At 49.7% G+C, this 230686-nt stretch carries 201 protein-coding genes and 2 pseudogenes (2 of these 203 only partly in view); 103 read left to right on the forward strand and 100 right to left on the reverse strand.

Translation table 11 applies throughout. From position 1 onward, the window contains the following. Both FHP88_RS02405 and FHP88_RS02410 read right to left on the reverse strand, forming a co-directional pair. Positions 1 to 283, reverse strand: partial view of an LL-diaminopimelate aminotransferase gene (locus FHP88_RS02405; protein WP_144357398.1) — the 5' portion only. 944 nt of this gene lie to the left of the window's left edge; 283 of the gene's 1227 nt are visible here — the first part of the coding sequence; its start codon is at positions 281 to 283; the stop codon falls past the left edge of the window. A 303-nt stretch (positions 284 to 586) separates the two neighbouring features. After that, positions 587 to 1384 (reverse strand): DUF2189 domain-containing protein, encoded by a 798-nt coding sequence (locus FHP88_RS02410; RefSeq protein WP_144357399.1) that lies wholly within the window; start codon positions 1382 to 1384, stop codon positions 587 to 589. A gap of 579 nt (positions 1385 to 1963) precedes the next feature. Here FHP88_RS02410 and coxB point away from each other — a divergent pair. From coxB to FHP88_RS02430, 5 genes are read left to right on the forward strand one after another with little or no spacing between them, the layout of a single operon-like run. Continuing rightward, positions 1964 to 3088 (forward strand): cytochrome c oxidase subunit II, encoded by a 1125-nt coding sequence (gene coxB, locus FHP88_RS02415; RefSeq protein ID WP_144357400.1) that lies wholly within the window; start codon positions 1964 to 1966, stop codon positions 3086 to 3088. A 13-nt stretch (positions 3089 to 3101) separates the two neighbouring features. Further along, positions 3102 to 4709 carry a cytochrome c oxidase subunit I gene (gene ctaD, locus FHP88_RS02420; RefSeq protein ID WP_144357401.1) on the forward strand — a complete coding sequence of 536 codons (1608 nt, stop codon included), beginning with the start codon at positions 3102 to 3104 and terminating at the stop codon, positions 4707 to 4709. After that, positions 4706 to 4846 (forward strand): hypothetical protein, encoded by a 141-nt coding sequence (locus FHP88_RS19065; RefSeq protein ID WP_186297568.1) that lies wholly within the window; start codon positions 4706 to 4708, stop codon positions 4844 to 4846. Before ctaD ends, FHP88_RS19065 begins: the two co-directional genes overlap by 4 nt. Next, on the forward strand, positions 4843 to 5424 hold the full coding sequence (locus tag FHP88_RS02425) for a cytochrome c oxidase assembly protein (protein WP_144357402.1): 582 nt from the start codon (positions 4843 to 4845) through the stop codon (positions 5422 to 5424). The genes FHP88_RS19065 and FHP88_RS02425 overlap by 4 nt, the downstream gene beginning before the upstream one ends. A 28-nt stretch (positions 5425 to 5452) precedes the next feature. Next, positions 5453 to 6325: a cytochrome c oxidase subunit 3 gene (locus tag FHP88_RS02430; RefSeq protein ID WP_144357403.1), complete on the forward strand. Its 873-nt coding sequence runs from the start codon at positions 5453 to 5455 to the stop codon at positions 6323 to 6325. Between the two features lie 10 nt (positions 6326 to 6335). Here the strand turns inward: FHP88_RS02430 and FHP88_RS02435 are convergent, their stop codons facing one another. After that, a complete protein-coding gene (locus FHP88_RS02435; protein ID WP_260843137.1) occupies positions 6336 to 6551 on the reverse strand; it encodes a twin transmembrane helix small protein in 216 nt (71 codons plus the stop codon). A gap of 79 nt (positions 6552 to 6630) precedes the next feature. Between FHP88_RS02435 and FHP88_RS02440 the strand changes: the two genes are divergently transcribed. The 3 genes from FHP88_RS02440 to cyoE are packed head-to-tail and all read left to right on the forward strand — an operon-like array spanning position 6631 to position 8898. After that, positions 6631 to 7362 carry an SURF1 family protein gene (locus tag FHP88_RS02440; protein ID WP_144357404.1) on the forward strand — a complete coding sequence of 244 codons (732 nt, stop codon included), beginning with the start codon at positions 6631 to 6633 and terminating at the stop codon, positions 7360 to 7362. After that, the gene (locus FHP88_RS02445) at positions 7359 to 7991 is read left to right on the forward strand and encodes an SCO family protein (protein ID WP_144357405.1); all 633 of its coding nucleotides are present in this window, start codon (positions 7359 to 7361) and stop codon (positions 7989 to 7991) included. The genes FHP88_RS02440 and FHP88_RS02445 overlap by 4 nt, the downstream gene beginning before the upstream one ends. After that, positions 7978 to 8898, forward strand: coding sequence for a heme o synthase (gene cyoE / locus FHP88_RS02450; protein ID WP_144357406.1), 921 nt, complete (start codon positions 7978 to 7980; stop codon positions 8896 to 8898). Before FHP88_RS02445 ends, cyoE begins: the two co-directional genes overlap by 14 nt. Here the strand turns inward: cyoE and FHP88_RS02455 are convergent. Continuing rightward, positions 8893 to 10260, reverse strand: a complete 1368-nt coding sequence (locus tag FHP88_RS02455; RefSeq protein ID WP_260843138.1) for a cbb3-type cytochrome c oxidase subunit I — start codon at positions 10258 to 10260, stop codon at positions 8893 to 8895. The two genes, cyoE and FHP88_RS02455, sit on opposite strands and share 6 nt — an antisense overlap. Before the next feature lie 74 nt (positions 10261 to 10334). On the opposite strand from FHP88_RS02455, the gene FHP88_RS02460 reads away from it, so the two are divergent. Genes FHP88_RS02460 through FHP88_RS02470 form a run of 3 tightly spaced genes read left to right on the forward strand, consistent with a single transcriptional unit; the run spans position 10335 to position 12740 of the window. After that, entirely contained in the window at positions 10335 to 11357 is a 1023-nt protein-coding gene (locus FHP88_RS02460; protein ID WP_144357407.1) for a COX15/CtaA family protein, read from the forward strand. Positions 11358 to 11362: 5 nt separating this feature from the next. Continuing rightward, positions 11363 to 12037: an SCO family protein gene (locus FHP88_RS02465; protein ID WP_186297569.1), complete on the forward strand. Its 675-nt coding sequence runs from the start codon at positions 11363 to 11365 to the stop codon at positions 12035 to 12037. Positions 12038 to 12059: 22 nt separating this feature from the next. Then, positions 12060 to 12740 carry a sulfite exporter TauE/SafE family protein gene (locus FHP88_RS02470; RefSeq protein WP_144357409.1) on the forward strand — a complete coding sequence of 227 codons (681 nt, stop codon included), beginning with the start codon at positions 12060 to 12062 and terminating at the stop codon, positions 12738 to 12740. A gap of 4 nt (positions 12741 to 12744) precedes the next feature. On the opposite strand, the gene FHP88_RS02475 is transcribed toward FHP88_RS02470, so the two are convergent. Both FHP88_RS02475 and FHP88_RS19070 read right to left on the reverse strand, forming a co-directional pair. After that, positions 12745 to 13275, reverse strand: coding sequence for a hypothetical protein (locus FHP88_RS02475; protein WP_144357410.1), 531 nt, complete (start codon positions 13273 to 13275; stop codon positions 12745 to 12747). A 54-nt stretch (positions 13276 to 13329) separates the two neighbouring features. Then, complete coding sequence (locus FHP88_RS19070; protein WP_186297570.1) at positions 13330 to 13491, reverse strand: hypothetical protein; 162 nt, start codon at positions 13489 to 13491, stop codon at positions 13330 to 13332. Between the two features lie 132 nt (positions 13492 to 13623). Between FHP88_RS19070 and FHP88_RS02480 the strand changes: the two genes are divergently transcribed. Continuing rightward, positions 13624 to 14289, forward strand: a complete 666-nt coding sequence (locus FHP88_RS02480; protein ID WP_144357411.1) for a hypothetical protein — start codon at positions 13624 to 13626, stop codon at positions 14287 to 14289. Here FHP88_RS02480 and FHP88_RS02485 read toward each other — a convergent pair whose 3' ends face one another. From FHP88_RS02485 to FHP88_RS02540, 13 genes are all read right to left on the reverse strand, one after another. Next, positions 14290 to 14604 (reverse strand): hypothetical protein, encoded by a 315-nt coding sequence (locus tag FHP88_RS02485; RefSeq protein WP_144357412.1) that lies wholly within the window; start codon positions 14602 to 14604, stop codon positions 14290 to 14292. Continuing rightward, positions 14601 to 14825 carry a cbb3-type cytochrome oxidase assembly protein CcoS gene (ccoS, locus tag FHP88_RS02490; protein WP_144357413.1) on the reverse strand — a complete coding sequence of 75 codons (225 nt, stop codon included), beginning with the start codon at positions 14823 to 14825 and terminating at the stop codon, positions 14601 to 14603. The genes FHP88_RS02485 and ccoS overlap by 4 nt, the downstream gene beginning before the upstream one ends. A 31-nt stretch (positions 14826 to 14856) precedes the next feature. After that, positions 14857 to 17340 (reverse strand): heavy metal translocating P-type ATPase, encoded by a 2484-nt coding sequence (locus FHP88_RS02495; RefSeq protein ID WP_260843139.1) that lies wholly within the window; start codon positions 17338 to 17340, stop codon positions 14857 to 14859. Positions 17341 to 17491: 151 nt separating this feature from the next. Beyond that, a complete protein-coding gene (locus tag FHP88_RS02500) occupies positions 17492 to 17986 on the reverse strand; it encodes a FixH family protein (protein WP_144357415.1) in 495 nt (164 codons plus the stop codon). 61 nt (positions 17987 to 18047) lie between these two features. Further along, positions 18048 to 19478 carry a cytochrome c oxidase accessory protein CcoG gene (gene ccoG, locus FHP88_RS02505; RefSeq protein ID WP_144357416.1) on the reverse strand — a complete coding sequence of 477 codons (1431 nt, stop codon included), beginning with the start codon at positions 19476 to 19478 and terminating at the stop codon, positions 18048 to 18050. 200 nt (positions 19479 to 19678) lie between these two features. Beyond that, entirely contained in the window at positions 19679 to 19804 is a 126-nt protein-coding gene (locus FHP88_RS19310; RefSeq protein ID WP_260843140.1) for a hypothetical protein, read from the reverse strand. A gap of 82 nt (positions 19805 to 19886) precedes the next feature. Further along, a complete protein-coding gene (gene ccoP / locus FHP88_RS02510; RefSeq protein WP_144357417.1) occupies positions 19887 to 20729 on the reverse strand; it encodes a cytochrome-c oxidase, cbb3-type subunit III in 843 nt (280 codons plus the stop codon). Continuing rightward, positions 20719 to 20934 carry a cbb3-type cytochrome c oxidase subunit 3 gene (locus tag FHP88_RS02515; RefSeq protein ID WP_144357418.1) on the reverse strand — a complete coding sequence of 72 codons (216 nt, stop codon included), beginning with the start codon at positions 20932 to 20934 and terminating at the stop codon, positions 20719 to 20721. The genes ccoP and FHP88_RS02515 overlap by 11 nt, the downstream gene beginning before the upstream one ends. Continuing rightward, positions 20927 to 21619, reverse strand: coding sequence for a cytochrome-c oxidase, cbb3-type subunit II (gene ccoO, locus FHP88_RS02520; protein WP_144357419.1), 693 nt, complete (start codon positions 21617 to 21619; stop codon positions 20927 to 20929). The genes FHP88_RS02515 and ccoO overlap by 8 nt, the downstream gene beginning before the upstream one ends. 13 nt (positions 21620 to 21632) lie before the next feature. Then, positions 21633 to 23072: a cytochrome-c oxidase, cbb3-type subunit I gene (ccoN, locus tag FHP88_RS02525; RefSeq protein ID WP_144357420.1), complete on the reverse strand. Its 1440-nt coding sequence runs from the start codon at positions 23070 to 23072 to the stop codon at positions 21633 to 21635. 253 nt (positions 23073 to 23325) lie between these two features. Further along, positions 23326 to 24051, reverse strand: coding sequence for a DNA/RNA nuclease SfsA (gene sfsA, locus FHP88_RS02530; RefSeq protein WP_144357421.1), 726 nt, complete (start codon positions 24049 to 24051; stop codon positions 23326 to 23328). A 197-nt stretch (positions 24052 to 24248) separates the two neighbouring features. Then, complete coding sequence (locus tag FHP88_RS02535) at positions 24249 to 24845, reverse strand: peroxiredoxin (protein WP_144357422.1); 597 nt, start codon at positions 24843 to 24845, stop codon at positions 24249 to 24251. Between the two features lie 92 nt (positions 24846 to 24937). Next, positions 24938 to 25327, reverse strand: coding sequence for a class II SORL domain-containing protein (locus FHP88_RS02540; RefSeq protein ID WP_144357423.1), 390 nt, complete (start codon positions 25325 to 25327; stop codon positions 24938 to 24940). A gap of 177 nt (positions 25328 to 25504) precedes the next feature. Between FHP88_RS02540 and FHP88_RS02545 the strand changes: the two genes are divergently transcribed. Continuing rightward, entirely contained in the window at positions 25505 to 26059 is a 555-nt protein-coding gene (locus tag FHP88_RS02545; RefSeq protein WP_186297571.1) for an XRE family transcriptional regulator, read from the forward strand. A 94-nt stretch (positions 26060 to 26153) separates the two neighbouring features. On the opposite strand, the gene FHP88_RS02550 is transcribed toward FHP88_RS02545, so the two are convergent. Beyond that, entirely contained in the window at positions 26154 to 26735 is a 582-nt protein-coding gene (locus FHP88_RS02550) for a TMEM165/GDT1 family protein (protein WP_144357425.1), read from the reverse strand. A 250-nt stretch (positions 26736 to 26985) separates the two neighbouring features. On the opposite strand from FHP88_RS02550, the gene pdhA reads away from it, so the two are divergent. Genes pdhA through FHP88_RS02565 form a run of 3 tightly spaced genes read left to right on the forward strand, consistent with a single transcriptional unit; the run spans position 26986 to position 30168 of the window. Next, the gene (pdhA, locus tag FHP88_RS02555; protein WP_144357426.1) at positions 26986 to 28050 is read left to right on the forward strand and encodes a pyruvate dehydrogenase (acetyl-transferring) E1 component subunit alpha; all 1065 of its coding nucleotides are present in this window, start codon (positions 26986 to 26988) and stop codon (positions 28048 to 28050) included. A 4-nt stretch (positions 28051 to 28054) separates the two neighbouring features. Then, complete coding sequence (locus FHP88_RS02560; RefSeq protein ID WP_144357427.1) at positions 28055 to 29035, forward strand: alpha-ketoacid dehydrogenase subunit beta; 981 nt, start codon at positions 28055 to 28057, stop codon at positions 29033 to 29035. Then, positions 29032 to 30168 (forward strand): dihydrolipoamide acetyltransferase family protein, encoded by a 1137-nt coding sequence (locus FHP88_RS02565; protein WP_144357428.1) that lies wholly within the window; start codon positions 29032 to 29034, stop codon positions 30166 to 30168. Before FHP88_RS02560 ends, FHP88_RS02565 begins: the two co-directional genes overlap by 4 nt. Positions 30169 to 30253: 85 nt before the next feature. Here the strand turns inward: FHP88_RS02565 and FHP88_RS02570 are convergent, their stop codons facing one another. Next, complete coding sequence (locus FHP88_RS02570) at positions 30254 to 30865, reverse strand: DNA-3-methyladenine glycosylase I (RefSeq protein WP_144357429.1); 612 nt, start codon at positions 30863 to 30865, stop codon at positions 30254 to 30256. Between the two features lie 632 nt (positions 30866 to 31497). Beyond that, complete coding sequence (locus FHP88_RS02575) at positions 31498 to 33774, reverse strand: putative bifunctional diguanylate cyclase/phosphodiesterase (RefSeq protein ID WP_144357430.1); 2277 nt, start codon at positions 33772 to 33774, stop codon at positions 31498 to 31500. A 346-nt stretch (positions 33775 to 34120) separates the two neighbouring features. On the opposite strand from FHP88_RS02575, the gene FHP88_RS02580 reads away from it, so the two are divergent. Then, positions 34121 to 34984 (forward strand): sterol desaturase family protein, encoded by an 864-nt coding sequence (locus FHP88_RS02580; RefSeq protein WP_144357431.1) that lies wholly within the window; start codon positions 34121 to 34123, stop codon positions 34982 to 34984. Here FHP88_RS02580 and FHP88_RS02585 read toward each other — a convergent pair whose 3' ends face one another. The 3 genes from FHP88_RS02585 to alaC all read right to left on the reverse strand — a co-directional run bounded on the left by FHP88_RS02585 (position 34985) and on the right by alaC (position 38695). After that, positions 34985 to 36049 carry a hypothetical protein gene (locus FHP88_RS02585; RefSeq protein WP_144357432.1) on the reverse strand — a complete coding sequence of 355 codons (1065 nt, stop codon included), beginning with the start codon at positions 36047 to 36049 and terminating at the stop codon, positions 34985 to 34987. Between the two features lie 82 nt (positions 36050 to 36131). After that, the gene (locus FHP88_RS02590) at positions 36132 to 37445 is read right to left on the reverse strand and encodes a homoserine dehydrogenase (protein ID WP_144357433.1); all 1314 of its coding nucleotides are present in this window, start codon (positions 37443 to 37445) and stop codon (positions 36132 to 36134) included. Positions 37446 to 37501: 56 nt separating this feature from the next. Continuing rightward, entirely contained in the window at positions 37502 to 38695 is a 1194-nt protein-coding gene (gene alaC, locus FHP88_RS02595) for an alanine transaminase (protein WP_144357653.1), read from the reverse strand. Between the two features lie 175 nt (positions 38696 to 38870). On the opposite strand from alaC, the gene FHP88_RS02600 reads away from it, so the two are divergent. The 4 genes from FHP88_RS02600 to FHP88_RS02615 are packed head-to-tail and all read left to right on the forward strand — an operon-like array spanning position 38871 to position 40788. Further along, positions 38871 to 39230 carry an Mth938-like domain-containing protein gene (locus tag FHP88_RS02600; RefSeq protein WP_260843141.1) on the forward strand — a complete coding sequence of 120 codons (360 nt, stop codon included), beginning with the start codon at positions 38871 to 38873 and terminating at the stop codon, positions 39228 to 39230. Positions 39231 to 39269: 39 nt separating this feature from the next. Next, a complete protein-coding gene (locus tag FHP88_RS02605; RefSeq protein ID WP_144357435.1) occupies positions 39270 to 39887 on the forward strand; it encodes a fumarylacetoacetate hydrolase family protein in 618 nt (205 codons plus the stop codon). Between the two features lie 3 nt (positions 39888 to 39890). Continuing rightward, positions 39891 to 40352 carry a PaaI family thioesterase gene (locus tag FHP88_RS02610; RefSeq protein WP_144357436.1) on the forward strand — a complete coding sequence of 154 codons (462 nt, stop codon included), beginning with the start codon at positions 39891 to 39893 and terminating at the stop codon, positions 40350 to 40352. Next, complete coding sequence (locus FHP88_RS02615; protein ID WP_144357437.1) at positions 40339 to 40788, forward strand: PaaI family thioesterase; 450 nt, start codon at positions 40339 to 40341, stop codon at positions 40786 to 40788. Before FHP88_RS02610 ends, FHP88_RS02615 begins: the two co-directional genes overlap by 14 nt. 14 nt (positions 40789 to 40802) lie before the next feature. Here FHP88_RS02615 and purF read toward each other — a convergent pair whose 3' ends face one another. The 15 genes from purF to leuC form a co-directional block, all read right to left on the reverse strand. After that, on the reverse strand, positions 40803 to 42317 hold the full coding sequence (gene purF / locus FHP88_RS02620) for an amidophosphoribosyltransferase (protein WP_144357438.1): 1515 nt from the start codon (positions 42315 to 42317) through the stop codon (positions 40803 to 40805). A 43-nt stretch (positions 42318 to 42360) separates the two neighbouring features. Then, the gene (locus tag FHP88_RS02625; protein ID WP_144357439.1) at positions 42361 to 42849 is read right to left on the reverse strand and encodes a CvpA family protein; all 489 of its coding nucleotides are present in this window, start codon (positions 42847 to 42849) and stop codon (positions 42361 to 42363) included. A gap of 139 nt (positions 42850 to 42988) precedes the next feature. Beyond that, positions 42989 to 43585: an SPOR domain-containing protein gene (locus tag FHP88_RS02630; protein ID WP_144357440.1), complete on the reverse strand. Its 597-nt coding sequence runs from the start codon at positions 43583 to 43585 to the stop codon at positions 42989 to 42991. Positions 43586 to 43696: 111 nt separating this feature from the next. Continuing rightward, a complete protein-coding gene (gene folC, locus FHP88_RS02635) occupies positions 43697 to 44959 on the reverse strand; it encodes a bifunctional tetrahydrofolate synthase/dihydrofolate synthase (protein WP_144357441.1) in 1263 nt (420 codons plus the stop codon). A gap of 97 nt (positions 44960 to 45056) precedes the next feature. After that, entirely contained in the window at positions 45057 to 45962 is a 906-nt protein-coding gene (gene accD / locus FHP88_RS02640) for an acetyl-CoA carboxylase, carboxyltransferase subunit beta (protein WP_144357442.1), read from the reverse strand. A gap of 79 nt (positions 45963 to 46041) precedes the next feature. Then, a complete protein-coding gene (gene trpA, locus FHP88_RS02645; protein WP_144357443.1) occupies positions 46042 to 46848 on the reverse strand; it encodes a tryptophan synthase subunit alpha in 807 nt (268 codons plus the stop codon). Further along, positions 46845 to 48029 (reverse strand): tryptophan synthase subunit beta, encoded by a 1185-nt coding sequence (trpB, locus tag FHP88_RS02650; protein ID WP_144357654.1) that lies wholly within the window; start codon positions 48027 to 48029, stop codon positions 46845 to 46847. The genes trpA and trpB overlap by 4 nt, the downstream gene beginning before the upstream one ends. 10 nt (positions 48030 to 48039) lie before the next feature. After that, the gene (locus FHP88_RS02655) at positions 48040 to 48672 is read right to left on the reverse strand and encodes a phosphoribosylanthranilate isomerase (RefSeq protein WP_144357444.1); all 633 of its coding nucleotides are present in this window, start codon (positions 48670 to 48672) and stop codon (positions 48040 to 48042) included. A gap of 140 nt (positions 48673 to 48812) precedes the next feature. Beyond that, the gene (gene truA, locus FHP88_RS02660; RefSeq protein WP_260843142.1) at positions 48813 to 49598 is read right to left on the reverse strand and encodes a tRNA pseudouridine(38-40) synthase TruA; all 786 of its coding nucleotides are present in this window, start codon (positions 49596 to 49598) and stop codon (positions 48813 to 48815) included. 121 nt (positions 49599 to 49719) lie between these two features. Continuing rightward, positions 49720 to 52569: a FimV/HubP family polar landmark protein gene (locus tag FHP88_RS02665; protein WP_186297572.1), complete on the reverse strand. Its 2850-nt coding sequence runs from the start codon at positions 52567 to 52569 to the stop codon at positions 49720 to 49722. 102 nt (positions 52570 to 52671) lie between these two features. After that, positions 52672 to 53697, reverse strand: coding sequence for an aspartate-semialdehyde dehydrogenase (locus FHP88_RS02670; protein ID WP_144357446.1), 1026 nt, complete (start codon positions 53695 to 53697; stop codon positions 52672 to 52674). An 89-nt stretch (positions 53698 to 53786) separates the two neighbouring features. Then, positions 53787 to 54902, reverse strand: a complete 1116-nt coding sequence (gene asd / locus FHP88_RS02675) for an aspartate-semialdehyde dehydrogenase (RefSeq protein ID WP_144357447.1) — start codon at positions 54900 to 54902, stop codon at positions 53787 to 53789. A gap of 54 nt (positions 54903 to 54956) precedes the next feature. Continuing rightward, positions 54957 to 56039: a 3-isopropylmalate dehydrogenase gene (gene leuB, locus FHP88_RS02680; RefSeq protein ID WP_144357448.1), complete on the reverse strand. Its 1083-nt coding sequence runs from the start codon at positions 56037 to 56039 to the stop codon at positions 54957 to 54959. A gap of 95 nt (positions 56040 to 56134) precedes the next feature. Next, entirely contained in the window at positions 56135 to 56779 is a 645-nt protein-coding gene (gene leuD, locus FHP88_RS02685; protein WP_144357449.1) for a 3-isopropylmalate dehydratase small subunit, read from the reverse strand. Next, positions 56779 to 58182, reverse strand: a complete 1404-nt coding sequence (gene leuC / locus FHP88_RS02690; protein WP_144357450.1) for a 3-isopropylmalate dehydratase large subunit — start codon at positions 58180 to 58182, stop codon at positions 56779 to 56781. Before leuC ends, leuD begins: the two co-directional genes overlap by 1 nt. Before the next feature lie 123 nt (positions 58183 to 58305). Here leuC and FHP88_RS02695 point away from each other — a divergent pair, with 123 nt between their 5' ends. Beyond that, positions 58306 to 59178 (forward strand): LysR family transcriptional regulator, encoded by an 873-nt coding sequence (locus FHP88_RS02695; protein ID WP_144357451.1) that lies wholly within the window; start codon positions 58306 to 58308, stop codon positions 59176 to 59178. Positions 59179 to 59250: 72 nt separating this feature from the next. On the opposite strand, the gene narL is transcribed toward FHP88_RS02695, so the two are convergent. Next, positions 59251 to 59904, reverse strand: coding sequence for a two-component system response regulator NarL (gene narL / locus FHP88_RS02700; RefSeq protein WP_144357452.1), 654 nt, complete (start codon positions 59902 to 59904; stop codon positions 59251 to 59253). Continuing rightward, positions 59901 to 61859, reverse strand: a complete 1959-nt coding sequence (locus FHP88_RS02705; protein WP_144357453.1) for a histidine kinase — start codon at positions 61857 to 61859, stop codon at positions 59901 to 59903. The genes narL and FHP88_RS02705 overlap by 4 nt, the downstream gene beginning before the upstream one ends. Before the next feature lie 290 nt (positions 61860 to 62149). On the opposite strand from FHP88_RS02705, the gene FHP88_RS02710 reads away from it, so the two are divergent. The 14 genes from FHP88_RS02710 to FHP88_RS02775 all read left to right on the forward strand — a co-directional run bounded on the left by FHP88_RS02710 (position 62150) and on the right by FHP88_RS02775 (position 82097). After that, positions 62150 to 63589, forward strand: coding sequence for an MFS transporter (locus FHP88_RS02710; protein WP_144357454.1), 1440 nt, complete (start codon positions 62150 to 62152; stop codon positions 63587 to 63589). 54 nt (positions 63590 to 63643) lie between these two features. Next, positions 63644 to 65248 (forward strand): antiporter, encoded by a 1605-nt coding sequence (locus FHP88_RS02715; RefSeq protein ID WP_144357455.1) that lies wholly within the window; start codon positions 63644 to 63646, stop codon positions 65246 to 65248. Between the two features lie 147 nt (positions 65249 to 65395). Continuing rightward, the gene (locus tag FHP88_RS02720) at positions 65396 to 69157 is read left to right on the forward strand and encodes a nitrate reductase subunit alpha (RefSeq protein ID WP_144357456.1); all 3762 of its coding nucleotides are present in this window, start codon (positions 65396 to 65398) and stop codon (positions 69155 to 69157) included. A gap of 76 nt (positions 69158 to 69233) precedes the next feature. Further along, a complete protein-coding gene (gene narH / locus FHP88_RS02725; protein WP_144357457.1) occupies positions 69234 to 70796 on the forward strand; it encodes a nitrate reductase subunit beta in 1563 nt (520 codons plus the stop codon). Positions 70797 to 70811: 15 nt separating this feature from the next. Further along, positions 70812 to 71327: a nitrate reductase molybdenum cofactor assembly chaperone gene (narJ, locus tag FHP88_RS02730; RefSeq protein ID WP_144357458.1), complete on the forward strand. Its 516-nt coding sequence runs from the start codon at positions 70812 to 70814 to the stop codon at positions 71325 to 71327. Positions 71328 to 71339: 12 nt separating this feature from the next. Then, positions 71340 to 72035, forward strand: coding sequence for a respiratory nitrate reductase subunit gamma (narI, locus tag FHP88_RS02735; RefSeq protein ID WP_144357459.1), 696 nt, complete (start codon positions 71340 to 71342; stop codon positions 72033 to 72035). Between the two features lie 162 nt (positions 72036 to 72197). Next, positions 72198 to 72563 carry a TusE/DsrC/DsvC family sulfur relay protein gene (locus FHP88_RS02740; protein WP_144357460.1) on the forward strand — a complete coding sequence of 122 codons (366 nt, stop codon included), beginning with the start codon at positions 72198 to 72200 and terminating at the stop codon, positions 72561 to 72563. A gap of 94 nt (positions 72564 to 72657) precedes the next feature. Next, complete coding sequence (locus FHP88_RS02745; protein ID WP_144357461.1) at positions 72658 to 73374, forward strand: epoxyqueuosine reductase; 717 nt, start codon at positions 72658 to 72660, stop codon at positions 73372 to 73374. A 150-nt stretch (positions 73375 to 73524) separates the two neighbouring features. Continuing rightward, positions 73525 to 74694, forward strand: a complete 1170-nt coding sequence (locus tag FHP88_RS02750) for an MFS transporter (RefSeq protein WP_144357462.1) — start codon at positions 73525 to 73527, stop codon at positions 74692 to 74694. Positions 74695 to 74787: 93 nt separating this feature from the next. Next, positions 74788 to 75702, forward strand: a complete 915-nt coding sequence (locus FHP88_RS02755; RefSeq protein ID WP_144357463.1) for a phosphoribulokinase — start codon at positions 74788 to 74790, stop codon at positions 75700 to 75702. 21 nt (positions 75703 to 75723) lie between these two features. Beyond that, on the forward strand, positions 75724 to 76134 hold the full coding sequence (locus FHP88_RS02760) for a gamma-glutamylcyclotransferase family protein (RefSeq protein WP_144357464.1): 411 nt from the start codon (positions 75724 to 75726) through the stop codon (positions 76132 to 76134). A 99-nt stretch (positions 76135 to 76233) separates the two neighbouring features. Next, positions 76234 to 77031 (forward strand): hypothetical protein, encoded by a 798-nt coding sequence (locus FHP88_RS02765; RefSeq protein WP_144357465.1) that lies wholly within the window; start codon positions 76234 to 76236, stop codon positions 77029 to 77031. A 270-nt stretch (positions 77032 to 77301) separates the two neighbouring features. Next, positions 77302 to 81309, forward strand: a complete 4008-nt coding sequence (locus tag FHP88_RS02770; protein ID WP_144357466.1) for a hypothetical protein — start codon at positions 77302 to 77304, stop codon at positions 81307 to 81309. Positions 81310 to 81317: 8 nt separating this feature from the next. After that, entirely contained in the window at positions 81318 to 82097 is a 780-nt protein-coding gene (locus tag FHP88_RS02775) for a zinc ribbon domain-containing protein (RefSeq protein ID WP_144357467.1), read from the forward strand. A gap of 9 nt (positions 82098 to 82106) precedes the next feature. Here FHP88_RS02775 and FHP88_RS02780 read toward each other — a convergent pair whose 3' ends face one another. The 5 genes from FHP88_RS02780 to FHP88_RS02800 form a co-directional block, all read right to left on the reverse strand. Continuing rightward, positions 82107 to 82628, reverse strand: coding sequence for a zinc ribbon domain-containing protein (locus FHP88_RS02780; RefSeq protein WP_144357468.1), 522 nt, complete (start codon positions 82626 to 82628; stop codon positions 82107 to 82109). A 151-nt stretch (positions 82629 to 82779) separates the two neighbouring features. Next, positions 82780 to 83139: a hypothetical protein gene (locus FHP88_RS02785; RefSeq protein WP_144357469.1), complete on the reverse strand. Its 360-nt coding sequence runs from the start codon at positions 83137 to 83139 to the stop codon at positions 82780 to 82782. Between the two features lie 572 nt (positions 83140 to 83711). After that, complete coding sequence (locus FHP88_RS02790) at positions 83712 to 84185, reverse strand: DUF1499 domain-containing protein (RefSeq protein ID WP_260843143.1); 474 nt, start codon at positions 84183 to 84185, stop codon at positions 83712 to 83714. A gap of 50 nt (positions 84186 to 84235) precedes the next feature. Then, complete coding sequence (locus FHP88_RS02795; protein ID WP_144357470.1) at positions 84236 to 85525, reverse strand: TlpA family protein disulfide reductase; 1290 nt, start codon at positions 85523 to 85525, stop codon at positions 84236 to 84238. Positions 85526 to 85774: 249 nt separating this feature from the next. Next, positions 85775 to 86323, reverse strand: a complete 549-nt coding sequence (locus tag FHP88_RS02800; protein ID WP_144357471.1) for a VF530 family DNA-binding protein — start codon at positions 86321 to 86323, stop codon at positions 85775 to 85777. 301 nt (positions 86324 to 86624) lie between these two features. Between FHP88_RS02800 and FHP88_RS02805 the strand changes: the two genes are divergently transcribed. Both FHP88_RS02805 and FHP88_RS02810 read left to right on the forward strand, forming a co-directional pair. After that, positions 86625 to 87350: a c-type cytochrome gene (locus FHP88_RS02805; RefSeq protein WP_144357472.1), complete on the forward strand. Its 726-nt coding sequence runs from the start codon at positions 86625 to 86627 to the stop codon at positions 87348 to 87350. Positions 87351 to 87410: 60 nt separating this feature from the next. Further along, entirely contained in the window at positions 87411 to 87938 is a 528-nt protein-coding gene (locus FHP88_RS02810; RefSeq protein ID WP_144357473.1) for a NapC/NirT family cytochrome c, read from the forward strand. A 225-nt stretch (positions 87939 to 88163) separates the two neighbouring features. On the opposite strand, the gene FHP88_RS02815 is transcribed toward FHP88_RS02810, so the two are convergent. From FHP88_RS02815 to FHP88_RS02825, 3 genes are all read right to left on the reverse strand, one after another. Further along, positions 88164 to 88958: an alpha/beta hydrolase gene (locus FHP88_RS02815; protein ID WP_144357474.1), complete on the reverse strand. Its 795-nt coding sequence runs from the start codon at positions 88956 to 88958 to the stop codon at positions 88164 to 88166. A 195-nt stretch (positions 88959 to 89153) separates the two neighbouring features. Next, the gene (locus FHP88_RS02820; protein ID WP_144357475.1) at positions 89154 to 89924 is read right to left on the reverse strand and encodes an amidohydrolase; all 771 of its coding nucleotides are present in this window, start codon (positions 89922 to 89924) and stop codon (positions 89154 to 89156) included. Further along, positions 89912 to 91063 carry a pyridoxal phosphate-dependent aminotransferase gene (locus FHP88_RS02825; protein ID WP_144357476.1) on the reverse strand — a complete coding sequence of 384 codons (1152 nt, stop codon included), beginning with the start codon at positions 91061 to 91063 and terminating at the stop codon, positions 89912 to 89914. Before FHP88_RS02825 ends, FHP88_RS02820 begins: the two co-directional genes overlap by 13 nt. Before the next feature lie 113 nt (positions 91064 to 91176). On the opposite strand from FHP88_RS02825, the gene FHP88_RS02830 reads away from it, so the two are divergent. The 4 genes from FHP88_RS02830 (at position 91177) to FHP88_RS02845 (ending at position 96187) form a co-directional block, all read left to right on the forward strand. Continuing rightward, complete coding sequence (locus FHP88_RS02830; RefSeq protein WP_144357657.1) at positions 91177 to 91875, forward strand: ABC transporter ATP-binding protein; 699 nt, start codon at positions 91177 to 91179, stop codon at positions 91873 to 91875. Continuing rightward, on the forward strand, positions 91869 to 94388 hold the full coding sequence (locus FHP88_RS02835) for an FtsX-like permease family protein (protein WP_144357477.1): 2520 nt from the start codon (positions 91869 to 91871) through the stop codon (positions 94386 to 94388). The genes FHP88_RS02830 and FHP88_RS02835 overlap by 7 nt, the downstream gene beginning before the upstream one ends. 1 nt (position 94389) lies before the next feature. Further along, positions 94390 to 95499, forward strand: a complete 1110-nt coding sequence (locus FHP88_RS02840; protein WP_144357478.1) for a lipocalin-like domain-containing protein — start codon at positions 94390 to 94392, stop codon at positions 95497 to 95499. 229 nt (positions 95500 to 95728) lie between these two features. Next, positions 95729 to 96187: an Hsp20 family protein gene (locus FHP88_RS02845; protein ID WP_144357479.1), complete on the forward strand. Its 459-nt coding sequence runs from the start codon at positions 95729 to 95731 to the stop codon at positions 96185 to 96187. Positions 96188 to 96395: 208 nt separating this feature from the next. Here the strand turns inward: FHP88_RS02845 and FHP88_RS19505 are convergent. From FHP88_RS19505 to FHP88_RS02865, 5 genes and pseudogenes are all read right to left on the reverse strand, one after another. Next, positions 96396 to 96461, reverse strand: a pseudogene (locus FHP88_RS19505) (hypothetical protein); the annotation flags it as partial. Positions 96462 to 96464: 3 nt separating this feature from the next. Next, positions 96465 to 97259, reverse strand: a complete 795-nt coding sequence (locus FHP88_RS02850) for an alpha/beta fold hydrolase (RefSeq protein ID WP_260843144.1) — start codon at positions 97257 to 97259, stop codon at positions 96465 to 96467. 33 nt (positions 97260 to 97292) lie between these two features. Then, positions 97293 to 97568 carry a hypothetical protein gene (locus FHP88_RS02855; protein WP_144357480.1) on the reverse strand — a complete coding sequence of 92 codons (276 nt, stop codon included), beginning with the start codon at positions 97566 to 97568 and terminating at the stop codon, positions 97293 to 97295. A gap of 10 nt (positions 97569 to 97578) precedes the next feature. Then, complete coding sequence (gene dmeF / locus FHP88_RS02860; RefSeq protein WP_144357481.1) at positions 97579 to 98532, reverse strand: CDF family Co(II)/Ni(II) efflux transporter DmeF; 954 nt, start codon at positions 98530 to 98532, stop codon at positions 97579 to 97581. A 151-nt stretch (positions 98533 to 98683) separates the two neighbouring features. After that, positions 98684 to 99163: a hypothetical protein gene (locus FHP88_RS02865; RefSeq protein ID WP_144357482.1), complete on the reverse strand. Its 480-nt coding sequence runs from the start codon at positions 99161 to 99163 to the stop codon at positions 98684 to 98686. 191 nt (positions 99164 to 99354) lie between these two features. Here FHP88_RS02865 and FHP88_RS02870 point away from each other — a divergent pair, with 191 nt between their 5' ends. Both FHP88_RS02870 and FHP88_RS02875 read left to right on the forward strand, forming a co-directional pair. Further along, a complete protein-coding gene (locus tag FHP88_RS02870; protein WP_144357483.1) occupies positions 99355 to 99564 on the forward strand; it encodes an SHOCT domain-containing protein in 210 nt (69 codons plus the stop codon). Between the two features lie 95 nt (positions 99565 to 99659). Next, positions 99660 to 100829, forward strand: coding sequence for a cation:proton antiporter (locus FHP88_RS02875; RefSeq protein WP_144357484.1), 1170 nt, complete (start codon positions 99660 to 99662; stop codon positions 100827 to 100829). 69 nt (positions 100830 to 100898) lie between these two features. Here the strand turns inward: FHP88_RS02875 and FHP88_RS02880 are convergent, their stop codons facing one another. Further along, positions 100899 to 102524, reverse strand: a complete 1626-nt coding sequence (locus FHP88_RS02880) for a formate--tetrahydrofolate ligase (RefSeq protein ID WP_144357485.1) — start codon at positions 102522 to 102524, stop codon at positions 100899 to 100901. A gap of 210 nt (positions 102525 to 102734) precedes the next feature. On the opposite strand from FHP88_RS02880, the gene pta reads away from it, so the two are divergent. The 3 genes from pta to FHP88_RS02895 all read left to right on the forward strand — a co-directional run bounded on the left by pta (position 102735) and on the right by FHP88_RS02895 (position 107131). Then, on the forward strand, positions 102735 to 104843 hold the full coding sequence (gene pta / locus FHP88_RS02885; RefSeq protein WP_144357486.1) for a phosphate acetyltransferase: 2109 nt from the start codon (positions 102735 to 102737) through the stop codon (positions 104841 to 104843). Beyond that, complete coding sequence (locus FHP88_RS02890; RefSeq protein WP_144357487.1) at positions 104840 to 106048, forward strand: acetate/propionate family kinase; 1209 nt, start codon at positions 104840 to 104842, stop codon at positions 106046 to 106048. The genes pta and FHP88_RS02890 overlap by 4 nt, the downstream gene beginning before the upstream one ends. A gap of 459 nt (positions 106049 to 106507) precedes the next feature. Next, the gene (locus FHP88_RS02895; RefSeq protein WP_144357488.1) at positions 106508 to 107131 is read left to right on the forward strand and encodes a PEP-CTERM sorting domain-containing protein; all 624 of its coding nucleotides are present in this window, start codon (positions 106508 to 106510) and stop codon (positions 107129 to 107131) included. 182 nt (positions 107132 to 107313) lie between these two features. On the opposite strand, the gene FHP88_RS02900 is transcribed toward FHP88_RS02895, so the two are convergent. Next, positions 107314 to 107874: a hypothetical protein gene (locus FHP88_RS02900; RefSeq protein ID WP_144357489.1), complete on the reverse strand. Its 561-nt coding sequence runs from the start codon at positions 107872 to 107874 to the stop codon at positions 107314 to 107316. Positions 107875 to 108012: 138 nt separating this feature from the next. Here FHP88_RS02900 and FHP88_RS02905 point away from each other — a divergent pair, with 138 nt between their 5' ends. The 4 genes from FHP88_RS02905 to FHP88_RS19440 all read left to right on the forward strand — a co-directional run bounded on the left by FHP88_RS02905 (position 108013) and on the right by FHP88_RS19440 (position 111997). Next, complete coding sequence (locus FHP88_RS02905) at positions 108013 to 108195, forward strand: hypothetical protein (protein ID WP_144357490.1); 183 nt, start codon at positions 108013 to 108015, stop codon at positions 108193 to 108195. 332 nt (positions 108196 to 108527) lie between these two features. Then, a complete protein-coding gene (locus FHP88_RS02910) occupies positions 108528 to 110315 on the forward strand; it encodes a SulP family inorganic anion transporter (RefSeq protein WP_144357491.1) in 1788 nt (595 codons plus the stop codon). 117 nt (positions 110316 to 110432) lie between these two features. Further along, positions 110433 to 111869: a DNA-3-methyladenine glycosylase 2 family protein gene (locus FHP88_RS02915; RefSeq protein ID WP_144357492.1), complete on the forward strand. Its 1437-nt coding sequence runs from the start codon at positions 110433 to 110435 to the stop codon at positions 111867 to 111869. After that, positions 111869 to 111997 carry a hypothetical protein gene (locus FHP88_RS19440; protein WP_303776756.1) on the forward strand — a complete coding sequence of 43 codons (129 nt, stop codon included), beginning with the start codon at positions 111869 to 111871 and terminating at the stop codon, positions 111995 to 111997. Before FHP88_RS02915 ends, FHP88_RS19440 begins: the two co-directional genes overlap by 1 nt. Here the strand turns inward: FHP88_RS19440 and FHP88_RS19315 are convergent. Beyond that, positions 111971 to 112163, reverse strand: a pseudogene (locus FHP88_RS19315) (S-(hydroxymethyl)glutathione dehydrogenase); the annotation flags it as partial. The gene FHP88_RS19440 and the pseudogene FHP88_RS19315 overlap by 27 nt on opposite strands. 483 nt (positions 112164 to 112646) lie before the next feature. Next, positions 112647 to 114194, reverse strand: a complete 1548-nt coding sequence (locus FHP88_RS02925; protein ID WP_144357493.1) for a bifunctional GNAT family N-acetyltransferase/carbon-nitrogen hydrolase family protein — start codon at positions 114192 to 114194, stop codon at positions 112647 to 112649. A 527-nt stretch (positions 114195 to 114721) separates the two neighbouring features. Here FHP88_RS02925 and FHP88_RS02930 point away from each other — a divergent pair. After that, positions 114722 to 116707 carry an SLC13 family permease gene (locus FHP88_RS02930; protein WP_144357494.1) on the forward strand — a complete coding sequence of 662 codons (1986 nt, stop codon included), beginning with the start codon at positions 114722 to 114724 and terminating at the stop codon, positions 116705 to 116707. Positions 116708 to 116751: 44 nt separating this feature from the next. On the opposite strand, the gene FHP88_RS02935 is transcribed toward FHP88_RS02930, so the two are convergent. After that, on the reverse strand, positions 116752 to 117903 hold the full coding sequence (locus FHP88_RS02935; RefSeq protein WP_144357495.1) for a GGDEF domain-containing protein: 1152 nt from the start codon (positions 117901 to 117903) through the stop codon (positions 116752 to 116754). 328 nt (positions 117904 to 118231) lie between these two features. Here FHP88_RS02935 and FHP88_RS02940 point away from each other — a divergent pair, with 328 nt between their 5' ends. Continuing rightward, on the forward strand, positions 118232 to 119953 hold the full coding sequence (locus FHP88_RS02940) for a cation:proton antiporter (protein WP_144357496.1): 1722 nt from the start codon (positions 118232 to 118234) through the stop codon (positions 119951 to 119953). Positions 119954 to 120009: 56 nt separating this feature from the next. Here FHP88_RS02940 and FHP88_RS02945 read toward each other — a convergent pair whose 3' ends face one another. Together FHP88_RS02945 and FHP88_RS02950 are read right to left on the reverse strand one after the other, a co-directional pair. Next, positions 120010 to 120276 (reverse strand): RNA recognition motif domain-containing protein, encoded by a 267-nt coding sequence (locus FHP88_RS02945; RefSeq protein WP_144357497.1) that lies wholly within the window; start codon positions 120274 to 120276, stop codon positions 120010 to 120012. Between the two features lie 300 nt (positions 120277 to 120576). Continuing rightward, a complete protein-coding gene (locus FHP88_RS02950) occupies positions 120577 to 121152 on the reverse strand; it encodes a fasciclin domain-containing protein (protein WP_335341548.1) in 576 nt (191 codons plus the stop codon). Positions 121153 to 121286: 134 nt separating this feature from the next. Here FHP88_RS02950 and FHP88_RS02955 point away from each other — a divergent pair, with 134 nt between their 5' ends. Beyond that, positions 121287 to 122249, forward strand: a complete 963-nt coding sequence (locus tag FHP88_RS02955; RefSeq protein ID WP_144357498.1) for a MerR family transcriptional regulator — start codon at positions 121287 to 121289, stop codon at positions 122247 to 122249. Positions 122250 to 122375: 126 nt separating this feature from the next. On the opposite strand, the gene FHP88_RS02960 is transcribed toward FHP88_RS02955, so the two are convergent. Continuing rightward, on the reverse strand, positions 122376 to 122948 hold the full coding sequence (locus FHP88_RS02960) for a hypothetical protein (protein ID WP_144357499.1): 573 nt from the start codon (positions 122946 to 122948) through the stop codon (positions 122376 to 122378). A gap of 245 nt (positions 122949 to 123193) precedes the next feature. Between FHP88_RS02960 and FHP88_RS02965 the strand changes: the two genes are divergently transcribed. Beyond that, positions 123194 to 123592, forward strand: a complete 399-nt coding sequence (locus tag FHP88_RS02965) for a phasin family protein (RefSeq protein WP_186297573.1) — start codon at positions 123194 to 123196, stop codon at positions 123590 to 123592. 85 nt (positions 123593 to 123677) lie between these two features. Here FHP88_RS02965 and FHP88_RS02970 read toward each other — a convergent pair whose 3' ends face one another. From FHP88_RS02970 to FHP88_RS02985, 4 genes are all read right to left on the reverse strand, one after another. Continuing rightward, the gene (locus FHP88_RS02970) at positions 123678 to 124277 is read right to left on the reverse strand and encodes a DUF3501 family protein (RefSeq protein WP_144357501.1); all 600 of its coding nucleotides are present in this window, start codon (positions 124275 to 124277) and stop codon (positions 123678 to 123680) included. Positions 124278 to 124282: 5 nt separating this feature from the next. Next, positions 124283 to 124570 (reverse strand): encapsulin-associated ferritin-like protein, encoded by a 288-nt coding sequence (locus FHP88_RS02975; RefSeq protein ID WP_144357502.1) that lies wholly within the window; start codon positions 124568 to 124570, stop codon positions 124283 to 124285. Between the two features lie 15 nt (positions 124571 to 124585). Further along, positions 124586 to 125917 (reverse strand): heterodisulfide reductase-related iron-sulfur binding cluster, encoded by a 1332-nt coding sequence (locus FHP88_RS02980; RefSeq protein WP_144357503.1) that lies wholly within the window; start codon positions 125915 to 125917, stop codon positions 124586 to 124588. 73 nt (positions 125918 to 125990) lie between these two features. Further along, the gene (locus tag FHP88_RS02985; protein ID WP_144357504.1) at positions 125991 to 126407 is read right to left on the reverse strand and encodes a rubrerythrin family protein; all 417 of its coding nucleotides are present in this window, start codon (positions 126405 to 126407) and stop codon (positions 125991 to 125993) included. 353 nt (positions 126408 to 126760) lie between these two features. Between FHP88_RS02985 and FHP88_RS02990 the strand changes: the two genes are divergently transcribed. Next, positions 126761 to 127396 (forward strand): PEP-CTERM sorting domain-containing protein, encoded by a 636-nt coding sequence (locus FHP88_RS02990; RefSeq protein WP_144357505.1) that lies wholly within the window; start codon positions 126761 to 126763, stop codon positions 127394 to 127396. 377 nt (positions 127397 to 127773) lie between these two features. On the opposite strand, the gene FHP88_RS02995 is transcribed toward FHP88_RS02990, so the two are convergent. After that, positions 127774 to 128313: a DUF3750 domain-containing protein gene (locus FHP88_RS02995; RefSeq protein WP_144357506.1), complete on the reverse strand. Its 540-nt coding sequence runs from the start codon at positions 128311 to 128313 to the stop codon at positions 127774 to 127776. Between the two features lie 168 nt (positions 128314 to 128481). Then, positions 128482 to 131022, reverse strand: coding sequence for an acyl-CoA dehydrogenase (locus tag FHP88_RS03000; RefSeq protein WP_260843145.1), 2541 nt, complete (start codon positions 131020 to 131022; stop codon positions 128482 to 128484). 230 nt (positions 131023 to 131252) lie between these two features. Between FHP88_RS03000 and FHP88_RS03005 the strand changes: the two genes are divergently transcribed. Both FHP88_RS03005 and FHP88_RS03010 read left to right on the forward strand, forming a co-directional pair. After that, positions 131253 to 132239 carry an ABC transporter substrate-binding protein gene (locus tag FHP88_RS03005; protein ID WP_144357507.1) on the forward strand — a complete coding sequence of 329 codons (987 nt, stop codon included), beginning with the start codon at positions 131253 to 131255 and terminating at the stop codon, positions 132237 to 132239. Further along, on the forward strand, positions 132236 to 134977 hold the full coding sequence (locus FHP88_RS03010; RefSeq protein ID WP_144357508.1) for an EAL domain-containing protein: 2742 nt from the start codon (positions 132236 to 132238) through the stop codon (positions 134975 to 134977). The genes FHP88_RS03005 and FHP88_RS03010 overlap by 4 nt, the downstream gene beginning before the upstream one ends. A gap of 6 nt (positions 134978 to 134983) precedes the next feature. Here FHP88_RS03010 and FHP88_RS03015 read toward each other — a convergent pair whose 3' ends face one another. Next, positions 134984 to 135655: a cysteine hydrolase family protein gene (locus FHP88_RS03015; protein WP_144357509.1), complete on the reverse strand. Its 672-nt coding sequence runs from the start codon at positions 135653 to 135655 to the stop codon at positions 134984 to 134986. A gap of 415 nt (positions 135656 to 136070) precedes the next feature. On the opposite strand from FHP88_RS03015, the gene gcvA reads away from it, so the two are divergent. Then, positions 136071 to 136991 carry a transcriptional regulator GcvA gene (gene gcvA / locus FHP88_RS03020; RefSeq protein WP_144357510.1) on the forward strand — a complete coding sequence of 307 codons (921 nt, stop codon included), beginning with the start codon at positions 136071 to 136073 and terminating at the stop codon, positions 136989 to 136991. Between the two features lie 63 nt (positions 136992 to 137054). On the opposite strand, the gene FHP88_RS03025 is transcribed toward gcvA, so the two are convergent. Then, positions 137055 to 137561, reverse strand: coding sequence for a hypothetical protein (locus FHP88_RS03025; RefSeq protein WP_144357511.1), 507 nt, complete (start codon positions 137559 to 137561; stop codon positions 137055 to 137057). A 199-nt stretch (positions 137562 to 137760) separates the two neighbouring features. Between FHP88_RS03025 and FHP88_RS03030 the strand changes: the two genes are divergently transcribed. After that, a complete protein-coding gene (locus tag FHP88_RS03030; RefSeq protein WP_144357512.1) occupies positions 137761 to 138228 on the forward strand; it encodes a DUF1456 family protein in 468 nt (155 codons plus the stop codon). A 17-nt stretch (positions 138229 to 138245) separates the two neighbouring features. On the opposite strand, the gene FHP88_RS03035 is transcribed toward FHP88_RS03030, so the two are convergent. The 7 genes from FHP88_RS03035 to FHP88_RS03065 form a co-directional block, all read right to left on the reverse strand. Next, on the reverse strand, positions 138246 to 138533 hold the full coding sequence (locus FHP88_RS03035) for a DUF1330 domain-containing protein (RefSeq protein ID WP_144357513.1): 288 nt from the start codon (positions 138531 to 138533) through the stop codon (positions 138246 to 138248). 68 nt (positions 138534 to 138601) lie between these two features. After that, on the reverse strand, positions 138602 to 138931 hold the full coding sequence (locus FHP88_RS03040; protein WP_144357514.1) for a glucosamine--fructose-6-phosphate aminotransferase: 330 nt from the start codon (positions 138929 to 138931) through the stop codon (positions 138602 to 138604). Between the two features lie 66 nt (positions 138932 to 138997). After that, positions 138998 to 139339, reverse strand: coding sequence for a hypothetical protein (locus FHP88_RS03045; protein WP_144357515.1), 342 nt, complete (start codon positions 139337 to 139339; stop codon positions 138998 to 139000). Positions 139340 to 139417: 78 nt separating this feature from the next. Next, complete coding sequence (locus FHP88_RS03050; RefSeq protein WP_144357516.1) at positions 139418 to 142474, reverse strand: AAA family ATPase; 3057 nt, start codon at positions 142472 to 142474, stop codon at positions 139418 to 139420. Position 142475: 1 nt separating this feature from the next. After that, complete coding sequence (locus tag FHP88_RS03055) at positions 142476 to 143618, reverse strand: exonuclease SbcCD subunit D (RefSeq protein ID WP_144357517.1); 1143 nt, start codon at positions 143616 to 143618, stop codon at positions 142476 to 142478. Next, positions 143615 to 146716, reverse strand: coding sequence for an efflux RND transporter permease subunit (locus tag FHP88_RS03060; protein WP_144357518.1), 3102 nt, complete (start codon positions 146714 to 146716; stop codon positions 143615 to 143617). Before FHP88_RS03060 ends, FHP88_RS03055 begins: the two co-directional genes overlap by 4 nt. Positions 146717 to 146725: 9 nt before the next feature. Continuing rightward, the gene (locus FHP88_RS03065; RefSeq protein WP_144357519.1) at positions 146726 to 147958 is read right to left on the reverse strand and encodes an efflux RND transporter periplasmic adaptor subunit; all 1233 of its coding nucleotides are present in this window, start codon (positions 147956 to 147958) and stop codon (positions 146726 to 146728) included. Positions 147959 to 148330: 372 nt separating this feature from the next. Between FHP88_RS03065 and FHP88_RS03070 the strand changes: the two genes are divergently transcribed. The 3 genes from FHP88_RS03070 to FHP88_RS03080 are packed head-to-tail and all read left to right on the forward strand — an operon-like array spanning position 148331 to position 154156. Beyond that, positions 148331 to 149293 carry a diguanylate cyclase domain-containing protein gene (locus tag FHP88_RS03070; protein ID WP_144357520.1) on the forward strand — a complete coding sequence of 321 codons (963 nt, stop codon included), beginning with the start codon at positions 148331 to 148333 and terminating at the stop codon, positions 149291 to 149293. Position 149294: 1 nt separating this feature from the next. Then, on the forward strand, positions 149295 to 151151 hold the full coding sequence (locus FHP88_RS03075; RefSeq protein ID WP_144357521.1) for an ABC transporter substrate-binding protein: 1857 nt from the start codon (positions 149295 to 149297) through the stop codon (positions 151149 to 151151). After that, positions 151148 to 154156 carry an ATP-binding protein gene (locus FHP88_RS03080; RefSeq protein WP_144357522.1) on the forward strand — a complete coding sequence of 1003 codons (3009 nt, stop codon included), beginning with the start codon at positions 151148 to 151150 and terminating at the stop codon, positions 154154 to 154156. Before FHP88_RS03075 ends, FHP88_RS03080 begins: the two co-directional genes overlap by 4 nt. Here FHP88_RS03080 and FHP88_RS03085 read toward each other — a convergent pair. Next, the gene (locus FHP88_RS03085; protein ID WP_186297574.1) at positions 154153 to 154863 is read right to left on the reverse strand and encodes a GntR family transcriptional regulator; all 711 of its coding nucleotides are present in this window, start codon (positions 154861 to 154863) and stop codon (positions 154153 to 154155) included. The genes FHP88_RS03080 and FHP88_RS03085 overlap by 4 nt on opposite strands. Positions 154864 to 155154: 291 nt before the next feature. Here FHP88_RS03085 and aceE point away from each other — a divergent pair, with 291 nt between their 5' ends. From aceE to lipA, 4 genes are all read left to right on the forward strand, one after another. Then, positions 155155 to 157842 (forward strand): pyruvate dehydrogenase (acetyl-transferring), homodimeric type, encoded by a 2688-nt coding sequence (gene aceE / locus FHP88_RS03090; RefSeq protein ID WP_144357524.1) that lies wholly within the window; start codon positions 155155 to 155157, stop codon positions 157840 to 157842. 27 nt (positions 157843 to 157869) lie between these two features. After that, a complete protein-coding gene (aceF, locus tag FHP88_RS03095; protein WP_144357525.1) occupies positions 157870 to 159186 on the forward strand; it encodes a dihydrolipoyllysine-residue acetyltransferase in 1317 nt (438 codons plus the stop codon). A 35-nt stretch (positions 159187 to 159221) separates the two neighbouring features. After that, positions 159222 to 161303, forward strand: a complete 2082-nt coding sequence (gene lpdA, locus FHP88_RS03100) for a dihydrolipoyl dehydrogenase (protein WP_144357526.1) — start codon at positions 159222 to 159224, stop codon at positions 161301 to 161303. Between the two features lie 81 nt (positions 161304 to 161384). After that, positions 161385 to 162356, forward strand: coding sequence for a lipoyl synthase (gene lipA, locus FHP88_RS03105; RefSeq protein WP_186297575.1), 972 nt, complete (start codon positions 161385 to 161387; stop codon positions 162354 to 162356). Here the strand turns inward: lipA and FHP88_RS03110 are convergent. After that, complete coding sequence (locus FHP88_RS03110) at positions 162347 to 166381, reverse strand: EAL domain-containing protein (RefSeq protein WP_144357528.1); 4035 nt, start codon at positions 166379 to 166381, stop codon at positions 162347 to 162349. The genes lipA and FHP88_RS03110 overlap by 10 nt on opposite strands. Positions 166382 to 166563: 182 nt before the next feature. Between FHP88_RS03110 and FHP88_RS03115 the strand changes: the two genes are divergently transcribed. The 4 genes from FHP88_RS03115 to FHP88_RS03125 all read left to right on the forward strand — a co-directional run bounded on the left by FHP88_RS03115 (position 166564) and on the right by FHP88_RS03125 (position 171230). Further along, positions 166564 to 167073 (forward strand): c-type cytochrome, encoded by a 510-nt coding sequence (locus tag FHP88_RS03115; protein ID WP_144357529.1) that lies wholly within the window; start codon positions 166564 to 166566, stop codon positions 167071 to 167073. Between the two features lie 140 nt (positions 167074 to 167213). Continuing rightward, entirely contained in the window at positions 167214 to 167354 is a 141-nt protein-coding gene (locus FHP88_RS19075) for a hypothetical protein (protein ID WP_186297576.1), read from the forward strand. Between the two features lie 82 nt (positions 167355 to 167436). Then, entirely contained in the window at positions 167437 to 170481 is a 3045-nt protein-coding gene (locus tag FHP88_RS03120) for an EAL domain-containing protein (protein ID WP_260843146.1), read from the forward strand. 14 nt (positions 170482 to 170495) lie between these two features. Continuing rightward, entirely contained in the window at positions 170496 to 171230 is a 735-nt protein-coding gene (locus FHP88_RS03125; protein WP_144357530.1) for a TSUP family transporter, read from the forward strand. A gap of 98 nt (positions 171231 to 171328) precedes the next feature. Here FHP88_RS03125 and FHP88_RS03130 read toward each other — a convergent pair whose 3' ends face one another. Further along, positions 171329 to 172258 (reverse strand): DMT family transporter, encoded by a 930-nt coding sequence (locus tag FHP88_RS03130; RefSeq protein WP_144357531.1) that lies wholly within the window; start codon positions 172256 to 172258, stop codon positions 171329 to 171331. A 112-nt stretch (positions 172259 to 172370) separates the two neighbouring features. On the opposite strand from FHP88_RS03130, the gene FHP88_RS03135 reads away from it, so the two are divergent. Genes FHP88_RS03135 through FHP88_RS03145 form a run of 3 tightly spaced genes read left to right on the forward strand, consistent with a single transcriptional unit; the run spans position 172371 to position 175129 of the window. Further along, positions 172371 to 173240 carry a LysR family transcriptional regulator gene (locus FHP88_RS03135; protein ID WP_144357532.1) on the forward strand — a complete coding sequence of 290 codons (870 nt, stop codon included), beginning with the start codon at positions 172371 to 172373 and terminating at the stop codon, positions 173238 to 173240. Between the two features lie 60 nt (positions 173241 to 173300). Continuing rightward, positions 173301 to 174170, forward strand: a complete 870-nt coding sequence (locus FHP88_RS03140) for a TIGR01777 family oxidoreductase (protein WP_144357533.1) — start codon at positions 173301 to 173303, stop codon at positions 174168 to 174170. Beyond that, positions 174167 to 175129: a YbgA family protein gene (locus tag FHP88_RS03145; protein ID WP_144357534.1), complete on the forward strand. Its 963-nt coding sequence runs from the start codon at positions 174167 to 174169 to the stop codon at positions 175127 to 175129. Before FHP88_RS03140 ends, FHP88_RS03145 begins: the two co-directional genes overlap by 4 nt. A gap of 71 nt (positions 175130 to 175200) precedes the next feature. Here the strand turns inward: FHP88_RS03145 and FHP88_RS03150 are convergent, their stop codons facing one another. Both FHP88_RS03150 and FHP88_RS03155 read right to left on the reverse strand, forming a co-directional pair. After that, the gene (locus tag FHP88_RS03150) at positions 175201 to 176088 is read right to left on the reverse strand and encodes a DMT family transporter (RefSeq protein WP_144357535.1); all 888 of its coding nucleotides are present in this window, start codon (positions 176086 to 176088) and stop codon (positions 175201 to 175203) included. A gap of 45 nt (positions 176089 to 176133) precedes the next feature. Next, positions 176134 to 176751 (reverse strand): LysE family translocator, encoded by a 618-nt coding sequence (locus FHP88_RS03155; RefSeq protein WP_144357536.1) that lies wholly within the window; start codon positions 176749 to 176751, stop codon positions 176134 to 176136. Between the two features lie 207 nt (positions 176752 to 176958). On the opposite strand from FHP88_RS03155, the gene FHP88_RS03160 reads away from it, so the two are divergent. Both FHP88_RS03160 and FHP88_RS03165 read left to right on the forward strand, forming a co-directional pair. Further along, positions 176959 to 178191 (forward strand): MFS transporter, encoded by a 1233-nt coding sequence (locus tag FHP88_RS03160; RefSeq protein WP_186297577.1) that lies wholly within the window; start codon positions 176959 to 176961, stop codon positions 178189 to 178191. A gap of 176 nt (positions 178192 to 178367) precedes the next feature. Continuing rightward, positions 178368 to 180542 carry a malate synthase G gene (locus FHP88_RS03165; RefSeq protein WP_144357537.1) on the forward strand — a complete coding sequence of 725 codons (2175 nt, stop codon included), beginning with the start codon at positions 178368 to 178370 and terminating at the stop codon, positions 180540 to 180542. A 105-nt stretch (positions 180543 to 180647) separates the two neighbouring features. Here FHP88_RS03165 and pckA read toward each other — a convergent pair whose 3' ends face one another. Continuing rightward, positions 180648 to 182267: a phosphoenolpyruvate carboxykinase (ATP) gene (pckA, locus tag FHP88_RS03170; protein ID WP_144357538.1), complete on the reverse strand. Its 1620-nt coding sequence runs from the start codon at positions 182265 to 182267 to the stop codon at positions 180648 to 180650. A gap of 515 nt (positions 182268 to 182782) precedes the next feature. On the opposite strand from pckA, the gene FHP88_RS03175 reads away from it, so the two are divergent. The 4 genes from FHP88_RS03175 (at position 182783) to FHP88_RS03190 (ending at position 186936) form a co-directional block, all read left to right on the forward strand. Beyond that, complete coding sequence (locus tag FHP88_RS03175) at positions 182783 to 183370, forward strand: RBBP9/YdeN family alpha/beta hydrolase (RefSeq protein WP_186297578.1); 588 nt, start codon at positions 182783 to 182785, stop codon at positions 183368 to 183370. Between the two features lie 274 nt (positions 183371 to 183644). Then, positions 183645 to 184655 (forward strand): peptidoglycan DD-metalloendopeptidase family protein, encoded by a 1011-nt coding sequence (locus FHP88_RS03180; RefSeq protein WP_144357540.1) that lies wholly within the window; start codon positions 183645 to 183647, stop codon positions 184653 to 184655. A 39-nt stretch (positions 184656 to 184694) separates the two neighbouring features. Further along, the gene (locus tag FHP88_RS03185; RefSeq protein ID WP_144357541.1) at positions 184695 to 185999 is read left to right on the forward strand and encodes an NTP/NDP exchange transporter; all 1305 of its coding nucleotides are present in this window, start codon (positions 184695 to 184697) and stop codon (positions 185997 to 185999) included. A gap of 10 nt (positions 186000 to 186009) precedes the next feature. After that, positions 186010 to 186936, forward strand: coding sequence for an aldo/keto reductase (locus FHP88_RS03190; protein WP_144357542.1), 927 nt, complete (start codon positions 186010 to 186012; stop codon positions 186934 to 186936). 81 nt (positions 186937 to 187017) lie between these two features. Here FHP88_RS03190 and FHP88_RS03195 read toward each other — a convergent pair whose 3' ends face one another. The 4 genes from FHP88_RS03195 to FHP88_RS03210 all read right to left on the reverse strand — a co-directional run bounded on the left by FHP88_RS03195 (position 187018) and on the right by FHP88_RS03210 (position 190717). Beyond that, positions 187018 to 187812, reverse strand: a complete 795-nt coding sequence (locus tag FHP88_RS03195) for a cytochrome c3 family protein (protein ID WP_186297579.1) — start codon at positions 187810 to 187812, stop codon at positions 187018 to 187020. Further along, the gene (locus FHP88_RS03200) at positions 187809 to 188387 is read right to left on the reverse strand and encodes a hypothetical protein (protein ID WP_144357544.1); all 579 of its coding nucleotides are present in this window, start codon (positions 188385 to 188387) and stop codon (positions 187809 to 187811) included. Before FHP88_RS03200 ends, FHP88_RS03195 begins: the two co-directional genes overlap by 4 nt. A gap of 9 nt (positions 188388 to 188396) precedes the next feature. Beyond that, the gene (locus tag FHP88_RS03205; protein ID WP_144357545.1) at positions 188397 to 189665 is read right to left on the reverse strand and encodes a 2Fe-2S iron-sulfur cluster-binding protein; all 1269 of its coding nucleotides are present in this window, start codon (positions 189663 to 189665) and stop codon (positions 188397 to 188399) included. Positions 189666 to 190045: 380 nt separating this feature from the next. After that, a complete protein-coding gene (locus tag FHP88_RS03210; protein ID WP_144357546.1) occupies positions 190046 to 190717 on the reverse strand; it encodes an OmpA family protein in 672 nt (223 codons plus the stop codon). A 334-nt stretch (positions 190718 to 191051) separates the two neighbouring features. Between FHP88_RS03210 and FHP88_RS03215 the strand changes: the two genes are divergently transcribed. The 7 genes from FHP88_RS03215 (at position 191052) to FHP88_RS03245 (ending at position 196299) form a co-directional block, all read left to right on the forward strand. Continuing rightward, on the forward strand, positions 191052 to 191597 hold the full coding sequence (locus FHP88_RS03215; RefSeq protein WP_144357547.1) for a hypothetical protein: 546 nt from the start codon (positions 191052 to 191054) through the stop codon (positions 191595 to 191597). A 27-nt stretch (positions 191598 to 191624) separates the two neighbouring features. Further along, positions 191625 to 192041 carry a VOC family protein gene (locus FHP88_RS03220; RefSeq protein WP_144357548.1) on the forward strand — a complete coding sequence of 139 codons (417 nt, stop codon included), beginning with the start codon at positions 191625 to 191627 and terminating at the stop codon, positions 192039 to 192041. 79 nt (positions 192042 to 192120) lie between these two features. After that, on the forward strand, positions 192121 to 192741 hold the full coding sequence (locus FHP88_RS03225) for a DUF1294 domain-containing protein (RefSeq protein ID WP_313957277.1): 621 nt from the start codon (positions 192121 to 192123) through the stop codon (positions 192739 to 192741). A 10-nt stretch (positions 192742 to 192751) separates the two neighbouring features. After that, positions 192752 to 193246 (forward strand): pyridoxamine 5'-phosphate oxidase family protein, encoded by a 495-nt coding sequence (locus FHP88_RS03230; RefSeq protein ID WP_144357549.1) that lies wholly within the window; start codon positions 192752 to 192754, stop codon positions 193244 to 193246. Between the two features lie 51 nt (positions 193247 to 193297). After that, on the forward strand, positions 193298 to 193669 hold the full coding sequence (locus FHP88_RS03235) for an MmcQ/YjbR family DNA-binding protein (RefSeq protein WP_144357550.1): 372 nt from the start codon (positions 193298 to 193300) through the stop codon (positions 193667 to 193669). A 283-nt stretch (positions 193670 to 193952) separates the two neighbouring features. Then, entirely contained in the window at positions 193953 to 195611 is a 1659-nt protein-coding gene (gene panP / locus FHP88_RS03240; RefSeq protein ID WP_260843147.1) for a pyridoxal-dependent aspartate 1-decarboxylase PanP, read from the forward strand. 94 nt (positions 195612 to 195705) lie between these two features. Continuing rightward, on the forward strand, positions 195706 to 196299 hold the full coding sequence (locus FHP88_RS03245) for a c-type cytochrome (protein ID WP_144357551.1): 594 nt from the start codon (positions 195706 to 195708) through the stop codon (positions 196297 to 196299). Here FHP88_RS03245 and FHP88_RS03250 read toward each other — a convergent pair. From FHP88_RS03250 to FHP88_RS03265, 4 genes are all read right to left on the reverse strand, one after another. Further along, complete coding sequence (locus FHP88_RS03250; RefSeq protein ID WP_144357552.1) at positions 196296 to 197417, reverse strand: alkene reductase; 1122 nt, start codon at positions 197415 to 197417, stop codon at positions 196296 to 196298. The genes FHP88_RS03245 and FHP88_RS03250 overlap by 4 nt on opposite strands. Before the next feature lie 146 nt (positions 197418 to 197563). After that, entirely contained in the window at positions 197564 to 198028 is a 465-nt protein-coding gene (locus tag FHP88_RS03255; RefSeq protein WP_144357553.1) for a c-type cytochrome, read from the reverse strand. Between the two features lie 195 nt (positions 198029 to 198223). Then, on the reverse strand, positions 198224 to 198682 hold the full coding sequence (locus tag FHP88_RS03260) for a TerB family tellurite resistance protein (protein ID WP_144357554.1): 459 nt from the start codon (positions 198680 to 198682) through the stop codon (positions 198224 to 198226). 28 nt (positions 198683 to 198710) lie between these two features. Then, positions 198711 to 201374, reverse strand: coding sequence for a CHASE2 domain-containing protein (locus tag FHP88_RS03265; RefSeq protein ID WP_144357555.1), 2664 nt, complete (start codon positions 201372 to 201374; stop codon positions 198711 to 198713). Positions 201375 to 201552: 178 nt separating this feature from the next. On the opposite strand from FHP88_RS03265, the gene pyk reads away from it, so the two are divergent. Beyond that, positions 201553 to 203010 (forward strand): pyruvate kinase, encoded by a 1458-nt coding sequence (gene pyk, locus FHP88_RS03270; protein ID WP_144357556.1) that lies wholly within the window; start codon positions 201553 to 201555, stop codon positions 203008 to 203010. Between the two features lie 49 nt (positions 203011 to 203059). Here pyk and FHP88_RS03275 read toward each other — a convergent pair whose 3' ends face one another. Continuing rightward, complete coding sequence (locus tag FHP88_RS03275) at positions 203060 to 203335, reverse strand: HlyU family transcriptional regulator (RefSeq protein WP_144357557.1); 276 nt, start codon at positions 203333 to 203335, stop codon at positions 203060 to 203062. Positions 203336 to 203371: 36 nt separating this feature from the next. Continuing rightward, positions 203372 to 204268 carry a LysR family transcriptional regulator gene (locus FHP88_RS03280; RefSeq protein ID WP_144357558.1) on the reverse strand — a complete coding sequence of 299 codons (897 nt, stop codon included), beginning with the start codon at positions 204266 to 204268 and terminating at the stop codon, positions 203372 to 203374. A gap of 85 nt (positions 204269 to 204353) precedes the next feature. On the opposite strand from FHP88_RS03280, the gene FHP88_RS03285 reads away from it, so the two are divergent. Together FHP88_RS03285 and FHP88_RS03290 are read left to right on the forward strand one after the other, a co-directional pair. Continuing rightward, positions 204354 to 205055 carry a pirin family protein gene (locus tag FHP88_RS03285; RefSeq protein WP_144357559.1) on the forward strand — a complete coding sequence of 234 codons (702 nt, stop codon included), beginning with the start codon at positions 204354 to 204356 and terminating at the stop codon, positions 205053 to 205055. Positions 205056 to 205069: 14 nt separating this feature from the next. Further along, positions 205070 to 206008, forward strand: coding sequence for a glutathione S-transferase family protein (locus FHP88_RS03290; RefSeq protein ID WP_144357560.1), 939 nt, complete (start codon positions 205070 to 205072; stop codon positions 206006 to 206008). Between the two features lie 121 nt (positions 206009 to 206129). Here the strand turns inward: FHP88_RS03290 and FHP88_RS03295 are convergent, their stop codons facing one another. From FHP88_RS03295 to FHP88_RS03305, 3 genes are all read right to left on the reverse strand, one after another. Then, on the reverse strand, positions 206130 to 207281 hold the full coding sequence (locus FHP88_RS03295; protein WP_144357561.1) for a methyl-accepting chemotaxis protein: 1152 nt from the start codon (positions 207279 to 207281) through the stop codon (positions 206130 to 206132). 259 nt (positions 207282 to 207540) lie between these two features. Further along, positions 207541 to 210588 carry an efflux RND transporter permease subunit gene (locus tag FHP88_RS03300; protein ID WP_144357562.1) on the reverse strand — a complete coding sequence of 1016 codons (3048 nt, stop codon included), beginning with the start codon at positions 210586 to 210588 and terminating at the stop codon, positions 207541 to 207543. A 6-nt stretch (positions 210589 to 210594) separates the two neighbouring features. After that, positions 210595 to 211698, reverse strand: coding sequence for an efflux RND transporter periplasmic adaptor subunit (locus tag FHP88_RS03305; RefSeq protein WP_144357563.1), 1104 nt, complete (start codon positions 211696 to 211698; stop codon positions 210595 to 210597). Positions 211699 to 211893: 195 nt separating this feature from the next. Between FHP88_RS03305 and FHP88_RS03310 the strand changes: the two genes are divergently transcribed. The 4 genes from FHP88_RS03310 to FHP88_RS03325 all read left to right on the forward strand — a co-directional run bounded on the left by FHP88_RS03310 (position 211894) and on the right by FHP88_RS03325 (position 216862). Then, complete coding sequence (locus FHP88_RS03310; protein WP_186297580.1) at positions 211894 to 212523, forward strand: TetR family transcriptional regulator; 630 nt, start codon at positions 211894 to 211896, stop codon at positions 212521 to 212523. Positions 212524 to 212531: 8 nt separating this feature from the next. After that, complete coding sequence (locus tag FHP88_RS03315) at positions 212532 to 213314, forward strand: TSUP family transporter (RefSeq protein ID WP_144357565.1); 783 nt, start codon at positions 212532 to 212534, stop codon at positions 213312 to 213314. A 215-nt stretch (positions 213315 to 213529) separates the two neighbouring features. After that, a complete protein-coding gene (locus FHP88_RS03320) occupies positions 213530 to 214189 on the forward strand; it encodes a hypothetical protein (protein ID WP_144357566.1) in 660 nt (219 codons plus the stop codon). A gap of 6 nt (positions 214190 to 214195) precedes the next feature. Then, on the forward strand, positions 214196 to 216862 hold the full coding sequence (locus tag FHP88_RS03325) for a hypothetical protein (RefSeq protein WP_144357567.1): 2667 nt from the start codon (positions 214196 to 214198) through the stop codon (positions 216860 to 216862). A gap of 164 nt (positions 216863 to 217026) precedes the next feature. On the opposite strand, the gene FHP88_RS03330 is transcribed toward FHP88_RS03325, so the two are convergent. Next, the gene (locus tag FHP88_RS03330) at positions 217027 to 217581 is read right to left on the reverse strand and encodes a pyridoxamine 5'-phosphate oxidase family protein (protein ID WP_144357568.1); all 555 of its coding nucleotides are present in this window, start codon (positions 217579 to 217581) and stop codon (positions 217027 to 217029) included. A gap of 122 nt (positions 217582 to 217703) precedes the next feature. Between FHP88_RS03330 and nikR the strand changes: the two genes are divergently transcribed. From nikR to FHP88_RS03365, 7 genes are all read left to right on the forward strand, one after another. Further along, positions 217704 to 218171, forward strand: coding sequence for a nickel-responsive transcriptional regulator NikR (nikR, locus tag FHP88_RS03335; RefSeq protein ID WP_144357569.1), 468 nt, complete (start codon positions 217704 to 217706; stop codon positions 218169 to 218171). Positions 218172 to 218291: 120 nt separating this feature from the next. Next, positions 218292 to 219074: a DUF4198 domain-containing protein gene (locus FHP88_RS03340; protein WP_144357570.1), complete on the forward strand. Its 783-nt coding sequence runs from the start codon at positions 218292 to 218294 to the stop codon at positions 219072 to 219074. 13 nt (positions 219075 to 219087) lie between these two features. Then, positions 219088 to 219687 carry a cobalt transporter CbiM gene (gene cbiM / locus FHP88_RS03345; protein WP_335341550.1) on the forward strand — a complete coding sequence of 200 codons (600 nt, stop codon included), beginning with the start codon at positions 219088 to 219090 and terminating at the stop codon, positions 219685 to 219687. A 6-nt stretch (positions 219688 to 219693) separates the two neighbouring features. After that, positions 219694 to 220257, forward strand: coding sequence for a carboxypeptidase-like regulatory domain-containing protein (locus tag FHP88_RS03350; protein WP_144357572.1), 564 nt, complete (start codon positions 219694 to 219696; stop codon positions 220255 to 220257). After that, entirely contained in the window at positions 220257 to 221015 is a 759-nt protein-coding gene (cbiQ, locus tag FHP88_RS03355; protein ID WP_144357573.1) for a cobalt ECF transporter T component CbiQ, read from the forward strand. Before FHP88_RS03350 ends, cbiQ begins: the two co-directional genes overlap by 1 nt. Beyond that, positions 221012 to 221800, forward strand: coding sequence for an energy-coupling factor ABC transporter ATP-binding protein (locus FHP88_RS03360; protein WP_144357574.1), 789 nt, complete (start codon positions 221012 to 221014; stop codon positions 221798 to 221800). The genes cbiQ and FHP88_RS03360 overlap by 4 nt, the downstream gene beginning before the upstream one ends. A gap of 385 nt (positions 221801 to 222185) precedes the next feature. After that, positions 222186 to 223040: a hypothetical protein gene (locus tag FHP88_RS03365; RefSeq protein ID WP_144357575.1), complete on the forward strand. Its 855-nt coding sequence runs from the start codon at positions 222186 to 222188 to the stop codon at positions 223038 to 223040. A gap of 72 nt (positions 223041 to 223112) precedes the next feature. On the opposite strand, the gene FHP88_RS03370 is transcribed toward FHP88_RS03365, so the two are convergent. After that, positions 223113 to 224006 (reverse strand): DMT family transporter, encoded by an 894-nt coding sequence (locus FHP88_RS03370; RefSeq protein WP_144357576.1) that lies wholly within the window; start codon positions 224004 to 224006, stop codon positions 223113 to 223115. A 105-nt stretch (positions 224007 to 224111) separates the two neighbouring features. Continuing rightward, complete coding sequence (locus tag FHP88_RS03375; protein WP_144357577.1) at positions 224112 to 225137, reverse strand: IS630 family transposase; 1026 nt, start codon at positions 225135 to 225137, stop codon at positions 224112 to 224114. A gap of 255 nt (positions 225138 to 225392) precedes the next feature. Here FHP88_RS03375 and FHP88_RS03380 point away from each other — a divergent pair, with 255 nt between their 5' ends. Continuing rightward, on the forward strand, positions 225393 to 228779 hold the full coding sequence (locus FHP88_RS03380) for a mechanosensitive ion channel domain-containing protein (protein ID WP_144357578.1): 3387 nt from the start codon (positions 225393 to 225395) through the stop codon (positions 228777 to 228779). Positions 228780 to 229313: 534 nt separating this feature from the next. Beyond that, positions 229314 to 230686: the 5' portion of a DNA helicase RecQ gene (gene recQ, locus FHP88_RS03385; RefSeq protein WP_144357579.1), read on the forward strand. The gene runs 466 nt beyond the window's last position; the window shows 1373 of its 1839 coding nt (coding positions 1-1373); the start codon lies at positions 229314 to 229316; its stop codon lies off the right edge, out of view.

Below are 230686 nucleotides of genomic sequence, written 5' to 3' on the forward strand. Positions count from 1 at the left end.
CGCCTCTGGCTTGAAAATCATGCTTGGCAATCGCCTCACGCAAGAAATCATAACCTTGCTCAGGACCATATCCCCGGAAGGTACTGTCACTGGCCATTTCATCGACCGCAGCATGGAAAGCCTTAACACAGGCCTCTGGCAGCGCACGGGTAACATCGCCAATGCCCAGTTTGATCAGCTTTTTATCTGTATTAGATTGCTGAAAGGCATTCACGCGCTTGGCAATGTTCGAGAAGAGGTATGAAGCCTGTAGCTTCTGGTAGTTTTCATTAATCTTGATCATTCTTGACACCTCAGAGTGCTGCGCATAACGCTTTAGGAATTCATTTCGTAATCAGAGGGTAAAACCTCAACGTCAGGAGAGCACTATTCATCCCTCACAAACCGAGTAGCCCAATTACAGAGATAGAAAGCCGCGTAGTATAGGATATACCGGGCTGCCAGACCATATTCAGGTGTACTAAGACTTGCACATATCGATGCGCAGAAGGCTGAGAGTCCGTGCAAACAATCTCAGAAAATTAACAATGCAGATAAATCCTGAAGTACATAAAATCAGAGAATCGCAGATTAGGTACCCCAAACATTATAGCGACTCAGTTTTCACCAAATCTTTGTAGGCATGCCAACTGGCATGCCCCACCAAGGGCATGAAAATGATCAACCCTAAAAAGAAGGTGAACATTCCAATCCCAACGAACATCACGATAAGTGCAGCCCACAACAAAAGAGGTTTCGGATTATTCAAGACACAGCGTGTACTAATGGCTATTGCACTCATCGTATCGAGGTTACGATCGATGATCATGGGCACAGATACCACGCTGATGCTAAAAACAGCCAGCGCAACAACACTGCCCACCAATATTCCAGCCCCCATGAATGCGGGGCTATCACCTGAGAAAAAAAGGACATTCAGTGCATTCTCAAAATCAGGCGTGATGCCAAAAAAGAAGAGGGCAAAAACCACATTGGAAAGTAGCATCCAGATAAGAAAGCCCATCATTAAAACCAAACCCATCACCAACAAATTGAAGGGTGTGCGTCGCCAAACAAAAAAGGTTTGCAGAAATTGAGGCGTTTCTCGATTACCCAGTAAGCGACTGGTTTCATAGAGCCCCATAGCTAACAAAGGTGATATAAGAAAAAAACCGGCCATCAGAGCGGGAATAAAAAAGAACATGCCCATTGCAAGCAATAACCCCGACAAAAGAAAGCTGCTGATTACAAATAACAGACCATACGTGAGACTGATCGTGGATGCCTTCTTGATATCTTGCCAACCCGCAGCAATCCATCGCCAAGGGTGATCCAGCGTAATCTGGTTAATTAATGGACTTGAGTCGGGCAATCCCTCTACTGTGCCTATACTGTTATTCATCATGATATCTACATCCTGCTGAGAAACCTGTTGTTAGGCTATGTGACTCGACACTTTATATAAGCAGCTTCAAAGTAATGTTCAAGCCCAAGAAATTCATGGTAATAGCCCTAAGCGGTCTTGAAGTTTTACGCTAACACATGGACATCTGTATGCGCTGCTCTGATATTGCCTTTTACAGATATTGGTCCATACTGACTTTAAATACTGACTCTCGGAGATAAGGCTACCCAACAGACACAGGCAGTCTGTGCAAGCCATTAGGTAGTGATGGTCTGGCGATCTTTCCCTGAAACTTGTGGGGTTGCTAATAAACTGTCCAGACAGGATACTTGATACAGTTAATTAAAATAATATCAGGCAGTCGTTATGACCTGATAGATTGGTTTATAGAAACCATCCTTAACGTTAATAATGTATTTAATCTCAAGATATTTTTTACATACTCAAAACGTTGAGGCATTTCTCTTATCCAAAAAACACAGGTTTAACAATTTAATACATGTAAATCGATAATCAGGATATGCAGTTCAATATCTGACCCAGAATCATTCATGAAGTGGCAACAGGGGAAGAGAACGTATGTGCAGGAGATTGACCACTATTAGCAGACGCTTTCTGCTAGTCGCAGCAATAGTAAGCTTCCAAACCGCACATGCGGAGTATGGCATAAACTTTCCACCCCCGGCTGCGGATGTCGCACAAGAGATCTATGACATCCATATGCTGACTATGCAGATAGCCACATTTCTTCTCCTGATTGTCTTCTCGTTTGTAATATATTCGCTCTACTTCCACCGCAAAAGCCGTGGTTATCCAGCAGATCAAAACTTCCACAACACATGGTTTGGCAACTGGTCCTGGGTGATGGTACCTGCCCTGGTTTTGGGTATTGATCTAACCATCGCCAGTAACGCAGACACCGTGCTCAAGAAAGTATGGGAAGTCCCTAAAGGCGAAAAGTTGATGGATGTAAAAGTCACCGGACATCAGTGGTGGTGGGAATTTGACTATCTGGATTACGGCATAAAAGTTGAAAGCCGTTATATTCCAGAGGAAAAATCCGGCGATCTTTATCTCCGTGAGGTTGATAATCGATTGGTGTTGCCTACCGGTACAAAAATTCGTTTTCTGCATACTTCTGCTGATGTATTACACGCCTTCTGGGTACCAGAGCTGGCCTTTAAGAAAGACGCCATACCCGGCTACGTCACTGAAACCTGGTCGGAGCTTAATCGCGAAGGCGTATTCCGCGGCCAATGTGCAGAATTGTGTGGCACCTGGCATTCCCGAATGCCGCTAGTGGTTGAGTCAGTACCTCCTGAAAAATTTGACGCCTGGGTGAAGCAACAACAAGCCATCAAAGTCGCTGCCGCCGAAGAAGCAAGCTCATCAAAAGCATGGAGCAAGAATGAGTTGATAACCAAAGGCAAAGAACTCTACGAAACCAAATGTGGTGCTTGCCATCAGGCTTCAGGCATGGGACTGCCACCTGCCTTCCCGGCCTTGAACGGCTCTGCCATTGTCAACGGTCCTGTCGCAGATCACCTGAAGATTGTCATCAATGGCAAATCAGGCACAGCAATGCAGGCCTGGGGCAGTTTGAATGACCTGGAAATAGCGGCCATTGTGACCTATGAGCGTAATGCCTGGGATAACAAGAGCGGCGATGTCGTACAACCCACAGACGTCAAGCAGGCACGCTAAGGAGCATCAGAATATGAGCTACACAACCGCAATCAATGATGACGCTCACCACCATCACAATCCAACGGGTTGGCGCCGTTGGCTATTCAGCACCAACCACAAAGACATCGGCACACTCTATCTTCTGTTCGCCCTGAGTATGCTGTTTATGGGTGGAGCCAGCGCCATGCTGATCCGCGCTGAGTTGTTCCAGCCGGGCATTCAATTACTGGACCCCGATTTATACAACAATCTCGTGACGAATCACGCCCTGCTGATGATCTTTGGGGCGGTAATGCCTGCCGCGGCAGGACTCGCCAACTGGATGATTCCCTTAATGATCGGTGCGCCAGATATGGCCCTTCCGCGCATGAATAATCTCAGCTTCTGGATTCTACCTGCTGCCGGGACCATGCTGATCCTCTCTTTTGTGGTGCCCTTTTTCCCAGGTGGTGGCAGCCAGATTAATACCGGATGGACGCTGTATCCGCCACTATCTGTCCAGGTTGGCATGTCAATGGACTTCCTCATTTTCGCCATCCATCTGCTGGGTATCTCCTCCGTACTGGCATCAATCAATATCATCGTTACCCTGCTGAATATGCGCGCGCCCGGCATGACCCTGATGAAAATGCCCATGTTCTGCTGGACATGGCTCGTCACCGCATTCTTGCTGATTCTTGTGGTACCCGTACTGGCAGGTGGTGTCACCATGCTACTCTTTGATCGCCATTTTGGAACCAGCTTCTTTGATGCAGCAGGTGGTGGCGATCCCGTGCTGTTTCAGCACCTGTTCTGGTTTTTTGGACATCCAGAAGTGTATGTCCTGCTGCTACCATCCATTGGCGTGCTCTCCCATGTTATCCCAACCTTCTCACGGAAACCGCTGTTTGGTTATAAATCGATGGTTGGCGCTATGATTGCTGTCGCAACGATTGGCATGGTGGTTTGGGCTCACCATCAATACACCATTGGTATGTCGCTTGGCGCTGTCAGTTATTTCATGATTGGCACGATTATCATCTCGATTCCTGTCGGCCTGATGATCTTTAACTTTATCGCCACCATGTGGCGTGGTGCCATGACATTTGAGACACCCATGTTATTCGCTGTAGCCATCATCATGATGTTCACCTTCGGCGGACTCAGTGGTGTCATGCTGGCGGTGGTTCCTGCTGACATGCAGTATCACGACAGTATGTTCGTTGTTGCCCACTTCCACTATGTCCTTATGCCAGGCGCAGTATTTGGATTGTTTGCCGGTGTTTTTTACTGGTTACCCAAATGGACCGGGCATATGTATGACGAAAAACTCGCCAAGATTTTTTTCTGGGTTAACGTAATAGGTTTCAACCTGACATTCTTCCCGCAACACTTCCTAGGCCTGGCGGGCATGCCACGGCGAATCATTGATTACAATGTAATGTTCACTGAGTTCAATGTAGTCTCAAGTATTGGCGCTATGATATTCGGATTCAGCCATCTATTACTGCTCTACATTGTCATTAAGACCATTCGCGGAGGAGAGAAGGCAACCGCACAAGTTTGGGAAGGCGCAAAAGGACTGGAGTGGGAAGTACCCTCACCACCCCCCTTCCACACCTGGGAGACACCCCCTTCTATCAAACAGGAGCAACAGTGAATTCACCACAGGACGATCTCAGACGAAAGAATGTTCGATTAGCCCTGATATTGGCTGGCTTTGCGCTGATCGTGCTGATCACTGCATTCCCCTTTTGGCAAAACATTTTTAAAGTTTTGGGAAGTGCGGTTAAGTGAGCGATGCTGATCTGACACAAAAAAAACGGCGCACAGTCTGGTGGCTGTCGTTTTTAGTGTTAGGCATGTTTGGCTTTGGGTTTGCCCTTGTACCGCTCTACGATTTGCTCTGCCAAGTAACCGGTATTCAATCCGTCAATATTCGCAGTACAGGGAGTGCAAATGCGCCTTATGCTGCTAACTTAAAAGGCGTCAATGAATCACGTTTTATCACTATTAAGTTTGATGCTTCTGTCCATCCCAATCTACCCTGGGAGTTTGCACCTGTGGTGAGAAACTTAAGAGTCAACCCCGGCAAACAGTATCAAGTCAACTTCTCGGCCCATAATAGAAGCAGCAGTGAAGTCACGGGGCAGGCCATACCCAGCGTTGCACCCTGGCAGGCTACCGGGCATCTGAATAAATTAGAGTGCTTCTGTTTTAATCAACAGACTTTGGCAGGCGGAGAATCGGTAGAGATGCCATTGCGATTCATGATCTCCCCAGATCTTCCCAAGGAGATTAGCTCGTTAACCCTCTCATACAGTCTTATGAAAATGGAAAAGCCCGTAGTAGTGCAGGATAAAGCAAAAGGTTAACTGTATTTAACTAACAGGACAGCGACTTATGTCATCCACAGATCAACACACTACTTACTTTATACCAGACCCTAGCCCTTGGCCGATTATTGGGATGGTATCGCTGTTAGTCACCTTATTTGGTGCCGTATTGGCAATGAATGGTGTCGTCGTCGGAAAGTTCATCGTCTTTGGTGGACTGCTGCTCTTTGCCTATCTGTTATTCGGTTGGTTTCGAGATGTCATTTCCGAAAATCTATCCGACAAATACAACGCACAGGTCGATCGTTCGTTCCGAATGGGCATGTTCTGGTTTATCGCCTCTGAAGTGTTTTTCTTTCTGGCCTTCTTCGGCGCACTCTTTTACATACGCAATATCGCACTCCCCTGGTTAGGCGGTGAAGGCTATCTTGGCGCAACAAAAGAGATTCTCTACAACCAGTTTGAATCAGCATGGCCAAGCCATGGGCCAGGGCAGCTCGGCGGAGAATTTATCCCGATGGGCGCATGGGGAATCCCCGCCATCAATACCTTTTTATTGCTCTCAAGTGGCGCCACAATAACCTGGGCTCACTGGGGACTCAAACAGGACAACCAAAAAACATTGGTACGCGGTCTAATGGCCACCATTGCACTGGGGCTACTCTTTGTTGCATTTCAGGCGTATGAGTACATTCACGCCTATGAGGCACTCAACCTTACACTGCAATCGGGTGTCTACGGCTCAACCTTTTATATGCTGACAGGATTCCACGGCTTTCATGTGACAATGGGAGCCATCATGCTCATGGCCATTCTGGGCAGAAGCATGAAAGGTCATTTCAGCGCCCATAACCATTTTGCCTTTGAGGCTGTTGCCTGGTATTGGCATTTTGTGGATGTTGTCTGGTTAGGCCTGTTTATCTTTGTCTACTGGTTCTAATTTCAGAGAATCAAAGGCCGTGTGGCTGAAGTATGCCCGCGAGGTAACCCAGAATCAGTAAGAAAAAGAGTACGAAAGAGAGCACTATGCGAATGGTAAGCGCCCTGACCACGCGGGTTCTGTCACTCTTTCCATCATCTTTTGACAGGTAATACATACCTTGAAAAAGCGAGAATACAATAAAGATGAGCACCAGTATTACCGGCAGTTTGATAAATATATCCATAGCGTTTTGTATCCTCCGTGTGAATTTAAGTGGAGGCGCGAAACAGCAGTGCGTGCCCATGTACCTACTATAGACCGCTATGGCAATCCCGGCATTCAATTTTCAACCACGGCTTATTCCGTCTCTGCTCATTTTAGGTGTGATGCTGCCCCTCTTTTTGAGTCTGGGGATTTGGCAAATCGATCGCGCCCAGCAAAAACGCACACTGGCCAATACCATGGAGACTCGGCGTAAACTGCCGCCAGAGATGTTACAGCAAAAGAAAATTAGTGCAGACGAACTTGAGTTTCGCACCCTCACTGTCACTGGCCACTTTGTACCGGAAAAACAGATCATAATCAGCAATCGAAAATATCTTGGGAAGCCCGGATTTCACATCATTACACCCTTACAGATTGAAGGAAGTACTCGTCATATCCTGATTAATCGTGGGTGGGTAGCGGGAACAGGATCAAGTTTACCTGCCATTGAAACACCAACACATATCATCACATTGACGGGTGAAATCAACATTCCCTCTGCCCCAGCGATTGAACTGGAATTTGATAAGCACGCCTCGAGCCTGTGGCCATTTCTAACGCTGAATAATTTTGCAAGCTGGTCTAACCTTGAGATCACTCCGTTTATTATGCTGCTCTCAGCAAACTCACCACATGGTTTCGTCCGAAGCTGGGAGAGCGCTCGTCCCGGAGAGGGTATGCACCTTGGCTATGCAACACAGTGGTTTGCTTTTGCACTCCTTGCCTTTCTGCTCTGGTTGAAGCTCTCATTAACACGAACCAACTCCATTGCGTCCGGGGTATCCAGATGACAGAAACCCTGCGTAGAACACCAGCCCCTGTGTCACTCATTCTGCTGATATTAGTATTTGGTCTGCCACCCGCTGCGGGCTGGCTCTTTATCAGCAATCCGCAGTGGTTGCCAGATCGACATAAAAATCGCGGTACATTAATTTCACCCCCCAGACCATTGAATGAGCTGATCTTAAAAGACACCAAGAACAGAAACTTTGACTGGGCGAACCTGAGTGGACACTGGACGCTGGCATCCTACAACAAAGGGGGGTGTGAGTCGGCCTGCCAACAGCAGCTCCATGAAATTCAACAAATCAGGCGTGCTGTAGGCGGCGAGCGCGTTCGAATAGAGCGGATGCTGATACAGAATGCACCCTCCGATCCACAGATCCTTGCACAATTGGCCGACCAAACAAAAGGCATGCACCTGTTGTTTCTGGAATCGGATAACCAGCACACATTCAATAAGCTGTTTTCCGTTGCCGGGGTTCACTCCGACGGCGCTATCTTCTTGATTGACCCCAATGGCATGCTAATGATGGGGTATGGTGCGAAAAACAGTTCAAAAGATATTTTGAAAGATCTCGAAATACTGCTTAAAGCATCCAGTAACTGGACAAAAGGAGTCAATAATGGCCACGGGTGAAATCTCCCTGCAAGACGATAGAACGATTACCTGGCGACGTTATTATGAGATGACCAAACCCAAGGTGGTGTTATTGATTGCCTTTACTGCGTTGGTTGGCATGCTCCTATCCACACCTGGAGCCGTTCCGCTCCAACCGCTTATATTTGGCCTTGTGGGTATATCCCTTGCGGCGGCTAGTGGTGCAGTTATTAACCACATTCTGGACCAACGCATAGATGCCCTGATGGAACGCACACACCGCAGACCTCTGCCCAGTGGACATATGGATAATCCACACGCCGTCAGTTTTGCGTTACTGCTGGCCGTCGCCGCCATGCTCATGTTGGGAACCCAAGTCAACTTGCTAACAGCCGGACTGACGTTTCTGGCACTGATCGGCTACGCATTCATCTATACCCTCTATCTCAAACGAAATACCCCGCAAAACATTGTGTGGGGGGGGCTCGCCGGAGCCGCACCGCCTCTACTCGGATGGTGCGCAATCACCAACAATGTTCCGCTGGAAGCCTTTCTGCTGTTGATGATTATCTTTATCTGGACCCCGCCCCACTTCTGGCCACTCGCCATCCACCGCCAGAAAGAGTATGCCCGCGCCAATATCCCGATGCTGCCTATTACCCATGGCGTGGCCTTTACCAAGCAACAGATCCTACTCTATAGCCTGATGCTGTTAGCGGTATCCTTGATGCCATTCATGATCCACATGAGCGGCTATATCTATCTACTGGGTGCCGTAATCCTTGGCGTAATGTTTATTGGACATGCCTTCAAACTCTGGCGCAGCAGCGACAACAAGCATGCAATGAAGACCTTTGGTTTCTCCATTGTCTATCTGAGCCTGCTATTTACACTGCTATTGGTCGATCACTACCTGGTGATCTATTTCCCTGGGTTGGGATCATGAGGCCTCTGTAGCGGAGTTCTCAGGGCCTTTCATAAACGCCCTGAGCATAATCCAGACAAAGAGTATTCCGCCTATTACTGCCAACAGGCCGCCAATACCCATCACACCCATGGCCAGTTTAGCGCTGAGACTCTCTAGTCCTTGCGCTGCTCCGGCGGTCTTACGCTGAATACCCATAAATCCGGAAACGGCTAAACCACCGACATGCAGGATCTGTCCAACACCATAGATAATCGGTTGTGCCGCAGCTAATCGTCCCGTAACAGCCGCATATCCCAGCTTTGGTAACAGCATATAGGCAAACCCCATAAGCGCCAGTGTTACACCGACTATGGAACCATGATAATGCGCGGGGATGACGGTATTGATGCCAGTGATCATCATGGCAATCAAACCACCCAAACCAAACAACAATAACGACATCCACAGCGCCATGCGCAAAGGTCGGGCCTCTTCCATGAGATCGTGACGATTTTGAAACAGGCTATAGATCACCAGTAATCCAACAGGAATAGCGGGGAAACCACCCCCATATTGCATCAACTGGGTAAAAGCAATGCGCATCTCAGCAGAGACAGGATCATAACGCGCATAGATAACCACAACCCAGAGCAGAGGCAGCAGTCCCAGCAACACCAATCCATTAATAATGATCGGCCTAACAGGAAGTCGAGCTCCACTGGCTGCCAACAGCAGTAACCAGGCCAGCAACAGCAATTGGGTATAGGCGAACTGCAATACGTGCCCGGCACCCCAGAAAAGATATTCGTAGTAGGCTGCCCCATCCAACTCTGTGGGCATACTGATCCAGGTGTAGATCAGGACAATTATGGCTGTGGCGCAGGCAACCGCTACGGTAAAAGCAGCAATTCTGACCAAACCATTAGGCTCGTTAAATAGTTTTCGTTGCCGAACCTGACTCAGCAACAGTACAAGCCGAAGTGCAACACCTATACCCACCAGCCCCAACGCGCCAAAGAAAAGCGGACGCTGCAATACCGGCACATAGTTATTCATCAGTGGAGCACCGCTCCCATAGAATGCCGCCAGTGCAATACCTACCGTTCCAGCCAGCATCAACAGATAAGCGGCAAACGCAAGACCCGTTCGTTGTCCCCCATCATAGGCCAGCGACCAGACCACTCCCGCCATAGCCAAAAACCAGATCAAAACAGATTGATCCACATGAACAACCAATGCAGTGCGGAAAAAATCGATCCAGGGAAAAAACTGCTCCATACCGGGCGAACGGGAGAGTACCAACAAGATCGCAAACAGACCGGCAATAGCTAAGGCAAGCACGCCAAGTTGCAGCCAGCGCCTTGTCTCGCGCTGCTGAGTAACACTCAATGGTCCAAGCACTTGTATCCCATCCCTTTCACCTATATAAACATATAACCTATCACAACATTAGGCCCTTCACCGCACCCTTTGGTATGCAGATTAATTCACTGATACAAGCTCGGTTTGCTCTTTGGGTAACGCTACTGGCCCTGGTGGTTATTCTGTTAGGGGCCTATGTTCGTTTGTCTGATGCAGGACTTGGCTGCCCAGACTGGCCCGGTTGCTACGGAAAGCTGATTGTACCTTCATCAGAAGCCGAGATCGCTTCCGCCAATACCATCTATCCGCACAGGCCACTGGAAACCGACAAGGCTTGGAAAGAGATGGTACACCGCTATCTAGCGAGCACACTGGGCCTCTGTATTCTTGCTTTGGCTGTTATTGCACTGCGGCGACGGGATCAGGCTGGGCAGCCTCTACTAGTCCCATGGACATTGGCGTTGCTTGTTGCCCTCCAAGGTGCCCTCGGCATGTGGACGGTAACCCTACAGGTCAAACCCATCATTGTAACGGCTCACCTGTTAGGTGGGCTGGCGACAATAGCCCTGCTCTGGATACTGACACTAAAGCTGTACAGTCCATCCATTAATCCTTATGTCATCTACCACAACCGCCGACTGCTTTGGCTAAGTCGGTTTGGCGTAGTTATTCTCTTGATGCAAATTCTTTTAGGCGGCTGGACAAGCACTAACTACGCTGCCATCGGATGCACGGACTTCCCCACCTGCCATAGCGGGCAATGGTGGCCCACACTCGCAATGAAAGAAGCCTTTACCCTGTGGCATGGTACAGACATAAACTTTGAGTATGGCATTCTGAGTGCTGAAGCGAGGACTACCATTCATATGATGCATCGGCTTGGGGCCTTGGCTACAGCACTCTATCTATCAATCCTGTGCATCACGCTCTATCGAATCGGCAGGGCAACTATCACACATAAGATGGCGTGGGTAATTGGTCTATTACTATCATTGCAAGTAGGGTTGGGGATCACCAATGTCCTTGGTCATTTACCCTTACCTATTGCAGTCGCACACAACGGTGTCGCGGCACTTTTACTGCTAACCTTACTTACACTTAATTGGCAGCTAAAGCGCGCGTACACGATGGGATGAAGTCAATGCGATCAATAAACAAAGCACAGGGTCACTCATCCAACAAAGCCTTTATTCTTGTTGCTGTGATTGCTGTCGCCCTGGGCATTACGGCCAACCTATTTCTGAAATCGCCGAAAGAAGACGCCCGTAATACCGCACCCCTTCAGATCAGCAGTGGCACGCTGATTCCCAATCCGCGCCCTCTATTGCCCTTTTCACTCACGGATCATAGTGGCAAAAATTTTTCCCATGAAACGATCAAGGGACACTGGCAATTGCTCTCTTTTGGCTACACTCACTGTCCAGATATCTGCCCAACCACACTGGCGATGCTTGCCCGAGTCGATGATCAAATAAACAAGCATACGCCAAACCCCAACATTCAGACCGCCTTTATCTCTATTGATCCTCAGAGAGATACGGTTGAGAAGCTGGCAAACTATATGCCGTATTTTAACCCCCGTTTTCTGGGCGTTACCGGAACCACCCCCGAACTGGAAAATCTGACCAGGCAATTGGGCGTGCTCTACGCGCGTGTCGAAACCGACGGAAGCGTTTTGGACTACTTGATGGATCACTCGAGCACCATCATACTGCTCAACCCCAAGGGGGAATATCAGGCCGTTTTCAGCGCCCCCCACGCTGCAAACCAAATAGCAGAAGACCTGATCAGGATTACATCCTCCTGGTCTGAGTGAGTTGCGGTATAGTAGCGAGATCATGGAACAGCTCCTCCCTTACTTCAGTGCCTTTATCGTCGGACTGCTTGGCGGTGTTCACTGCATTGGCATGTGTGGTGGAATCGTCGGAGCCCTCACTTTTGGCCTTCCGGAAAAAAAACGCCAATCGTTCGCCTCATTACTCCCCTTTCAGCTCGCCTACAATTTTGGCCGTCTACTCAGCTATGTGATAGCCGGTGCCATTATGGGTGGACTTGGCATGCTGTTGGCTGAGCTGATACCCATACAGATCGCTCAACGTACGCTGCTATTCATAGCCGGTATCTTCATGGTGTTGTTAGGGCTCTATCTTTCCGGTTGGTGGATGATTCTGAATCGGGTAGAACGTATCGGGGGCATACTCTGGAAAAAAATCGAACCCTACGGACGCAAACTGATGCCGGTTCAGACACCTATGCAGGCACTCGGTATTGGCATGATTTGGGGCTGGGTGCCCTGTGGACTGGTCTACACCATGCTGATAAACGCGGTCTCGTCAGGAGGAGCAGCCGAGGGCGCTGCGCTGATGTTCGCCTTTGCTTTAGGGACACTCCCCAACCTACTCGCGATAGGGCTGTTAGCCGGTGCGGCAGCGCGGCTTGCGCGTTCAGAAATTGCCCGCAAGTTCGCCGGTGTAACCGTTATTCTGTTTGGAATTTATACGCTTTGGAACGCACTCTGATCGGTTAAGAGTCAATCAGCGTCTTCTCTTCAATAATCTTAATATCGGGATTTGGGTACAGCTTGATCATTCGATCTGGCAGTTTATATTGTGCCGCCTGATGCAGGGCGTCAGACTCCATTAGAATCAGCACCAACACGGTCACCATCACAGGTAGCACACCCAGCCCACCAATCAAGGCAATGACCGCCACCTCTTTCATACCGAAATAGGTAAAGCCAACCCACCCCAGTAAAGCAATGATACCTAACAGCAACAGCATCAGGATAAAAACCCGGCTGCGGCCTGCGCAGAGTTGCCAATGACACATCACATACCAGGGATCACTCTTTTTTGATTTATTGGCACGCCAGAGGGTGTAACACAGCAACAGAAGAGAAACTACGGGAACCATAGCCAGTGGTTGCCAGTATGATCGCACCAAACCCAGTGAGGCGATAAACCAGAGAATATGGTTACCCACAAGATTGGTCAGAAAAATCTCATGGGGTATCTTGGATTGTTTGCTCTCTTGTTCACTGATCTCAAACTTCATGCCGCCACTCCTCGTCAAGCGCTTTAAAATATCACTTGCTGGAGTAAAAATATATCAGGGCTGATCTTGATTTTTCTTTTTCTCCCTTGATCGAGAATAAAAATAGATCACCAGGTTCTTGGAACCGAACATCACCGCAACAAAGGCCAGTCCGATTAAAAAGCCGAACCAGGGCTGATCTTTAAGTATATTGATAAACCAGAGTGTATTACCCATAAGTAGCGCGCCATATTCACGTGAATCATTGTCACGTAGAATAGCAACCCTACAAACCCGAGTGACATGACAATTCACAACGCAACAGGATAGTTATCTCCTCTACATAGAGACTATCAGATAGGTAATAAAGTGGACCGAAAGATTCTTCTCAGCATATTGGCCATCAGCTTAATTGCACTGGCTGCCGCGATCCTGTTACCCGGGGGCCGCACGGTCAATGAAAATCCCAAACTTCCCTGGATCGTACAGATAGATAGCCAGGGCAAACTGTCGGTGTTTGGAATAACCTTGGGCGAGAGCACTCTCGAACAAGCACGTGAAAGCTTCCAGGATCAAGGGAAAGCCAACCTTTTTTTAACCCCTGAGAATCGGTATGTTGTGGAGGTCTATTTTCAACGTCTCTATCTCAGTGGCATACGGGCCGATATCGTGTTGAATATGGAATTGCCAGAGATGCTGGCAAAGCAGATGTTTGAACGGGGTGAACGAATCAGCAAAATGGGAAATGGCACCCGTAAGGTCGAACTCTCTAATGAGGATATGGCAACACTGGCAAATGAGCGGATTCGTTATATTACCTATTTACCCGCGGTTGATCTTGAAGAGTTGTTGATTGCAAAACGATTCGGTGAGCCGGAGAGCAAAGCATCAGAGCCCGAGTCAACGATTACTCACTGGCTCTATCCCTCCAAAGGCATGGATATTGCCGTCAATCCAGAGGGGAAAGAGGTGATTCAGTATGTCAATCCAAGTGACTATTCTAAAGTGCTAAAACCACTGCAACTCAGTAACTGATTACTCTGACAGCTCGTCTTTCACATAGCGCTTCACGAAATTAAAACCATTCAGCGTAGTGACTAACAGCCAAAAGAGGATAATAACAGCTAGCACTATGACCAACGCACTGATTGAAGGAAAGAAGAACACGGCGACAATCGTTATAAAGCCTACTAACAACAAAATAACGATGGCGCGTTTTCGCATCCCCTGCATGACCCCTTCGGCCTGGGCACGGGTAGTTACTCCAGCCTCAATCAATGATCGGCGTAGGGAATCGTAACTACCCTGCTTTTTCTGTTCAACACGCCCGAATGGATCATTCAGATTCATGATCGCTTTTCCTCTTCAGGTGGCTGATCGGATTCAGTCAATTTTTCCTCATCTACTGAGGCATTCTGATGATGCTCCGTTAAATCATCATCCATCAGAATACGATTCGCCTCCCCTTCCAGGTCTTCAAACTGTCCGCTTCGGGCAGCCCAGAAAAAAACCGCCACACCGACCAGGCCCAGAATTAACATGCCTGGGATCAAACCATAGATCACATCCATACTGCGGCTCCTGCGCATTCATTCACCAGCATTAGCGTATACCTCTGAATAGGGTGCGTATCCGCGCCGCATTGCCAATCACCAGCAGAGAGCTGATCGGCATTGATATCGCCGCCACCAATGGGGTGACCAAGGCAGACATCGCCAAGGGAATCATAATAATATTATACGCGATAGAGAGCCCAATATTCTGCCGGATTGTGCGCAGGGTTCTACGGGATAGTGCCGAAGCCAGGCGTACCTTATCCAGTTCATTACTCATTAGCACAATATCGGCACTGGCAATCGAGACATCCGTACCCGAGCCCAAGGCGATGCCGACATCAGCACGCACCAGTGCAGGGGCATCATTGACACCGTCCCCTACCATGGCCACGCGTTGACCATGTTGTTGTAGTTGATCAATCACCTGATCTTTCTGCTCCGGTAGCACTTCCGCAATGACAGGCATGCCGCCTAGCCGTTGCGCTATCGCCTCAGCTGTTGCTTGCCTGTCACCACTGAGCATCGAAAGCTTCATACCTGAAGCCTTTAGATCCGACACCAATCCTGCAGCGTCCTGCCTGATCGGATCTTCAACACCGATCAACGCAACCTCTTTATCATTGATCGCACAACGTATTGAACCCACCCCAAGCTTATCCAGCTCACTGGCCGCCTGCTCAAGATCAGATTGCATCTCCACACCGTTCTGCACTAACCAGGTGTGGTTACCTATCAACACCGTCTCACCCTCTACTTGAGCAGAGACGCCATAGCCGGGACGATTTACAAACTCACTCACCTGAAACTGATTCCGCTTTACACCGATCAACTCGGCACAATTAACCAAGGCTTCAGCAATAGAGTGTTCTGAAAATTGCTCCACCGCCAGCAACTGCCCAAGCAGTTTGCGTGCTGTCTCAGGTGGAGTTTCACCCGGCATCCAAACCTGTCTCCCCATCTGTAGAGAAGTCACTTGCATCTGCCCTTTTGTTAACGTCCCGGTTTTATCAAATACAAAGTGATCAATGGATGAAAAACGCTCTAGCACATCGCCATTTCTGATCAAGATGCCATAGCGCGCGCCGAGCCCGGTAGCCACTGCAATTGACATGGGTGTTGCCAAACCAAACGCGCAGGGACAGGTGATGATCAAAACGGCTGTTGCCGCCATCAGCGCGAGTTCAAAATCAGTATCCCACCACCAGAAGAATGTTGCACAGGCCAACCCAATGGTAATAGCGACAAACCAGGGGACAATGCGATCAGCCACACACTGTATTGGCGCCTTACTCGCCTGGGCCTCTTCCACCAGTCGAATGATGCGACCTAAGGCACTGTCCTTGAGTAACCCAGTCACACTCACTTGCAGTGCACCATGTCCATTGATGGTTCCCGCCGATACAGACATATCTGGCCCCTTCTGGACCGACACCGACTCCCCCGTCAGCATGGACTCATCAACAGCGCTATGACCCTCAACGATCAAGCCATCGACAGGAACACGCTCACCCGGCCTCACCAATACCCGATCGCCCTGTTTAACAGATCGGATCGGAACGACTTTCTCGCCCTCCGGGATTAACAGGGTCGCTACCCGGGGTTGCAGATCAAGTAAGCGTTGAGTTGATGCCACAGCTTGTCGTTTCGATATCGCCTCTAAATAACGCCCGACCAAAATGACGAAAATGAAATTGACCACCGTGTCGTAATAGACTTCCGCCGTACCAGACCCACTCAGCATGACATAGATAGAGTAGAGATAAGTGATACTGGCCCCGATCGCTATTGGCACATCCATACCGAGATGAAGATGCCGCAAACCAGACCAGGCCCCTTTAAAAAAGGGGTAACCTGAATAGATCAACGTCGGTGTCGCAAGAGCAAATCCGACCCACTGAAACAGGGTGCGAAACTCGCCTTTATCGGCACCACTGTAGAGAGCAATGGAGATCCACAGCAAGTTCATCATGGTGAACCCGGCAAATCCCATACGATAAAGCAAATGTCTATTTTCCAGCCTGAGGCGATCCTCTGCCGCTTCAGGATCATAGGGCACGGCCGCATAGCCGATCTGCCCCAACCTGCGAATAATCGCTGAGAGCTTCAATCGGCTGTTGTCCCAGGTGACATGGAGACGCCGGCCGGTAAGATTAACCCGTGCGGCTTTTACACCGGCAAGATTAAGCAATGAGTGTTCAATCAACCAGACACAAGCGGCACAATGAATCCCATCAACCAACAAGTGGATATCACGTATCTGCCCCAGATCATCAACAAATTCCTCCTGAACCTCATCCATATCGTACAGGGCAAGTTCTTTGGGGAGATCAGGCGGTGGGGCGAGCTGGGTACCGTCATACATCCGTTGATAGAAACCTTCAAGCCCGGATGCATAAATGGCCTCACAGACAGACTTGCACCCATTACAGCAGAAGCTCTGCTGCTTCCCTTTAATTTCAGCCGTCACCTCTTCGCTTGCCTCTATAGGCAAGGTACAGTGAAAACAGGCCTTGGGGGATTCAGCGCTCAACAGGTATCACTCCCTTAAGCCGCAGATTCCCTATGCCACTCACTAGCAAAAGGGGAATCTAAGACAAAAGATTTCAATTAGTAATTGGCATGATACCAGCCAGATGGTGTAACGAGAAAAAAACAGCCCGGCGAAGATGACTTAACCAAGATCACTTGACCCCGGCACTGATTCGATGCGACTGGTTATATTCATCATCGCCCTGTTTTGCACTGACGAGAATATCCCACACACCAAGGTTAGGAAAGCTGATTTCGGCCTCATAAACCCCCGAATCAATCACCTGCATTGGAACAGAAAAATCCAGGTCTACATTCGCAGGACGATAGGCATAAAAGGTGACTGAATCAGGAGATACGGGGTAACCCTGCTTATCGACTATTTTGATACTAAAACGCGCCGGGACAGCCACATCAACAAACTCTGGAGCCTTTATCTTCATCTTCCAACCCGGATTACGGGCCTGACGCTTCAGCATGTTTTTTTCATAATCCTGGCCACGCTCATAATAATCATCCACAACCAAGCCAGGATTTCGATCAATGGCAAGATAGATCATGACAAAGTTTGCCATAACAAAAACCACCAATAAACCAATCCACCCCAGTACCCAGGGATTACGCCAAGGCGATTGCTTCTCTGTCATCTCAATCACTTTCTCATCTCTACTCAATTCCTCACTCGCAAACAGGCGGGTGAAGTGACTATTATTTCGGACCAATGAACACGCTGATGCGTTCACTTTTTAATTTAGTACCACTGCTATCCGTAGCCTCTGCATAAAAGGTCAACGGCTGTGATTCTGTTTTAATATTCTCTCGGGGTATTCTCACGAAAACCGTTCGAGGTGTTACCATGCCTTTCCGGGCACTCACCGGCTCATCCGTACCCACAACCACAATACCGTCAATACCTGAAGCGGTAATGGTGACATCCAGCTTCTCCGTCATCTTGTTTAGCACCTTGATGACATATTTATTCTGCACCGATCCATCACTCTGCAATACATAAAGCGGCTGCCTGGAGTGGATGACCTTAATTTCGATGGCATCCAGAGAAGCCATGCCATAACCGATACCGGCAAGCGAGAATAGTAGAACTAAACTGTAAATCCAGACACGCGGACGCTTTAGCAGAGGGCGCTCCTCCTTGCCGTTCAACACATCCAGGGATTCATAACGTATCAACCCTTTAGGACGATCGAGCTTTTCCATTACCGCATCACAGGCATCGATGCAGAGTGCACATGTTATGCACCCTTCCTGCTGTCCATGGCGAATATCAACGCCCGTCGGACAGACAGCGACACACTGATTGCAATCGACACAATCGCCCGTGGTGCGCTCCGCGTCCTTCACCCCTTTCTTGACGCGTCCACGCGGTTCACCACGATGAAAATCATAAGTTGGAACCGCCGTTGTATTGTCAACCATAACACCCTGGATACGGGCATAGGGACATAACCAGAAACAGGTCTGCTCTCTGAGGTAGCCGGCAAGACCATAGGTACCACCAATAAAAAGCAGAATTGTCACACCCGCCGTAATACCCAGGTTAAAACTGAATATATCTGCCCATAATTGATAGACATCAATAAACCAGGCAACAAAGGAAATACCGGTTAATGCAGAGACCACCAACCAGATCGCGTGTTTGGTGACCTTGATACGTAGCTTGGTAAAATTGAGTGCACCCTGGTCGAGCTTTATGCGCTTTTGCGGTGGACCTTCAAGCTTCTCCTCAACCCAGGTAAAAACATCGGTCCAAACCGTTTGAAAACAGAAGAACCCACACCATACACGCCCTGCAAGGGCGGTTATAACAGCCAGCAGTATGGCAAAGAACAGTAACAACAGTGAGAGCATCCAGAAATCTTGCGGCAGGATAGTCACACCGAGCAGATGAAACTGACGATGCGGGATATCGAAAAGAATGGCCTGACGATCATCCCAACGAAGATAAGGCACCAGAAAGAACGGAACCCATACCAGACTGGCGATCCACTTCAACGCGCGCCAGGTACCCGGTATACGCTTCGCATGAATCTTCTCTTCACCCGTGTTGATCTTCCAGTGGATCGCCTCCGCATACAATTCATCGACTACAGCATCATGCTTTGATTGTGGACTGTTGCTCAACGAGATTACTCCTCTGCTACACACAGCGATTGCTTCATATATCCTTCCAATATGGAACAAACAGCTTCAAGATTTCGTGTAACAGTCTACTGAAAGGAAGGGTATTAAAAAATGCGATTTATCAATATTCAAACTGAATTATATCACCAATAAAAAAGGGGGTTCACCCCCCTCTTTATGCGTCTTTAATAATCCAGACGCTACTCTTTGTGGGACTGAGCATCCTTATCGATCTGCTGTTTTATCTTCACGCCGATATAACCTACGATCACCAAACAAAGTACCACTGCGACAATCGCCGCTACCGCTACTGCATCCACATTCATCGTATACCTCCCCAGATACTGATTACTTGAATGTTGCTACTGCATGGGGCACAGACCCCATGCAGCATGGCTCGGCTATCGCTTATTGGCCACCACCGAGTTTGTATACATAAACCGCCAACTTCTTGATCTCATCTTTCGACAGACGATCGCCAAACTTAGGCATAACAGCATTACGAGACATCGGATCAGACGTATCATTCACACCGTGCTTGATGGTCAACTTGACACTGGCCAATTGATCCTCTTCCGCAAAGCGCCACACAGAGTCTGTGAGATTAGCTGAACCCAGCGCCTGCATACCCTTACCATCCGGACCATGACAGGCGAAACAGGCCTTACTCATGAACAGGGGCTCAGCAGTAGGATTGCCGGACATAATCGCAGTCGCCAACTTGTCAACTTCCTCATCAGAGAGCAACTTGGCATGAGAAGGCATGACACCCATACGGCCATTGGCGATGGTCTGCTCCAGGACCTCAACAGAACCACCATACAGCCAGTCATCATCCGCAATAACCGGATAACCAGGACCACCCTGTCCACCTGCACCATGACAGGCCGCGCAGTTATCACCAAACAGTACCTTGGCAGAAGCGACCGTGTAGCTGGAAAGACCCTCATCAGCAAGAATCTCTTTTGCAGTCATGCCTTTCAGCTTGGCTTCAAATTCGCCACGAACCATCTCGACTTCATCAAGACCCTCTTTGTACTCACCTATCTGGGTCCAGCCCATAACACCCTTGGTAAAACCCGAAAGTCCAGGAATCATCGGGTAGAGAATCGCATAACCAATCACCCAAAGGATGGATGCCCAGAAGGCGATCATCCACCAGCGAGGTGCTGGGTTGTCGAGTTCTCGCAGATTATCGTCCCAGATATGTCCGGTGTTATTTTCACCGGGAAAAGGATTGTTATCCGCCATTTTTATCTCCGCTATTTATCTGTTCGTCGTCATCCAGAGGGATATGCTTCTGTTTTTCGAAGTGCTCCCGCTTGTTTGGACGCAATACATAAACATATAGACCAAGCATTAACAGGAAGATGACCACGGTTAGGATGGTGCCCACCCAGTCGTTGGTGGTCATCGCCTGTAAGTCAGTAGAAAAATAGTCCATAAGACTATTCACGATAGACCTTGCTTTCGTCCAGCTTGACCATCGTTCCAAGCACCTGGAGGAATGCGACTACAGCATCCTCTTCGGTCTTGCCCTTGAGAAGTGCAGGCGCAGCTTCAATATCAGCGTCAGTGTATGGAACACCGATGCGCTGCATACCGAGCATGTGCGATTGCATCGTCTCACCATCTAACTCTGCATGTTGTAGCCAAGGATAGTTAGGCATGACCGACTCAGGCACAACAGAGCGGGGCGCACGCAGATGCTTGCGATGCCAGTCATCGGAGTATTTTCCACCCAGTCGAGCAACGTCAGGTCCAGTACGTTTGGAACCCCATTGGAATGGGTGATCGTACATAGACTCAGAAGCCAGCGAGTAGTGACCATAGCGTTCCTTTTCATCACGGAAGGGACGAATCATCTGTGAGTGACAGAGATAGCAACCCTCACGTACATAGATGTCACGTCCAGCCAATTCCAAAGCGGAATAGGGACGCATACCATCGCCAGGTTTATGATCGCTCAACGCCTGTTCGGTTTTACGCTGCCACAAAATTTCCGGATGCTGGTTGTACTCCATGGTGCTCTTCAGATAGAACAGCGGCACAATTTCAACGAGACCACCCACACTGAGCACCAATGCTGTAACAATCAGCATGGCCCAGATGTTTCTTTCCATTTTTTCTTGCATAGCCATTTTTATACTCCCCTTATGCAGTAGCCGCAGCGGTTGCGGTGCGTGCCTGCTGCACGCTACCCTGAGCATTAGCTTGAATCACTGTCATGATGACATTGATCAGCATCAGTGCTACGCCCGACAGGAAGACCATGCCGCCAATGGCGCGCATAGCATAGTAGGGATGCATCGATTCAACAGACTCAGCAAAGGTATAGGCCAAGGTGCCATACTCATCATAAGCACGCCACATCAGACCTTGCATAATTCCAGATACCCACATGGCAACGATGTATATCACGGTACCGATGGTTGCAGTCCAGAAATGAGCATTGATCAGACTGGTAGACCACATCTGCACATGGAAAACTTTGGTCATCAGGTGATAGATCGCGCCAATACCTACCATGGCAACCCAACCCAATGCGCCAGAGTGAACGTGACCAACCGTCCAGTCGGTGTAATGAGAGAGCGCATTCACGGTCTTGATTGACATGACCGGACCTTCGAAGGTGGACATGGCATAGAAGGCCAGTGACATGATCAGGAAGCGCAGGACATAGTCAGTACGCAGTTTGTCCCAGGCACCGGAGAGCGTCATCATACCGTTAACCGCACCACCCCAGGACGGGATGATCATGGCCAAGGAGATAGCCGCACCCAATGACCCCGTCCAGTCAGGTAGCGCCGTATACTGCAGATGATGCGCACCCAGCCAGACATAACCGAACATCAACGCCCAGAAGTGAATTACTGAAAGACGATAAGAGTAGACAGGGCGACCTGCCTGCTTCGGTACGAAGTAATACATGATACCGAGGAAGCCCGCTGTCAGATAGAAACCAACCGCGTTATGGCCCCACCACCACTGAATCATCGCATCCTGCACACCCGAGAAAATGGAGTAGGATTTAAACATGCCGACCGGTATTGCCAGGCTGTTCACAACGTGCAGATAGGTAATCATGATCATCATGCCGAGGAAGAACCAGTTCGACACATAGATGTGCGAGCTCTTGCGGTTTGCAATCGTCATAATGAAGTTGATGGTGTAAGAGAGCCATACCACCGCAATGGCAATATCGATCGGCCACTCCAGTTCAGCGTACTCTTTACCACTGGTAAGACCCAATGGCAGGGTGATAACCGCAGAAACGATAATCAGATTCCAACCAATGAAAGTAAACCAGGCCAGCTTATTACTCCAAAGACGGACACCGCAGGTACGTTGTACCGAGTAGAAAGCGGTCGCCATCAAAACGCAGCCGCCAAAGGCAAAGATCACTGCATTAGTATGGAGTGGACGCAGGCGCCCGAACGTGATGTACGGTAAATCAAAATTGAGCACCGGCCAGGCCAACTCCGAGGCGATATACACCCCGACGGTAGCGCCTACCAACAGGTAGACTGTAGCCATGACGGTGAACCAGCGTACAACTCCCAGGTCGTACTTCTGTTCAGCTACGGCGTCCATGAACCCCCCTTACGTAACAAAGTTAAAAAAAATTACCAGACTCTGATATTCAAACCTGACTCTTTATCAGGTTATTCCCCAAAATTGGGCTTATAAGACACTGATAAGTGATATTTGTCAAGTCAAAATATGCGCTTTATCAGTCAAAAATAATATATAACTCGTTGTTTAACAAGGATTTTATACTACACTACAAGGAAATGATCTATATCAATGAAAAAGCAGATTAGTTAATTCTTATCTTTCCTGCAGATCACTCAGCCAATTCATCTGCAGTCAGACTAAAGGGAATTGGTTGGCCTACACTCATCGCTTTTGTCGAAATATCAACACCATAAGCCATCACCTCCAAACCGTAATGCACGGCTTCTTCCAGAATATCCGCATAAACAGGGTCAATCGCCCTAGCGGGTGAAAGCTGATTGATTCCAGTGTGCGCTACATTATAGTAGAGAATTGCGCGGCCACCTGCCTTGATCACGGACATTAATTCCCGTAAATGTTTACTACCACGTGCCGTAACCGCATCCGGAAAATACCCCTGCCCTCCCTCACCCATCAAGGTCACGTTTTTGACCTCAACATAGCAATCGGGTCGATCTTGCCCAGTCAGCAGCAAATCAATGCGGCTCTTTTCCTCACCGTAGGGACGCTCCGTCTGAATACCACTATAACCGCTAAGCGCAGGGATTTGATCTGACTGTATCGCTTCTTTAACCAGATGATTCGCCAGACCTGTATCAATGCAGGCGAGAAACCGACCTTCAACCTCAACCAATTCCCATCGATATCTAAGCTTACGGCTGGGTGAAGTAACATCGCTGACCCAAACTCTGCTGCCAGGTTCGGCGCAATTTCTCATGGAACCAGTATTAGGACAATGGGCAATGACTTCTGACCCGTCTACGAGTCGTATGTCGGCAAGAAAACGCTTGTAGCGTCGGATCAGCCGCCCTTCCAGTAGATCCGGGAGTATCATGACGCCTGTCCTCCGGCAAATTGGATGCAGGCTCAATGTCCTTCAAGCCCTTGTAGATCTCGACCACTCAGCACAGTGAGCAGGTCATTTTAGATAACGCACAACCCAAACGGATTGGTAGATAACGCTAGAGGAGTAGCGCATCAAGGGCCGCATTGTTATGCGGCCCTCAACACAAAACGACAAGAACCCAAAAACTAGAGGGTCTCTGCATGCTCTGCCAGATACTCAGCCACACCTTCAGTGGAACCCTTCATACCCGCTTCACCCTGCTTCCAACCCGCCGGACAAACCTCACCATGCTCTTCGGTGAACTGCAGCGCATCAACCATACGCAGCATCTCATCGATGTCACGACCCAGAGGCAGGTTATTAACCACCTGATGCTGAACCACACCCTCTTTATCAATCAGGAAAGAGCCGCGCAGGGCAATACCTGGACCGGTAGTCATATCATAAGCAGCCGTCACCTCTTTAGAGATATCTGCGACCAACGGGTATTGAACATTACCAATACCGCCATTATTGATTGCGGTATTCTTCCAGGCCAGATGGGAGAAGTGTGAGTCAATAGAGACACCAATCACCTCAACATTGCGCTTTTTAAACTCTTCCAGGCGATGGTTAAAGGCGATCAGCTCCGATGGACAGACAAAGGTGAAGTCCAGTGGATAGAAAAACATCACCACATACTTTCCTTTGTAGTTGGAGAGTGTCAGCTCTTCAAAAGAGTTATCAGGCATAACAGCCATGGCGGTGAAATCAGGTGCTTGTTTCGCTACGAGTACACTCATTCTATGTCTCCAATTTTGTCTATGTTTATTGTCTTAAAAAGGTAATCTTCTCTGCTTGAATACAGAAAATTGTATATCTGTTTACCCGGCAATCAGGCAACCGCGACCTCTACCGGATCACTCTCCCACAGGCCATGCTTTGTGCAGTAAGCCATAGCACTCAATTTCAACTTGCTCGAGGTTGGAACAACACTGAAGGTTACCTCTGCATTACCCTTAGCGCCATTTCCACCCAGCGAACCCGGGGGGAAACTGGCTTCAGCTAACAGCGTCTGCCCATTATAGAGCTGAACGGAACGAATATAATGATCATGGTCATCAGGATGGGCATATTCATTACCCATGCGAACAGTTACTTTAAATACTTCCCCTTGATTGGCCTGTTCAGCACAATGAATAAAGGGCGAATGACGATCGATATAGTCCTTTTTAGCCTCTTTTTCGACCTGGTCAATATCAATATAGCGGTTTATTACAGGCATCTATTCTTACCTCTCAATAGATTTTTTTATTTTCCATAAGAACCAGATGGATTATCTCGTTCATCAACATTTATGTTGTCATTTTGTCTTTGCCCTTGCTATTTGTCAACAAAAAAAACAAAATAGCAACAATCTTGTTCTTATATCATCATGCTTGTAACGCGAGGAATCGTCTGGATGATCAGTAACCTTGTCGGAAACCGGATCAGAGAGTTGCGCGCCCGACGCAATATCACCCAACAGCAATTGGCGGATACTGCCAACATCCCCCGTGCCACGCTGGCAACCATAGAAAAGGATGAGTCCAATCCCAGCTTGGCAGCGGTCTACAAGATTGCGGTGGCGCTAAACTGCACCATTGATGATCTGCTAGAAAAACAACATGACCGGGTGGAAATGATTAGAGATGCCGATATGGGCCGAGTGGAATCAGGCGATGGAAACTATCGGGCCACTACAGTCTCACCCATGACTAACCCCGCCTACAGTCAGCAGATATTTACCCTAAAAGCTAAATCAACCTATGTAGGTAAACCACACCCACCCGGAAGTGAGGAGTATCTGCATATTCTGAACGGATCGCTCACGCTTGAGGTAGCAGGACAGCATATTCCCCTAAGCAAAGGAGACAGCGCACATTTCAAGGGAAATATCGGCCACAGTTATCACAACACTGGAAAAAACACTGTGCAAGGCATCGTTACCATCATTGCATTTTCAGAGTCTGGTTGATCAATACGTTTGCTAACCGTCCCATGGCTGTCCGGCGCATAAACCGAATCAATTGACACAAATACCCCAGAAATAAAACCGCTGCTAATGCCATTCAAACAAACGAATGCCAAGCCGCAAACAATCCAAATCCTATAAACATCACTCCACTGATCCTATGCAACCAGTGTATTGGTAAACGTTGCAACAGCGTTCGACCGGCCCAGACGCCCAACGCCGACGTGAACGCCAATGCTACCGTGGCGCCGGCCCAGACGGGAAGAGGCGCCAAACTACCCGCCAGCGCAGCCACTGCAATCTGGGTCTTATCCCCAAACTCGGCTACAAAAATCAATAGAAAAGTCGTAAAAAATATGCCACGACTCGCTTTCTCCTTTACATCCGTTGCTTCTTCAGCATTTGCGCTATACAACGCGTGAACACCAAAACCACAAAAAAGAACGGCAACGACACCGGCCATGACCCTTTCAGGAACCCAAGCCGCCACGCTAGCACCAAACAGAACCGCTAGAATATTGAGTAGGGTAAATGCTGTTACAGCACCTAATAATACTGGCCAGTGTCGATGTCGAGCCGCCAGGGTCATACAGACTAATTGGCTCTTATCACCAAGCTCTGCCAATGAAATCAGTGCTGAGGTTGACAGAAAAGCGGAGAGTGTCTCGAAGGTAATCATCTGCCGATTATACCCTGTAGTAATACTTCAGTTCGTAAAATGTGCCTGTTAAACCACCCCTACCAATCCTGTTCTTTTCCACCCATATGGAATGGATGTACTAGACTAGTGATAAGGATTTATTGGCCACATCAACTTAAAAACCATGTCACGGGGGAATCAGTCAAGATCTGAAAAACTATCAACAATAGGATACGCACAGATCTTCATTTAGGCACGGCTTGGGTGCTTATAGCAAAGGAGGTCAGTTTTGAATAAGACGGCATCATTCAAAGTGGACTACTACCAGTATCTTCAACCCAATGGAGAACCGGAGGGTGAACTGCCACCACTGGCAGATGATACGAAAACCATACATGCACTTTACCGAAACATGCTGTTCACCCGTCTCTACGATGAACGGGCGGTCAACTTACAGCGTACTGGGCAGATAGGCACATTCGCCTCATCACTGGGTCAAGAGGCAATCGGTGCAGGCGTGGGGCATGCCATGCAGCCCAACGACATTATCACACCCAGTTTTCGTGAGAGCGGTGCCCTCTTCTTTCGAGGATTCCGAGTGTATGACCTGCTGCTCTACTGGGGTGGAGACGAACGGGGCATGAGCAATCCTGAAGTAGGGGATGACTTCCCTATCTGTGTGCCCATCTCAACCCATGCCACCCATGCTGCCGGCGCCGCCTTTGCTGTTAAATATCGTAAAGAGCCTCGAGTGGTGGTCTGTATCCTGGGTGATGGCGGTACATCAAAGGGCGACTTCTATGAAGCGATCAACCTGGCTGGTGTCTGGAACCTTCCCCTGGTATTTGTCATCAACAATAACCAGTGGGCCATCTCCGTTCCCCGAGCCATGCAATCAAAAACCGAAACCCTGGCACAGAAGGCGATTGCAGCGGGTATTCCAGGCATTCAGATTGATGGTAATGATCCGATCGCGGTACGTCACCATGTTGCCGAAGCCATCGAAAACGCGCGTAGCGGTGGCGGGCCTACGCTGATTGAGGCCATTAGTTACCGACTCTGTCATCACACCACAGCGGATGATGCCACCCGGTATCGCAGTGATGAAGAGTTAGAGGCCCAGCGCAAGTTTGATCCGATACCACGGCTAAAGGTGTTCATGAACCAACGCGGCATCTGGTCTGATGATCAGGAAAAACAACTGCTGGCACAATGCAAAGACGACATTGAGAAAGAGGTAAGGCTATATCTTGATAGCGAACCCCAGGCACCTTCAAGCATGTTTGATTCACTCTATGCTGAACTGCCCGATGAACTGACCAACCAACGTCAGTCTCTACTGGGCAAGGAGTGACATCATGTCAGACATCACAATGATCGATGCCGTGAATCTGGCGATGCATTATGAGATGAACCAGGACCCCGCAATGGTGGTCCTCGGCGAAGACATCGGTATTAATGGCGGCGTGTTTCGCGCTACGGTTGGATTACTGGATAAATTCGGCCAAGAGCGCGTGCTGGATACCCCCTTGGCAGAAAATATGATCGCCGGTATCGCGGTGGGTATGGCAGCGCAGGGGCTTCATCCTGTGGCAGAGATTCAGTTCATGGGCTTCATCTATCCCGCCATAGACCAGATGATCAGCCATGCCGGACGCCTGCGTAATCGTACCCGCGGTCGTCTCAGTTGTCCGATGGTGTTAAGGGCGCCCTATGGCGGCGGCATACACGCCCCAGAGCATCACTCTGAAAGCACCGAGGCGATGTTTGCCCATATCCCTGGCTTGCGCGTCGTGATCCCCTCCTCTCCAGCCAGGGCGTATGGACTGCTACTGGCGGCTATTCGAGATCCGGACCCGGTGGTATTTTTGGAACCCAAGCGGGTCTATCGCCTGATGAAACAATCGGTAAAAGACAACGGCGAAGCACTGCCGCTAGATACCTGTTTCGTGCTACGTCCCGGTAATGACATCACGTTGGTCAGTTGGGGGGCCATGTTGCATGAAACACAGCTCGCCGCCGAACAACTGGCAACAGAAGGGGTTGAGGCCGAGGTGATCGACCTGGCAACCATCAAGCCTATCGACATGGAAACCATTCTGGAATCGGTTGGCCGCACCGGGCGCTGCGTCATCGTGCAAGAGGCCGCCCGCACCTGCAGTGTCGGCTCGGAAATTTCCGCCCGTCTGGCAGAAGAGGGTCTGATGTCGCTATTCGCACCCATACGCCGGGTATCCGGCTACGATACCGTCATGCCGATGTTCCGGCTGGAAAAATACTACATGCCCAGCACCGAACGCATCATTCAAGCGGTCAGAGAGACCTTGGAGTATGCATGAAACTATTCAATTTACCCGATCTTGGCGAAGGACTTCAGGAAGCGGAGATCGTCTCCTGGCAGGTTAAACCGGGTGATGAGGTGACACAGGGACAACTGCTGCTCTCTGTAGAGACCGCCAAGGCCATCGTGGAGATACCCTCTCCGGAGGCCGGTATCATCACTAAAACATTTGGTGATGATGGGGACATTATTCAAGTCGGTGATCCACTGGTTGAATTCAAGGTGGAAGGTGCGACCGAATCCCCTACTTCACCTATAAAACCAGTCAAGCAGGACAGTGGCACGGTGGTCGGAGAGGTCAAGAGTGGCTCACAGGTCATCGAAGAAAAAGCGGCCCGCCTGGGTGTAAATCAGAGCAGTGGCGCCAAAGCCACACCGGCTGTCAGGGCACTGGCCAAACAACTCGATGTGGATCTCTCCATTGTGACCCCCACTGGCCCCAAAGACACCATCACCGCCGGGGATGTGCAGCGGGTTGCCAAGATCCTGGCAGAGGTTGGCCCCATGGAGTTGCTACGGGGTGTGCGTCGCGCCATGGCTCGCAGCATGGCACAAGCCCATGCCGAAGTTGTACCGGTGACACTCTGCGATGTGGTCGATATACAGCACTGGAAGACAGACGAAGATTTTACCGTTCGACTGATCCAGGCGATCCTCGCCGCCTGTGAAGCGGAACCTTCCCTTAACGCCTGGTACGACGCCCACGCCGTAGGCCGGCGACTGCTCAAGAAGGTCCACCTGGGTATTGCCGTCGATACAACTGATGGGCTCTTCGTCCCAGTTATCTCAGACGTTGGGCAATACTCAACCGCACAACTGCGTATACGTTTGAATGATCTGAAAAAATCCGTTTCAGATCGATCCATACCGGCAGATCAACTTCGGGGAAACACCTTTACCCTATCCAACTTCGGCACCATTGCCGGACGCCATGCCAATCCCATTGTCATACCGCCCACCGTGGCTATATTGGGTGCAGGTCTCTGTTATGACGCTGTCGTACCGGTTGACGGAAAACCCGCCGTGCATCGACTGTTACCACTGTCACTCACCTTTGATCATAGAGCAGTCACAGGCGGTGAGGCAGGACGCTTCTTGGCTGCTTTGATAAAGGAGCTTGGCGACAAATAAGGCAAGAAGAGAGCAAACAACAATGGATTAAACAGATTATTTGATTAATCCATTACACCACTTGCGTCAATGATCAAGCGATCAATCAGCTACCCGGTCGTTTGAAGCGCTTGCGTGCGCGCCCAACCTTATCCCTGATCACACAACCCTCGACATGATCATTGATCAAACCCATGGCTTGCATGAAAGCATAGACTGTAGTGGGTCCAACAAATTTCCAACCCCGTTTCTTCAGATCCTTAGACAACGCGATTGATTCCACTGATGTAGAAGCCGACTGCGGTTCCGCAAGCTGTTTTGCATCAGGTTCAAAACGCCAGATATAAGCCGACAGTGAGCCTTCCTGTTTAACCAACTCCTTTGCTCGCTGGGCATTATTAATTACTGCTTCGATCTTTCCGCGATGCCGGACGATCCCTTCGTCTTTAAGCAAGCGCTCAACGTCTTTCTGGGTATAACGAGCAACCTTGTTAAAATCAAAATGCTGAAATGCCTTACGAAAGTTTTCACGCTTGGCCAGGATGGTGCGCCAACTCAGACCCGACTGAAAACTTTCGAGACACAACTTCTCAAACAGCCGCTGGTCATCACTTACCGGATATCCCCATTCAGTATCGTGATAATCAAAAAACTCCGGAGCGGCACCACACCAAAGACAGCGGAGCCTTCCATCTGGACCTTCTATCATTGAACTCATAGCGTTATTCCCTGAATTACAAATTAGACGTTAACGACCAGTTTAGAAGCTAATACACCTTTCTTCCATAAATAGACACTTACAGGTGGCTATAAAAGATGCAGACGCCCAATATAACCATCCCCCCCTCGGAGGCAGGAGATACTGCAGCCATATCGATTGAGAAGTTGGGATCATCACTTAGCAAACTGCGATCAACCTATGTAATGCTGGACATATATTGAAATCAATGCGAGTTAGTGGGCATCCATGTTTATTTACTGGCAGTCACAAATCAAATCAGGAAGGTATTGACTCTGACCCAAAAAAATATGATGCCCCAGTTTGAATTGCCAACAAAGTATATAACCAGATCTACGTTACTGCCTTCCCAGCGATTAAGGACGACATGATCATTACCAGATGCGTCGACAGTTTTTACTTGTAGTCGAAAGACAAGTTGGGTGGGCACAAAGACGTGCCCACGCGAGTAGGCTATTAACCGCCTTGATTAGACCAACACGGCAATATGTAGGTATGGGGAAGGTGTTCAGCATCCTGCCAGAGAGGATAATCCCTAATTTTTCGATAGGCTATCAAAGAACCGGGCTTGGGGGAATCAGTTCCATGCATAGACTGATCGTTCGCTCACCTCAATCATCAGTGGCGCATGCTTCAGAAACAGACTCCATTGATAGCTGTAGAATCTTGGTGAATTCATCTGCCGGTACGGGACGACTGTAATAGAAACCCTGCACTTCATCACAGGCTTCTGATTTCAGAAAGGCTTCCTGTGCATCTGTCTCGACACCTTCGGCGATGACTTCCAGTTGCAGGCTTTTTCCAAGCACGATTACGGCTCGAACAATGGCTTCGCTGTTCTTGTCATTGGGGATGTCTTTTACAAATGAGCGATCTACTTTCAGTTTATTGATGGGTAGGATTTTCAAATAACTGAGTGAGGAATAACCGGTACCGAAATCATCGATTGCCAGTGTAACGCCCAGCTCTTTGAGTGCACGCAGCGTGGAGATCGCCTCCTCTGCCTGCCGCATGATAAAGCTCTCTGTTATCTCCAACTCAAGGTACATTGGATCTAGACTGGTTGCTTCCAGAACGCGCTTTACCGTATGCACAATATCGCCGTGTTGCACTTGCTGGCCGGCCACATTGACGCCCATTCTGGGCAAGTCTAACCCGTCATCATGCCAAGTTTTGATCTGCCTGCACGCCTCATAAAGTACCCACTCCCCAATAGGAAGAATCAGTCCTGTGCTTTCAGCCAATGGTATAAACCTGTCCGGCGAGACCAAACCCAACTCTTTGTTTTGCCAACGTATCAATGCCTCCGCACCAATCAGTTTACCTGTATTGAGTGCATATTGTGGCTGATAGAAGAGTTGGAATTCATCCTGCCCCAGCGCCTTCCGTAACTGATTTTCCAGATACAACCGTTCAAGTGCGGCGCTGGTCAGGGCTTGCGTGTAAAAACAGTAGCACCCCTTCCCTTTATCTTTTGCCTGATGCATTGCGGCATCTGCGTTCTTGACCAGACTGGTAACATCATCACCATCATCGGGATAGAGGCTAATACCTATACTGGCACTGACATGAAGCTCATGATGGTCAATATTGAACGGTGATGCATAGGCCGCTAAAATATTACTGGCGAGTATTGCCACGCTTTCTGTATCGACAATATCTTCCAGAATAATAGAAAATTCATCGCCGGCAATACGTGCAACGGTATCCTCATCCCGCACCACCTGGTCCAGACGATCAGCCGCCACCTTCAAAACCTTGTCGCCAACTGGATGGCCTAATCCTTCGTTGATGGATTTAAAATTATCCAAATCCAAAAACATGACCGCGACCTGCGTCTTGTTACGATGTGCCCTCTGTATCGCGTGTTCTAATCGATCATTCAGCAGATGACGATTGGGCAGGCCTGTCAACACATCATGATGGGCAAGATACTCAATACGTTCCTGGGACTGTTTAATATTGCTGATGTCGGAGACAATGGATACATAATTGGTAATGCGACCACGCTCATCGCTCACAGCACTGATAGTAAGCCAAGCGGGATAGAGATCGCCATTTTTACGGCGGTTTATAATTTCACCACGCCACTGTTTTTTGGAATTGATTGAATTCCACATCGCTTGGTAAAACGCGTCATCCTGCTGCTGCGATCGCCAGGTCCGAGGTGTATTACCCAGCAGTTCATCTTCTGCATATCCACTGATATCACAAAAAGCCTGATTTACCGCCACAACCTTTATCGCTGCATCCGTGATTACCACACCCTCAGTCACATGCATAAAGATGCTAGATGCCTGTCGTAACTTATCTTCACCCTCTTTACGTGCAGTGATATCCAGATTGGTTGAACGCACGCCTGTCTGTTTTCCCTGTTCATCATAGATAGGCATACAGATATGATTGATCCATTTGATACGACCGTCTACCGTTCTCAGCCGGATATCAAAACTGTCGTTAGCGCCCCCTTCGTTGACGCTATGTACATGGTTTTGCCACAGGGGAAGATCTTCCGGGTAAATCAGTTGATCCATCAGACTCGGACGACGGTAGAAGTCATCGACAGAGTATCCCGTTATCTCAGCACACGACGGTGAGACATAGTCATAAACGCCATCCACTCTACGCAGATAGACAAACTCCTGTGCTTGATCGGCAATGGCACGAAACTGCTCACTGGTTACCTGAAGCGCTTTACGTAGGGTAAAGAGATAACCGACTAAAGTGCCGACTGCCAGTGCTACGAGTGTGGGAACGACATAGGTAGAAGGTTTCACCAGACCATACGCGACGAAACCATGAAGTGTGGAAACCGTCCAGAAACAGAAAAGGGCCACCGGAATAGTGATGTGATAATACCGGTGTGTTTTTTGCGCTCTCGTTAGCATAGGGAATACTTCGGGGAGAACTTACTTAGGAAGCTGGTGTGACGCAATGAACTAAAACTCCCCTTATGAGCCTATTTAAGTGACATGTATCATCCCTAACTATTAATTCCTATCAGGATAATCCCTTATTCATTGCAAGGCAATTTACACATTAAATTGCTCGGATATCGATCGTACTCTTGTAATCGGAAATATACAGTTAAAACATCTTATTGTTTTATCTATATTTTTTATGCGTATTGCAGCGCATGATGTTAATTCAAGTCCGCGCATAATTTTTCACCTAGGTATACCATTAAGCAAACGAAGGATTTTACCATGGCAACCTGGAGTAATTACTAAGATCATGAACTGGAACAGTTTCATCCTCGGCAATGAGATACCAATCAGACTGATTTTTTTCTTTGGCATGTTACTGGCCGTTGCCCTGTGGGAGATCAAATCACCTCGAAGAAAATTGACCCAACCCAAGACAATGCGCTGGCTAAATAATCTCGGCCTGACCTTTCTCAACTCATTGGTCTTGCGGCTGCTCTTTCCCGCGGCTGCTGTGGGTGTCGCCCTCTTTGCGCAGCAACAAGGGTGGGGATTGTTCAATTATTACCAGATACCACTGGTTCTTTCTGCGGTAATCACCGTCATCCTGATGGACGGGGTTATCTATCTGCAACATGTCATGGTGCATGCGGTGCCGCTGTTATGGCGACTGCATCGTGTGCATCACGCGGACATGGATTACGACGTGACAACGGGTGCCCGCTTTCATCCCATCGAGATTGTGCTTTCGATGCTGATCAAGTTTGCCACTATTTTGCTATTGGGGCCGCCTGTGGTTGGCGTGATAATTTTTGAGATACTGCTCAATGCAACGGCCATGTTTAATCATGGCAATCTGAAACTTCCAGTTGCTGTCGATAAGGTATTACGACTGTTTGTTGTGACACCGGACATGCATCGTGTACATCACTCTGTAGAGGATGATGAAACCAACAGCAACTTCGGTTTTAACCTTCCCTGGTGGGACAGGCTGTTTGGCACTTACAAGGCACAACCCCGTGCTGGCCATGAAGGGATGACTATCGGTATTGACCACTTTCGTGATCCCAGCAAGGTTGAACGGATTGGGGGCATGCTCATGCTGCCCTTTAGCGGAGACAGCGCCAGTTATACGATCAATAGACGCAGCTGGAGAAAGCCGACAGATGAGTAGCTATAAGCGTTGCCCATGCTGTCTCACGCTACTGTTGTCATCCAATCGCGCCATGATCGACCGGCTACGCTTCCAGAAACGACGCAGTGCTGATCGGTCTATTTGGTACTGCCGACCATTACAGGTATAGAGGAGAATACGATCAACCTTTCCATTTTTTATCCCGTCAATCAGAGGAGCCAGCCAATCATCAAGTGCAACCATCTCATTTCGCCAACGGTCTGGATCTGCACAGAGAACGGAGCGTTGCAAGCGATCGACATGTACCAGCACCTCTCCCTCTAAGTCATAGAGTGTGGCGGCCTCTTCAGGACTATCACTGATGGAGAGATTTGTTGCGCGGGCTAATCCCAGTAACAAGGGGTCCCGCCCATACAAGGCAGTGATTGAGGTTGCACAACGTGCGGCAAGTTGGCCACCCCCAGAAATCCACAGCCCACTGATAGCCCCTTTCCCTTCAGACTCTCGGCGGTCATTAATTTCCGCTGTGTAGAAGAGCATCTGAATCTCATTCAGCACGCCATGCCATTTGATGCCCTCTTCACCCTCTGGTAAAAACAGATCCATGTTGCGACCAAAGACATCCGTCAATTCATAGGTCTTCAGATCCGGTTTTGATTCCAGCGGCAGATACCAACGGTGGAGGTGCAATGGATCGATACACCACCCCTCTTCAGTAAAATGTGCATTGAACAGTTCAGCCAGCGCGCTTGCTTCTGCCTCAGTGAAGCCCAAGTCTTCAACATCAAATACCAACAGTCTGTCTTGATCAGGTCTAAGATAGACTGGACTTAGCTGAAGCCAGTAGCGTTCATCGACACTGCCGCCATCACCTATCCGTCGATAGGCCGCCGTAGGCAGATTAGATTTCTCATCTGCACTGATTCCAAAAAGATTGAACAGCGTAGACTCAAGATCTTTACCAGGATGTTTTACCTGATGGCCTTTTGCAAACAACCGTTCCAGATGGGGCAAACGAAGCTCGCCTCCCAACTGGTCTAGAGCAGGCATAGGTCCAAGTAAACCGGGGACAATCAAATGAATGTTCAGTGCCGCTTTTTTCATGGCTATCCAGTAAAAATAAAAAGGCCGTGGATCAACGTCTTTTTAACGTTATATCCACGGCCTCACGATCATACAACAGGGATCAGCCTTCAAGCTGCTCCATTCGAATACGCATGACATTTCCGGTGACTGAGGGAAGGGCTTCGATCTTGCTGATCGCCTCATTCATCTGTCGCTCCAGTACTTCATGGGTCAGCATAATCAGCGAAACCTGGGTATCACCCTCGGCAGGCTCTTTCTGTTGGATCGCCTCAATGCTGATCGCTGAATCGGCCAGAATACGGGTAATCTCCGCCATCACGCCCAACTCATCCGCCACCTGCATGCGCAGATAGTAGGCCGTCTCCACATCATCCATGCCGAGTATCTGCAGATCAGACAACTCATTGGGCTGGAACGCCAGATGCGGGACACGATTCTCTGGGTCCGTGGTCAGGGCACGCACGACATCGACTACATCAGCCACCACCGCAGAGGCCGTCGGCTCAGCCCCCGCACCCGCACCGTAGTAAAGCGTGGGACCGACAGCATCACCCTTCACCAACACGGCATTCATCACACCATCAACATTGGCGATCAGACGACGCTCAGGAATCAACGTGGGATGTACCCGCATCTCGATGCCTTTGGCGGTCTTATGGGCTATACCCAGATGCTTAATGCGATAACCCAACTCTTCAGCAAACACCACATCTTGACGTTCGATGCGGGTGATGCCTTCCGTGTAGGTCTTGTCAAACTGCAACGGAATGCCAAAGGCAATGGAGCTGAGAATGGTCAGCTTGTGAGCGGCGTCGATACCTTCGACATCGAAGGTAGGATCGGCTTCTGCGTAGCCCAAGGCCTGCGCCTCGGCTAGGACATCATCGAAATCCCGGCCCTTGTCACGCATTTCGCTGAGAATAAAGTTACCGGTGCCATTGATAATACCGGCAACCCACTCGATCTGGTTGGCTGCCAAGCCTTCACGAATCGCCTTGATAATGGGTATACCACCTGCCACACCCGCCTCAAAGGCAACCGTCACCCCATTCGCCTGAGCCGCTGCAAAAATCTCGTTGCCGTGCATGGCGATCAATGCCTTATTGGCGGTGACGACATGTTTGCCGTTCTCAATTGCCTTGAGCACCAACTCCAATGCAGGCGAGTAACCCCCAATCAGTTCGATGACAATCTCAATCTCAGGATTGTTGACTACTTGAAAGGCATCATCGGTGATCTCTATCTGGTCGAGACCATTGATAGATTCCGCATTGAATTCGCGCGCTGCCGCATGGGTGATTCGAATACCACGACCTGCCCGACGGGCAATCTCAGCCGCATTGCGGGTCAACACATTGACCGTACCGCCACCTACCGTACCTAAACCCAATAAACCTACTTTGACCGGTTCCAAAACACTTTCTCCCAAAACTTTTCACTTCAGAGCACTGCTGCTCTATGAAGACATTTTCACGCTTCCGCCAGTTTGGCGTCTTTACGAATCATCTCACGAATGCCGCGTACGGCCTGTCTAGTTCGATGTTCGTTCTCAATCAGACCAAAGCGCACATAATCATCACCGTGCTGGCCAAAGCCAATACCGGGCGCAACAGCCACTTTTGCTTCCAGCAACACTTTCTTGGAAAACTCCAAAGAACCCATTGCCAGGTACTGCTCAGGAATTTTTGCCCAGACAAACATGGTAGCCTTAGGTTTTTCTACCTGCCATCCCGCGGCGTTCAAACCGTCACAAAGAACATCACGACGACGTTGATACATGTCGCGTATCTCCTTTACGCAATCCTGCGGCCCTTCCAGCGCATGAATAGCGGCTACTTGTATCGGTGTAAACATGCCGTAATCCAGATAGGATTTCATTCTGGCCAATGCCGCCACCAAGGCCTTGTTTCCACACATGAAGCCAACACGCCAACCCGGCATGTTGTAACTCTTCGAGAGTGAGAAAAACTCTACAGCGATATCTTCTGCACCTTTTACTTGCAGGATTGATGGCGCCACATAACCATCGAAGGCGATGTCCGCATAGGCCAGGTCATGCACCACCCATATATTGTTCTGGCGGGCGATATCAATCACTTTCTCAAAGAACTCCAGATCCACACACTGCCCGGTAGGGTTGCCCGGAAAGTTAAGCACCAACATTTTTGGCTTGGGCCATGAATCGATAATTGCCTCTTCCAGTTTATCAAAGAAGTCAACATCGGGTACCAGGGGGACATGGCGAATATCAGCACCGGCGATGACAAACCCATAGGGATGTATCGGGTAGGCAGGGTTTGGCACCAACACAGAATCACCTGGCCCCAAGCAGGCCAACGACAAGTGGGCCAGCCCCTCTTTGGAGCCGATGGTGACTATCGCCTGAGACTCAGGATCGAGCGTCACATCAAAGCGTTTTTTGTACCAGCTACAGATCGCCTTGCGTAGACGAGGTATACCACGGGACATGGAATAGCGGTGTGTATCCTTGCGCTGGGCCGCCTCAACCAATTTATCCACGATATGCTGTGGGGTCGGTTGATCGGGATTTCCCATGCCGAAATCGATAATATCTTCGCCCCTCGCTCGCGCCGCCGCCTTCAAATCATTTACGATATTGAAAACATAGGGCGGTAAGCGTTTGATTCTGCTGAAATCTTCCATCTCGGGCGTTGACACTGGGACCTCGTTTACTTCATTGATTCAATGGGTGGAAAAAAGGGTTTAACGTAACCGAGCGACGACAGCCATGTCAATGTAATAAACTGTCAACTAAGGGGAATTTATTCTTTTTGCAGGGATTGCCGCAGCCTGCTATCTTGCCCCCATGAAATTTTCAGTGGCCGATCAATCTATAGGAAACATCATTCAAGCCTACACCGATGAGAGTGTGATGGTGAATGGTGTAAAGTTCACCCGCAGCCTGGTCATCATGGCTGAGCAAATCATCCCCGATTGGAAACCGGAATCCTTTGAGGGACTGACAGAAGCCGACTTCGTCTCCATTCTCGAAATGCGACCTGACCTGGTGGTACTTGGCACAGGCCCAAAGCAGCAATTCCCCATGCCGGCCCTTTATCAATCACTCACAAATGCCGGTATTGGTGTTGAGGTAATGAACACCCCTGCCGCCTGCCGGACCTACAATATCCTGACATCCGAGGGACGTAAGGTCATTGCTGCCCTGCTGTTTGGCTAGAGTCATCGTCCCACTTATCATTATCACCCAGGCAATCAGATGAACACCATACTCATTGACCAACGGTCAATCACCCCATCTAAAGTGGTCTGCATTGGTCGAAATTATGTCGATCATGCGAAAGAATTGGATAATGAGGTGCCGACCTCTCCGGTCATCTTTCTAAAACCCAACTCCGCCATCTGCGACGAATTGTATGCAGGTGATGTCCAGCCGTTACATTATGAAGGCGAGATCGCCTTGCTTATCATGGCTGGAATAATAGCGGGTGTGGGATTCGGTCTTGACCTGACCAACCGTGAAGTTCAGAACGAACTGAAGAGCAAGGGCCTTCCCTGGGAACGCGCCAAGGCATTCAATCGTGCTGCCGTTTTCAGTCAGTTTGTTTCACTGAATGACCCCGTGGAGACATTGAGACTTGAGCTAACCATCAATGGCGCACTTACCCAGCAAGGTGGATATGATCTGATGATCTTCAAGCCCGGTTATCTCGTTGAAGAGATCTCTCGCTCATTCACGCTTGAGGATGGCGACATCATCATGACCGGCACACCCAAAGGTGTAGGTGCATTCAAGCAGGGCGACCATTTTGTCGGCAGCATCTATTCAGGGGATAAACTGCTGATTTCCCAGGAATGGATAGCCCGCCAGGAGTAGGCCATGACAGCGGATGCGAAAGCCCTCTATCCACTCGACGGAATCCAATCGATCCTTGAAAAACTTCCTCATGTTGAGGCACTTGGCCTGACAGCCATTGAACTCAATCGAGGCTCCTGCCTGTTTAAAGTAGACTATGCACCACATCTGGTAGGCAATATTGAGTCAGGCGTTATTCACGGCGGGGTCATCACCACTCTACTTGACAGCGCAGGGGGAGCAGCCGCATTCACCGTGGTCCCTGCGGGCGCTTCAGTTGCCACGCTGGATTTGCGTATTGATTATCTAACACAGGCGGACAGGGAACGCTCAATCCTTGGCTTTGCTGAGTGCTATCGGCAAACCCAGCACATCGTATTTGTAAAGGGGCATGCCTATCACGAGTCACGCGATGACCCAATTGCCCATTTTGTTGCCAGCTTCATGGTCGGCTCTGTAGGATTCTCCCCTAATGCAAAACAGTAATACTTCTCTTTTTGATCAAGTGATGCAGCTGAAGGCAGACCAGGAGTTTGCCGCTATCAGCGCCCTGATTCCTTACAGTGCTTTTGTCGGTTTTGAGTTGCAGGTTGATGCGCAGGGATTACTGACCATCTTGCGTGGTAAGCGCAGTAACATCGGTAATACAACGATTCCGGCAGTACATGGTGGCGTGGTGGGCGCTTTGCTGGAACACGCGGGCGTGATGCACATCATACATGCCTGCGACATCAGCCGCTTTCCCAAGATCATCAATATCTCAGTAGACTATCTTCGTCCGTGCATTGGAAACCAGGACACTTTTGCCCGAGGCTATCTGATCAAGCAAGGGAGAAGCGTATCAAATGTACGGATTGAGGCGTGGCAATCTGATCAGCAGCGGCCCGTGGCTGCTGCCCATGCGCACTTTCTGATGGGTTAATCCCTGCCCGTTTGTTATTGGTTGTTGTGTAACCCAATCACCACATCACTGGAAGAACTCTTATCCTGCTTGGCTGAATCATTGCGAATCAGTTCAAGCTGTTCAAGATATTGTGGACTAACGTCTCCGGTCACATACTGACCGTCAAAAACAGCCGTATCAAATCGCTTAACGACAGACTTATCCTCTTTCTTAACGGCTGAGATCAAATCCTCAAGATCCTGGAAGATAAGACGGTCTGCGCCGATGATCTCCTGCACCTCTTCCACCGTACGGTTGTATGCCACCAACTCATGGGCAGAGGGCATATCAATGCCATACACATTGGGGTGCTTCACTGGCGGTGAAGCAGATGCGAAGTAGACTTTTTCAGCACCGGCCTCTCGGGCCATCTGAACGATCTGCTGCGAAGTGGTACCCCGCACGATAGAGTCATCCACCAACATGACCCGCTTACCTTTAAACTCAGAATCGATTGCATTCAGTTTTTGTCTGACCGATTTCTTTCTTACTTGCTGTCCAGGCATGATGAAGGTACGGCCAATATAACGGTTCTTAATGAAGCCCTCGGCATACTCCACCCCGAGCGCCGTAGCCAAAGCCAAAGCCGCGGTACGACTGGTATCGGGGATTGGAATCACAACATCAATATCATGATCAGGCCAGATACGCTTGATCTTTCCTGCCAGTTTGCTGCCCATTCTGGAGCGGGCTTTGTGGACAAAGATATTATCAATGATTGAATCAGGACGAGCGAAATAAACAAATTCAAAAATGCAGGGGGTATGCTCGGTATTAGCGGCACAGACACAGCTATGCAACTTGCCATTCATGTCAATAAAGATCGCCTCACCCGGAGCGAGATCCCGTACCCGCTCGAAGTCCTGAGAATCCAGCGCCACACTCTCAGAGGCGACCATGTATTCCGTACCAAGGTCAGTTTCACGCTTGCCAAAGACGATCGGACGGATACCATGAGGATCGCGGAACGCCACCATGCCATAGCCAATGATCATCGCTACAGCCGCATAACCACCACGGGAGCGTCTGTGCACAGCAGCAACGGCCTTAAACACATCATTCGCATCAATTCTTAACTTGCCCAGACTATGCAACTCATGGGCAAATACATTCAACAATACTTCTGAATCAGAAGAGGTGTTGATATGACGCAGATCTTCGCGATAGAGATCACCCTGCAACTCATCCGCATTGGTTAGATTGCCGTTATGGGCCAGCGTAATGCCATAAGGTGAATTGACGTAGAAAGGTTGCGCTTCTGCCGAGGATGAACTGCCCGCTGTAGGATAGCGAACATGTGCGATGCCCATGTTGCCTTTCAGATTTATCATGTGCTCTGTACGGAACACATCACGGGCCAAACCATTGTCCTTACGCAAATACAGCTTTCTGCCATCCATTGTGACAATGCCAGCGGCATCCTGACCGCGATGCTGCAACACAAGTAACGCTTCATAGAGCGCCTGGTTGACTGGACTACGCCCAAAAACTCCGACAATACCGCACATGATCTATCTACCCTTGAGAGTCGTCTCAATCGCTGATTAAGAGTTAAATGAACTTAAACTTCTCACCAATATCCGCAGGTAGCAGCTGCTTTAACCAGACTGCCAACTCTTGGAAATATCCGATCAGTTGTGACTCCTTCCACCAAGGATCGTTTGGAAAGGGGGTTAACCCTGCCAGTAATACCAGTATTGCTACTAGTATAGCTCCCCTCGCTGCTCCAAAGAGAATACCAATCATTCTGTCGGTGCCGCTTAGACCTGTTTTATCGACCAGCTGACCAACTAAAAAATTGACTAATGCGCCCAGCATGAGCGTCGCAATAAACAGGATGAGGAACGCGGCACCAAGACGTACCGATGGCACTGTAAACCAATCCAATTGCAGTGCTAACTCACGGAAAAAGGTCCAGGCAACCCAAAAGGCAAGTACCCAAACAGCTAATGACAGGGCCTCTCTGACAAATCCGCGGACCAGACTGATGACCGCAGATAAACCGATAATGCCTAGAATGACGTAATCAATCCAGATCATTCAATACATTCTCATCTGTACTAGAAAGCGCCAACTATTCATTTGGGAATTTTTATCATGATTGAACGGTTAATTTTATCAGAGGCTTAGCTACAGCAGAAGCACTTAATCCTGCTGAAACATTTGAAACACTCCTGCCTCAGGGATAGGACTTAATAGAACCCTTCAAATCTAATGACTTAAGATCTTTATTTAGACTAGCAAGCATCTTCTCCGCGAGCTTGCGATCAATCTCAGGCCCGACCTTCACTCTGAAGAGCGTCTTCCCATCCACATCCGCCTGTTCCATGAAAGCGGCATATTTCATCTCTCTGATCTGGGTGACCAGTTTTTCAGCATTTTCTCTGCTTGAGAAGCTACCCACCTGGACAACCCAGGCGGTCAAGCCCACTCGTGGCTCCACAGCGGGGGAATCCGTTTCCGGCTTCTCAACGACTGTATCTTGTGACACATCGGGTACGGGTGTAGTGACTGGCTTTTCACTGACTGTGGATTGAGCAGGCCTTTTTAGTGGGACGATTTCAGGACGGCGCTCTACCGGAGGTGTTGCCAAATTTTCATCCGCGGAAGGTATGACGCGCGATGAATACTCACGTTCTGGCTTGGGCGGGATATTGGTCTTATAGATACCCGTCTCAATGACCGGGTCATCATCCAGCAACATAGGAACAAATATCACTACCAGCGATACCAGGACGGTCGCGCCAACCAATCGTCTCTTTAATCCTTCATCCACGTTGAATGCCCTTTGCTGATATCCAGAGGAACCTCATTATAGGGATGGATGCACTTGGCATTCCAGGCCTAAACAGAATATTTGGTATTGTACCCGGTTACCCTGCAAATTTCAGAGCAAGGGCATCACATCGCCAACACTGTAGAAAGAACCAAAAACCACAATTCGATCGCCTTCCCCAGCTGCCGTTTTTGCGGAACTGAAGGCCTCCGTCACATGCTCAAAGCTGTGTCGTTGTGCAGATTCAATCCCTTGCGACTGCAGGATATCCTCCAGTTGTTCAAGAGTTGCAGCTCTTGCTGTGTTGATGGGATACAGATACCACTGATCAATACGTGGCGACATGATTTTCACCACTTCAGCAATCTGTTTATCCGCCAGCATAGAGAATACTGCAATAGTCTTCCCATGACAGAACATATCCCCCAGATTCTCAGCCAACGCGGTGGCCGCCTGGGCATTATGCGCAACATCAAGAATCACTACTGGATCCCGGCCGGTCACTTGATACCGACCTGGAAGCTTCGCCTCCTGCAAACCATACCGGACAGCACGCTGATCCAGTGGTAACTCCAGGCGCAGGCACTCCAACGCCATCAACGCGGCAGAAGCGTTCTGCAGTTGAAACCGCCCACGCATATTGGGAAGCGGCAGTGAATGCCGAGGATGCTCATGATGTAACCAGTCCCAGCCCTGATCCTGTGTGCGCCAACGGTAATCAATCCCGGCCATTAGCAACACCGCACCGGCCTCTTCTGCCGTTTTCTGTATCGTAGAGGGCATATCCAGATCAGCAAAAATAACCGGCTTATCTCTGCGCATAATACCGGCCTTTTCGACAGCAATGGCTTCACGAGTCGAACCCAGCCAAGAGGTGTGATCAATATCCACAGTTGTAATCACCGCAACATCCGGATCAATGATATTGACCGCATCCAGACGCCCGCCAAGCCCAACCTCCAAAACCGCCACGTCCAGTCCAGCTGCAGCAAAGAGCCGCAAAGCAGCCAAGGTGCCAAATTCAAAATAGGTGAGTGAGATATCACCGCGGGCCTGATCGACATCGGCAAAGGCTTGGCAGATTTGCTCATCGCTAGCCGGTTCGCCATCGATCATGATGCGTTCGTTATAACGCATTAAATGCGGTGAGGTATAGCATCCAACACGATAACTGGCAGATCTCAGGATCGTATCAAGGAACGCGACACAGGAGCCTTTTCCGTTGGTCCCTGCGACAGTAATGATCTTGCAATTCAATGACTTGGTTGCAAGCTTTTCCCAGACTGCCCGAACCCTTTCAAGGCCCAACTCAATCTCTTCTGGATGCAGCGTGGACTGCCATTCAAGCCAGTCCTGAAGATTAGAAAATCGCATCTGTTTTTTATCGATGAAATAGTATGTACCCCCCGCAATATTCGGGGGGAGAAGCTAGTCAAGAATAGACAGGCCGACCAGACTCAAACCGCTTGAATCACTCTTCAACTGGTGGCGCTATTAGTATCTCTGACTGTTCAGACACCGGCTTTGGCTGATGAGTCAGGATACTGAGGAGATCAGCCAGCTTATCGCGCATTTCGCGCCGATCCATAATCATGTCCAGCGTACCATGATCAAGCAAGAACTCACTGCGCTGGAACCCTTCTGGCAACGTTTCTCTAACTGTTTGCTCAATCACGCGAGGCCCGGCAAAACCAATCAACGCATTGGGTTCAGCAATATTCAGGTCACCCAGCATCGCAAAGCTGGCCGATACACCACCTGTTGTTGGATCTGTAAGCACAGAGATATAGGGGATTCCTTGTTGGCGCATCTTATTGAGTGCTGCACTGGTTTTCGCCATCTGCATCAGTGAGAAGAGCGACTCTTGCATACGTGCGCCGCCACTGGCGGAAAAACAGATAAACGGAATGCGCTGTTCAAGCGAGATATTCACCCCTTGGACAAACTTCTCCCCTACCACTGACCCCATTGATCCGCCCATAAAGCTGAACTCAAAGGCCGCAGAGACCACCTTTAATCCCTTCAAGGTGCCCTGCATCACGATCAAAGCATCTTTTTCACCCGTGCTTTTTTGTGCCTGGATGAGTCGGTCTCGGTATTTCTTGCTGTCTTTGAACTTCAGGGGATCTGCAGGTGCAAGATCAGCAGCCACTTCATGAAGCGACTCCGGATCAAGAAAGGCCGCAAGACGCTTGCGGGCGCCAATACGATTATGATGCGTGCACTTGGGGCAAACGTCCAGATTGCGTTCCATTTCTGCACGATAGAGCACGGCCCCGCAACCGGGACACTTTGTCCAGAGTCCCTCTGGGACACCGCGTTTGCTCCCGCCTTCCGTACGAATACGGCTTGGCATCAACTTTTCAAACCAACTCATGGTAACAATCCCGTTTGTACTATTTTTTGATTCTCAGAGGGGCCATATTCCGTCCGGACAGCACACCCCTTAATATACCCTAAACCAGGTCGATAGCCTGACGCATGGCGGTAAGGATCTGTGCGATAGCCGGGGCAATTTCATCCGGACGGTCACTCAACTCTTCCATCCTTTTCACCAGCACACTCCCGACGATCACGGCATCCCCAACCTGGGCCACTGCCTGGGCTTTTTCGGCGCTGTTAATGCCAAATCCGACACCCACTGGCAAGGCTGTGTGTTTGCGAATCTGTGCCGTCTTGGCGGCCACCTCGCCAATGGCCATGTGACTCGAGCCTGTTATGCCTTTTACCGAGACATAATAGACAAAACCACTGGCTGCATCACAGATGCGCTGCATACGCTCATCACTGCTGGTCGGTGCCAACAGAAAAATGGGATCGATATCCTTGGGTTTAATAGCCGCCAACAGATCGTCCGCCTCTTCCGGCGGTAAATCAACTGTTAACAGGCCATCGACACCCGCGTTTTGTGCCGCCAAGGCAAAGGTCTCATACCCCATTACTTCAACGGGATTCAGATACCCCATTAACACGACCGGCGTGTCTGCATCGCTCTCTCGAAACTGACTCACCATTGCCAACACATCGTGCAAGCTAACGCCATGTTCCAGCGCCCGCTCACTGGCACGCTGAATAACCGGGCCATCGGCCATGGGATCAGAGAATGGCACACCCAACTCAATAATATCAGCACCGGCTTCTACCATGGCATGCATCAAAGGCACGGTTACTTCAGGCCCAGGATCACCTGCCGTCACAAAAGGGATCAAAGCAACCCGGCTTTTCTCTTCCAACTGCTTGAAACGCTGACTGATCCTGCTCATATCTTCAATCCATCCAGTGCGGCTACAGTATGCATATCTTTATCACCTCGACCAGAGAGATTCACCAGGATTGTTTGGCCCTGATCCATCTCGCGTGCCAATTTCAAGGCATAGGCAATGGCATGACTCGATTCCAATGCTGGAATAATGCCTTCCACCCGGGTCAGGGTATGGAAGGCCGCTAAGGCTTCATCATCCGTCGCTGCAACATAGTTGGCACGACCAATATCTTTCAGCCAGGCGTGTTCGGGGCCAACACCCGGATAATCGAGTCCTGCGGAGATAGAATGCGTCTCAATGATCTGGCCATTGGCATCCTCCATCAGGTAAGTACGATTTCCGTGCAATACACCTGGCGTTCCCGCACACAGTGGCGCGGCATGTCGTCCCGTATCGAGCCCATCACCCGCTGCCTCGACTCCGTATATTTTCACGGTCTCATCATTCAGGAAGGGGTAAAAGAGACCGATCGCATTCGAGCCTCCACCGACACAAGCCACCAGGGCATCAGGCAAGGCTCCTGTCTGGCGTTGCATCTGCTCGCGAGCCTCACGTCCAATAATCGCTTGGAAATCTCGCACCATGGCGGGGTAAGGGTGAGGGCCAGCAACCGTTCCAATAATGTAAAAAGTATTGTCTACATTGGTGACCCAATCCCGCATGGCCTCGTTCAAGGCATCTTTTAGGGTTTTCGATCCTGACGATACCGATTCAACCTTGGCACCCAGGAGCTTCATGCGGTAGACATTGGCTTCTTGGCGGGCAATATCGACCTCACCCATGTAAACGACACACTCCAGCCCCAATCTAGCCGCAACAGTCGCCGTAGCCACGCCATGCTGTCCGGCGCCTGTTTCAGCAATAATGCGCTGCTTACCCATACGCTTCGCCAGCAACGCCTGACCAATCGTGTTATTTACCTTGTGCGCACCTGTGTGGTTGAGATCTTCCCGCTTGAGGTAGATTTGTGCCCCGCCATTCTCGCGACTCAATCTTTCAGCATGATAAACCGGTGAAGGTCTTCCAACGTAGTTGGCCAGATCGGCATCCAGCTCGGCCAGAAAAGTCTCATCTTGCATATACTTTTCGTAAGCCACACGAAGCTCATCCAGCGGCTCCATGAGGGTTTCAGACACAAACAGTCCACCATAGGGGCCAAAATGGCCTCGTGAATCTGGCATGCTGGTGAAATCAATCGGTTTCTCGGTTGGCACGCTCAACTCCTCGCATGAATGCCTTGATTTTCGTGTGATCCTTAATACCTTTCGCCTGCTCGACGCCACCACTCACATCCACGGCATAAGGCTTAACCTGGTGAATAGCTGATTCAACATTATCGGGCGATAGGCCGCCCGCCAGAATGATTCTCTCACGCAAGCTGGACGGTATGCGCTGCCACTCAAAAGTCTCACCTGTACCACCCGGAGTGCCCTTCTGATAACTATCCAAAAGCAGCCCTGAGGCGGATGCAAACTGCTTATCCAGATCAAGCAGATCAACATCCGGCCGCATCCTTACCGCTTTGATATAGGGACACCCCGAGGCCTCGCACATTTGTGCTGTCTCATCACCGTGAAACTGGATGAGATCCAGGCGGACCTGTGCCAGTGCTTCGGTTAATTCATCCTGAGTTGGATTCACAAACAGACCAACAACCGAGACAAAAGGGGGCAGATCTTTAACAATTTGAGCCGCCTGAGTGATCGTAACCGCTCGAGGGCTGGGTGGGTAAAATACCAAACCAATCGCATCCGCACCCGCAGTGATTGCCGCCATGGCATCTTCGGTGCGAGTAATTCCGCATATTTTGACCCGGGTTCTCATAGAAGGCCTAACAATACAGGATAGTGCTTGGATGAGAAAGATTGTACCTGTTCTCGAAAGAGAATTAATCCCCAAAAAAAACCGAGCCGTCAATTGATTCGTAAGCCGATATCAGAATCAATCAAGTTTGCCCGAGTGCATTACACTTTCGATGCCGATGGAAGCCCAAATTCTGCAGGATAGTCAACATCAACCAGATAAAGTCCCTGGGGAGGTGCGGTCACACCACCCAATGTCCGATCTCGATGATCCAGCACCTCCCGACTCCACTCCACCGGCTGATCTCCCCGCCCTATAGTCATCAACACACCGGCGATGTTACGCACCATGTGGTGAAGAAAGGCATTGGCAGTAATCTCAATGACCACCCGATCATTGATGCGATTTACAATAAGGTTCGTCACTGTGCGGACGGGGCTTTTGGCCTGACAACCTATGGCCCGGTATGAGGAGAAATCATGGGTACCAACGAGCGATTCGGCTGCCTGCTGCATCCGCACTTCATCCAGCACATGGTGAATCCAGACAGCACGATCCCGCCATATCGCTGACCGAGTGGGTCGATTCAATATCACATAGCGATAACTACGACTGGTTGCGGAAAACCGCGCATGGAACTCGTCAGAAACCTCATGCACCCAGTTGATATTCACATCATCCGGCAGATTCACATTAGTTCCCAACACCCAGCCTCGCAAAGAGCGAACAGCTGGCGTGTCGAAGTGAATAACTTGCCCTTCGCCGTGTACCCCGGTATCGGTTCTCCCAGCACAAAACACTCGCACCGGATGGGCGGCGACCTTGCCCAAAGCCTGTTCGATCTGTTGCTGGACAGAGCGGACCCCGGACTTTTGTAGCTGCCATCCATGATATGAGGATCCATCGTACTCCACACCCATCGCCAACCGCATATCATTACCCTTCATTAGGTATAGCCAATCTTTTAAGACACCATTGCCACTCTATCTGTAGTCGGTGGTATCTGCCGATCAGAATAACAAAAAAGGCGCACCGAAGTGCGCCTCTTCAACTCAGAGAGTCAGTATATCAGGACAACTTGTCCAGCAGCGCTTGTGCCTCTTGCTGCTGCCCTTCATTCCCCTCTTTCAACACCTCTTCCAGAATACTGCGCGCACCATCGGCGTCTTCCATATCCACGTAGGCACGAGCCAGATCCAGCTTGGTGTTGTTCTCATCCGTCAGGTCATCGCCAGATTCGCCTATCTGGTATTCAGTGCCATCATCCTCATCCAGATCATCCAGAGAGAACGAATCACCCAATTCCAGAGGTTGATCATCAACCTGATCAAGTTCAAGCGAATCAAAAGTTTGAGAATCAGTCCCTTCCATCGGTGCCGAATCACTGAAATCAATCACGGCATCACCTAACTGTTCAGCCTCTGAATCAGCATCAAGACGCAGATCATCCAATTCCGCACTCTCCAGTGGATCTTCAATTGAGAAGGCGCTCTCCTCATCCAGTAAGCCATCGGTATCCAGCTCACTCAATGTCATATCAAATTCTGAAGACGCCTCATCGACGCTCTCTTCAGGTGAAACCAGACTCAGGTCGGTATCGGCATCCAGCGTGAGGCTGTCGCTCTCTTCCACAGAGAGTACTTCGTCCTCGCTCTTTTCAACATCAAGATCCGTATCCAAATCCAGATCACCGAGACCGGAGAATTCAGATGAGTCATCAAAATCCAGCGAGGCGATCGACTCAAGCTCTTCAGTCTTGTCCGAATCAATCAGATCAACTGTGGTAGACACCTCATCTAAGCCCAGTTCATTGTCGAGGCCAAGTTCATCTTCCAGTGAGGCCAGCTCATCATCATCAAAATCTGCCGATCCACCTGCAGCGAATAGCGCATGGCCCGCCGCCAACTGGGCACCCATCGTGACCACTTTACCCCAAGCTTCTGGATCCTTTTGATCAAGTCCTTCTGCCGAGGTCGACTCAGCCAACGCGACGAAGGCATCCTTATCCTTCGTGGCATAAAGTATCTCAAACAATTTATGCTTCAGTTCAGTCCGTTCAGGGAACTTGTCGATGGCCTGTCGAATCAACTCTTCAGCCTGTTGATAGCGCCCATAGGCGATATAGACATCCGCCTCTGCCAGCGGATCTACTTCGCCTGTCTCGTCTTGGAGGGCATCAATGTCACTGGGCGAGAAATCACTCAGGAATGAAGTCTCTTCTGTCGGATGTGAAACCGGCTCCTGCGGCGTCGTATCCGTTACCTGCTCGGAGTCATTGTCGTCAATGGTGCTGATCAGGATACTCTCCTGGAAATCTGCACTATTGGAACGGCGACGGCTGATGGCTACCCAGAGCAGTGCCAGCAAGACAACAACACCCGCCACGGCAACACCCAACATAGTGGTGTCACCAGCAATCATATCCAGCAAACCCTCTTCTTCTGCAGGAGTTGCAGGTGGTGTTATCGGTTTTACTGCAGGCTCTGGCTCAACAACGGCCGGGGCCTGCTCCTCTGCAACGATGGGCGATTCTTCCTTAGCCTCATCCGCCATAACGGGTGAGTCAGTTTGTGGGGGAGCGGCCTCAGTTTGCTCGGTGGATTGATCAATCGAGAGATCTTTAATAATACTCTCTTTCTCACTCTCTTCAGCCGCGGCAGGCATCGGCTCATCTTGGGCCGTCGCCTCTTCAGATTCGACCATTACTGGTGAATCTGTGGCACCGTCCTGTACGGCATCTGCGACGATTTCAGGCGATGCTGCTTCTTCAGTCGCACCACCCAAATTCTCCTGCAGCTTGGCCAACTGTTCACTCTTGAGTGTCAGCAGTCGCTGTAGATCTTCGAGCTGTGATTCCAGATCACCGACACGCGAACGTACATTTTCAGCCTCTTGTAGAGCGGCCTGCTTGGCCTCCTCAGAAACAATCAGCTCCTGTTTTAGCTGCTCGAGCACTTCACCCTGATCAGCCCCTTCACTGGGACCTGCTGCGCCATCCCCACTGGGACGCGCTGAAGCAATCTTCAATTCAGCCTGGGGTTCAGGAGCACTCTCAGCGGGCATGTTGCTGCCCATTGATTCACTGACTGGCTGCTCATCTGCCGCCATTTCTGTCGGTTTACTATCAGCCTGCCACTCCTGTAACTGCTCACGATAGGCATTGGCCGCTTCGCGCTTATTGAGGTCCATAACCTCATCGGCCTTGGGAATGCGCAGGACTTGACCCACTTTCAGATTATTGATGTTTTCGTTTATAAAAGCCTGTGGATTAGCACGTTGTAGCGCGATCATCATCTGCTGCATGCTGGCACCATCAGTGCGAACCTGCTTGGCAATACCCCATAAAGTATCGTTACGTTTGGTTGGACCGTATTCACTTACGCTGGCTGAACCCGCCCAGGAAACATCGGAGGGTGCAACGGCGGATCGTGGGGTAGGTGCAGTGGGTTGGCTTGCAGCAATTCGCTGTTGGCGCTTCTGCTGCATGGGAGCAGCTTGTACAGGTGCAGGTCGTCGATCCAATGTTACTGGCGGATCCAAAAGCACTGTGTACTCACGAAGTAGCTTGCCTTTCGGCCAATTGACCTCAATAAGGAAGTTCAGGAAAGGCTCACGAATAGGGTCACGACTGGAAACCTGGATGATGGTTTTGCCATCTACGGTCTGGTCCGCCTGAAAACGCAGTTTACTGAGAATAAATGGACGCTCTATCCCTGAACGACGAAAGGCCTCGGGAGTAGCAAGATTGACCTTGATATCTCCAACCTCATCCTTATCCACCGACAACAGAGCGATTTCCGCATCAAGATATTGATTTAATGCAGATTTCAGCTGGATATCCCCCAAACCTACGGCCTGTGCGCCGAGTGGTGAAATACCCAATACCAAGGCCACAGCCAAGGATAATTTACGAACCATGTCTCCCCCTTCCATACCCGCTTCCCTTATTAATTCAGATAGGAAAATCCGGAAAATACCCACATCATAGAATGGACTTAATATTTGTTGCCTAACTATAGCTTACAAATAGTCTTTTTCCAAAATTTCAGCAATCTGAATAGTGTTAAGTGCCGCACCCTTTCTGACATTATCTGACACAATCCACAGATTTAGCCCTCTTGGATGAGAAATATCCTCCCGAATCCGCCCGACAAAGACACCATCTTGTCCAGCTGATTCGGTTACCGGGGTGGGATATCCGCCCTCCTCCCGGGTATCCATCACAACCACACCTGAGGCCTTTTCTAATAAGGACCGCGCCTGTTCAGCGCTGATTTTTTCCCGGGTCTCAATATGCACTGCCTCCGAGTGCCCGAAGAATACCGGTACACGAACTGCGGTGGGATTCACCTGGACCCGCTTATCCCCAAGAATTTTTTGCGTTTCCCAGACCATCTTCATCTCTTCACGGGTATAACCGTTCTCCATGAATTGGTCGATTTGTGGTAACACATTGAAGGCGATCTGCTTGGGATAGACGGCTGGCTTGATCGATTGTCCATTGAGCAACCGGGCAGTCTGCCCCGCCAACTCCTCGACCGCGCGGCTACCTGAACCGGAGACTGCCTGATAGGTACATACATTGATGCGTTCGATCCCAACGGCATCATAAATCGGCTTCAGGGCAACCATCATCTGGATGGTTGAACAGTTGGGATTGGCGATAATCCCCCGTGCCGGGTAATCCGCAATCGCGCCAGGATTGACCTCTGGCACCACCAGCGGCACATCCTCTTCATAGCGAAATTGTGATGTATTATCGATAACGACACAGCCCGCCTCAACCGCTTTTGGGGCATATTCTGCTGATATAGCTGCACCCGCAGAGAACAAGGCCAGCTGAACTTTACTGAAGTCAAAGTCAGCCAGATCTCGCACAACCAAATGCTTATCACCATATGCCACGCGCTTGCCTACGGAGTGCTCACTGGCCAGCGCATGGACCTCACCGGCGGGAAAGGACCTCTCTGACAGAATGGAGAGCATCGCCTCACCAACGGCCCCCGTAGCCCCGACAACAGCAATATTCAATTTATTTTCAGTCACTTGGTTTATCCCATAAATAACAAAGGGAGCCGGTTCAGCAGCACATCCTGGCTGCTGAACCGGCTCCCGGTCTAGTCTCTGGTGCTCTGTTACGCCTGCAGAAGTATACGCAGCATACGACGCAATGGCTCAGCGGCGCCCCATAACAACTGATCACCGACTGTAAATGCGGAGAGGTATTCACCTCCCATCGCCATTTTGCGCAGACGACCGACCGGCACACTCAATGTACCGGTAGCGACTGTAGGCGTCAGTTCTTTAACCGTAATCTCCCGATCATTGGGGATCACTTTGACCCAGTCATTGGCTGAAGCAAGCATTCCCTGGATCTCGTCCATAGGGATATCGCTCTTCAATTTGATGGTCAGGGCCTGACTGTGACAGCGCATGGCACCAATTCGGACGCAGAGTCCGTCGATCGGAACAGGATTATTACTACGACCAAGAATCTTGTTGGTCTCAACCCCGCCTTTCCACTCTTCGCGACTCTGGCCATTCGGCAGCTGGGTATCGATCCAGGGAATCAGGCTGCCTGCCAACGGCACACCAAAGCAATCCGTGGGGAAGCTGTCACCACGCATGGCCGCAGCCACTTGACGATCGATATCCAGAATAGCGGAGGCAGGATCATCCAATAGTGTTTTGACTGAAGCATGGGCCGCACCCATCTGACTCAGTAGCTCGCGCATGTTTTTGGCGCCCGCACCAGAGGCAGCCTGATAGGTCATGGCGGTTGCCCACTCAACCTGATCAGCATTAAACAGACCACCCAGGGCCATTAGCATCAGACTGACAGTGCAGTTGCCACCGATGAAATCCTTCGCACCCGATGCCAGGGCATCCTGAATCACATTCAGGTTGACCGGATCGAGAATAATGACGCTATCCTCTTCCATGCGCAGTGCAGAAGCGGCATCAATCCAGTAACCCTGCCAACCTGTACCACGCAGATCCTTATAGACCTGCTTGGTGTAATCCCCACCCTGGCAAGAGATGATGGCATCCATCGCCTTCAACTCTTCAATATCACTGGCGTCTTTCAACGCAGGTATTGGCTTTCCAATATCCGGACCGCCCTGACCCACCTGTGAGGTGGTGAAAAAGACTGGCTCATCAATTAGATCGAAATCATTCTCTGCCAGCATCCGTTCCATCAGAACGGACCCCACCATGCCACGCCAACCTACAAAACCAACCCGTTTCATTGCTATCACCTATATAAAATAAATTACTTCACTGCCCAAACGGCGAACGCGTGCTCAGCCTTCCCGTAGCGCCTTGACTACTGCATCACCCATCGCTTCGGTGCCGACCTTTTCGGTACCCTCTGAGTAGATATCCGGAGTCCGCAGACCCTGATCCAATGCACTGTTAACCGCCTTCTCAACCTGATCGGCCATTGCTGACTCATTCAATGAGTAGCGCAGCATCATGGCAACTGAGAGGATAGTTGCCAACGGATTGGCGACGCCCTTCCCAGAGATATCAGGTGCAGAACCGTGAATTGGCTCGTACATGCCCTTGCCGTGCTCATCCAGTGAAGCCGAGGGCAGCATTCCGATAGAGCCTGTCAGCATGGAGGCACAATCTGAAAGGATGTCACCAAACATGTTGGTGGTAACCATCACATCGAACTGTTTCGGCGCACGCACCAGCTGCATGGCAGCGTTATCCACATACATATGTGAAAGCGCTACTTCTGGATAATCTGCACCAACCTTGGTGGCCACATCGCGCCACATCTCGGTACACTCCAGCACATTGGCCTTATCCACAGAGCAGAGGCGCTTGTTGCGCTTCATGGCGATATCCATCGCAACACGTACAATGCGATCAACTTCAGATTCGCGATAGACCAGGGTGTTGAAGCCCTCTTTTTCGCCATTTTCCAGCTCACGAATACCCCGTGGCTGACCAAAATAGATACCACCGGTCAACTCACGGACAATCATGATATCCAGACCTGACACCACTTCTGGCTTCAAGGTTGATGCACCGGCCAGCTGTGGATAGAGAATAGCGGGACGCAGGTTGGCAAACAGGCCCAACTCTTTACGAATACCCAACAATCCCTTCTCTGGACGCACAGAAATATCCAGCGGCTCCCACTTGGGACCACCCACTGCACCCAGAAGTACAGCATCGGCTTCTTTCGCCAGATCGATCGTTGCCTGGGGCAACGGATGACCCGCTGCATCATAGGCCGCACCACCGATCAACGCCTCATCCATCTCGATATCCAGACCAAAGTCGTCGCGTAGACAGGCCAACACCTTGACGGCCCCCGTTACGATCTCTTGTCCAATACCATCACCCGGCAATACCAATATATTTTTGCTCATGTTTTAACCTTTGTTCTGTAATTCAATAAATATTCTTCACTGCACTGGGGTCGGAGTTGACACATCGACTCCGACCCCTTCGATGCTATCTGGGTTCAGGCCTCACCAAAGATCCAGGGCGCCCGCGCTCTGCGCTGCTGCTCAAAGGCGGTAATCTCGTCACTGTGGCGCAGGGTGAGTCCAATGTCATCCAAGCCTTCCAACAGACAGTGCTTGCGGAACTCATCCACCTCGAAAGCGATCACATCACCACCAGCAAGTGTCAGGGTCTGGGCCTCAAGATCAACGGCAATCTGTAATGCCTGCTCACCCGTCGCCTTAGCGAACAATCCATCTATCTGTGCGCTTGACAGCTTTATAGGCAAAATGCCGTTTTTAAAGCAGTTGTTGAAAAATATATCTGCAAAACTGGGAGCCAGAATGACTTTGAAACCAAAATCTTCTAATGCCCATGGCGCATGTTCGCGCGATGACCCACAACCAAAATTCTCCCGTGCCAACAACACCTGGGCGCCAGAGTAACGCGGATCATTCAGCACAAAGACCTCATTCAATGGACGGTTGGTACAGTCCATATCAGGTTCACCGTGATCCAAATAGCGCCACTCATCAAACAGATAAGGGCCAAAACCGGTGCGTTTGATGGATTTAAGAAACTGCTTTGGAATGATGGCGTCTGTATCCACATTAGAGCGATCCAATGGGGCCACAACACCGGTAAATGACTTGAATGCTTCCATTAGAGCTCCCTCACATCAACAAAATGACCGGTTACTGCCGCTGCAGCCGCCATAGCAGGACTGACCAGATGGGTGCGCCCCCCCTGGCCCTGGCGTCCCTCAAAGTTACGATTTGAAGTAGAGGCACAACGCTCACCCGGCTTCAAACGGTCAGCATTCATAGCCAAACACATGGAGCAACCGGGCTCACGCCACTCAAATCCGGCCTCGATAAAGATCTTGTCCAGACCTTCCTCTTCTGCCTGTTGCTTGACCAGGCCCGTACCAGGAACCACCAACGCCTGCACAATACCTGCGGCAACCTTGCGACCCTTGGCCACTTCAGCAGCAGCACGTAAATCCTCAATACGACCGTTAGTGCATGAACCGATAAACACATGATCTGGCTTGATCTCCACCAGAGGGGTTCCTGCCTCCAGGCCCATGTATTGCAACGCGCGACGCATACCATCGGCTTTAGTCGCATCGGGCTCACGCTCAGGATCTGGGACTACACCACCGATCGGCAGCACCATCTCGGGAGAAGTACCCCAGGTCACTTGTGGCTCGATCTCTGTGGCATCGATACGCAACACCTGATCAAACTCGGCACCTTCATCAGAATGAAGCCCACGCCAGACGGCTACAGCCTGATCCCACACCTCCCCTTTCGGCGCAAACGGACGACCTTTAAGATAATTGATGGTGGTGTTATCCACAGCGACGATGCCCGCACGGGCTCCCGCCTCAATGGCCATATTACAAACAGTAAGTCGGCCTTCCATGCTCAGGGCTTGTATCGCCTGGCCACCGAATTCAATCACATAGCCTGTTCCGCCAGCGGTACCCAACACACCGATGATTTTCAATACGATATCTTTGGCGGTGACACCCGGCCCGACCTGACCATCCACACTCACCAGCATCGACTTGGATTTCTTCTGGATCAGTGTCTGGGTTGCCAGCACATGCTCTACTTCAGAAGTGCCAATACCAAACGCCAGTGCACCAAAAGCGCCATGGGTGGCCGTATGGGAGTCACCACAAACAACCGTCATACCTGGAAGGATCAGCGCTTGTTCAGCACCCATCACATGAACCACGCCCTGCCGAACATCTGACATACCGAATTCGGTAATACCAAACTCTTCGCAGTTACGGTCCAAGGTCTCGACCTGTAGTCGAGCAATAGGATCATCAATACCGTTAACACGACCCAGTGTAGGCACGTTGTGATCAGGGGTTGCAATGGTCGCACTGGTACGCCAGGGCTTGCGGCCAGTGATGCGCAGACCTTCAAAGGCCTGGGGAGAAGTCACCTCATGCACCAGCTGCCGATCTATATAGAGAAGCGTAGTGCCGTCTTCATCGGTTCGCACCACATGGTCCTGCCAAATCTTGTCGTAAAGTGTTTTTGCGCTCATTGTTCTGCCACCTATTAATGGAGGCGAAAGGATAAACCTCACTCAAATATAAAACAAATTCATCTTTTTTATGTTTATAATTCTCTACAGGAATACATAATCGCTGGGGCTAAGGAAACGACTTTGGATATCAATGAGTTAAAGGCATTTCTGGCAGTGGCTGAAACTGAATCTTTTTCGCTGGCAGGTGAACAGTTGCACCTGACCCAACCTGCCGTGAGTAAACGGGTTGCAGCCCTTGAGCAGGAACTGAACACTCGGCTGTTTGATCGTATAAGCCGTAAAATCAGTCTCACCGAAGCAGGTAGGCAGCTGTTACCCAGAGCGCAACAAATGCTATATGAACTGGAAGATATCCGACGCAGCATTTCAAATCTCACCGGAGAAGTCAGCGGCACACTGACCATGGCGACCAGTCACCACATTGGGTTGCGCAGGCTACCACCAGCACTGAAGCATTACAGCCGTCGCTACCCTCAGGTTCAACTGGATATTCGTTTCATGGATTCAGAAACCGCCTGCAGCGCCGTCCAGCACGGCAGTCTCGAGCTGGCCATTGTCACCCTGCCCACCGAACCGCTGACCAATCTCACCACCCTACCTATCTGGCATGACCCACTGCTATTTGTAGTCTCCCGAGAGCATCCACTGGCCAATCGCAAACGAGTCTTGCTGGCAGACCTGGCCAGCTATCCTGCGGTACTGGTTGCTCAAGGAACCTATACCCGACGTATTTTAGAACAGGCGCTGGAACCGTTGGGTCTTCGTCTTAAGATTGGCATGGCAACCAACTACTTCGAAACCCTTAAGATGATGGTTTCTATCGGCCTCGGCTGGAGCTTGCTTCCCGAATCGATGACTCATGATCCAGAGCTAAAGATAATGGATATAGCAGAACTGCGGTTGAGTAGGACACTCGGCGCTGTCACTCACACCAATCGATCACTCTCCAACGCGGCTCGTGCGATGGTCGAAGCCTGCTTGGCCAATAAATAACCGCGAGAAGAGTAGACTTGCCGGGATCCGTACTTGGCAACTTTTTCTAACTTAATCGAACTGCGGGCCCACTCAAGCGGTCGGACTGTTTTTGGTACACCATACGGCAGCTTCAAGGCGGGTTCGAAGATTAAGCTTTTTCAGCAAATGTTTAACATGAACCTTGATGGTCCCTTCCGTAATATCCAGTTCCCGCGCAATCTGCTTGTTACTCATACCGGTAGAGATGAGATTAAGAATTTCTTCTTCCCTATTGGTCAATCCCGCTTCGTTGGGTGTTTTTGGTCGTCCATCGTCGCGTAAAGCTCGAGCCAATAACTCAGTCAAACTATCGGTAATGGTCAATCGACCTGATGCGGCAATCTGAATATGTTCCAGTACACTCTCGGGTTCCATATCCTTCAATAAATAACCATCCGCACCAAGACGCAGGGCATCTGTCACATCACTCTCATTATTGGAAACCGTCAACATCACTACGTAACTTTCGAGGTTTGTCTGCTTGAGTGCTTTCAGGGTTTCCAGTCCGTCCATACCTTTCATGTTTAGATCAAGCAGTATCAACTCTGGCCGTAGCGTTAACGCTTTCGATAGACCTTCCTCACCGGATGAGGCTTCCGCGATGAGGCGCAGGCTTTGATCCATACCAATCAAATCAGCCAAACCCTTCCGAAACAGGGGATGGTCATCAATGATTAGAATTGAAATGGGTTTCTCTCTACTCATAACGCCTTTAGATCCACTTTATCGCTGACAAGATTATTTTCATTTTTTGTAGCCATGAATTCAAATACCACCTGCGTACCACTACCCTCTGCAGGTTCAACACTGATTGACCCGCCAAGACTCCTCACACGCTCATCCATGATGGCCAAACCATAATGTCTAGAACGCTCGGGGGCAGAAGGTATACCACATCCATCATCAATAATGCTGACACGGATCGGCATTTCACCCCCCCCCGTCAGAGTTACCCGAGCATGCTTGGCACCTGAGTGACGGATAACATTGGACAGCGCTTCACGAATCACCTGCAAGACATGTATCTCTTCATTTTCACTTAGCTGCATGCCATGCAGATCAAATTCGAGCTTTATAGAAATATCCGAACGAACCTGATACTCATGAACGGTATCTTCCAGTGCCTGCAGCAACCCCCGATCATCTACCTTGAGTCGGAACGTCGTAAGCAACTCACGCAGTTGGCGATAGGCACTGTTTAAGCCTTCGCGTATCTCCTGAACAACTTTTTGAATTTCCGCCTCATCACGCTGTTGTTTTAACGTCATATCCAGTCGACTCACCTGGATCTTTAAATAAGAGAGTGACTGGGCCAATGAATCATGTAACTCGCGGGCAATAACGCCCCTTTCCTCGTGCAGAGCCAAACGGCGATTAAAGCTCGTCCGATAGGCCACGCCGATGGCCGCACCAATATGATCAGCCACTGCTTCCAGTAACTGTTTTTGCCAAACCTTAAGCAGGGTACCCTCGGGGATAGCAATAAAAAGAATACCATGCTGTTCATCCTGATCACGGATGGGAATAGAGAGCACTCGCCGTACCGATTGATCGAGCTCTTTCCACTCTTTAATCTGCGTCCCCTGCTGATGCATACACTCCTTACAGTGATCTGTGCTACAGATTGTTCCGCCCTGGGGTCTACTGGAGGCGAGTGTAAATACCTCTTCACTCATAGATTTAGCCAGACAGATATTACCTGGACCAAAACCCACCACCTGCTCAATATCTTTCAGCAGCTCTTCATAGGTCTGAGCAGATATATGCGTATCGTTCAGGCGACTGGTTGTTTTATACAACAACTCCAACGAACGATTGCTCCGCTCCAAATCTGTGGTCTTTTCACGCACCCGTTCTTCCAGATCGGCATACATCTTGGATAGATCGTCAGCCATACCATTGAAGGCACTACCCAGTTGTCCCAATTCATCATTGTGTTCATGTTTTACCCGCACGGAGAAATCCCCCCTTCTGGCAAACATGGAAAAACGCAGTAAATCACGCAGGGGGGGCAAAACGACGGCTTGTACCAAATACATGGTATAGAAAACCATGCCGAGGGTTAGGAACAGTGAATTGATCTGAATGACACGCAACCAGCGAATCTTTGATTCAGCCCCCTCTTCAAGCTGTTTAACCAGATTGTCAATATCAGATACAAATCGATCAACAATAGAGACATATCGCTCACGAATATTTCTCTGTGTTGTCAGCCAGAGCAGTTTGTCATCTTTATGTACGGGCAATGCATCTCTGTTTTTAGGCGCAACCAAACCCACGTAAACATTCAAGACAGGTTTAATTTTCTTGTGCCACTGAAGATTAATACGGTTATAGGACTTTCTAAGAGCGTGCTCCGCCTCATCGGGGATCACGGTAGTGAGTCGGGGATTAGTCAGACGCTGTTCGAATTCGCGAACCAGATCATCCGTAAGCTTCCAATACAATTCCTGATCAATATTCGCTTGATAAACCAGCCGTGTAGCGATCCGATACGACTGCATACGCAGGGTGCCTGCCTGATTAATCGCTGCGGCGTGCCCTTGAGTCATCTCCTCGATAATGACCGACCCCAACATGGTGAGAAACCCCAGCAGGGTAATGATCGCCATGGAGAGGCCCATACGAAGGACAATGGAATTTTTAAACTGCTGAGCCATCACCGGATCTTAGCTTGATGAAAGGGGGGGTACAATCAAGGTCTTTAGGTATACCACCTTAAAGTTGGCCGCCGCACCAGCGTATACCAACCACCCGCCTCAATTAATATTTTTCACTTATTTTACAGCTCGTTAGGAAATATACCACCACTACCTCTTTGGTGGTATTCCTACTATTTCAGTCTGGAATAACCCCACTTTTATTACCATTAATTAAGTATAGACTCCAGGCCACACTCAAAAAGTGGCTGGTTCTTCTCAATAATTTGTATCTACAGGTATTGAAAAACATGGCAAGTCAGCAAAGAAAAGCAATCTCCGTGCTGAGCATGAACACCATCGCCTTTACTGCATGTTTTGCAGTCTGGGTCATGTTCTCCATCATCGGCATCCCCATCAAACAACTGCTCACCCTGAATGACACCCAATTTGGCTTGCTTATCGCCACTCCCATCCTGACCGGCTCACTGGTCCGACTGCCGGTAGGTATGCTGACCGATAAGTTTGGTGGTCGCATCGTCTATTTTATCCTGATGTGCGCCATGATCCTGCCCCTTTGGTTTATTGGCGATGCCACGAAATATTGGCAGTTCTTAGTACTCGGTCTGTTTGTCGGTATCGCCGGCGCTTCCTTCTCTGTAGGTATCGCCTACACCGCACGCTGGTTCCCCAAAGAGAAACAGGGTTTTGCCATGGGTATCTTCGGTGCAGGTAATGCCGGTGCTGCCCTCACCAAGTTTGTTGCTCCAACCCTAGTGGTTTCCTACGGCTGGACTATGGTTCCCAAGGTCTATGCAGTGGCCATGGCCGTAGTCGTGATCCTGTTCTGGATGTTCACTTATGAGGATCCAGAACATAAGGTAGCCAAAACCGTCACCATCAGAGAGCAGTTACAGGCACTCAAAGATCCGAAGGTCTGGAAATACTGCCAATACTACTCACTGGTATTCGGCGGCTTCGTCGGTCTGTCACTGTGGATGACCAAGTACTACATCAACGAATACGGCTTTGATCTGACCCATGCTGCGCTGCTGGCCGCTATCTTTGTTCTGCCTTCCGGTGTTATTCGCGCACTGGGTGGCTGGTTCTCAGACAAGTATGGTGCTTACAAAGTCACCTGGTGGGTCATGTGGATCTCCTGGATCTGCCTGTTCTTCATGTCATATCCACAGACGGCACTGACCATCAAGACCATTAATGGTCCCGTTACCCTGGATCTTGGTTTGAATGTCTGGGTCTTTACCGCGCTGCTGTTCATTGTCGGTATCGCCTGGGGCTTTGGTAAGGCATCTGTCTTTAAGTTCCTGTCAGACGAATACCCCGACAACATTGGCGTCATCTCTGGCATCGTCGGTCTGGCCGGCGGCATGGGCGGCTTCCTGCTCCCCATCATGTTCGGCGCCATGAAAGATATCACTGGCGTCAACTCCACCGTCTTCATGCTGCTCTACGGCGCTACCTGCGTCTCGTTGATCTGGATGCACTACACCTTCGCCAAAGAGCATCAGGAACAGGATATGGAGATCGCCAAGGAACATGCCGTGGATGAGTATGTTAAGAACCACGAATGTCCTGAAGAGTACGCCGCAGCGAAAGCGGCCGTCGAGCAGGCTCATCTGCTGGAAGAGTTAATCGAGAAATATACCGAATCAAAAGAGAAGGCAAGACTTGAAGCCGATGCGATGCGCATGCGTCAGATCAAGGCGTCAAACGTTGACACACTGGAATAAAAACGCACTGAAAATTATTGATTTAAGTAGTAACAATAAAATAGAGAGGCAATTATGTCTGATTTGAAAAAATGGGATGTCGAAGACACCCAATTCTGGGAATCTGAGGGTAAGCGGATCGCAAACCGTAACCTCTGGATCTCAATTCCCAGTCTGCTGTGTGGCTTCGCCATCTGGTTGTACTGGGGCATTATCACAGTACAGATGCTTAACCTGGGCTTTCCTTTTGCCAAGTCTGAGCTGTTCACACTGGCCGCGATCGCAGGCCTGACGGGGGCAACGCTGCGCATTCCCAGCAGCTTCTTCATCCGTATCGCGGGTGGTCGTAACACCATCTTCTTTACCACTGCCCTGTTGATGATTCCGGCCATCGGTACCGGCTTCGCGCTGCAGGACAAGGACACCCCACTCTGGGTATTTCAGGGTCTGGCGTTCCTCTCCGGCTTTGGCGGCGGTAACTTCGCCTCGTCAATGTCCAACATCAGCTTCTTCTTCCCGAAACGTCAGCAGGGTCTGGCGCTGGGTCTGAATGCTGGCTTGGGTAATGCGGGTGTAACCACCATGCAGATCCTGGTCCCTCTGGTAATGACCTTTGGTATTTTCGGCGGTGAGCCGATGATCCTGGAAAACACCTCAGGCACCCTGATCGGCAAGATTCCCGCTGGTACCGAGAGTTATATCCATAATGCCGGTTTTGTCTGGTTGTTCCTGTTGATCCCACTGGCATTCGCGGGTTGGTTCGGTATGAACAACATCCGGACGGAAGAGGTATCGCCACACATTGGATCACCTATCGGCGCCATGGCCAAGATTACCGCCATGCTGCTGATCGGATTCATTACTGCCGCTATTGGCCTCTACATTATCCTGCCAGCACCAACTGGTTTAGGTGCACCTGGATGGGTCAAGTGGCCAGTCATTGCCGGTATCCTGTTCGGTACCGTCATGCTGATGAAGCTGATCCCTGGCGATATCAAGCCGAATCTGAAACGTCAGTTCAAGATCTTCAGCAATAAGCACACCTGGATCATGAGTGTGATCTACACGATGACCTTCGGTAGCTTCATCGGTTACTCCGCCGGGTTCGCGTTGGCCATCAAAGTGGTCTTCGGCTACCAGCACCTGATGGTCAACGGAGTCCTGACCCATGACGTGGTCAATGCGAACGGTCCTTCCGCACTGATGTACGCCTGGATGGGACCTTTCATCGGCGCCCTGATTCGTCCGGTCGGCGGCTGGATTGCTGATAAGGTGGGTGGTGCCAAAGTCACCCAGATCGTATCTATCATTATGATCGCAAGCGCGTTTGGCGTGGCCTACTTCCTGAAGGCAGCCTACGCCTCCACCACACCAGAAGAGTTCTTTGTACCCTTCCTGATCCTGTTCCTGGTGCTGTTCGCAGCAACCGGCATCGGTAACGGCTCCACCTTCCGCACCATTGCTATGGTGTTTGATAAGGAACAGGCAGGCCCCGCACTGGGCTGGACCTCTGCGGTGGCCGCCTATGGTGCATTCATCATTCCTAAGGTGTTTGGTGAACAGATCAAGGCCGCCACACCGGAAAATGCCCTGTATGGATTTGCCGCATTCTACTTCGTCTGCCTGGTCATCAACTGGTGGTACTACCTGGGTCCGAAGCGTGAGTACGACAATCCTTAATGTTTTGAGTTGAAAGGGTCTGGAGCAGACCCACCATCCACACGTGCCTTGCTCATGCGGATACTTACCCCCCAACGGGTCTGCTCCAACTTATATGCAGTTTTAGTTAATAGCACGTTAATGCGACATGCTTAGAGGAGATACACAATGAGCCACTTTCTTGACCGCCTGAGGTTCTTTAAGAAGGTCCAAGGGACCTTCTCCAAGGGCCACGGTATAGTGACTAATGAAGATCGTCAGTGGGAAGATACTTATCGGAACCGCTGGCGCCATGACAAGGTGGTACGTTCCACCCATGGTGTGAACTGTACCGGTGGTTGTTCCTGGAAGATCTATGTCAAGAACGGTCTGGTTGCCTACGAAATGCAGCAGACCGATTATCCCGAGACCCGCCCCGACCTGCCTAACCACGAACCTCGTGGTTGTCAGCGTGGAGCCTCTTTCTCCTGGTACCTCTATAGCCCGCACCGCATCAAATACCCATTGGTACGTGGACGTCTGGTTGACCTCTATCGCGCTGAGCGTAAGAGTGGCAAAGACCCCGTAGAAGCATGGGAAGCGATTCAGGCTGACCCTGCCAAGCGTAAGAGCTATACCGCTGTGCGTGGCCTGGGTGGATTCGTTCGTTCCAACTGGGAAGAGCTGACCGAGATCATCGCAGCAGCCAACGTCTACACCATCAAGAAATGGGGCCCGGACCGTATCTACGGCTTCTCACCTATTCCTGCCATGTCCATGATCAGCTATGCCGCAGGTTCACGTTATCTCTCTCTGATTGGTGGCGCTTGCGGTTCGTTCTACGACTGGTACTGTGATCTGCCTGCCGCCTCTCCGCAGGTTTGGGGTGAACAGACTGACGTACCAGAAGCGGCTGACTGGTATAACTCCAAGTACATCATCATCTGCGGTGCTAACTTGCCGATGACCCGTACCCCGGATGCTCACTTTGCTATCGAGTCTCGCTACAACGGCACCAAGATTGTCTCTATGGCGCCTGACTATGCAGAGTTCGTAAAATTTGCTGATCTCTGGATGCCTGTCAAACAAGGCACTGATGCTGCAGCCTTCATGTCTATGGGCCATGTGGCACTGAATGAGTTCCACATTAAGAAACAGGACCCCTACTTCCAGGAATACGTGCGCACCTATACCGATATGCCGATGCAGGTCATGTTGCGTAAAGACGGTGATCGCTATGTCTCTGGACGTTTCTTGCGTGCGACTGACTTTGACAAGAACCTGGGCGAAGACAATAACCCTGAGTGGAAGACCGTTGTCTATGACTCCACCACCAACAGCTATGTTGTACCTAATGGCTCTGTTGGCTTCCGTTGGGGCGAAGATGGCAAGTGGAACCTGCTACCCAAAAATGCAGCCACCCAGGCCGATATCGAAGCCGAGCTAACCTGTATCGACAATCGCGATGACGTCGTCAGTGTCGCCTTCCCTCACTTTGCTGAAGGTGAAGATGACACCCTGCTGCGTAACATCCCGGTTCGTAAACTGAAACTGGCGTCAGGCGAAGAGGTATTCGTTACCTCCGTATTCGACATGATGGTTTCCCAGTACGGTATTGATCGTGGCCTGGGTGACAACCTGGCAACCTCTTATGATGATGCCAGCGTCGCTTATACCCCTGCTTGGGGTTCAAAGGTTACCGGTATCAAAACCGCTGACCTGATTCGTACCGGTCGCGAGTTTGCCGAGAACGCTTCCAAGACCCGCGGTAAATCCATGGTCATCATGGGTGCGGCGATTAACCACTGGTATCACAACGACCTTGGCTATCGCAGTATCATGAACATCCTGCACATCTGTGGTTGTGTTGGTCAAACCGGTGGTGGTTGGGCTCACTATGTAGGCCAGGAAAAACTGCGTCCACAAGCGGGTTGGGCACCCATCGCGTTCGCACTCGATTGGCACCGTCCACCGCGTCACATGAACAGCACCACCTACTGGTACTTCCATACCGATCAGTGGCGTTATGAGAAAGTAGAGGCGGACAACATCCTCGGCTCTACCGCACAAGCCAAGTATCGTGGTTACCAGATTGGCGACTACAACGTGGTTTCACAACGTCTGGGTTGGTTGCCATCAGCACCTCACTTCAACAAGAATCCACTGGATATCGTCAAGGCGGCTGAAGCAAACGGCGCAACAGATGAGGCCGGTGTATCCCAGTACATGACAGAACAGTTGAAGAGCGGTGATCTCTCCTTTGCTATTGAAGATATCGATGCGGAAGAGAACCATCCACGCAACCTGTTTGTCTGGCGTGCCAACCTGATCGGCTGTTCCGCTAAAGGCCATGAGTACTTCCTCAAGCATCTGCTGGGCGCACAGAACGGCGTTATGCAGGAAGGCACTCAAGGTGCTACCTGCAAAGAGATCAAATGGCACGAGAAAGCGCCGATTGGTAAATTGGATCTGATGGTGGATATCAACTTCCGCCTCAACTCCACGGGTGCTTATTCCGACATCATTCTGCCTACCGCTACCTGGTACGAGAAGGCTGACCTGAACACCACCGACATGCATCCTTTCGTGCATCCGCTGGGCAAAGCGGTGGATCCCGCGTTTGAGTCAAAGTCTGACTGGCAGATCTTCATGCGCGTTGCCAAGAAGTTCTCTGAGATTGCAGAGAAGCATCTGGGTACCGTGAAGGATGTTGTCTCCCTGCCTATGCAGCACGACTCACCCATGGCGCTGGCTCAACCCTATGGTGAAGTCAAAGATTGGAAGCGTGGCGAATGTGACCTGATCCCAGGTAAGACTGCTCCGCTGTTCAAGGTCGTTGAACGTGACTACCCCAACACCTACAAGAAGTACACCTCTGTAGGTCCGTTGATGAACAAGCTCGGCAACAACATCAAGGGTATCGACTGGAATACCGATCTCGAGATCGAACAGTTGAAGACCCACAACGGTGTTATCACCGAGGAAGGTATCTCCAAAGGTCTGCCTTCACTGCTGGAAGACGTACAGGTGTGTGACACCGTTCTGATGATGGCACCAGAGACCAACGGCGAAGTCGCCCACAAGTCCTGGTCCGCCCTCTCCAAGAAGACCGGTATTAACCACAGCCATCTGTATGAAGGCCGTCATGAAGAGAAGATTAAATACCATGACATCGTGGCACAGCCCCGCAAGATCATTACCGCACCGACCTGGTCCGGCATTGAATCTGAAACAGTGAGCTACAACGCCTGTTACACCAACATCCACGAGCATATTCCGTTCCGTACCCTGACCGGTCGTGCCTCGTTCTATCTCGACCACGAGTGGATGCTGGACTTTGGTGAAGGTCTCTGCTGCTACCGTCCACCACAAGATCTGGGTGCACACAAGAACCTGCCTGCTGGTCTGGCCAAAAAGCTGGAAGGCAAGAAGACCCTGACCCTGAACTGGATCACACCACACTCCAAGTGGGGTATCCACTCTTCATACCAGGACAACCTGCGCATGCTGACGCTGTTCCGCGGCGGGCCCTATTTCTGGGTCAACGAGGACGAAGCCAAGAGCATTGGCCTGAAAGATAACGACTGGGTTGAAGCGGTCAACGCCAATGGTGCCACCGTAGCCCGTGTTGTTGTCAGTCAGCGTGTACCCAAAGGTATGGCATTGATGTACCACGCTCAAGAGAAGAACGTAAACGTACCGGGTTCCAACACCACCGGTAAACGTGGCGGCATTCTCAACAGTGTGACCAAGGTGATCATGAAACCGACCAATATGATCGGTGGTTACGCACAGCTCTCCTACTCGTTCAACTACTACGGAACGGTCGGAAGCCAGCGTGACGAGAACGTCATCGTACACAAGATCGAAGATGCCGACGTGAACTGGCTGGAAGGTGATCTGACACCGGAACGCGAGGCCCAGCTGAATCCTGAAGGAATCAACAACTGAGTCTCTTAATCGCAACGGTGCAGGGTGTTCAAACCCACCCTGCACCCCCGGTGAAAAGAATATTGAGGAATATGAGATGAATATACGTGCACAAATTGCAATGGTCCTGAACCTGGACAAGTGCATCGGTTGCCACACCTGTTCTGTAACCTGCAAGAACATCTGGACCAACCGTAAGGGTGTTGAATACGCCTGGTTTAACAACGTTGAGAGTAAGCCCGGCATCGGTTTCCCAAAAGAGTGGGAAAACCAGGAAAAATGGAAAGGTGGCTGGAAAAAAGAGAATGGTCAGCTGGAGCTGAAGGCCGGTGGCCGTATCAGCAAACTGCTGAACATCTTCGCCAACCCTGATATGCCAGAGATCGACGACTACTACGAGCCGTTCGACTATGACTACCCCAAACTGCAGAACAAGCCGCTTTCTGAAGCTGCGCCGACTGCACGTCCGCTGTCACAGATTACGGGCCAGCGTATGGAGAAAATCCAATGGGGTCCAAACTGGGAAGACGATCTGGCCGGTGAATTCGAGCACCGCTCAGTGGATCAGAACTTCAAGGGTATCCAGAAGGAGATCTACAAGGAGTTCGAGAAGACCTTCCACATGTATCTGCCCAGACTGTGTAACCACTGTCTGAACCCAGCCTGTGTGGCCAGCTGTCCTTCCGGCGCTATCTACAAGCGTGATGAGGACGGTGCTGTTCTGATCGATCAGGATCGCTGCCGCGGCTGGCGTATGTGCGTCAGCGCCTGTCCCTACAAGAAGATCTACTTCAACTGGGAATCCGGTAAATCTGAGAAGTGTATTCTCTGCTATCCACGTATCGAGTCTGGCATGCCAACCGCCTGTGCAGAGTCCTGCGTAGGCCGTATTCGTTACATGGGTGTTGTTCTGTATGACGCAGACAAGATCAGTGATGCAGCAGGCGTTGCTGGCGACAAGGATCTGTACAAGTCGCAGATGGATATCTTCCTGGATCCAAACGACCCAGAAGTGATTCGTCAGGCACAGGAACAGGGTATCCCTGACACCTGGCTGGATGCAGCCAAGCGTTCGCCTGTCTACAAGATGGCAATCGATTGGAAGATTGCATTCCCACTGCACCCAGAGTATCGCACCCTGCCCATGATGTGGTACGTGCCACCGCTCTCACCGGTACAGAGCCAGATCGATCAGGGCACCCTGCCCACAGAAGCAGACGGCGTCATTCCAAAATCAGAAGCCCTGCGATTCCCTGTTCAGTATCTGGCTAACTTGTTGACTGCGGGTGATGAGAAGCCCATCTTCAGTGCGCTTAACCGTCTACTCGCTATGCGCAGTAATCAGCGTTCCAAGAATGTCGACGGCACCACGAACGTCGCTGCACTGGAGGCCGCTGGTCTGACCGAGCAACAGTCTGATGAGATGTATCAGATGCTGGGGATCGCCAACTACAATGACCGTTTCGTGATTCCCACCGCCAACGAAGCACTGGCACAGGAAGATCCTTACGCCTTCCAGGGCCAGAACGGTTTCACTGCAGGCAACGCCAGCTCTCAGGGCAGCGATAGCGGTGAAGGTTTCACCCTGTTCCCTGCTTCGCGTAAACGTACCTATACCCCGCAGGATATTCAGCAGCCGCGGAAAAAAGATACGGTTTAACAGGAGATTATGACAATGCTCATATACAACATTTTAGCTCGATTACTGGACTATCCAGACCAGGAGCTGATGGACAATCTTCCGGCTGTTATTGAAGCCATTAAGGAAGATAAAGCCATCAGCTCACAGGAGCGGGAAGATCTTCTGAACCTGATCTCCTGGATAAATATGCATGACCTGACCGGTCTGCAGAGCCAGTATGTCCAAACCTTCGACATGGTTCCAGAACATGACCTGCACCTGACTCATCACCTGTTTGGTGATGACCGGGGTCGGGGACCTGCCCTGATCGACCTGTCGGAATACTACAAAGCGAGTGGACTTGAGGTGGAAGGGAAAGAGATCCCTGACTTTTTGCCACTCATCCTTGAGTACGTCTCAACCCTGGATGACCTGCAAGCACGGGTCTTCCTGGGTGACGCCGCCAAGGTATTAAAGGTGATTAGCGAAAATCTGGAAAAGGCCGAGAGCCCCTATGCGCGGATTCTTCGGATCGTTGAAAACCGTGGACATCTGGCCCAAGCAGCCTGAGGAGAGATTTGAATGACACTGAATGACTTCTTTTTTGGGGCCTACCCCTACCTCGCCGGTACCATCTTCCTGCTGGGAAGCTGGCTCCGATTTGATCGTGAACAGTACACCTGGAAAGCCGATTCCAGCCAACTGCTCAGCAACAAAAACATGCGTATTGCCAGCAACCTGTTCCATGTGGGTATTCTGGCAGTATTCTTCGGCCACCTGGTCGGCATGTTGACCCCGCACAGCTGGTTCCTGGCGCTGGGTATCTCTGATACCGCTCACCAGTACATCGCCATCTATGCGGGTCTGATATTCGGCAGCCTCTGCCTGATCGGTTCCATCATGTTGCTGCTGCGTCGACTGAATGAGCCACGCGTACGTGCGGTAAGCCGTAAACGTGACACCTTCATCATCGGCTGGTTGCTTGCAACTGTGGCCCTGGGCCTGAGCACCACTGTGGTCTCTATTGACCATGCGTCTCATGGCGATGCCAGCACCATGATCGCCCTGACCGAATGGGTCAAGAGCGTGGCTACCCTGAGCGTTGATGCCAGCCTGATTCAAGATGTTAACTTCATCTTCAAGCTGCATATGTTCTTCGGTATGACCGTGTTCCTGCTGTTCCCATTCACCCGCCTGGTTCATGTCTGGAGTGTACCGCTCAGCTATCTCGGCCGTGCTTACCAGATCGTTCGGGTCAGAAAGATTCGTATGAACTGAGCGTTGAAATAATTCGGTTCTGAGGTAACATACCGCTTTAAGAGAGTGCGCTGAAACGCATCAAAGAAGCGGCACCTGCAGGCTCCACTACAGGTGGAACCGAATAGCAGTTGTAGATAAGAGGGGGGCATTCGTGCCCCCCTTTTTTTCGGAGGTTAACAGATGAAAACAAACCCTTTTGCAATACGCACAGATTATCTTTCTGTGGGTGATGCACTGATTGCGACAGATCAAGAAGGTTATATACAGGATATGGATGAGTGGTCAGAAGGCTTTGCCATTGCTCTGGCTGAAAAAGAGAACTTGGTATTGACTGATGAACACTGGGAAGTGATTCATTACATCCGAAACTATTACCACGAACATCATGTGCAAGCTCAGGTACGCGACATGATCAAGCACTTCAAAAAGGTCTGGGGCAGCGAACACGGTAATAACCGTTATCTGCACGATATCTTTCCAATGGGTGGCCCGCAGAAGCAGGGCAATCGCCTGGCAGGTATCCGCAAGACCAAAGGCGAGCATTGATCCCCTTGTCGGCTGGGAGTATTTCCCAGCCATTCCCTGACCGCTAACATGATGTTCCTGATAGGGTGACACTCAAGCTCACCAGCAGGTACAGATGCTTTACACAGAACAAATCAAGCAAGTGATTACCCAACTGGGCGCCGATCTGGTTGGGATCGCTGACACTTCGCCCCTTAAAGCGCTCAAGACTGACCCTGCTGACTTGTTGCAGCACTACACCCGGGCTATTGCTATTGCGCTACGCGTCCCAACCGATGTCTTTGAGACCATCAACGACCAGCCCACCCCCATATATGCAACGGCCTATCAAACATCCAACCGCCTGCTTGATGAGATTGCACTCAAAGCAGCCAACCATCTACAAAAGCAGGGTTATCGCGCCCTGCCCGTTCCAGCCGCACAGATACTGGATCGCCAAAATTGGTATGGTGCTATCAGTCACAAGGCGGTCGCACGTATGGCGGGGTTAGGTTGGCAAGGTAAAAACTTGCTACTGATCACACCAGAGCATGGTTCACGAGTGCGCCTGGTCACGCTATTGACCGATGCGCCGCTGGATGTGGATGGCCCGATTGAGAATCGCTGTGGCAAATGTCGGCTCTGTGTCGATGCCTGCCCGGTGGATGCCATCTACAACGTCAATACGGACTCGCACTACAGCTCTCGTGAAGAGGCGCTGGATCTGCAACGCTGTGCAGAGAAAGTCACCGTAGAGTTCGCAAGCTTACCCAATATAGGCGCCCCCATGTGTGGCATCTGCATCAAGGTCTGTCCGTTTGGACGTCGCATAAAAGCGACAGAGGCAGCATAACCTGAGCGGTGTCATAACCCTGATATCTCAACGATTGTATTAGCCGTCTTCCCGCCTGATAATGGCAAGGATGTAATCTACTGACTGGGTGACTTCATCACCATTCGGCGTTCACGCTCACCGCCACTCAATCAATAAAGTCACAAGCCATTGAATAGAAATGTTATCTTGCTTGCCCTCTGTCAGGCGCTACTGACTACGGGAAACGTCTTACTGGTCTCCGTCAATGGACTGATCGGACGGGCCATTGCACCCAGTGAACTATTGATCACCTTACCCGTAGCCTTACAGTTTGTCGGATTGATGGCGGCTACTATTCCCGCTTCGCTCATCATGAAACGGATTGGCCGCAAGAACGGATTTTACCTGGGCACCAGTTTCGGCATTCTCGGTGCCGTGCTCTGCGTCATCGCGCTGCCTGATGGCGCATTCGTCCTGTTCTGCGGGGGTACATTCCTACTGGGAATCGGTATTGGCTTTGGCACGCTTTATCGGTTTGCCGCCGTTGAAGTGGCTTATCCAGGCCAGCAGAGTCATGCTATTTCAATGGTCATGGCCGGCGGAGTCCTGGCGGCCCTGCTTGGCCCAACCCTGGCCCTAAACAGCCGCTACTGGATACCAGAAACCCCTTTTGCCGGTAGCTTTATGGGGCTTCTGGTCCTTTACCTGATCGCTCTACTGCTGCTATTCCTGGTAAAAATAAACCCAACTGAGCAGGAAAATGAAGCGCAAACCGAACGTCAACTTGGCGAAATTATCCGGCAAGACCTGTTTATAGTCGCCGTCGTTGCCGGCATGGCCAGTTATGCGGTGATGAACCTGATCATGACCGCCACGCCACTGGCCATGGAACGCTACGGATACAGCTTTGCTGCTGCGACCAGCGTCATTAAGTGGCATGTCCTCGGCATGTTCCTACCCTCATTCTATACCGGGCGACTCATCCAACGTTTCGGCGCTCTGCCTATGATAAAACTGGGCGCGGCACTGATACTGCTCTGTATTCTGATCAATGTGCAGGGGCAGAGCGAGTGGCACTTCTGGACCGCCTTGCTACTACTCGGTGTTGGCTGGAACTTTATGTTTATCAGCGCGACGCAGTTGGTCACACAGGCTTACGCTCCAGCAGAAAAAGCCAAGACCCAAGCAGCCAATGAGTTCCTGGTCTTCAGCACGGTAACGCTTTCAGCCCTAGGCTCAGGCTGGCTTGAGGCAACAACGGGTTGGCAAAATCTCAATCTACTGATGTTACCGGTCATGGGTTTCGCGCTATTGGTGATTTATATAAAGGGAAAGCCGTTACGGCTGACTCAGACATAAACGGTTTTCGATCATAACGCAACAGCGCAATCAAGCTGAAAATATGCCAAAATCGGTTGATTGAAGTACCCATTCCTAGACGAGTTCCAATCCATGGGCAAAAGAGAATTTCCAATCGTTGCAGTCACCGGCTCGTCCGGAGCAGGCACCAGCACTGTACGTGATGCATTCAGTCACATCTTTTACCGAGAAGGCATACAGGCCTTGCTGGTTGAAGGGGACTCCTATCATCGCTATACCCGCAGTGACATGAAAAAGGCCACAAAACTGGCCAAGCAGAAAGGGCGCAATCTCAGTCATTTTAGCCCAGAGGCGAACTTACTGGATGATTTGGCGGAATTATTCAAAAACTATAAAGCCCAGGGGCAAGGGAAAGTTCGCCATTACCTGCACAATGATGAGGAAGCGCTGCAGTGGGGTTTAAAGGCCGGCACGTTCACCCCCTGGGAAGAGACAAAAGACGAGACCGATCTACTGCTTTACGAAGGATTACATGGCGGCATGCCGGAAGTGCGCCCGTATGTCGATCTCCTGATTGGCGTAGTACCGATCATCAATCTGGAATGGATTCAGAAAATCCAGCGTGATAATGAGACACGCGGTTATGATACTGAGTCTATCGTTGAGGCCATCAAACGTCGCATGGATGACTATGTAGAGCACATTACTCCGCAGTTCTCCCACACAGACATCAACTTCCAACGCATACCCACTGTTGATACATCCAACCCTTTCATCTCCAGGGAAGTACCCTCTGCAGACGAAAGCCTGGTCGTGATTCGAGTCAAAAAGAAGATCATCAAAAAGTACAACATTGATCTGGTCAACATGAAGCACATGATCGAGAACTCGTTTATCTCTCGGCGTAACACATTGGTAATACCCGGCACCAAGATGAGTTTCGCCATGGAAGTGTTGTTGACACCTATCATTGAAGACCTGGTCAAAAACTCCAAGAATGCCCAGCGCATCAAGAAAAAGAAGAAAAGCACCCGGCACGATGACTGAGTTTTTGGTGATCAAAAAGCCATGTCTTATCTCTTTGTATACGGCACCCTACTCCGGGCAATAGGTCATCCTAAACAGAGCTACATAACACAATACTGCCATTTTCACTCGCCAGGAAAACTACGGGGTAAGCTCTACGATATCGGTCGTTATCCGGGTGTCGTCCCATCCACGCATACCAATGACTGGGTTCATGGTGAGCTCTATCAAATCCGTCAAGAGAAACCCCTCATCCAATTACTCGACGAATATGAGGGGTGTAGCCATCACTTCGCCGATCCCCATGAGTATCGTCGTGTCTTGCTCCCTATAGAACGCTCTGACGGCACCATTCAATCCGCCTGGGTTTATATATACACCCACGACACTACCCACTTGAAACCCATTCTAACGGGCGATTACCTCACATATTACCACGCCATAAATAACTGAAGATGGTGCCCTTTATAGTGGGGGTAAATTTCCCATTGAAATATTGAGTCAAAGGATGCAATCTTGTTAGACCAATAAGAATCCGTAAAGGTGAGAAAAATGAACTCTTTTAAACGGTTAGCTATCGGTCTGACCACTACCCTCATCGTTGTTATTGTGGGCCTGTACATATTCTTGTCCTCCAACCTAGGTTCACTCATTGTCGATGCGGTGGAGAGCTTTGGCCCCAAAGTCACGCAGAGCAAGGTTTCGCTAAACAGTGCGAATATCGCAATAACGGGTGAAGGTGAGCTGAACGGTTTGGTTGTTGGCAATCCCAAGGGCTACAAAAGTGACAATGCCTTTGAATTAGGCGCCATAAAGATGGTGCTTGATACCGACTCGCTGACCTCCGATGTTATCCGTATCAAATCCATTCTAATCGAATCGCCAAAACTCAACTATGAGCCCGGTGGTGATGCGGGATCAAACCTGAAACAACTGGTTAATAATGTGCAACAATTTGCCGGTAGTAGTACCTCAAGTGAGGAAAAGAGTGAGAAAGGAAAAGAGAAAAAACTGATCATCGATCTATTAAGTATCGTTGATGGCGAAGTCTCTGTAACCACTCCACTCTCAGACCAACCCATTAGCACCTCGCTACCCAATATTGAATTGAAAGATATAGGTAAAAAGAGTGGCGGTACTTCTTCCTCAGATGTCGTCAAACTCGTCATTGAAAAGGTCACTTCAGCCGCCACCAATGTGGGCAATATCTCCGTTGATGAGTTGAAGACAAAACTACAATCTCAAGTGGGCGATAAACTGAAAGACGTCCAGAGTCAGATCAAAGCTCCAGAAGGACTTGAAGGAAAGACGGGTGAGGTGGGTGACAAACTAAAGTCCATTTTTAAATAGTTCGCTTATCCAATTGGTGGTTTAGCAGGCGATATTGATCGGATCAGATTCTGGTAAATATCGCCACTAAACCCGACCTTCATAGTGTGATAACACGCTACAGATAACAGCATATTTCTACCGACATACAGTTAAGGTGGATAAACACTCCAAACGTATTTCATGCGATTAAGCGATTCATTAATACTAAATCCTATTGATGCATATCATTGATATCGAAGCAATTACCATAAAGAATAAAAACATACGAGCGCGGGGGAGTTATAAGAAATGGCTTTCTGTCCAAAATGTGGTAATCCAACGCGAGCTAATCTTGACTTTTGTACCCAATGCGGTGCAACCATCAAACAATCCAGCAATAATTCGATCCCTGTAACTCCAAACCAACAGCATGCCGCCCAAGCAGGGCCAACTGAAATCGCGCATCAGAATAAACCACATCAGCCCGTAACCCCATCCATTGCTAAGGCGGTCATTCGTGGATTGAGCAAAAGCATCTTACTCAGCACAATTGCCATCGGGCCTGGTATTGGATTACTGCTGACTGGTTATCCGGTTTCTGGAATGATCTGGATGTTTATTGGCTCTTTCTGGCTCATGGCTCGAACCTACAAAAAACCCTGGCGGCTCACCTTTCTAACCTGCTTCACTCCCCCTGCAGCGGCACTCACGTGCTATCTTCTGCAGCTTTGGTTGTTCGCGGACGATGACATAGCTGTCTTTCAATCACTCTCTATTGCTATCTTATTGGGCATGCTGTTTGGTTGGTGGCGTGCCAGTAAGCATACCCTCTCACGCGCCAAAGATGGCGGGATTATCGCAAAACGCAACCTAGGTTTTTTAGTGGTATGGGTGCTCAGCTATGGCGTTACACAGCTTTTAGGATATCTGTCTGCAGATGTACTGATTATTCGTGCTGGTCTAATGACTGGCGCATTTTCAACCGCCGTGCTCATCATCGTCAGCCTACTCATCTGGCGCCGGTTCAAACTGGAAAGAGCAGCCATTTCATTAGTCGCAGTTGTATGCCTGCTTTTTATCCCAGTTGAAGCACCCATTGCACAAGAGCAAGTGTGTGGATTAACCAAAAGTGCACTGCAAAGCGACGCAAAGGCCGTTTTAAGTACTACCGGTCTACAGTACTTCAGTCAACCCAATGAAATGATTACAACGATGGAAGGGCCCCGAGATAATGATTGTGTATTTAAAATCTCTTATGGCCATAAAGGAAAGCCGGATAAAAAAGATGCCTCCGGTGCTACCGTTTTAGCCAGTGGACTGAAAGGTAAAGATATCCATTATACGGTGAATGCATTAGGTAGGATCTCAAAAACAATTGAGCCGCCACAATCTACAAATCTTGACACCTGGGCACACTTAAAAGCGTACAAAAAAATCTCCATCGGAAGCAGTGCACAATGTAAATATATGGAAGAGATGAAACCGGCGCTAAGGATGTTTCATCTTTACTATATCGGCACTGCACGTGTCATGTGCATAAAGAATTCCAGGTTAATCAGCATAACGGTCGACGGAAAATATTACGGTGGAAAACCTACCCAATACAATAAAGCGTCTTTTTATCGTGATTTGGCAGTACAAATCGCCCAAAGGGTTTTACCGCAAATCCCTAAAGCTGAATCTATTAGCACACTCCCTCCTCCAGCCAGTCACACCGAGAGTAAAAACAAGAGCAGAATTGACATTGGTACCGATTATAATCCACAGAATAGTACCGGGGTTAACAAGCCGCCCAGTGTATTAAGTCCAAGCGAAGAGGAGATCGCGCTAATCACCGCGGCCGTTATCTCAATTCTGGTTGCAGCAGGCATTGCCATTAATATCGCGCAATCTATCGCCATTGCTATCGCTAATGCCGTTCAAACCACCACTGAATCGACCATCAACACCGTCGCCGAAGAATTTGTTCGATCAGACCCCGTCATGCCAGACACCCACCAATATCCACCACTTTATGATCCGTATGATAAGCAGCCCCTTGAAGAGAGAGACGGTCGATACTGGGCAGCCAGAGCAGGTGAAGCGGGTCGTTGGATGAGTCGTGAAGAGGCCGAGCGCTATGTTGGTGAATTACACAAGGAGAAGGCTGCTTTTGATAAACAACGGCAGGATGAGATTCAGCAGCATGACAGCGAAACCGAAGCGATGCTTGACCAATGGCGCGAAGATACCCAAAAGCGACATGCCGCAGAAAAAGAACGCGAGTTAGCCGAGCAGGAGACACGTCGCAAAACCCGAGAAAGCATTCAACGTGAAGGTGACGCAGACCCACTACCTGACAGCGAAATCCCAACTCCAGAGGGAGATCTGTTTGTAACACCCGGCATTGATAACAGCGGTATCGGCTGGGGAATCAACATGGTAGAGGGTTTCGTTAAAGGCTCTGCAAAGGACATCATTGAGCTTATTACAAAAAGCCCTGGCGCCATCGCAGATACCATGGCAGAAGCTGGCGGTAAGCTTGAGGAAATATTAAGCGATCCAGAAAACTGGCGCGTCGCGGGTGAAGCGGCTGTTGAGACGATCAAGGATATTTATGGCGCAGCAACCGGTAATAGAGAGCGCTCACAAAAAGTTGCAGAAAATCTTGCAGAAGGAGGATCAGCCGCTGCAAAAGTTGCCGGACACCTTGCAAAGGAGACGTGGAATGATCCAGCGGGAGCAGCCACATCTGTCATCAAAATTGTACTCGGCACTGATAACTGGCAAAAAGCCATTGATCCCGACGTACCCGTAACTGAACGAATGGGACGCGCACTCTGGGGTGTAGTCGATACCGGCGGTATTGTTGTGGGCGTAGGCTCTAAAGCGATGAAAGGCGCTGCCAAACTCGGTGATTTTATGCGCACTGCCGATACGGCCGGCGATCTTATGCGTGGCGGGAAAATGCTTGATAGCGCAGGAGACACGCTAAAAGCGGCCGATGCACTGGGCGACACTGTTAAAAGCGCCGCAACTGCAGATACTATTGCTGATACCGCTAAAAGTGGTCATCTAATTGATAGCGCAGGCGATGCGGGAAAAGCGGTTGATGGCGTGGGTGATAGTACAAAAAGCGGACGATTAGTCGACAGCACTGGCGATACCGCAAAAAGTGCAGAGGCGACCCAGGATCTAGCCAACGGCGCCAAGGCATCAGAAACGGGGACAGCGGGTCGTGAAACTATTGATGAAATGCGTGAACGTCTCGCTAATCAAAGAAAAGGCCCGGTTAATACACCAGAAGGTGCTGCTGCCAGAGGTAATGGCATTCCGAATAGGGTAACAGATCCTGAGGGATATGTACGTGAACTACCCTCTGGTGCGCTGGTGGATCGTAACCTAGCGATTGGAACTGGCTATACCGGTGCTCAAATTGATGATATGGCAAAATTCGCCAAGCAGGAAAATGTTATTGTTGGTGCCCGTAGTACAAATGTCGATTCAATGCGTCATATTCGTGATGGCAATGCTGTACCCAAACCGATCACCATCAAATCTAAAACCGTCTCAGAACTTGATACCTATCTTGGAATGAAAACTGATGACAAAGGGCTGGTCGGTTATTTTAAACCTAAAGAGCCACTTGATTTAACCAACGTCCCTGATCATCTTAAAGCGGCCGTCTCTGAACGACATCAAACACGTCTCAAGGAGTACAGCGACAATTGGGATGACATCCAAAAAGCCATCAAAGAAGGCACTATGGCCGAGAAAGATGGCAAGCTTCATGCTGTCTTGAAAAAGGCCGATGGTACAACTGAGTTAAAGCCTTATGCGGGTGATATTGACGGCGTCTATTTTGCTGATGGTACTACGGGTGAATTGATACCACCGGGTGAAAGATATGACCGGCTAAAAGCAGCCTGGACAGGCAACACTGAAAAGATCAATCAGGAGATTGCAGAAGGCGCCATACACCAGGGCAAAGCGCCGGACCTTATTCCGGATTACTGGGAAAAAAGTAAGGCCCCTGGACAACACGGTGTCGAGAGTAATCTCGTGGCTGATGTGACCAGCGGCAAGACACCTGGAACACCTGACTACCAAAAAGCGCTGGACAAATATCAGCCCTTACATGAAAAGCTGGCAGGTAATCACTGGAAAGGCAATGGCGAAACGGTCCTTCAAATGGGTCCTGATGGAAACTTGCGGCGAGGGATCAGATTCACGGAAAGTAATCCCCTGCCTGATTTAGCCGATCCTCGATATGCAGGCGGTGAACCTTTACCCAATGTTTCAGACTGGCTTGGCAAACGAGAGCACCGTCCCTGGTAGGCATCACAATGACTGAAGAAACATACCAATTCTATCAACTGCCCGAAGCAATTCTCAACGAGTACGACTTCGATGCACTCCCCTTCCCTGTTAGGGCAGACAGAGCCGGTCCAATTTTTGAAACCGACAAGGTATCACTGGATGCCATATTAGACGAGCTGGATCAGTTTCTATTTTCACATCCAGAGCTTAAAGAAAAATATGCGGGTAATGCAGCAAAACTGGCCATGCTTTGTGCCACTAATAATGTATCAAACAACGACACCCTTGCCGCACTCGGCAATCTCAATGCTGGAATGCGGATATCGCCACAGCATCGTGGCTTGCGGGTACATCAGGCATTGGCATTGCAGCTAAATGGCTATACCGATGCTGCCGCAATTGAATACGAACAGTTATTATGGGATGCACCACAGGCGTTTGATCCTTTAATACGTTCATTGGCGGCAAAAGCCTTTATCGTGCTCAGGCAATATGAAAAGGCCTTTGAAATACTCGACTTTCTTCCTGAGAAAGCCTTTCAGGATGAGACGCTCTTTAAACTTCGGGAATCGATAGTCGAAAAGTTAAGAGTTGACAAACAAAGTAACCCAACGACTGAAACTGACTCTATTCCAGAATGTCAGTCATGCGGTGAGCCATTGGACGCAAAACATCAATTCTGCCCAAGCTGCGGAGCCGCAGTGGAACATTCAAAAAATATCAGGGGGAATTTCTGCTCCCAATGCGGGAGTAAAATAAAACCGGGAAACGCCTTTTGCACAAACTGCGGCCAGTCTAGTGAGTAATTCGAGTTTCTAACGAAAAGATACCCGTGAAACACCCCATGCAATCAAGCCGATAATCAATGCTGCAATACCAAAATCAACGACTAATAAAGCAATTGAATCAAGCTCCAGCATATAATATTTAAGCACCCCATATTCAACCAGCATGAAGCCCACAAAAGCGGCTATCAGAATAAGAAGGAAATCGAGAAAACCCTTCGAGCTATTTGTTACAGCGATATAACGCAAAGAGATTCCACTGGGAAGAGCAATGATCAATATCGCTATTGACATCAGGATATACCAAAGATCAGCATCTTCCCACATAAACAGAGGAATGCCATTTATGGGAGTAATTGTTATGACAGAATCAGCTAAAACCGTAAGCACTAACACAATTATCGCTAATTTAATTCGATAACCAGTAGAGGTCTTTTCATCCAAGCCTTGTTCTGATACAGGGTTGATGGTTGCTTCGACAAGAAGTTCGCCACACTTACCACAAAACTTGTCGCCAACATCATTAGCAAATCCGCAGTGCCTGCATTCCATGAAAACTCTCCACGTATTCAATTACTCAATGAAGCTTTATGTGCTTCTCTATTCTTACATAGCAGCACCAAAAAAAGAACTATTATACAGCCAGCCTTCTGCTCTAACCGATTAGTACTAGTAGGTTCTATGGGACTGCTGAAACAAAATGCTAATCAATCACTGCGGAAAACTTGAGTATCGGTAGAATCGTCGCCAATACATACAACGTGGTAAATAGCAGCCCAATCAGGAGAGTTGCCGATGTATGTAAACTGACGAGTTGATTTATCGCACTATCTGTTTTCCGCATTAACCTGAAGCCAAAAACAAGCGTTGCTATCAACCAGAGAAGTGGTAACACGATCAAATAAGGAAGGAAATCCATGCCCCACTGGGTAAATATGGGGATATCCAACTTAACATCATTGTACTGCACCAAGTAATTATACGCAGGCGTAATTACAACATAGGAGAGCAGCCAGAATACAAACATCATGCAAACATTAAAGCCCAGTGTGATTTTCCACATAAAACAGTTTCCTGTTCAGATAGCCATGAGGGGCCTATCTGCGATTATTATTTTCCTATACAACTGAAATAGCACATCAATTGACTTTCATTATTCAGACTACCAGACAGGAAAGCATAAAACAGATAGTCACTATCCCGTTGCTGGATAAAGCATTCTGACGAAGCGCCACTTGTAATCCTGTATGAATTAATACCACTTAAAAAGCAAAAACTGAATCTATCCTCATAAGTATTTTTGGCTATTGACACGCCGCATCCAGAACCCTCTAACTTTCCATGATACTTGGTAGTATCGTGAGAGTCTGAATAACGCTCTACTAACACACAGTGTTTCGCATCCATAGCTGGAGCGATGAACATTGCAAACTGATGAAGTGTAGGGTCTGACAGTGCACTTCCAATAAACAGATAAAAAAACAACAGCCAAAGGATTTTATATTTCAAAATAACGTGCCTGTAGTGTATACGTTGAAATAGAAATAAAATACTTTCTCGAGGACATATTGGAAAACAATTTAGCTGATATTAGGACACTTAATTTACTAACTACTGATCAGGAACATGCCTATATTACTGACCAACCAATTTGGTATTAAATAGCGCCCTAAGCGACTCTACCCTCTTCTTGTTTACACCCAAATCGCTATACCCCACTCTGGATGCCGAACGAATATGAATAACATTATCGGCCAAATCCAGCCTGACCTCTAAATCATCCACAAACCTGAATATTGCTGAAGTGAAGGTAGCTGCAAGATAATTTTCACTCGTAGCCTGAACAGTACCGCCCAGCTCTTGAATGACTTCGTGTAAAAGTGAAAGGGTATAAGCCGGTGAATTTTGAGTGAAGCTAATGGGTTCTACATAATGACGGCTATCGTTCATGTGTTCACTGCAGACACAATTAGCCTTGTCTGGACATTGAGACAATATCCCATCAGTAAGTCCGGCAACCTTAGCCCTCATATTTAATCCTGTAAAAACAACAATAATAATAAGGATCAATGATATCAGGATGGTTGACCTGTTGATCGTTGTTTTCATACATCGTTATTATAGAGCATCAGCCGTAAAATAACCGCGTGCAGGGCTATCTAATCAACAAGCCTCGCCTCTTTACTGGGAGGCAGTAACGTCCTCAACTGCTCGACCACATCGGGGGCATCCCAGTGAATAGCACCATTCAATCCATAGGCAATTTGTCCATCCGGGCCAATCACGAAAGTAGACGGGAATACCAGCACATGCCATTTCGCTGATTCTTTGCCATCCGGATCCAACAGCACCGGAAAATCCACTTTGACCTGCTGTAGGAAAGCCTGTATCTGCGCTACCTCTTCTGCGTAGTTGATTGATATCAACTCGAAAGACTCATTTTCCATCTGCTTGCGCAAATTGTTCAGTGAGGGGATCTCTTCAACACAGGGTCGACACCAACTTGCCCAGAAATTGATCACCGTGACTTTGTTACGATAATCCTGGATTGACAGCGGGTGACCAGCAGAATTGGTCAGATTGATTGTCGGTGGCGTGGGCTCTCCCTTGAACGGTTTTAACTGAGAATCGAGACCACTGCCGGACACCGATGGTATTTCAGATAGTGGAAGCGCCACTCGAGGCGTCGTTGTCTTTTCCAGTAAATTCAGACTACTGACAATTTGTGAAGGAATTTGCTTTAGTGTATCCAGTGTGGCCGGAGTCTTGTCTTCGTCGTAATAGAGCGCAGTAACACCAGGCATAATTTTCATATAAACATTGGCACCTCCCTTTTCAAGGCGCGCGATCAGTTTATCCAGTTGCCAACGATTACCGCGTTTACCGGCTTGGTATAACACTATCGGCACATTAGTAGCGTCCACAATGGATTCAAACACAGGCTCCAGCCCCAGGGCAGGGATTGTCGCATAAAGTTCGGGAGAGAAAAGCACAGCGCCTGCGAGATAATTGTCGCTCAAACCTTCCGACTGTTGTTTTGCCTGCCACTCACGTATGCCACGTAATACGGGAATAGCCGAATAGCTGCTCCCCATTAGACTGACCATCTTTCCGGTTCTTTTATGAGCAGTATCGATCAGGGTCGCCACATACTTCCCATCGATTGCGCGCATAGCCGAAGGTCCTTTAGGCAGAAAGAAACTCTCGGCCAGATCCACCATCCAGACTTCAACACCCAGTCGGGAAAGCTGCAATGCGGTATCGTATATGCGGTCCGGTTTTCCCAGACCCGGTATAAACCAGATGGCCAGATGCTTCCCTGACGCAGGATAGTGAATGACATTAATATCCTGATCCGATACCGCGACAGAAAACTCCAAGCTGGGCATCTCTTTGGCAAGCAAGGAACAGGAGAAGAAGGCACAAATTAATAGAATATGTAGTTTCATTTTTATAGTGCCAATAGCTTCAACTCTCTCTGAGGAGCATGAAAAGCTTTATAGACCTTGTCCCAGTCAATATTGCCTGAGTAGTGTTCAATCATGCTTTATATAATCCAAGGCAAGAAAAGGTAGCATAGTGCAAAATTCAGTAAGCCAAGTGTGATAACAACTCTATAATAACCGAATCCGATGACTAATCGTTATTCTTCCTGTTTCTGACACAGGCATTTTCTAGTGCGATTTTACAAACCAGGATTACTTTCTCCACTTCGCCCAAGGATCAATATCACTGCTAACAGAAGAACCTGATGAATTGGAAGATTCACGCCCCTCCTTCCGAGAACCATCCCCAGCGCGATGATTAGAATGTCCATCGCTTCGTTTGATGCGGTAATGATTACCCGATCCCGTGCGATCTCCTGCCCCTTGCCCCCGCTCAGCCGATTGCTTAGCACGTTTCTCACGTAACATTTCGGCTTCTTCCAGACTCAATTCCGCAGGCTCACCCGGTGTTTGACCTTCGGGTACAATCCGATCCCTGGGAGATAACTCAAACTGTTCGGCGCTCGCTCTCGGTAAGTTTTTAAATTTGTACAAATAGAAGGCTTCAACTTTTTCACGCGCCCACTCTGTTTTTTTAAGAAACTTCATACTGGATTCGATACTGGGGTTGGTTTTGAAGCAGTTGACATTTAAATAGGCATAGAGAATATCGAAACCGTAATGATCAACCATTTCAGTTAACAATTTTTTTAAACTCACACCGTGCAGGGGGTTGTTCGTATAATCAATCTCATCATTCATTGCAATGTCCAATCAAGGCAGTAACGGCACATTATACCAGCCGCAGCACAGACAAAATACAGACGCCCAAATCACTCTGATCAATCGAGAAAATGCCTGACTTTACCCCTTTTAATCCTGAGCACCCATTTATTTTCCTGGGTCGATAATACCCAAAGCCAACCGGACTTATCATTCTTAAGCTATCCTTAAGAAATAAAGCTTACCCTCAGTAAGCTTTTTGGCTCCAGAGCTAATGGTGCCCGGCGTCTGAACAGACGGCATCGGCATTACTTCACTGCACAGAGTAAAGGGGATAAAGATGAAAATATATGTTACCGCTCACAGGGCATGGGGTTCGATTTTGGCAGGGCTCATGCTCATGACACTTGCAGTTTCGTTGCAGGCCGAAGAACTGGAATCGGCTATTGCCAGAGGTGGGGTACTCTATGACAAATGGTATAAGGTAATAGATGTTGATGCCCCGGCAACACCCCATACTCTTTATCCGACAGATAAAAAATATGCAAAAGATGCAAAAAACAATTGGCGCTGCAAGGAGTGCCATGGCTGGGATTACCAGGGTAAAGACGGTGCCTATAGCAAGGGCAAGCATCACTCCGGTGTGATCGGCATCAATGGCGCCAAGGGCAAGGATGTTAATGAGATCATTGCACTTCTGAGCGCACCGACCCATGGTTATGGCGACAAGCTCAGCGCCGGCGATCTGAATGACCTGGCGCTGTTTGTCAGTCAGGGGCAGGTGGACATGGACCGGTACATCGACCGGGCCAGCAAAGCTCCGAAGGGCGATCAGGCGAAAGGTGAGGCCTACTTCAATACCATTTGTGCCAAGTGCCATGGAAAGGATGGTCTGCAGCCCAAAGAGATGCCGCCGCTCGGATCGCTAATGGGCAATCCCTGGGAAGTGATGCACAAGATCCTGAATGGCCAGCCAGCAGAATCCATGCCGTCACTGCGCGCCCTGGATCACCAGATCACGGCAGATATTCTGGCGCATATCACCACGCTGCCAAAAGAGCGTTGAGTACAAAAGCCCCCGGTCGACCCGGGGGTTTTTTTGGCCATCAAATAACAGGCCCATTGTATGAAAAGAAGCATTGTAGTCATTTTTCTGGTCGGCATGGCGCTGGGTGGTGCTCTACTACTGGGGTCACTTGCTGCCTTTGAATACACCAACACCACAGAATTCTGTATCTCGTGTCACGAAATGGAACAGACGGTCTATCAGGAGTATCTGAAATCGCCCCACTACAAGACCCCCTCCGGTGTGACGGCCGGTTGTCCGGATTGCCATGTGCCGCGCGCGTGGGGTCCAAAGATCGTTCGCAAGATCCAGGCGACCAACGAGTTGTACCAGAAGTTTGTCACTGGCAGCATAGCCACGCCGGAACTGTTCGAGGAGAAGCGGCTGGAGCTGGCGGAACATGTCTGGGACTACATGGATAAGACGGACTCAAGAGAGTGCCGGGCATGTCACAATCAGTCCCGGATGGACTTTCACAAGCAATCACGCCGCGCCCAAGAGAAAATGGAACAAGGGTTGCTAGATGGCAAAACCTGTATCGATTGTCACAAGGGCATTGCCCATAAAAAACCGCGTGAAGACGATTAGGATGCCAAAAATCCTGGGAGCATTAGCCTGATCTGGCTAACAAAATGTAGCCCGACGCAACGTAAATAAAGATAGAAAATAACAACTCATAGCAGTAGATAAAATTATCATGGGCTCACTATAATCCCAACAGGATCAGAGAGAAAAAGACGCGGGTATTCTCTCTGACCCTTTCTATGTCTTCAGTTATTTAATCTGAAGTTTGGGATAGCTTTTCGGTTTCACTTAGTAACCCAAATCATTTACCCACTGCACTGTCGCCTGCAGACCTTCACTGATTGCGTCCAGATGACCCGCATTAACCTCCACAACTGAATTCTTGGGATGGGTAAGAATAGCTGGCAAAAGTAAATTATTAGCGTAACGAATTCCGGGATCCTTTTTACCTATGACAACAAGCACGGGCAGAGGCTGCGGAAAACTGGATGCGCTCTTCTCCATACTTGCCAACCCCTTGGGATCAAAAAATGAAGCGTAAACTTTAGCGCGCATGGAAATAGATTGTGAGCGACCACCGCTGTTTGGATCCTCAAAACTTGCCTTGTCCTCGCCCTTTCCAGCATCAACCATTTTTCTGGCCTTTTGATAGGCCTTACCGAACTTTTTGATCCACCCCTTAGCATCAGGTATATGTCCGGGCGCAATAGCGATGACACCGTCAACCTTATGGCCTGCACCCGCATAGGCGAAGGCACCATTAGCGCCAAAACTCATACCGCCGACAAGAATATACTTTGCTCCTGCAGCACGTAATTTTTCTGCTTCAGCATCAATTTCCATCAGAGTTTTCTGATAATCAACATCATACTTTCTGGCACCACCCCAAGTCATGGTTGGCTGAACCACCCGATAGCCTGCTTTTTCTAGGGCACTTGCGAGGCTGTTGGTATGAAAAGGCCTCTCGTCCCACTTGCCATGCATGAGAATAATACCCACGTCATTCGGAGCTGCGAAGGCCACACTTGCAAAAAAGCCTAGCCACAGAATAAGACCGCGTAGAGCAATTCGATAGAAGCGCATGCAGTTTCCCTCAGTAAAAATAATGGGATATAAAAGTGGTCAAACGCAGAGAGAATAGGCGCCATTTTCCACACCAGTCAAGTGGTATATTCCTACTTGCACTTGACCCCAATCGGCCAAGCGACAACAGCAATTCCAGATCCAATTAATGACTTAGTGCGACAAAGCAAAGTAGCGTGGAGTTTTCAGCATCGTTCAATTCAACGAGAAATGATCCGCATCCAGATGCGCAGGAAAAGACTGACGGTATTCTGTGAGTGCTGCATAATTCAGCGACTGGGTAAACAGGCCGGCTTCACTTCCTGCACTTAACAGTTCTTCCCCTTGTGGAGAGATCACCACACTATCACCACTGTAGGCAATCTCATTGCCATCGACACCGACCCGATTAACACCCACGACATAGCAGATGTTTTCTATAGCTCGCGCCTTAAGCAGACTCTGCCAGTGTAATCGTCTGCGTTCCGGCCAGTTGGCAACGTAAAGCAGCAGGTCATAGTGGCTGTTATTCCGGCTCCAGACAGGAAAGCGCAGGTCATAACAGATCAATGGACAGATTCGCCAGCCTTTGAGATTCACCACCAACCGTTCAGCACCTGCGGTGTAGTGATGGTGTTCATCCGCCATACGGAACAGGTGACGCTTGTCGTAATAGGCGAAGCTGCCATCTGGTCGCATCCAGATAAGGCGATTATAAAAACGGTCATCGGCCTCAATGATCAATGATCCGGCGATCACTGCCCCACTCTGACGTGCCATGCGGGTCAGCCATTGAACACTTTCGCCGGTCATGCTTTCAGCTTGCCTGGAAGAGTCCAGTGAAAAGCCCGTGTTAAACATCTCAGGCAACAGGATCAGATCGCTCTGTGGTGCGCTGGAGATCAATCCTTCAAAGCGTTGGCGATTCGCTTCGGGATCATGCCACTCAATCTGATCTTGAATAAAGGTTGTAATTAGATCCTGCACAACAACTCCGCCGCTTTGATGAGGGTTTCATCCTCTTTGGCAAAACAGAAACGCACATACTTTGTTTCGGGTGGCTCCTTATAGAACACCGAAACGGGTATGGCCGCTACACCTTTTTCACGCGTCAACCACTCGGCCATTGCACGATCATCCAGACTACTGATTTCACTGTAGTCCATTAATTGAAAAAAAGTACCGGCCGCTGGGGTGAATTGAAACCGGGAACCGACCATCTGTTCACAGAACAGATCACGCTTGTTTTGATAAAAAGCAGGTAGCTGTTGATAGTGCTCGGGACAATCCCGCATAAAATCGGCCAGGGCCAATTGAATGGGCGTGACAGCTACAAAGGTGACGTATTGATGAACTTTTCGGAATTCAGCCGTCAGTGTCGCGGGAGCAATACAGTAGCCCGTCTTCCAACCCGTTACATGATAGGTCTTGCCGAACGAGAAGATGACGAAGGCCCGGGCCGCCAATTCATCATGCAGCAACAGGCTCTGGTGTGTTTCGCCATCAAACACCAGATGCTCATACACTTCATCTGAGAGCAGCAGTATATCGGTATCACTAACCAACGCTGCAAGCGTTGCCAGATCTTCCGCCGATAATGTGGCCCCGGTTGGATTGTGCGGGGAATTAAGAATAATCATCCGTGTTTTAGGATTAATCGCATCCTTCACCCGCTGCCAGTCTATCTTGAACTCAGGTGGCAACAGCGGCAGATGAATGGCTCGTCCACCACTCAGTTCAATGGCCGGCTCATAACTGTCATAGGCGGGATCAAACACAATCACTTCATCGCCCGGCGAGATGCAGGCTGTGATGGCGCAATAGATTGCCTCAGTAGCACCAGGGGTAACCGTTACTTCCAGATCAAACGACACATGCCGGTCATATCGTTGCCGAATCTTCGTGGCAATCGCCTCCCGAAGACTTGTAACACCGGCCATAGGGGCATACTGGTTATGGCCCTGTTGGATATGGAAATCCACCCGGTCCAGTAGCCCTTGAGGTGCACTGAAATCAGGAAAACCCTGCCCCAAATTTATCGCATGGTGTTTATTGGCCAGCTCACCAATAACGGTAAAGATGGTGGTCCCTACCTGAGGAAGCTTACTATTGATTGTGATGGTCATATGTCATATGCGTCAAACAACGGCCCGATGAAAGCCTAGTGTGCCAAATAGTTTCATCAGTTGATAGCTGAACTATTGGGCAAATGGCCCCAGATTCCCTATTCTATAGTCCTATGCAGAATAAACCGCTACTTGTTATTGAAGAGCTCTATCACAGCTACCAGGAAGGTGGCGATAGCCGGCCTATCCTTAATGGTATTAATCTACAGGTTGCAGAACATGAGTGTATTGCCTTGCTGGGCCGTAGCGGCTCCGGTAAATCGACACTCCTGAATATGCTGGCAGGGATTGATACGCCTCAGCAGGGCTGTATTAACATCATGGGTCAGGCAATCCATGATCTCTCTGAACGGGAACGCACCCTGTTAAGACGTCGCCATATCGGTTTCGTCTACCAGTTCTTCAACCTGATTCCAACCCTGACTGTCGCCGAGAATATCGGCCTACCGCTGGAGCTGAATGGCCACAAGGAACGTGAGATCAAAAAGCTGGTGGGATTGATACTCTCGGACATCGGACTCGGCAACCGCTGGAATGCCTACCCTGACCAACTTTCAGGCGGCGAGCAACAGCGAATAGCCATTGCCCGCGCCCTGGTTCACAATCCGGCTATTGTGCTGGCCGATGAGCCAACCGGTAATCTGGATGCAGAGACAGGTGAGCATATAATGCGCATCCTGCTGGGGCTCTCGAAACAACTCAAACGCACCCTGATCATTGTCACCCACAGTCTGGAGGTGGCAGAGAAGGCCGACCGTATCCTGACCCTGAATGATGGGACACTGAGTACCCACGGGGATCCCCATTGGTAGGTTCAAGACTGAGGCTGGCTGGATTCCGCCATCAACGGCGCCATGCGTGGCAGACAGTATTGGCCATCCTGGGTATTGCACTGGGTGTCGCCGTCGTGATGGCTGTTGGCCTGGCAAACCAGAGCGCCAGTCGTGCCTTTGCGATCACCATGGAACAGATCTCTGGTCGGGTGACCCATCAGATATTGGGTGGTCCCAACGGATTACCAGAACAACTTTATACCCAACTACGATTGCAACAATCGCATCTGAAAAGTGCCCCTGTAGTGGAAGGCGTTGTGCATATTGGCGAAGAGCAGTTCACTCTGCTGGGCCTGGACCCTTTATCAGAGCAGCCCTTTCGGACGGTCACCCAGCTTCCCGATGCAGGCCTCCTGGCACGCATTCTGACACAGGAGAACGGCTTGCTGATCTCCGCTTACACGGCCAAACGATTGGGGCTATCAGCGGGCGATCAGGTCACACTGGATATTACCGCACGTACCTCTGTAGTTGAGATAATGGCATTGTTCGGCGAACAACAGGGCGCGGTTCTGGATGGCGTATTGGTTTCGGACATTGCGACCGCCCAGACGCTGCTGGCGCAGTTCGGCATGCTGGACAGGATTGACCTCGCATTGAGGCCAGATCAGATTGCACCACTCCAGCAGTGGCTGCCCAAAGGCTTCCAACTGGTAGAGACGGGTCAACGCACGTCGGCCATGGAAAACATGAGCAAGGCGTTTCAGACCAATCTCAGCGCCATGAGTCTGCTGGCACTGTTGGTGGGCGGTTTCCTGATCTATAACACCGCGACCTTTTCCGTATTACAGCGACGCCGGCAGTTCGGCATCATGCGCCTGCTGGGTGCCACCCGCTCTGAACTGTTCCAGGTGATTCTGTTTGAACAGTTTCTCATCGGATTGATCGGCACCCTGATTGGGATGGGGGCGGGTATTCTACTGGCCCGAGAACTGCTCTGGCTGGTCAGCCGGACGATCAATGACCTCTATTATACGGTCACCATCAGCCGACTCGATCTAGCCCCTGAAATATTGCTCGCCGGGGTCATGCTTGGGCTTTTAACAACCCTGCTCGCCTCTGCCGCCCCCGCTTGGGAGGCAACACGATCGCGGCCCCAGAGCGTTAACCGCCGTTCCGTCATTGAACAACAGAGCCATCGTGCCCTCCCCTGGCTGTTATTGATCGGCCTCTTCACCATGGGTTTGGGTTTACTGTTGGCTAAATTTTCAGACCGTAGCCTGCTGCTGGGATTTGCCGCACTGTTCTGTTTTATTGTAGGTTACTGCCTGCTGGTGCCAGCGATGGTGCCGACACTCTCCCGCTTGATTCAATACCCAATCAAGTGGCTGTTTGGCACCATTGGACGCCTTGCCACCCGGGGCATCAATGCCACACTCAGCCGCACCGGCCCAGCGATCTCGGCTCTGACACTGGCGATTGCAGCCACTATCGGCATGGGCATCATGGTCGACAGCTTTAGAACCACCGTCGGTCAATGGCTGGGCCAGACCCTGCAGGGCGACATCTATATCTCGGTACCGCATAGCAGTTCCAAGCGGGCATCGGCACCCCTGCCAGAAGAACTCCCGACCGAAGTGCTCAAGCTACCCGGCGTTAAAGAGATCAGCACCGGACGCCATGTCACGCTTGAATCAGCGCACGGCCCGGTCAACATGTTGGCCATTGGGTTATCGAGCACCAGTTATCGCGGTTTTAATTTCAAAGGGGATACCCTTGCCAATATCTGGCAGCAGTTTTCTACCGGCAAGCTGGTATTGATTTCTGAGCCCTACGCCTACCACAACCGATTACAGGTCGGCGATAGCGTGACGCTGCTGACACCGGATGGCAACAGGGTGTTTACCATCGGTGGCATCTTCTATGACTACGGTTCAGATCGCGGACTGCTGGTGATGCCCCGAGAACACTACGCTGCGATCTGGCGTGACAATCAGGTGACAACGCTTGGCATCTACCTGAAACAGCAAACCGCACTAGACACTGTGTTAAGCAAAGTTAAAGAAACGACCAGCCGTTTTGAAATGCCACTGACCGTGCGCGCTAACCAAGAGATATTGAAACACTCACTGGCGATTTTTGATCGCACCTTTACCATTACCCAGGTCCTTCGCTTACTTGTTATAGCCGTAGCCTTCGTAGGCATTCTCAGCGCCATGATGGCACTGCAATTGGAGCGCGCCAAAGAGCATGCCATTCTGCGCGCAACCGGACTGACGCCACGACAACTACTGGGGCAGATAACACTTCAAACGCTGTTGATGGGATTGATGGCGGCACTGCTGGCCATACCCTTGGGCTGGCTCATGGCCGAAATACTCATCCATGTCATCAATGTACGAGCATTTGGCTGGAGTATGCCAAGTCAACTCTCCCCATCGATACTCATGGAAGCGATCCTCTTCGCCCAGATTGCCGCCCTTCTTGCGGGTCTCTATCCCAGTCTGCGCATGGCCCGAACTCGGCCTGCGTTGGCACTGCGGGAGGAGTAGTATGGGACGACTGATACTTATCCTGTTTCTGATCCTGCTCTCTGGATGCCAGGAGAACCAAATAGTTGTTACAGAAAAACTCTCTGCAACGCGGCTGCTCTCATCCGTTGATCAACAAGGCTTTGATCGTGCAGAGAAACCCCGTGAGTTTATTTTCCCACAGGATCATGGTCCGCATCCCAGGTTTCGTAATGAGTGGTGGTATTTCACAGGCAATCTGGAGGATAGTTCAGGAAGACGTTTTGGTTATCAAGTCACCTTTTTTCGTTTTGCGCTGAAACCTCCCAGTGAAAAAGCAGCCGCATCTCATTGGGCAAATAATCAAATCTGGATGGCCCATGCAGCGATTACGGACAAAGACTCAAAGCGTCACCTAACACAGGAGAAGCTGGTCAGAGCCGGGCCCGGTTTGGCGGGCAGTCATGCACAACCGTTTAGCGTCTGGGTTGAAGATTGGCAGGTTCAACAGGGCAAGGAAGGCTTCCCCTGGCATATCCGTATCAACAGCGAACGGTTCAAACTTGACCTGGAAGTGGAACCTACCGTTGGTATTATTTTGCAGGGAGATAAAGGGCTAAGCCAGAAAAGTGCAGAACCAGGCAATGCCTCCTACTACTATTCGTATCCCCGACTTAATAGCCGCGGCCAGATCACAATCAATGGACAGCGTTACTTGGTAACCGGGCTGTCATGGTTCGACCGCGAATGGGGAACCAGCGCACTCTCTCCCGAACAAACCGGCTGGGACTGGTTTTCACTGCAATTCAACAGTGGCGATAACCTGATGTTCTATCACCTACGAAACCGCCAGGGTACAGCCGATCCATTCAGTGCGGGGACATGGATTGATAACACAGGAAATGCCAAACGACTGTCACTCAATGAGATTGAAGTGGCACCATCAAACTGGTGGCGAAGTCCAAACGGAAATAACTATCCCGTTGAGTGGACTATGAAACTTAAAGCAGACAATCGTACCTTGCGGATAAAACCTATCCTGAATGAACAGGAGATGGATCTAAGCGTCCGCTATTGGGAAGGCGCTGTTGATATTTACGAGCAAGGCAAACAGATCGGCAGCGGTTACCTGGAGATGACCGGTTATGAATAAATCTGTTTTTAAGTTGAGGATATCAATGCCCTAGCTACATTAGGTTGGGATGATTCTATCCGTTTCAAGTCAAAAAAATAATTTGAAATAATTTTTTTGAACAATGCTTGAAATCACCTTCACCTGCCCCTAACTCATGGTCAAGTGGATGCCCCATGGGATCCATGAACAGCGTGGTTCAACTGAACACGCAACCAATCTATATCGCTTAACATAATGAGGATATACCATGAGAACTTACGATCTATCACCCCTATTCCGCAGTGCTATTGGTTTTGACAGACTGGCCAATACACTGGAGTCAATCCACAACACCAACAGCAGTGGCGGCTACCCTCCGTACAACATCGAGTTGGTTGATGAAAACCAGTACACCATCACCATGGCAGTAGCTGGGTTCACCGCCGATGATCTGGAGATTGAGGTAGAGCAGAATAAACTGCGAATTACCGGCCAGAAAAAAGAGGATGAGAATGGTCGCCAGTACCTGCACCGTGGCATTGCCAACCGCAACTTTGAGCGCAGCTTCCAATTGGCCGACCATATCAAAGTCGCCAGCGCCAATATACAAGATGGCATGCTCTATCTAGAGCTGGTGAGAGAGATTCCAGAGGCAATGAAACCGCGTCGAATTGAAATTCAGAAACGCGCTAACAGTATTTTGGATAACAAGGTAGAAGCCGCCTGATAGGCAACGCATAGTCCCGGTCATTTGGCCGGGGCTATGCGAACATCAGAAACTTTTTTTACCGAGATACTTGAGATAGACGGCGATCTTTACCGCCTCCGCGTCGGGCATCGCATCAAACCTTGGCATTTTTCTATTAACACCGCTTCTGTCTTGTGGATAATCTCCCAGACAGAAAGTGCTGTGTTCCTATTGGGCGACACACCTTTCAAAAAATCCCCATACCACCTGTTTTATGACAAGGTGCACAGTGAAAATCATAGAGTTGCTTGCCTGCCTACTGAAACAGCTGTTTGATAAAGCGGTCTATTTTAGCCAAGGTTGCATCCGATTGCTCTAAATGTGGAGAGTGGCCGCAAGCCTCGAACACTGTCCTTTCCGTTTGCATAGGCAAAAGATCTGCTAGCACATTGATCTGAGCCAAAGTACCATATTGATCATCCTCACCCATGATGGCTAACACCGGTACATTAATCCCAGGAACAGAGGCTTCGATATTCCATGCCTCGAATTTTGGATCGAGCCAAATACCACACCAGCGCCTGAAGGTATCATCAGTATGACCCAGATGATAACGTCTTAATCTATCGGCTAGACCATCTTGTTCATAGGCCGCTTTTGCCAAACGTATTCCATGAAGGGTTTCTGGCTCAACAAAAAGATGCGGCGCCAGCAGCACCAATCCTTTTATCCGATTATCGAGCTGTTCACCCGTATGAATAATAGCGATAGATGCCCCGTCACTATGACCAATCAAGATAGCCTGATCTATCTCTGCGGCATCCAATACAGCAGGCAACACGCTATTTCCCTCGCGATGCATAAAGTCAACATCCAGATCCTGATCAAATGGATCTGAACCACCATATCCCTGACGGCTGTAAACAAAGACTGCACGACCCGTCAACTCAGCCAACTGTAGTGGAAAATTACGCCACATCGCAACGCAACCCAACCCTTCATGTAATAGCACCAATACGGGCTGGTCGGGTTCTTTTTTTCCATGCCATTGACATTCCAACAGATGGCCATTCACGTGAAGTGTTTGCGCGTTACTTTTTAACATTTGCATAAGTGATCTCTTTTGATTGCTTCCTGTAACAGGTCATGCAATGCGGATGCGCACCACTTTCATTACTTCAAATTCGATACCGGCAATCCTATCTGTTTCGGGATAATAGGTCATGTTCACCCGCTGTCCCTCTAGGGATTTATACAAGCGCTTTCGTTTATAGATAAAAGGCGTTGTCTGGTCTTCAATCATCACGGTATTAACTATCCAATCATCCTGATCACGCTGCACATGGGAAACCACCTTCTGCATATCTGACTGCACCAGCTTGCCATGTTTTTTTAATAGTGTATCTACATTACTTTTCATGGCTTTTATCTCAACCTGGCTCGACGCATGAGGCATCACGGCAGCAGTTCACCTCAATGGTTACGTGATCCAATGTATGAAGGTGGGCGATCAGTGCCTTGTAGTGTTCAGGATCTTTCGGATCATGGGTGACCAGTGAAACAATGACACCGTAACTGTTTGGTCCTATCTGCCAAATATGCAGATCAACAATCTGGTTATCATCCTCACTTTCGATCGCCTGTGTAATTGCTTTTCCTAACTGCTTGCCAGGTACTGAGTCAAGCAGGACATTGCTGGTCTCTTTCAACAGCCCGATACTCCAGCGAGTAATCAGGATCGCACCTACGATACCCATAGTGGCATCCATCCAGATCCAGTCGAAATATTTGCCGGCAAACAGCGCAATAATGGCCAGCAGGGATGTCAGTGCATCCGCAATCACATGCAGATAGGCCGCACGCAGATTGTGATCCTGATGATGGTGGTCGTGGTCGTGATGATGATCGTGAGGGTGGTGATGTGGTGCAGCGCCCCCATGCAATAACCAGGCACTTACCAGATTAACAATCAGGCCAATTACTGCCACCATAATGGCTTGATTAAACTGAATCGTGTGGGGCGATATCAGGCGCTCTATTGACTCGGCCCCCATCAGCAGTGCCACCATGGCCAGTGTAATCGCACTGGCAAAACCGCCCAGTGCCGTGACTTTTCCCGTTCCAAAGCTGAAGCGTGGGTTGTCGGCATTTATGCGTGCATAGCGATAAGCAAACAGCGAAATCGCCAAGGCGGCCACGTGCGTACCCATATGCCAGCCGTCCGCCAGTAACGCCATGGAACCAAACAGATAGCCTGCCGCAATCTCTATCACCATCATGACAGCCGTGAGAACAACCACCAGTTGCGTTCTGCGTTCGCCTTCAGAAGTATCTAGATTGAAGTTGTGGTGATGTTGCCACTGTTCTACTGAATGAACCGACATCGGTTACCTCAAGCTCGCTATTGTATTGGGTGATTATAAATCGAATGCCTTGAGGATGCAGTCAGTAAACAGAAAGGCAAATAGAGCGATGTGAAAAAATCAGAATAGGAGCGTATTTTTATCGAATTGTATCAAATACCTACAGCCCTAATCAGAGGCGCTTATTACGGGCATCATGATAGGCCTTTAACTGCTGAAACTCTTCTATTTCCTGCTTTCTACGAACAACCAGTTCAGCCTTGTGCATCTTTAAAACCTCAAGGGCCGCCTTCACATATTCAATGGAGCTGAGTTCATTTGTGGCATATTTACTAAGGAGTTCAAGCCACTTGAAGTGTACCGTGCAATGGACATCCGCACCCCGCAATGTCATCGGACAATCTGCACAACGAACCTGCTTTGATTGCTTTTCAAGCACCCGATTCTGCCATTGGTTTCGATAGCGCTCAGCATGCTTTGCAATCCATTGTATCGCCCGTGATTCCTGTTCTTCTTCGGGATAACGCGCCAGCTCTTTTTGTAACATCTCAACCTGGCGCTGCAGAAACGCCTCATCGGCAACTCTCAACTCGCGTGAGCCAACAACAAAGCGAACAATGAGCGCCAATACAGGATCATCTACTACAAACATCCCGCCTCCACGAGAGATCACTATATATCTACCTTTAGCCTAAACGAGCTATATTACAAGGGCTAATAAATTGAAGTAGCTGTTTTCGACATAGGCAGAAATGGTCAGTCTCACCTTCCCATGGACCCATCGTGTATAATGCACAGCACTATCGACTCTAATCACCTCTCTATTTGTAAGGCTGAATCACCATGATTGAAGATCAACTCCTCAAGGTTGCAGCAGGACTTGCCTTTATTGTTCCAGGGATATTTTTTCTGCGCTGGTGGTTGAACCGGTCAACGGGTTCGCCTGAAGAGTGGGCTGAATACCACATCCGAATCTTGCAGCAGAAACACGCCAGTGGTGAGATTGATGACGAAACCTATCAGACGCGGTTAAAAGAGTTGCAGGATGAGTAGCAGTATCTCAACTACAATCCTATAACCAACAGGGAGAAAATAATTCTTTAATTACTGCCAAACTGCATGACAACCGAGAGAAGTGCGACATCCCAATGACTGAACACCCGATCCTCTTTACCATTTTCCTGATCTTCTCCGGTGCAGCGGTCGTTGCTACGCTGGCCTTGTATGCCCGCCAGGCGCTACTCATCTCCTATATCCTGCTGGGTGTCTTGCTGGGCCCTTCCGTGGCAGGACTGGTCAACGACAGTGAACTCGTGCGAGAAATGTCGAATATCGGGATCATGTTCCTGCTGTTCTTGATGGGACTGGAGCTGAACCCGCGGGAGCTGTTACTGCTACTGAAAAAGACCACTACGGTGACCGTCCTCAGTTCAGCGCTGTTTGCGTTATGCGGTGGTTTGATCGCCCATCTGTTTGACTTCACGCTCACAGAGTCACTCATCATCGGCGCAGCCATGATGTTCTCCAGTACCATCATTGGGCTAAAACTGCTACCCACGACGGTGCTGCATCATCAGCATACCGGTGAACTGGTGATCAGTATTCTGTTGTTCCAGGATCTGATTGCGATTCTGCTACTGCTGGCCCTCAAAGGGGGCAGCGGGGCTGAGTTATCCGTACTGGAAATTATTAAACTGGTAGTCGCCCTGCCCCTTCTCATCGGCATATCGGCCCTGTTTGTGAAATATGTTTTCTTTCCCTTGATGAAGAAGTTTGACACCATCAAAGAATATATCTTCCTGATTACCATCGGCTGGTGTCTCGGACTGGCTGAAGCGGCCACCAGTCTCGGCCTGTCCCATGAGATCGGTGCCTTTATCGCCGGTATCTCGCTGGCGACCAGCCCCGTCTCATTTTTCATATCAGAAAACCTGAAACCGCTGCGGGATTTCTTCCTGGTACTGTTTTTCTTCTCACTCGGGGCCGGTTTTGATCTGGCGATGCTGGACGATGTCATCTTACCTGCAGCCTTGATTGCCACCGCCATGCTATTGATGAAACCGCTGGTTTTCGATCGCTTATTGCGTCTAGTCGGTGAAAACAAAGCACGTTCAACCGAGGTGGGCGCCCGCCTCGGTCAAATGAGCGAATTCTCCTTGCTCCTGGCGATACTGGCCTTGGAGAGCAAATTGATCGGACTGGAGGCCTCCTATCTGATTCAGTTGGCCACCCTGCTTACCTTTCTTGTGTCCACCTATCGGGTGCTGTTTAAATACCCCACGCCGATTGCGCTGTCTGCCAAACTGCGCAGGGATTAATAAATACTACAATCTGCTGCAGGTGTCGGCGTCGAAGTATCGACGCCGACACCCCAGGATCTATAGCGGCTAAACACCCAATACTTCACCGTCATCTGAGAGATCAATTCGATGCGCCGCCGGGCTGGCGGACAACCCCGGCATGGTCACAATATCTCCGGTCAGGGCCAACAGATAACCGGCACCCGCGGAGATCCGCACCGACTCAACCGGCAGCTCAAAGCCATGCGGATGTCCCACATGGGTAGGATCGCTGCTAAGCGAGAGATGGGTCTTGGCAATACAGATAGGCAGTTTTTCATAGCCCAGATCACGAATGCGTTGCAGATCCTTCAACGCCATGCGACTGAAGTTGACCTTGCTGGCCCCGTAAATCGTGCTGGCTACGGCATGAATCTTCTCTTCGGGTGATTGATTCAATTCATACAGAAAACGTACAGGCGGTGTCTCAACCTGTGCGGCAGCCGTTACGGCCTCAGCCAGTGCTTCAGCACCGGCGCCACCCTGGGTAAAGCCGTTAAAGCGTGCCACACTCAGGCCCCTGCTTCTGCAGCCAGACTCTATAGTGGCCAGGTCAACCTCACTATCATCATCAAAACAGTTGATCGCGATGACCGGATCAAAGCCGAATGCCCGCACACTCTCAACATGATGATAGAGATGTTCCATACCCTGTTCGATCTCCTGCACAGTGCCACCAATCGCCGGGTCACCACCCCCATGAATACGCAAGGCGCGGACAGTCGCTACCAGAACCACGGCACTGGGCCAGAGACCGGCACTGCGACATTTCAGGTCAAAAAACTTCTCCGCACCGAGATCAAATCCAAAACCGGCTTCGGTTAACACATAATCCGCCCGACCCAGCGCAGTCTTTGTCGCAATCACACTATTGCAACCATGGGCAATATTGCCAAAGGGACCGCCATGTACGAATGCCGGAACCCCTTCAGTGGACTGCACCAGGTTTGGCAGAATGGCATCCTGCAGTAGGGCGGCCATGGCCCCGGTTGCCTTGAGACTGTCTGCCGTCACAGGCGCACCCGCCCGATCAAACCCAACCAGTATTAGGCCCAATCGCCGTTTCAGGTCCGCCAGATCTTCGGCCAAACAAAGGATGCCCATTACCTCTGAGGCCGCCGTGATATCAAAACCGGTCTCCCGCGGCACGCCATTCAATCGGCCACCCAGACCAATCACCGCCTGGCGTAGCGCCCGGTCATTGACATCCAGTACCCGCCGCCAGAACACCTGTCGATGCTCCAGATCCAGTTCACTGTGAAAATGCACCGCATTATCCACCAGCGCCGCCAGCAAGTTGTGCGCGGCACCTACGGCGTGCATATCCCCGGTAAAGTGCATATTGATACGGGTAGAAGGCTCAAGCTGGCACTGCCCGCCTCCAGCACCCCCTCCCTTGATGCCAAAGATGGGGCCCAGTGACGGCTCCCGCAAGGCCAGCGCAACGCGTTTTCCCAGTCGATGCATGCCCTGCGCCAATCCAATAGAGACTGTGGTCTTGCCTTCACCTGCACGCGTAGGATTAATGGCAGAGACCAGAACAAGCTTCCCATTCGGGCGCTGACTATTCTGTTTCAGAGTAGCCAGTTTGACCTTGGCCATCTGATCTCCATAACTCATCAACTCATCGGCTGCGAGTCCGATGCTGTCTGCGATATCCTGGATAGGACGCATGCTAAAACCTCGTTGTTATTGTTCAGTCCACTGTTGTTTATTAAAGCACATGACGGCCTGACGAAGCGTCTCTCCGTTAATCCACGCGAACCAGGATCAGTTCATAAAAACGTCATGGGAAAGGGATGGTATTCTTTGCTTAAAATCCTTATGCTTATCTAATGCTGCAGCGCACAATGCTACGCCCTTATTAAAGTAACAGTGGAAACTATGTTTAGAAGTATCTATATCGCCGGTGCAGAGCCTGGCAGTGGAAAATCAGTGGCCGTTCTCGGCATGATGGAAATGCTTACGGCCGTGAGCAAGCGGGTTGGATTTTTCCGGCCAATCATCAAGGAAAATGGTGGCAATGATGATCTCACCCACTTAATCATCAACCGCTACGGCATTCAGCTTCCCCCAAGTGCCCTATATGGCTGCACGGATGAGACTGCTCGCAACTTGCTGGCAGAGGGGCGCTACGCCGAACTGTTGAAGCAGATCATGGCAAAATACAAGCTGGTCGAACAGCAGATGGATATGGTGGTTTGTGCGGGCACCGACTTCTCGGATGTCACCTCTGCACTGGAACTGGATTTCAACGCCGACCTGGCGAATAACCTCGGTTGTCTGTTGCTGCCGGTAATCAAGGGTTATGGACGCACTGCCCACGAGACAGTGGATGCCGTAAGGGTATTGGAAGAGTCCCTCTCCAATCGCGGCTGTGATCTCTTGGCCGCCATCGTCAACAGAGTTGATCCAGACAATATTGATCAAGTCATTGCCGAGCTGACTATTTCCGCCATGCCGACTCTCCCCTTTTATGTACTTCCGGAACACCGCACCCTGGAGAAACCAACCGTAGGTGAGATCGCGCGCGCGCTGAAGATCGAGTGCCTGAGTGGGGATCAGGAGTCTCTCAACCATGAGGTCAGTCACTACAAGATCGCCGCCATGGAAGTGCCGAACTTTCTGGATAACCTGCTGGAAGATAGCTTGATCATCACACCGGGTGATCGCTCTGACATTATCCTCACCAGTCTGGCCGCTGACGCCGCTAGCACCTATCCAAAAATTGCCGGTCTACTGCTAACCGGCGGCATCAAGCCAGCGCCGCAGGTCACGCGCTTGCTGGATGGACTGAGACGTTCACACGTCGCCATATTGAGTGCGCCCTGGGATACTTTCAGCACTGCCCTGAAAGTCAACGATGTGGAAGGGAGTATTCTCCCGTCAGACGACAGAAAGATTGCTGCAGCGCTGGGTATTGTAGAGCGGTATGTTGATGCTGAAGAGCTGAAATCCAGGATCTCCCTTAGCCGCGCCCATCGCAAGACCCCGCTGATGTTTGAATACGAGATGATTCAACGCGCTAAATCAGACCGAAAGCACATCGTCCTTCCGGAAGGTTTTGATGAACGCATCCTGCGTGCCGCGGAGATCCTGCTACTGCGTGATGTAGTGGATATCACCCTGCTGGGTTCAGAAGAGAAGATACAGCAACGCATCAGCCAACTGGGTCTGAACCTGGAGGGGGTTAAATGTATTGATCCCCGCACCTCGCCCTGGCGTCAACAGTTTGCCGATACTTACTACACCTTGCGCAAACATAAAGGTATCTCAGAACAGATGGCCTATGATGCCATGGCGGATGTCAGTTATTTCGGCACCATGATGATCCATCACGGTTATGCTGATGGTATGGTATCGGGTGCAGCCCACACGACCCAGCACACCATCCGGCCGGCATTTGAAATCATCCGAACCAAGCCGGGTTGCTCTCTCGTCTCTAGCGTTTTCTTCATGTGCCTCGAAGATAAGGTACTGGTTTACGGTGATTGCGCCATCAATCCCAATCCCAATGCACAACAGCTTGCCGATATCGCCATCAGTTCTGCTGAAACTGCGCAGATGTTTGGCATCGAACCCCGAGTAGCCATGCTCTCCTATTCCACGGGTATATCCGGCAAGGGTGATGACGTAGAGTCAGTCAGAACGGCGGTATCGATTGCACGTCAGCAACGGCCCGACCTGAAACTGGAAGGTCCGATACAATATGATGCCGCCATCGATCCCGAAGTGGCACATTCAAAAATGCCTGAGAGTGAAGTGGCGGGAAAAGCGACCGTTTTCATCTTCCCTGATCTGAATACCGGCAATAACACCTACAAGGCCGTGCAACGCTCTGCCAATGCCATTGCCATCGGACCGGTCATTCAGGGACTCAACAAACCGGTCAATGATCTAAGTCGTGGCTGCACGGTAACCGATATTGTTAACACTGTAGCCATCACCGCCATCCAGGCACAGGAAAACGCTGAGAGACAAGTTAATCAATGAGTATTCTGGTGATCAACGCAGGCAGCTCATCCGTCAAATACCAGCTGTTTGATATGGCCCAACATCAAGTGCTGGCCTCGGGCCTGGTAGACCGTATTGGTGAGTCTGAGAGCCTGCACCGTCATCAATGGCTGGATGCCGATCAAAACCAACAGCGAAGTGAATTCGAAGGTCATATTCACGATCATCATCAAGCGCTAGCGCAGGCAATAACACAGCTTACACAAAAGGGCACCCTCGATTCACTGAATAATTTGACGGCCATCGGACACCGAGTCGTTCATGGGGGTGAGGCCTTCAAACAACCAGCCCTGATTACTGAAGCCGTGATCACAGCGATCCGATCCATGATTCCCCTAGCCCCCCTGCACAACCCGGCCAACCTGGAGGGTATTGAGGTGTGCCGGATACTCTGTCCAGCGGTACCACAGGTAGCCGTGTTCGATACCGCCTTTCATCAGACCATGCCCGCCCACGCCTTCCATTATGCTGTGCCGGATCATTTATATCGTGACCATCAAGTCAGGCGCTACGGCTTTCATGGCACATCACATCACTATGTGGCAAAACAGGCAGCGGAATTTCTTGATACAGAACTGAATCAACTTAACCTGATCACCCTACACCTCGGCAACGGCTGCAGTGCGGCGGCGATCCAATCCGGCCAGTGCATCGACACCAGCATGGGAATGACGCCCCTGGAAGGATTGATGATGGGTACCCGCTGCGGTGACATTGACCCGGCACTCCACTTCTACCTGATGCGCGAGGGCCAATTCACAACGGATCAACTCGAGAAATTGCTTAACAAAGAGAGTGGTCTCAAGGGAATCTGTGGTTCTAGCGACATGCGCGAAGTGGCAGAGAAGGCACAACAGGGTGATGAACTGGCACAACTGGCCCGATCCATGTTCGCCTATCGAGTAAAGAAGGTTATCGGCAGTTACTATGCGGTATTGGGACAGGTGGATGCGATTATATTTACCGGCGGTATTGGTGAAAATGATGTTGAATTGCGGCTACAAATCTGCGCAGGATTGGAAGGGCTGGGTATCGAGCTGGATCAACCCTGCGCCTCAGGCGACTCAACGATCCAAGCGCTACAATCCATCGACTCCCGTGTTAAAGTACTGGTCATCCCCACCAACGAAGAGCTGGAAATTGCGCTCTGTGCTCAAGACCTGATTAGTCATCAAAAAACGTAATCATCGCCGCGTCATCTGAATGCAGTAATTTCTTTGTGTAAACAGCCGTGGATTGCCCCCGCTTGACCTGTTTCTTGTCGCCGAATCTCTTCTAACGGGACTTATATAACCTCTATATCCCGCTCATTATCAAGCATCAATACGCGGTTAAGTCATCCATTTATCTTTCTAAGCTCACGTCCATTATCAATGACTACGACGAATGGAAATAGTCCCAACCGAATAATCATTCGGCATAACACTATATTTCAATATTATGAGTTATATCACACACATGTGTGTGATATGTCTTATTTTATGTCAGTTTCCTTTACATATTATAATATCGATTCTCATTAACATTCACTGTTTATTCTGACTTTTCAAATAGATAAAGAAACAGGCCCACTATATGCATGTAGAAACGCCACATCTACCAAAGCACACCTGACCTGTATGAATAAGGAGGAGTAAAAAACGATGATAAAGAAACATAAACTTAATGTGGCAATAGCGGCCGCCGCCCTACTGACCATGAGTGGGAGTGCTTCGGCACATGTCTGGAATATCGGCTGGAAAGCACTCGCAAGTGGTGATCTCAACTTCTACGGTGTCAGTTACCACCCTGGTTCCATCGGTGGTGCTGGGAGTGTGGATGATTTTGGCGCGAATCCTGCCGGTTTGACTATCAACGGCATTCAGATCGACTTCGACCTTGGAAGTGCAACCAATCTGAACGACTGTATTGGTCCCGCAAGCGCAAACGCCTCTTGTGCACCCGGCCTGAATGTCCTTGGGCTTGATGGTGTCACGAGCGCCATCGGCTATGCTGGTGGTAGTACTAATGGCAAGTACGCCATCGTCAGCTTAACCCCGGCTGAGTTGGCAGTCTTGAATATTGGCGCAGGTAACAATGCCGTTACCCTCACCAGTTTTTCAAACAATGTACACTGGGCTGGCCTCAGCTTTGCCTCGGCCACCGTACCCATCAATATCGTGGTACAACCACCCAGCGGCGTACCTGAGCCATCCACCATCGCCTTGATGGGATTGACCTTGGCTGGTTTTGGCTACACACGTCGCCGCATCAGCAAAACCCGTTAATCCTGAAAGATACTGTTCTACCATTTGAAACCCGCCTTGTGCGGGTTTTTTCTTGATAGCGGATTTATCCGAAGAGCTTGAAATTGCCCATTGCGTACTGGCGCTGACAACCAACCAGGAAATGAACCGGACAGTAGATTAAAAATAAAAATCAGAGTGCGGCCTTCCGCCGCACCACAGGGTCAATAAAGTTCTGTCAGGGTAGTTAAAAATAACCCATGATCTCTTTTGCCCCAGAATATAACTTCCTCACTCTGTGAGCTGCCGTTTTTGTATTCGAGCCGGCTGAGATCATCGAACTTCACCGTCATCTCCACAAAATGATCCCCATCCTCAAAACTCAGCAGCGCAATGCGTCGTATATCTTTTAGCTTGCATTTATTGCAGGGAACCAAGCTAACGGTCTCTCTGAATGCTATGTTGTGTTGGGTGAGTATTTTCCGCACATTTTCAAGCTTTGTATTTCGCTCAAGACCCATCTTCTTCCATTCACGAGCAGGCTCAAAGACCTCCAACTTGATCAGAACCCGACTGTTAGAGGTATGGGCGATTAACCGATGCTCACCCAAGGTATACCGCGTACAGGAGGATGAGTACTCTTCTTTATCACTGGTGCATTTTAATCGCTGGCGTAACTCTTCTGAGGTGGTTTTCCCCAGGTTCCAGCCAAACGGCAGTTCCAAAAAACCCGCGTAGAGCGGGGTACAAACAAACAACGTCGCAATTAGAATCAGTCTTCGCACAAGGATCCCTTTAGATAGGCTTTGAAATATGGGAAATAATATCAGACAGGGTCATTTTCACAATCCCTTGAGACCGTGTTCCCTGATGAGTGGTAAAATAGGCGGCGGTTAATACTTGTGATAGCGGTCTATTTATTGATGGATTCAAGACAACACTTAATATTAGAAGCCATTGAGCAGGCTGCCATGTCTGGTCTTTGCCGAGATGGACAGCTTGAAATCGGCCAGCAAGTGGCGCGCACACTCTATCCAGAACTCAGTGAAGAGGCCCTGCTGGCGATTGCCGAATCCCTCTATAAACGCTCAGTCGCCTGGGATTGATGAAACTGGAAACACTCAAATCGCCTAAAAAAATCATTCCTGGTTCATTCATTTCGCTTGTCCATAAGTGAAAATTACGCTTACGGTAACTTTAATATATTAGAGTTATCTAATCTCTCGTGATAGGATTATAAGCGTATTATCAGCACGCTCGTCATTCCGTTCCAAAAACTGAAATTTCAGTAACTCATTGCACAGATAACCTGGCAGCTACCAGATCAGTCAGCCTGATCATGACTCAATAGAGCATACCGGTTACCGCAATCATTCTGGATGGTGAGCGCGCCTGCTAAAGCCATACGAAACCACTACGCCTGAGGTAACCAAATAAAATGCGCAGCTCTGCATTGCATACGGGCTGGAGTTTTTTGCTCCCGTTCACCAGCTGGCTTCCCAATATTAATAAACGAGATATTCGCGCCGACCTGATAGCGGCATTGACAGGGGCCGTAGTTGTCCTACCCCAGGGCGTGGCCTTTGCAACCATCGCGGGCATGCCCCCTGAGTACGGGCTCTACGCAGGCATGGTGCCAGCAATCATTGCTGCCCTGTTTGGTTCATCAAAGCACTTGGTCTCAGGGCCTACAACGGCCGCTTCGGTCGTCCTCTTTTCCGCCCTTTCTGTGTATGCCACTCCCGGCACCGCGGATTATGTTTCCCTCGCCCTGACCCTCACTTTTATGGTGGGGCTTTTTGAGCTGGTCCTTGGACTTGCACGGATGGGCGCCCTGGTTAATTTTATTTCGCATTCGGTGATTGTAGGATTTACTGCGGGTGCAGCCGTATTAATCGCAGCCAAACAATTAAAGCACTTCTTTGGCATCGAGATGGACAGTGGCGGGCATCTGCATGAGATTATTATAAATTTTTCCCACCATCTGCTGGAGATCAACCCCTGGGTGACCAGCATCGCACTGGTAACGCTATTGTCGGGTATAGCCTTCAAACACTGGTTTCCGCGAATCCCCTACATGATCGCAGCCATGCTAACCGGCAGTCTGGTATCACTGTTTCTGGATTATGAATTTGGTCACGCCATTACCCATATTCCAACTGTAGGCGCCCTGCCCGCCACCTTACCTCCACTCTCTGCACCTGATCTGTCGTTTCAACATATCAAAGATCTAGCCCCGACGGCACTGGCGGTTACACTGTTTGCATTAACAGAGGCGGTCTCAATAGGTCGCTCAATCGCGGCACGGGGAGGCTATCGGATTAACGGTAATCAGGAGTTTATTGGACAAGGACTCTCCAACATTGCCGGTTCTTTCTTTTCTGGATACGTGGCAACAGGTTCATTTAACCGTAGCGGACTAAATTACCAATCCGGCGCAAAAACGCCGCTGGCAGCTATCTTTGCAGCCCTGTTACTGATGGTCATTGTGCTGTTGGTTGCCCCCTATGCGGCGTACTTGCCCAAGGCCGCCATGGCTGGCGTTCTGTTCCTGGTCGCCTGGGGACTGATCGATTTCAAGGAGATCGGTCATGTCCTCAAATCATCCAAACGAGAGACTTCGGTTCTACTGGTCACGTTATTAAGCGCGATGTTCCTGGAACTTGAATTTGCGATATTTGCAGGGGTGTTACTCTCCCTTGTGCTCTACCTGGAGCGGGTATCCAAACCCAACATTGTCACGCGGGTGCCTGACCAACGCCTTTATAAGCATGCCTTCTCTAGCGATCCTGATCTGCCAGAGTGCAAACAGTTAAAGATTATCCGCATTGATGGTTCACTCTTCTTTGGTTCGGTGAACCACTTGCAGGAGCAGTTTGATCGTATTCGTGATAAAAATCCTGAAAAGAAGCATCTCGCCATCATTGCCAGCGGCATCAACTTTGTTGATCTTCAAGGTGGCCATGCACTGGTTGAAGAGTCAAAACGGCGTGCTGCTGGAGGTGGCAAACTCTATCTAATTGACGTAAAAGATCGTCTTTGGGATTCACTGGAAAAAGGTGGCGATTTGGAAGCGATCGGCGATCGAAATATTTTCCAGTCAAAAAATGCGGCTATCCACGCCATTTATCACAAGCTTGACAAAAAAGTTTGCGAAGGATGTGAGCAGCACATTTTCCAGGAGTGCCGAAGTGCACCCAAAACCAAGGCACTTGTAACGGATTAAATCGGTAAGCGCCTGAAAAGGACTTAGCATCAAAAAAATACCAGGTCCGATTCTGGCTAGCACTCTCTCCTAGCCTGCCCTATGATGATCTTCAATTTTAAAGATCATCATAGGGCAATGGAACTCGACACAACACGCTGCGAACAGGCACGACAAACCCGTGATCCACGTTTCGACGGCTGTTTTTTTGTGGGTGTGAAGACCACCGGCATCTATTGTCGTCCCATCTGTCCTGTCAGATTACCAAAGCCGGAAAACGTTAAGTTTTTTAAATCAGCCGCCGCGGCTACTGATGCAGGCTTTCGCCCCTGCCTGCGCTGTCGCCCGGAATCAGCACCGGGTACCCCCGCCTGGTGTGGCACCTCAACAACAGTTTCCCGGGCCTTGCACCTGATTCATGAAGGCGCACTGGATCAATCATCCGTCACTGCACTATCCGATCGATTGGGAGTTACCAGTCGCCATCTTGGCCGTCTGTTTCAACAGCATCTCGGGGCATCTCCGCTGGCAATCGCCCAGACCCGGCGCCTGCATTTCGCCAAGAAACTGATTGATGAAACCGTGATGCCTATGACCGATATTGCACTGGCATCCGGCTATGGCAGTATTCGCCGGTTCAATGACCATTTCCAAAAGGTCTATCAACGGTCGCCCTCTGCTTTACGTTCAGCCAATAAAGCGCCCAGTGAGCCGCAGTTCACCCTCAAACTCCCCTACCGTGAACCCTACTGCTGGAAATCTATCACGGCCTTCTTAGCCAAACGTGCCGTGCCCGGTGTGGAGTGGGTGATTGACGGCGTCTGGCATCGCCATATTGAACATGAGGGCGAATCAGGACATGTGGCCGTCAGCCAGGGTCAAGACGGTCCATTTCTACTCTGTAAATTCGACATCCCATCTACTGCTTCCATTTACACCCTGGTCGAACGCATCAAGAACCTGTTTGACCTTAATGCCGATCCTTTTGAAATATCAGGAACATTGTCACAGGATCCCATACTGAGAAAATTGCTAAAGAAAAATCCGGGCATGCGTGTTCCCGGTGCCTGGGACAGGTTTGAAGTCGCCGTGCGTGCCATTGTCGGACAACAGATCTCGGTAACCGGGGCCACAACCGTCATGGGCCGGATTGCCACCCGTTATGGTAATCCACTAGAGTCGGGGTACACCTTTCCATCCCCCAGCGTATTGATGCAGGCTGACTCGGCGGACTTTCCCATGCCACAAAGCCGAGCACGGGCAATAATCAATCTGGCATGCGCTATTGTTGAAGGGAAGATTGTATTGAATCAATGGATAGAAACCGAATCACTCAAACAGCAACTGCTTTCTCTAAAGGGCATTGGAGAATGGACTGCCAGTTATATCGCCATGCGTGCACTTTCCGATCCTGACACCTTTTTACATACCGATCTTGTACTGCTCAAGGTTGCCAAGCAGCTCTATGGTGATGAAACCCCAAAAGACCTGCTGGAGCGCTCCATGGCTTGGCGACCTTGGCGTGCTTACGCAGGCATGCACCTCTGGCAAGCCGCTACACAATTAAACAGATAATGACCATACAATTCGATTATTACCACAGCCCGATCGGTGATCTGCTATTGGCAGGCGAAACATCAGGCCTTGCGTTAATCGGCTTTCCAGAAGGCAAAGGGCACATCACACCCCCCTTCATCTCCTAATACACAAGGGAACACACTCACCGGACAGGGTAAAGGCATCCGTATGGCATACCCCAGAGGCGATCACTTTTAATAACACCTCCCCTTCCTTTGGCCCTTCAACATCGATCATCTCTATGAAAAGGGGCTTTTTCGTCTCCCAAGCAACTGCTGCTTTTGCCTTCATCGCCTGCGACCTACTGGCTGTATATTTTTAAATCAAGGTCGTGATTCGCTGAACCTCAGACAGCGGGTCAGTCTAGGTTCAACACACCGGCGTGCGCTTCCTCAGCGCTAGTACAACTATCGGGCCGTTTATCTTTTGTCCGGAAAGGATATCGAAATAAGGGCCGCTGTCATTAAGTTGGAGATACCACTCGCCATGCGTCATTAACACGGATTAATTTTTGATCAGTGAATTACAGCGGATAAAAAGAGCTATCGTTAAGCATAGCTGACAATAGACTGACATCTGTATTAACCGCTATTTTCCTGACTGGAGCAATGCTCCTTATAGCCACAAATGAAACAACCTGTCACAAGGGCGTGCAACAGGTGGTAACGCAGAGAGTGTCAAGTAAAACAGCACCAGGGATGCACTAAAAACATCCCTTACAGCACAATGAGTTCACCCAACAGCCTTGATCAGTTGACACTGTTGTACATCTACTCAATCACCCAACCAGACGATCTTATAGAGATCGCGCCGACGATCCAGATAATTCCTGACAGAGCCTTCATTCTGCAGCGTCTTCAGTTTTTCCAGGTCAAGATCAACAATCAGCATCATCTCCGTGTTTGGGGTAGTTTCTGCCATGATGGCATCGTGCGGAAATGAGAAATCTGATGGTGAGAACACGGCAGACTGTGCATATTGAATATCCACACTGTCCACTTGGGGCAGATTCCCAACACTGCCCGCAATGGCCACGTAGCACTCATTTTCAATGGCGCGTGCCTGGGCACAATAACGTACCCGTTGATAGCCGTTCTTGGTATCAGTCCAGAAAGGTACAAAAATCATCTGCACATCTTTTTCAGAAAGTATGCGCGACAACTCGGGAAACTCAATGTCGTAACAGATCTGGATACCAATTTTTCCAAAATCGGTTTCGAACACTTTAATGGCATCGCCGCCAGACATAATCCAGTCGCGCTTTTCATGGGGTGTTGGGTGGATCTTGTCTTGTGATTCAATCGTACCGTCACGGCGGCACAGGTAGGCCACATTGTACAATTCACCGTCTTCAATATAGGGCATCGAGCCGGGGATGATATTGATGTTATAGGCGACGGCCAATTTCGAGACCGCATCGCGTATCTCTTCGGTATATTCGGCCAATGCCTTAATCGCATCATTCGATGTTTGATGGGCCGTAACACCCATCAGTGGCGCATTGAAGAACTCCGGAAATAGGGCGATGTCACATTGATAATCAGACAATGCGTCTACAAAATACTCCACCTGCTGCATGATCTCTTCAACAGATTCCATGGTACGCATCTGCCACTGTACACACCCAATGCGCGCAGAGGTACGAACACCACCGATCAATGGCGTCTTGGTGGCGTCATAGTAAAGGTTATGCCACTGCAGGAGTGTTGCGTAACCCCCTGATTTCCTATCTTCCGGCAAGTAATCTGTCATCACCCGTTTGACTTCGAAATCATTGGAGAGTTGGAACGTCAGAATCGGATCATAGAGTTCCTTCTTCTTGACCTTGTCTATGTAGACCTGGGGCGACATTTCCGCCGCATATTGACTGTAATTGGGGATGCGCCCACCGGCCACAATGGCCTTCAGGTTAAGATTCTGGCACAACTCTTTGCGTGCCTCGTAGAGGCGGCGCCCTAGACGCATGCCGTGATAATCCGGTGAAACAAAGACATCCACACCATAGAGTACATCCCCATTCGGATCATGCGTAGTCAAATAGGCGTTGCCGGTAATTTGATCATAGGTGTGTTTATCACCGAACTTATCGTAATCAACGATAACCGAGAGCGCTGCTGCCACCACCTTTCCATGGTCTTCAATGCAGATCTGACCGTCCGGAAAAACGTTCAGTTGAGCACGAAATTTCTTCTTGGGCCAAGCCCCACCGATTTCGTGGTAGACCCGATCCATGATCTCCTTCATGTCATCATAGTCATCCAGAGTCAGGTGGCGCAGTGTGAGCTTGTGTTCGCCTTCGTCTTGGGTCGTGGTCTCATTCATACTCTTTATATTACCTGTATCAAAAATCGATTATGACTCAAAATCGCCAACGCATTATGCATTTAGATATGGTGAAAAGATTAACAGAGTGTGGATAAAAAACATAAGACTTTTCACCCCAGAAAAAGCGATAATCTACTGTTTTAACAAAGGAAATATGCAACAAAACGAAAATCAAGACAGCATCATCAAGTACATGGACAAGGCCTGCACTGAACATCTGCCAATAAAAAACCGATATACGTCATAAGTCAATGAATACCCTGATGTAAATTTAATAAATTAGAGTTCGCTTATGAAGTGTAGTACCCTATACGTTCTGGACTTCAGCCAAGTTGGCTGCTTCAGACCGGGTATTCGAGAATCTACAACCTCGCTAACGGGCCATTAGAAGGTCACCACCTCCCAGCACTCAAGGGAGTCAGCGCAGTTTATTTGAAATTATAGGAAGTTGAGATTCCAATATCTGCAAAGATTATGGGTATAGCACACCATTAAATTATAAGATTTTTACGGGAGCCTCTTGGATGAATACACTGGCAGACGCCGAGCAGACCTTACCACCCACTCGTATACTGTCATTGAAGCAGTCCATCTCCGCAGTCCTGTTCCTGGTTGCAGCCCTTACTTTGGCATACAACGTTCCTACCATAGAGATCGCCTGGGTCTCTGCCCTGTTGCTGCTGACGATCTATCTGTTCGCCTTTGAAGTGGTCGGCGTTGACGTGGCGGCCATTGTAATTATGGTCCTCCTTGGCCTCACCTCGCTGGCGGCTCCCATTATGGGCTTGAGCACTGGACTGGTGGATACGCAACACCTGTTTGATGGATTCAGCTCTAACGCCGTGATATCGATCATTGCAGTAATGATTATTGGCGCAGGGCTAGACCGCACTGGCATTATGAGCCAGGTCGCCGGTTTCATTCTGAAAGTGGGTGGTAAAACAGAGGGTCGTATCATCCCGATCATCTCCAGCACCGTCGCCATTATCTCTTCATTTATGCAAAACGTCGGTGCTGCTGCTCTATTCCTCCCGGTAGTGTCCCGTATCTCTGCACGAGCCGATCTGCCCATGTCACGCTTGCTGATGCCCATGGGTTTCTGCGCCATCCTGGGTGGCACGGTCACCATGGTCGGTTCATCTCCGCTGATTCTTTTAAATGATCTCATTGCTACCTCCAACAGCGCCCTGCCTGAAGAGATGAAGATGGACGCCTGGAGTCTCTTCTCGGTAACACCAATTGGATTGATGCTGGTCGCAACCGGCGTCATTTACTTTGTCCTTGCCGGCCGTTTTGTCCTACCTGCCACTAAAAGTGAAAGCAGCACATCTGCAGCAGGGGCTTTACAATATTTTCGCGATCTATACGGCGTCAGTTTCAGCCTATTTGAACTGGTGGTACCCGATGGTAGCGATCTGGTGGGTAAAGAACTCGATGATGTAGAGACGCTTTATAAGGTCCGTGTCATTGCCAACAAACGGGCTGGTGGCGATAGCCAAGTGGGTCCAGGCACACTGGCGCGCAACACCGCCATTGAAGGTGGCATGGTATTGGGCGTTATTGCCGAATCACGCGATATCAATCACTTTGTTGAGACTTATGGACTGAAGAAACGCAACGAGCTGCGTACGTTCACAGAATCACTGGCCGCCACCAAAGCCGGTATCGCAGAAGTACTGATACCACCCGGTTCTAATCTGATTGGCAAAAGCGCACGTGATGTGTGGATGCGCAAGGTCTACGGCATTGCCATGATCGCCCTCCACAGAAACGGTGAGACAATGCGTGAAGGGGATGATATTCGCAGTGTGCCCTTTATTGCAGGCGACACACTGGTAGTCCACACCACATGGGAGGCACTGGCCCGTTTGGAGAAAGACCGTAATTTCGTGGTAATCACGACAGAATATCCCCGCGAAGAGTTGCGCCCAAACAAAGTCGGCTGGGCAGCCTTTTTCTTTCTGATCGCGCTTTCAATGGTTTTGTTTACCGATATTCGTTTGTCCGTTGCCCTATTGACCGGTGCGATGGGGATGATTCTCTCCGGCGTTCTCTCCATTGAAGAGGCGTATGAAGCCGTCAGCTGGAAAACCGTATTCTTATTAGCGTCGCTAATCCCATTAGGACTGGCCGTTGAAAGTACTGGGACTGCCAAGTGGATTGCAGAACAGACACTCTCCGTAGTGGGTGAACAACCGATCTGGGTCATTCAGGCGGCAGTGGCCATACTCGCCACTTTCTTTACCCTGGTCATGTCCAATGTGGGGGCCACAGTACTGCTGGTACCGCTCGCGGTAAATATTGCCATTGGCGCTGGCGCTAACCCCGCGGTGTTTGCTTTGACGGTGGCCATAGCCACGTCTAACTCTTTTCTAATTCCCACTCATCAGGTTAATGCGCTGATCATGGGGCCGGCAGGCTATCGCGTACCAGATTTTATCCGGGCCGGCGGCATCATGACGATCCTATTCCTGGTTGTGATGATGATTGGGATTAATTTGTTTCTGTAATAATAGTGAGCAGAAATATGACCCATCTAAATCAAATTGATTGACTAGATAGCGATCAGGTTTCTTCCACCAGCCTTTGCACGATAAAGAGCCTGATCAGCAATCTGAAAGAGTGATATCCAGCTTGTATCGTCAGGCTGGATAGTGGCCACACCAATACTGACCGTTATACTAATGGTTTGACCTTCGTGTGTAATCGTATTGGTACAGACGGCCATCCTAACCCGTTCCGAAATATCAATCGCGGACTCCTGATCTGATTCAGGTAACAACATGCAGAACTCTTCACCGCCGATTCTACCCAGCACATCCTCCTTGCGTAGGGCGCCTACGATCGCAGTTGCAGTACTTTTGAGTACCTGATCACCTACGGAGTGGCCATAACGATCGTTGATACGCTTGAAATGATCAATATCCAGAAGCAGAACAGACAGCATAGTCTTATGTCGCGCACAACGTGACATCTCCCTCACAGCGGCCTGCTCAAAGGCACGCCGATTGAACACCTCTGTCAGCAGGTCATAACTGGCCAGGTGATTAAGATGAAACTGTAACCGCCGATTGATCATCGACGTAAAAGCAAAAGTGAGACAAATCGCACTCACTATAACATCCAGAAAGGCCAATCCCTGGACCCAATTTGAAGCAAAAAGATCCTGAATGTGTACACCCGCCAAGGTTAAAATTGATCTCAACGAAAGATAGAGCGCATGTAAGCCAAATACCGCCGCTGTCAGGGCTTGGATCTTGCGCATTCTGGGTGTTCTATCTTTAAGCAAGCATTGTGCAGATACACCACTCAATGCAGCAATAACCAGTGAAACAATAACAATGCGGGAAGGAATATCGGGTGAAAGATAGGTGAAGTAAAGAAAGGAAAAAAAGACAAAGGCTGTAGCACTTACAACAATCCACCAACGTTTCGATTGTCCTAGAAACTCCCAGACACCCACCAGCAACAAGCCATAACCTAATACAATAGACGTATTCGCTACGGGCACGCTAATAAATAGCGGTAAGATGCCCCGAAAACCAATGCAAAGGAAACCAATGGCTATAGCCGCATTGCCAATTGCCCAGGAACGCGCACTGCGCTCCTCCGGATTCAGACGCCACAACAATAACATGGCACATGCCATCAGAAGCGTTACCAGGACAGCAACCAACGATAGTGTGCGTATATCCAGTTCAATCATATCAATCCGATAAGCTTTTTATGGCGAACCACTAGAAAACTCATCACTCATTGAAGCCCAAGAAATATAAATAGTTTATCGGCATCTGACCGGCAAAATTAAGTTAATAGAGAAGCTCATTAAGGAAAACCGTCCGGCCACAACGACTGCAGACGAGGAATTCTCGTTTCAGAAAAAAATAGCCAATAACGGCCAAGCAATGAGACGGGTGAACACTGGTTTAACGCTCGCTCCGACTCAACTGAGCTTCTAGACAATCCGAAACACCTTCACCATCACTCAACCGATCGGTATCATTAGCTACCAAGATCATTTGAAGGGGTTGCTCGTGCATCTCGATAGCTTTATCTTTTCTGCATTGCTGTTATTGGCAGTAACTTCAGTCGCTGTTGCGCTATTCCGTCATATTGGTCTCGGATCAGTACTGGGATTGCTCGTGGCAGGTATCGTTGTAGGACCATACTCCCCAGGACCTTATGTCACTGCTCATGTCGATGACGTGAGACACTTTACCGAATTGGGCGTTGTACTCCTTCTGTTTGTTATCGGGCTGGAAATGAAACCCAGCCGGTTATGGTCGATGCGGCGTTATCTGTTTGGCCTTGGCTCTTCCCAAATCCTACTCACCGGCCTCGCCATTACCCTGTATGTGTCACTCAGCGTCGATTCATGGCAGACGGCCCTGCTGATTGGCCTCACATTGTCACTCTCATCCACGGCTTTCGTGATGCAACTGCTACAGGAACGAGGGGAGTTGGCCAGCAAACACGGAACGGGGACCTTTGCCATTTTGTTAATGCAGGATCTTGCCGTTGTTCCCCTGCTCGCCTTAGTCCCCCTGCTCTCAGAAACGGCGGCCATCTCCTCCGGAAAACCGCTCTGGGAGCAGTTACTTATTCTTTCCGGTATGTTTTCTGTATTGTGGATTTTTGGACTTCGCGCAGTACCTGCTGCCCTAGAGTGGCTGGCTCGGCATGATAATCGTGAAGCCTTCTTAATGGTGGTTTTGCTTGCCGTTTTTCTGGCCGCCTGGGCTATGCATCAGGCCGGACTCTCCATGGCGCTAGGTGCCTTCATCATGGGCATGCTGTTGTCCGGTTCAACCTATAACATGCAGATACGCTCATTGGTTGAGCCTTACAAAGGGCTGTTGATGAGTCTCTTCTTTGTAGCCGTGGGCATGTCGATAGACTTAGGCGAACTGAGCAACCGTCCCGCTGAATTTATTGGCCATACGCTGGTACTGGTGGGCATCAAACTCGCTGTCCTTTTTCCACTGGCACTGGCCTTTGGTTATACCCGGGGTGATTCACTTCGCATAACCTTTCTATTGGCTCAGTCGGGCGAATTTGGCTTTGTGCTATTTGGATCAGCTCTGGCGCTAAATGTTATTGATGAAGCAACGTTTATCATGGCTATCGCCGTCATTTCATTGACCATGCTGATGACCCCGCTGTTGGTGAAATTAGGTGACAGATTGGCCCACCACTCTGATTCCATGCACCGGGACCCCGTGAAAGTACCCGACGGTAGCATCGAGATCTCTGACCGAAGCGTCATTATTGGAGGCTATGGCCGTGTAGGACATACCGTTGCAACCCTGTTACAGGCAAGCGGTATCCCCTTCGTGGCCTTTGACACCAATCCCACACATATCAAGCGTGGAAAGGATACTGGTCATTCTGTGCAATACGGTGATATATCGGATCCCGAACTCCTCGCAACAGCCCATGCTGAACGCGCTTCGCTGGTCGTACTAACCATTGATCAGAGTGCCACCGTACTGCGCACGGTATCCCATCTCAGAAACATCTATCCACATGTACCGGTAATTGCACGCGCAAGGGATCTCGAGGCCTGCAGCCATCTCTTGAAAGCAGGTGCTACTCATGCATTCCCGGAGGCCCTAGAGGCCAGTCTGCGTCTCGGAGCAGAAGCGTTGAAAATGGCTGGCGCTGCAGATGAGAGTGTTGAGCTGCTGATGCAGGGCGTCAGAGACAGAGGCTACCAGCTGGTTAAGGTGGAGCCAAAAAAGAGTCAACCCAGCTAGTTTAGTTACAGCATTTTTCTTCGTTCCAGAAGATGAAATGCTGTAACTGCAATCGATTAACGGCGTTTACCACCACGCCCTGGTCGAGGACGATCAGGGCCCACGCGAACCAGTCCGCCATTCCATTCACGGCCATCAAGCGCTGCCATTGCAGCACGCGCCTCATGCCCCTCCATTCCGATAGTGGCAAATCCTTTACAGTCGCCTGAAAAGAGATCCTTAGCCATGGTTAAGGAACGGACTACGCCGTATTCTGTGAAGAGTGCAGTCAGGCTCTCTTCTGTGGTTGATCTAGGCAGTCCGCGGACCGAAAGAGTAATCAATGCTTAAACCTACTGTATTGAGTTGGAGAGGAGGTTCGTCTTATAAACGAACCCTGAAAACGCATCTTGTCAGGCACTATGAAGCTCGATTCGGTTGCGTCGGTGAGGAAACAGCGAATAGAAGTCTTAATAGGCAGGACAAAGATCATGAAGAATGGCAACGATAGCTTGAGGACTGATTAATTGCAAATCATTGACCGCTCTCCTTCTTAATACATGAAAATCAAGCGTGGCTATCTATCAGGTAGTACGAGGAAAAAACCGACTGACACAGCATCAGTCGGCTGTTCCCGCAACCCATCATTTTGGAAGAATTACACTATCAATCACATGTATCACTCCATTACTGGTCTCAATATCTGTCATGACTACTTTTGCGTTATCGACCATTACGCCATTCGAACTATTGATCCGTACAGACTGTCCTTGAACCGTTTCAGCAGAAGCCAACTGAACTACATCAGCCGCCATCACCTTACCTGCTACCACATGATATGTAAGCACATTTGTCAGTGCCTTTTTATCAGCCAGCAGTGCATTCAGGGTCTCAGCCGGGATCTTTTCAAAAGCCTCATCTGTGGGTGCAAAAACGGTAAATGGCCCTTCACCCTTCAGCGTTTCAACCAATCCAGCCTGTTTGACCGCCGTCACCAGGGTATTGAATTTACCGGCCGAAATGGCTGTATCGATAATATCTTTCATCATCATGTGCGAAGGCTGATTGCCTGAGGCAGTAGCCGGCATATGCTCCATGGAATCGTTAATGCCACTGTAGGCCATGTAATTGGCCCTGTCGTATGCATAATCCGCTGAGGCCGTGGCTGAGATGAGTAGACCGGCGGTGAATCCTGCGGCGATAAAAGTAAACTTTTTCATTTCTGTTCTCCATACATCGTAATCTGTTTAGGGGGGTTTCATTCCAAGCGTCTAGCTTGTGTCTAGGACAATAATATAACAAACGCCTTATGTCAACCTTTGTCCTGGACAAATAAATGACATAGAATAAAGCCATGAATGAAATTGCAGAATCGATCCCATCACGTGATCACTTAGAGTCAAGACATCCCATCCAGATTGCTGCACGACGATCAGGGCTGAGCGTCGATGTAATACGGGTATGGGAGCGACGGTACAACGCAGTAAGCCCTTCCCGGCTGCCCGGCGGCAGACGCGTCTACTCTGATGCTGACATCAGACGTCTGGCATTACTGCAGCAGGTTACCTCCGCAGGAAGGCGTATTGGAGACGTGGCAACACTTGATAACACCGCCCTAGCAGCGATGGTGGAGGAAGACAATAGGAGTGCTGGACAGATATTCACCAATGGTGGCGCTAAAACTGCAGCTGAACGTCACATGATTCACGCGATGCAGGCAATCGAGCAACTGAGCCCGGAGAAACTGCGTCAGGTAATTGCGTCTGCAACGATTGACCTACCGCTCAATATGTTACTGGAGCAGATGCTTATCCCTCTTTTGAGGGCGCTTGGCGATCGCTGTAAAGAGGGTCAAATTCGGGTTGGCCAGGAACATATGGCGAGTGCAGTCATTAGGCACTATCTCATTGGTTTACTGAATAAGACGGGTGATGACTTAAACACGCTGGTATTTACCAGCCCTTCAGGGCATTACCATGAGCTAGGCATTTTAATGGCCGCTGTTACTGCCGAGTCAGAGGGTTGGCGAGCACTTTACCTGGGACCTGATCTTCCAGTTGCTGAGATTGCCGCTGCAGCAACCCAGGCCAAAGCCAAAGCCGTTGCGCTTGGTCTACAGTGCACAATGGATGAGGTTGTTCTTATGAGTGAAATGATCTTGCTGAGGGAGACATTGCCGAGCGGTATTAAGCTGATCATCAGTGGTGCAGCGGCATTACAACTCAAGCAACAATTAGTGCAGCTACCCGCCTTAGTCCCTGAAGATCTTGCTGAATTTAGGCGCTCACTCTCCGCTTTGCTGAACGAGGGTCAATAACCGCTGCCATGTGTAATTACCCACCGCTTCGGATATTACACAGGCCGCACTTCATAGAATACTCATTAGATGAGCAACATCATTCTCATCTAAAACTGGCAAGGCGATTTTGATCATTCACCCACTTTAGTCTTGCTGCTTCTTGCTCTTTTTCTTTTCTTTTTTGGTCTTTCCATCTCCCTTGCGATTTTTTGTCGTCTTTTCTTTACCCTCCTTCCCCTTAGACTTCCCGTCTTTATTCTTTTTCTCCTTAGACTTCCCTTCTTTCTTCTTATCCTTAGACTTCTTGTCTTTCTTCTTCTCTTTGTCCGTGTCCCTATCTCTATTTGCCTTTTTATCTTTTCCCTCTTTTTTAACTTTTTTGTCCTTCTGTATCGAGTCAATAGCGGAATCCGAAACACTTGCCGAATTGATCAACTCTTCATGGGAAGAGGCCTCTTGATTTGCAAATTCCTGCTCAGAAATGTCGATTGATGAGGCAATGGCTCTCGCGATATCACGTCGCTTCAATAACCGTCTCGCTCCCTTGACCAAAGCCTCTCCCTTCTTAGCAAGGATGGGGCAGTTCTCTTTAAACTCTGCAACAGTCATATCCGCCAGTTGATTGGCTGTGCTAATGCCACACTGCTCCAGCTTGGTGACCAAGCTAGGTCCAATACCCCTGACATCGATCAGTGGCACCGATTGATCACTGGACATACCGTTACTCCTTAATAGTTGGTTTCAGTCGAGCAAGATAGTGGAGATTGCCAACTATCGCAATAGGATTTTTGATCGCTATCAATCCCGCCAGCCCTGCAATTACCAACCTACGAAAGGTAAGACCATCGGACAAATAGGATATGTAACAAATAATTCATCTAACTATATTGCACCGCAACAAAACTAGTGCTATGCTGCATCGCAACATCAACATAAACCCCTTACTAAGGAAGGCTGCTGACATGACCAACGAAATCTTTGAGAAGTTTACCGCTCAGGTACAGACCGTTCTTGCTCCCGTTCAGGAGCTGAACAAACTTTATTTCTACAACGTTGAGAAGCTGGTTGAAATTCAGCTTAACAGCGCTCGTGACTATGCTGAAATCTGTCTGGATCAGTTCCGTTCAGTTTCTGAGATCAACGATCAGAAAGGCCTGGAAGCTTTCATCACCAAACAGACCGAGACCTTCAAGCACATCGGTGAGAAAGTAATGGCTGATTCACAGGCTGTTGCTAACATCGGTACCGAGTTCTCAACCGAAGCTCAGAAAATTGCTGAGAAGAGTGTTGAAGCCGCTTCTGCTGTTGTAAACGTAGTACCAGCTGCCAAGAAGGCACCTGCTGCTAAGAAAGCCGCTTAATTCGCTTTCTGCTTTAAATAAAAACCGCCGTTCGGCTAATACCGAGCGGCGGTTTTTTATGTGCTGGTCTAAAATCAAAAAATAATCAGTGTAGATCACCTACTAACGATTGCCTCACCGCATCACTTAACAACGTCTCTTCATCATACTCAGGATGAGAAATACCCGCTTTGATAGTGGCGCCCTGCTTAGCCGCTGAAACCATCTCGGAGGTCAGCTCAAATCGAACAAAATGAACGGCAGATGTCTTCTCTTCCGTCGTGCGATCCAGATCTTCATTGGCTATAGCCTGTACCCGATCATACCCCTCTACCTGAATCCACAGCGCCTGCTCTATACCAATAAACCGGGCCAAAGCCACCTTCCGTTCTTCGACATCTGCAAATTCCACCATGAAGGTGGCCTTCCAGTTTTGGCCATCAGGTATCAGGGGATTGTAAACATCCAGTTCATCCTGAATTCCATCCGCCTCAAATATTTTTTCAATCCGCAGCATCTCCTGTATCTGATACTGCATGGTCAACGCATCTTCAAAATAGAGGGCCGCATGCTCGCCTATAACAACCCTACGGTTCTTTTTATGATCGATCACCTTGGCACGAAAATCGGGCCGGATCCGGGAATACTCCTCCAGACTAAATAGATCGGTATGGGATAGTTTGCTCATGTCGGCCATCTCCTTCATTTCTCTTATTCGTGGGCAATCGGTTTATCGGTAAACAAAAAATCCTTCAGCTCATGGTCAAAGCGCGCATCGTTTCGACGTATCCACTCCAATACCATTGCGGCATGCTCTTTTTCCTCATCCCTATTGTGGGCAAGGATCGCCTTTAACGACGGGTCACTGCAGGCATCGACTCGCTGGTTATACCAATCAACTGCTTCCAACTCTTCCATCAGAGAGATGATGGCGCGATGCATATCCTTGGTCTCTGTTGACAACTGATCAACGGGTTCATGATAACCTTCATTCGACATTGTCTTTCTCCTGGTTCAAATTCCGTAAGCCTTTCTAAGCAGGCTCATGGGGTGCTCTGTCTTGCTCCCGTCGGCCATACCATGTTCAATATGATGACCGGCCATGGGACAATCACTGCCATAGTGATCGGCCTCGGCCTGTTTAACACGATTCACCACAGGTCGGACGATCTTCATCGACACCTCGTGGAACTCTTTCTTGACCGCATAGGTCCCATCATGCCCGGAGCAACGCTCAATCGCCTCAACGGTAGTATCTGGAACAAGCGACAGCACTTCACGGGTCTTTGATCCGATATTCTGTACCCGCTGATGACAGGCTGCATGGTAGGCCACCTTGCCCAGCGAAGTTTTAAAGTCAGTTTTCAGCTTGCCCTGCTTGTTGCGCAGCGCCAGATACTCAAAGGGGTCATAGATCGCCTTGCTGACCTTAATGACATCCGCATTATCCGGGAACAGCAGCGGTAACTCCTGCTTAAACATCAAGGCACAGGAGGGTACTGGTGCAACGATATCCCAGCCTTCATCAACCAGCTTTGCAAGCCCGGGAATATTGCCCTGCATCGCCTGCTCTACTGCTTCCAAGTTACCCAATTCCAGTTTCGGCATGCCGCAGCACTGCTCTTTTTGAGCCAGTGTCACAGGGATGCCATTGTGTTCAAACACCGCCACCAGATCTTCCCCGGTCACAGGTTCGTTTCGGTTGCCGTAGCAAGTTGCAAAAAGTGCTACCTTACCCGTTGTTGCGCCTGCTGGTTCACCTTCGGCTGACACACCTACCTTCACTTTCAAACGCTTACGCAATGTGTTGGAGTGAAATTCAGGGAGTCGTGCATCCGCATGAACACCCAGTGTTGCCTCGAGTAACTTACGCGTAGGTTTGATTTTATTGACCGTATTAACAATACCCGCAACCACAGGAAAACCAGCGAAGGAGCCAACCGCATCTGTGCTGGTGAGGATCTTGTCACGCAGTGGCATTTCACCTTTTTTATATTTTACCGCCTTGGCACGCAGCATCAGATGAGGGAAATCGAGATTCCACTCATGCGGTGGCGTATAGGGGCACTTGGTCATAAAGCAGAGATCACACAGATAACAGTGATCCACCACCTTCCAGTAATCGGCCTTATCAACCCCGTCTACTTCATAGGTGGGCGATTCGTCCACCAGATCAAACAGGGTTGGAAATGAGTTACAGAGACTGACGCAACGGCGACAGCCGTGGCAGATATCAAACACACGCTCGAGCTCCTCGTTCAATGAGGATTCGTTATAGAAATCGGGGTTTTTCCAATCGATGGGGTGGCGTATCGGTGCCTCCAGGTTTCCCTCTTTCACAGCCATGTTATCTGCCTCCGTATTGTTGTTTTAGAAATGGCCGGGATAGAACATCCCGGCCTTTTTACCCTGCGGATGATCAGTCCATTTCATCCAATGCACGCTGGTAACGGTTAGCGTGTGAACGCTCCGCCTTGGCCAAGGTTTCAAACCAGTCAGCAATCTCGTCGAAACCTTCATCACGGGCTGACTTTGCCATACCTGGATACATATCCGTGTACTCGTGGGTTTCGCCGGCTACTGCACTCTTCAGATTATCCGTCGTATCGCCAAACGGCAAGCCTGTAGCGGGGTCTCCGCAAGACTCCAGATACTCTAGATGACCATGGGCATGGCCGGTTTCACCTTCAGCAGTAGAGCGGAACAGTGCAGCGACATCGTTGTAACCCTGGATATCCGCCTTTGCTGCAAAGTAGAGATAACGCCGATTGGCTTGTGACTCACCGGCAAATGCATCCTTCAGGTTCTGTTCTGTCTTACTACCTTTTAGTTCCATATCGTTCTCCTCATCATCGTTCTGATAAATGCGCACTTACCCAGTACGTGGAGTAAGCATAGGCGAGGAATAGAAGTTTATCTAATTGATTTTATATTATTTATTAATCGTTTTTACCTATTTATTATCATTGGGAATGTGGCCCAGATAAATTCACTCAAACGGAAACCTTATGCCTCTATCCCAGACCACACTATTTAACCTTATTTTTTGTCAGTTAATCTTACACTTGGCACCCGCACTTCAAATATAAAAAGTATTTTTTGTTGATATTACAAATAGATATATTATAAGGCACAATTTATGCAGTAATTTTCTTGCAATTGAGTAGTCATAACGAGCAGGAAATATCAATGAAAACCAGACACGAACTTCTAGCAATTACACTCCTTACAAGCCTGCTGGGTTTTATAGGTAATGCTAATGCCGCATTAATCTTCTCAGATAATTTTGCTGAATCAGACATCACTTCAGCCCACACTAACTTCACAGCACTGGATAACTGGGATGTCACCGATGGTACAGTGGATGCTTATGTGAATGGCGGATTTAACCTGCCCTGTCTCAGCGGGGGCTGTCTGGATATGGATGGATCAACACGTAACGGTGGTCGTATCGAGAGCAAAACCACATTCAATTTCTTGGCGAATGTCATCTACACGCTTACGGTTGAATATCGCGGTAACGCACGCAATAGCGGGCCTGACGATCTCTCATTTGGTTTTTTTAGCGCCGTACCCTTCACACTCACTTATACGAATATATTATCCAGTGATGATTGGACAACACGGACTTTTGGCGTATCAAGGGGCGTTGACTGGTCTGCAAACCTCTTTGTAGAGACCTCCAGCAACGACAATGTAGGCCCACTACTCAATCGCGTAGAACTGACAAACAATCTCAGCACCAATGTTCCTGAACCTGCCACGCTGACATTACTGGGACTCAGTCTGGTCGGTCTCGGTTTTCGGCGCTACAAAAACGCTTAATCGCTGTTAAAAAAGTCAGGTAGGGTGGGCACGTTTTCGTGCCCACGCGCATGCTCCATAATTACCGCGTGGGCACACACGACGTGCCCACCCTACGGATCTTTCAGGCTTATACGAATGGGCAGCTTTTGGATGGTCCAGCCGCTCACCTACTGCCGCTAATGACCGCTGAATGTCACTAGCAGTCAAAGCCATAGGTCCACTGCTTACTGACTCGAGCTGACGAACAATCTCACCATAAATGTACTTGAGGCGACTATTCTGACCGTGATCAAGCGCTGTCTGGTCGGTGTTGGTTTTCGGCGCTACAAAGCAGAAGAAGCTTGAGCGAAGAAGAACTGGGATTCCGGGTTAAGTAGAGGCCCGTTCAGCCCCTTCTACTCCACATAACTCTTACCAATTGCAGATAAAGGCAGTTCCAACTCCAACTCCGGAACCCGCTTGGCAACCCATGCGGTAAAGGTATTACTGTTGGGACCGGGAAAGACGGTGTATTGATTTTTCCAGGGGTAGTTATTGGCCGCCTTTTCTACTGCATCTATCAGCTTATCAACCCCCTCTCCCCGATACTCTTTTATAATCCTGGGCCGCTCTCCAAACCAATAGCGGTCAGGAACATCCCGTTTAATCTGCATTACCGGAGCACCGCGGCGGCCACGCCAACCGATCACGTCATACACGGTATAGGCCTCTGCACCCGTTCTCTTGGCAGCAATCCAGGTATGAATGGCAAACCAACCGCGCCAACCCCACGCATCAGCACCATATACCTGGAGGACGGCTTCAGGAGTAACTGAAGGCTCAGGGGCAATACCCGCAGGCTCGCGACTGGCAGAGCGCCAATCCTTACCAGAAGTACAACCAATGAGTACCAGACCTATCAAGATAAATGTCGAAATTTGTTTTAGAAAAATCATCGAGCCCGGTTTCCATTTTCAAAAGAAGATACTCATAGGACGAAAATAATCCAAGGTAGTTCAGAGTACAGGCTCGACCCCATATTAGCGGAACGGTTGGTGATATCCCTAGACAACACCAACTCCCGATGGACTTTCCATTAGCCAGCAGATACTGCCGAACTATGATTAAGGTTCTTTTTTAGCAACGACTTTTTTTGCCACCTTCTTTTTGGTTACCTTTTTCTTCGCCACACGTTTTTTTGCCGGTGCCTTTTTCGTGGCAAGAGGAACCTGAGACGCCGATGCAGACAACTCGTCGGATGCAAAATCATCCACTGCAATGAGCGCCATGACCTTTTCATCAAAACGGCGAAGCTGCTGCGCCTCGTCACTGTTTAAGATGCCCTTCTGTTCCGCTTCATTGATCTGCGAGGGGGCATCTTCGCTTTCAAATAGACCTGCCTTACGAGCATCATAGACCTTACGCTCTAAAGGTTTCACCGACTCAGACAGCTCCATTGCTTCCTGCAACAGGCCCAGTGGATTGTTGGGCTCTACCGTTTTGTAAATGCCTTGGCAGAGTCGATCCCGTGTATCACTGGGTTTCATGATCAATTCAACAATCTGCAGGCCGAGTTCATCCGAAGGGGAAGAGTAGGTGCGGCCCCGTGGAAATATAAACAGTCGTAGCAGCGCACCCACCCAGCGATTAGGAAAATTGCGCAACAAACCATGCAACTGCTCCTGTGCATCATACAGCAGTGAGCGGCATGCCCACTCAACGAGTGGCAGATCCGCCTCGGGGCTACCCTGATTGGTATGATGCTTCAACACCATGGAGGCAAGATAGATCGAACTCAATACATCACCCAGTCGTGCGGATAACAGCTCCTTGCGTTTCAGTGCACCACCCAGTGTCAGCATGGCCACATCAGCCGCCAGAGCAAAAGAGGCGCTGTAACGGGATATGTGCTGGTAATAACGGCGCGTCTCATCCCGTGTTGGGGCTACCGCATAGCGCGCCTGGGTCAGTGCCATAATCAGTGATCGTGAGGCATTACTTACGGCGTACCCGATGTGCCCGAACAGTGCCTCGTCAAAAAGCGTGAGACCTGTCTCACCTTCTGCACCGGCCGCTTCCATCTCTCTCAACACATAAGGATGACAACGGATCGCACCCTGTCCGAAGATAATCAGGCCCCGCGTGAGGATGTTGGCGCCTTCCACCGTAATGGCTATCGGTATGCCTTGATAGTTCCGCCCAAGATAATTCTTTGGCCCTAACATAATGCCCTTGCCACCCTGTACATCCATCGCATCGTTAGCGATATCACGGGCCATTTCAGTATTGTGGTACTTCAATATGGCCGAGGGCACCGACGGTTTTTCTCCGGCATCAATGGCACCAATCGTCACATCCGCAGCGGCACTCATAATGTAGGTACGCCCCGCCATACGAGCTAATACCTCCCCAACCCCATGAAACTTGCCAACAGGCAGACCAAACTGGCGACGAATACGCGCATAAGCCCCGGATGCATAGACGGCAGCCTTGCCTGTCCCAACTGCGTTGGATGGCAAGGTAATCCCACGCCCGACCGATAGCTGTTCAACCAGCATCTTCCAACCCTGCCCTGCCATCTCGGAGCCCCCGATGATAGCGTCCAAAGGTACAAACACATCCTTGCCCTGGGTTGGTCCATTTTGGAAAGGAATATTCAACGGGAAGTGACGCCGACCGATAGTAATACCCGGCAGATGGGTAGGGATCAGCGCCGCTGTGATACCGTACTCATCTTGCTCACCCATCAGGTGTTCAGGATCATAGAGTTTAAAGGCGAGACCCAATACAGTAGCAATGGGTGCCAAGGTGATGTAACGCTTATCCCAATTGAGCCGGATGCCGATCACCTCTTGGCCTTCATACTCACCCCGACAGACCACGCCGGTATCAGTAATGGCCGTTGCATCCGAGCCAACACGCGGGGAGGTCAAGGCAAAGCAGGGGATCTCATCGCCAGCCGCCAGCCGTGGCAGGTAGTAATCCTTCTGGGCTTCAGTGCCATAGTGCAGCAACAGCTCCCCGGGGCCCAATGAATTGGGAACACCCACGGTAGAGGCCGCCACCAGGCTGCGGCTGGCCAGCTTGGTGAGTACCTTGGACTGTGCCAGTGCGGAGAATTCAAGCCCACCATATCGCTTGGGAATGATCATGGCGAAGAATTTTTCCTGCTTGATATAGGCCCACACCTCCGGTGGCAAGTCGGCCAGCTCATGAGTAATCTGCCAGTCATCGAGCATTTTACAGAGCACTTCTGTCGGGCCATCAAGAAAAGCCTGCTCTTCCCGACTTAAGCGTGGCGCAGGCATTTGATGCAGTGTCTCCCAGTCTGGTGAACCGGAGAACAGCTCCCCCTCCCACCAGACGGTACCGGCCTCCAGCGCTTCCCGCTCTGTCTTGGACATGGGGGGCAGCATCGTTCGATAGACCGCCAATAAACGTCGTGAGATATGGTTCCTTCTTACACCGGGGAGGTTCAACAAGCACATTCCAAGAAAAAGCACCCACAACGCCAGCAACCAGAGTCCGCTTGCACAACCCCAGAATGAATAGGCGAGCAGCACACCACCCAGGATAAATGTGGACCGTTTAAGCGTCTCCCGCCGATAGGCCAATGCGATAGCCACAACAGGAAACAATAGGAACCAAAAAAGCATTGCCACCATTACGCTCTCCCTAGTGAGGTACCTTCACTTGACGTTTTACGTCAAGACAAATGGACTGACTCCCTTTAGGGTAGGCTAGAACGCGTGGCGGGTAAATGCACCATGAATAACGGTTAGTTTTCAAATGATTACCCACCGGAATAATTTAAAGTAACAGGGCTAAAGAGAGTAAGAAATTGGCCGATAGATATTAGAATCTGAAATATAAGTGTCTATCCGGGGAGAAAAGGATGTCAAGGACAGTGAAATCATGGGCTCGTCACGGGCTTAGCCTACTCCTGCTGATTACGCTACTCGGTCCAACCCTAACCCTTGCAGCAGACCGTTGCCTCTATATCTCATCCTATCATCAGGGCTACGCCTGGTCAGATGGAGTAGAACGTGGCATTCGCAATACCCTGGGTGAACGCTGCGAGTTACGTCAGTTGGATATGGACACAAAACGCAACAAGGGCGATGCTTATATCCAACAGATAGTAGAAAAAACCAAACACCTGATTGAAGAGTGGCAACCCAACGTCATCATCACATCCGATGATAATGCAGCAAAGTATCTGATACAGGCCCACTATAAAAACGCAAAAATTCCCTTTGTCTTCTGTGGCGTCAACTGGACAATCAGTGAATACGGGTTCCCCTATAGCAATGTCACCGGAATCATCGAAGTTGCACCGCTAAAACCGATGCTGGAACAGGCGGCACGCCTCAGTTCACATTCACTCTACAGCGCTTACTACATTGGCGCGGACACGCTGACTGAGAAGAAGAACTTCTCGCGCATACAAGCGGCGGCCGCTGAACTGGGTATCACCCTTGAGAAGCGACTGGTTAGTAACATGGCGGATTGGAAAAAAGCCTATCTCGACGCCCAAAACCAGAGGTACATCGTACTCGGCAGCCATTCAGGCATTAGCGATTGGAATGCCAAAGAGATGGCACAATTTACAGCCGACAGGGGTCAGATCGTCAGCGTAACAAACCATGATTGGATGATGCCATTCACCCTCTTGGGCTTTACCAAAATACCGGAAGAACATGGTGAGTGGGCTGCCAAGGCCGCAATAGCGATACTTGACGGAACATCACCTATTGATATTCCGATTGTCTCCAATCGCAAGTGGGATCTCTGGCTCAACCCGATCCTACTTGAAAAATCCGCCATAAAGTTACCGAGAAAACTGACGCGCAAGGCAAAAAAAGTTACCACTCAACCATGACAGTGAAACAACGAACCACCGTTTCTGTCAGTACCAGCGTCTTACTTACAATAGGCAGTCTGGTTATTGTCTTATGTGTCGGTTTTGTCGCTTTTTTTATGAACTGGGAAAAAGCCAACGAACAGTTCAACTATCGCACCAAGACGATTGTACAAACCGTATCCCAGCGCCTCGCCTCTGCTGATGCGGCGCTCATCACACTGATTGGATTAAGCCAAGCCACTGAAGAGCTCAATTCAGCGTTATTAACACCGATCAGTGAAAAACTGATCGAACGTTTTCCATTTATCACATCCATCTCCTATCTCTCGCTCTTGACTCCCCCTGAAATTGAAAGCTTCCTAGCGGAGATGAGAAACAATGGGATGCCACAATTCCAACTCCAGCCATTTGGCAGTCACAAAGCTGACACCCTCCCTGACTGTTTCACAAAGAAATGTTTGATTACCACCTTTATTGAACCCCTTGAGCCAAAGACTGCACGTCAAATAGGCATGGACTGGTGGAGTGACCAGCGCTTTAGAACGATGATCTTTGAGGCCGTCACAACCAATGGCCCCGCATTAGCCTCATCAAACAGCGCGATTGAATTCCTTAACCCACATATGATGCTGCGCCCAACCTACTTTGGAAACGTAACACCACGTAGTCTAGCCGAAAGACAAGAGCAGTTGAGTGGCGTATTTCTACTAACGATTGATTACCCTGCACTACTCGAATTCAAACTCGAGCCCATGTCCGAACTCAGCTATTCCCTTTCGATTATTGATTCTAACGGTGAAGAACAGAATATTTTCAATACCGAAAATACAAATGGCTCGAACAGATCACTCATGCTAGGAACCTTAGAGCAATCACAGACATTTAACCTTGGAAACCAAAACATTCGCCTGGATATAATAGGCTGGCCCATTAAAGATGAACTACGTCCCTTGTCCGTTCTTTTTTCCATGGTGGTTACGGCAGTACTACTCTACGCATTTTCATCCATATGGTTGAATCGTAGACTGGCGGCGGCTGAGCGCTCTGCCGCCCAGGAACAACTGTTTCAAGAAAAGGATAAAGCGGACGTTACCCTACAGAGCATTGGTGATGGCGTCATCACCACAGATATCGCTTTTCGTATCACCTATATCAATCCCGTCGCAGAGATTCTATTAGGTCGCACATTCAGTCAAATAAAAGGACGCTTTATCTCAGAAATCGCCCCCTTTAGGACAAAAGAGAGCGGCCAAGTGGTGGAAAACCCCTTTACCTATTACATGGGTGCACAGCAGAGTCGAAACACGCCTACGCACTTAGTGCTTGCACACCCTTCCGGTCGGGAAATCAGTATCGATTGTACCGTATCTCATCTGACCAATCGCGTTGGCAATACAATAGGAAGCGTGCTGGTGATGAGGGATGTCAGTCTGGAAAGTGAACTGACTTCCGCTTTAGCCTACCAGGCCAGTCATGATGCCTTAACCGGCTTACTAAATCGTAATGAATTCGAAAATCGATTAAAAGAGATGCTGGAGAGCAGTCGAATTCAGAAGTCTCAACACGCCCTTTGTTATATTGACCTGGACCAATTCAAACTGGTCAATGACACCTGTGGTCACTTGGCTGGAGACAACCTGTTAAAACAACTGGCTAGTATTTTACAGGCTCAGATGCGCGAAATGGATGTAGTAGCCCGTCTTGGCGGAGATGAGTTCGGCGTGCTAATACATCACTGCGGACTTGATCGGGCGCTTGAAGTGGCAGAGCGCCTCAAACAAGTCATCGGGGATCATCGTTTCAAATGGGATGAAAAGATTTTCGATGTACACGCCAGCATTGGTGTTGTGCAGATCACACACGATATTGATACGCTCTCTGATCTTATGAGTGCGGCCGACCTTGCCTGCTACACCGCCAAAGATATGGGCAGAGATACCGTACACGCCTATCAGCCAAATGATAAAGAGATTGCACATCGACACTCCCAGATGCAATGGCTTCCTCGCATTCAAGAAGCGCTGCACAACAATGAATTCAAGTTGGTTACTCAGCGCATTGTGTCACTACAAAACAATACTGATCCGCATGAAATTTATGAGTTCCTACTTCGTTGGCCACAAGGGGATGGCAGTCAGGTATCTCCTGGCATCTTTATCCCCGCAGCAGAACGCTATGACCTGATGCGTAATATAGACCGCTGGGTAGTTCAAAACGCCTTCTCACTTATCGAAAAGGTTCATGCGGAGTATGTGCCATTGCGGTCACGCCTCTACTCTATCAATCTCTCTGGCCAATCGATTGGCGATCCCAAACTCGCTGGATTTATCAGTAGCCAGTTAAAACGCTATAACATTACTCCGGAATTGATCTGCTTTGAGATTACAGAGACATCCGCCATCGCCAACTATTCAACTGCTGATGAATTTATTCGTCAGATGCTAACGATTGGCTGTCAGTTCGCGTTGGATGATTTTGGTTCAGGATTAAGCTCGTTTGGCTATCTCAAGCAACTGCCTGTTTCACTTTTAAAGATTGATGGCCAGTTTGTCAGAGACATGGCAAAAGATCCGGTCGATAGAGTTATGGTTAGAACCATTCAGGATGTCGCCCGCGCACTCAAACTCAAGACTATTGCAGAGTGGGTTGAAGATGAACAGGTAATTGATCTCCTCAGAGAGATCGGTATTGATTATGCGCAAGGGTTTCACATAGAAAAACCACAGCCCGCTGATAAATTACTGGTGCTGAGTTGACCCCTGCTAAAAACCCATCACTTGAGATAACTCGTCACTAGAGAGTACATGACAATAGATCATATTAATAATCTCCAACTCTTTCTGGTGTAACTCATCTGTCCCCGCTGCACAACCATCCTCTATCACGATAACATTAAAACTCTCATCGGCAAGACTGCGAACCGTAGAGGAGACACACTGATCCGTAAAGATGCCTGTCATAACCACATTTTTTACTCCCATATTCTGCAGTATCAAACGCAGATTGGTTCCTGTAAGGGCGCTGTCCGTGGTCTTGGTAAGTTCAACTTCTCCTGGTAGCGGCATCAAATCAGGAACAATCTGTGAGCTCACCTCATCTTTAGGTAACAGCAGGTAATTCCAACCGGGCTTTTTCTGGCTCAATGAACGATCACGACCATCCGCCAGCATGCATGCGATACGTGCATGCAAAACATCCATCCCGTGAGCACGAAAATGCCCCTGTAGCTTCTTTACCGTTGGGATGACGATACCGGTCATCCGATCATGGAATGGCGCCCATCTTGCGCGCTCATTCTCATCATCAGACTGCTGCATGTAGATATTCTGGATATCTATCGTCAGCAACACCGTCTCCTTCGGATCCAACAACAACTCTTCAGGTTCAGGCGCGCCCTGGTAGTAAAAAGATCGATAATCGGTTTTCCAGCCCATGCACACCCCTCAAGGAAATAGTGGCCCCAGCCTTATCTCATCATAGTGCAGTCCGAATTGCCAAGTGATGGCGACGCTTCCGAATAACGATGGAATGGCAATATCTGACTCATATAATGAATGATATCCCAGGCCTTACTGGAACGCTGACAATGCGCACGTCGCTGGTAATAACGAAAATCAATACTACCATTGAGGGTTCGGCGTACTGCTGTGCTTGTGGGAACCTCAGATTCCATATAATGATCGAATCTTTTCGTATCCATGGTACGCTCCTATATAGTCAAGTATTATTCATCTATATGTTTTTCTACATTTCGTAGCAAGATGATTAAATAGAACTATAATTGGCCAATACACACTCAACAAACGATAGATTTTCACTCACACATTATATTTTCTCATCTATTAACACATGATCACACCACCCCTGAATGCCATACGGGCCTTTGAAGCCGCCGCACGACACCTCAGCTTCAGTCTTGCAGCAGAGGAACTGCATGTCACAGCCTCAGCAGTAAGTCATCAGATCAAAACGCTGGAAGAGTATCTGGATATCAAGCTGTTCATTCGCCAGACCCGACAAGTCACACTCACACCCGAGGCACAAGCCTACCTACCGGCTATAAGAATGGGATTGGATCAGATCAACGAAGCGACCCGGAGAGCCATGAGTCGCCAGGATACCGTGATCCGAATAAATCTTGCCCCGGCTATAGCGGGAGGCTGGCTCATACCGCGACTGTACGATTTTTATAATAAGCACACTGATGTCGAGATAGAAATCACCACATCAATGAAACTGGTGGATTTTAATCGATCGGATGTGGATCTGGCCGTTCGATTCGGCAAAGGCCACTGGCAAGGCCTGAGGAGCCACCTGCTGCTCAATGAGCTACTGATACCTGTATGCAGCCCTAAACTGCTCACAAAGAATGACCACCCCGAGTCACCAGAAGCACTGCTAAAATTCCCACTCCTGCATGTCAAACCCAAAGCAACCGATTGGCAAGAGTGGTTTCAGGCCGCAGGCATAGCACATGAAGCACTGAAGATGGGTGCCGGTTTCCAGAGTTCGCCGCTAATGCTGGATGCCGTTGAAGCCGGATTGGGATACGGTATCGTCAGCCGACATCTGGTTGAACAGGAACTTGCCAGCAACCGAATTGTTATCCCTTTCGATATCAGCCTTATTGGAAGTAATGGCTACTACCTGGTCTACCCGGAAAACCGATGCAAGGACCACAAAGTGGTTTTATTCAGGGATTGGGTGTTAAACCAGACAAAGACAACAACTGATGGAGGTCGGAGTCAGGTCGCGCAAAACCACCTGTAAAAACCAACGACCGGGGCGGCATGACTCCTACCCTCGCCACAAACACGCGACGCCAGGTCAATCCTACGGAAACAACTGAACGATACCGCTCTTACCGGCAAAATCACCCACCATCCAAATCTGCTCAAAAGGATGGTTCTCAGGCACCGCAATATGATGCTGCAGCGACTTAATCTCATCGGCACTCCATGCAGGATGAGCATTACGAATGACCAGCCAAACCCGCTTGGTTTTGTAACGCTTGTGCGATTTGTTTTCAAGGATACGATTCAATGCCCTCAGTAATCGCGCATGGGGGTCTGCAACTGATTCCAGATCACGAAGCGCCTCTACCGTAATATCACTCAACTCGCGACCCAATATCTGCATCGCCTCTTGCTCGCTGCCATAAAGGTGGGCCACTTCAAGATCCAGCCGCTCTCCTTCGAACTGGCATGAGACATCCGGCTTTATTGGCCGGTTATGCCAAATATGACGGATCTCTTTACCGGTATCATGCTCATACCAACGCATGAACAGCTTCGCCGCCTCATGCTCTAGCACTATTTTTTCATCTTCACTGGATTGCATAGTCAATAGGTAATACTGATTATCAGGGTGTAATCCTGCCTAGAAATATACTTGCTTTGCAACCATTTCGCATCTCACAACGAACTGTTGAGTCCCGTTTTTTAAATAGATGGTACGCTCGGATAAAAGCGTTAAAATGGCTTACACATCACATACAAGGTCTTTGTTCGAGAAAGGTCGGTTGATTCAGGGAATAACCATGCAAAACAACGATATATTACGTCGCATACGCTACATCTTTGATCTGGGTGACTCACAGATGCGCGGACTGTTTGCCCTGTCGGATTATAAGGTTGGACTTCCCCAGATCCGAAACTGGCTACTGAAGGAAGATGCACCCGAATTTGTTCCTCTAACAGATACACAGCTCGCCCTCTTCCTGAATGGACTCATTATTGATATGCGCGGCCAAAAGGAGGGGCCCAAGCCCGTACCTGAAAAGCGACTGACCAATAACATCGTATTCACAAAACTGAAAATCGCCCTGAACCTGAAGGCTGATGATGTCCTCGCCATTCTCGAATCCGCTGGATTCAGCATCAGCAAACATGAACTGAGTGCACTTTTCCGCAAGCCAGATCACAAACACTATCGTGAGTGCAAAGATCAGCTATTGCGCAACTTCCTGATGGGTTTACAGAAAACGTATCGTGAGAATGAAGAATGAAAGGTTTTGTTGACCCATTATTCTTCATAAGAGAGTAAATCAACCTCAGCGGCTTTCTCTCTGAGCGGGATTAATGATTGATACGCCGGTGAAGAATGCCAGCCATTGAGCGCGGTTAAATCAGGAAACCGTATTACGACGGTATCAGTATGGGCATGGTTGCCTGAAAGAACAGAACGAAGCTTACCCCTGAATACCAGTTCAGCACCCCACGGCGCTAACGTAGCAGGCACTTTGTTACGATACTCATTCCACTCATCGATACTTTTCACGGTTATATGGCCAATGAGGTAGGCATTTTTCATACTTGATCCTTCTCTTCCTTATTCAATACAACAAACACATCTGTCGAGCAACGACGAAATACAACTAATCAATTCAGCTCAATGATTGTCCTGGCCGTCTGTTTATCAATCAAGAGCACAAACTCACAATAGACATTTTCAGTAGCCGGATCATCACCACAACTGCAGCCGGCAATGATCTCACTGAAAAACACGCCGACTTGAACCTTGATCCGCTTTCCACAATCAACGGCTGTAAGCAGGGAGAATTCCCTGTTTGATCCATCCGCATAACCGCCCTGCTGGACGCCCTGTTGCAACGGTAATAGCGCCGGATCAAGCGCCATCAACTCTTGCTTGAGTGATTGCTCAAATGATTCGCTGGCCCAATCCTGTAACGCCTGTTTGAGTATTATCAACGCCTCAACCTGATCAATCCAATCCTATTTACAGAAGGACAATGACATTTAACACAGCGGCAATATTTACGGCTTGACTGCAATACACTCAGCGACGGGCCGCTGATCACTACCACTCTCCTTGCAGTAATACAGTTGTCCATCCGCATAGCCTACCCAGGCACGCTGCTGACTGTTACTGATATCAGTCACCGCTGAACCATGCGCATCTAACGCTGTGGTGCAGGAAGTCCAGAAAGGTACGGCCGTTCCCCCGCCTCCATTACAGAATCGCACCGCACCATCCGTATAGCCCACCCAGGCACCATTGGAATTATTGGTAGAGATGACACTGATGCCACTCGCGGCTGATAGCGAACCTGCAAGCCCAAACAGCCCCAGCAGAAGCAACCCCATTCGTTTATCCATAACAGCATCTCCTTTCCCAGTTATACGTGTTACAAGCGTAGTTCAATTCGGTTTCAATTCCAGTACATCTGAACTTTATTACGGTGTGACTAGCGTAACATGGCTACCGGCTCGACTCGGTATGATGTCCAGTCGCAGCGGCATCTGTTCCTTCAATTCCGCTACGTGAGAAATCACCCCGACCATGCGCCCCGATGCCTGCAGGTCAATGAGCGTGCGAATTGCCAAATCAAGAGAATCAGGATCCAATGAACCGAATCCCTCATCAATAAACAGCGTATCAAGCCGTATACCGCCCGAATAGGCTTGCACTACATCAGACAACCCCAAGGCCAGCGACAGAGCCGCCAGGAAGCTCTCCCCCCCTGACAGGGTGGCCACAGGCCGACACTTTCCACTGTAGGCATCCTCCACCTCCAACTCAAGCCCAGAGGCACGATTACCTTTCGCCCGTGCCTCTTTGCGGAGCAGTTGATAGCGTCCCTTGGTCATGAGATGCAGTCGGTGACTCGCTTCAATTAAGACATCATCCAGCAATACACTGAGGACAAAACGCTGCAGACTGATCTTGTCACCTGTTTGGCCATTGGCCACATCACTCAGCGTTCCAATCAGCGCATAGTACTTTTCAAGCGTTTCACACTGTTGTTCGATACGCTGTAATTCTTGCTCGGCACGCTGGAGTTGTCCCAGGCGCTTATCCAGGGTTTGCCAATGCGCCTCAGTTTCAGCCTTTGTTTTTGCTATCTGTTCCAGCGCTTGCTGCATAACGACTAAGTCTGGAAGCTGCTGACCCTCTAGTCGGAATTGCTGCTGTTTTAATGCCCCGGCATTTTGTTGGACCGCCGTTTCATACGCCTGCAGTTGTACTTTGCATGCTGCCTTTGTTGCTTCATCCATCAATGCCCGCAGAAAATGCGCTTCATCTTTAAAAGCGCTTTTACTCAAGGCACTCATCCACTGAGACTCACTGGACTGCTTGGCACTCAGTAGCGCTATTTTCTGCTCTTCTGCCGCACTTGACGTTGCCTTGGCCGCTTCCCAATCACCATGGGCATGTTGATGCTCTTCCTGCGTAGCTTTTATGGCACCAGATAGTCGCTCGATCTCACTGCGTACCTGTTTGATGGCTTCTGCGAGCATACCCGCTTGACGGTAGGGCTCAGGTAACTCCTGCTCGGCACTCTGCAGTTCACTTCGAATGGCCGCCAGCTCAACACGTGCTTCTGCCAGCTGTTTATTGACCTCATCAAGAGTTGACTGCGATTCAGTCACCTGCTGCTGTAATTGCTGATCGGCTGTTTCGAGTGCTTGCAGAGTGCTCTGGTTTTTTGTAAGCAGCTCTGCTTGGTGCTTTAGTCTTTTCTGGTGTTCTTGCAGTTGTGTCACTGTCTGCTCGGAGACATCACCCAAAGCTTCCTGTTTTCTGTTTATCTGATCAACCAAACTTTCCAAACCACTTTTAATGTGGGCATAGTTTTCACGTGCAGAGGTCAATTGCGTCTGGGCTTGCTGAACACGCTTCGCAGATTGCTCCAACTCAAGCTCTGAGGGAAGAGGCTCCAACGTGGTAGCAGGTGCCGGATGGGAAACACTGCCGCATACCGGGCATGGCTGATCAATCTCTAGATCCCGCGCCAGGAGTGCGGCCTGTCCGTTGTGCCAGCTCAGTTGAATGATCTTATCCTGTTCAACAAGCCTATCAAGATCGCTTGCCAGTTTTTTGCCTGCTTTTTCTGCCTTGTCCAACTGCTGCTGTTTTTCATTACGCTGAACGATCAGCGCCTCAATCGCCTGGCGTTCTCCTAGCTGATTTGTAATCTGTTGAAGTTGCAATGGCGCATCAAGCAGATTAGAAAGGGCTTGTTGAAGCTGTGACCGTTCCTGCTGGTTCTTTAAACGCCGATCCGATTGTTGCTGATAGTCATCTGCAATCTTCCGCTGCCCGGCACTCGCGGCCAGCTCGGTACGTACGGCACTGTCCAGTTTGATGCGTACCTGTTCAAGTCGCACAGCACGCTCTTGATAGCCATTCAGTGTTGATAACTGCTGTTTGGCGTTATCAAGTGAGTGGGTCAATTGATCCGCGTTGGCTACGTCAATGAGGGATTTATCCAGCCGTTGTTTTGAATCCGTTAACCGCTGATTGGCTCCCAGCAGTTTACGTTCGATTACTGAAAACTCAAGCCGATACCGATCCCGCGTCTGCATGAGAGGCCTGATCTGATCCGCCTGCTCAGACCATTGAAGTTGTTGCTGTTTAGCATCAATTTTGGAGCGCTGCTTTTCCAACTCACCTCGCTGGTGTCGCAAACGCTCCAGCACTTGAAAGTCTTCACTAATCGAGCGGGCCTGCTCAAACTGCTTTAATGCAAGGGTATAATCTTTTTCGCTGATGCTTTTCTGTTGCAAGGCCTGTTCGACCGCTGGCTGTAACTCACTGAGACCATGCAGTAACTCCTGTTTCTGTTGCAGACCGATACCTTCCAAAATGCCCTGTTGTACCTTCCGGCTATTCTCTACCTCGCGACGTATTCCGGCAGAACGCACTTTCAGTTGCTCTTCAAGCTGTCGGTAGATACGGGTCTGGAACAGTTGACTGAATATCGCCTCCCGCGCCTTAGATTCAGCCAGCAATAGTTCTCGGAATTTCCCCTGAGGGAGTACCATTACCTGACGAAACTGCTCCACACTGAGACCGGTTAACTGCTCAATCTCTCGAGTCGCCTCTGTCACTTTATTGGCAACAATTAATTGCTCACCGATATCCGGATCAAGACGCCAGAACTGTGCTTCAGCCGCTTGCGTGGTAGTGCCTTCTCCTCGTGCCTTGGGCCGCTGTTGTTCCGGCACCCGACGAACCCGATAGCGTGATCCTGACAGTTCAAAAATGAAATCAACTTCTGTGAGCAGATCATCCGGTGCATGATCACAGCGCATCTGACTACCTTCCCGTTCATCACCCGTGGTGCGACCATAGAGGGCAAAGCAGATGGCATCCAGCAGAGTGGTCTTTCCTGAACCGGTGGGTCCATTAATAAGAAAGAGTGGGTTTTCCCCAAGCGCTTCAAACGGGATGGTCTCACTCCCCTGGAAAGGACCAAAGGCAGTCAACGTAAGGGAACAGGGACGCATCTCAGACCGGTCCCTCTTTATGAACCGACTCCAGTACCTCAGCAATAATAGTGCACTGTTCCTGCGTCAGCGGTTCTCCTCGCATCTGCTGATAAAAATCCTGGAACATGGCCAGCTCACCCCGCTTCAGTTGATCCCGATGCAGTGCACGCTGTTCACCGTTCACCATTAGTCCTGGGCGTTCCAAATGCAACACATTGGGATAGACTGAGCGTAACTTACCCATGATATCCAGTATGGCGTGACTATCGGTAAGACGTACCAGCAGGTAGTCATCAAAATTTGGATCAGTTTTTCCCTGCTGCAGCAGTTCATCAAGCGCACCATCAAGGATGCGCATGTCATGCAGTGGTTGCAGATCAACCTGTTCAATAGTGTGTGCGCCTGATGCATCAACATCCACAAGCGTCACTGACTTATGATGAAGTGCTTCTGAGAAAGAGTATTTGAGAAGGGAACCGGAATAGCGGATATGCGCCGCCCCCCTGAATTGCCTGCCGTGCAGATGACCCAATGCTGCATATTCAAACGGCATGAAATGTTCTGGGGAGACCCATTCTGCCCCACCTATCGAGAGGGGACGCTCTGATTCAGACACCTCTCCGCCTGCCAGAAAGCAGTGTCCTAATACTACGCAGGGATAGCGACCCCGATTATGTTCCAGAATACGCTGGGTCAACAACCCCATGGCGGCGTCATGTGTCGTCACCGTTTCATTAAGCAGATGACGGACAGTGACCGGATCGGCATAGGGGATAGGATAGAAGGCCACCTCTGCACCGGCCGCACCCAGAATAATGGGGCGCAGCTCCTGTTCAAGTTGCCCGGCAATATATAGACCGGCCTTGGCCAACTGCCTGGAGCCAAACCCTAACCGTTCAGGCCCATCATGATTACCCGCAATCATGATGACCGGCACCCCTAAATCAATGCAGATACGATGAAGCACTTCATCCAGGAGAGAAACGGCTGCTGCTGGCGGGACGGAACGATCATAGATATCGCCCGCTACCAGCATGACATCCACCTGACGTGAGTCAATCAACTCAATCAACTGCGCCAACACATGGCGCTGATCTTCAAGCAGTGACAGGTTATGAAACTGACGACCAATATGCCAGTCAGCGGTATGCAGAATCCTCATTTAGCCATCAGCCGCTTCCAGGTAGCGATACCGTTCTCCATAAGCAGGTAATTGACCGGAACCATCAGCAAGGTGATGAAGGTGGCAAACAGGATACCGAAACCCAGTGACACCGCCATGGGGATCAGAAATTGTGACTGCGTCGATTGCTCAAAAAGTAAGGGCATAAGGCCAATAAAAGTGGTCAGTGACGTCAGCATAACCGGGCGAAAACGCGCTACGCCAGCTTTCAATATAGCCTCATACAGTCCTGATTCTTTCTTGTGGTTATTAATAAAGTCTACCAGCACCAAACTGTCATTAATTACCACACCGACCAACGCCATCATACCCAACATACTGAGCATGGTCAGGTCCATACCCATTATCCAGTGCCCCCCTAAGGCACCAATAGCACCGAATGGGATAATCGACATCACCACCAGTGGCTGAAGATAGGATTTGAATGGAATAGCCAGCAAGCCATAGATTACAAACAGCATAATCAACAGCCCAATACCCATAGAACTGAAAGACTCCTGTTGCTCTTTCATCTCACCTTCAAAGCTGTAATTAACCCCCGGGTATTGCAGTAAAAGCGTATCAATATAGGTTTGTAACTCGCCCTGTAACACGGTCATATTGGCCGTGGCTTTATTGATATCAGCCGACACTTTCACTGTACGATAACGATTGATACGAATAATCGAGGTCGGGCTTTTACCTGGTTTCAACGTGACCACTTGACCCAAAGGTACACTAAGACCGCTGGCATTGGTGATACGCAGATCCTGCAGATTAGCAACTGATTTACGCTCAGACTCAGGAAAACGAACCATGACGCGAATATCATCACGACCACGCTGAATACGCTGCACCTGAAAACCGTGGAAACCATTACGAATCTGATTGAGGATATCAGTGCGCGTCAAGCCCAGCGCATGCGCCTCTTTTTTGAGTTCAATCTGCAACTCCTGCTTACCATCTGACAGGGTATCGCTGATATCAAAAACGGCAGGATACAGTGCCAGATGGGCCTTCATTTTATCGGCCACTTCAGAGAGCACTGGAAAATCAATGCCGGAAAACTGTATCTCTATCGGATCAGAGACACGCCCTATCTCCGCCCGGAATGTCACGTTTTCTGCGCCAGGAATCACCCCGATCATTTTGCGCCACTCTTTGACCAAATCGGTACTGGTCAATTTAGAGGTACGATCCTCTGGCGCCACAATCTCAAACATCACTCGACCCGTATGTGACCCGCTGGTTCGTCCACCACTGTTACCGGTCGTGGACTGAATATCCAGTACAAGATCAATGCCATCCTCATCACGATATTTCTTCTTCAGTGCAAACGCCGCATCCGTCATCTTTTGCACATACCGATCCGTCACCTCAAAGGGTGTTCCCGTCGGCATAGTCAACGATGCGCGTGCCAGTTCACTCTGTACCCGCGGCCAGAATGTAAACCGTGTCCAGCCCGTCGTTGCCAGGGTAATCATAATCATCAGGATACCGCAAAACAGGATCAATGTTGTCCAGCGGTGGTTCAGCGCTTGCTGTAATAACGGTTTATAAAATCGTAGGATGCCTTGCTCAAAACCGTCCGCAAATCGATGTTGAAAACGTTCAAACCACCCCTGCGACTTCAACTCAGACCGCAATTTGATATGTTTTAGATGCGCGGGTAAAACAAACTTTGATTCAATCAGTGAAAACAGAAAAATCGGTATCACTACAACCGGGATCTGGGCAAAGAGCAGTCCACGAGTCCCCTCAATAAAAGCCAGTGGCAAAAAAGCTGCGATGGTGGTCAATATACCAAAGGTAACAGGCACTGCGACTTCACGGGTGCCGCGTATGGCGGCTTCCAGTCCATTCTCCGCGTGCCGCAGATGGGTATAGACATTTTCTCCGGTAACGATGGCGTCATCTACCACAATACCGAGTACCAGCAGGAAGGCAAAAAGACTGAACACATTCAGCGTGACGTCAAAAAACGGCATCGCCACAAAGGCCCCCATAAAACTCACGGGAACACCAATAAAGACCCAGAAGGCAATGGAAGGCCGTAAAAACAGGGTCAACAACAAAAGTACCAGCACACCACCCTGAATAGCATTATTGGCAAGCGTCTTGAGTCGCTTCTTAACAATTCGGGAACGGTCACGCCATGTGGTCAACTCTACGCCTTGGGGTAAAGCATGCTGACGCTCTTCCACATACGCCTTGACCTTGTCGGCTACATCAATGGCACTTTGGTCACTCACTCTATAGACATCAATAAATGCAGCCATCTTTCCATTGAAGCGACTACGCAGTGACGTCTCTTCAAAACCATCAATCACCGTGGCAAGATCTTTAACACGAAGCAGACTGCCATCGGGTTGAGTCAGCACAATAATGTTATCAAACTGATCCCGGCGGTAGGCCTGCCCCTTGGAGCGGATCAGGATCTCACCACCCTCAGCCTTGATATTTCCGGCTGAAAGATCCAAGGCACTGCTGGTAATTGCCTGCGCCACATCACGCAAGGTAATGCCATACTGACGCAGACTATTCTCTGACACCTCAATGGCAACCTCATAGGCCCGCACAGAGTCCAGTTCGACTTGCGTGACACCGGGAATACGCAACAGATCATCACGCACCTGTTCCGCTTGGGTACGGATCTCCTGTTCCGAATAGGGACCCGCTACCGCCACCGTGATAACCTCTCGGCGCCGGGTCGCCAGGCTGACAACCGGCTTTTCCGCTTCAACAGGAAGATTATTGATAGCATCGACCCGACTCTTGATATCGGCCAGTAACTCGCGCGGATCATAGCCGGACTCTATCTCCAGACCGACACTCGCGGTTCCTTCCGCAGAACGACTGGTGATCTCCTTGATGCCTTCGAGATCCTGCACTGCCTCCTCTACCAGAATGGCGATGCCTTGTTCAGCATCCTCCGGCGTTGCGCCACGTAGATTGATCACCACATTGATCTGCTGTGCCTCCAAAGTTGGAAACACCTCAAGTGGAATGCGATGATAAAGAGACATTAAACCAAGGATAAGCAAGCTCACCATCAATAGATTGGCGGCAACATGATTACGTGCAAACCAGGCGATCATGGGCAGGTCCTAGTTAGATTTACCAATTGGAGTATCGTGATCACTATTCATCTGTTGGCTCGCAACATTTTTGCCACGCCCCCCTTTCTCTTGGCCCAGTCGCTTAACCGGCGTGCCACTGCTTACCTGCCCCAATGGGGTAAGCACCAGCTGATCACCTGGTTTGAGACCTTCACTGATCAAGGCTTCACTGCCGTTCTGCCAGGCCACCCGTATGTCCGCCCGCTGTAACAGACCTTGTCTGAATAGATAAACATAACTCCCTTGATAGATGGCCGCATTCGGTATCGTAATAGCATCAGGGAGTTTTTTACCTTGAATCTCAGCCGTCACAAACTGCCCTATCTTCAGAGGCCGTAACCCTTGACGATTGACCGCATAGGGATCATCAATCTGCGCCGTTACATAGAGTTGCTGGCTCTGTTCATCAATGGCCCCCGCCGTACGTACCAATTCGGCCGGCCACTCTTCGGAAGTATTACCCAGATTATTGAGGATACGAACAGGGGTTACTGTCGCGGACTGATCACTCTCATTGCGAAACTGCTCAGGAAGATCGATAAAGCTAAGCTCACTGTTTTTCAGGGGCAGGCGTACCTCTACCCTATCGGTAGCATAGATTCGCGCCAAGCTCTGATTATTGGAGACAACAACGCCCTGATCAACACTGCGCGAAAGTATCCGTCCAGCATAGGGCGCTTTGATGCGGGTACGCTCAACAGCGAGACGCGCCTGGGCAAGCTTCGCACGGGCCGCATCGATTTGTGATTGCGCCGCAGCCAATTGTGGTTTGCGCAGGGCATAATCAGAGGCCAGCCCTTTTCTATTAAGAATGGCCCGATCTTTCTTGGCCTGATCTGCCAGTGCCTGCTGTTCTTCGAGGTTAACTTTTGCGTTAGCAAGCTCTGCCGCAGCGATGTCTACCTGAATGTTGTAGTCGCGGGGATCTATTGTCAGCAAAACCTCCCCTGCTTCAAAAAAACCACCGTCACGAAAATTTGGACTGACCTCAATGATCTGACCTGATACCTGGGCAACCAACTCGCCCTCGGTCCTGGGTCTTACCCGGCCAAATGAGTTGATCACCAGCGTATACTCATGCGGTTGAATGGTTAGTGTCTCCACGCTTATCACTGGCGTAGGAGGGAGTTCTCGCTTGGCCGAAACCGGCTTAAAGTGTGAGATCAACTGCGCGACAACCGCAAACGTTATCAACAACAACAATGGTAGAAACTTGCGCATATCAGGACCGATCAATGGATATTATTGTAATCAGGGTATTTATTCGGATCTCCGAATCCGTAAGGCATCTTACGCACAACCAATCCTTTGCGCATCAACAACACAACCGGACCGATAATCCGCTATTTTAGGCTGAACAGGGCTCCCAAGGGTAGACCTTTCAATCCAGCCAGGGTTCCACAGGCATGTGCTTCCGTTCGCCATTGTGAAACCACTTAACCCATCACAGGGTTTAGCCGCATTACTGAAATACTTCTGCCGACTAATCAGTATGTTACTTCCTATTTATAACCTACCCTATTGCAGTAACCCTTTTTTATCTATGCTTGTATTTAAACTGCTATCAGTTTGAGTATGAGGAAGCCGGCGAATATGCTGAATGAAGGATCGAAACAGAAGCACACCGTTCTCATCATTGATGATAGCCCCATCAATATTGAACACTTGGCACAAGTTCTAAAGACCGATTACAACATTAAAGTTGCCAACAAAGGTGAACCCGGAATTGAGGTCGCAAAAAGTCAACAACCGGACCTCATTCTGCTGGATATTGTCATGCCGGACATGGATGGCTATGCGGTCTGCCGTCGCCTCAAGGCCGATGATAAAACGCGTAACATACCGATAATTTTTATCACTACAAAGAGTGATACCGAAGATGAGACACGCGGACTCAGCCTGGGTGCCGTTGACTACATTACAAAACCCTTCCGTACACCGATCGTAAAAGCGCGCATTAAGACGCACATAAAACTTAAGCACAACAGTGATCTACTGGAAAAGCTTGCACTGATCGATGCACTAACCAATCTACCAAACCGCCGCCGATTTGAGCAGATTCTCAAACGTGAATGGGGCAGATCACGTCGCTCCCAGAGTCCACTCTCGATCATCATGTTGGATATTGATCACTTTAAAGAGTTCAACGACCATTATGGCCACTTGGCAGGTGACAGCTGCCTCACCCGCGTGGCTCAATCCCTGACACTGCCATTGAAACGGCCTGCCGATAGCATATTTCGCTATGGTGGCGAAGAGTTCATTGCCGTGCTCCCAGAAACCGACCACGCGATAGCCATGACCTTGGCAGAAAAAATGCGCAGCCAAGTGGCTAGACTGCTTATTCCTCACGCTTATACTCACACCAGCCACCCCTATATCAGTATCAGTCTGGGTGCAGCCACAGTGATACCAAGCTCAAGGCATTCCCCAAATGACTTGGTGGAAGCGGCCGATCAACTGCTCTACAACGCCAAGAACGCAGGAAGAAATTGTGTGAAAGGCATACTGATGCCTAGCACTCCTTTGGGTGAGCCCGTATCTTCAGGTGATTAGCATGCATCAATTGCAGCGCTCAACACTGTTCTTATTCTGCCTGATTCTCAGCAAATTGCTTTTGGCCAATGAAACCAATCCCCTACCCCGCATACTTTTCATAGACTCATACCACGAAGGTTACACCTGGAGTGATGGGGTAACCCGAGGGGTTGTAGCGGCACTGCAACAACAGCCGATAGAGTTAAAGATTCATCGCATGGATACCAAACGAAACCGTGATGAAACATTCAAGATAGCCGCCGCAAAAAAAGCAAGAGAGGTCATTGATGAATTCAAGCCCGATGTAGTGATCGCCTGTGATGATAATGCAGCAAAATACCTTATCGCGCCTACCTATATAAACAGTGATCTCCCAATCGTTTTTTGCGGTATCAACTGGGATGCCTCTACTTACGGTTTTCCTGCCCACAATATTACCGGAATGATAGAAGTGGATATGATTGAACCTTTGATAAGGCAGCTCAGGCAGTACGCTAAAGGGGATCGCATCGGGTATCTCGGAATCAATTCACTCAGTTCAGAAAAAGTCTCCAACCATTATGAAAAACTTTTTAACCTCAATTTTTCTAAGCGTTACTTAGCCAGAGACTATGCCGAGTGGGTTGAAAAGTATCTGGCCCTGCAAAATGAAGTGGATATGCTGGTCATCGGCAACCCACAGGGATTAAGCGGCTGGGATAAGTCTGACTTCATTCAAATAGCACTCAAGCATACGCGTATTCCAACAGGCACAACGGCATCCTGGCGTACGCGCTTTAGCCTTTTGGGCTATTCCAGAATCGCTGAGGAACAGGGTGAGTGGGCGGCCAACAGCGCACTGCGCATTCTACAGGGAACCCCTCCCTCAGAAATTCCAGTCACCCATAACAAAGAGGGGTTACTCACCCTTAATCTTGGCATGGCAGAAGCCCAAGGCATCACCTTTGATCCTGCACTGTACCGACGTGCCGAACTGATTCACCCTTATAGTGGAAAACGAATTCTGTTTATCGACTCGTATCACAAAGATTACTTCTGGAGTGACGGATTACTAAAAGGCATTCAATCTGGACTCATGTTCTCTGGAGTCAATCTTGAAGTTGTACGCTTGAACTCTAAATTGTCCCCGCTTGAGGTAGACATTAAGGCGGCCGTTGCAAAAGCCCGGTCTAAAATAGCTGCTTTTAATCCTGATCTGATCATTGCTTGCGATGACAATGCAATGAAACATTTGATCAAACCCTATTATAAAGATATCCCAACCCCTGTGGTCTTTTGCGGACTTAATTGGGATGCCTCGGTCTACGGACTTCCCTACACCAACACAACGGGCATGATAGAAGTGGATGCCATTGAAGAAGTATTGAGTCAGCTACGTCGATATGCCAAGGGCGATAGGATAGGTATTATTGGAGTAAACCGGGCCACAGCCAGAAAAAATGTCCACTTTATTAAAAACAATCTCAATATACCAATAACACAAAGCTACCTCGTCGAATCCTTCGATGAGTGGAAACTTGCCTATAGTAAGCTTCAAGATGAAGTAGATATGGTGCTGGCGGTAAACCACATTGGTATTAACAGCTGGGATCAGAAAGCGGCTGAGAAACATGCCAGGCAGGTGATAAAGATACCGGTTGGTGCTTTTGCACCCTGGTCTATGCGCCATGCTCTGATCAGTTTTATTAAATCACCTTTGGAACACGGTGAATGGTCAGCAAAAACGGCCTTACGAATACTTGACGGTACACCTGCGAGTGAGATCCCCATTGAAAAGAACCATACATTTGAACTTGTCATCAATCGTCAGCTACTCGAAAAACTGGATATAGTGATCGATAAAGCACTCTATTCCAGGGCGACATTTGTTGAATGAATATACGCCATAAGTTCACCCTTTTCTCACTCAGCATGGTCGGTATGCTGATGTTACCACTTGCAACCGGTGGTTTTTGGATAATCAACCGTATTGTGTACAGCCAGTATGAAGAGAGCTTTCATCGCGAAATCAATAACATCGACATTGCCATTAAGGAGAGTGTCAGTGAACTCGAACGGGCAGGGCTTTCCGGCCTGGATGCCTATGTCAATGCTGAGCAGAATCGTCTGATCAAGGAGCTGGAAAAATATCGATTTGGTGAAACAGGTCGATTGACAATCTATAACCTCAAAGATAATGCGCTACAGCAGAAACCCAAAGACCACACCGCTATAATAAGTCCCGAACTGATACATTCACTGATCGCTGGCAAAGAGAGTGGCAGCATCAATTTTCAGTCAGACAATGTGGATCTCTTTGCAGTATACACACAATCAGAATGGGACTGGCTGCTGGTGCTCAGCATTACCCAATCAGAGATGTTTGTACAAAGAAACCTGTTTGCTATTTTAGCACTGTTCCTAACGCTCACCCCTCTTTTAGGGGTAACAGTACTCTCATCACTCTTTTATCGAAGATTTCATTTTCAAGTGACACGCATGCTTGAAGCGCTCAAGCTGATCGAAAAAGGTCATCTTGACACGCAAATTGACAAACCCGTCGATGATGAATTGGGTGAGGTTCAAGCTGGCATTAACAGCATGACAAATACATTGAGTGATCTGGTAACTACACTCGAAGAACGGGTTACGCAGCAAACCAGTGCCTTACGCGATGCCAAAGAGCTGGCAGAATCAGCCAATCAGGCAAAGAGTGAATTCCTGGCAAATATGTCCCATGAAATCCGCACGCCCATGAATGGTGTACTGGGCATGTGCCAATTACTTCAATCAACACCACTCAATCAAAAGCAACAAGTCTATCTGGAAACCATCCACTCTGCGGCCAATTCGCTTCTCGCGATCATCAACGACATCCTCGACTTCTCCAAGATCGAAGCCGGTGAGATGAAGTTTGAAGCCAACCCTTTCAAAATTAATCAAGTGCTGGATGAACTGGCCAATCTAATGTTGCCAGCCTGCACACAAAAGCGCATCGAACTACGCTTTGATGTTTCAGTAGAAATAGAAAATGAATATATTGGTGACAGCTTACGTTTAAAGCAAGTTTTAACAAACTTATTGAGTAATGCAATAAAATTCACACCCAGCGGCTATGTGCAGGTCAGCATTAAACCTGTTACAAGTGGAATTGATTTAGCCACACTTTTGTTTACTGTTGAAGATACCGGTCCCGGCATCGCCCCCGATCAAATCAGCCGGCTGTTTCGCCCCTTCACACAAGCCGACGCCTCTACAACCCGCCATTTCGGGGGCAGCGGATTGGGCTTGAGTATTTGCCAACGGTTGGTTGAGTATATGGGTGGGACAATCAGTGTCACACAACGCAAGGAAGGGGGCAGTTGTTTCAGCTTCACCGCTAACCTTGAACCGATAAATCCGGCAAGTGCTTTAAATGCACGGTATGATCCGGTCATCGCCAAAAAAAATATCGCCTTTCTGTCCAACCACCCCTTGCTTGACAAAACCGTTCCTCGTGATCTTAAGCAATTGGGCTGTAACTGTTATCACTTCATCACGGGAGAACAGTTTGAAACATTTCTCTCCAGAAGCAGTAATACAGCACAAATAGATGGGCTTATTATTGACTCATCTATTAACCCGACAAGTATACGGAATGTGATTAATTTACTGGGCAAACAACACCCTGATACACCAACCCCCGTATTACAGCTCTACAATTTCGATGATGAACGAACTGCCGACAGGCGAATAACAGAGACACAGCAGAAACCGCTGACATTGAATCGACTTAACGCGGCGATGAGGGATCTATTCAATAGAGATAAAAGAGCTCTGCCAGTTGACCAATTGTCGGACCATCGAGAGGATTCACTGGCAGGTGTGCGTGTACTTCTTGCGGAAGATACACCACTCAACCAACGCGTACTCATTGAACTGCTCGAACAAATGCATGTATCCACCACATTGGCGCGAACTGGCAGAGAAGCCCTAAACATTCTTGAAGAACAAGATGGTGATGGGTTTGATCTTGTCATGATGGATATTCAGATGCCTATAATGGATGGTTTCGAAACCACCCGACAGATACGTCAGCACGAAACACTGCGCGATATACCCATCATCGCAATGACTGCCAATGCCATGACAGGTGATCGTGAGCAGTGCCTGGCTGCCGGCATGGATGACTATTTAACCAAACCGGTTAATCGGGAAGCGTTACTTCGGGTATTAAAACGCATTATCACGTTTACAGAAAACGGTGCTAACCGACCGATATGTCCTAACTCAGCTGAACCCGTCTCACCACCCTCCCTTGACCTTACGTCGCTGCTTAATCGCTTTAACGGTGATGAGCCACGCGTACTTCGCTTGCTGCTACAGGCGGAAGAGTCCTTTAAGCACGATCTCCTTGAGATAGGCCGCTGTATGGAAGAACAGGAGTGGCAAGGCATGGCACAGTCGTTACATCGACTGAAAGGCGCAGCGGCCAATATGGGGACGCTCGCCCTTTATCAACAGTGCCTCACACTGGAAAACAGGTTGGCTTCTGGCGACACGAACGCCCTGCCCAATGGCTATCAGGCCATGGAAAATGAACTTGATCGAATCATTAGCCGTATTGCCCAGCTCTCTGAACAGAGCCCCCTCACCTCAGCGAACACTGAGAATGAGCAAGAAAACGCGCTGCCCTCCGGTAAACTGCTACAGTTACTAAAAGAACTGAGGGATGACTTGATTGCACATAATCTGATCGAAAGCAGCCGGGTCGATACTATTGAGTGCGAACTGAAAAGTTCACCTCACACGGAAAAACTGGCGCTTCTGATACAACAATTGAGAGGGTTCGATTACACCGCAGCGGTCAAACTGGTTGAAGTGCTCTTGACCTCTCATGAGGAGGCCACAAAAGAGGGCTAGTTGGCGCCTCGCAGGCAGGCCTCAATATACGCCAGATGCTCGTGGGCTGCATGGCGCGCTACGGTTGAATCACCCGAGAAGATGGCTTCATAGATTTCACCATGCTGGGCATGTATAGCTTGATAGCTCTCCTCCATGGTGTAAATTTTTTCCCAGTTGCTCAAAACAACATCACCCAACAGATCAAAAAGGCTCTGTGTAAGATGGATCAAGGCGACATTATGCGAGGCATCCGCAATGGCCATATGAAACGCCGCATCGGCCTTGGCCTCCAGCGGAAGATCACGTTTCTCATGGGCCGCCTGAAGTGCCAGAAAGCGCTCACGGATAATAGCCCGATCAATTTCTGTAGCCCTGGCTGCCGCGTAACTGGCAGCAAGCTCTTCCAGACCATGACGACACTCCATAACATCAGAGAGTGCCTGGGGATTATCTTTCAGCAGGTTCGCCAGTGGATTGGTAATAGTTGCACTCAGAGCATCAAGCACAAAAGTGCCTTCACCCTGGCGACTGTAGATCAAACCCTGCGCCTCCAGCTTGAGCAACGCTTCCCGCACGGAGGGTCGAGACACTTTAAGCTGATCTACCAGTTCCCGTTCAGCAGGTAGTTTGTCACCGGGTTTTAACACCCCGTTAAGAATCTGAGCCTTCAGCTGCTCAGCTATCGAGTCTGACAATCTAGCGGGTTTGATCGGTTGTAACTGCATGATACTGCTCCAGGTGGTGTGCAAAGTCATTATATACAACCAATTAGTTGTCTGACCATTGTTTTTATACCAAAAAGTTCTACGCTTATGAAACTATATTAAATATTTAAATTTCAAATATTTAAATAACCATAGTCCAAATCATCCTAAATGACTGTTATCGCTATGATAAAAAGTATTTGACATATTATACACCTTACCTTTTAATGGTCTGACCATTGATATTACTAACAAGTAATCATTGAGCCATCAAATAAGAAGCAGCACTGACCCAGAAGAGGAATTAATCAAATGAGCGATCGTTCGAACGAGTATCGGGATACTGACCCGCAGGAGACCCAGGAGTGGTTGGAGGCTATTGATGTTGTAGTCGAGCGGGAAGGCACGGAACGTGCGAAATTTCTGATTAAAAAGACCATCGACAAGGCGACAGCGGCAGGTACCGAGCCACCTGACTGCTCAAGAACGCCCTATCTGAACTCGATTCCGGTCAGCCGTGAACCTGCTCTTCCAGGCAATCCCGATGTGGAGCGCCGCCTGCGTGACATCATTCGCTGGAATGCCATGGCCATGGTGGTGCGCGCCAACCGTAAACCCGCCTCCCCCGGCGGTCATATCGCCAGCTTCCAATCCTCTGCCGTGCTGTATGAGACGGGGTTCAACCACTTCTGGCGAGCGGCTTCTGACACCCATGGCGGCGATATGATCTATATACAAGGTCATGTGGCACCCGGCATCTACTCCCGTGCATTCCTCGAAGGGCGTATTACCGAAGAGCAGTTGGATAACTTCCGTATCGAAGCCGGCGGCAAGGGCATCCCCTCTTACCCCCACCCCTGGCTGATGCCAAAATTCTGGCAATTCCCTACCGTTTCCATGGGCCTCGGCCCGATCATGGCGATCTACCAGGCCCGCTTCATGAAATACATGGAGAATCGCGGCCTTATTCCAAAATCAAATCGCAAGGTTTGGGTATTCTTGGGCGATGGCGAAACCGATGAGCCAGAGGCACAGGGCGCTATTGCCCTCGCCGTGCGTGAGAAACTGGACAACCTGATCTTCGTAATCAACTGTAATCTGCAGCGTCTTGATGGCCCGGTTCGCGGAAACGGTAAGATCATCCAGGAGCTGGAAGGCAATTTCCGCGGCACCGGTTGGAACGTGATCAAGGTCATCTGGGGCGCTTCCTGGGATAAACTGCTTGCCCAAGACCATAACGGCCTGCTACGCAAACGCATGGAAGAGGCTGTGGATGGTGAATACCAGAGCTTCAAGGCGAAAGATGGCGCCTATGTGCGCGAATACTTCTTTGGCAAGTATCCCGAACTGAAAAAGATGGTTGAGCACATGACCGATGATCAGATCTATCACGATCTGATCCGCGGCGGACACGATCCACAAAAGGTTTATGCCGCTTACTCCGAGGCGGTCAACACAGTAGGTCAACCGACCTTGATCCTGGCCAAGACCGTTAAGGGTTATGGCATGGGTGAAGCGGGTGAAGGACAGAACATCTCTCACCAGCAGAAGAAGCTGGGTAACGATCAGCTGAAAAAATTCAGCGCCCGCCTGGATTTAGAAATCTCTGAAGAGGATGTGGTTCAGGCCAACTTCCTCAAGCCAGCGGCTGACAGCCCTGAGATGAAGTATCTGCATCAACAACGTAAGGCGTTGGGTGGCTACCTGCCTGAGCGTCGCACCCAGGGAGATGTACTCAATATCCCCGATCTCTCCATGTTTGACCTGCTACTGAAAGGTACCGGCGCTCGCACCATGTCCACCACTATGGCGCTGGTGCGTGCAATGGTGGCCATTTCACGTAATAAGGAGATCGGTCCACGCCTGGTGCCGATCGTCCCTGACGAAGCCCGTACTTTCGGTATGGAAGGCATGTTCCGTCAGATGGGTATCTATGCCCCTGAAGGGCAGCTCTATACGCCGATGGACTCCGGCGAGATCATGCCTTATCGCGAAGATAAGAAGGGCCAGCTGCTGCAGGAAGGTATCAACGAGGCGGGTGCCATGTCATCCTGGATCGCCGCATCCAGCAGCTACAGTAACCACGGCGTCACCATGATACCGTTCTACATCTACTACTCCATGTTCGGATTCCAGCGTGTGGGTGATCTCGCTTGGGCAGCCGGCGATCTACAGGCGCGTGGATTCCTGATCGGCGGTACCGCCGGACGCACCACGCTGAATGGTGAAGGTCTGCAGCATCAGGATGGTCACAGTCAACTGTTTGCCAGCTTCATCCCCAACTGCATCTCCTACGACCCGACTTATCACTATGAAGTGGCAGTCATCATCCATGAAGGTATGCGCCGCATGTACCAGGAGCAGGAGAACGTCTTCTACTACCTGACCACCATGAACGAGAACTATGCCCATCCGGATATGCCGAAGGGCTCCGAGGAAGGCATTCTCAAAGGGCTCTATCATCTGCGTAGCAGCACGCTAGAAAAGAAAGGCAAGAAGAAGAACCCTCGGGTACAACTGTTGGGTTGCGGCACCATCTTGAATGAAGTCATTGAAGCCGCTGAGTTGCTGAAGAGTGATTTCAAAATCGAGGCCGATATCTGGAGCGCCACCAGTTTCAACGAGCTGTGTCGTGACGGCCAGGATGTGGAACGTTGGAATCGCCTGCATCCGGAACAGCCTGCCCGCGTCAGTCACGTTGAGGCCTGCCTGAAAGATCGTGAGGGTCCGGTGATTGCCGCAAGCGATTACATGAAATCCTTTGCCGAACAGATTCGTCCGTTTGTCCCAGCCAAGTACACCGTACTGGGTACGGATGGTTTCGGTCGCTCAGACAGTCGCGAAAGTTTACGCAGTCATTTTGAAGTGGATCGCTATCACGTCGCTATTGCCGCACTGAAGGCACTGGCCGATGAGGGCATTATCCCCGTAAAGCAGGTCACCCAGGCAATTGAGCAGTATGGCATCGACGCCGACAAGCCTAATCCGGTAACCGTTTAAGCGCGCACAGAATAAGGAGAAACAGACGTGACTATTAAAGAAATTCTTGTACCGGATATCGGCGACTTTTCCGATGTTGAAATTATCGAGATCCTGGTAGCCCCCGGTGACACCATCGCGGTTGATGATGCACTGATCACCCTGGAGAGTGACAAGGCCTCTATGGAAGTACCCTCTTCTGATGCGGGTGTAGTAAAAGAGATCAAGGTCGCACTGGGCGATAAGGTCTCTGAAGGCAGTCTGGTCATTCTACTTGAAGTAGAAGGTGCCGCAGTTGATCCAGCACCGGCTGCAGCAACCCAACCTGTTGCACCTACCGTTGAAGCAGCACCGGTCGCGGCCGCAACAGCCGCCACAACGCCTGCTGCAACCAGCGCAGCATCTGACCTTAGACAGGTGTCATTCGAGCGCACCCACGCCAGTCCCGCCGTGCGTCGTATCGCTCGCGAGAAAGGGATCGACTTGAACACCCTGCAAGGGACAGGACGTAAGGGGCGCATCACGCGTGAAGATTTATCCAACGCCGGTCAGCGCGTGCTCAAGGCCTTTGTTGAATCATCCAAGGGTGGACAACCCGTAGGCAGCGGCACAACCGCACCGACCACATCAGGCATTCCAGCCATACCTGAACAGGACTTCTCCAAGTTTGGTGAGATCGAGTTCCAGCCCCTGAGCAAGATCAAACGGCTTACCGGGATCAATCTCAGCCGCGCCTGGTTGAATGTACCCCATGTCACTCATCAGGATGAGACAGATATCACTGAAGTTGAAGCATTCAGAAAATCGCTCAAGGCGGAGACTGAGAAGCAAGGCGTGCGTGTGACCCTGCTCAGTTTCTTTATGAAGGCATGTGCGGCTGCACTGAAGACTTACCCGACCTTCAACTCATCACTGGATGGCAGTGGCGAAAACCTGATTCTGAAGAAATACATCAACATCGGTATTGCAGTCGACACACCGAATGGATTGGTTGTCCCGGTAATTCGTGATGTGGATAAGAAGAGCATTTTTGAACTCTCTGCCGAATTGATGGAGATGAGTGTCAAGGCACGTGACAAGAAACTCAAGCCAGCGGACATGCAAGGTGCCACCTTCACCATCTCCAGTCTGGGTGGTATTGGCGGCACTGCATTTACACCGATCGTGAATGCGCCGGAAGTAGCCATTCTGGGACTCACGCGTTCACAGATGAAGCCGGTCTGGAATGGCAGTGAGTTTGTCCCACGCCTGATGCAACCGATGTCGCTCTCATACGATCATCGTGTCATTGATGGCGCCCAGGCTGCGCATTTCGTTCGCACCCTCGGTATTTTGATGAATGATGTGCGGCGCTTGCTGCTCTAGATTTCCCCCAACACCAAAACAAACGGAATAAGACAATGAGCACAATTGAACAAGTTCAGATCCCCGATATCGGGGAATTCGAAGATGTTGAGATTATTGAAATCCTGGTGTCGGTGGGCGATGCAATCAATATCGATGATCCGCTAATCACCCTGGAGAGTGACAAGGCCTCCATGGAGATTCCATCGCCCTCTTCCGGGACGGTGACAGAGATTCTGGTCAGTCTGGGTGACAAGGTTTCCAAGGGCAGTCACATCATCAACCTGGAGACAGCGACTGAACCAAAAGTAGCTGTACAGGATCCACAGCCCTTCCTGCAGAAAAATGCCAAGAGTGGTGCTGCCCCGGGTGATGCCGGCAAGACAGTACTAAAAGATGTCTATGTACCCGACATCGGTGATTTCCAGGACGTGGATGTCATCGAAGTGCTGGTAGCACCTGGCGATAACATCACTGTTGATACACCGGTGCTAACCCTGGAGAGTGACAAGGCCTCCATGGAAGTCCCCTCTCCCAGCAGTGGCCATGTCCATGCCGTTCATATCAATGTGGGTGATACCGTCTCACAGGGCGACCTGATCCTGACGCTGGAAGTGGTAACGCCTGGTGCTAAAGCTACTACGCAATCCGGCACAGTAACCGTGGCTCCTGCTGCAGCCAAGGTTGCTCCTGCCGCAGAACACGCCGCTTACATTGGTAATGCGGATATTCAAGCTGACGTTGTGGTACTCGGTGCGGGCCCTGGTGGTTATACCGCCGCGTTCCGCGCGGCTGATCTGGGTAAGAAGGTGATCTTGATCGAACGTCACAGTAGCCTGGGTGGCGTTTGCCTCAACGTGGGTTGTATTCCCTCTAAGGCTCTACTGCATGCCGCCAAAGTGCTTGAAGAGGCGCGTGATTTCCGCAGCCATGGTCTGAAATTTATTGAACCAGAAGTGGATCTGGATGCGCTGCGTGAATGGAAGAACGGTGTGGTCACCCGACTTACTGGCGGACTGATGGGTTTGTCCAAACAACGCAAAGTCCAAGTTGTTAATGGCTTTGGTAAATTCATCGATCAAAACAATATTGAAGTCATTGATGGTGAAGGCAACAAGACAGTTGTCGGCTTCTCGCAATGTATTATTGCGGCCGGTTCCGCTCCGGTTAAACTACCGTTCCTACCGGAAGATCCGCGTATCATTGACTCCACGGGTGCCTTGGCACTTAAATCAATTCCCAAGCGTATGCTAGTGATTGGTGGCGGCATCATTGGCCTTGAGATGGCCACGGTCTATCACGCACTGGGCAGCAAGATTACGGTTGTCGAGATGCTCGATGGACTGATTGCCGGTGCCGACAAAGATATTGTTAAACCGCTGCATAAACGTCTTGAAAAACAGTATGAGGCGATTCTTACCAAGACCCGCGTGACCAAGGTTGAAGCGCTGGACGAAGGGCTACGCGTGACCTTTGAAGGGGCCAAGGCACCTGAACCACAACTGTATGATTCCATACTGGTCGCTGTGGGTCGTTCTCCCAATGGCCATAAGATTGATGCGCAAAATGCCGGTGTTGCCGTTGATGACCAAGGCTTCATCCACGTCGATAAACAACAAATCACCAATGTGCCACATATCTATGCGATTGGTGACGTAGTGGGCCAACCCATGCTGGCCCACAAGGCTGTCCATGAAGGTAAGGTCGCGGCCGAAGTCTGCGCCGGTCTCAGCACCTTCTTTGATGCCTGGGTGATTCCTTCGGTCGCCTATACCGACCCTGAAATTGCCTGGGTGGGTAAAACTGAAGCCGAAGCCAAGGCTGAAGGGATCAAATACGGTAAGGGCGCATTCCCCTGGGCAGCCAGCGGTCGTTCACTCTCTCTTGGAAGAGACGAAGGCCTGACCAAAATGATCTTCGACGAAGAGACTGGCCATGTCATCGGTGCCGGTATTGTTGGACCCAATGCAGGCGATCTGATTGCCGAGGTGTGCCTGGCAATAGAGATGGGCTGTGACGCCTCTGACATTGGTTTGACGGTCCATCCTCATCCTACGCTATCAGAAACCGTAGCGATGGCCGCTGAAGCATTTGAAGGGACCATTACTGATCTGTTCATACCGAAACGAAAAAAGTAATGTTTGTTTTTTAGCCGCGCATTGATATCCCCGCTTATGCGGGGATATCTTTCTGAGAAAGCACGCTCTTCAGGTAACATCATGAACAAATCATCCCAAAAACAGAAACCCGTTATTGCCGGTGAAAAACTGCGTGACGCGGACAAGGTAGCCCGCATACCCATCAAGGTGGTTCCAACTCAAACGCCCCTTAAAAAACCAGACTGGATTCGTATCAAGTTACCCAGTCCTGAACAACGTCAACAGGTAGAAGCATTGGTTGCAGAAACCGATTTGCACACGGTTTGCCAAGAGGCCTCCTGCCCCAATCTGGCCGAATGCTTTCACCATGGCACGGCGACGTTTATGATCATGGGAGACATCTGCACACGGCGCTGTCCTTTCTGCGATGTGGCCCATGGACGACCACTGGCGCTGGACAAAGATGAACCTGCACGTCTTGCAGATGCCGTAAAAAAAATGCGGCTCCGCTATGTGGTGATCACCTCGGTTGATCGCGATGATCTGATGGATGGCGGCGCAGGACACTATGTTGAATGCATAGCCGCTATTCGCACAATCAATCCAGGCATTAAGGTTGAGATACTGGTGCCGGATTTTCGCGGCCGCATGGAGCCGGCACTGACATGCTTGACGGGTACTCCACCCGATGTATTGAATCACAATTTGGAGACAGTACCCCGCCTCTACAAGTCGGTTCGACCGGGTGCGGATTATCAATGGTCGCTTGATCTACTTCAGCGATTCAAAACAGAGAACCCAGGTGTACCCACCAAGTCTGGCCTCATGCTGGGCTTGGGCGAGACACTGGATGAGGTAAGGCAAGTGATGCAGGATTTACGCAATCACGGCTGTGCCCTGCTCACCCTGGGACAGTACCTGCAACCCAGCCCACATCATCTGCCGGTGAGTCGTTACGTCACACCGGATGAATTCGAGGCATTGAGACGCTACGGCGAATCAATCGGGTTCTCTCACGTCGCCAGCGGCCCCTTTGTTCGATCGTCATATCATGCAGACAGACAAGCCGCAGAGCTGGTCAATCAGCAGTAAACTTTGGATTCAGACAATACCTCAGCGGCCACTTCAGCCGAGACGGGCCTACTGAACAGATAACCCTGTAGATAACCGCAATCAAACTCCCGGAGCAGCTTCAGTTGCCCGGGAGTCTCTACACCCTCCGCCACCACCTGCATCTCTAGCCCCTGTGCCAGATGCACCACTGAACCCACAATCGCCTGGGTGCGTGTACTTGCTTCAAGATCTTTAATAAAGGTACGATCAATTTTCAATTTGTTTACAGGTAACTGCTTAAGATATTCCAGTGATGAATAGCCTGTACCGAAGTCATCAATAGCTATCGACAAACCTAACCTATGACATTCTTCTAATACCTGCTGTGACTCTTTGGGATATTTCATTAACGTCGTTTCTGTCAGCTCCAATTCAATACACTGTGCATCCAATTGATAATGTTCCAGGAGTTTTTTAATTTGACTGACAAAGTCACGCTCAAGCAATTGACGCGTGGAGACATTGACCGCCACTGGCAATAATTTCAAACCCAGTGAACGCCAATCCGCCAACTGGCGACAGACCGCTTCTAATACCCAGGCTCCAATCTCTACAATTTGTCCAGTCTCTTCCGACAGCGGAATAAACTCTGTAGGTGATACAACGCCCATGCCTGGCACCTGCCAGCGTATCAGTGCCTCAAAGCTCACCGGCAATCCTGACTCGATATCAATTAACGGTTGATAGTTGAGGAAAAACTGGCCATTTTCAATGGCCGTTCGCAAGCGCATTTCAATACTGAGCCTTCGGGCAGCCGTCTCTTCCATCTCTTTATCAAACAAACTGCAGGCACTACCGCTATGTGATTTGGCGCGATACATGGCAATATCTGCGTGTCGCACTAAAGCACTCGTCGTTGTGCCATCCTCTGGATAAAAAGCAATGCCGATACTGGCACCCACAGAACAATCATGGCCCTCAGCAATCACAGGGAGATCAATCAATTCGATTATTTCATATGCAATATGTACCGCATTCGACACCTCTTTAATGTCTGGTAAAATCACCGTGAACTCATCACCACCTAATCGGGCAACAGTATCACCTTCCCGTACCTTGCCATGAATACGGTTAGCCACTTCAATCAGCAACTTATCACCTACATCATGACCGTAGGTATCATTGATTCCTTTAAACCGATCTAAATCGATAAACAGCAAAGCTATCCTTTCCCTACTTCTAGCAGCCTGAATAACAGCATGCTCAAGCCGATCATTAAACAGCTGGCGATTAGGTAATCCTGTTAACTGATCATGATGTGCCAAATCCTTTAGACGCTCTTCTGTCTGCTTTCGCTCAGTAATATCAGAGGCAATACCCACATAATGGGTCACCTCTCCTGCGCTATTCTCAATGGCCGTAATACTCAGCCATTTCAGATAAAGCGTTCCATCTTTACGCCGATCCCAGATCTCACCCTGCCAACTGCCTTCGTTATTAATGCCTTCCCACATGGCCTTATAAAATGCCCCATCATGGCGACCAGAGGAGAGAAAACTGGGATTTTTACCCAGCGACTCAGCAAAGCTGTAACCGGTAATTTCACAAAAGGCCGGATTGACATATTGAATGCGATTCTTTGCATCAGTAATGGCGATACTCTCTAGCGAAGTCTCCATTACCTTAGCGGCAAGCCTCTCTTGTTGCCGTGCATGCTGACGTTCTGTCAGGTCCCGGATCAGGCCAATAAAAATCTGTTCTTTACCCTGCTGAACCACACTGATAGTGACTTCGATCGGAAAAAGATGTCCATCCTGATGTTGCGCCTGAAACTCTCTGGGAAACCCTATCGCATTTCCACCCAGCCCCTTATTGAAGCGATCAATATAACCATCATGCTCAGTGCGATAGGGTTCCGGCATCAAGATTGAAACATTGTTACCTACAATGGCCTGATCATCATAACCAAACATCCTTTCCGCCGCGCCATTCAAAGACCGAATGATGCCCTCTCCATCAATAGTGACGATGCCATCTGCAACATGTTCAACAACACTACGGATTCTGGCCTCTGCTTCAGATAACGCAAGCTCTCTGGAATTCACTTGCTCACGCATCTGGGTAAAGGCCTCGCTCAGCAAACTGATTTCATGCAAGTCAGAAGTGGGGAAATTTACCCGCATGTCGCCGGCTGCAAACTGCGCTATAGAGCGCATCGAAATATTCAGGGGATTCACAATCTGCCGCACTAGCCAGATTGCCACAGGAATACTCAGCAAAATCAACAACAGTGTGGCAATGAATGTCTTATTCAGTATTGGACGCAATTGCTGATCGATATAGGCAGCCGGCAAGATTTCAACCATTACCAACTCCCTATCAGGATAACGTTCACTCACCCCGACTTTATGAAGATGCACATAAAGCTGTTCGCCGCCATCCGAGACTTTTGCCGCAAAGCTCCCACCCGATGGTGTCTTATTAAATAACTCACGTAAGAACGGGTAGCGAACCTGTGTAAAAAGCGCATCTGCCCCATAACGCTGCAGGGTTGAATCCCGATAGGCTAATAACCGCCCCGCCTGATCAGTCACTAGATTACGATCTCCTGGTTGTTCAGAGCGCGTCATCATACTAAACACTTGACTCAGGTTGACGTAGATAACGACTATACCGGCGGGTGAGTTATCACGATCGAAGTATATGGGCGCTGCAATACGAATGACCATAACCCTTGGATCTGTAACGACACCATCCTCCCGATTAAAATCGATATCAGACAGGTAAGTGACGCCAGGCAACAGTTTCAGCGTCTCGGTAAAATAATGCTCGCTAGCCATTGGCTGTAACAGCTGTTCATTGATTTCAACTATATCCTCTCCTTGTCTCTCTGCCCTGATCAACTGACGACCCCCACCGTCTGCACCAATCAGGCGAATCTGCATATATTCAGGCTTGCTTATAAGAAAATCACGAAACAAAGAAGAGATGCGTCTTTTCACGACCTCGGGAGGAACATCACCTATTGCAGAATTTTTTGCAGCGAGTCCCTTCATTAAAACAGCGATACCGGGTACGCGTGACAGAAAACGAACATCATCCTCCAGCCGTCTGATCAGGCGCGCAAACTCTTTACCCTCACCTTCAAGCTCGAACTTTAAATGTTCATTCTTATTACGTACTAAAATTGAATCGATCTCTATGACTGAGAGAAGACCCACGCACATGCCAGTCACCGTCACCAGAACAACCACAATCACTCGTAGGCGCGTACCGATACTCCCTTTTAATGCCTGCCCATTGCCCCTTAGTGACATACCCATCAGCAGATAGAGGATGAACAATACCCCGATTGCCAATGGCCAGAGTAACTGATCACTTTCAAAACTATTGAGGAAGACACTCCTGCTCGTCTCCACCGGGACAAAACGTGTGCCAAACATCGCCAGGTAGTGTATGCCGATGATGGAAAGCCCCATAGTCACCGCACTGATAAATCGCCACGACGAGGTCTTTACATCCAGCGTTGCTTCCTTGTAAAGCAGTGATAAAGCAAGCCCCGCTGCACCAAAGGAGATCACAACCGATAACAGAATGATGCCGATGTCATAATCCATTCGAGCTGGCATCACCATGGTCGCCATGCCAACAAAGTGCATAGCAGTAACCACCGATGTCCAGATCAGTGAACCCAAAGCAAATCGTTGCCAAGCCCTTTCGTAATTAACGATCACAAGAAGCGCAATAAACGAACCGGCTATAGCAATGAATAAGGAGAGTAGGGTTAACCCTTTATGATACTGAACTGGAAAAGGTAATTGCAGGGCGATCATGCCAATAAAATGCATGGTCCAGGCACCCCCACCAAGGGCCACAGCGGCACCAAGATACCAATACCACCGACTGATACCCTCTGCCACCAGTAAGCGTCTCACCATACTGAAGGCGACATAGGAGGCGGCAAAGGCAACAATGACAGATAAGAGCACCCCGGAAGGATCAAAGACACCTTCAATGGGGGTTACTGAAACGTGTAGCTCCTGCCCTTGCACATTCCCTCGCATTCTTCTTTACGGCCCTACTAAACTATAGCGGATTCGCAGCAACTTTCTGAAGAGCTGATAAGATGACGGGCATAAAAATACTTTGCAGCAAGTTCAAGATCTGAATCAATGTAATACCCTGTTGTCACAGGTAATATGCCTACAGGGTATAAGACTTTATTTTCAGGAGCGTGAAACTCAGTATGAATATCGCCACAAACGTATTCAAATACCTCTTTATAAGCATGGGATTATTGATCAGTCTCTCCCCCGTTGCCGCTGACAGGGTTAAAGAGAAAACAGACACCCATCAATACAACCTTGGGCTTGGCCGAGTTGTGTTCACTCAGCAATGCATCAAGTGTCACGGAAAACCCGAATCCGGGGCGCCCCAGTTAGGGCAGGTCAATGATTGGCATGAACGCTTAAAATCCACACTTCCGACATTGATCGAACACGCCCTCCAGGGGCACGGTGAAATGCCCCCAAAAGGAGGGCTTGATGAGTTATCTGATCGGGATGTCTCTGCAGCGGTTGCCTATGTTGTGGATAGAAGCAGACAACTCTTTGTGGAATATGAAGGTAAGCAAGTACTCTTGTTTGACAAAATATGCCACGAAGAAAAACAGCTCGACTCGTGCAAACAGGATCGTATGGATAACACCCTGCTACTGCAGATGCTCTGGCTCATTACAGGGCAAAATCGAGAATAACCGTCACCAGAGACGATATTGTCGCGGCTCAATCTGACGCCTTCCCTAGACACTAATTCTAGTGTGAGTTGATCGTCATCATTCTGTATTATTTAATCGCTAGCATGCCTCATCAACAAATAACTGGATGAGATCTAATCATGGAAAGCACAACAGAGAAAAGCCATGTCGATAACCACACCGAATCAGACGCCTATGATTTCAGTATGCTAAATCTCGACGAGATGGATGATATGGATGATGAAGCGCTGCAAGATTACTATGATTCACTGGATTTCTGAGCCGTCAGCGCTACCAAGCCAACCGGAATAAATTGCATATTCCAGGTAGACAGCTCCCACCTGACATTCTATTCTTTGAGTGGTGAGCAACCCGAATATAAAACCCAAATCGTTACGTCAGACGCTGCTTGTCAGACTCAGTCTGTTTGTCACAGGCACCGCCCTCCTTGTCTGCCTTGGCTTCATCATACTGGGCCTGTTACCAATCATTGATGACATTGCAGAGAAAGAGTTCAACAGTGCCGCCAATAATGTGGTGGCTGATCTGAATGCCTTGTTCAACCCTACCCATGCATTGCTTAAAATGAGCAGTGAATGGATAGGTGACCAAGCCCCGGATTTGGATCTACCAGACCGATTCAATAGTTACTTCCAACCGCTACTGAAACAGATCCCCCAGATTACTTCCGTCGTTGCCGGTACAACCAGTGGAAAAGGCTGGCTGTTACTTCAGCAAACTGATGGTGTCTGGCGTAATCGGATGACCAATATTGAACGCTGGGGTGATCAACATCTCATGATGATGCATCATCCCGATGGAAGCTCTACGCAAGAGTGGACTCAACTCGACTACGATGCCAGAAAACGCCCCTGGTTTATCTCAGCACAGAACAACCAGACCAAACAAACAGTAAACTGGACAGCACCCTATGTCTTTTACTCTACACGCGACCCTGGGATAACCGCTTCGATTCAAAAACAATTGAGGAATGGTGATCAACTCATCCTTGGTTTTGATCTCACCCTGCGTGATCTGTCGAACTTCACCATGAAATCCAAAGTTGGCAAACAGGGGATGACATTGGTACTTACCGACAACGAGCTCGTTCTGGCCTTGCCCCCCCAACCAGAAACAGCAGACAGCACAGAATGGCTAAAACGTGTATTACATCCTGCTGTCAACCTGGGCATACCGGCCATCAGTGATGCGTTAAAAGGCTGGCATGAAGCTGGACGTGAATTAAACAACGCCCTCAGCTTCAACTCCGAGAACCGTCGATGGTTGGCCAGCGTTCATCCTTACACCTTAGGCAATCAGCAGTTCTGGGTTGTCACCATGGCACCTGCTGACGACTTCACCCCGAACTGGCTACCCTTTGTCATGCTACTCGCGGGCGGATTGATCGTGCTACTGGCAACCGCCTTTCTGATCGCACGAAAGCAGGCTTTTTCCATTGCCAGCCCACTGGAGCGACTCGCAGCGGTGAGTCAGCGAATTGGCCAACTTGATTTCGAGGCGATCCCCGCAGTTACCAGCAACATAAAAGAGATACAACAGCTTGCATCGACACAAGACAATATGCGCAAGATGCTACAACAGAACCAACGTGCACTCGCTGAACAATCTGACCGGCTGCAGCATCAGGTCGATGCGCTACAGCAGGCTGAGGCTAATCTGCGCGAGAGTAATGCCTATAATAAAGTACTCTTTTCAGAATCCCGGATTCCACTCCTGGTGTTAGAGCCTGATACTGAAATTATCGTCGATTGCAATCTCGCTGCCGCGAGAATATTCCATTTGGCAGACAGGGCATCGCTGTTAAATAAACACTTCGCAGACATATCATCACCGACACAATATGATGGCTTTGATTCTGCCGAATCGGCCAAGGGTCATATCAAACTCGCTCAACTGAAAGGCTCTCACCTGTTCGAGTGGCGATACACATATCCTGATGGAAAATCCTGGGACGCCGAGGTGCATCTGATGGATTTTGCATTTGAATCAAGGCCGTTGCTACAAGCCAGCCTTCTTGATATCACGGATCGCCGGGCCACGGCTGATGAGATCAATAAACTGGCCTTTTATGACACCCTCACTCGGCTACCCAACCGGCGACTTTTCCTCGACCGACTTCAACAGGCGCTGTCTGGCTCGCGTAAAGAACATGAAGGTGCGCTATTAATTATTGACCTGGATGATTTCAAGTCACTCAATGACACAATGGGGCACGATAAAGGCGACCTGCTTCTGCAAAAATTTGCCCAGCGCCTTTCTGAATGCATACCAGAGGGTGACACGGCCGCCCGACTGGGAAGTGATGAATTCGTTGTCATCCTCAAAGACCTCAACGGCAATTCACAAGACGCGGCAACCGTGGCACAAGGTGTCGCCGAAAATATTCAGGCATTGCTCCAACAACCCTTTGATCTGGCGGAACAGACCTACCATGCCACAGCCAGCATCGGTATCGCACTGTTTGGTAATCACATGGATACCACCGCAGAGCTTTTAAAACGCGCTGATCTGGCAATGAATCAGGCCAAGCGGCATGAGCAGCATAACCTCTGTTTCTTTGATCCTGGCATTCAAGATGCCGTCAACTCCAGAATGAACCTTGAGACTGATCTTCGCCAGGCCATTCAGGACAACAGTTTCAAACTCTACTATCAGCCACAGGTTGACCATCAGGGTTGCATCATAGGCGCTGAAGCACTTATTCGCTGGCCACATCCAACACGGGGGATGGTATCACCCGCCGAGTTTATTCCTGCTGCCGAGCAGATTGGATTGATCCTCCCAATAGGTCACTGGGTATTGGAGAGTGCCTGTCAACAGCTCGTGCTATGGTCAAAAGATAGCGTTTTAGAAAAGATGACATTGGCAGTCAATGTCAGTGCCGTACAGTTCAGAAAAACCGATTTCGTTAAACAGATCCTAGCTATCCTAGATCGCACTGGCGCCAATCCTAAACGGCTCAAGCTGGAACTTACAGAAAGCATGTTGCTGCATGACCTGGAGGGCATTATCAGCAAGATGGCTACCCTGAAGGCCAGAGGCGTACTGTTCTCCCTGGATGATTTTGGCACCGGCTACTCATCGCTCTCGTACCTCAAACGATTACCACTCGATCAACTGAAGATTGATCAGTCATTCGTGCGTGACCTGTTAACTGATCCAAACGACGCAGCAATCACCAGCACAATTATTGCACTGGCTCACAGCTTGGGTTTAGAAGTGATTGCCGAAGGTGTTGAGACAGAGGCACAGCATCATTTCTTGACTACGCAAGGATGCCGTGCATTCCAAGGTTATCTATTTGGCAAACCTGGGCCGGTTGAGCAGGTGCTAAGTCGCCACATCATCACGCAAAGCCACCAAACTGTTAAAAGGGCGTTGTCATAAGCATATCGCTAGAATTGCTCGCACTTTTGGCGATAGTGGGGTTTACCGCCGGCTTTGTCAGCTCTATCGCTGGTGCGGGCGGAATGATCGCCCTGCCCGTCCTGTTAACGGTGGGCATGCCACCGCTCAATGCCCTGGCCACGAACAAATTTCAGAGCGTATTCGGCACACTCTCGTCCACCATCAACTACTTCCGTAAAGGGCACATTGATTTCTCACGCCTCTATCCGGCAATGCTGTGGTCAGGTGTGGGGGCGGTAGCCGGGACGCTCACTGTACAAAACATCAACACGCAACTATTGCAGTCACTGATTCCCTATCTGTTGATCGTGATTGCGCTTTACTTTTGGATATCGCCAAGAGCTGATGATCATGATTCACACGCACGACTTGCATCGGGCACGTTCAACTGGTCTGTGGGGGGAGGCATCGGTTTTTACGGTGGATTCTTTGGTCCAGGCATTGGCTCTTTTTTTGCCTTCGCCTTTACCAGCCTGCTGGGATATAACATGCGCCGCGCAACCGCCAATACCAAACCGTTGGTGCTGGTCACTAATGCCACCTCACTTGTTATTTTTCTATGGGGTGGCCATGTTATCTGGAGTGCCGCACTGATCATGGCGCTCACCCAAATCATGGGTGCGCGCATTGGCTCGAACATGGTGATTAAGCGTGGTGCTGCCTTGGTAAGACCCGCAATAATCATCGCCACCATCGCCATGGCGATTAAACTACTGGTCAGCGATTAAATTTCGCCCTGGAAAGAGCTATCCAACGATCATTACCAAACAGCATTCATATTCTACTTCAGCAATAATTGGCTGGCGTACTCAAATAGTCACCTAGCTTAATGGTCCTTGGCATATCTTGCCCTGAAAAACATCAACGAACGCAAGGCCATCTGCTTCGGCATAATGACCAACACATTGCCCATCACAACCAGCGCCACACCACTGGCTGCCAATACGCTCCACTGATAACCTTCAAACAGAGTGGAGATACCCAGCGCTACCAGCGGAAAAAGAACCGTCGCATAGGCGGCCTTTTCTGGCCCTATACGCCCCAGAAGCGTCAGATAACTGCCAAAGGCCAGTACAGAACCAAACAATGCCAAATAGAGTATCGACAAGTTATAAGAAAGTGTATTTTCATAGACGAAAGGAAGACCTTGCCCGGCTGCAAAAAGAAACAGTATCACTGCGCCATAGGCCATGCCGAAGGCATTACCCTGAATGACGGGCAAGCGCTGGCGCTGATTTCTAGCAGATATCATATTGCCAAGCGATGCAATAAAGGTCCCTAAAATACTCAAGACAAGCCCCTTTACGGCCCCATCACTCTGCCGTAGATTGGCGATCTCTGGCCAAAACACCAAGGCTATACCCAGTAATCCTATAACAGCTCCCGCTACCATTGAGGCGTCGATCGGTTTGCGGAAAAAGAGTGCGCTATTAACGATATTCATCAACACAATCGTCGAAAAAATAACCGCGATCAAGCCACTGGTAAGTTCGGCCGTGGCCCAGTAGAAGATCAAGTAATTGAGGCAAAACAGCATCAGCCCCTGCAGGGCCATCCAGAGATGCTGCCCTCTGTTAAAACGCATTGGCAACCCACGCAGGAGACACCAGGCGAACAGAATCACTGCAGCTATTGCAAAACGATAAGCGACAGAGAGTTCCGGGGGAACCGTACCCAACTGAAACTTGATGGCATACCAGGTAGAACCCCAGATAAATACCGCTGCAAAATAGAGACTGACTGAATGGGTGAGCATAACCTAATCCGCTTCCTGTGGACGGTAAACTTATTTTATACGCGCCTGTGATATATTATGAAAACGAATTATCATAATCCCAACAATTAGATATCGTAATGACGGACGCCGCATGAGCCGAGATATTGATATCAGCCTGATTCGCACATTTCTGGCTGTAGCCGAGAACAGCGGCATGACACGGGCCGCGCAAAGCCTGAATCTGACCCAAGGAGCAGTAAGCCAGCAGATTAAGCGCCTGGAGGCATTTTTTTCCAAGCCGTTGTTCGACCGCCGACAGAAACAGATGCAACTGACGCCGGATGGAGAAAAGCTGGTTGCTAGTGCCAATCGTCTGCTGGCGCTGAACGATGAAGTGTTACAACTGATGCGCCAGCCAGAATTCACTGGCGAAATCTTGTTAGGCGTTCCGCCTGATATCGTGCGTCCGTTCCTGCCGCCGATTCTCCGCCGCTTCAATCGTGAGTACCCCAGTATACGGGTGACCCTGATCAGTGACGCCACACCCGTGCTACTGGAGATGTTAAAAAAGAAAGAGATTGATCTGACACTGACGACAGAATCGATCCAGGGTCGTCAGGAGGAGCATCTGCTTACCGATGCACTCGTGTGGATTGGCGCACCCAATGGTGAAGCCTGTCACCGCAATCCATTGCCTGTCGCACTGGGACTTGAATCCTGCGGTTTTAGAGCCTCTGCAGCAGAAGCCCTTAATCGTGCAGGCTTAGAGTGGGTATCCATCTGTCAGGTTGGCAGCATCGAACCTGTTATCGCTTCGTTGGAAGCAGATATGGCCATCGCCCCCTATATGTCTCAAGTTATTCCTGAGACTCTCAGCACGATCGAACCCGCCACTGGTCTACCCGCATTACCCCGCTACTACATCAATCTGCGCATGCCGAATCAAGGCACACGTAAAATTGTTAAAGAGCTGGCGCAACAGATTCGCAACGGCTTCGCCATGCGCTATCCTGCCCCTTGAATTGTTTACGTGGACTATGCTTTTGACAAGCCAACTACAAACAATTAAACGAGGGGCTGAATGATTATTGCGGTCACTGGCGCCAGTGGTTTTGTCGGCACCCATCTCTGTCAAGCACTGACACAAACGGGGCATCAGCTCATCATGCTGGGACGTAATGATGTTCAACAAGATGCCACACAACTCGCCACTCAACTAAAGGGCTGTCAAGCGGTGATCAACCTGGCGGGTGAAAACATTAGCCGACGCTGGACAGCTCACTATATGAAAGCCATTTATAGTAGTCGCGTGCTTACCACACGGACACTGGTCAGTGCGATGCGACTGATGGATGAGAAACCTACCTGCTTTATTTCCACATCGGCCATAGGCGCCTTTGACAGTGAGGGTGATTACGGTGAATCAGATCCACCGAATGCCACAGACTTTCTTGGTCGTCTCTCTCACGATTGGGAAGCAAGCGCCATGGAGGCGGAATCACTGGGTGTTCGCACCTTGATATTTCGCCTTGGCCTTGTACTGGGGCGCGATGGCGGTATGATGAAACAACTACTCCCACCCTTTCGACTGGGACTTGGCGGCCCTATAGGTGACGGAAGCCAACCCTTCTCATGGATACATATCGACGATCTGGTCGGTGCCTACTTGCTGGCGCTTGGGCGAATGGAGATGTCGGGCGTCTATCATCTCTGCGCACCCGATACGACAACCAATCGCCAGTTCACTAAAACACTGGGGAGGGTGCTGCATCGGCCTACCCTGTTTCCAGTACCCAAGCTGTTACTGCAACTACTCTTTGGAAAAGGGGCCGAGGTAATGACATCAGGTCAAACATTGCATTCAGAGCGATTAAGTAGTGCCGGCTTTAACTTCAAATATGAAACAGTGGAGCAGGCTCTCATTGAGATCACAGGGAGTAAACCCGCATGAGTATAAAAACATTCCCCAAGGTGACTATTGGTATCAGCACTTGTCTGCTGGGAGAAAACGTCCGCTACGATGGTGGGCACAAGCGAGACCGCTTTATCACAGATACACTTGCAAAATACATGACATTTCAACCGGTCTGTCCTGAGATGGGCAGCGGCATGTCCACGCCAAGACCACCCATAAGATTAGCGGGTAATCCAGAAGACCCAAAAGTGTTAGGCGTAGACGACCCTACAAGGGATGTTACCCATCAAATAGAACGCTACTCAAAACGTCAGGTTAAACAGCTCGGTGATATCAGCGGCTATATCCTGAAAAAAGATTCACCGAGCTGCGGTATGACTCGTGTCAAAGTCTATCCACTCAAAGGGGGGGCAGCCGAGCGCAAGGGCGTGGGCGTCTTTGCCCGATATCTACTGAATCAACATCCACATCTGCCGGTTGAAGATGAGGGCCGACTGAATGATCCCGTATTACGTGAAAATTTTATAACCCGCATATTTGTCTATCGGCACTGGCAGGATCTAATCAATGATGGACTCACTCCAGCAGCACTCATTGATTTCCATGCACAACATAAATACCTGGTCATGGCCCACTCACAGGCCGCCTATAAACGCATGGGACAACTGTTATCCCATGTTCCAAAAAGTGCACTCAAATCAGTCAGCGAGCAATACATCGATGAGTTAATGACGGCACTGAAACGTCCTGTCAATAAAAAGGGGCATACCAACGTTCTGCAACACATCATGGGCTATTTGAAACGCAATATTGACAGTGATGACAAGGATGAACTGGTGACCAGCATTGAACGTTATCGAACAGGAGAGATACCGTTAGTAGTGCCTATTACACTACTCAATCACTATTTCCGCAGACACCCAGACCCTTACATCAATAAGCAGGTTTACCTGCAACCTCATCCGGAAAAACTGGGACTCAGGAACAACCTATAAGACCCGTTATAAAAAACTCATAATCAGCCTTATTCAGCAAGTACAGATGATTGGGGTCGACAACTAAATCGTTATCGCCGATTCACTAAATAGATGCCCACACCCACACAGATCAGGGCAAGCAAAAGCGACAGCGTCAGTGGCTCATCCAACAACAGACCACCGGCCAGTACACCGAAGATTGGTGTCAAAAAAGTAAAGGCAGAGAGTCGGCCAGCGGGATAGTGTCGTACCAACCAGAACCAGGTGAGATATGTAACGAAGCTCACCCAAACCATTTGAAACAGTAGACTGCCAATAACCAAGGGCGTTAGCGCCCCTACACTCGGTTCATTCGCAAGCCAGGAGACCCCTAATATCAACACAGCAGAAACCGACAGTTGATAGAGGAGCGTTTTGCTAGGCGCCAGTTGATTGAGGCTGCTGGCTTTGATCACGACCGTGGTAGCGCCCCACATAATCGCCGCCACAATCAGCATCAGATCCCCTGTTAGCATCACCTTGCTTGGCAGGATCAGGGCATCACCGAAGATAATGAGTACCCCGGAGAAGGCTGCAATAAGCCCCACGACCTGAATAACGCGTAACCGTTCACCTGGAATAAACAGATGTGCACCTATGGCAACCACAAAGGGCGCCATGTAGAGGAAGATGACTGCACGCGAGGCCGAGGTATACTGTAGCCCCAGAAATATCAGCAGAAACTCACCGCCAAATAGCAGGCCGGCTAATAACCCCCACCAACCAGAGCCATCACGCTCTAACACCGGCACACGGCGCAGCCCCATCCAGATCAGAATTAACAGCGTAGCACCCAGCGAACGAATGCCCGCTTGGAAGAAGGGTGGTATCGCTACACTGGCTACCTTGATCGCTACCTGCTGCAATCCCCAGCTGGCACAGAGGACAACCAGCAACACCATGGCCAAAAGATCAAGATGGGACTTGCGTTCAAGCATCGATTGAAGGTCTATTGCTGAGAACAATACTTAAAATAACGAGGATCAGTGACGCAGACCAATATAGGCACCTGCCGCCATCATAATAGAACCAGCCACCCGATTGAGGCCACGCATCGCCCGCTCAGAACGGAATTTTTTACGCGCCCAGGAGGCACTCACCGCAATCAGCATCAAGCCCAACATCAAACCGACAAGCGTGATTACAGAAGCTAACGCAATATCCTGTGAGGAGAGTACCGTTAGATCCATAAAAGTCGGCAGGAAGGCGATATAAAACAAAATTACCTTAGGATTGGATGCCGAAATTAAAAAGCCCTGCACAAAACTCATCAACTGATTAATTGATTTCACCTCGGCCGCCTCCTGCTCCAGTGTTGGCCGAGTTCGCCACATCTTCCAGCCGAGGTAAAGCAGGTAAAGGGCACCGACAACGCGTATCACGGTGAACAGACCGCTCCAATGCTCCGCAATGGCGGCCAATCCGAAACAGGCCAGGATCAGATAGATGATGTCGCTGACCGACATCCCCAGCGCCAGTGTAAAGCAGGCCGCAGCCCCTTCCGTCATGGCACGCGCCAGAATAGCGAACACGCCAGGACCCGGGGTGATCGAAAATATGAAAATGGCCAAAAAGAAGGCCAGTGCACTTTCAGTGGACATGCGCCAAAAATACTCTATAGGTTACCTACTATCGTAGTTTTCATAATACGTCATCACACGGCTAATATGCACGCTTTTGCACACTGTTCGTTATCATTCTTTTCAGTTACAGATGAAATTATCCCCTACCTCAACTGAGTTATTTGAAGACAAAAGGTAGTGTAATATGAAACGAGATTAATGCAGCCAAACCTGAGAGCATAAACAATGACCACAGAAAGCCTCCTTCCAAAAGTCACATCATGGAGAACTCCCCTGCTGGTTATTGTGGCTGGCTGCATCATCGCCATGATCGGCTTCGGCATCCGTTCCGTTTTTGGTCTGTTTCTTGAACCTATGACCACTGCGCATGGCTGGAGCCGCGAAACTTTTGCGATCGCCATGGCCATTCAGAATCTGCTCTGGGGTATTGGCGTACCCATCGCAGGAGCCCTGGCTGATCGTTATGGCCCGATGCGAGTACTCTCTGTTGGCGCAGTCATCTACGGACTGGGCGTCTGGGGTATGGCCGTCACTGATAGCAGTATGGGATTGCATCTGTTTGGCGGCCTACTCACTGGCCTGGGTATCGCCTTTACGGCTTTCTCGCTTGCCCTCGCAGCCATGGCCAAGGTAGTGGGTCCAGAACGGCGTACGCTGGTACTTGGACTTGGTACTGCAGCAGGTTCATTGGGACAGGTAATTTTCTCACCACTGGGTCAGCAGTTCATCGCGAATTATGGCTGGCAGTCCGCACTGATGATCCTTGCCGCCACGGCCCTGTTGATTATTCCCCTGTCGCTCTGCCTGCCAAATAATCAGACGCATACCGGTGAAGCCGCGTGTGATCAAACCCTCAATGAAGCCCTACGTGAAGCAATGGGACACCGGGGCTTTGTGCTTCTCACCGTCGGCTTCTTTGTCTGTGGCTTCCATGTGGCGTTCATTACGGTACACTTTCCTTCTTATGTTAAAGACCTGGGTCTCGCGCCCGAGGTCGGTGCCTATGCCCTCTCCATCATCGGTCTGTTTAATATCGCCGGGTCCTTTCTCTCTGGAGCCGCCGGTACCCGCTGGAGTAAGAAAAGTGGCTTAGCCTTCATCTATTTCACCCGCGCCATCGTTATCACCGCACTGCTACTTGCACCCAAAACGCCAATGACCATCTATCTGTTTGCCGCTGCGATGGGGATACTCTGGCTCTCCACTGTTCCCCTGACGTCCGGTATCGTTGCCCAGGTATTTGGTGTTCGCTACATGGCCACGCTCTTTGGAATCGTCTTTTTCAGTCACCAGATCGGCAGCTTCCTTGGGGTCTGGCTGGGCGGCCGTCTCTATGACACCACCGGCACCTATGATGCAATCTGGTGGGCAGGTGTGATTCTGGGACTCGTTGCGGCCTTTATCCATCTACCGATCAATGAACACCCCCTGCCCAGGCTGGCTGTCGAGTCCAGGTAACGACAATCCCAGGTTATTTTTAGGGGTACATTCCATATATGAATTTGATAGACTGATTATTTACCGTTATTTCCAGTTCCGGCAAACATATCCACAAAACGCGGCGAATCTCTTTTCGCGGTGCCGGCACGGATAGTGGGTTTATATTTGTATCACAACTGCAAGAAGGGCAATTCATGACAGCACGTACACAGATTGGCGGCCTACAGATAGCCAATGTAATCAAAGAGTTAGTTGACAACCAGATCGCACCTGGAACCGGCATAGCCCCCGAAGCCTTCTGGAATCAACTGGAACAGATCATCGCCGATCTAGGACCGAAAAACCGTGCCCTGCTTGCGAAACGGGAAGAACTACAAAAACAGATCGACGCGTGGCACCAACAGCATGCCGGCCAACCGCTGGACGCTGCAGCCTATAAGGCTTTTTTGATGGAGATCGGCTACCTCTTGCCTGAAGTGGGCGATTTCACTATCGAAACCGACAATGTCGATCCTGAAATTGCCGAGATGGCCGGCCCCCAGCTTGTAGTCCCGATCAACAATGCGCGCTACGCATTGAACGCCACCAACGCCCGCTGGGGTAGCCTGTATGATGCCCTCTATGGCACCGATGCCATTGAGCAGAGCGGTGACTTGGCGATCACCTCCGGTTACAACCCAGCGCGAGGCGCTAAAGTCATCGAAGCCGCCCGAGAGCTGCTCGACGAAGCCGTTCCACTGGCACAGGGCAGTCACAAACAGGCGACTGGATACAAAATCACTGGCGGAAAGCTCAACGTTACACTGAGTGATGGCAACAGCACGGGTCTGGCACAACCGGAAAAGCTGGCAGGCTTCACAGGCGGAGCCGCTGCACCCAATGTCATTCTGCTTAAAAATAACGGCCTGCACATTGAAATTCAGATCGATCGCACTTCTATGATTGGCAAAGACGATCCTGCTGGCATCAATGATCTGATCATGGAAGCGGCGATTACCACCATTCAAGACTGTGAAGACTCAGTGACCGCCGTTGATGCGGAAGACAAGGCGATTGTCTACAGCAACATGCTGGGCCTGATCAAAGGTGATCTGACGGCGGATATGGAGAAAGGTGGCAAGACCATCACCCGCGCACTGAACAAAGACCGCACCTACCAGACCGTCGATGGCGGCAGCCTCACCCTGCCGGGTCGTAGCCTGCTGTTTATCCGTAATGTCGGTCATCTGATGACCAACGAAGCCATCTTGGACAAGAACGGAGACGAGATCCCGGAAGGCATCATGGATGGCATGATGACTGCCCTGATTGCCCTGCATGATCTGAAAGGCGACGGCCAGTACAGCAACAGCCGCAAAGGCAGTATCTATATCGTAAAACCAAAAATGCATGGCCCCGAAGAGGTCGCCTTCACCTGCGAACTGTTCAGTCGCATTGAAGATGCCCTTGGACTGGCCCGCAACACCATGAAGGTCGGCATCATGGACGAAGAGCGTCGCACCACGGTAAACCTGAAGGCCTGTATCCATGCTGCCAAAGAACGCGTGGTCTTTATCAACACTGGCTTCCTGGATCGAACCGGTGACGAGATTCACACCAGCATGGAAGCCGGCCCAGTTGCCCGTAAAGAGCAGATGAAACAGCTCCCCTGGATCAAGGCCTATGAAGATTGGAACGTCGACAACGGCCTGCGTTGCGGCCTGCGCGGCAAGGCTCAGATCGGCAAAGGCATGTGGGCCATTCCCGATCAGATGGCCAACATGCTTGAAGCCAAGATCGCCCATCCACTGGCCGGTGCCAACACCGCCTGGGTCCCCTCACCTACTGCCGCCACACTGCATGCTACCCATTATCACAAAGTGAATGTGGCCGAGCGTCAGAACGAACTGGCATCACGAAAGATGGCCAGCCTGGATGAGATTCTGCAGATTCCCTTAAAGGGCGACCAGGTCTACAGCGCAGAAGAGATACAACAAGAGTTGGACAACAATGCTCAGGGCATCTTAGGTTACGTGGTGCGTTGGATCGACCAGGGCGTCGGCTGCTCCAAGGTGCCGGATATCAATAACGTCGGCCTGATGGAAGATCGCGCCACCCTGCGTATCTCCAGCCAGCACATTGCCAACTGGCTGCGGCATGGTATCTGTTCAGAAGCGCAGGTGATGGCGACCTTCAAGCGTATGGCACCCATTGTGGATGGTCAGAATGCCGGCGATCCCAACTACCGCAACATGGCCCCCGATTTTGACGGCGTGGCCTTTGCCGCTGCCTGCGACCTGGTGTTCAAAGGCTGTGAACAGCCCAGTGGTTATACCGAGCCAGTACTGCATGCCCGCCGCCGTGAAGCCAAGGCGAAGTATGGCCAGTAACGATAAACAGGGTCGTAACTGACCGCTAAAAAAGAAACGCCCGTCGATGACGGGCGTTTCTTTTTATGCCTGCACGCCAACCCTAAAGATTGGCGTCAACACTATCTAGTCAATCTGAGGACCGGCCGCCACCAGGCGCTTGCCTTCGGCGGTATCCGTATAGCGACCAAAGTTCTCGGCAAACAGATAAGCCAGATCCTGCGCCTTGCGATCCCACTCCTCGCCATCACTGTAGGTATCACGAGGATCCAGGATGCCACTGTCACAACCCGGCAATGCTGTTGGCACTTCGAGATTAAATACAGGAATACTCTTGGTTGGTGCACTCTCGATGGAACCATCCAGGATGGCGTCAATGATTGCGCGGGTATCTTTGATGGAGATTCGCTTGCCAGAACCGTTCCAGCCCGTATTAACCAGATAGGCGCTCGCACCCACCGTCACCATACGTTTGACCAACTCCTTGGCATACTTGGTGGGGTGTAATTTCAGGAATGCCGCACCGAAACAGGCCGAGAAGGTTGGGGTCGGCTCAGTGATACCACGCTCGGTACCCGCCAACTTGGCGGTGAAACCCGACAGGAAGTGATACTCGGTCTGATCAGGGGTCAACTTGGAAACCGGCGGCAACACACCAAAGGCATCAGCAGTAAGGAAGATCACTTTCTGTGCATGACCTGCCGCAGAGACGGGCTTAACAATATTCTCAATATGATAGATGGGGTAGCTGACCCGAGTATTTTCAGTACTGGAACCATCACTGAAGTCGATCTTACCTTCAGCATCTACTGCAACATTTTCCAGCAGGGCATCCCGCTTAATCGCGTTATAGATATCCGGCTCATTCTCTTTACTGAGATTGATTGTCTTTGCATAACAGCCACCTTCAAAATTAAAGATGCCATCATCATCCCAACCATGCTCATCATCACCGATCAAAGCCCGCTTCGGATCCGCTGACAAGGTGGTCTTACCCGTACCCGAGAGACCGAAGAAGATCGCCACATCCCCCTTTTCACCCACATTGGCCGAGCAGTGCATGGAGGCAATACCGCGCAGCGGCAACAGGAAGTTCATCACCGAGAACATACCCTTCTTCATCTCACCGCCGTACCAGGTGCCGCCAATCAGCTGCATCTTCTCGGTCATGTTGAAGGTTACAAAGTTCTCACTATTGAGGCCCTGACGCTCCCAGTTGGGATTGGTCACCTTGGCACCGTTCAGCACGACAAAATCGGGCTTAAAGTTTTCCAGTTCCTCGTCACTGGGACGGATAAACATATTCTTCACGAAGTGTGCTTGCCAAGCCACTTCGGTAATAATGCGTACACCCAGACGGGTATTTACATTGGCGCCACAGTAGGCATCAACAACAAACAGCCGTTTATTGGAGAGCTGTTTTGTCACCAGATCTTTTAACTCTTCCCAGGTCTCCTGGGAGAGGGTCTTATTGTCATTCTTGCCTTGATGTGACCACCAGAGGGTATCCTCGGTCATCGCGTCACTGACAATATATTTATCTTTTGGAGATCGGCCGGTAAAGATACCGGTATCGACGGACACAGCGCCCAATTCGGTCACAACCCCTTTCTCATAACCCTCAAGGTCAGGGCGGGTCTCCTCCTCAAACAACAGTTCGTAGGATGGGTTGTATACAATTTCAGCAACATCGTTGATGCCATACTGGCTGAGGTCAACTTTTGCTGCAAGGTCACTGGTAGCCATATCCACTTCTCTCTCCTGGAAAGTTTAAAAAATAAGTCTCGGTATTCATTCCAGTTGGGTCTTCGGCATTCCTTCCACCGAACCCCACCGTTATTTCAAACGATGCGCCATAATCACCGTTAAATGTACGGTATTCTGGCTACAGTCAGCACTAATCGCTCAAAACTGAAAATACCATCGAATGCTTTATGGCCACATCAAACCGCATCTAATTGATATTTTTATAAAAAAACGCCGAAAAACAAAACCCCACACCGCATAAGCACGGATCTTATGCAGCGCCCACCTTGGGGCATAAGAACTTCATTACCCAATGACGGTAGTACTGGCTAATTTCTTTATATAAACGATAAGCCCTCTTTATAGGACCATTATGTTATACCCGTCGACCAGGGGCAACCAGTTGATTAAACATAACGAAACAGACTAATCGCATAGCCTTTGATTCTTATGTGATTTAATGCACAGCCCCTATACTTTACCCTCACCTGATCACTCACCAGGAAGGGATGAACATGAATAGAAGCGACCCAATTCACTACATTATCGTCCCGGGCTATCAGAATTCTGGCCCCGATCACTGGCAGACGCTTTGGGAGAAACGGCTTCTCAACAGCCGCCGAAACCAGCCCAGCAGTTGGGATCATCCCGAACATGATGACTGGGTCATCGCACTCAACAGGGCCGTAGACAGCACCACAGACCCTATCATCTTCATCGCCCACAGCCTAGGCACCATCACCGTAGCTGAATGGGCCCGCCAATATGCCTCTGACAGGATTATAGGTGCCTTACTTGTCGCCATCCCCGACGTACAACGACCGGATTTACCAGAAGTCATACAGGGGTTTTCCAACCCAATACTCGAGCCACTCCCCTTCCCCGCAATCGCCGTATTGAGTAACAATGATCCCTACGCTGCCTTATCAAGGGGACGCCTGCTAGCAGAACGCTTCGGTGCACAGATACAAGAGATCGGCAACTATGGGCATATCAACCATGAATCAGGGCTCGGCGAATGGGAAATCGGGTTAAAATGGCTCGACCAACTTATTCAGTTCAATACTCAGCAACACCAATCAGGGAAAACCAGGACGGGATAAACCCTATAGGGTGGCCCTTCTTCTTGTACTGTCTACTTGGCTTACATTGATTGCAGATAGATTTTTTGCGGCCGAAATAATGCAAAAAGAAACAGGGGGGGGGAATCGAATTAAAACTGCTTACAAGAAGTATACTGACCAACTTATTATTCTTGTGGTTAAACTATAAAGATGGGGTCCCGATAAGCCGATCCAGTATCCCCTAATCAAGATCATGGCAACCCGTAAAAAATAGTCTACTGTTTGAGTAGCGTACAACAACAAGGTCAACCAGATGCGCAATTCACAAACCGGATTACATTCAGCTCGCATTCTCCTGTTTGCCATGATCGGAACAGTAATAACCTACCAAACTGTTGCCTTCGCTCAGAATAGATCCGCAAGTGTCATGGAGAAACTGGATAAGGATCAGGACGGCAAGATCAGCCGCAAAGAGTGGCGTAAAAAAAATATTTTTGCTGAAGTCGATCTGGATAAAGACGGCTCCATTTCACTGAATGAACTAAAACAACGCTTTGGTGAAACCGAAGAGAGCAATAACGAAGACCGACCTGACCCTGTTTCCATGGCCGCTATTCGTCGCTCCAAACTCGATGATGTCATACACCAAAAGAGTCGCGGACTGTTTGAGACAGGGCTTAAGCCCATCTGGCGTGATGATGTGATCTGTCGCGGCATTGATGAGTGGTATGGAAAGGATTACACACCGGTAAGACCAAAAGAATCCTATCACGGCGGAATTGACCTGCCCGCCCCCTTTGGCACACCGGTATTGGCCATCATGGATGGTGAAGTGATCGCCCTTTATGAAGGCAAGAAGAACCCTCGGGGTATCGAAGTGGTTCTACGCCACACCCCGGAAGAGAGCGGCCTGCCGTTCTACCTATACTCTCGCTATACCCACTTCGACAGTATGCCGAAGTTGATAAAAGGGCAGCAGATAAAAATGGGGGAGGTTATTGGCGAGACAGGTAATACCGGTGTACAGGGTTGTGAATTAAAAGGAATACCCTGTAAACGCCCCCGTCGATCGGTAACACACTACGACATCCTCTACTCAATCAGTGAAAAATACTACGACACTGGCAATATATTGGTTCCCTTTGAGGCTCACTGGATGGATCCGATCGCCCTGTACCGAAAACAGCCTCCGTTTGACTCACACTCAATGCGGGCGCTACCGGAGGTAGAAAAAATGATTGCCATTTCATACAAACTGGACAGTGGCGAATACTATCCCGCCGATACCAAAATGATCTGGCCCTATAGCTGCAGAAAAAAGTAACTATAGACTTCGCTAGCATTTTGATGGCATGGACACATCATGAAGCACATCTGGCCACGTCTTTACCAAAGAATACGCAATAGCATCCAGGTTGAATCGGATGAAGTACAGGCCCTCCTCTGGTCATTCAGCTATTTCTTTGCCTTGCTCTGCAGTTATTACATTATCCGCCCCATGCGAGATGAGATGGGCATCCTGGGGGGCGTTGAAAATCTGCAGTGGCTCTTCACGGGCACCCTGTTGGCCATGACGGCGGCGATTCCTTTATTCGGCTGGGTCAGTTCACGCTTTCCACGCCGGCAGTTCCTTCCCTATGTCTACCTATTTTTCATCGGATCACTGTTGCTGTTTTACGCCCTGATGAATGAGCAAAACATTTCGATATACATGGCACGGACCTTTTTCATCTGGGCCAGTGTATTCAATCTGTTTGTTGTCTCAGTCTTCTGGAGCTTCATGGCCGATATCTACAGCAATGCGCAGGCCCGTCGACTGTTTGGTTTTATTGCAGCAGGTGGGACCGTAGGCGCTCTTGCCGGCCCGGCCATTACCACACTGCTGGTTGAACCGATCGGTCCCAGAAATCTGCTGTTAATCTCTGCACTCTTTCTCTCATGGGCGATTCTCTGCATCATCCGGCTATCACGCTGGTCTAAAACACAATCTCCCGAGCCAACTGACGCCACGAAAAATGTAGAGGAAGAGGCCATTGGCGGGAGTATCTGGGACGGTATACGACTGGTCATCCGGTCACCTTATCTACTGGGGATCTGCCTATTGATGTTGCTCTTCACCACATTAGCAACATTTCTGTACCTGATGCAGGCACAGATCATTCGAGATGCCCTGGTTGATTCAGCTCAACGCACAGCACTGTTTGCCCAAATAGATCTGGCAGTCAACGCACTCACCCTCATACTGCAACTATTCCTCACCAGCCGACTGATAAAGTGGCTCAATCTACCCGTTGTACTGGCACTTATTCCACTTTTGCTTGCCATAGGATTCATACTGTTGGGATTTGCACCCATACTATCCCTGTTAATTATCGTCCAGGTGATACGTCGGGCAGGCAACTACGCCATCATGCGTCCGGCCCGGGAGATGCTCTATGTAGTACTCAGCAAAGAGGAGAAGTATAAGGCAAAAAATGTCATCGACACGGTTGTTTACCGAACAGGTGATGCCGTCAGTGCCTGGATCTACAGTGGCATGCGCACCCTGGGTATCAGCCTGTCTGGGATTGCATTCATTGCAGTACCACTGGCACTAGTATGGGCATGGGTCGCCTACAAGCTCGGCAGAGAACAGCAAATAAAGGCTGAAGTGGCCCACGTTAAATGAGGCAAATAATATGATTGACAAAAACCTGATAAGTCGCCGTCAGTTCATCTATCTCAGTAGTTACTTGGCCGCTGGTCTTGTCCTGCCAATAGAGACATTCGCAGCTGATCAACAGATCTATAAAACTATTCCAAAGAGTGGAGAACAGCTCCCTGTAATCGGCATGGGCACATCCCGCACCTTTGAAGCACGTAATGACCCTGCTCTGCTTGCTCAACTGCAACAAGTGATGCAGACATTTTTTGATCTGGGGGGCGGCATGATCGACTCATCACCCATGTACGGCTCCGCACAGCAAGTCATTGGAACGCTCCTACCAAACATTAAAGGCGATAAAAAGCTGTTTTCCGCGACCAAGGTCTGGATTGACGGACAGCAGGCGGGTATTGAACAGATGGAAACATCACGCCAGCAATGGGGCATCAAACAGTTTGATTTGATGCAGATCCACAACCTGGTGGATTGGCAAAACCATCTGGAGACACTTAACCAGCTGAAAACCGATGGGAAGATCCGTTATACCGGTATCACCACTTCACATGGCAGATCACACAATCAACTGGAACGTATCCTTAAACAGCATGACTTTGATTTTCTTCAATTGACATACAACATCGGTGACCGCGAGGTGGAGTCCAATTTATTACCCTTGGCACAAGAACGGGGTATCGCTGTCATCATTAACCGTCCCTATCAGCGTGGCTCACTTTTCCGCCAAGTCAAGGGCAAAGCACTCCCGGAATGGGCAAAGGAGTTTGACTGCAACAGTTGGGGACAATACTTTCTAAAGTTTGCCGTATCACACCCTGCAGTGACCTGCGCCATACCGGCTACCACTAAAGCAAAGCATATGATTGACAATATGCAGGCCGGCAAAGGTCGACTACCAAATAAGAAGCAACGCGAAATGATGATCAAGTACCTTGGATCGATTTAGGCTTTTTAAAGAGGGAAGCGTGCGCGCCCTTAGTGACAATATAGACGCCCTAACTATTCTATACTTACTTTATACGCGAGATTAATCATCATGGTCTCGTCTTCTGTAATTACGCTGATCAAATCCTTCCGAGTTCAGTTGCCGCTGCATTTCGCTTTTATAGCCTCCTGACCGCCAAATTCTTTTGGCTTCATCTTCATCACCACTGCGATGGCATTCAGCACAATTTTCATAGTCCCTGATACCCTCTTCAAAATGCTCCTCACGGATTTTTGAACGAGAGTGTTCATGACATCCATAGCAGGTGTATTTCGTATAGTCGTTATTAATATGACAGGTTGCACATTCCGTTGTGTGATCACGGTCAAAACGGAAATACTTGTCGTGCTCGAACGTGGCCGGGAGCCATGCATCATTGCTATGACACTGTGCACAGTTACCCGTGATCTTTAGGTGGAACGCATCCCCTGGATTGCTGTGGCAGCTGTCACACTGATCCTGTACTGAAGTTTGCAGAAGCTCATGGGAAAACTGTCCAATGGGCCTGAATGGCTGAACACCCTTGTGTTCGCTATGGCACGCAACGCAATCATCCTCGACCAACTTCTGATGAAATGCGACATTCTTCTGCTCTTTATCAATTATGACCCCTTTGGTTGTCTTGATACCGATATCAGCGACCGAATGACAGGAAATGCACTGCTGAGCCGTGCTGCCGATGAAAGGGGTATGGCAGGCAAAGCAGTCGTTTGCAAGTTCAATATGTGCCTCAACAGGTTTTCCCGGACTGATCATTAGGTGTGGTGCAAAGATTGCCAACAGAACGAGTACAATCAAGTTCAGCGCAACAATAAAGGTGATTCGTTTTTTATTCATTTCCATTGCCAGAAAAGAAAGATGCTAAGAATATGTGTCAAACCCAGTACAGCAAAAGCAAGCGTGATCGGTAAATGAATGGTACGCCACTGCTTCATCAAATCGTAAGTTGTGGCATCCCAAAAGAGTTTTTTATCTACTTCTTCAGCAGAAAACCCTTGTTGATTATAAATCTCCTTTTTTTCGGCAAGGAAACGTTTAGAACGATCAAGAAGGTATTTACCCGTCATACCACTGATGACGTTAGTTAACATGGCTATCAACGCGAGCCAGGGCAGAATGGCATAAACGTGAATCCCGGCATGTACTAGAATAAACAGCGCGCCAATCCATGTCAGGGTTTCGTGTATCGTCAGCAGTGTTTTTGGTTTACCAAAGCTGATCTTTTTTCGCTTGCGTAGTGAGTATATAAATGACGAGAGAATCAACAGAGTTCCAGGTATGCCAAGCCAGCGTCCGATCCAGGCAAGTTCAAACTGATGCAATAGGGCATCTGATATGATGGTAGCCAAGATCAGAGCGCCGAACATCAGCAGGAATGGCATAACTTCTTTTCTTATGAGTGAGCGTTGCATGATGATTCTCTAAGCTGCCAGTGTCAGATTATTTTTTGGTCTGGTTATACACAATAAGCAGTTGCCTGATTCCACATCGGCATCCGCCTGCTGACTATATTCTACTTCACCCGATTCAATAGCCGTTTGACAGCTACCGCAACTACCGGCACGACAACCGGATTGGACATCGATGCCCTGAGCTTCAGCAAACTCCAGCAGTGACTCTGCATTCTGATCCCAGGTAATTTTCTTCCCAGATTTGCTAAAGGTAATATTGATATCCTTATCTACCGATTGACTGGCTTTAGTTTTCACTCTGACTTGTCGTACCAGTGTGGCGGGACCGAAAGATTCGTAATAGACATCCCGGCTCTGCACGCCTAACTCTGATAAACCAGGAACCAATGTCTCCATCATTGGTTTGGGACCACAGATATAAAATTGATAACGCTGAAGCTTAAGTGTGGCACGTAAGAGAGAGATATCCACTCGTCCCCTGTGCTGATAATCAACGCCCTCCACCTCCTGTACAGTAGGACGGCTAAAACAGCAATGTAAATGAAAACGGCTATGCGCTTTGGCCAGTGAACGAAGATGCTCTTGCATCACCAATTCACTGCTATTACGTACACCATAGAACAACCAGATTTCTCTCTGACTGCCACTCTCCAGTAAAGTATTAAGTATACTGAGCATTGGAGTGATGCCGATCCCACCACCAATCAACACCACTGGCAGCGCTTCCTCTTCTATCAGATGGAAGTGGCCAGAGGGTGCGCGAATTTGTAGGCGTGCCCCCTCCTCCACATGATCATGAAAATAGTTTGATGAAACACCGGGAGAAAGCTCTGGCCGGTTGTCTGGAGACGGTACCCGTTTGATAGAGACCCGATAATAATCGGGATGGTAGTTATCAGAAAGAGAGTAACAACGTATGACCGTTTTTTCCTGGCCGGTGGCAAGGTCCGGAATCAAAAGCTTGAAAGTAAGAAATTGCCCCGGCTTGAATTGCGGCAGGGGTTGGCCATCAATGGGTTTAAGATAGAATGAACAGATTGATGCCTGTGTGTCTTCAATCTGTCGACGTATTACAATAAATTCCCTAAACCCTTTCCATCCAGTGTCTTCATTTAGCAATGCAGCGCCCTGACTATCGGCATGTTCTGTCTCAAAGGCAGACTCGCCAGCTTTATTTTTAAACGTCCTGTGCCGGCGATAGAGACCGAGCATCATACTCATGCCGACTTGGGCAAGGATCACAACAAATATGATTAATGCTAGGTATCCGATTGTCATGTAAGCGCATCCTTATCCACATTACGAAGCATGGTCTTTTCGTTAGCTAAACTTAGCATGGGCTTTATGAAATGAAGCTGAAAATACCGACCAAATGGTTGGGGAAATGATCGCTGTTTGTCTGTAGCAAGTGACCTGCATCACTTGCAAGTGGTTCTTTGAACAGAATGAATCAAGATAGGGGCTAATGGATGATGTGATGAAATATTGCAGCCTATTTAATAAAAATGGGGTTAGGTAATTGTTACGATCATACCTCCCAAAGAAACCAGAAATAAGAATTGTTATTGTATAGAGATTTGTTAGCAGAAAGGCGGGATGGCAGCTGATCTTGATGACCCCACTGTAACAATTTCAGTGGGGGTTTATTATTTAGCTACTTATTGTCCTGTATAGGGCAAGAGTGTCAGCTCTACCCGACGATTCTGTTGTCGACCTGTGGCGTTACTATTACTGGCAATTGGGCGAGTTTCACCGTAGCCAACGCTATCGATACGAACAGCTTGAACGCCATTGGCAATTAATATATTACTGACGGCATTGGCGCGCCGCTGTGACAAATCCTGATTATAGGCATCTGAACCCGTACTGTCTGTGTGCCCCGCCACTTCAATCATTGTTGATTTATACTCTTTTAATACGAGACCTACTGAACCGAGTGTTTCGACAAAATTTGGATTCACATCTGACCGATCTACAGCGAAAGTGATATTACTGGGCATATTCAAGATGATGTTATTGCCATCCCGCGTCACACTCACACCAGTATTCTCCAACTGCTGGCGAAGCTTGGCCTCCTGAACATCCATATAATAGCCCACACCACCACCGGCAATCGCACCGATACCCGCACCCTTTAGCGCCCGCTCTTTTCTCTTTTTCTTATCTTTTGATGTAGCGATGCCTAATACAGCACCAACAGCCGCACCGATGGCAGCCCCTTTTGTAGCACTGGATGTCTTCTCTTCTCGGGTATAGGGATCGACGGTCGTGCAGGCCTGAATCATGATTACCGAGGCGACCAAACTGCAGGTTAGTATTTTCTTATTCATAAACACTCCAATAGCTTGCGAAGAGAACCCAAAGATAGTTCATCATGCGTTACCACTAAGATCTGTTAGCAATATATCCGGTCACAATAAATATCCTGTCATATTAGCGATAATCGCATAAATTCTTTCACGCAAGTAGATAGGACTTCACACTTATGCCAAATAGATGATGGCATTTACAACATACCACATGGAAAAAGTGGCCAGGGCAGATTATACCCACTGCACAATTCTCACACTGCCCCCAATATTTTTCTATAATTCTATGTCAGCGGTAATATTCACCCGATACTATCCCTAATGCACCCTTACATCATTAATTTGGGTTGATAACATGGAAAAAGCGTCCCATCTTCTCAATTTGACAAAGGGTTTAATTTACCCGGCATTTCTGGGAGCAGCACTCCTCTGGTTTTCTGAGTTTGTTGTTAACTACATTGATAAAGATCACTTGATCGGGTTACTAGAGGAGCCCATCTTCTATCTGGCTACCTGGTATTTACTCTATTTCTTTGTGCCTTTCACCAATCTTTATCGAAGCAAATTTGTTTCAAATTACCGCAAAAGCTCTTTTGCACTTGATCTTATCGATGTCCTGATTATATTTCTTGCTTTTTATAATCTAGGTCTCGTAGGCGATCATCCGGCGAACCTGGATGCCGTATATATCCTGCTGATCTTTATTCCAGCGGTCGGATTAATCAGCAATGATATTGTCAATAACTGGGAGTACTGGAAAGTGGCACTCTCGATGACGGCACTTCTCCTGTTTCTACTCTTTGGGCTAATTGGCAGTGCATCAGCATTAACAAATTTCTTTTTTATTTGCATCCTATATTCACTGTTACTTTTTTATCTTTTGTTTACTTTTGATAGTTAAGTGCCACTACAAACATAAGGAGATTCAATGATTCATATTCGCGATATCGACCATCTCGTGCTACGCATTTCTGATCTTGATGCCATGCTGCACTTTTATTGCAGCGCTCTGGGTTGTACGATGGAAAGGTGCAAAGATGATATAGGTCTCGTTCAATTACGCGCTGGTCGCTCACTCATTGATCTTGTGCCTATCGATGGTCAACTTGGTAGAGAAGGTGGTATGGCACCTGGTAAGGAGGGGCGTAATATGGCGCATTTTTGTCTGCGTATCGATCCGTTTGAAGAATCGGCCATACGTGCCCATCTTGAAGAATTTGATATCGAGGTTGGCAGCGTCGAACAACGCTATGGCGCTGAAGGTGTAGGCCCTTCTCTCTATCTCACTGACCCTGAAGGCAATGTGGTTGAACTGAAAGGGCCACCCACCAACAGCGCTGAGTGAAAGATTAGACATTATCCCATAAAGCCGTAACGATAGATCACCATTAGACTTCCCATAAAACTGATGACATCGGACAACTATGATGCGGAGTAAAGGAAAAATAACGGCATGGAATGACGACAGAGGTTTTGGCTTTTTGATACCCAATACTGGAGGCAAACAGGTTTTCATTCATATCAAGGCGTTCAATCATCGCAATCGCCGCCCTGAAATTGGCCAAATAGTCACCTACACCCTCTCAACAGACAAGCAAGGCAGGCCCTGCGCAACTCAAGCCATCTTGGCAGGCGATAGAGGTCAAATAGGTAAGCGATCCAGGTCTGGTGTTTTTTCCATACTGTTCGCTGTTGTTTTTCTGGCCGTTGTTGGGCTCTCAGCCGCCACAGCCAGAACACCCCTTCCAATATTCGCACTTTACCTGGCTGTCAGTATTTTTACGTTCATCCTATATGCGCTAGATAAGTCGGCCGCTAAGAGTGGCGCATGGAGAACCGAAGAGCGAACTCTGCATTTGTTATCACTTGCCGGAGGCTGGCCCGGGGCACTCATTGCACAACAGCGACTCCGACATAAATCCAGCAAGCAATCCTTTCAATTTACTTTCTGGCTGACAGTATTGCTTAACTGCGCACTCTTCATGTGGATTCATACATCCACCGGTTCTGTTGTGCTAAAGTCTTTTATCAATCGAGTCATATGAGCATTCGGCCATGGATATTATTAAAAACTGGAAAGCTGTAAAAACACTTTTTCGGGCATCCTTTAAGACTTCCTTTCATTATTCGATTGCAACTGTATCTGCATCCGGTGAACCCCATGTCACACCGATTGGCTCGCTGATCCTCGGCCAACCCGGAAAGGGGTTCTATTTTGAGGAGTTCACCTCAACATTGCCAAATCACTATGCATCGAACAAGCAGATTTGTGTGCTAGCGGTCAATAGTGGGCGCTGGTTTTGGCTTAAGGCTTTGATCAAGGGAAAGTTTTCTGCTCCACCGGCTGTTCGGCTTTACGGAACGGCAGGACAACGGCGAGAAGCGACGACTACAGAAATTGCGATCTGGCAAAAACGGGTCAAGAGCGTCAGTTTCAGTAAAGGGCATGCCCTGATGTGGGCCAACATGAAGATGGTCCGTGACATTGAATTCCACAAGATTATTCCTGTCCACATAGGCGAAATGACCAGAGAAACTTGGAATGCATAAATCAGGGACAGTACATTAACTATAAAATGAGCACGCCAAGGGGATACGACCATGGAAAAACAAGCCGTCGAAACGGCCCTATCACAATTTAAAGGATCTAAGGGAAGCTATCCATTTGGGCCTGATGCGCTTGTATTTAAAGTCATGGGAAAGATGTTTGCCCTGGTATCACAAAACGAAGCAACATCCAGGGTTACCTTAAAATGCGTACCAAGCGAAGGGGAAGTGCTGGTCAGCCAGTTTGAGTCGGTCATTCCTGGCTACTACATGAATAAAAAACACTGGATAACCATTTCACTCTCTGGGGATTTGGCTGATGAGCTACTTGTAGAGCTATTAGAAAAATCCTATGAGTTGGTGGTCAGCAAGTTACCCAAGGCCGATAAAAAGCAGCTGAATGATGAAGTCGACCCAGCCACCTGATAGCCGCTAAAGACGTCGTCGATATCGCCTCAGATCAACGCCACACTCATGATAGTTGGCTTTTTACAATGAGTCGTCATCGATATTCTAATGGGCATATTGGCTATTGATAGTGGAAACTGGATGATTGCAGTAACCACTGCCGCGTTAGGTTTTACAGTCATACTCCTTCTGATCTTCGGCGCTTATCGAACAACATGACGCAAAGCAGCAAAAAAACTCGACAGCACAGCCATCAGCCACTACATTTAACCACTGGCATTGACCCGGGTATTTTGCAGTGATGATGACTCCAGTTCCTGATAGCGATCAGAAGCATGCTGTTGCTAATCTGAGCAATCTCTATCGAATTTTTACCGTACAGGAATCCCCTGACACCACGCTTGGAAAGATTGATCAAGAAATCTCCCAGAATCTGGTCGGCTTCCTAGGTAACCGGATTGTTGCCACAGAGAAAGATCTGGCATTGATCGAGCAGGATTTCTCATCCCCGCAGATACCAGAACAACCCACCTTTGTCTCTGATTACACAGAGTTTCTGATGGATACTTTAGTGGCCCAGTCGGTGCATACCGCATCGCCCGGTTTTGTCGGGCACATGACCACAGCCCTGCCCAGTTTCATGCTACCGCTCTCTCGCATCATGACTGCGCTGAACCAGAATCTGGTCAAGATTGAGACCTCCAAGGCCTTCACGCCGATGGAGCGCCAGGTGTTGGGTATGCTGCACGCCCTGATCTATAACAATGATGACACCTACTACCAGACCTGGATGCACAACGCCGACAGTGCGCTGGGCGCATTCTGTTCTGGCGGTACATTGGCCAATATTACCGCACTTTGGGTCGCCAGAAACAAACTGTTCCCCGCCTGCGAAGGCTTTCGTGGTATTGCCCGTGAGGGATTCCATAAGGCACTCAAACATTACAACTGCGAGGGTGTCGCCGTTCTGATCTCCAAACGGGGACACTATTCATTCGGCAAGGCGGCTGATGTCCTGGGTATTGGCCGTGATTCTATTGTCGCGATACCAACCGATTCGGATAACAAGATCGACATCGATCAACTACTGAGTACCATTAAGCAGTTAAAGCAACAAGGCATCAAGATATTAAGTCTTGTGGGTATTGCCGGCACAACAGAAACCGGCAACGTAGATCCACTGGATCGATTGGCTGATATCGCCGCCGATGAAGGGTGCTATCTTCATGTAGATGCGGCCTGGGGTGGCCCGACCCTCTTCTCATCCACGAATAAACAACTTCTGAAAGGAATTGAGCGAGCCGATTCTGTAACGATTGACGCGCATAAACAGATGTATGTACCGATGGGCGCCGGCATGGTTTTGTTCAAAAACCCTGCTTCGCTCGCCAGTATTGAACATCACGCCGAGTATATCCTACGTAAAGGTTCCAAGGATCTGGGTAGCCATACGCTGGAGGGCTCACGACCTGGCACCGCCATGCTGGTTCACTCCGCACTGAATATTATCGGGCGCAAAGGTTATGAACTGCTCATTGACAAGGGTATTGCCACGGCAAGCAATTTCGCTGATCTGATTGAGGCCTCCGGTGATTTTGAACTGATCACACGGCCAGAACTCAACCTACTCACTTATCGCTATGTACCGAAACGTATCCAGCAGGCACTGAAATCTGTTGATACCGAGAAACGCGCTTCAATCAATAGTGAACTGAACAAGCTGACGAAACAGATCCAAAAGAGCCAGCGTGCCTCTGGCATCTCTTTTGTTTCGAGAACACGGCTTACACCCACACGTTATAGCGGTGATACCATCACGGTTTTCCGTGTTGTGCTCGCCAATCCACTCACCACACCTGAGATCCTTACCGAGATATTAAAAGAACAGAAGCAAATCGCTATTGATGATGAACTGACCACTGAGATACTCGCTCGGATTGAGCAACTCATTGCTACCTAGAATGGCGGCAACTTCTCCTCATTGAGGATTCTCTTTGCAAAACCAGTGCAGTCTCTATTACATTAACGGAATAAGCAGTACGCAGGGAGAAGTCATGAAGAGAATATTAGGCATCGTCATAGTCGCACTCAGCATAGGGCAGGTTCAGGCCGATGCACTCGCTGATCGGGCAAAACAGATCGTCAATGAGAAGTGTTATCTCTGCCACGGCGCAGAGGGCGAGAGTTCCAGCGCCATCTATCCTCGGCTTGCCGGACAACATGCAGAATATATTGCCAAGCAGCTTGCCGACTTCAAGGCAGGACGTCGAAAAGGCACCATGAATGAGATGGCCGCTGATCTGACGCCTGAGGAGATGACGGCCCTGGGTAACTATTTTGCCGCCAAGCCGCCACAAGCACATCGTGTCAGGGACAAAGAATTTGAGGCCGTTGGTGCCTATCTCTACCACAAGGGCAATTCATACTCCGGTGTGGCGGCATGCAAAAGCTGTCACGGAGAGGAAGGCAAGGGCACGCACAACCTGCCCCGTCTTGCCGGACAGCATAAACGTTATCTGGTCAGTCAGTTGCAGGATTTCAACAAACGCGCCCGAACCAATGATAATGCTGTCATGCACTCCATTGCCTCCAAGCTCACTGAGTTTGAAATTCAGGCACTGGCCAATTACATCAGCGGCATGAACTAATCCTGAGCGATGGGTTCGTCTGCCAGCCTTGGGTAGTCGGTATAGCCTTTTGCACCACCGCCGTAGAGCGTCTGTTTATCCAGACTCTGCAGCGGGGCATCTTTGACGAGCCGCTCCACCAGATCAGGATTTGAAATAAACTTACGCCCAAAGGCTACGAGCGCATTCGGGTCGGATTCCGTCAACTGCAGGGCCACCTCACGGGTATAACCGTTATTGGCAATATAGGTACCGCTGTATCGTTCCCGCAGTTTTCTGAAGTCGAATGAGGGCTCGTAATCCCTGGAGGACATTGTCGCGCCTTCGATGATATGCAGATAGACGGGACTGAGTCGTTCGAGTTGATCTATCACATAGCTGAACAGTGCCCAGTTATCTGAATTGCTGACGCCGTTTGCCGGGCTGACCGGTGAAAGCCTTATCCCAACTCGATCCGTTCCAGCTTCCGCAATCACAGCGGTCATCACCTCCAGAAGAAAGCGTGCCCGATTTTCGATGGAACCACCGTATTGGTCGGTTCGATGATTCGATCCATTACGCAAAAATTGATCAATCAGGTAACCATTTGCCGCATGAATTTCCACACCATCAAACCCGGCCACCAGTGCATTCTCCGTAGCCCGTCGGTAATCGTCCACTATGCCTGGAATCTCGTGCAGACCCAACGCTCTCGGCTCCGAGGCAGAAACAAATTCTCCATCCACGAATGTCATGGCATCTGCACATATGGCAGAGGGTGCAACCGGCTGTCCACCCTCAGGCTGTAGTGCACGGTGAGAGACACGTCCCACATGCCAGAGTTGAAGGAAAATGACCCCTCCCTGTTGATGCACCGCATCGGTTACCAGCCGCCACCCCTCGATCTGTGCCGGACTATAGATTCCCGGCGTATCTTGATAACCCATCCCCTGTTGGGATATCTGCGAGGCCTCAGCAATAATCAGACCCGCCGTGGCACGTTGCGCATAATATGTTGCCATAAGGGGTGTCGCTACGTGCCCATCACCTGCCCTGCTTCGGGTAAGCGGCGCCATGACGATTCGATTGGCAAGTGTCAGATCGCCTAGGCGTAGCGGATTAAAGAGGGGGTAGTGAGTATTCAATTTGATTTCATCCATAACCGACTGCCATACGGCTTAGGCGTAAAATCATACCAACAAATAGGCTTTGGGCCACGAGGTATTCGTTGGATTTTACCAGCAGCATGATAGGCCAGGTCGCTATTCACAACCCAACCTATCTTGCACCGTTATGCGCTCCGCTATTATTTCTTCTTTCGATACGCTTTATGGCACCCGCCACAGGTCTTAGCCGTTTTGCCAAATTGTGCCTTCATGGCCGCTTCATCACCCATCGCCGCTACACGTTGCAGCTCAGCGGCCTCCTTCTGAAGTACCTGATATTTTGACTTAAAATCATCCCAATTCTGCCAGATCTTCGGGAGCGCTTCGGTATCCTCATCGGATCCTTCTGGAAAACCCTCCGTTACATCGAGACGCGTGGCATTGGCAAGACCCTCTGCTCGACTACTAAACAAGGCTGCATCAAAGGGTATTTTGTCCTTCGCCATAGCCCCCATAGGCTGAAGATACCACTTGAAAGTGGTCATAACAGATTCCCTGAAATCGATTGCCCCCTGTATAGATTCGGAAGCGATCAGGGAGGCACTGTAGCAGAGACTCCCTGTGAGACAGGAAGCTAGCAGGGATTGGGTAAACCACTTTTTCATTTTTGGCACTCCATTAACTCATTAACGAAAGGGTTATTTGCTTATAATATTTTTACTCGTCATCACTGTAGTCACAGCATGCAATGATGTTATTCCATCGATATTGATTATAGTTTGGAAAAAATAAATATTTCCAGTGATGACTACAAGAGTAGTGTCCTGTGTTGACTCGGAGCGGAAATAGACGAATCTTGACTAGCAGATTTGCTGAACCTTGTGTTTAGCGGCAATAAAGGCCGAGTGAGGCACATAGAGTAGTTCTGCGAGACGACGAATAACATGCTCTTCGTAGTGATGCAGTTCCCTATCCGAAAAAGCGATCAACCAAAGCTTCTCCACCAGATCAACCTTCTGATCCGCTGAATAGTGCTCATTTATAAGACGGGTAAACTGGAAGTAATCGGTAGAATCGGCATGCTCTGCTTCAGCCATAGCGAGCAATTCACTGCTTTCAGCATCGCCCAGATTAAATATACTCTTGACCGCTTCAAGCAGGGCAGCCTTCTCTTCAGGATGCTGCTGGTAATCGGACTCAGCCACCTCATAAAGCAAAACCGCCACCGCCAATTGCAGTGCATGTTGTGGATCACGCGCCATATCACTTGAAATCGGTGAAAGGTGGTTATCAAAAAACTGTTTTATTTTATGCATCATAGGAAGACCATCCCGCAGTTAATACAGGTCACTCGTTAGCGGCAAGTGGAAGCTTCAGACAAAACGCCGTGCCTACATCGATATCACTTTGGACAGTGATTTCTCCGCGATGTTTCTCAACCACAACCTTGACAAACGCCAATCCCAGGCCTGTTCCCTTCTCATCCTTATTGACCTCCATGCGTATTTGTTGGAAGGGCGCAAAAATCTTAGCTTGGTTCTCTTCCGCTATGCCTTGCCCGTGATCCCGTATGCAACACTGTACAGCATCGTCAATGTATTGAAGCCGCACAGTCACTACGGAATTTTCTGGGCTGTATCGTACCGCATTCTCAAGCAGATTGATCAGTGCCCGCTCCAAGAGTGCCGCATCGGCCTTCATCCAGGCATCCTCAACCTGTATATCACGTTCCAGCCTGATCTCTTTCTCCTTGGCCTCTGCAAATACCGCGTCAACCGCATTATGCGTAACGGAAACAAAATCCGTATCGCGGAAATTGTCAGAATCCGCATTTTCCGCCTTGGCAAGGCGTAGAAAATCGTCGGCCAACTTAAGTGCCTTGTTGGCGTAGAGACCTATTCGCTCTGCCATCTCAGTTTCAGATAATGAACCAACACCCGAGCGTTGTATCTCCAACATGGATAACATGGAAGTCAAGGGCGAACGTAGATCATGTGAAAGGAAGTTTAATGTCTGAGTGCGTCGCCGCTCACTCTCTTTCAAGAGAGAGATATCAGACAGAATGATGATCGCGCCATTAAACCGCCCGCCCGCTTCAGAGAGGGGTGAAATCTGAATCAACAGTTCACTCAGATTTTGAACACGGCCCTCCAGCGAAACGGTTTGACCGCCCACCAGTACATCCTTGAAATGGGCACTGAGTATCCCCGTACTGTTGAGTTCCAGGCGTGCCTCCAATGACTCAATATCGATGAGTGGCAACTCACTCTCAGAACCGAGCCCAAGAAAGTGGGCTGCCTGTTTGTTCGACATCACCACCTGACCACCAATATTAATAACCAGTACACCATCAACCATTTGGCGTAAAATATCCGACAGTAATCGACGTACTGAACGCAGATCTGCAATAGCCGATTGCACGCGACGCACTTGTCGCTCTACCAGCTCAACATTACCTCTTCTTTCAGGCATGTAGTTGATACCAAACTGCGCGATATATTCCGTCAACAGTTGCATCGCTGCTGTCTCTTCAAACAACGACTTACTGATCTTCAAGCCTAATTGCCAATGGGTATTGCCACGGGGTATCAAAATCCAGAACAACTCGTCTTGCCTGATCTGTCCCAGCAGTTTGAGTGCTGCAGGTGGTGTGCCCATCAGCGCTGCTTTACTCTGACTCACCACCAAACCGGTTGCATCACACAAGACCCAAGCCTCAAACTGCAGGATGTTTTGCAGAAACGAAAGACCGCCAGCTATATGCCTTGGCTCTGTGGCAAAGTGAATACTCCTCGGCTCATCACGCAGACGCGCCAACTCCTGCTCAAAATAGCGAACCGTACGCACCAACCGGCGCCAACTCCAAAGCGGAAAACCGAGTAACAGACCGATAAGGATGGCCGTCGGTGGAAACCAGAGCTGAAAGGCGTGCAGTAACAGACTACTCACCCCTAAGGTAAGTAGGAACATGATACTCACCAAAGGTAGTACCACTCTCGGCTTAACAAAAGGAAACGAGATCAATGCCAAAAACAGCACCATACCAGTAAGTTTTATCTGCCACCCCAGATCCAGGGTCTCTATGGCAATCCCACGTCGCAAGGCATCAATCAAATTGGCATTGACCTCAACCCCCGACATCGGCCTGTTATAGCCGGAGACAGGTGTTGGGATCAGATCACCCAGGCCAGGTGCGGTTGCACCAACCAATACAATCTTGCCCCTGAAGGTTTCAGCTGCATAGTCTCCCTGCAAAACACGTGTGTAGGGTATGCGATTAAAATGGCCCGGGGGACCAGCAAACGGCAGTAACACATGATAGTCACGCACAATGGACGCGCTTCCTGTAGACACAGCATCAGGATTTCGACTACCAGGAAGGGAGTCAAGCAGACGGGGATAAAGACTCTCCAATAGGGCGACACTGACGCTTGGCCAGTTAGGAGAACCAACCCCTTCTCTGAGAAAAACCCGACGGGCAATGCCATCAGGGTCAAGATCGATATCCACATGCCCAAGACCTTTAGCCGATGCAATCAGGTCTGGCATTGGCAGTGTTTCACTCAACGCCCCATTCTGTTTCAGTTGTTCGATAATAACAGGGAGAAAGACCCGATCACTGCGCGCGATCGACTCGGCCAAACGGGCATCTTCAGCAGGGTTTCGTTCGTCCGGCTCAGAAAAAAGGATATCCAGAAAAATACCCTTTGCCCCTTCTGCGGATAAGCGATCAACCAAATCGGCATGTATACCGCGTTGCCACGGCCAACGCCCCAGATCGGCAAGACTACCACTATCAATCGCTACGATAACAATATCTTCCGGTGCGGGACGCGACCAAAACTTCAGCTGAGCATCATAGAAAAGTTGATCCATGCGCCAGAGTGTTTGGGCATTCAGCGCCAGCAGTATGCCGCCGATCAAGGAAAGTGATAGCAACAGCCACGAGGGTGAAAGCAGGATGTGTCCTCTGCCTACTCGCCTAATGGATGAAACATCCTTATTCGCCATAGCCTACCAACAGTGAACACATAGAGTGGAAAACTGATCAACAATGCTGAGATTGCCCACAATTATACACAGCTTTGCCAGGCCCGGTATGGTAGGACATTCTATAATCATTTAGGGGCTACTATTCAGTTATTGGACCCGCAGTCGCTACTATCTTGAAATAGCGGAGAAAACAGAGATGGGCATAAAAACAGAGCTGGACCTATTACATAGTAGACGCACCAAGATCGTCGCCACACTGGGTCCGTCCAGTAATGACGCCGCTATTATTCGTCAATTGATTGAATCGGGTGTCAATGTCTTCAGGATGAATATGTCCCATGGAAGCCATGAGGATCATGAAGCCACCTATGAAAAAGTCCGATCGATTGCCAATGAACTGAATAATCCAATTGCCATTTTTGCTGATCTCTGTGGACCGAAGATACGTACAGGCCTGTTTAAGAATGGGCAAATCACCTTAACCACAGACAGCACCATCACTGTAACAACAAGGGATATAACCGGCGAAGCGCATCTCATCCCCTCCCAGTACAGCGCACTGGCCGATGATGTCAACCCCGGCGACCGTATTCTCCTTGATGATGGCAAGCTGGAGTTACTCGTATGTTCGATTGACGACACGGAGATCACCTGTAAAGTCACTCAAGGGGGTACGCTCAAAGATAAGAAGGGCATTAACCTACCAGGTGTCGCAGTTTCGGCGCCCTCTCTGACACAGAAAGATAAACAGGATGCCCAATTCGCCTTGAACCTTGGTGTCGATTTCCTAGCGCTTTCATTCGTCCGTACAGAAGCCGATGTGCTTCAGTTGCGAAAACTGATTGATGACGGTGGTTTCCAGTCGGGCATTATCTCAAAGTTTGAAAAACCAGAAGCATTGATCAACGCCTCTTCGATTATCAAGGTCTCTGATGCCATCATGGTGGCCCGAGGTGATCTGGGAGTCGAATTGAAGCCTGAGCAAGTACCCGTCGCTCAACGCAAACTGATTAATCGGGCACGCAATCTCAATCGCCCCGTTATTGTCGCCACGCAGATGCTGGAATCGATGATGGAAAACACCCATCCTTCACGTGCAGAGGTATCTGATATCTCACAAGCGGTTGCAGAAGGGGTGGATGCCGTCATGCTCTCTGGCGAGACAGCCGCAGGAAGCTATCCGGTACAGACAGTAAGGATGATGGCGCGCATTATCCAACAGACTGAGGCCTATCTATTTGAGGAGAATAACTTTGCCGATCTAGAACGTCACCTCAGTCAGATGGATACGCCCATCCCGTTTGGCCATGCCATTGCACATAGCACAGCAAACATGGCTAAACAGATGGAAGCGAAAGTGATCATCAGTCTCTCCAATAGTGGCATGTCTGCCGTTACCATCAGTTCAGCCAGACCCACAGTTCCACTGCTGGCTATCTCCTGCAATCCGGGCACTTATCGCCGCTTTAATCTGCAATGGGGCACCTTGCCTATTCTCGCAGAGGATGCAGGCAATACACATCCGAATAAACTGGCCCGGCGTGTTGCGCGTGATTCAGGGGCTGCACAAGAGGGCGATTTTATCGTGCTGGTACGGGGCTTCGCGTCTAATCCAAAACTGAACACACCGTCAATAACGTTGTTGACCGTTTAATTCTTCAACATACAGTGAACAGATAGGTATCGCATCTGGCTCTTGCCTATTATTTAAACAATCCACTTCCCTGCTGGTCAATCAATACCCGTGCCTTGCGCAGTGTCTCTTGAGCACAAAGTTCGCGACTGGGCAATTGATCCGCACGAATAAATTGATGGGTTTGATCGGCATACTCAATCACGCCGCGTACGCGATATTGCCCGTCTTCCAACAAAGGATCGGGTGTAATTCTAAACCCCTTATACTGCTCCGTCGGAAGAGGTGATGCTGACTGGGTTTCAGTTGAACTCACCAGCGATTTTAAAAATGTAAGAAGCCCCATGTTTTTCTCTATGCAAATAGTCGTTGAAGATAATACTCAAACTGGATTGGTATAAGCCGACTTAAGATACTCAATAAACAGCTGTATCCGGGCAGGTGTAAAACTGCGCGTGGGCCGCAAAACATACAGCCCCATGGGTGCCGTCGTATAGGCCGTCAACAAAGGGATCAATTGCGCCTTATCCAGTGCCTCCTGAACGATAAACTGTGGCAATGAGATGACCCCTACGCCCTGCAGTGCCGCATCACGCAGTAACTCTCCGTTGTTAGCACAGAATGTCCCACCGACCTCAACACTTATTGCCCCGTTATCACCCCGAAAACCCCACTCCTCTCTCAGTGTGACATTATTGTAGTGTAAACAGTTGTGCGATTTCAGATCCGCAGGAATTCGGGGCATCCCCATGCACTTTATATAGCCTGGCGAGGCACAGACTACTCGGGGCAACTCAGTAATATGGGTGGCCACGTAACTGGAATCGGTGAGAGAACCAATGCGGATAGAGAGATCAACTTGATCGGCGATGAGATCAGTAAAACGATCTTCAAGTTGAACTTGCAGACGCAGTTCAGGATGCCTCTGCAAAAAGGGCGGCAAAAGCGGCCCCAGACACTGAGTGCCAAAGCTGAGTGGCGCCGCAATACGCAGGCTACCGCTAATCGCCTGTCGATCACAATTGATTCGCTCTTCGGCCTCTTCGAGGGCCTCCAGTATGGCCGTAACATCCGCGTGGTACTGCCGCCCAGATTCCGTCAGATCAATGCGACGTGTGGTTCTGTTTAAAAGCCGTACGCCTAATTCCGCTTCGAGAGATGCAACCCGGCGGCTTATCGCCGCCGTACTGGTCTCCAACTGTTCCGCCGCCTTGTTAAAACTGCCGGAATTAACAACCGCTACAAAGCTACGCAGTGATATAAGGTCATATTGTTTCATTTTACGTAATAGTTATTTGCATTTATCACCATTTATTACCTGATAATAGATAACTAGACTCTCACTATCAACCATGGAGCACACTATGAAACAGATCAGGCGGGCGACCGAACGGGGCATAGGCCATCATGGATGGCTGGAGAGTTATTACAGCTTCTCATTCGCCAACTACTACGACCCCGCACATATGGGTGTCTCCAATCTACGTGTCATTAACGATGACCGTATCGCCCCTTCTGCGGGGTTCGGCACCCATAGTCATCGAGATATGGAGATTGTCACTTATGTATTGGATGGCGAACTTGAGCATAAGGACAGTATGGGTAATGGCTCCATAATTCGCTCAGGCGATGTGCAGCGAATGAGTGCCGGCACGGGTGTGGCACATAGCGAATACAATCCGTCGGATACAAACCGTGTTCATTTGTTACAGATCTGGCTACAACCCAATAAACAAGGGGTGAAACCCACCTATACACAACAGCATTTCCCACTGAATGAGCGTAAGGGAGTATTGAAACTACTGATCTCACCCGATGGTCGTGAGGGCTCCATTGCGACTCACCAGGAAGGCCTGCTGTATAGCACACTCCTGGAGAAGGGAGCGTCAGTCACCTATTTGCAATCAAGCGAACGTATAGTCTATGTGCATATTGCTAAAGGAGAAGCAGTCGTCAATGGCGAGCCGCTTCAGGCCGGAGATGCCATCATCCTTACAGATGAATTGAATACCGAATTAACGGGTGTCAATCAGGCCGAAATACTGCTTTTTGATTTACCTCGATAAAAAGGACAAAGCGGATGAATAACAATAAGTCGGGTGAATTTGTGCGTTGGGAATCCCAATTTAGAAACTGGGTAACACCTAGTGGCGATGCAGGACCAAGTGGTACGGCAGGATTCAAGGCAGAGCCAGGGCGTTATCATCTCTATATCTCCCATGCCTGCCCGTGGGCCCATCGAACAATGATCTTTCGAAAGCTTAAAGGCCTGGAAAAGATCATCTCTGTTTCGGTAGTCAATCCAGTGATGCCCCAAGAGAGCTGGAACTTCGGTGCTTATCCAGGCGCCACCGTTGATCATGTACATGGTTATCAGACACTGGCCCAACTCTATGAACGCGTTGCTCCGGGTTATACCGGTGTAGTGACTGTTCCCGTGTTGTATGACAAACAGCAAGACCAGATCGTCAATAACGAATCCTCTGAAATCATCCGTATGCTTAACAGTGCATTCAACGCTTGGGGAGATGTTAAGATTGATCTCTACCCCCCTGCACTTCAGACAGACATCAATACGATCAATGCCTTTGTGTATGATCACATCAACAACGGCGTTTATAAAACGGGGTTTGCCAAGAGTCAGCAGGCCTATGAATACGCCTTTGATCAACTGTTTACTGCATTGGATGAACTGGAGGCGCGACTTAATTCACAACGCTATCTGCTAGGCGATCAGATCACCGAAGCGGACTGGCGACTGTTCCCAACCCTCGTGCGTTTTGATCCGGTGTATTACAGTCACTTTAAATGCAATCGTCAGCGCATAATCGACTACCCAAATCTTTGGGCCTACTTGCGCTCACTCTATCAACAGCCGGGGATAGCAGAAACCGTGAATATGGCCCACATTAAAACCCACTATTACACCAGCCATCCCTTCCTGAACCCGAGTGGTATCATCCCAAAAGGGCCTGATATTGATTTTATGTCACAAGAAGGAATGGAGCAGTATTGTTAAGGGTATCCTGGCTAAATCACCGTTAAAGACTGGATATCAGTGCGCATTTGGCAAGCATCCAGAAACACCCCATGGTGGGGCGTTTCTGTTTGGGATTAGTAAATTGGATCGCATAATCCCTTCACAATTTAAATGCTGCCAATTTCAACTGCATGGTCTCTTCCATTGACTCTTGCTGCTGTACCCTGCTGGAGATTTCAGCAATATCATTTAAATTGGCCTGGGAGTGCTGATTCACTTGCGATACACAATCCACGATTTGTGCGTTCTTTTGCTGGGACAAGGTGGAGGCCTTCACGGTATGTTCCATCTGACTGGATGCAGAAGCCGCATCACCCGTTGCCGCATGGATCAACTCGATAGTGCTCTCCATACTGCTCATGACACCATCCAACAACAGGGTCTGACTCTCCATTTTTTTGGTCGACGTCGTCACTGACGAAGTGATATCTGCAATGATCTTGTGAATCTCTTCAAGACTTTGCTGAGTGCGCACAGCCAGCCCACGCACTTCATCTGCGACCACAGCAAACCCACGACCCTGCTCTCCAGCACGCGCCGCCTCAATGGCTGCATTGAGCGCCAACAGATTGGTCTGTTCCGCAATACTGCTGACTACCGTCAAAACCCCTTTAACCTGATCGGTGTTATTTGAAAGTTGAGCAATCTCGCTTACCAGTTCCGTATTACTGTCCGAGTAACGTCGCAGCTTGTCACCAAAGTCACTGATACCCTGCTTGGAATTATTCAGATTCGTACTCACCTGTCTAATCAATGCCTGACTCTGCTCGGCATCCACCACCAGGCTATCGGTGATCTGGTCGAGCTCGGCCAATTCATTATGTGCCCGTTGAATCAGCGTTGCGATACTGTTGATGCGGCCGTTAATTTCACCGGTCATACGATTAATATCATGCACGGCATTCTTATTTGAACTGGCAAACTGTTTTGTCTCAAGCAGGGCAGAGCGGATACTGTTTCTGAAATTTTCAATGACGGATAACACCTCACCCAGTTCCGTATTGAAATTGGCATTAACCCGACATTCTTGTGAGAGATCTCGTTTGGAAAAATTCTCCATATATTTGGACATCTGCTTAAGGGCATCGACCCCCCAACGCTTTTCATCCAGATCATGTACCAGGACCACAGCCGCAACGACCAGCTGGATTGTCATTGACCAGACATTTTCGGTCAGTAGCAGCGCATTGGCCACTAGGATGATGATGCCGACCCAATGGATACTGCGCATGCGTAAAAAAAGAGATTTCATATTGCTTTTATTCCTTGCATTAATCGTCGGCGTGGCTCACTCAGACAAGATGGACAACCCATGGGAAAACACTCCAGGCTTAAATAACCGCAGTTATAAAAACTTCCATAAGCGCGTTACAAATAACAATCAGTTTATCGGGCGCCAAACAAAAAAACTTTAGTCAAAAAAGGCGAATTGATTGCATATAACGACACACAAGCGACATAAATCATAACACTACACCCCGAACGATCATTTCGGGGTGTATTACAGAGATTCAGTATCCCTTGACCCGATAAAACAGAGCAAAAAGCACGGGTATTACGATGAGCGTAAGCAGGGTGGCAAAACCCAGTCCAAACATGATGGTAACGGCCATGGGCTGAAAAAACACATCCCCCAGCAGCGGCACCATACCCAGTATGGTCGTCAGTGCCGCCATGCTGACTGGTCTAAGACGACTGATCGCAGCATCGGTAATAGCCTGCAACCAGGGCTGCTTGAGTTCTTCTTGTAACCGCTTGATCTCTTCAATCAATACAATACCGTTCTTCAATTGCATGCCAATCAGACTGAGCACAGCCAGCAGGGCCATAAAACTGAACGGAGAATCTGTACTCAGAAGACCCAGCGTCACACCAATGATCGATAGCGGCACGGTAATCCACACCACCAGCGTCTGGCGGGCCGACTTAAACAGAATAACCGTCATCACCACCATCACCAAAAGCCCGAGTGGCACAAAGGCAAATACGGCCACATTGGCCTTCTGCTGCGCTTCATATTCACCGCCCCACATCAGACTGTATTCTGCAGGCAGTGGTATCGCTTCAACCTGACTGCGCAGTTTGGCATGCAAGGCTGCCGGCATCATGCCATCCACTGGATCCGCCAGCACGGCCAACGTTCGCTTGCGATCGCGTCTTTTAATCAGCGGATCCGTCCACTCCAGATCAATCTGCTTAACCACTTGCCCAATATTCACATAGGCTTGTCGAGCGGGGCTATAGACCTGTATATCCTGTAGCTGTGTGACGGTATTGCGCTCCGCTTCAGGGGGACGCACCACAATCGGCAGCAGCTTGCTGCCTTGACGATAAAGCCCTACTGTCTGGCCTTGCACATTCATGGCAAGGGCCTGCTCCAGATCTCGTTTGCTAATGCCCAGTCGACGTCCCTCTGCTTCATCAAACAGTGGTCGTAAAACTTTGGTCCGCTGCCGCCAATCCTGCCGGACATTGATGGCGTCTGGCTCAGCATCAAACAGTGCCTTAACCTGCGAACCCAACTGGCGCAGTACCACAGGGTCCGGTCCTATCAGCCGCGCCTCCACCTTGGCCTTGGTTCCCGGACCTAACTCAAAACGCTGGAACTTGCTAAATGCCTGGGGAAACTGATCCGTCAATATCCCTTTCAGCTGAGCCATTGCGGGGGCTATTTGATCAAACGCCCTGACCTCAACAATAACCTGCGCATAACTCGGATAGGAGAGTTCTGGAGCATAGGTGAGCATGAAACGTTCGGCGCCCCTACCCAAGGTGGTTGTCACCTGGGTCACTTCTGGAATCTCCATAATCTGTTGTTCAAGTGCAGAAAGATCCTGATTCACCGCACGGATATCACTCCCCTCTGGCAACCAATATTCGACCATAAACATCGGCAAGGAACTGGCAGGGAAAAAGGCCTGCTTCACCTGCCCGAAACCGATCACCGCCGCTATCAGTGCAGCGCTCATCAGAGCAATGGTGCTCCAACGATAGTGTAGCGACAGATGCAGAATTGAACGGTAAGTCTGGTAAGCAATCCCCTTATAGGGTTGCACATCATGCTCTGCTTCCAGCTCCACTTCCTTGAACATCAGGTAACAAAAAAAGGGCGTCAGTGTCACTGCAAACACCCAACTTAGAAAAAGTGAGATGAGCAGTACCCAGAACAGACTGCCAGTAAACTCACCACTGGCATCCGGCGAGAGTCCAATGGGGGCAAATGCGGCAATGGCAATAACCGTTGCACCTAATAATGGCCAACGGGTGTGATTTACAATGGTCAGTGCGGCCTGCATACGGGTCATACCCCGCTTTAGGCTGATCATAATACCTTCAGTGATTACAATGGCATTATCGACCAACATACCCAGCGCAATGATTAGCGCACCCAGGGAGATGCGATGCAGCTCAATATCAAAGATCAACATCAGGATAAAAGTCCCAAGAATGGTCAGCAGCAAAACACCGCTCATTAACACGCCAGGACGCAAACCCATAGTGAACAGCAATACCAGCACCACAATGACAACGGCTTGGCCCAGCCCCACCAGGAAGGCATTTACTGATGCCTCAACCTGGCCTGGTTGATCATAGATGCGGCTAATCTCCATCCCTACAGGTCGTTGATCATCTAACGCCCTTAATCGTGCATCGATAGCCTGTCCTACTTGAACGACATTAACTCCGGTTGAAAATGATACGGCCAATGTCAGTGCTGGCTTGCCATTGAAACGATAGAGATGTTGTGGCGGATCTGCATAACCCTGAGTGATTTGGGCAACATCTTTGAGATAGACCAACTGTCCACCCACATTCCCCAGTAATAAATTTTCCAGACTACTCAGACCTACCTCATTGCTACTACGAGGACTGATACGTATTGATTCACTGCCGACACGTACAGAACCTGCATCAACCACCAGATTATGGGCACTCAATAGATTCTGAATATCACTCATTGAGAATCCGCTTGCCGAAACCTTTGAGCGATCTACCTCAATAAAGACCTGCTCGGTAAGACGCCCTCCCACATTGACTTTCCCCACTCCCGGAACCAATACCAGCTCACGACGCAGGTAATCAGTGTACTCCGCCAACGTTTCATAGCTGTAACCCTCCCCAGTAATCGCCATAAAGGCACCAAACACATCACCGAAATCGTCGATGATCCGGGGCGTCTGAACACCAGGGGGTAGTTGGGATTGCATATCGTTGATCTTGCGACGCATCTCATCCCAGATCTGGGCCAGATCATCCTTGCGATAGGTGCTCTTCATCTCGACCATGATTTGTGATGAGCCATCACTTGAGGTCGAAGTAATGTGATCTAAATAAGCGAGTTGCTGAATAGCATTCTCTATGGGTAGAGTGACCTCCTCCTCAACCTCCTGCGCCGAAGCACCAGGGTAATCGATAAAGATCAACGCCTGTTTGATGGTAAAGGCGGGATCTTCCAGACGCCCTAATCCATTAAATGAGATTATGCCCCCGCCGATCAGTAGCAGTATCACCATCCAACTGACTGTCTTGTTTTGAATCGTATATGCGGTAATACCCATGGTTAACTACAGCCCCCGCTCTTTAACGAGTGGCTTTACCAACATCCCATCGCTCACTGCAGTGACACCCGCAGCAATAACTTGATCGGCCACTTTCAACCCCGCCGTGATCTCAATCTGCTCACCTTCAAAGCGGCCCACCTCTACCGGTGTGAGTCGGGCCTGTCCGTTTTCATCAACCCGCCAAACTGATCGTTGACCCTCTTTTTCAAATACCGCTTCCACTGGAACGAGGAGACCATTGTTGTCCGTCTCCGCAAAAAGAAGGGAAAAGTCAAGTGCAATAGTGGCGGTCATCCCCGGCAACACAGAAAAGTCTTTGATCGGTTCGAGCGTAAAGACGGCCGCATAATTACGTGTCACAGGATCGGGGACTGATTCATGTTCCTTGTGGCAAGCCCGATATGTTGTTCCTGGACGTGTACTGAAGGTAACCACACCACAATAGCTGTTTATCACCTCTGGATTATCGACAACCTTAAGTTGAGCAATCAGCGACTCGGGTACACTGAAGTGAAGATCCAGCCGGCTATTATCCTGCAATTGCAGGATGGGTAACTTGGCCTGCACAGATTGATAGTTCTCGGCACTCACTCTCGCCACAACACCATCAAACGGCGCTAGCAATCGGGTATAGGCGAGATTATCCCGAGCCTGATCAAGTGATGCCTTGGCAGAACGCATTTCTGCCACCGCTTGGTCATATTGCAATTGACTGGCGATCTTTTTCTTCAACAATGCGCTGGCCTGGTCATGCTGTATCTTCGCCAGTTCATAACGTGCCTCCTGCGCAGCCAGCGTATTATTGAATTCTGCTGCATCCAGTTTTGCCAGTAGATCGCCCCGCTTTACCCGCATACCCGGGCGTGCGGGTAATTCCACCAACTGTCCACTGACACGAAAGGCAATATCGGCCTGCTGGTTGGACTCCAGTGTCCCAGGGTAGGTGCGCATAGCACTGAGTGCAGCCGATTGGACGGTAATAATTTTTGCCGGCCGTGCTTTTACTGACAACGTGACATCAATCGGCTCATCAGCTTTAGAACAAGCAGTTATAATCAGCACAGAGAAGAGCAGCGTACAAACGCCAACAAGTGATTTAAATTTCATGAGACTCTCTTTTATACATACATAAACGTATGTATAAGGTGATAAAAAAGGGTGACAAGTCACCTGAAAACCCTGGCCTTACTCTTCATAAAAAATGGGTTTGTATGAAAGAAAATATTCGCCACGCCTTTTAACATACGAACATGTATGTATAATAACGATAAATTCAAAGCATTACCAGTCAGCAGAAACAATATGGCTCGAAAAACCAAAGAAGACGCAGAACGGACATACCATGCCCTTCTGGATGCCGCTACCAAACTGTTTATTCACCAGGGCATTGCCAAAACCACACTAAACGATATCGCCACAGCAGCCGCTATGACACGGGGAGCCATCTACTGGCATTTCGACAACAAGGATGCCGTCATTCGAGCCTTATGGGAACGAAATGCCAGCACACTGCATGACGCGTTTACCACAGAACTTAAGCACCTTGATCGTGATGACCCTGCAGAGCATTTCCGGCGCATTATGAAAGAGCTGGTCCAGAGCGTGGTGAATCAGCCCGAATTGGGGCAAGCCATACGCATTGTCATGCACAGCGTTGAATTCACGGATGAGCAGACCGAGCTACAGCGTTTTCTTAATGCCAAACATGTAGAGCTTCATAGCACCATGGAGCAGGCATTCGCAACGCTGAAAAAGCGCAAAGCACTGAAAACTTCACTATCTTCAACACTCCTCAGCCAAGGATTCATGAGCTATCTACTGGGATTGATTCATATCTACCTGGAACCCGGCATTAAAAAGCTGGATCTGAAAAAGAGCGGCGATCAACTCCTGGATCTTTTTCTTGATCCCATCCTGGCAAGAACCGAGTAAGCTGGGGCATGGCTGAACTCTTGTGGTATCACTATTTATTGATTGCGCTGATCTTTGTCTGGAGTGGATTCGTTCGCTCAGGACTGGGATTTGGCGGGGCGGCACTTTCACTTCCGTTCCTTTTGTTGATTGATAATAATCCGCTGATTTTTCTGCCCATCATTGCCATCCATTTACTGGTATTCTCATCATCGACCGTGGTGATAAGCGCCATTAATAACCGGAACATAGGAGGTACAAGCACCCCCTTCGGTGCGGGAATAAACTGGCACTACCTGCGCTATGCACTGCTTATTATGATCATCCCTAAACTGTTGGGGGTGTTCGGGTTGATTACCCTGCCCGCCACACTGATGAGCAGCATCATTTTTACCATTGTCTCAATCTACGCTATTGGCTACATACTGAATCGCCCTTTCCGCAGCAATAGCAAAACTATTGACGCCCTATTCCTGATGCTTGGAGGTTATATCAGCGGCTCTTCATTGATTGGCGCACCGCTAATTATTGCCGTGTTCGCTAACCATGTGGATAAGCATCAATTGCGGGATACGCTGTTTGTCCTTTGGTTTATCCTGGTCACCATCAAAATGACTGCCTTCATCACCGTCGGCATTGATCTGCAACTGATTCACCAACTGTGGTTGCTCCCTTGCGCCACCATTGGTCATCTGATTGGATTGCGTTTTCACAAAAAAATGTTAACAGCAGACTCCCCGCTCTTCTTTCGGGTACTCGGTACGGCATTGCTGGTCATCAGTATGATTGGCCTTGTCAAAGGCCTACTTTGATAGCGAATAATCCCCTAAGCACCGTCGCCTGACTTGACCAGCAAAAACCTCATCCGGTCATACTAGAGAATCCCCGGATAACCCGGTCTATAATTCAAAGCAACCATACTCACTGATGGCATTGAACCATCACGGCTCTACTCACGACTCAAGGTTACATATTCCAACCGCTGTGGTAACCACAGCAGTTCTGCTCTGAGAGACAGGAGGTCGTTATGCGTTATCTACCCGGTCCACATGTATGCTTACGCCTGGTGCTGCTCCTGCCAGGCCTCTTCTTAGTTGTAACCTTATTGCACGCAGCAGAGCCCACCAAACCTGTCATATCAGATCTGGCGGCAGGACAAGTCATTCAGTTTAAGCAAACTCTCCCACAGGGCTCACTGGTTGCGCTACCGGACGCCACCCGGGTGCAGTTACCCAAGGGTGGACAAGTACGGGTAGCAGACCTGCGTCGATTGACCGCCCTTTCACGGCGGATGAAAACCGGCCGAGGCAGCGCCTCCCGCTTGCCAACGGCCCTTCGTACGTTGCCAGCCGCCAAGGGAAGAACCGTCAGCAGTAGCGCCGATTTAGAAGCGGCATTGAATCTCCCCGATAAAGAGACCCTACAACTCCCCTCTGGAAAGCGACTCACCGTAGCCCAGTTGAAATTTATCCAACCGCTCCTGGAAGAACGACTGGGTCGATCGCTGACCCGCAGTAAGAGTGTCGCCCCTCCGATTCAGGTCGGCCCAAATGCAGATTGGAAGACTATCCTGCAAAAACCGGATGCCACCCGGCTCCAGTCCCCCGATGGAACCATCATCACCGTCGCCGACGTCAAACAGCGATTGGCTGCTGACAAGGCAAACGGACCAACGGGTAGGAGGTAGGCCGCCATGAAACAACGCCTCATCTCCCGGCGACACAACCTGCTACTCATACTGCCCCTGTTGCTGATGCTATTTTGGGTACCCCCCTCTCAGGCTGACGCCATTGATGGCCTGGCCAATCTGCTGGAGAAGGTGGAGGATGCCGGTGTTCCACCCAACTGGCTGCCTATCAAGAGTGGTGATATACGGGCCTCCAAAGGACTGATTGTCTGCCTCGACAATGCCGGCAATGACATAGCCGTTGCACACTGTATCGATGACTATCAGAACACACCCATAGGCAGTGAGCTGTCTGGGCAAGCAGGTATACCCTCCTGGGTATTCGATCTCCTGGAACTCTACATCAGTTATCGCGAAGGCGATTACTGGGGTGTGGTGAAATATCTCGGAAAGGCGGCCATCTGTATTGTGGCCCAGGTAATGACGGGCGGCGCCGTGGATGTCTGCGGCCTGATCGAAGATTTAATCAAGGTGGCTGAAGAGTTACTGGATGCCGCCAAGGCAGTGGCGCAGTTCTTCACATCACTAGGCGAGGGGGCGTGGGAAGCGGCCAAGGATATCGGTTGCAGCTTAGGGTTAGGCGGATGCGGTAAGAGTTCACCCCCGGAGCAGATTGCCTATGCCTGGGTTTTTCAGCCCAGAGTGGGCCAGGGTTTAACGGCGATTGAGGCAACCGACCCATCAGGCCTCTATACACTACGCCAACAGTTGGAACAGAATGCACTGCATGCCCCCCCGATTTGGAGCATCGTCGGCATACCGAGCACAGTCTATGCGAACGGTCTGCCAAAGGGTGCTGTTGATATCGCCTCGCAAGTATTCACCAAGGCGGTCGATGCCCAGTGGACCAAGCATATGGTCGTGGAGGTGTTGGGCAAACTGGCGACAAAGCGTTCCCAATACAACACACCAAGCAAGGTGACTACCAGTGCCCAAGTGGTGGCAGGGCTGAGCAAAAGCAGCCCCTCAGCTGTTGCCAGCGAAGTGATCAAACGCTGTTCGGACGATTTTGTCTACGCGTCGGAATTCGCCCATGTTGATCGCTGGATCATGGGCCACAAATCCGAGGCCGACAAAGTCAAGGCACTGACCCATCAACAGTGGTGTGGTGCAGTATTCTGGAAAGGTAATAAATCAGTATTTGCACAGCGCTTCCATGACTACCTGAAAGCCAATGGATGCTCCCTGGTCAATAACAAACTTTATTGCAGCAGTGTCAGCAGTTACAACAACTGCAGCGCATTAATGAAGAGTGTTGATCAAGAAGGCCTGTGCAAAATCAGCAGTGCGGCAGGCAATGAAATCGCCAAGTCAGTACGTGATGCATTGATTTCCAAGGGATCAAAATACCCGTGCGAGATTAAAGGCAGTCTCAAGTTTTCATCATCAAAACGGCTGATCTGTTCACGCCCAACCCTTCAGGCTAGCTGCAAGGAGACTTACAAGAGCCTATACCCTGATTACCCAGCCAACTTACTGAGCTGTGAGCTGAAGATGGATAGTGACTATTCTGCTCTGCTTACAGCAGTGAACCAGAAAGTGGCACAACTCAACAGCCAGATGGGATCAGGGATTTTAGGTGGATCAGCCAAAGACCCATTAGTGATTCTGGCATCAAGCAGTGGCGTGGTCGCAGCCGTCCAATCCTTACCGAATCAGGATTTCGGTTTTGGCCCACCCAGCACCAGCAAGGCATTTGATTATCAATTGTTCGGTGGTGTTCCAAAGCACATTGATGGTGTCAATACACCCTTATTGATGTTTGAAATGACGTTCAACAAAGACTTACCCATTGAGAAGAAGAACCCCCTGGAGAGTAAACTGGAACTTGTCAATCCAAAAATCAATCCTACCCCGTTCGAAAACCAGAAAGGTAATGCCATGCAGGAACTCAAGGGAGGTGTGTTATCAACAAGTCCCTCAATGGGCGGATTTGCTGGTGGTCAGAGCTTACCTCAACAAAAAGCACTAAGCGGACCATTGCCAGGAGGCACACGGCAGAGCGGCGGATTTGCACCCCAAACTGCAGCGCCTAACATAGACCATTTGCAACAGGCACCCATGGCTGCGGCACCCGCACCTACGTTGGGGGGGATTCAACTACCCGAACAAAAGACCCTGAGTGGGCCCTCTCCAGAGAGCCAAAATTCAACCAATGGATTGGCACCCAGGGTAGGACGGTTGCCTCCAACTAGCGGCACAAGGGGTACAACAAGTACCCAGGTAACTGTCTTGTTGGCTGGCCGACAATGGCGGCACGGTGATGCCATCATCCTGAGCGATCAGCAAGCGGTCAGTAAGGAGAATGGTCTGTGCAATTTTGAATTGCGACAGCAGTGGCTGAACCCAGAGGCAACCCCAGTAGCTATGAGCCAACGCCGCTGGCATGTGGCGCCAGCAGGTGGAACAGCACAGCGAGTCTCTGAACACGCGATTCGCGGTGGCATTGAGTTAGTCGATCGGATAGCACTACCACCGGGGCAAAATCGCCTGACACTGTCATACGCTGCACCCGCAGCCAACGCCATGAAACCATTACTGATCCAGGTAACCGGGAATTGTCGCCCGGCCGGTCGTCTTGGATTGCCGACTAAAGAGGAGTCAGGTGAAACAGCCAACCCAGCACCACGACCAACCGCACCAACCTCAAGGCTGCGACTGCCGACACGCTAGCATGCTGTTATTGTGCTGAGGGGCATAACGAAGAGATGTATGAAACAGTCAATGTCGTGCGATTCCCTCTGTATCGAGTCAAGAACGGTGACTCGATACAGAGGAGTTGCGGCCTACATCCAGCGATAATCTTTTAAACTGAAAAGTAAGCTATTCCGTTCAATTTAGTTACTCGATGGCTTAAAAATATAGGTTGGCTTGCCATCCAGACTCTGCTGATTCTTCTCTTCCCAGTAATCCCGAATGCCTGAATCACCCTTCTTCATGGTCCAGGCGGTAAGCTGATCCCGCTCACCGGCATAATCATAAAAAGGTACCGCCATTCCGCAGGAGGTTTGAACCAAGTCTATAGAGAGGTCAAAGATCTGCCGGGCACCAAGCATTGGATTAAACAAGGGGTATAGGCTCTGCCATTCCGCATCATATTGATGCACTACACGAGCCGCACCATAAAGCCTAAGGATCATTGGATTTCCCTCAAAGGCACAAAACATCAGGGTCATGCGGGGTAGTTCGGCGACATGGGCCGCCGTCTCATTACCACTGCCGGTGACATTGAGCCAGAGTACGCGTTGGCTATCTATCACGCGCAAAGAATCCATTCCTTTGGGAGAGACATTGACCCGGCCATCAGCTGCGGCAGTTCCCACAAAGAATATTTTCTGTCCCTGAATAAACTTGATCATTTTTTCTGGAATTGCACTGTATCGCTGGCCCATCACCCTCTCTCCCGAATCCAATCACAAAAACAGCTTCCGACATTAACGCAGGAATGTTTGCCCCACTACAAAACTCCTGCGATCATTCATGAATAGCATGCCGATGGTCAAGAGGAAGCACAATGGAACGCATCACCATATCCCTGGACGAGGAGCTGGTCAGCCAGTTCGAAGAGTTCCTGAAGCAGCGAAATTACAAGAACCGCTCAGAAGCGATACGGGACATGATCCGCGATACCCTGGAGGCCGACCGCATGGCGAAATCCGATGCCGGGCACTGCATTGGCACCCTCACCTATGTCTTCAACCACGAAGAGCGTGAGCTGGCCCGGCGACTAACCCATGCCCATCATCATCACCATGATGTCTCTGTCTCCACCCTGCATGTCCATCTGGACCATGAAAACTGCCTGGAAACCGTTGTGGTCAATGGTTCTATTCGTGAGGTGAAAGAGTTTGCCAATGCAGTCATTACTCAACCGGGCGTGCGACATGGCAAGCTCAATCTGATCCCGGTGGAGGTGGAGCAGGAGCACCACCATCATGGCGGATCAGCCCATAAACACAGCCACACCCATCCGCAAACCTGAGTTTGCCACTATTTCCTACCCTTTCACTCCGATTGTATTACGAATTATTTTTTTGTAATATTTCATAAAAATATCGGGGAGAAAAGCGCTAATCGTCCCGATCTCTGACCGGAGTCGTGGATGCAAACCAAGCTCACCCCCTGGATAACCCTCCTGTTGACCTGGCTGCCAGGCCCCGCTACAGCACACTTTCAGACGCTGATTCCGTCGTTGGATATCGTCTCGCAAACGAGTGAGCACCAGGTAACACTGGATCTCGCCTTTACCCACCCGATGCAGCAAGGGCCCGTAATGGCGATGGGTAAGCCCCTGCAATTTGGCGTCATCGGGCCCAGTGGCCCGGAAGATCTCAAGGCCGAGCTGAAGCAAGTTGAACGGGAAGGCCAGCCGGTCTACCAGGCCAATTACCGCTTCACCCGTCCGGGTGATTACCTCTTCTATATAGAGCCAGCCCCCTACTGGGAGCCTAGCGAAGGGGTGATGATCAAGCACTACACCAAAGTGGTTGTGGGGGCCTTTGCCGGCAAAACAGGCTGGGATAAGCTCGTCGGCTTCCCGGTAGAGATCGATCCCCTGGTGCGGCCCTATGGCCTCTGGACAGGCAACCTGTTTCAGGGCGTGGTGAAGCGATCAGGCAAACCCGTACCTTTTGCGGAAATCGAAGTAGAGTGGCTGAATGACGGTACTATAATCCCGCCCTCCGATCCCTATATCACCCAGGTCATCAAGGCCGACGCCAACGGCACCTTCAGCTATGCCCTGCCCCGTTCCGGTTGGTGGGGCTTTGCCGCCCTGCTGGAAAGGGCTGAGACGGTAACAAACCCACTGGGTGAATCGGTACCGCTTGAACAGGGCGCGCTGATTTGGGTCTACGCCCGCGACATGACAGCGGAGAGGAGATAGGCCAATCGCACACATACCTGATGGCGTACTCTCCGCACCGGTATTGATTAGCGGTGCACTGGTCTCCACTGCTCTACTGGTGGTCGCAACACGTCGCCTTGATTTTGAACGTATTCCGCAGGCCGCCGTCCTGGCCGCTGCCTTCTTTATCGCCTCACTGCTGAGTGTGCCGGTCGGTCCTTCCAGTGTGCATCTGATACTGAATGGACTGATGGGCATCATTCTGGGCTGGTCAGCCGTCCCCGCCATTCTGGTCGCCCTGGTTATGCAGGCGGTATTTTTTGGCTATGGTGGTCTGTTGGTACTGGGCGTGAACACCCTGAATATCGCTCTCCCCGCACTGATCTGCGGTCTACTGTTCGCCCCGGCACTGCGCCAAGCCAACGGCAAGAACACACTCTATCTGGGTGCATTATGTGGTGGTCTGGGTGTGATTTTGACCGGTCTGATGGTGAGTCTGTCACTCGGATTGAGTGGGCCGGATTTTCTGCCGGCAGCCAAGATCATGCTGGCAACCTATACCCCTCTGGTACTGGCTGAAGCGGCCGTGACCGGTTTTACATTGGCCTTTATTATCAAGGTGGCACCGGAGTTGATCCGGGTTCAGGAGTAACCACGCATGCACAACCTACGCTGGCTTGGCCTCACCTTACTCCTGCTGCATGCAACGGCTGAGGCACACCTGTTCAAGGTATTCGCCTATGCTGAAGGCAACACCATTCACGGCTCGGTCTATTTTGCCGGGGGTAATGCGGTTGAGAATGCCGAGATCACTGTTAAAGGTAAGGCCAGCGACAAACCAGTCAGCCTTACAAGTAACCGCAAAGGCGAATTTCAATATTCCGCTACTACACCAGATGATTACCTGATACAGGCCAACACCGGCGATGGCCATCAAGCCGAGTGGTTGATCAAAGCAGAGGCATTCAGTCCGACCGCCACAACAGCAAACCCCACTACGCCGGCATCTTCCGATTCACACTCAAAGCGTTTTGAAAAATCAGATCAACAACTCGCCTCCCTGGTAGAACAGGCCGTTGCAAAGCAGATCGGCCCACTGCGTGAGTCGCTACAACGCAATCATGATCGCGCCCGATTCAGCGACATTCTGGGGGGTATCGGTTTTATATTTGGTATCGCAGGCATTGCGCTCTGGTGGCGCAGTAAACAGGCTAACCGGTAATGCAGTTAACGGTAACGGATGATCACACCCGGTCGGGTTGGCTTGATCAATTCGATCCACGCCTGCGCTTGCTTACCGCCCTGCTGTTCGCCCTGACCACCGTTTCACTGCAACAGACACCCTTGCTGCTCCTGGTACTCGCCGCTTCACTATTATCTGCACTCTTTACCGGTCTCACGGGTTCCCTTTTATTAAAGCGTCTTCTGGCCATGGAAGGGTTCATGATCCTCCTGTTGATCATGCTGCCCTTTTCCGTACCGGGTGATAGCCTCTTCACACTGGGCTCCTTCAGTGCCAGCACACAAGGCCTTGAGCGGGTATTACAGATTGTGCTCAAGGCCAACGCCATTGTCATTATGCTGATGACTCTTATCGGTACACTTGAACCGGTTGTGCTGGGCCATGCACTGGGACAACTGCGCCTCCCTGAAAAACTGATTCATCTGTTTCTATTTACCGTGCGTTATATCGGCGTGCTGTTCGATGAGTATCAACGGCTACGTATGGCCATGCGTGCACGCGCCTTTGTCGCGGGTAGCAATCGTCACACCTGGCGCAGTTTTGGTTGGTTGATTGGCATGTTGCTGGTACGCAGCCTGGAACGCTCCCAGCGCATTCTGGCCGCGATGAAGTGTCGCGGATTTAATGGCAGGCTCTACCTTATCACCACGGAACACTGGCAACGACGTGATAGCGTCATCCTGTCGATACTCAGCCTCTTCTTTCTGCTGCTTCTTCTATCGGATCATCTGCTATGAACGCTCCCCTCATTACGCTAGAGAATATCGGCTTTGACTACCCCACTCACCCGGTGCTGTCGAATGTCAACTTCACCCTGAATGCCGGTGAACGTGTGGCGCTGTTAGGTGAGAACGGTGCGGGTAAATCCACGCTACTGCAAATCATCGTGGGTTTGCACAAAACCACCACCGGCAACATCGTGGCCTTTGGTCAGCCACGTCAAAGCGAAACCGACTTTCGTGAGGTGAGAGCCAAGGCAGGCCTGCTGTTTCAAGATGCGGAGGATCAACTCTTCTGTCCGACCGTTTTAGAAGATGTCATGTTTGGTCCACTCAACCTGGGCAAAGACGAAACCGAAGCCAAGGCCATTGCAGAAGAGACACTTCAATCACTCGGCATGGCGCAATACGCCCAGCGCATTACCCATAAACTTTCGGGTGGTGAAAAACGAATGATCTCACTGGCCACTGTACTGGCCATGCAACCGGAAGTGCTGTTAATGGATGAACCCACCAATGGCTTGGATGAAAAGGCCGAAAAGCGCCTGCTGGATCATCTCGAAACACTCCCACTCGCCATGATCTTTGTTTCACACGATAGAAAACTGGTCGAACGACTCTCTACCCGCGCCGTCATGATCCAGGATGGCACCTTGGTAGAAGGGGTGATGCACAGCCACCCTCATGTCCATACCCATTCGCACATGCATATACATGCGGCGGGTCTGGATGCGGGACATGAGCATGACTCTAATACACCGCAACATAATCATAGCCATGGAGAGACGGCAGTGAGGGATTGAGGAGGAGGTTCACTCTGAACCCATTGTGCCTCTGAGAGGCTTGGGCGAGCCAAGATTGCACTACAAAATGAATACATGATACCTTTAGGACGTTGCACTAGAACTCCATGAATAATTTTAATTGCATTACTTAAGACTCAAAAATGATTAAGACAGGATGTCCGTATCAGGAAAACCTCGTGAGCTTATTGCAGATACCTGCTTTACGATCAATAAAGCCTGACACTTCCGATTTATACACCGTAGGTTGGGCTGAGCGCAGCGAAGCCCAACATTTTTGGAATATTTGTTAGGCTTCGTTGCACTTACCCCAACCCACTTGCTTCAATCATAGAATCTAATAAATTCAGACTGAACCTCATTAACGTAATATAACGAGATATTTATGCGTGCTCTTATCATACATAAGTTTGTCTTGCTACTAATTCTCAGCACTCCACTCTGTTTTTCCTCTCAATCATTAGCTCAAACGCTAAAAGAAAAAATGATTATTGATTTATCAATCGGAACAGATTCTCCATGGACAATCTTAGAACTGCTGGCTAATAACACAACATTAGACATACCAGCTCGCTCCTTGCGTGAACATGACTATCAGAGAGTCCTTACGGAATTTTTAAAACTACATAATGAATACTATTCATCAGATAAAAAACAACTTTCTAAAGAATATGATGGGGAATTAGAATATCGTTTAAACATTATGTTTATAAGAGTACGTATGCTTTCTGATCCTTTGATTTCTGGTTACTGCTCTGATATTCCATTAGATTTAGATACAGCAAAAAACTCCCTTGGGGACTGGAAAATTGTAAAAGACAAATATGGGAGATCAATAAAACCAAGCAGCAACCATCATTGGAATCTTTTCAGGTATTATTCATCTGGCTGCACTGGGAAAAAAGATTTCGCTATTGCCAGAAAAGTCCTATTTGATATTTCAGACCTTTCGCTAGATGTAAGCAACAGCAAATCACAGAGCGAACTCAGGGCAGAAATTCGCCATTGCGAGGCAGAATTATGGGCGAGACATGGTATTGGCGGCCCAACTAGTGAAGTGAAAGCTCAAGAGTTTTCTAGGCGATTTACAAAGAACGCATGGTTTCAAAATACAGAGGACACCCCAGAAGAACGGCAAAAAATCCTCAAACGACCTGAATATCAGCACGCTATAAAAAATAATTTCGGGTGCCCTAAAAGAACCAATATAGATCCTCGTAATCCATGGGAGGACTTATAACATCGATCAATGGATAATTGGGATTAGAGTGAAAACTCTAAATACCCCCCAAACACTGCAAACACTCTTATTCTAGGGTGCCTTATTCGTCTTTTCCCGAAACAGCACCCGAGGAGAAAAGCCAGTAACCAAGGCCGTACCCACAATAACCAGAAACGCACCTACCAAGGTATACCAACCAACCACCTCATCCAGAAACAGTGTACCGAACAACACACCAAACAGTGGAACCAGAAAGGTGACAGTGAGTGCAGAGGTCGAACCAATATCGGCAATCAGGCGAAAGTAGAGCAGATAGGCAATACCGCTGCAGAGCACACCCAGCGCAACGACTGACAACACAACGCCGCCGCTGGGTGCTTGATTGACAGGAAAGAACGGCACCAACGGCAGGATGATCAGCGTTGCCGCCCACATGCTGCCGTGGGCATTGGCAAACGGGCCAATAGATGGAATGGACCGGGTATACACACTGGTGATGCCGTAACAGAACGACGCCCCCAATGCCGCCACAATGGCTATGTCTGCACCCGGCAGCAGAGAGAGTCTATCGAAGCCCACCAGCAGCATCACACCAACCACCCCACTGAGCAGCCCCATAACTGCCTTCCCCGATAACAGGGTTCTGGTCCAGAGCGCACCGATGATCGCCCCCCAGATCGGAGCAGTTGCATTCAATATCGAGAGCAGTGACGCTGAGAGCGTCTGCGCCGCATAGGCAAACAGCAGAAAGGGCAGCGCCGAATTGAACAGACCCAACACCAGGTAGTGTTTCCAATGGGCCTTCAGCGCCATACTCTTTTTCAGGAACAATGCCACAGCCAACAGAAACAGCGCGGCGAGCCCGACACGAAAGACAATCAGCATCACGGGCCCCAGAACCGGCGCCCCTATCCGCATGAACAGGAATGAACCGCCCCAGATGGCTGAAAGTAACAGAAGACGACTCAGACTGGCGGCACTCATTCCCTCACCTTAATGAAATTCATTGACTTGATGCTGTAGTCTTAAGTAATCCCCTGTCAAAAGCCACCCGGTTCTTGCTATTAACCCGGCAACCAACAACATCTGTCATGCAGCGTAACTGATCTTCTTGTGCTTGAAATACTTCGCCACCCGCTGCGGTTTTTTCTGCAACATGCGCATGTGTGAGATCACTTTCTTCTTGAGCTGTTCTTTACTCCGCGCCGGCTTACCACTGTGCACCCCCGCCTTAAGGTCGCAGTTCAGATATTCATCCGGATTCAGTTCGGGTGAGTATGACGGTAAGTAGAACACCTCGATTTCCTCTTCATGCAATTTCAACCATGCCTTAAACACCTTGGCATGGTGGACTCGCAAGTTGTCCAGTATCAGATAGACCTTTCGACCTGCTGATTTGATGAGGCGTTTGCAGAAGTCCACCAGGATATCGGCATTCATCGTGCCTTCGAATACACGGAACCGTACCTTGCCTTGGTTGGTGACGGCTGAAATCATGTTTGTCGATACACGCTTAGCGTTTAGCCTCACAATCGGCGTTTTTCCCTTGGGTGCGTAACCCCGTTCATGCTGGCTGTCGTTGCGCATGCCGGTTTCATCGCCCCAGTAAATCTCGGCCTTTTCGTTCTTTGCTTGTGCTTTGATTGCCGGATACTCTTTTTCCAGCCAACGCTGAACGGCCTTGGGGTTTTGTTCATAAGCACGTTTGACCGGTTTCTGCGGTGTAAAGCCCCAACGCTTCAGGTACTCACCCACGGTGCGAATCGGCATATCGATTCCGGCTTCTTGACGGATCAATTCCATCACCGCCTTTCGAGTCCATAAAACGTAATCCAGCTTTAACTGATCCGGTTGTTTATCCTTGATCAGCCCCTGTATGTGCTTTTCCTGCTCTGAAGTTAGGTGCCGCCCATCTCCAGACTTGCGGCCACCTCGATTCACTTCGAGTTTCTTGGCATCAAGCTTCAGCCAGCGACCGACCGTATCTGCATGAACACCCACGATTTCACCAATCTCCGCCCGGGTCATACCACGCTTTCGAAGTCGATGTGCCTGTCGGCGCTTTTCCTCGAGTACTTCACGAGGTAGCTTTCTTGCGTCAATAATCTCTTCCATAGGCAGAGATTATATCAGGTATCCTTTATTGCCGGGTTAATATTAAACAAGAAAACCGGCATTAAACCGGATAATTGGCACTTGCCGATGACGTTGGAATAATGGCTCAATGGGGTGAACATTACAGTGATATAAAGGTCAATGAAGCGGGAAGATCTTGAAATAGCAGATCACTCGCTCAATGTTTAAATACTTAGCCTAATTTGGATCGCCGCTTCTCTATTTAGAGCCAGTTATTCGATCCGGGGAATTTCCGTGTTAAAGCCGTCCAGACCTACCCATTACAGCCTTCCACTTCTGTTATTACTCCTTTTCGTATCCCTGTGGTCGGCAACCGCTTCATCGGTGGAAAAGCGTGCCCAAGCGCTCAACACCAACAGTGCAGTCCCCACCATCGAAACAGTCAATGCCAAAATCAGCCAGCTTGAAGGTGTGGCCGGTCAAAAAGGCACCGATACAACCGAGATAGATACCTACCGGCAAGTGCTGTCCCAGCTGCAAATCGCTGAAAAAGAGCGTGAGCAGGCCCAGTTCTACAAACAGACAGTAGATAACGCGGAATCACTCTTGACCGAGCGACGGCGTAATCTGGCAAAGATCAGCAAGGAGGGTGACACGCGGGTACCCACCAGCCTGACAGTCGATGAATTAATCCGCCGGCAGAACCAGACCCAATCTGAGCGACAGCTTATTCAGGCCCAATTGCAGGAGTTGGAAAATCGTCGAATTACCGAGCGCATCAGGCCGGAACAGTCCGGCGTGGAACTGGCCGACTCAAAAAAAGAGCTGATTGAAATCGAAAATCGCTTGGTCGCCGATACCGCCTCGGGCATGCCGGCGCACCAAAGGGATCTACTCCTGGCCAAGCGAGCCCAGTTAAAAGAGCGAGCCAACCGGCTGGAGATGGAGCGCCTAAGTCATGCCCATCGCATGGACCTGCTGACCCTGCAGATCACCATTACCCAGACACGGCTTAAACAACAGGACGCTCTGATTCAGCTGATGCAGGAGCGGATCACGGCGTTGCAAACCGAAGATGCTGAACTGGCGCAACTGGATGCCCAACAGATGCAGCAAAAAGCAGTGGGCAAGCACCCACTTATTTTGCAAGCCGCCGACAAGAACGCCGAATTAAGCGTTCGATTGACACAACTCACCAACCAGGCAGAGGCGGCTATCCTGGAGTTTGAGAAGAGCGCACAGCAAAAAGCTTCGATTCGTCGCAATCAGGAGAGGTTACAACAACAGATCATTATCGGCAGCCTGGATGAACAGCCGGGAAGGTTGCTGCAAAAACAGCGCGCCTCACTGCCTAAGCTGACTCAGATTAATAACCGAGCCGACAAGCTGCGCTCGCGCATTGCCACCTCCCGACTGGAATCGTTTCAGATTGAAGACCAGCGACTGCTGTTACAGACCGAAATGAGTCGCGGATTACTCGACACCTACCGCCCTGATCAACTGCCTGATGCCGAGTGGAAAACACTCCAGGCCGAGTTGCAGCCGCTACTGGAAAATCGGCTACTGTTACTGGATAAAGTTAAATCCGCTTACAGTCGTCAAGAGAAGGCCTTGGCTGATCTGAGCGCAGAACTACTGCAACTCTATGATGGCGTAGAACAGTACAGTGAACTGCTTGATCGGCACCTGCTCTGGATCCCCTCCACCACCAGGATCAATGGCGATACCTTTGCCGAAGCAGTCGATGCGCTGGGCTGGTTTTTCTCTCCACAAAACTGGAGCTTGACCTTCGAAGCCCTCTGGGCTGGCTTGGAGAGACAGCCGTTGAGGATATTTATCCTGTTCAGCATTCTCATCCTGCTGCTCTATGGGCGATCCAGAATGATCCGTACTTTGGAACAGATAGCCCCCTCGGTAGGCAATGTCAGCAATGACAGTTTCATCCACACGATAAAGACCTTTGTCATTACCATCCTGCTCGCCCTGCCTTGGCCGCTATTAATGTCGGCCTTCGGTTGGTGGCTGACAAAAGGTTCAGATCAACCCTTTATCACCGCGCTCTCCATCGGGCTCAGACGGCTGGCCGTGTTCTTCCTGGTCATTCAGATTTTGCGCTATCTATTTATAAAAAATGGCCTTGCTGAGATACATTTCCGTTGGAATTTGGACACTGGCAAGGCATTCAGAAAAAACCTGCACTGGCTGGTGATTGCCCTGGTACCACTCGCCTTCACTGTGGGTGTTTTCGAGTGGGTTGAAAACGAAGCCTATACCCATGCCCTTGGCCGACTGGCGTTCCTGCTCGGTCTGTTTGTAACGGGTTTATTCTTTCATCGGGCACTGAATCCCTGGTCGGGCTTCCTGACCACAATGAACCCAAACAGCAGCAGCCGACCGAATGGCATCTGGTATCCGGTTGCCCTCATGCTCTGTCTGGGTCTGGCACTGCTGGCGACCGAAGGGTACTACTACAGCGCCCTGAACCTGGAGCGCATGCTCTTTATATCGCTGTTCGCCGGCATATTAACCTATCTGATATACAACCTGCTGGTTCGCTGGTTACTGGTTGCAGAACGGCGTCTGGCACTGGCACGAGCACGGGCAAAACGCCAAGCTGCGATTGATGCAAGGGTATCCAAAGAGGTCGCAGATGCGGCGGGCGAAGGCATGCCCGAACTGTCGGAGTTTGAAGAGGTCAAGCTCACGACCGTGAGTGAGCAGACCCGCCGTATGCTCAGAGTGGGGGCCGGCCTGCTGCTTGCAGCCCTACTCTACTTTACCTGGGAACAGCTCACCCCCGCGTTGAGCTGGCTAAATGATATTGCCCTCTGGCAATTTGAAAACGGTTCTGGTGTCACCTCAAGCATCTCAATTGGCGAAGCACTGCTCGCCCTGGCGGTGTTAGCCTTGACCCTGATCGCCGGCAGCAATCTACCCGGTTTCCTGGAGATCGCGCTGCTGCAACCGATGAACCTGGCACTGGGCAATCGCTATGCCGTTTCAACCATCAGTCGCTACACCATCTATGCCGGTGGTACGTTGCTGGTGCTGAGTCTGATCGGACTGAAATGGGATGATGTGCAGTGGCTGGTAGCCGCCATGGGCGTCGGCCTGGGTTTTGGCCTGAAAGAGATCTTCGCCAATTTCTTCTCCGGCATTTTGATCCTGTTTGAGCGCCCTATCCGCATTGGCGACACCGTTACCATTGGTGATATCAGCGGTACAGTATCCCGTATACGCATACGCGCCACCACCATCACCGACTGGGATAATAAAGAGCTGGTCGTGCCCAACAAAAACTTCATTACCGATCCACTGGTGAACTGGACACTAACCGATCCCATTACCCGCGTGGTGATCAAGGTAGGCGTGGCCTATGGTTCCGATACAGAAAAAGCTCACAAGGTGATGATGGAAGTGATCAAAAGTCATAGCGATGTACTGGTCGAACCTCGACCCACGGTGTTCTTTACCGGATTTGGCGACAGTTCACTTAACTTTGATATCCGTGTCTTTGTCAGCGACCACCTGAAGCGGATGCCGTTAATTCATGATCTACATATGGCGTTGAACAAGGCGTTGGCTGCCAATGGGATTGAGATACCTTTCCCACAGCGGGATCTGCATCTGCGGTCTGTTGATCCGAAGATCAATCTTCGGGGTGATGAAGGTAAGGCCTGAACAAAGTGCAAACTGATTACCCACACATTTCAGCCACAGCATCACAAAAGCAAGACAAGATACTCAAAGTCCAGATACTGCACATATCGCGACTTTCATACCACCGAGCAACGGAATAAAGCAGGGATCAGCGTCGCAACTGTCTGAGCGAAGCGAGTTTTGCGACGCCCCTAGTTTATGAGTAGCGGAGGGTGAGCAGTGACCGTTTGTCCAGTGGACAAACGCAGCACTGCGAACGCAAGAGTGGTATGACGGAGCAATGGTTTTGGTCACTTTTGCCGAAACAAAAGTGACACGCCGTAGGGGCGCGAGAGCCCCGTCCTAATGAATGGTCGCGTAACAGCACAGATAACTGATTGAATATCAATGTTTCCGTGTTTTGTTTTATGGTTAAGCTTAGGCGTATTCGGGAAAAACCGTACTCATGTTGCAATACGCCTCAGATGACTCTCTGCTATCTACTCAGAACTGGGCTCAGAAGCGTTTGCCGCAGACCGGCTATCATCCTCTGCCAGTACCCTTTAGAATGCGCCCATGAATCTCGCCCCACAGACAACTGACCGACTCAGTCAGACACTGAGCCGCGTTTTTGGTTACAGTCAATTCCGCCCGCATCAGCGTGAGATTATTGAACAGGTCATCGCCGGTGAATCCGCCTTTGTATTGATGCCGACAGGCGGTGGTAAATCTCTCTGCTACCAGCTCCCTACCCTGATTCGTCCGGGTTTAGGGATTGTGATATCCCCGCTTATCTCTTTAATGAAAGATCAGGTTGATGCACTCAAGGCCAACGGCGTCTCGGCGGCCTATTATAATTCTTCACTGGATGCCGACACCGCCCGTCGAACCCTGGCACAACTGCATAACGGTGAACTGGACCTGCTCTACGTGGCCCCGGAAAGACTGATGCGACCAGACTTTATCGAGCGCCTGCAAGATGTCGATATCGCCTTGATCGCCATTGATGAGGCACACTGCGTCTCTCAGTGGGGACATGATTTCAGGCCAGAGTATGCTCAGCTCGGACGACTGGCAGGACTTTTTCCAACTATACCCCGTATCGCCCTGACCGCCACGGCCGATCCACAGACCCGCAAGGATATTCGCCGGGTGCTGGGACTGGAGCAGGCCCCTTGTCACATCACAGGTTTTGACCGGCCAAATATTCGTTACGCCGTACTTGAGAAGCACAATCCGTTTAATCAGCTCCGGCAGTTTCTCAACAACCATGAGAATGAAGCCGGCATCATCTACGCACTGAGCCGCAAACGGGTGGAGCGACTCACCGCCCAACTCTACGAGAAAGGCGTACGTGCGGCGGCCTACCATGCGGGTCTCTCTTCGGAACAGCGAAACTGGGTTCAGGAGCAGTTTCTGCGAGATGAGATCGACATTGTAGTGGCCACCGTTGCTTTCGGTATGGGCATCGACAAACCCAATGTGCGCTTTGTCGTTCACTACGACCTGCCAAAAAATATTGAAAGCTACTATCAAGAAACCGGACGTGCCGGACGTGACGGCCTGCCTGCTGAGGCCCTATTGCTGTTTGGCAGCCAGGATATCGTGCTGGTGCGCCAGCTGGTTGAGAGCGGTGACAACCCCGATCGGGTGCGGATAGAAATCCATAAACTCAATACCATGATAGCTCTGGCCGAGAGCGTGACCTGTCGTCGTCAGGTGTTACTCAACTATTTTGGTGAGCAGATCGAAGGGGGTTGCGGTAATTGTGATCTCTGCCTTGATCCGCCAGAAACATTCGATGCCACCGAAGATGCCCGCAAGGCGCTCTCCTGCATCTATCGGGTTGGTCAGGCGTTTGGTATTAAACACGTCATAGATGTACTGCGTGGTGCGGATAATGAGCGCACACGGCGACTGGGTCACAACCAACTCAGCACTTACGCTAT

The sequence above is a fragment of the Sedimenticola selenatireducens genome, assembly GCF_007625115.1.
Classification (GTDB): Bacteria; Pseudomonadota; Gammaproteobacteria; order Chromatiales; family Chromatiaceae; genus Sedimenticola; species Sedimenticola selenatireducens_A.

Coding starts and splice junctions, on each gene's coding strand:
- FHP88_RS02410 (WP_144357399.1), bottom strand. CDS start 1,384: ATGATGAATAACAGTATAGGCACAGTAGAGGGATTGCCCGACTCAAGT.
- coxB (WP_144357400.1), top strand. CDS start 1,964: ATGTGCAGGAGATTGACCACTATTAGCAGACGCTTTCTGCTAGTCGCA.
- ctaD (WP_144357401.1), top strand. CDS start 3,102: ATGAGCTACACAACCGCAATCAATGATGACGCTCACCACCATCACAAT.
- FHP88_RS02430 (WP_144357403.1), top strand. CDS start 5,453: ATGTCATCCACAGATCAACACACTACTTACTTTATACCAGACCCTAGC.
- FHP88_RS02435 (WP_260843137.1), bottom strand. CDS start 6,551: ATGGATATATTTATCAAACTGCCGGTAATACTGGTGCTCATCTTTATT.
- FHP88_RS02440 (WP_144357404.1), top strand. CDS start 6,631: ATGGCAATCCCGGCATTCAATTTTCAACCACGGCTTATTCCGTCTCTG.
- FHP88_RS02445 (WP_144357405.1), top strand. CDS start 7,359: ATGACAGAAACCCTGCGTAGAACACCAGCCCCTGTGTCACTCATTCTG.
- cyoE (WP_144357406.1), top strand. CDS start 7,978: ATGGCCACGGGTGAAATCTCCCTGCAAGACGATAGAACGATTACCTGG.
- FHP88_RS02460 (WP_144357407.1), top strand. CDS start 10,335: ATGCAGATTAATTCACTGATACAAGCTCGGTTTGCTCTTTGGGTAACG.
- FHP88_RS02465 (WP_186297569.1), top strand. CDS start 11,363: ATGCGATCAATAAACAAAGCACAGGGTCACTCATCCAACAAAGCCTTT.
- FHP88_RS02470 (WP_144357409.1), top strand. CDS start 12,060: ATGGAACAGCTCCTCCCTTACTTCAGTGCCTTTATCGTCGGACTGCTT.
- FHP88_RS02475 (WP_144357410.1), bottom strand. CDS start 13,275: ATGAAGTTTGAGATCAGTGAACAAGAGAGCAAACAATCCAAGATACCC.
- FHP88_RS19070 (WP_186297570.1), bottom strand. CDS start 13,491: ATGGGTAATACACTCTGGTTTATCAATATACTTAAAGATCAGCCCTGG.
- FHP88_RS02485 (WP_144357412.1), bottom strand. CDS start 14,604: ATGAATCTGAATGATCCATTCGGGCGTGTTGAACAGAAAAAGCAGGGT.
- ccoS (WP_144357413.1), bottom strand. CDS start 14,825: ATGGATGTGATCTATGGTTTGATCCCAGGCATGTTAATTCTGGGCCTG.
- FHP88_RS02500 (WP_144357415.1), bottom strand. CDS start 17,986: ATGACAGAGAAGCAATCGCCTTGGCGTAATCCCTGGGTACTGGGGTGG.
- FHP88_RS19310 (WP_260843140.1), bottom strand. CDS start 19,804: ATGAATGTGGATGCAGTAGCGGTAGCGGCGATTGTCGCAGTGGTACTT.
- ccoP (WP_144357417.1), bottom strand. CDS start 20,729: ATGGCGGATAACAATCCTTTTCCCGGTGAAAATAACACCGGACATATC.
- ccoO (WP_144357419.1), bottom strand. CDS start 21,619: ATGGCTATGCAAGAAAAAATGGAAAGAAACATCTGGGCCATGCTGATT.
- ccoN (WP_144357420.1), bottom strand. CDS start 23,072: ATGGACGCCGTAGCTGAACAGAAGTACGACCTGGGAGTTGTACGCTGG.
- sfsA (WP_144357421.1), bottom strand. CDS start 24,051: ATGATACTCCCGGATCTACTGGAAGGGCGGCTGATCCGACGCTACAAG.
- FHP88_RS02535 (WP_144357422.1), bottom strand. CDS start 24,845: ATGAGTGTACTCGTAGCGAAACAAGCACCTGATTTCACCGCCATGGCT.
- FHP88_RS02540 (WP_144357423.1), bottom strand. CDS start 25,327: ATGCCTGTAATAAACCGCTATATTGATATTGACCAGGTCGAAAAAGAG.
- FHP88_RS02545 (WP_186297571.1), top strand. CDS start 25,505: ATGATCAGTAACCTTGTCGGAAACCGGATCAGAGAGTTGCGCGCCCGA.
- FHP88_RS02550 (WP_144357425.1), bottom strand. CDS start 26,735: ATGATTACCTTCGAGACACTCTCCGCTTTTCTGTCAACCTCAGCACTG.
- FHP88_RS02560 (WP_144357427.1), top strand. CDS start 28,055: ATGTCAGACATCACAATGATCGATGCCGTGAATCTGGCGATGCATTAT.
- FHP88_RS02565 (WP_144357428.1), top strand. CDS start 29,032: ATGAAACTATTCAATTTACCCGATCTTGGCGAAGGACTTCAGGAAGCG.
- FHP88_RS02570 (WP_144357429.1), bottom strand. CDS start 30,865: ATGAGTTCAATGATAGAAGGTCCAGATGGAAGGCTCCGCTGTCTTTGG.
- FHP88_RS02575 (WP_144357430.1), bottom strand. CDS start 33,774: ATGCTAACGAGAGCGCAAAAAACACACCGGTATTATCACATCACTATT.
- FHP88_RS02580 (WP_144357431.1), top strand. CDS start 34,121: ATGAACTGGAACAGTTTCATCCTCGGCAATGAGATACCAATCAGACTG.
- FHP88_RS02585 (WP_144357432.1), bottom strand. CDS start 36,049: ATGAAAAAAGCGGCACTGAACATTCATTTGATTGTCCCCGGTTTACTT.
- alaC (WP_144357653.1), bottom strand. CDS start 38,695: ATGGAAGATTTCAGCAGAATCAAACGCTTACCGCCCTATGTTTTCAAT.
- FHP88_RS02605 (WP_144357435.1), top strand. CDS start 39,270: ATGAACACCATACTCATTGACCAACGGTCAATCACCCCATCTAAAGTG.
- FHP88_RS02610 (WP_144357436.1), top strand. CDS start 39,891: ATGACAGCGGATGCGAAAGCCCTCTATCCACTCGACGGAATCCAATCG.
- FHP88_RS02615 (WP_144357437.1), top strand. CDS start 40,339: ATGCAAAACAGTAATACTTCTCTTTTTGATCAAGTGATGCAGCTGAAG.
- purF (WP_144357438.1), bottom strand. CDS start 42,317: ATGTGCGGTATTGTCGGAGTTTTTGGGCGTAGTCCAGTCAACCAGGCG.
- FHP88_RS02625 (WP_144357439.1), bottom strand. CDS start 42,849: ATGATCTGGATTGATTACGTCATTCTAGGCATTATCGGTTTATCTGCG.
- folC (WP_144357441.1), bottom strand. CDS start 44,959: ATGCGATTTTCTAATCTTCAGGACTGGCTTGAATGGCAGTCCACGCTG.
- accD (WP_144357442.1), bottom strand. CDS start 45,962: ATGAGTTGGTTTGAAAAGTTGATGCCAAGCCGTATTCGTACGGAAGGC.
- trpA (WP_144357443.1), bottom strand. CDS start 46,848: ATGAGCAGGATCAGTCAGCGTTTCAAGCAGTTGGAAGAGAAAAGCCGG.
- trpB (WP_144357654.1), bottom strand. CDS start 48,029: ATGCCAGATTCACGAGGCCATTTTGGCCCCTATGGTGGACTGTTTGTG.
- FHP88_RS02655 (WP_144357444.1), bottom strand. CDS start 48,672: ATGAGAACCCGGGTCAAAATATGCGGAATTACTCGCACCGAAGATGCC.
- truA (WP_260843142.1), bottom strand. CDS start 49,598: ATGAAGGGTAATGATATGCGGTTGGCGATGGGTGTGGAGTACGATGGA.
- FHP88_RS02665 (WP_186297572.1), bottom strand. CDS start 52,569: ATGGTTCGTAAATTATCCTTGGCTGTGGCCTTGGTATTGGGTATTTCA.
- asd (WP_144357447.1), bottom strand. CDS start 54,902: ATGAAACGGGTTGGTTTTGTAGGTTGGCGTGGCATGGTGGGGTCCGTT.
- leuB (WP_144357448.1), bottom strand. CDS start 56,039: ATGAGCAAAAATATATTGGTATTGCCGGGTGATGGTATTGGACAAGAG.
- leuD (WP_144357449.1), bottom strand. CDS start 56,779: ATGGAAGCATTCAAGTCATTTACCGGTGTTGTGGCCCCATTGGATCGC.
- leuC (WP_144357450.1), bottom strand. CDS start 58,182: ATGAGCGCAAAAACACTTTACGACAAGATTTGGCAGGACCATGTGGTG.
- narL (WP_144357452.1), bottom strand. CDS start 59,904: ATGAGTAGAGAGAAACCCATTTCAATTCTAATCATTGATGACCATCCC.
- FHP88_RS02705 (WP_144357453.1), bottom strand. CDS start 61,859: ATGGCTCAGCAGTTTAAAAATTCCATTGTCCTTCGTATGGGCCTCTCC.
- FHP88_RS02710 (WP_144357454.1), top strand. CDS start 62,150: ATGGCAAGTCAGCAAAGAAAAGCAATCTCCGTGCTGAGCATGAACACC.
- FHP88_RS02715 (WP_144357455.1), top strand. CDS start 63,644: ATGTCTGATTTGAAAAAATGGGATGTCGAAGACACCCAATTCTGGGAA.
- FHP88_RS02720 (WP_144357456.1), top strand. CDS start 65,396: ATGAGCCACTTTCTTGACCGCCTGAGGTTCTTTAAGAAGGTCCAAGGG.
- narH (WP_144357457.1), top strand. CDS start 69,234: ATGAATATACGTGCACAAATTGCAATGGTCCTGAACCTGGACAAGTGC.
- narJ (WP_144357458.1), top strand. CDS start 70,812: ATGCTCATATACAACATTTTAGCTCGATTACTGGACTATCCAGACCAG.
- narI (WP_144357459.1), top strand. CDS start 71,340: ATGACACTGAATGACTTCTTTTTTGGGGCCTACCCCTACCTCGCCGGT.
- FHP88_RS02740 (WP_144357460.1), top strand. CDS start 72,198: ATGAAAACAAACCCTTTTGCAATACGCACAGATTATCTTTCTGTGGGT.
- FHP88_RS02745 (WP_144357461.1), top strand. CDS start 72,658: ATGCTTTACACAGAACAAATCAAGCAAGTGATTACCCAACTGGGCGCC.
- FHP88_RS02755 (WP_144357463.1), top strand. CDS start 74,788: ATGGGCAAAAGAGAATTTCCAATCGTTGCAGTCACCGGCTCGTCCGGA.
- FHP88_RS02760 (WP_144357464.1), top strand. CDS start 75,724: ATGTCTTATCTCTTTGTATACGGCACCCTACTCCGGGCAATAGGTCAT.
- FHP88_RS02765 (WP_144357465.1), top strand. CDS start 76,234: ATGAACTCTTTTAAACGGTTAGCTATCGGTCTGACCACTACCCTCATC.
- FHP88_RS02770 (WP_144357466.1), top strand. CDS start 77,302: ATGGCTTTCTGTCCAAAATGTGGTAATCCAACGCGAGCTAATCTTGAC.
- FHP88_RS02775 (WP_144357467.1), top strand. CDS start 81,318: ATGACTGAAGAAACATACCAATTCTATCAACTGCCCGAAGCAATTCTC.
- FHP88_RS02780 (WP_144357468.1), bottom strand. CDS start 82,628: ATGGAATGCAGGCACTGCGGATTTGCTAATGATGTTGGCGACAAGTTT.
- FHP88_RS02785 (WP_144357469.1), bottom strand. CDS start 83,139: ATGTGGAAAATCACACTGGGCTTTAATGTTTGCATGATGTTTGTATTC.
- FHP88_RS02790 (WP_260843143.1), bottom strand. CDS start 84,185: ATGAAAACAACGATCAACAGGTCAACCATCCTGATATCATTGATCCTT.
- FHP88_RS02795 (WP_144357470.1), bottom strand. CDS start 85,525: ATGAAACTACATATTCTATTAATTTGTGCCTTCTTCTCCTGTTCCTTG.
- FHP88_RS02800 (WP_144357471.1), bottom strand. CDS start 86,323: ATGAATGATGAGATTGATTATACGAACAACCCCCTGCACGGTGTGAGT.
- FHP88_RS02805 (WP_144357472.1), top strand. CDS start 86,625: ATGAAAATATATGTTACCGCTCACAGGGCATGGGGTTCGATTTTGGCA.
- FHP88_RS02810 (WP_144357473.1), top strand. CDS start 87,411: ATGAAAAGAAGCATTGTAGTCATTTTTCTGGTCGGCATGGCGCTGGGT.
- FHP88_RS02815 (WP_144357474.1), bottom strand. CDS start 88,958: ATGCGCTTCTATCGAATTGCTCTACGCGGTCTTATTCTGTGGCTAGGC.
- FHP88_RS02825 (WP_144357476.1), bottom strand. CDS start 91,063: ATGACCATCACAATCAATAGTAAGCTTCCTCAGGTAGGGACCACCATC.
- FHP88_RS02830 (WP_144357657.1), top strand. CDS start 91,177: ATGCAGAATAAACCGCTACTTGTTATTGAAGAGCTCTATCACAGCTAC.
- FHP88_RS02840 (WP_144357478.1), top strand. CDS start 94,390: ATGGGACGACTGATACTTATCCTGTTTCTGATCCTGCTCTCTGGATGC.
- FHP88_RS02845 (WP_144357479.1), top strand. CDS start 95,729: ATGAGAACTTACGATCTATCACCCCTATTCCGCAGTGCTATTGGTTTT.
- FHP88_RS02850 (WP_260843144.1), bottom strand. CDS start 97,259: ATGCAAATGTTAAAAAGTAACGCGCAAACACTTCACGTGAATGGCCAT.
- FHP88_RS02855 (WP_144357480.1), bottom strand. CDS start 97,568: ATGAAAAGTAATGTAGATACACTATTAAAAAAACATGGCAAGCTGGTG.
- dmeF (WP_144357481.1), bottom strand. CDS start 98,532: ATGTCGGTTCATTCAGTAGAACAGTGGCAACATCACCACAACTTCAAT.
- FHP88_RS02865 (WP_144357482.1), bottom strand. CDS start 99,163: ATGTTTGTAGTAGATGATCCTGTATTGGCGCTCATTGTTCGCTTTGTT.
- FHP88_RS02870 (WP_144357483.1), top strand. CDS start 99,355: ATGATTGAAGATCAACTCCTCAAGGTTGCAGCAGGACTTGCCTTTATT.
- FHP88_RS02875 (WP_144357484.1), top strand. CDS start 99,660: ATGACTGAACACCCGATCCTCTTTACCATTTTCCTGATCTTCTCCGGT.
- FHP88_RS02880 (WP_144357485.1), bottom strand. CDS start 102,524: ATGCGTCCTATCCAGGATATCGCAGACAGCATCGGACTCGCAGCCGAT.
- pta (WP_144357486.1), top strand. CDS start 102,735: ATGTTTAGAAGTATCTATATCGCCGGTGCAGAGCCTGGCAGTGGAAAA.
- FHP88_RS02890 (WP_144357487.1), top strand. CDS start 104,840: ATGAGTATTCTGGTGATCAACGCAGGCAGCTCATCCGTCAAATACCAG.
- FHP88_RS02895 (WP_144357488.1), top strand. CDS start 106,508: ATGATAAAGAAACATAAACTTAATGTGGCAATAGCGGCCGCCGCCCTA.
- FHP88_RS02905 (WP_144357490.1), top strand. CDS start 108,013: ATGGATTCAAGACAACACTTAATATTAGAAGCCATTGAGCAGGCTGCC.
- FHP88_RS02910 (WP_144357491.1), top strand. CDS start 108,528: ATGCGCAGCTCTGCATTGCATACGGGCTGGAGTTTTTTGCTCCCGTTC.
- FHP88_RS02915 (WP_144357492.1), top strand. CDS start 110,433: ATGGAACTCGACACAACACGCTGCGAACAGGCACGACAAACCCGTGAT.
- FHP88_RS19440 (WP_303776756.1), top strand. CDS start 111,869: ATGACCATACAATTCGATTATTACCACAGCCCGATCGGTGATCTGCTA.
- FHP88_RS02925 (WP_144357493.1), bottom strand. CDS start 114,194: ATGAATGAGACCACGACCCAAGACGAAGGCGAACACAAGCTCACACTG.
- FHP88_RS02930 (WP_144357494.1), top strand. CDS start 114,722: ATGAATACACTGGCAGACGCCGAGCAGACCTTACCACCCACTCGTATA.
- FHP88_RS02935 (WP_144357495.1), bottom strand. CDS start 117,903: ATGATTGAACTGGATATACGCACACTATCGTTGGTTGCTGTCCTGGTA.
- FHP88_RS02950 (WP_335341548.1), bottom strand. CDS start 121,152: ATGAAAAAGTTTACTTTTATCGCCGCAGGATTCACCGCCGGTCTACTC.
- FHP88_RS02955 (WP_144357498.1), top strand. CDS start 121,287: ATGAATGAAATTGCAGAATCGATCCCATCACGTGATCACTTAGAGTCA.
- FHP88_RS02960 (WP_144357499.1), bottom strand. CDS start 122,948: ATGTCCAGTGATCAATCGGTGCCACTGATCGATGTCAGGGGTATTGGA.
- FHP88_RS02965 (WP_186297573.1), top strand. CDS start 123,194: ATGACCAACGAAATCTTTGAGAAGTTTACCGCTCAGGTACAGACCGTT.
- FHP88_RS02970 (WP_144357501.1), bottom strand. CDS start 124,277: ATGAAGGAGATGGCCGACATGAGCAAACTATCCCATACCGATCTATTT.
- FHP88_RS02975 (WP_144357502.1), bottom strand. CDS start 124,570: ATGTCGAATGAAGGTTATCATGAACCCGTTGATCAGTTGTCAACAGAG.
- FHP88_RS02980 (WP_144357503.1), bottom strand. CDS start 125,917: ATGGCTGTGAAAGAGGGAAACCTGGAGGCACCGATACGCCACCCCATC.
- FHP88_RS02985 (WP_144357504.1), bottom strand. CDS start 126,407: ATGGAACTAAAAGGTAGTAAGACAGAACAGAACCTGAAGGATGCATTT.
- FHP88_RS02990 (WP_144357505.1), top strand. CDS start 126,761: ATGAAAACCAGACACGAACTTCTAGCAATTACACTCCTTACAAGCCTG.
- FHP88_RS02995 (WP_144357506.1), bottom strand. CDS start 128,313: ATGATTTTTCTAAAACAAATTTCGACATTTATCTTGATAGGTCTGGTA.
- FHP88_RS03000 (WP_260843145.1), bottom strand. CDS start 131,022: ATGGTGGCAATGCTTTTTTGGTTCCTATTGTTTCCTGTTGTGGCTATC.
- FHP88_RS03005 (WP_144357507.1), top strand. CDS start 131,253: ATGTCAAGGACAGTGAAATCATGGGCTCGTCACGGGCTTAGCCTACTC.
- FHP88_RS03010 (WP_144357508.1), top strand. CDS start 132,236: ATGACAGTGAAACAACGAACCACCGTTTCTGTCAGTACCAGCGTCTTA.
- FHP88_RS03015 (WP_144357509.1), bottom strand. CDS start 135,655: ATGGGCTGGAAAACCGATTATCGATCTTTTTACTACCAGGGCGCGCCT.
- gcvA (WP_144357510.1), top strand. CDS start 136,071: ATGATCACACCACCCCTGAATGCCATACGGGCCTTTGAAGCCGCCGCA.
- FHP88_RS03025 (WP_144357511.1), bottom strand. CDS start 137,561: ATGCAATCCAGTGAAGATGAAAAAATAGTGCTAGAGCATGAGGCGGCG.
- FHP88_RS03030 (WP_144357512.1), top strand. CDS start 137,761: ATGCAAAACAACGATATATTACGTCGCATACGCTACATCTTTGATCTG.
- FHP88_RS03035 (WP_144357513.1), bottom strand. CDS start 138,533: ATGAAAAATGCCTACCTCATTGGCCATATAACCGTGAAAAGTATCGAT.
- FHP88_RS03045 (WP_144357515.1), bottom strand. CDS start 139,339: ATGGATAAACGAATGGGGTTGCTTCTGCTGGGGCTGTTTGGGCTTGCA.
- FHP88_RS03050 (WP_144357516.1), bottom strand. CDS start 142,474: ATGCGTCCCTGTTCCCTTACGTTGACTGCCTTTGGTCCTTTCCAGGGG.
- FHP88_RS03055 (WP_144357517.1), bottom strand. CDS start 143,618: ATGAGGATTCTGCATACCGCTGACTGGCATATTGGTCGTCAGTTTCAT.
- FHP88_RS03060 (WP_144357518.1), bottom strand. CDS start 146,716: ATGATCGCCTGGTTTGCACGTAATCATGTTGCCGCCAATCTATTGATG.
- FHP88_RS03065 (WP_144357519.1), bottom strand. CDS start 147,958: ATGCGCAAGTTTCTACCATTGTTGTTGTTGATAACGTTTGCGGTTGTC.
- FHP88_RS03070 (WP_144357520.1), top strand. CDS start 148,331: ATGCTGAATGAAGGATCGAAACAGAAGCACACCGTTCTCATCATTGAT.
- FHP88_RS03075 (WP_144357521.1), top strand. CDS start 149,295: ATGCATCAATTGCAGCGCTCAACACTGTTCTTATTCTGCCTGATTCTC.
- FHP88_RS03080 (WP_144357522.1), top strand. CDS start 151,148: ATGAATATACGCCATAAGTTCACCCTTTTCTCACTCAGCATGGTCGGT.
- FHP88_RS03085 (WP_186297574.1), bottom strand. CDS start 154,863: ATGCAGTTACAACCGATCAAACCCGCTAGATTGTCAGACTCGATAGCT.
- aceE (WP_144357524.1), top strand. CDS start 155,155: ATGAGCGATCGTTCGAACGAGTATCGGGATACTGACCCGCAGGAGACC.
- lpdA (WP_144357526.1), top strand. CDS start 159,222: ATGAGCACAATTGAACAAGTTCAGATCCCCGATATCGGGGAATTCGAA.
- lipA (WP_186297575.1), top strand. CDS start 161,385: ATGAACAAATCATCCCAAAAACAGAAACCCGTTATTGCCGGTGAAAAA.
- FHP88_RS03110 (WP_144357528.1), bottom strand. CDS start 166,381: ATGCGAGGGAATGTGCAAGGGCAGGAGCTACACGTTTCAGTAACCCCC.
- FHP88_RS03115 (WP_144357529.1), top strand. CDS start 166,564: ATGAATATCGCCACAAACGTATTCAAATACCTCTTTATAAGCATGGGA.
- FHP88_RS19075 (WP_186297576.1), top strand. CDS start 167,214: ATGGAAAGCACAACAGAGAAAAGCCATGTCGATAACCACACCGAATCA.
- FHP88_RS03130 (WP_144357531.1), bottom strand. CDS start 172,258: ATGCTCACCCATTCAGTCAGTCTCTATTTTGCAGCGGTATTTATCTGG.
- FHP88_RS03135 (WP_144357532.1), top strand. CDS start 172,371: ATGAGCCGAGATATTGATATCAGCCTGATTCGCACATTTCTGGCTGTA.
- FHP88_RS03140 (WP_144357533.1), top strand. CDS start 173,301: ATGATTATTGCGGTCACTGGCGCCAGTGGTTTTGTCGGCACCCATCTC.
- FHP88_RS03145 (WP_144357534.1), top strand. CDS start 174,167: ATGAGTATAAAAACATTCCCCAAGGTGACTATTGGTATCAGCACTTGT.
- FHP88_RS03150 (WP_144357535.1), bottom strand. CDS start 176,088: ATGCTTGAACGCAAGTCCCATCTTGATCTTTTGGCCATGGTGTTGCTG.
- FHP88_RS03155 (WP_144357536.1), bottom strand. CDS start 176,751: ATGTCCACTGAAAGTGCACTGGCCTTCTTTTTGGCCATTTTCATATTT.
- FHP88_RS03160 (WP_186297577.1), top strand. CDS start 176,959: ATGACCACAGAAAGCCTCCTTCCAAAAGTCACATCATGGAGAACTCCC.
- FHP88_RS03165 (WP_144357537.1), top strand. CDS start 178,368: ATGACAGCACGTACACAGATTGGCGGCCTACAGATAGCCAATGTAATC.
- pckA (WP_144357538.1), bottom strand. CDS start 182,267: ATGGCTACCAGTGACCTTGCAGCAAAAGTTGACCTCAGCCAGTATGGC.
- FHP88_RS03175 (WP_186297578.1), top strand. CDS start 182,783: ATGAATAGAAGCGACCCAATTCACTACATTATCGTCCCGGGCTATCAG.
- FHP88_RS03180 (WP_144357540.1), top strand. CDS start 183,645: ATGCGCAATTCACAAACCGGATTACATTCAGCTCGCATTCTCCTGTTT.
- FHP88_RS03185 (WP_144357541.1), top strand. CDS start 184,695: ATGAAGCACATCTGGCCACGTCTTTACCAAAGAATACGCAATAGCATC.
- FHP88_RS03190 (WP_144357542.1), top strand. CDS start 186,010: ATGATTGACAAAAACCTGATAAGTCGCCGTCAGTTCATCTATCTCAGT.
- FHP88_RS03195 (WP_186297579.1), bottom strand. CDS start 187,812: ATGAATAAAAAACGAATCACCTTTATTGTTGCGCTGAACTTGATTGTA.
- FHP88_RS03200 (WP_144357544.1), bottom strand. CDS start 188,387: ATGCAACGCTCACTCATAAGAAAAGAAGTTATGCCATTCCTGCTGATG.
- FHP88_RS03205 (WP_144357545.1), bottom strand. CDS start 189,665: ATGACAATCGGATACCTAGCATTAATCATATTTGTTGTGATCCTTGCC.
- FHP88_RS03210 (WP_144357546.1), bottom strand. CDS start 190,717: ATGAATAAGAAAATACTAACCTGCAGTTTGGTCGCCTCGGTAATCATG.
- FHP88_RS03215 (WP_144357547.1), top strand. CDS start 191,052: ATGGAAAAAGCGTCCCATCTTCTCAATTTGACAAAGGGTTTAATTTAC.
- FHP88_RS03220 (WP_144357548.1), top strand. CDS start 191,625: ATGATTCATATTCGCGATATCGACCATCTCGTGCTACGCATTTCTGAT.
- FHP88_RS03225 (WP_313957277.1), top strand. CDS start 192,121: ATGATGCGGAGTAAAGGAAAAATAACGGCATGGAATGACGACAGAGGT.
- FHP88_RS03230 (WP_144357549.1), top strand. CDS start 192,752: ATGGATATTATTAAAAACTGGAAAGCTGTAAAAACACTTTTTCGGGCA.
- FHP88_RS03235 (WP_144357550.1), top strand. CDS start 193,298: ATGGAAAAACAAGCCGTCGAAACGGCCCTATCACAATTTAAAGGATCT.
- panP (WP_260843147.1), top strand. CDS start 193,953: ATGATGACTCCAGTTCCTGATAGCGATCAGAAGCATGCTGTTGCTAAT.
- FHP88_RS03245 (WP_144357551.1), top strand. CDS start 195,706: ATGAAGAGAATATTAGGCATCGTCATAGTCGCACTCAGCATAGGGCAG.
- FHP88_RS03250 (WP_144357552.1), bottom strand. CDS start 197,417: ATGGATGAAATCAAATTGAATACTCACTACCCCCTCTTTAATCCGCTA.
- FHP88_RS03255 (WP_144357553.1), bottom strand. CDS start 198,028: ATGAAAAAGTGGTTTACCCAATCCCTGCTAGCTTCCTGTCTCACAGGG.
- FHP88_RS03260 (WP_144357554.1), bottom strand. CDS start 198,682: ATGATGCATAAAATAAAACAGTTTTTTGATAACCACCTTTCACCGATT.
- FHP88_RS03265 (WP_144357555.1), bottom strand. CDS start 201,374: ATGGCGAATAAGGATGTTTCATCCATTAGGCGAGTAGGCAGAGGACAC.
- pyk (WP_144357556.1), top strand. CDS start 201,553: ATGGGCATAAAAACAGAGCTGGACCTATTACATAGTAGACGCACCAAG.
- FHP88_RS03275 (WP_144357557.1), bottom strand. CDS start 203,335: ATGGGGCTTCTTACATTTTTAAAATCGCTGGTGAGTTCAACTGAAACC.
- FHP88_RS03280 (WP_144357558.1), bottom strand. CDS start 204,268: ATGAAACAATATGACCTTATATCACTGCGTAGCTTTGTAGCGGTTGTT.
- FHP88_RS03285 (WP_144357559.1), top strand. CDS start 204,354: ATGAAACAGATCAGGCGGGCGACCGAACGGGGCATAGGCCATCATGGA.
- FHP88_RS03290 (WP_144357560.1), top strand. CDS start 205,070: ATGAATAACAATAAGTCGGGTGAATTTGTGCGTTGGGAATCCCAATTT.
- FHP88_RS03295 (WP_144357561.1), bottom strand. CDS start 207,281: ATGAAATCTCTTTTTTTACGCATGCGCAGTATCCATTGGGTCGGCATC.
- FHP88_RS03300 (WP_144357562.1), bottom strand. CDS start 210,588: ATGGGTATTACCGCATATACGATTCAAAACAAGACAGTCAGTTGGATG.
- FHP88_RS03305 (WP_144357563.1), bottom strand. CDS start 211,698: ATGAAATTTAAATCACTTGTTGGCGTTTGTACGCTGCTCTTCTCTGTG.
- FHP88_RS03310 (WP_186297580.1), top strand. CDS start 211,894: ATGGCTCGAAAAACCAAAGAAGACGCAGAACGGACATACCATGCCCTT.
- FHP88_RS03315 (WP_144357565.1), top strand. CDS start 212,532: ATGGCTGAACTCTTGTGGTATCACTATTTATTGATTGCGCTGATCTTT.
- FHP88_RS03320 (WP_144357566.1), top strand. CDS start 213,530: ATGCGTTATCTACCCGGTCCACATGTATGCTTACGCCTGGTGCTGCTC.
- FHP88_RS03325 (WP_144357567.1), top strand. CDS start 214,196: ATGAAACAACGCCTCATCTCCCGGCGACACAACCTGCTACTCATACTG.
- FHP88_RS03330 (WP_144357568.1), bottom strand. CDS start 217,581: ATGGGCCAGCGATACAGTGCAATTCCAGAAAAAATGATCAAGTTTATT.
- nikR (WP_144357569.1), top strand. CDS start 217,704: ATGGAACGCATCACCATATCCCTGGACGAGGAGCTGGTCAGCCAGTTC.
- FHP88_RS03340 (WP_144357570.1), top strand. CDS start 218,292: ATGCAAACCAAGCTCACCCCCTGGATAACCCTCCTGTTGACCTGGCTG.
- FHP88_RS03350 (WP_144357572.1), top strand. CDS start 219,694: ATGCACAACCTACGCTGGCTTGGCCTCACCTTACTCCTGCTGCATGCA.
- cbiQ (WP_144357573.1), top strand. CDS start 220,257: ATGCAGTTAACGGTAACGGATGATCACACCCGGTCGGGTTGGCTTGAT.
- FHP88_RS03360 (WP_144357574.1), top strand. CDS start 221,012: ATGAACGCTCCCCTCATTACGCTAGAGAATATCGGCTTTGACTACCCC.
- FHP88_RS03365 (WP_144357575.1), top strand. CDS start 222,186: ATGCGTGCTCTTATCATACATAAGTTTGTCTTGCTACTAATTCTCAGC.
- FHP88_RS03370 (WP_144357576.1), bottom strand. CDS start 224,006: ATGAGTGCCGCCAGTCTGAGTCGTCTTCTGTTACTTTCAGCCATCTGG.
- FHP88_RS03375 (WP_144357577.1), bottom strand. CDS start 225,137: ATGGAAGAGATTATTGACGCAAGAAAGCTACCTCGTGAAGTACTCGAG.